211 protein-coding genes, 8 tRNA genes, 3 rRNA genes, 1 other RNA gene, 1 pseudogene and 1 riboswitch (2 of these 225 running past the window's edge) are annotated in these 229,245 nt (G+C 58.9%); of the genes and pseudogenes, 102 read left to right on the top strand and 122 right to left on the bottom strand.

Translation table 11 applies throughout. From position 1 onward, the window contains the following. Positions 1–1,011, top strand: the 3' portion of a protein-coding gene (locus ACYZTZ_RS22670; RefSeq protein WP_461999772.1) for an NAD(P)/FAD-dependent oxidoreductase. 117 nt of this gene lie to the left of the window's left edge; only the last 1,011 of its 1,128 coding nucleotides appear in the window; the start codon falls outside the window, past its left edge; the stop codon is at positions 1,009–1,011. A gap of 92 nt (positions 1,012–1,103) precedes the next feature. Further along, on the top strand, positions 1,104–1,760 hold the full coding sequence (locus ACYZTZ_RS22675; protein WP_461999773.1) for a helix-turn-helix transcriptional regulator: 657 nt from the start codon (positions 1,104–1,106) through the stop codon (positions 1,758–1,760). Positions 1,761–1,812: 52 nt separating this feature from the next. Here ACYZTZ_RS22675 and hmpA read toward each other — a convergent pair whose 3' ends face one another. Next, positions 1,813–2,994, bottom strand: coding sequence for an NO-inducible flavohemoprotein (gene hmpA, locus ACYZTZ_RS22680; protein ID WP_046048235.1), 1,182 nt, complete (start codon positions 2,992–2,994; stop codon positions 1,813–1,815). A 156-nt stretch (positions 2,995–3,150) separates the two neighbouring features. Here hmpA and norR point away from each other — a divergent pair, with 156 nt between their 5' ends. The 5 genes from norR to ACYZTZ_RS22705 all read left to right on the top strand — a co-directional run bounded on the left by norR (position 3,151) and on the right by ACYZTZ_RS22705 (position 7,419). Beyond that, positions 3,151–4,701, top strand: a complete 1,551-nt coding sequence (gene norR, locus ACYZTZ_RS22685) for a nitric oxide reductase transcriptional regulator NorR (protein ID WP_461999774.1) — start codon at positions 3,151–3,153, stop codon at positions 4,699–4,701. A 127-nt stretch (positions 4,702–4,828) separates the two neighbouring features. Then, positions 4,829–5,731, top strand: coding sequence for a chemotaxis protein CheV (locus ACYZTZ_RS22690; protein ID WP_008147551.1), 903 nt, complete (start codon positions 4,829–4,831; stop codon positions 5,729–5,731). A 27-nt stretch (positions 5,732–5,758) separates the two neighbouring features. Further along, positions 5,759–6,217: a GNAT family N-acetyltransferase gene (locus ACYZTZ_RS22695; protein ID WP_461999775.1), complete on the top strand. Its 459-nt coding sequence runs from the start codon at positions 5,759–5,761 to the stop codon at positions 6,215–6,217. Positions 6,218–6,259: 42 nt separating this feature from the next. Further along, positions 6,260–6,586 carry a hypothetical protein gene (locus ACYZTZ_RS22700; protein ID WP_461999776.1) on the top strand — a complete coding sequence of 109 codons (327 nt, stop codon included), beginning with the start codon at positions 6,260–6,262 and terminating at the stop codon, positions 6,584–6,586. Between the two features lie 83 nt (positions 6,587–6,669). Next, entirely contained in the window at positions 6,670–7,419 is a 750-nt protein-coding gene (locus ACYZTZ_RS22705) for a YkgJ family cysteine cluster protein (RefSeq protein ID WP_461999777.1), read from the top strand. Positions 7,420–7,501: 82 nt separating this feature from the next. Here the strand turns inward: ACYZTZ_RS22705 and ACYZTZ_RS22710 are convergent, their stop codons facing one another. Further along, positions 7,502–7,759 (bottom strand): hypothetical protein, encoded by a 258-nt coding sequence (locus ACYZTZ_RS22710; RefSeq protein ID WP_008147542.1) that lies wholly within the window; start codon positions 7,757–7,759, stop codon positions 7,502–7,504. 290 nt (positions 7,760–8,049) lie between these two features. On the opposite strand from ACYZTZ_RS22710, the gene ACYZTZ_RS22715 reads away from it, so the two are divergent. The 7 genes from ACYZTZ_RS22715 to ACYZTZ_RS22745 all read left to right on the top strand — a co-directional run bounded on the left by ACYZTZ_RS22715 (position 8,050) and on the right by ACYZTZ_RS22745 (position 18,055). Next, complete coding sequence (locus ACYZTZ_RS22715) at positions 8,050–9,210, top strand: efflux RND transporter periplasmic adaptor subunit (RefSeq protein ID WP_461999778.1); 1,161 nt, start codon at positions 8,050–8,052, stop codon at positions 9,208–9,210. Further along, complete coding sequence (locus ACYZTZ_RS22720; protein ID WP_461999779.1) at positions 9,207–12,308, top strand: multidrug efflux RND transporter permease subunit; 3,102 nt, start codon at positions 9,207–9,209, stop codon at positions 12,306–12,308. Before ACYZTZ_RS22715 ends, ACYZTZ_RS22720 begins: the two co-directional genes overlap by 4 nt. Positions 12,309–12,317: 9 nt before the next feature. Continuing rightward, positions 12,318–12,995 (top strand): heavy metal response regulator transcription factor, encoded by a 678-nt coding sequence (locus ACYZTZ_RS22725; protein WP_007916978.1) that lies wholly within the window; start codon positions 12,318–12,320, stop codon positions 12,993–12,995. Beyond that, complete coding sequence (locus ACYZTZ_RS22730; protein ID WP_461999780.1) at positions 12,985–14,349, top strand: heavy metal sensor histidine kinase; 1,365 nt, start codon at positions 12,985–12,987, stop codon at positions 14,347–14,349. Before ACYZTZ_RS22725 ends, ACYZTZ_RS22730 begins: the two co-directional genes overlap by 11 nt. 322 nt (positions 14,350–14,671) lie before the next feature. Continuing rightward, complete coding sequence (locus ACYZTZ_RS22735) at positions 14,672–14,896, top strand: hypothetical protein (RefSeq protein WP_461999781.1); 225 nt, start codon at positions 14,672–14,674, stop codon at positions 14,894–14,896. Between the two features lie 195 nt (positions 14,897–15,091). After that, complete coding sequence (locus ACYZTZ_RS22740; RefSeq protein ID WP_461999782.1) at positions 15,092–16,411, top strand: OprD family porin; 1,320 nt, start codon at positions 15,092–15,094, stop codon at positions 16,409–16,411. 147 nt (positions 16,412–16,558) lie between these two features. Further along, positions 16,559–18,055: a sensor domain-containing diguanylate cyclase gene (locus ACYZTZ_RS22745; protein ID WP_461999783.1), complete on the top strand. Its 1,497-nt coding sequence runs from the start codon at positions 16,559–16,561 to the stop codon at positions 18,053–18,055. A 69-nt stretch (positions 18,056–18,124) separates the two neighbouring features. On the opposite strand, the gene lpxC is transcribed toward ACYZTZ_RS22745, so the two are convergent. The 18 genes from lpxC to rsmI all read right to left on the bottom strand — a co-directional run bounded on the left by lpxC (position 18,125) and on the right by rsmI (position 37,626). Beyond that, on the bottom strand, positions 18,125–19,036 hold the full coding sequence (gene lpxC / locus ACYZTZ_RS22750; RefSeq protein ID WP_008147525.1) for a UDP-3-O-acyl-N-acetylglucosamine deacetylase: 912 nt from the start codon (positions 19,034–19,036) through the stop codon (positions 18,125–18,127). Positions 19,037–19,148: 112 nt separating this feature from the next. Then, a complete protein-coding gene (ftsZ, locus tag ACYZTZ_RS22755; protein ID WP_033061342.1) occupies positions 19,149–20,342 on the bottom strand; it encodes a cell division protein FtsZ in 1,194 nt (397 codons plus the stop codon). A 67-nt stretch (positions 20,343–20,409) separates the two neighbouring features. After that, positions 20,410–21,669, bottom strand: a complete 1,260-nt coding sequence (gene ftsA / locus ACYZTZ_RS22760) for a cell division protein FtsA (RefSeq protein WP_046048247.1) — start codon at positions 21,667–21,669, stop codon at positions 20,410–20,412. Between the two features lie 14 nt (positions 21,670–21,683). After that, positions 21,684–22,553, bottom strand: a complete 870-nt coding sequence (locus ACYZTZ_RS22765; RefSeq protein ID WP_056740930.1) for a cell division protein FtsQ/DivIB — start codon at positions 22,551–22,553, stop codon at positions 21,684–21,686. Positions 22,554–22,557: 4 nt separating this feature from the next. Continuing rightward, positions 22,558–23,526, bottom strand: coding sequence for a D-alanine--D-alanine ligase (locus ACYZTZ_RS22770; RefSeq protein WP_056740921.1), 969 nt, complete (start codon positions 23,524–23,526; stop codon positions 22,558–22,560). Beyond that, entirely contained in the window at positions 23,523–24,983 is a 1,461-nt protein-coding gene (gene murC, locus ACYZTZ_RS22775; protein WP_461999784.1) for a UDP-N-acetylmuramate--L-alanine ligase, read from the bottom strand. Before murC ends, ACYZTZ_RS22770 begins: the two co-directional genes overlap by 4 nt. Continuing rightward, positions 24,976–26,046, bottom strand: a complete 1,071-nt coding sequence (gene murG / locus ACYZTZ_RS22780) for an undecaprenyldiphospho-muramoylpentapeptide beta-N-acetylglucosaminyltransferase (protein WP_461999785.1) — start codon at positions 26,044–26,046, stop codon at positions 24,976–24,978. Before murG ends, murC begins: the two co-directional genes overlap by 8 nt. Then, positions 26,036–27,253, bottom strand: coding sequence for a putative lipid II flippase FtsW (gene ftsW, locus ACYZTZ_RS22785; protein WP_056740916.1), 1,218 nt, complete (start codon positions 27,251–27,253; stop codon positions 26,036–26,038). Before ftsW ends, murG begins: the two co-directional genes overlap by 11 nt. After that, positions 27,250–28,596: a UDP-N-acetylmuramoyl-L-alanine--D-glutamate ligase gene (gene murD / locus ACYZTZ_RS22790; protein ID WP_461999786.1), complete on the bottom strand. Its 1,347-nt coding sequence runs from the start codon at positions 28,594–28,596 to the stop codon at positions 27,250–27,252. Before murD ends, ftsW begins: the two co-directional genes overlap by 4 nt. A gap of 5 nt (positions 28,597–28,601) precedes the next feature. Further along, positions 28,602–29,684, bottom strand: a complete 1,083-nt coding sequence (gene mraY / locus ACYZTZ_RS22795; RefSeq protein ID WP_033061333.1) for a phospho-N-acetylmuramoyl-pentapeptide-transferase — start codon at positions 29,682–29,684, stop codon at positions 28,602–28,604. Next, a complete protein-coding gene (locus tag ACYZTZ_RS22800) occupies positions 29,684–31,051 on the bottom strand; it encodes a UDP-N-acetylmuramoyl-tripeptide--D-alanyl-D-alanine ligase (RefSeq protein WP_461999787.1) in 1,368 nt (455 codons plus the stop codon). The genes mraY and ACYZTZ_RS22800 overlap by 1 nt, the downstream gene beginning before the upstream one ends. Further along, positions 31,044–32,507, bottom strand: coding sequence for a UDP-N-acetylmuramoyl-L-alanyl-D-glutamate--2,6-diaminopimelate ligase (locus ACYZTZ_RS22805; protein WP_461999788.1), 1,464 nt, complete (start codon positions 32,505–32,507; stop codon positions 31,044–31,046). The genes ACYZTZ_RS22800 and ACYZTZ_RS22805 overlap by 8 nt, the downstream gene beginning before the upstream one ends. Beyond that, a complete protein-coding gene (locus tag ACYZTZ_RS22810; protein ID WP_177338843.1) occupies positions 32,507–34,246 on the bottom strand; it encodes a peptidoglycan D,D-transpeptidase FtsI family protein in 1,740 nt (579 codons plus the stop codon). The genes ACYZTZ_RS22805 and ACYZTZ_RS22810 overlap by 1 nt, the downstream gene beginning before the upstream one ends. Continuing rightward, on the bottom strand, positions 34,246–34,539 hold the full coding sequence (gene ftsL, locus ACYZTZ_RS22815; protein ID WP_033053422.1) for a cell division protein FtsL: 294 nt from the start codon (positions 34,537–34,539) through the stop codon (positions 34,246–34,248). Before ftsL ends, ACYZTZ_RS22810 begins: the two co-directional genes overlap by 1 nt. Next, entirely contained in the window at positions 34,536–35,483 is a 948-nt protein-coding gene (gene rsmH, locus ACYZTZ_RS22820) for a 16S rRNA (cytosine(1402)-N(4))-methyltransferase RsmH (protein ID WP_046048256.1), read from the bottom strand. The genes ftsL and rsmH overlap by 4 nt, the downstream gene beginning before the upstream one ends. Next, positions 35,480–35,935: a division/cell wall cluster transcriptional repressor MraZ gene (gene mraZ, locus ACYZTZ_RS22825; protein ID WP_008147486.1), complete on the bottom strand. Its 456-nt coding sequence runs from the start codon at positions 35,933–35,935 to the stop codon at positions 35,480–35,482. The genes rsmH and mraZ overlap by 4 nt, the downstream gene beginning before the upstream one ends. A 355-nt stretch (positions 35,936–36,290) precedes the next feature. Then, positions 36,291–36,645: RNase P RNA component class A (gene rnpB / locus ACYZTZ_RS22830), an RNA gene on the bottom strand. A 75-nt stretch (positions 36,646–36,720) separates the two neighbouring features. Then, positions 36,721–37,626, bottom strand: coding sequence for a 16S rRNA (cytidine(1402)-2'-O)-methyltransferase (rsmI, locus tag ACYZTZ_RS22835; protein WP_165353260.1), 906 nt, complete (start codon positions 37,624–37,626; stop codon positions 36,721–36,723). Between the two features lie 176 nt (positions 37,627–37,802). Between rsmI and ACYZTZ_RS22840 the strand changes: the two genes are divergently transcribed. The 4 genes from ACYZTZ_RS22840 (at position 37,803) to ACYZTZ_RS22855 (ending at position 41,249) form a co-directional block, all read left to right on the top strand. Beyond that, entirely contained in the window at positions 37,803–39,614 is a 1,812-nt protein-coding gene (locus tag ACYZTZ_RS22840) for a penicillin-binding protein activator (protein WP_461999789.1), read from the top strand. Further along, the gene (locus tag ACYZTZ_RS22845) at positions 39,614–39,976 is read left to right on the top strand and encodes a YraN family protein (RefSeq protein WP_056740903.1); all 363 of its coding nucleotides are present in this window, start codon (positions 39,614–39,616) and stop codon (positions 39,974–39,976) included. Before ACYZTZ_RS22840 ends, ACYZTZ_RS22845 begins: the two co-directional genes overlap by 1 nt. Positions 39,977–40,080: 104 nt before the next feature. Further along, positions 40,081–40,674 carry a phosphoheptose isomerase gene (locus tag ACYZTZ_RS22850; RefSeq protein ID WP_008025961.1) on the top strand — a complete coding sequence of 198 codons (594 nt, stop codon included), beginning with the start codon at positions 40,081–40,083 and terminating at the stop codon, positions 40,672–40,674. After that, positions 40,671–41,249, top strand: coding sequence for a BON domain-containing protein (locus ACYZTZ_RS22855; RefSeq protein WP_056740902.1), 579 nt, complete (start codon positions 40,671–40,673; stop codon positions 41,247–41,249). Before ACYZTZ_RS22850 ends, ACYZTZ_RS22855 begins: the two co-directional genes overlap by 4 nt. Before the next feature lie 51 nt (positions 41,250–41,300). Here the strand turns inward: ACYZTZ_RS22855 and ACYZTZ_RS22860 are convergent, their stop codons facing one another. The 7 genes from ACYZTZ_RS22860 to rplM all read right to left on the bottom strand — a co-directional run bounded on the left by ACYZTZ_RS22860 (position 41,301) and on the right by rplM (position 46,186). Beyond that, positions 41,301–41,714, bottom strand: a complete 414-nt coding sequence (locus ACYZTZ_RS22860) for a ClpXP protease specificity-enhancing factor (protein ID WP_008155980.1) — start codon at positions 41,712–41,714, stop codon at positions 41,301–41,303. 16 nt (positions 41,715–41,730) lie between these two features. After that, complete coding sequence (locus ACYZTZ_RS22865; RefSeq protein WP_008155978.1) at positions 41,731–42,348, bottom strand: glutathione S-transferase N-terminal domain-containing protein; 618 nt, start codon at positions 42,346–42,348, stop codon at positions 41,731–41,733. Between the two features lie 148 nt (positions 42,349–42,496). Further along, the gene (locus ACYZTZ_RS22870; protein ID WP_056740900.1) at positions 42,497–43,279 is read right to left on the bottom strand and encodes a cytochrome c1; all 783 of its coding nucleotides are present in this window, start codon (positions 43,277–43,279) and stop codon (positions 42,497–42,499) included. Further along, on the bottom strand, positions 43,279–44,490 hold the full coding sequence (locus tag ACYZTZ_RS22875; RefSeq protein WP_046048261.1) for a cytochrome b: 1,212 nt from the start codon (positions 44,488–44,490) through the stop codon (positions 43,279–43,281). Before ACYZTZ_RS22875 ends, ACYZTZ_RS22870 begins: the two co-directional genes overlap by 1 nt. Continuing rightward, a complete protein-coding gene (petA, locus tag ACYZTZ_RS22880; RefSeq protein WP_033061319.1) occupies positions 44,490–45,083 on the bottom strand; it encodes a ubiquinol-cytochrome c reductase iron-sulfur subunit in 594 nt (197 codons plus the stop codon). Before petA ends, ACYZTZ_RS22875 begins: the two co-directional genes overlap by 1 nt. A gap of 267 nt (positions 45,084–45,350) precedes the next feature. Then, on the bottom strand, positions 45,351–45,743 hold the full coding sequence (gene rpsI, locus ACYZTZ_RS22885; RefSeq protein ID WP_003216038.1) for a 30S ribosomal protein S9: 393 nt from the start codon (positions 45,741–45,743) through the stop codon (positions 45,351–45,353). A gap of 14 nt (positions 45,744–45,757) precedes the next feature. After that, positions 45,758–46,186, bottom strand: coding sequence for a 50S ribosomal protein L13 (rplM, locus tag ACYZTZ_RS22890; protein ID WP_046048262.1), 429 nt, complete (start codon positions 46,184–46,186; stop codon positions 45,758–45,760). 245 nt (positions 46,187–46,431) lie between these two features. On the opposite strand from rplM, the gene ACYZTZ_RS22895 reads away from it, so the two are divergent. Continuing rightward, positions 46,432–47,472 (top strand): NADP(H)-dependent aldo-keto reductase, encoded by a 1,041-nt coding sequence (locus ACYZTZ_RS22895; protein WP_046048263.1) that lies wholly within the window; start codon positions 46,432–46,434, stop codon positions 47,470–47,472. Positions 47,473–47,576: 104 nt separating this feature from the next. On the opposite strand, the gene ACYZTZ_RS22900 is transcribed toward ACYZTZ_RS22895, so the two are convergent. Beyond that, on the bottom strand, positions 47,577–48,713 hold the full coding sequence (locus ACYZTZ_RS22900) for an acyl-CoA dehydrogenase family protein (RefSeq protein ID WP_046048264.1): 1,137 nt from the start codon (positions 48,711–48,713) through the stop codon (positions 47,577–47,579). Positions 48,714–48,957: 244 nt separating this feature from the next. Between ACYZTZ_RS22900 and ACYZTZ_RS22905 the strand changes: the two genes are divergently transcribed. The 4 genes from ACYZTZ_RS22905 (at position 48,958) to ACYZTZ_RS22920 (ending at position 54,361) form a co-directional block, all read left to right on the top strand. Then, entirely contained in the window at positions 48,958–49,854 is an 897-nt protein-coding gene (locus ACYZTZ_RS22905; protein WP_177338842.1) for a GlxA family transcriptional regulator, read from the top strand. 224 nt (positions 49,855–50,078) lie between these two features. Then, positions 50,079–52,016: a flavin monoamine oxidase family protein gene (locus ACYZTZ_RS22910; RefSeq protein ID WP_461999790.1), complete on the top strand. Its 1,938-nt coding sequence runs from the start codon at positions 50,079–50,081 to the stop codon at positions 52,014–52,016. A gap of 238 nt (positions 52,017–52,254) precedes the next feature. Further along, entirely contained in the window at positions 52,255–53,142 is an 888-nt protein-coding gene (locus tag ACYZTZ_RS22915) for a nitrilase family protein (RefSeq protein ID WP_461999791.1), read from the top strand. A 16-nt stretch (positions 53,143–53,158) separates the two neighbouring features. Then, positions 53,159–54,361, top strand: coding sequence for a hypothetical protein (locus ACYZTZ_RS22920; RefSeq protein WP_461999792.1), 1,203 nt, complete (start codon positions 53,159–53,161; stop codon positions 54,359–54,361). Between the two features lie 66 nt (positions 54,362–54,427). Here the strand turns inward: ACYZTZ_RS22920 and zapE are convergent, their stop codons facing one another. From zapE to ACYZTZ_RS22935, 3 genes are all read right to left on the bottom strand, one after another. Then, complete coding sequence (gene zapE, locus ACYZTZ_RS22925; RefSeq protein WP_008155962.1) at positions 54,428–55,522, bottom strand: cell division protein ZapE; 1,095 nt, start codon at positions 55,520–55,522, stop codon at positions 54,428–54,430. Between the two features lie 91 nt (positions 55,523–55,613). After that, entirely contained in the window at positions 55,614–56,969 is a 1,356-nt protein-coding gene (locus tag ACYZTZ_RS22930) for a tryptophan--tRNA ligase (protein WP_461999793.1), read from the bottom strand. 24 nt (positions 56,970–56,993) lie between these two features. Beyond that, entirely contained in the window at positions 56,994–57,638 is a 645-nt protein-coding gene (locus tag ACYZTZ_RS22935) for an alpha/beta hydrolase (RefSeq protein WP_461999794.1), read from the bottom strand. A 144-nt stretch (positions 57,639–57,782) separates the two neighbouring features. Between ACYZTZ_RS22935 and ACYZTZ_RS22940 the strand changes: the two genes are divergently transcribed. Further along, positions 57,783–58,217 carry a Z-ring associated ZapG family protein gene (locus ACYZTZ_RS22940; protein WP_223429660.1) on the top strand — a complete coding sequence of 145 codons (435 nt, stop codon included), beginning with the start codon at positions 57,783–57,785 and terminating at the stop codon, positions 58,215–58,217. Positions 58,218–58,499: 282 nt separating this feature from the next. Here the strand turns inward: ACYZTZ_RS22940 and ACYZTZ_RS22945 are convergent, their stop codons facing one another. Further along, the gene (locus tag ACYZTZ_RS22945; protein ID WP_461999795.1) at positions 58,500–59,219 is read right to left on the bottom strand and encodes an OmpA family protein; all 720 of its coding nucleotides are present in this window, start codon (positions 59,217–59,219) and stop codon (positions 58,500–58,502) included. Positions 59,220–59,336: 117 nt separating this feature from the next. Next, positions 59,337–59,981: an MBL fold metallo-hydrolase gene (locus ACYZTZ_RS22950; protein WP_461999796.1), complete on the bottom strand. Its 645-nt coding sequence runs from the start codon at positions 59,979–59,981 to the stop codon at positions 59,337–59,339. Between the two features lie 233 nt (positions 59,982–60,214). Between ACYZTZ_RS22950 and ACYZTZ_RS22955 the strand changes: the two genes are divergently transcribed. Then, positions 60,215–61,033 (top strand): PP2C family serine/threonine-protein phosphatase, encoded by an 819-nt coding sequence (locus tag ACYZTZ_RS22955; protein ID WP_461999797.1) that lies wholly within the window; start codon positions 60,215–60,217, stop codon positions 61,031–61,033. 54 nt (positions 61,034–61,087) lie between these two features. Here ACYZTZ_RS22955 and ACYZTZ_RS22960 read toward each other — a convergent pair whose 3' ends face one another. From ACYZTZ_RS22960 to ACYZTZ_RS22975, 4 genes are all read right to left on the bottom strand, one after another. After that, entirely contained in the window at positions 61,088–63,826 is a 2,739-nt protein-coding gene (locus ACYZTZ_RS22960; RefSeq protein WP_461999798.1) for a LuxR C-terminal-related transcriptional regulator, read from the bottom strand. 232 nt (positions 63,827–64,058) lie between these two features. Next, a complete protein-coding gene (locus ACYZTZ_RS22965; protein WP_056740853.1) occupies positions 64,059–65,423 on the bottom strand; it encodes a DUF1329 domain-containing protein in 1,365 nt (454 codons plus the stop codon). A gap of 28 nt (positions 65,424–65,451) precedes the next feature. Then, positions 65,452–67,389, bottom strand: a complete 1,938-nt coding sequence (locus tag ACYZTZ_RS22970; protein ID WP_056740851.1) for a DUF1302 domain-containing protein — start codon at positions 67,387–67,389, stop codon at positions 65,452–65,454. Positions 67,390–67,725: 336 nt separating this feature from the next. Continuing rightward, positions 67,726–69,408: a fatty acid--CoA ligase gene (locus tag ACYZTZ_RS22975; protein ID WP_056740849.1), complete on the bottom strand. Its 1,683-nt coding sequence runs from the start codon at positions 69,406–69,408 to the stop codon at positions 67,726–67,728. Between the two features lie 344 nt (positions 69,409–69,752). Between ACYZTZ_RS22975 and ACYZTZ_RS22980 the strand changes: the two genes are divergently transcribed. Continuing rightward, the gene (locus ACYZTZ_RS22980; RefSeq protein ID WP_461999799.1) at positions 69,753–70,640 is read left to right on the top strand and encodes a glycosyltransferase family 2 protein; all 888 of its coding nucleotides are present in this window, start codon (positions 69,753–69,755) and stop codon (positions 70,638–70,640) included. A gap of 15 nt (positions 70,641–70,655) precedes the next feature. Here the strand turns inward: ACYZTZ_RS22980 and ACYZTZ_RS22985 are convergent, their stop codons facing one another. After that, positions 70,656–71,285: a LysE family translocator gene (locus tag ACYZTZ_RS22985; protein ID WP_046048281.1), complete on the bottom strand. Its 630-nt coding sequence runs from the start codon at positions 71,283–71,285 to the stop codon at positions 70,656–70,658. Between the two features lie 91 nt (positions 71,286–71,376). Between ACYZTZ_RS22985 and ACYZTZ_RS22990 the strand changes: the two genes are divergently transcribed. The 3 genes from ACYZTZ_RS22990 to ACYZTZ_RS23000 all read left to right on the top strand — a co-directional run bounded on the left by ACYZTZ_RS22990 (position 71,377) and on the right by ACYZTZ_RS23000 (position 74,212). Next, positions 71,377–72,342 carry a 2-hydroxyacid dehydrogenase gene (locus ACYZTZ_RS22990; RefSeq protein WP_046048282.1) on the top strand — a complete coding sequence of 322 codons (966 nt, stop codon included), beginning with the start codon at positions 71,377–71,379 and terminating at the stop codon, positions 72,340–72,342. Positions 72,343–72,375: 33 nt separating this feature from the next. Then, a complete protein-coding gene (locus tag ACYZTZ_RS22995) occupies positions 72,376–73,374 on the top strand; it encodes a methyltransferase (RefSeq protein ID WP_461999800.1) in 999 nt (332 codons plus the stop codon). Between the two features lie 40 nt (positions 73,375–73,414). Continuing rightward, a riboswitch (yybP-ykoY riboswitch) is annotated at positions 73,415–73,539 on the top strand. Positions 73,540–73,627: 88 nt separating this feature from the next. Continuing rightward, a complete protein-coding gene (locus tag ACYZTZ_RS23000) occupies positions 73,628–74,212 on the top strand; it encodes a TMEM165/GDT1 family protein (protein ID WP_008155932.1) in 585 nt (194 codons plus the stop codon). A 122-nt stretch (positions 74,213–74,334) separates the two neighbouring features. Here the strand turns inward: ACYZTZ_RS23000 and ACYZTZ_RS23005 are convergent, their stop codons facing one another. Continuing rightward, entirely contained in the window at positions 74,335–75,153 is an 819-nt protein-coding gene (locus tag ACYZTZ_RS23005; protein ID WP_461999801.1) for a M48 family metallopeptidase, read from the bottom strand. 273 nt (positions 75,154–75,426) lie between these two features. On the opposite strand from ACYZTZ_RS23005, the gene ACYZTZ_RS23010 reads away from it, so the two are divergent. Then, entirely contained in the window at positions 75,427–77,568 is a 2,142-nt protein-coding gene (locus tag ACYZTZ_RS23010; protein WP_461999802.1) for a methyl-accepting chemotaxis protein, read from the top strand. Between the two features lie 106 nt (positions 77,569–77,674). Here ACYZTZ_RS23010 and ACYZTZ_RS23015 read toward each other — a convergent pair whose 3' ends face one another. From ACYZTZ_RS23015 to ACYZTZ_RS23025, 3 genes are read right to left on the bottom strand one after another with little or no spacing between them, the layout of a single operon-like run. Beyond that, positions 77,675–78,298 carry an SOS response-associated peptidase gene (locus ACYZTZ_RS23015; RefSeq protein WP_046048287.1) on the bottom strand — a complete coding sequence of 208 codons (624 nt, stop codon included), beginning with the start codon at positions 78,296–78,298 and terminating at the stop codon, positions 77,675–77,677. Between the two features lie 35 nt (positions 78,299–78,333). Beyond that, the gene (locus ACYZTZ_RS23020; RefSeq protein ID WP_008153386.1) at positions 78,334–78,594 is read right to left on the bottom strand and encodes a putative signal transducing protein; all 261 of its coding nucleotides are present in this window, start codon (positions 78,592–78,594) and stop codon (positions 78,334–78,336) included. Between the two features lie 12 nt (positions 78,595–78,606). Next, positions 78,607–78,789, bottom strand: coding sequence for a CPXCG motif-containing cysteine-rich protein (locus ACYZTZ_RS23025; protein WP_008153387.1), 183 nt, complete (start codon positions 78,787–78,789; stop codon positions 78,607–78,609). A gap of 142 nt (positions 78,790–78,931) precedes the next feature. Between ACYZTZ_RS23025 and ACYZTZ_RS23030 the strand changes: the two genes are divergently transcribed. Further along, positions 78,932–80,095, top strand: a complete 1,164-nt coding sequence (locus ACYZTZ_RS23030; protein ID WP_461999803.1) for a 1-acyl-sn-glycerol-3-phosphate acyltransferase — start codon at positions 78,932–78,934, stop codon at positions 80,093–80,095. Positions 80,096–80,221: 126 nt separating this feature from the next. On the opposite strand, the gene ACYZTZ_RS23035 is transcribed toward ACYZTZ_RS23030, so the two are convergent. Together ACYZTZ_RS23035 and ACYZTZ_RS23040 are read right to left on the bottom strand one after the other, a co-directional pair. Beyond that, positions 80,222–80,506 carry a hypothetical protein gene (locus tag ACYZTZ_RS23035; protein WP_461999804.1) on the bottom strand — a complete coding sequence of 95 codons (285 nt, stop codon included), beginning with the start codon at positions 80,504–80,506 and terminating at the stop codon, positions 80,222–80,224. 298 nt (positions 80,507–80,804) lie between these two features. Beyond that, the gene (locus tag ACYZTZ_RS23040; protein ID WP_056740829.1) at positions 80,805–81,389 is read right to left on the bottom strand and encodes a YajG family lipoprotein; all 585 of its coding nucleotides are present in this window, start codon (positions 81,387–81,389) and stop codon (positions 80,805–80,807) included. 202 nt (positions 81,390–81,591) lie between these two features. On the opposite strand from ACYZTZ_RS23040, the gene ACYZTZ_RS23045 reads away from it, so the two are divergent. After that, positions 81,592–81,825 carry a hypothetical protein gene (locus ACYZTZ_RS23045; protein WP_461999805.1) on the top strand — a complete coding sequence of 78 codons (234 nt, stop codon included), beginning with the start codon at positions 81,592–81,594 and terminating at the stop codon, positions 81,823–81,825. A 739-nt stretch (positions 81,826–82,564) separates the two neighbouring features. Continuing rightward, positions 82,565–84,073, top strand: a complete 1,509-nt coding sequence (gene mqo / locus ACYZTZ_RS23050; protein ID WP_461999806.1) for a malate dehydrogenase (quinone) — start codon at positions 82,565–82,567, stop codon at positions 84,071–84,073. Positions 84,074–84,141: 68 nt separating this feature from the next. On the opposite strand, the gene ACYZTZ_RS23055 is transcribed toward mqo, so the two are convergent. From ACYZTZ_RS23055 to ACYZTZ_RS23070, 4 genes are all read right to left on the bottom strand, one after another. Next, positions 84,142–84,429 carry a PA4642 family protein gene (locus ACYZTZ_RS23055; protein ID WP_008153397.1) on the bottom strand — a complete coding sequence of 96 codons (288 nt, stop codon included), beginning with the start codon at positions 84,427–84,429 and terminating at the stop codon, positions 84,142–84,144. Between the two features lie 63 nt (positions 84,430–84,492). Next, positions 84,493–84,978: a hypothetical protein gene (locus ACYZTZ_RS23060; RefSeq protein ID WP_461999807.1), complete on the bottom strand. Its 486-nt coding sequence runs from the start codon at positions 84,976–84,978 to the stop codon at positions 84,493–84,495. Positions 84,979–85,141: 163 nt separating this feature from the next. Beyond that, positions 85,142–85,615, bottom strand: a complete 474-nt coding sequence (locus ACYZTZ_RS23065; protein ID WP_461999808.1) for a WbuC family cupin fold metalloprotein — start codon at positions 85,613–85,615, stop codon at positions 85,142–85,144. Between the two features lie 4 nt (positions 85,616–85,619). Beyond that, entirely contained in the window at positions 85,620–86,177 is a 558-nt protein-coding gene (locus ACYZTZ_RS23070) for a hypoxanthine-guanine phosphoribosyltransferase (RefSeq protein ID WP_033061274.1), read from the bottom strand. Between the two features lie 163 nt (positions 86,178–86,340). On the opposite strand from ACYZTZ_RS23070, the gene upp reads away from it, so the two are divergent. Then, the gene (gene upp / locus ACYZTZ_RS23075) at positions 86,341–86,979 is read left to right on the top strand and encodes a uracil phosphoribosyltransferase (protein ID WP_008025893.1); all 639 of its coding nucleotides are present in this window, start codon (positions 86,341–86,343) and stop codon (positions 86,977–86,979) included. A 2-nt stretch (positions 86,980–86,981) separates the two neighbouring features. Next, entirely contained in the window at positions 86,982–88,256 is a 1,275-nt protein-coding gene (locus ACYZTZ_RS23080) for a uracil-xanthine permease family protein (RefSeq protein ID WP_056740820.1), read from the top strand. Between the two features lie 114 nt (positions 88,257–88,370). Here the strand turns inward: ACYZTZ_RS23080 and hemH are convergent, their stop codons facing one another. Further along, on the bottom strand, positions 88,371–89,393 hold the full coding sequence (hemH, locus tag ACYZTZ_RS23085) for a ferrochelatase (RefSeq protein WP_461999809.1): 1,023 nt from the start codon (positions 89,391–89,393) through the stop codon (positions 88,371–88,373). A 13-nt stretch (positions 89,394–89,406) separates the two neighbouring features. Then, complete coding sequence (locus ACYZTZ_RS23090; protein ID WP_461999810.1) at positions 89,407–90,309, bottom strand: TIGR01777 family oxidoreductase; 903 nt, start codon at positions 90,307–90,309, stop codon at positions 89,407–89,409. A 196-nt stretch (positions 90,310–90,505) separates the two neighbouring features. Here ACYZTZ_RS23090 and ACYZTZ_RS23095 point away from each other — a divergent pair, with 196 nt between their 5' ends. From ACYZTZ_RS23095 to ACYZTZ_RS23120, 6 genes are all read left to right on the top strand, one after another. Beyond that, positions 90,506–91,492 carry an NAD(P)/FAD-dependent oxidoreductase gene (locus ACYZTZ_RS23095; RefSeq protein ID WP_461999811.1) on the top strand — a complete coding sequence of 329 codons (987 nt, stop codon included), beginning with the start codon at positions 90,506–90,508 and terminating at the stop codon, positions 91,490–91,492. 133 nt (positions 91,493–91,625) lie between these two features. Next, positions 91,626–92,585, top strand: coding sequence for a YbgA family protein (locus ACYZTZ_RS23100; RefSeq protein WP_461999812.1), 960 nt, complete (start codon positions 91,626–91,628; stop codon positions 92,583–92,585). A gap of 10 nt (positions 92,586–92,595) precedes the next feature. Further along, complete coding sequence (locus ACYZTZ_RS23105; protein ID WP_056740810.1) at positions 92,596–93,537, top strand: MerR family transcriptional regulator; 942 nt, start codon at positions 92,596–92,598, stop codon at positions 93,535–93,537. A gap of 34 nt (positions 93,538–93,571) precedes the next feature. Beyond that, positions 93,572–95,017: a deoxyribodipyrimidine photo-lyase gene (gene phrB / locus ACYZTZ_RS23110; protein ID WP_462000704.1), complete on the top strand. Its 1,446-nt coding sequence runs from the start codon at positions 93,572–93,574 to the stop codon at positions 95,015–95,017. A 13-nt stretch (positions 95,018–95,030) separates the two neighbouring features. Beyond that, positions 95,031–95,810 (top strand): SDR family NAD(P)-dependent oxidoreductase, encoded by a 780-nt coding sequence (locus ACYZTZ_RS23115; RefSeq protein WP_461999813.1) that lies wholly within the window; start codon positions 95,031–95,033, stop codon positions 95,808–95,810. Between the two features lie 134 nt (positions 95,811–95,944). Next, positions 95,945–96,250, top strand: coding sequence for a YkgJ family cysteine cluster protein (locus ACYZTZ_RS23120; RefSeq protein ID WP_008153413.1), 306 nt, complete (start codon positions 95,945–95,947; stop codon positions 96,248–96,250). A 67-nt stretch (positions 96,251–96,317) separates the two neighbouring features. On the opposite strand, the gene ACYZTZ_RS23125 is transcribed toward ACYZTZ_RS23120, so the two are convergent. The 6 genes from ACYZTZ_RS23125 to hemA all read right to left on the bottom strand — a co-directional run bounded on the left by ACYZTZ_RS23125 (position 96,318) and on the right by hemA (position 101,681). Then, positions 96,318–96,836 (bottom strand): acyloxyacyl hydrolase, encoded by a 519-nt coding sequence (locus ACYZTZ_RS23125; RefSeq protein WP_461999814.1) that lies wholly within the window; start codon positions 96,834–96,836, stop codon positions 96,318–96,320. 112 nt (positions 96,837–96,948) lie between these two features. After that, complete coding sequence (gene murI, locus ACYZTZ_RS23130; RefSeq protein WP_461999815.1) at positions 96,949–97,740, bottom strand: glutamate racemase; 792 nt, start codon at positions 97,738–97,740, stop codon at positions 96,949–96,951. Continuing rightward, positions 97,733–98,488 (bottom strand): molybdopterin-synthase adenylyltransferase MoeB, encoded by a 756-nt coding sequence (locus tag ACYZTZ_RS23135; RefSeq protein ID WP_008153418.1) that lies wholly within the window; start codon positions 98,486–98,488, stop codon positions 97,733–97,735. Before ACYZTZ_RS23135 ends, murI begins: the two co-directional genes overlap by 8 nt. Further along, positions 98,482–99,312 (bottom strand): peptide chain release factor N(5)-glutamine methyltransferase, encoded by an 831-nt coding sequence (prmC, locus tag ACYZTZ_RS23140; RefSeq protein WP_461999816.1) that lies wholly within the window; start codon positions 99,310–99,312, stop codon positions 98,482–98,484. The genes ACYZTZ_RS23135 and prmC overlap by 7 nt, the downstream gene beginning before the upstream one ends. After that, complete coding sequence (gene prfA / locus ACYZTZ_RS23145) at positions 99,313–100,395, bottom strand: peptide chain release factor 1 (protein WP_461999817.1); 1,083 nt, start codon at positions 100,393–100,395, stop codon at positions 99,313–99,315. Next, the gene (gene hemA / locus ACYZTZ_RS23150; protein WP_046048307.1) at positions 100,392–101,681 is read right to left on the bottom strand and encodes a glutamyl-tRNA reductase; all 1,290 of its coding nucleotides are present in this window, start codon (positions 101,679–101,681) and stop codon (positions 100,392–100,394) included. Before hemA ends, prfA begins: the two co-directional genes overlap by 4 nt. Before the next feature lie 182 nt (positions 101,682–101,863). Between hemA and ACYZTZ_RS23155 the strand changes: the two genes are divergently transcribed. The 8 genes from ACYZTZ_RS23155 (at position 101,864) to ychF (ending at position 108,787) form a co-directional block, all read left to right on the top strand. Further along, entirely contained in the window at positions 101,864–103,588 is a 1,725-nt protein-coding gene (locus tag ACYZTZ_RS23155; RefSeq protein ID WP_461999818.1) for a tetratricopeptide repeat protein, read from the top strand. Positions 103,589–103,592: 4 nt separating this feature from the next. Then, positions 103,593–104,210, top strand: a complete 618-nt coding sequence (gene lolB, locus ACYZTZ_RS23160; RefSeq protein WP_461999819.1) for a lipoprotein insertase outer membrane protein LolB — start codon at positions 103,593–103,595, stop codon at positions 104,208–104,210. Between the two features lie 2 nt (positions 104,211–104,212). After that, a complete protein-coding gene (gene ispE, locus ACYZTZ_RS23165) occupies positions 104,213–105,064 on the top strand; it encodes a 4-(cytidine 5'-diphospho)-2-C-methyl-D-erythritol kinase (protein ID WP_461999820.1) in 852 nt (283 codons plus the stop codon). A gap of 37 nt (positions 105,065–105,101) precedes the next feature. Then, positions 105,102–105,176 (top strand) — tRNA-Gln (locus tag ACYZTZ_RS23170). Positions 105,177–105,221: 45 nt separating this feature from the next. Further along, positions 105,222–106,163 carry a ribose-phosphate pyrophosphokinase gene (locus ACYZTZ_RS23175; protein WP_003208392.1) on the top strand — a complete coding sequence of 314 codons (942 nt, stop codon included), beginning with the start codon at positions 105,222–105,224 and terminating at the stop codon, positions 106,161–106,163. 141 nt (positions 106,164–106,304) lie between these two features. Next, on the top strand, positions 106,305–106,910 hold the full coding sequence (locus ACYZTZ_RS23180) for a 50S ribosomal protein L25/general stress protein Ctc (RefSeq protein WP_056740789.1): 606 nt from the start codon (positions 106,305–106,307) through the stop codon (positions 106,908–106,910). A 169-nt stretch (positions 106,911–107,079) separates the two neighbouring features. After that, positions 107,080–107,664: an aminoacyl-tRNA hydrolase gene (gene pth, locus ACYZTZ_RS23185; protein WP_008153430.1), complete on the top strand. Its 585-nt coding sequence runs from the start codon at positions 107,080–107,082 to the stop codon at positions 107,662–107,664. 22 nt (positions 107,665–107,686) lie between these two features. Next, positions 107,687–108,787 carry a redox-regulated ATPase YchF gene (gene ychF, locus ACYZTZ_RS23190; RefSeq protein ID WP_008153431.1) on the top strand — a complete coding sequence of 367 codons (1,101 nt, stop codon included), beginning with the start codon at positions 107,687–107,689 and terminating at the stop codon, positions 108,785–108,787. Between the two features lie 95 nt (positions 108,788–108,882). Here ychF and ACYZTZ_RS23195 read toward each other — a convergent pair whose 3' ends face one another. Both ACYZTZ_RS23195 and ACYZTZ_RS23200 read right to left on the bottom strand, forming a co-directional pair. After that, entirely contained in the window at positions 108,883–109,788 is a 906-nt protein-coding gene (locus tag ACYZTZ_RS23195) for a DMT family transporter (protein ID WP_461999821.1), read from the bottom strand. A 117-nt stretch (positions 109,789–109,905) separates the two neighbouring features. Further along, positions 109,906–110,529: a glutathione S-transferase family protein gene (locus ACYZTZ_RS23200; RefSeq protein ID WP_461999822.1), complete on the bottom strand. Its 624-nt coding sequence runs from the start codon at positions 110,527–110,529 to the stop codon at positions 109,906–109,908. 83 nt (positions 110,530–110,612) lie between these two features. Here ACYZTZ_RS23200 and ACYZTZ_RS23205 point away from each other — a divergent pair, with 83 nt between their 5' ends. After that, complete coding sequence (locus ACYZTZ_RS23205; RefSeq protein WP_461999823.1) at positions 110,613–111,458, top strand: helix-turn-helix domain-containing protein; 846 nt, start codon at positions 110,613–110,615, stop codon at positions 111,456–111,458. Between the two features lie 196 nt (positions 111,459–111,654). Here the strand turns inward: ACYZTZ_RS23205 and ACYZTZ_RS23210 are convergent, their stop codons facing one another. Continuing rightward, on the bottom strand, positions 111,655–112,872 hold the full coding sequence (locus ACYZTZ_RS23210) for an MFS transporter (protein ID WP_123365631.1): 1,218 nt from the start codon (positions 112,870–112,872) through the stop codon (positions 111,655–111,657). Positions 112,873–113,204: 332 nt separating this feature from the next. Between ACYZTZ_RS23210 and ACYZTZ_RS23215 the strand changes: the two genes are divergently transcribed. From ACYZTZ_RS23215 to ACYZTZ_RS23225, 3 genes are all read left to right on the top strand, one after another. Next, positions 113,205–115,262: a methyl-accepting chemotaxis protein gene (locus ACYZTZ_RS23215; protein ID WP_461999824.1), complete on the top strand. Its 2,058-nt coding sequence runs from the start codon at positions 113,205–113,207 to the stop codon at positions 115,260–115,262. A gap of 116 nt (positions 115,263–115,378) precedes the next feature. After that, a tRNA-Met gene (locus ACYZTZ_RS23220) sits at positions 115,379–115,455 on the top strand. Between the two features lie 144 nt (positions 115,456–115,599). Continuing rightward, positions 115,600–116,508, top strand: coding sequence for a bestrophin-like domain (locus ACYZTZ_RS23225; RefSeq protein ID WP_461999825.1), 909 nt, complete (start codon positions 115,600–115,602; stop codon positions 116,506–116,508). Here ACYZTZ_RS23225 and ACYZTZ_RS23230 read toward each other — a convergent pair. Further along, positions 116,412–117,521, bottom strand: coding sequence for a DUF2817 domain-containing protein (locus tag ACYZTZ_RS23230; protein WP_461999826.1), 1,110 nt, complete (start codon positions 117,519–117,521; stop codon positions 116,412–116,414). The two genes, ACYZTZ_RS23225 and ACYZTZ_RS23230, sit on opposite strands and share 97 nt — an antisense overlap. Before the next feature lie 165 nt (positions 117,522–117,686). On the opposite strand from ACYZTZ_RS23230, the gene ggt reads away from it, so the two are divergent. Both ggt and ACYZTZ_RS23240 read left to right on the top strand, forming a co-directional pair. Beyond that, positions 117,687–119,519: a gamma-glutamyltransferase gene (gene ggt / locus ACYZTZ_RS23235; RefSeq protein WP_461999827.1), complete on the top strand. Its 1,833-nt coding sequence runs from the start codon at positions 117,687–117,689 to the stop codon at positions 119,517–119,519. A gap of 201 nt (positions 119,520–119,720) precedes the next feature. After that, entirely contained in the window at positions 119,721–120,092 is a 372-nt protein-coding gene (locus ACYZTZ_RS23240; RefSeq protein ID WP_461999828.1) for a helix-turn-helix domain-containing protein, read from the top strand. A 24-nt stretch (positions 120,093–120,116) separates the two neighbouring features. On the opposite strand, the gene ACYZTZ_RS23245 is transcribed toward ACYZTZ_RS23240, so the two are convergent. From ACYZTZ_RS23245 to ACYZTZ_RS23255, 3 genes are read right to left on the bottom strand one after another with little or no spacing between them, the layout of a single operon-like run. Then, positions 120,117–120,545 carry a TOBE domain-containing protein gene (locus ACYZTZ_RS23245; RefSeq protein WP_033061233.1) on the bottom strand — a complete coding sequence of 143 codons (429 nt, stop codon included), beginning with the start codon at positions 120,543–120,545 and terminating at the stop codon, positions 120,117–120,119. 36 nt (positions 120,546–120,581) lie between these two features. Further along, entirely contained in the window at positions 120,582–121,676 is a 1,095-nt protein-coding gene (ddlA, locus tag ACYZTZ_RS23250; protein ID WP_461999829.1) for a D-alanine--D-alanine ligase, read from the bottom strand. Between the two features lie 10 nt (positions 121,677–121,686). Then, the gene (locus ACYZTZ_RS23255) at positions 121,687–122,328 is read right to left on the bottom strand and encodes a LysE family translocator (protein WP_046048320.1); all 642 of its coding nucleotides are present in this window, start codon (positions 122,326–122,328) and stop codon (positions 121,687–121,689) included. Between the two features lie 150 nt (positions 122,329–122,478). Between ACYZTZ_RS23255 and ACYZTZ_RS23260 the strand changes: the two genes are divergently transcribed. Next, complete coding sequence (locus tag ACYZTZ_RS23260; protein WP_461999830.1) at positions 122,479–123,288, top strand: AraC family transcriptional regulator; 810 nt, start codon at positions 122,479–122,481, stop codon at positions 123,286–123,288. A gap of 76 nt (positions 123,289–123,364) precedes the next feature. Further along, positions 123,365–123,733, top strand: coding sequence for a cupin domain-containing protein (locus ACYZTZ_RS23265; protein ID WP_046048322.1), 369 nt, complete (start codon positions 123,365–123,367; stop codon positions 123,731–123,733). A gap of 12 nt (positions 123,734–123,745) precedes the next feature. Here ACYZTZ_RS23265 and ACYZTZ_RS23270 read toward each other — a convergent pair whose 3' ends face one another. The 5 genes and pseudogenes from ACYZTZ_RS23270 to ACYZTZ_RS23290 form a co-directional block, all read right to left on the bottom strand. Further along, positions 123,746–124,345 carry a flavin reductase family protein gene (locus ACYZTZ_RS23270; RefSeq protein WP_461999831.1) on the bottom strand — a complete coding sequence of 200 codons (600 nt, stop codon included), beginning with the start codon at positions 124,343–124,345 and terminating at the stop codon, positions 123,746–123,748. Positions 124,346–124,402: 57 nt separating this feature from the next. Beyond that, the gene (locus ACYZTZ_RS23275) at positions 124,403–125,011 is read right to left on the bottom strand and encodes a methyl-accepting chemotaxis protein (RefSeq protein WP_259674753.1); all 609 of its coding nucleotides are present in this window, start codon (positions 125,009–125,011) and stop codon (positions 124,403–124,405) included. After that, positions 124,991–125,755 (bottom strand): annotated as a pseudogene (locus ACYZTZ_RS23280) (PAS domain-containing protein); the annotation flags it as partial. The gene ACYZTZ_RS23275 and the pseudogene ACYZTZ_RS23280, both read right to left, overlap by 21 nt. Before the next feature lie 85 nt (positions 125,756–125,840). Continuing rightward, on the bottom strand, positions 125,841–126,395 hold the full coding sequence (pseH, locus tag ACYZTZ_RS23285; protein WP_461999832.1) for a UDP-4-amino-4,6-dideoxy-N-acetyl-beta-L-altrosamine N-acetyltransferase: 555 nt from the start codon (positions 126,393–126,395) through the stop codon (positions 125,841–125,843). A gap of 40 nt (positions 126,396–126,435) precedes the next feature. Beyond that, positions 126,436–127,749: an MFS transporter gene (locus tag ACYZTZ_RS23290; RefSeq protein WP_461999833.1), complete on the bottom strand. Its 1,314-nt coding sequence runs from the start codon at positions 127,747–127,749 to the stop codon at positions 126,436–126,438. 201 nt (positions 127,750–127,950) lie between these two features. Between ACYZTZ_RS23290 and ACYZTZ_RS23295 the strand changes: the two genes are divergently transcribed. The 4 genes from ACYZTZ_RS23295 (at position 127,951) to ACYZTZ_RS23310 (ending at position 131,931) form a co-directional block, all read left to right on the top strand. Continuing rightward, complete coding sequence (locus ACYZTZ_RS23295) at positions 127,951–129,369, top strand: short-chain fatty acid transporter (protein WP_033061219.1); 1,419 nt, start codon at positions 127,951–127,953, stop codon at positions 129,367–129,369. A 214-nt stretch (positions 129,370–129,583) separates the two neighbouring features. Then, on the top strand, positions 129,584–129,904 hold the full coding sequence (locus tag ACYZTZ_RS23300; protein ID WP_008153466.1) for a hypothetical protein: 321 nt from the start codon (positions 129,584–129,586) through the stop codon (positions 129,902–129,904). A gap of 185 nt (positions 129,905–130,089) precedes the next feature. Continuing rightward, positions 130,090–131,262, top strand: a complete 1,173-nt coding sequence (locus ACYZTZ_RS23305; RefSeq protein WP_461999834.1) for a hypothetical protein — start codon at positions 130,090–130,092, stop codon at positions 131,260–131,262. A 144-nt stretch (positions 131,263–131,406) separates the two neighbouring features. Then, positions 131,407–131,931, top strand: coding sequence for an SET domain-containing protein-lysine N-methyltransferase (locus ACYZTZ_RS23310; RefSeq protein WP_461999835.1), 525 nt, complete (start codon positions 131,407–131,409; stop codon positions 131,929–131,931). A 6-nt stretch (positions 131,932–131,937) separates the two neighbouring features. Here ACYZTZ_RS23310 and can read toward each other — a convergent pair whose 3' ends face one another. After that, complete coding sequence (can, locus tag ACYZTZ_RS23315) at positions 131,938–132,582, bottom strand: carbonate dehydratase (RefSeq protein WP_008145531.1); 645 nt, start codon at positions 132,580–132,582, stop codon at positions 131,938–131,940. 152 nt (positions 132,583–132,734) lie between these two features. Between can and ACYZTZ_RS23320 the strand changes: the two genes are divergently transcribed. Further along, a complete protein-coding gene (locus tag ACYZTZ_RS23320) occupies positions 132,735–133,139 on the top strand; it encodes a serine kinase/phosphatase (protein WP_461999836.1) in 405 nt (134 codons plus the stop codon). A 167-nt stretch (positions 133,140–133,306) separates the two neighbouring features. Here the strand turns inward: ACYZTZ_RS23320 and rimI are convergent, their stop codons facing one another. Both rimI and ACYZTZ_RS23330 read right to left on the bottom strand, forming a co-directional pair. Beyond that, positions 133,307–133,759, bottom strand: a complete 453-nt coding sequence (rimI, locus tag ACYZTZ_RS23325; RefSeq protein WP_008145534.1) for a ribosomal protein S18-alanine N-acetyltransferase — start codon at positions 133,757–133,759, stop codon at positions 133,307–133,309. Continuing rightward, complete coding sequence (locus ACYZTZ_RS23330; RefSeq protein WP_462000705.1) at positions 133,752–134,510, bottom strand: energy transducer TonB; 759 nt, start codon at positions 134,508–134,510, stop codon at positions 133,752–133,754. The genes rimI and ACYZTZ_RS23330 overlap by 8 nt, the downstream gene beginning before the upstream one ends. Positions 134,511–134,716: 206 nt before the next feature. Between ACYZTZ_RS23330 and mksB the strand changes: the two genes are divergently transcribed. The 3 genes from mksB to mksF are packed head-to-tail and all read left to right on the top strand — an operon-like array spanning position 134,717 to position 139,522. Then, a complete protein-coding gene (gene mksB / locus ACYZTZ_RS23335) occupies positions 134,717–135,994 on the top strand; it encodes an Mks condensin complex protein MksB (protein ID WP_461999837.1) in 1,278 nt (425 codons plus the stop codon). Beyond that, on the top strand, positions 135,984–136,685 hold the full coding sequence (gene mksE / locus ACYZTZ_RS23340) for an Mks condensin complex protein MksE (protein WP_008145537.1): 702 nt from the start codon (positions 135,984–135,986) through the stop codon (positions 136,683–136,685). Before mksB ends, mksE begins: the two co-directional genes overlap by 11 nt. Then, on the top strand, positions 136,682–139,522 hold the full coding sequence (gene mksF / locus ACYZTZ_RS23345) for an Mks condensin complex protein MksF (protein ID WP_129441217.1): 2,841 nt from the start codon (positions 136,682–136,684) through the stop codon (positions 139,520–139,522). Before mksE ends, mksF begins: the two co-directional genes overlap by 4 nt. 76 nt (positions 139,523–139,598) lie before the next feature. On the opposite strand, the gene ACYZTZ_RS23350 is transcribed toward mksF, so the two are convergent. The 14 genes from ACYZTZ_RS23350 to ACYZTZ_RS23415 form a co-directional block, all read right to left on the bottom strand. Beyond that, the gene (locus ACYZTZ_RS23350; protein ID WP_461999838.1) at positions 139,599–141,902 is read right to left on the bottom strand and encodes a PqiB family protein; all 2,304 of its coding nucleotides are present in this window, start codon (positions 141,900–141,902) and stop codon (positions 139,599–139,601) included. Further along, positions 141,895–142,518, bottom strand: coding sequence for a paraquat-inducible protein A (locus ACYZTZ_RS23355; RefSeq protein WP_008145542.1), 624 nt, complete (start codon positions 142,516–142,518; stop codon positions 141,895–141,897). Before ACYZTZ_RS23355 ends, ACYZTZ_RS23350 begins: the two co-directional genes overlap by 8 nt. Then, the gene (locus ACYZTZ_RS23360) at positions 142,505–143,164 is read right to left on the bottom strand and encodes a paraquat-inducible protein A (RefSeq protein ID WP_095130325.1); all 660 of its coding nucleotides are present in this window, start codon (positions 143,162–143,164) and stop codon (positions 142,505–142,507) included. The genes ACYZTZ_RS23355 and ACYZTZ_RS23360 overlap by 14 nt, the downstream gene beginning before the upstream one ends. Before the next feature lie 148 nt (positions 143,165–143,312). Further along, positions 143,313–143,428: ribosomal RNA gene (gene rrf / locus ACYZTZ_RS23365) — 5S ribosomal RNA — on the bottom strand. Positions 143,429–143,586: 158 nt separating this feature from the next. Continuing rightward, positions 143,587–146,477, bottom strand: a 23S ribosomal RNA gene (locus ACYZTZ_RS23370). Between the two features lie 250 nt (positions 146,478–146,727). Next, positions 146,728–146,803: transfer RNA gene (locus tag ACYZTZ_RS23375), tRNA-Ala, on the bottom strand. Between the two features lie 27 nt (positions 146,804–146,830). Further along, positions 146,831–146,907 (bottom strand) — tRNA-Ile (locus tag ACYZTZ_RS23380). Positions 146,908–146,989: 82 nt separating this feature from the next. Continuing rightward, a 16S ribosomal RNA gene (locus ACYZTZ_RS23385) occupies positions 146,990–148,528 on the bottom strand. Together the 16S, 23S and 5S rRNA genes with 2 tRNA genes alongside form the textbook arrangement of a ribosomal RNA operon. A gap of 544 nt (positions 148,529–149,072) precedes the next feature. After that, complete coding sequence (gene msrQ, locus ACYZTZ_RS23390) at positions 149,073–149,693, bottom strand: protein-methionine-sulfoxide reductase heme-binding subunit MsrQ (RefSeq protein WP_461999839.1); 621 nt, start codon at positions 149,691–149,693, stop codon at positions 149,073–149,075. Beyond that, positions 149,693–150,706, bottom strand: coding sequence for a protein-methionine-sulfoxide reductase catalytic subunit MsrP (gene msrP / locus ACYZTZ_RS23395; RefSeq protein ID WP_461999840.1), 1,014 nt, complete (start codon positions 150,704–150,706; stop codon positions 149,693–149,695). The genes msrQ and msrP overlap by 1 nt, the downstream gene beginning before the upstream one ends. Positions 150,707–150,769: 63 nt before the next feature. Continuing rightward, positions 150,770–151,627, bottom strand: a complete 858-nt coding sequence (gene pssA / locus ACYZTZ_RS23400) for a CDP-diacylglycerol--serine O-phosphatidyltransferase (protein WP_056746100.1) — start codon at positions 151,625–151,627, stop codon at positions 150,770–150,772. Positions 151,628–151,771: 144 nt separating this feature from the next. Next, the gene (gene ilvC / locus ACYZTZ_RS23405; RefSeq protein WP_007948647.1) at positions 151,772–152,788 is read right to left on the bottom strand and encodes a ketol-acid reductoisomerase; all 1,017 of its coding nucleotides are present in this window, start codon (positions 152,786–152,788) and stop codon (positions 151,772–151,774) included. A gap of 48 nt (positions 152,789–152,836) precedes the next feature. Continuing rightward, a complete protein-coding gene (ilvN, locus tag ACYZTZ_RS23410; protein WP_003176102.1) occupies positions 152,837–153,328 on the bottom strand; it encodes an acetolactate synthase small subunit in 492 nt (163 codons plus the stop codon). 2 nt (positions 153,329–153,330) lie between these two features. Beyond that, complete coding sequence (locus tag ACYZTZ_RS23415; protein WP_056746111.1) at positions 153,331–155,055, bottom strand: acetolactate synthase 3 large subunit; 1,725 nt, start codon at positions 155,053–155,055, stop codon at positions 153,331–153,333. Between the two features lie 400 nt (positions 155,056–155,455). On the opposite strand from ACYZTZ_RS23415, the gene ACYZTZ_RS23420 reads away from it, so the two are divergent. Continuing rightward, positions 155,456–155,878, top strand: a complete 423-nt coding sequence (locus ACYZTZ_RS23420; protein WP_461999841.1) for a DUF4124 domain-containing protein — start codon at positions 155,456–155,458, stop codon at positions 155,876–155,878. A gap of 18 nt (positions 155,879–155,896) precedes the next feature. On the opposite strand, the gene ACYZTZ_RS23425 is transcribed toward ACYZTZ_RS23420, so the two are convergent. Genes ACYZTZ_RS23425 through mrcB form a run of 3 tightly spaced genes read right to left on the bottom strand, consistent with a single transcriptional unit; the run spans position 155,897 to position 159,307 of the window. Then, the gene (locus tag ACYZTZ_RS23425) at positions 155,897–156,232 is read right to left on the bottom strand and encodes a YqcC family protein (protein ID WP_033054374.1); all 336 of its coding nucleotides are present in this window, start codon (positions 156,230–156,232) and stop codon (positions 155,897–155,899) included. Further along, positions 156,232–156,966, bottom strand: coding sequence for a tetratricopeptide repeat protein (locus ACYZTZ_RS23430; RefSeq protein ID WP_056746096.1), 735 nt, complete (start codon positions 156,964–156,966; stop codon positions 156,232–156,234). The genes ACYZTZ_RS23425 and ACYZTZ_RS23430 overlap by 1 nt, the downstream gene beginning before the upstream one ends. Positions 156,967–156,982: 16 nt before the next feature. Continuing rightward, complete coding sequence (mrcB, locus tag ACYZTZ_RS23435; protein WP_461999842.1) at positions 156,983–159,307, bottom strand: penicillin-binding protein 1B; 2,325 nt, start codon at positions 159,305–159,307, stop codon at positions 156,983–156,985. 118 nt (positions 159,308–159,425) lie between these two features. Between mrcB and ACYZTZ_RS23440 the strand changes: the two genes are divergently transcribed. The 4 genes from ACYZTZ_RS23440 (at position 159,426) to ACYZTZ_RS23455 (ending at position 162,752) form a co-directional block, all read left to right on the top strand. After that, the gene (locus tag ACYZTZ_RS23440; RefSeq protein WP_461999843.1) at positions 159,426–160,982 is read left to right on the top strand and encodes a bifunctional aminoglycoside phosphotransferase/ATP-binding protein; all 1,557 of its coding nucleotides are present in this window, start codon (positions 159,426–159,428) and stop codon (positions 160,980–160,982) included. A 91-nt stretch (positions 160,983–161,073) separates the two neighbouring features. Continuing rightward, positions 161,074–161,418, top strand: a complete 345-nt coding sequence (locus tag ACYZTZ_RS23445) for a pentapeptide repeat-containing protein (protein WP_008015079.1) — start codon at positions 161,074–161,076, stop codon at positions 161,416–161,418. A gap of 245 nt (positions 161,419–161,663) precedes the next feature. Beyond that, on the top strand, positions 161,664–161,936 hold the full coding sequence (locus ACYZTZ_RS23450; protein WP_003228231.1) for a TfoX/Sxy family protein: 273 nt from the start codon (positions 161,664–161,666) through the stop codon (positions 161,934–161,936). A 15-nt stretch (positions 161,937–161,951) separates the two neighbouring features. Further along, on the top strand, positions 161,952–162,752 hold the full coding sequence (locus ACYZTZ_RS23455) for a Crp/Fnr family transcriptional regulator (protein WP_461999844.1): 801 nt from the start codon (positions 161,952–161,954) through the stop codon (positions 162,750–162,752). A gap of 233 nt (positions 162,753–162,985) precedes the next feature. Here the strand turns inward: ACYZTZ_RS23455 and ACYZTZ_RS23460 are convergent, their stop codons facing one another. The 4 genes from ACYZTZ_RS23460 to ACYZTZ_RS23475 are packed head-to-tail and all read right to left on the bottom strand — an operon-like array spanning position 162,986 to position 166,531. Continuing rightward, positions 162,986–163,837 (bottom strand): ChaN family lipoprotein, encoded by an 852-nt coding sequence (locus ACYZTZ_RS23460; RefSeq protein WP_461999845.1) that lies wholly within the window; start codon positions 163,835–163,837, stop codon positions 162,986–162,988. A 20-nt stretch (positions 163,838–163,857) separates the two neighbouring features. After that, complete coding sequence (locus ACYZTZ_RS23465) at positions 163,858–164,625, bottom strand: heme ABC transporter ATP-binding protein (protein WP_461999846.1); 768 nt, start codon at positions 164,623–164,625, stop codon at positions 163,858–163,860. Further along, positions 164,625–165,608 carry a FecCD family ABC transporter permease gene (locus ACYZTZ_RS23470; RefSeq protein ID WP_462000706.1) on the bottom strand — a complete coding sequence of 328 codons (984 nt, stop codon included), beginning with the start codon at positions 165,606–165,608 and terminating at the stop codon, positions 164,625–164,627. The genes ACYZTZ_RS23465 and ACYZTZ_RS23470 overlap by 1 nt, the downstream gene beginning before the upstream one ends. A 50-nt stretch (positions 165,609–165,658) precedes the next feature. Beyond that, complete coding sequence (locus ACYZTZ_RS23475) at positions 165,659–166,531, bottom strand: heme/hemin ABC transporter substrate-binding protein (RefSeq protein ID WP_461999847.1); 873 nt, start codon at positions 166,529–166,531, stop codon at positions 165,659–165,661. Between the two features lie 166 nt (positions 166,532–166,697). Between ACYZTZ_RS23475 and ACYZTZ_RS23480 the strand changes: the two genes are divergently transcribed. Beyond that, entirely contained in the window at positions 166,698–167,015 is a 318-nt protein-coding gene (locus tag ACYZTZ_RS23480; RefSeq protein WP_150658154.1) for a Rieske (2Fe-2S) protein, read from the top strand. Here ACYZTZ_RS23480 and sfsA read toward each other — a convergent pair. Continuing rightward, complete coding sequence (gene sfsA, locus ACYZTZ_RS23485; protein ID WP_461999848.1) at positions 167,012–167,725, bottom strand: DNA/RNA nuclease SfsA; 714 nt, start codon at positions 167,723–167,725, stop codon at positions 167,012–167,014. The genes ACYZTZ_RS23480 and sfsA overlap by 4 nt on opposite strands. Next, positions 167,725–168,897 (bottom strand): pyridoxal phosphate-dependent aminotransferase, encoded by a 1,173-nt coding sequence (locus tag ACYZTZ_RS23490; RefSeq protein WP_461999849.1) that lies wholly within the window; start codon positions 168,895–168,897, stop codon positions 167,725–167,727. Before ACYZTZ_RS23490 ends, sfsA begins: the two co-directional genes overlap by 1 nt. A gap of 334 nt (positions 168,898–169,231) precedes the next feature. Here ACYZTZ_RS23490 and dksA point away from each other — a divergent pair, with 334 nt between their 5' ends. From dksA to ACYZTZ_RS23570, 16 genes are all read left to right on the top strand, one after another. Then, positions 169,232–169,675 (top strand): RNA polymerase-binding protein DksA, encoded by a 444-nt coding sequence (gene dksA, locus ACYZTZ_RS23495; protein ID WP_008153293.1) that lies wholly within the window; start codon positions 169,232–169,234, stop codon positions 169,673–169,675. 200 nt (positions 169,676–169,875) lie between these two features. Continuing rightward, positions 169,876–170,772, top strand: coding sequence for a tRNA glutamyl-Q(34) synthetase GluQRS (gluQRS, locus tag ACYZTZ_RS23500; RefSeq protein WP_461999850.1), 897 nt, complete (start codon positions 169,876–169,878; stop codon positions 170,770–170,772). A gap of 77 nt (positions 170,773–170,849) precedes the next feature. Continuing rightward, positions 170,850–171,026, top strand: coding sequence for a hypothetical protein (locus ACYZTZ_RS23505; protein ID WP_003176118.1), 177 nt, complete (start codon positions 170,850–170,852; stop codon positions 171,024–171,026). Beyond that, on the top strand, positions 171,010–173,964 hold the full coding sequence (locus tag ACYZTZ_RS23510; RefSeq protein ID WP_162247459.1) for a sensor histidine kinase: 2,955 nt from the start codon (positions 171,010–171,012) through the stop codon (positions 173,962–173,964). Before ACYZTZ_RS23505 ends, ACYZTZ_RS23510 begins: the two co-directional genes overlap by 17 nt. Positions 173,965–173,986: 22 nt before the next feature. Further along, positions 173,987–175,423: a sigma-54-dependent transcriptional regulator gene (locus tag ACYZTZ_RS23515; RefSeq protein WP_461999851.1), complete on the top strand. Its 1,437-nt coding sequence runs from the start codon at positions 173,987–173,989 to the stop codon at positions 175,421–175,423. A 709-nt stretch (positions 175,424–176,132) separates the two neighbouring features. Beyond that, entirely contained in the window at positions 176,133–177,533 is a 1,401-nt protein-coding gene (locus ACYZTZ_RS23520) for a polynucleotide adenylyltransferase PcnB (protein ID WP_008153304.1), read from the top strand. A 3-nt stretch (positions 177,534–177,536) separates the two neighbouring features. Further along, positions 177,537–178,022: a 2-amino-4-hydroxy-6-hydroxymethyldihydropteridine diphosphokinase gene (gene folK, locus ACYZTZ_RS23525; protein WP_461999852.1), complete on the top strand. Its 486-nt coding sequence runs from the start codon at positions 177,537–177,539 to the stop codon at positions 178,020–178,022. A 367-nt stretch (positions 178,023–178,389) separates the two neighbouring features. Further along, the gene (panB, locus tag ACYZTZ_RS23530; RefSeq protein ID WP_033054352.1) at positions 178,390–179,190 is read left to right on the top strand and encodes a 3-methyl-2-oxobutanoate hydroxymethyltransferase; all 801 of its coding nucleotides are present in this window, start codon (positions 178,390–178,392) and stop codon (positions 179,188–179,190) included. Then, the gene (gene panC, locus ACYZTZ_RS23535) at positions 179,187–180,047 is read left to right on the top strand and encodes a pantoate--beta-alanine ligase (RefSeq protein ID WP_461999853.1); all 861 of its coding nucleotides are present in this window, start codon (positions 179,187–179,189) and stop codon (positions 180,045–180,047) included. The genes panB and panC overlap by 4 nt, the downstream gene beginning before the upstream one ends. 195 nt (positions 180,048–180,242) lie before the next feature. Beyond that, positions 180,243–180,623: an aspartate 1-decarboxylase gene (gene panD / locus ACYZTZ_RS23540; RefSeq protein ID WP_461999854.1), complete on the top strand. Its 381-nt coding sequence runs from the start codon at positions 180,243–180,245 to the stop codon at positions 180,621–180,623. Positions 180,624–180,852: 229 nt separating this feature from the next. Beyond that, on the top strand, positions 180,853–182,517 hold the full coding sequence (pgi, locus tag ACYZTZ_RS23545) for a glucose-6-phosphate isomerase (RefSeq protein ID WP_076029727.1): 1,665 nt from the start codon (positions 180,853–180,855) through the stop codon (positions 182,515–182,517). 195 nt (positions 182,518–182,712) lie between these two features. Next, positions 182,713–184,650: an acetate--CoA ligase gene (acs, locus tag ACYZTZ_RS23550; protein WP_461999855.1), complete on the top strand. Its 1,938-nt coding sequence runs from the start codon at positions 182,713–182,715 to the stop codon at positions 184,648–184,650. Positions 184,651–184,715: 65 nt separating this feature from the next. Continuing rightward, positions 184,716–185,588, top strand: coding sequence for an oxygenase MpaB family protein (locus ACYZTZ_RS23555; RefSeq protein WP_461999856.1), 873 nt, complete (start codon positions 184,716–184,718; stop codon positions 185,586–185,588). Between the two features lie 175 nt (positions 185,589–185,763). Then, on the top strand, positions 185,764–186,780 hold the full coding sequence (locus ACYZTZ_RS23560; protein ID WP_461999857.1) for a class I SAM-dependent rRNA methyltransferase: 1,017 nt from the start codon (positions 185,764–185,766) through the stop codon (positions 186,778–186,780). A gap of 93 nt (positions 186,781–186,873) precedes the next feature. Beyond that, positions 186,874–189,825, top strand: a complete 2,952-nt coding sequence (locus tag ACYZTZ_RS23565) for a DUF748 domain-containing protein (protein WP_461999858.1) — start codon at positions 186,874–186,876, stop codon at positions 189,823–189,825. After that, positions 189,825–190,121 carry a DUF2845 domain-containing protein gene (locus tag ACYZTZ_RS23570; protein WP_461999859.1) on the top strand — a complete coding sequence of 99 codons (297 nt, stop codon included), beginning with the start codon at positions 189,825–189,827 and terminating at the stop codon, positions 190,119–190,121. Before ACYZTZ_RS23565 ends, ACYZTZ_RS23570 begins: the two co-directional genes overlap by 1 nt. Before the next feature lie 287 nt (positions 190,122–190,408). Here ACYZTZ_RS23570 and ACYZTZ_RS23575 read toward each other — a convergent pair whose 3' ends face one another. Beyond that, complete coding sequence (locus ACYZTZ_RS23575) at positions 190,409–190,765, bottom strand: BON domain-containing protein (protein ID WP_461999860.1); 357 nt, start codon at positions 190,763–190,765, stop codon at positions 190,409–190,411. Between the two features lie 319 nt (positions 190,766–191,084). Then, positions 191,085–191,495, bottom strand: a complete 411-nt coding sequence (locus tag ACYZTZ_RS23580; RefSeq protein ID WP_461999861.1) for a pilin — start codon at positions 191,493–191,495, stop codon at positions 191,085–191,087. A 226-nt stretch (positions 191,496–191,721) separates the two neighbouring features. Here ACYZTZ_RS23580 and pilB point away from each other — a divergent pair, with 226 nt between their 5' ends. Genes pilB through yacG form a run of 5 tightly spaced genes read left to right on the top strand, consistent with a single transcriptional unit; the run spans position 191,722 to position 196,333 of the window. After that, positions 191,722–193,422: a type IV-A pilus assembly ATPase PilB gene (gene pilB, locus ACYZTZ_RS23585; RefSeq protein ID WP_461999862.1), complete on the top strand. Its 1,701-nt coding sequence runs from the start codon at positions 191,722–191,724 to the stop codon at positions 193,420–193,422. A gap of 2 nt (positions 193,423–193,424) precedes the next feature. Further along, entirely contained in the window at positions 193,425–194,642 is a 1,218-nt protein-coding gene (locus tag ACYZTZ_RS23590; RefSeq protein ID WP_461999863.1) for a type II secretion system F family protein, read from the top strand. 1 nt (position 194,643) lies between these two features. Next, on the top strand, positions 194,644–195,516 hold the full coding sequence (locus ACYZTZ_RS23595; RefSeq protein WP_461999864.1) for a prepilin peptidase: 873 nt from the start codon (positions 194,644–194,646) through the stop codon (positions 195,514–195,516). Continuing rightward, on the top strand, positions 195,513–196,136 hold the full coding sequence (gene coaE, locus ACYZTZ_RS23600; RefSeq protein ID WP_056746046.1) for a dephospho-CoA kinase: 624 nt from the start codon (positions 195,513–195,515) through the stop codon (positions 196,134–196,136). Before ACYZTZ_RS23595 ends, coaE begins: the two co-directional genes overlap by 4 nt. Beyond that, complete coding sequence (gene yacG / locus ACYZTZ_RS23605) at positions 196,133–196,333, top strand: DNA gyrase inhibitor YacG (protein ID WP_461999865.1); 201 nt, start codon at positions 196,133–196,135, stop codon at positions 196,331–196,333. Before coaE ends, yacG begins: the two co-directional genes overlap by 4 nt. Before the next feature lie 3 nt (positions 196,334–196,336). On the opposite strand, the gene ACYZTZ_RS23610 is transcribed toward yacG, so the two are convergent. The 3 genes from ACYZTZ_RS23610 to ACYZTZ_RS23620 all read right to left on the bottom strand — a co-directional run bounded on the left by ACYZTZ_RS23610 (position 196,337) and on the right by ACYZTZ_RS23620 (position 198,767). Then, complete coding sequence (locus ACYZTZ_RS23610; RefSeq protein WP_033054332.1) at positions 196,337–196,552, bottom strand: hypothetical protein; 216 nt, start codon at positions 196,550–196,552, stop codon at positions 196,337–196,339. A 63-nt stretch (positions 196,553–196,615) separates the two neighbouring features. Continuing rightward, positions 196,616–197,305: an energy-coupling factor ABC transporter permease gene (locus tag ACYZTZ_RS23615; protein ID WP_008153325.1), complete on the bottom strand. Its 690-nt coding sequence runs from the start codon at positions 197,303–197,305 to the stop codon at positions 196,616–196,618. Positions 197,306–197,744: 439 nt separating this feature from the next. Then, entirely contained in the window at positions 197,745–198,767 is a 1,023-nt protein-coding gene (locus tag ACYZTZ_RS23620) for an IS110 family RNA-guided transposase (protein ID WP_462000707.1), read from the bottom strand. Between the two features lie 800 nt (positions 198,768–199,567). Here ACYZTZ_RS23620 and ACYZTZ_RS23625 point away from each other — a divergent pair. Next, complete coding sequence (locus tag ACYZTZ_RS23625; protein WP_046048818.1) at positions 199,568–199,810, top strand: DUF2790 domain-containing protein; 243 nt, start codon at positions 199,568–199,570, stop codon at positions 199,808–199,810. 20 nt (positions 199,811–199,830) lie between these two features. Here the strand turns inward: ACYZTZ_RS23625 and ACYZTZ_RS23630 are convergent, their stop codons facing one another. From ACYZTZ_RS23630 to ACYZTZ_RS23645, 4 genes are read right to left on the bottom strand one after another with little or no spacing between them, the layout of a single operon-like run. Continuing rightward, positions 199,831–200,490: a methyl-accepting chemotaxis protein gene (locus ACYZTZ_RS23630; protein ID WP_461999866.1), complete on the bottom strand. Its 660-nt coding sequence runs from the start codon at positions 200,488–200,490 to the stop codon at positions 199,831–199,833. Next, a complete protein-coding gene (locus tag ACYZTZ_RS23635) occupies positions 200,475–201,740 on the bottom strand; it encodes an OprD family porin (protein ID WP_461999867.1) in 1,266 nt (421 codons plus the stop codon). The genes ACYZTZ_RS23630 and ACYZTZ_RS23635 overlap by 16 nt, the downstream gene beginning before the upstream one ends. A gap of 17 nt (positions 201,741–201,757) precedes the next feature. Beyond that, positions 201,758–202,978 carry a benzoate/H(+) symporter BenE family transporter gene (locus tag ACYZTZ_RS23640; protein WP_461999868.1) on the bottom strand — a complete coding sequence of 407 codons (1,221 nt, stop codon included), beginning with the start codon at positions 202,976–202,978 and terminating at the stop codon, positions 201,758–201,760. Then, on the bottom strand, positions 202,975–204,342 hold the full coding sequence (locus ACYZTZ_RS23645) for an MFS transporter (protein ID WP_461999869.1): 1,368 nt from the start codon (positions 204,340–204,342) through the stop codon (positions 202,975–202,977). Before ACYZTZ_RS23645 ends, ACYZTZ_RS23640 begins: the two co-directional genes overlap by 4 nt. A gap of 252 nt (positions 204,343–204,594) precedes the next feature. Between ACYZTZ_RS23645 and ACYZTZ_RS23650 the strand changes: the two genes are divergently transcribed. From ACYZTZ_RS23650 to ACYZTZ_RS23665, 4 genes are all read left to right on the top strand, one after another. Continuing rightward, positions 204,595–205,221, top strand: a complete 627-nt coding sequence (locus ACYZTZ_RS23650) for a DUF1780 domain-containing protein (RefSeq protein WP_008154887.1) — start codon at positions 204,595–204,597, stop codon at positions 205,219–205,221. A 165-nt stretch (positions 205,222–205,386) separates the two neighbouring features. Then, a complete protein-coding gene (locus tag ACYZTZ_RS23655; RefSeq protein WP_008154890.1) occupies positions 205,387–205,560 on the top strand; it encodes a DUF3094 domain-containing protein in 174 nt (57 codons plus the stop codon). A gap of 60 nt (positions 205,561–205,620) precedes the next feature. Beyond that, complete coding sequence (locus ACYZTZ_RS23660) at positions 205,621–206,919, top strand: NAD(P)/FAD-dependent oxidoreductase (RefSeq protein ID WP_046048812.1); 1,299 nt, start codon at positions 205,621–205,623, stop codon at positions 206,917–206,919. Between the two features lie 324 nt (positions 206,920–207,243). Further along, entirely contained in the window at positions 207,244–207,642 is a 399-nt protein-coding gene (locus ACYZTZ_RS23665; RefSeq protein WP_046048811.1) for an HvfA family oxazolone/thioamide-modified RiPP metallophore, read from the top strand. 62 nt (positions 207,643–207,704) lie between these two features. Here the strand turns inward: ACYZTZ_RS23665 and ACYZTZ_RS23670 are convergent, their stop codons facing one another. The 8 genes from ACYZTZ_RS23670 to rluD all read right to left on the bottom strand — a co-directional run bounded on the left by ACYZTZ_RS23670 (position 207,705) and on the right by rluD (position 214,594). Further along, a complete protein-coding gene (locus ACYZTZ_RS23670; protein WP_461999870.1) occupies positions 207,705–209,330 on the bottom strand; it encodes a methyl-accepting chemotaxis protein in 1,626 nt (541 codons plus the stop codon). 167 nt (positions 209,331–209,497) lie between these two features. After that, positions 209,498–209,574: transfer RNA gene (locus ACYZTZ_RS23675), tRNA-Pro, on the bottom strand. Between the two features lie 97 nt (positions 209,575–209,671). Next, positions 209,672–209,747, bottom strand: a tRNA-Lys gene (locus tag ACYZTZ_RS23680). A 5-nt stretch (positions 209,748–209,752) separates the two neighbouring features. Continuing rightward, a tRNA-Pro gene (locus ACYZTZ_RS23685) sits at positions 209,753–209,829 on the bottom strand. Positions 209,830–209,838: 9 nt separating this feature from the next. Beyond that, a tRNA-Asn gene (locus ACYZTZ_RS23690) sits at positions 209,839–209,914 on the bottom strand. A 300-nt stretch (positions 209,915–210,214) separates the two neighbouring features. Beyond that, positions 210,215–212,779, bottom strand: a complete 2,565-nt coding sequence (gene clpB, locus ACYZTZ_RS23695) for an ATP-dependent chaperone ClpB (protein WP_461999871.1) — start codon at positions 212,777–212,779, stop codon at positions 210,215–210,217. A 130-nt stretch (positions 212,780–212,909) separates the two neighbouring features. After that, on the bottom strand, positions 212,910–213,635 hold the full coding sequence (gene pgeF, locus ACYZTZ_RS23700; RefSeq protein ID WP_461999872.1) for a peptidoglycan editing factor PgeF: 726 nt from the start codon (positions 213,633–213,635) through the stop codon (positions 212,910–212,912). After that, positions 213,632–214,594, bottom strand: coding sequence for a 23S rRNA pseudouridine(1911/1915/1917) synthase RluD (rluD, locus tag ACYZTZ_RS23705; RefSeq protein ID WP_046048807.1), 963 nt, complete (start codon positions 214,592–214,594; stop codon positions 213,632–213,634). The genes pgeF and rluD overlap by 4 nt, the downstream gene beginning before the upstream one ends. 151 nt (positions 214,595–214,745) lie before the next feature. Between rluD and ACYZTZ_RS23710 the strand changes: the two genes are divergently transcribed. The 4 genes from ACYZTZ_RS23710 (at position 214,746) to ACYZTZ_RS23725 (ending at position 219,046) form a co-directional block, all read left to right on the top strand. Then, on the top strand, positions 214,746–215,768 hold the full coding sequence (locus ACYZTZ_RS23710; RefSeq protein ID WP_056742801.1) for an outer membrane protein assembly factor BamD: 1,023 nt from the start codon (positions 214,746–214,748) through the stop codon (positions 215,766–215,768). A 122-nt stretch (positions 215,769–215,890) separates the two neighbouring features. Further along, positions 215,891–216,124: a PP0621 family protein gene (locus ACYZTZ_RS23715; RefSeq protein WP_008154904.1), complete on the top strand. Its 234-nt coding sequence runs from the start codon at positions 215,891–215,893 to the stop codon at positions 216,122–216,124. Then, positions 216,114–217,703 carry a sensor histidine kinase gene (locus ACYZTZ_RS23720; protein ID WP_461999873.1) on the top strand — a complete coding sequence of 530 codons (1,590 nt, stop codon included), beginning with the start codon at positions 216,114–216,116 and terminating at the stop codon, positions 217,701–217,703. The genes ACYZTZ_RS23715 and ACYZTZ_RS23720 overlap by 11 nt, the downstream gene beginning before the upstream one ends. After that, on the top strand, positions 217,700–219,046 hold the full coding sequence (locus ACYZTZ_RS23725) for a sigma-54-dependent transcriptional regulator (protein ID WP_461999874.1): 1,347 nt from the start codon (positions 217,700–217,702) through the stop codon (positions 219,044–219,046). The genes ACYZTZ_RS23720 and ACYZTZ_RS23725 overlap by 4 nt, the downstream gene beginning before the upstream one ends. 34 nt (positions 219,047–219,080) lie before the next feature. Here ACYZTZ_RS23725 and thiO read toward each other — a convergent pair whose 3' ends face one another. The 7 genes from thiO to ACYZTZ_RS23760 are packed head-to-tail and all read right to left on the bottom strand — an operon-like array spanning position 219,081 to position 225,815. Then, positions 219,081–220,181, bottom strand: a complete 1,101-nt coding sequence (gene thiO, locus ACYZTZ_RS23730) for a glycine oxidase ThiO (RefSeq protein ID WP_461999875.1) — start codon at positions 220,179–220,181, stop codon at positions 219,081–219,083. Positions 220,182–220,238: 57 nt separating this feature from the next. Then, positions 220,239–220,634 (bottom strand): type IV pilin protein, encoded by a 396-nt coding sequence (locus ACYZTZ_RS23735; RefSeq protein ID WP_461999876.1) that lies wholly within the window; start codon positions 220,632–220,634, stop codon positions 220,239–220,241. 14 nt (positions 220,635–220,648) lie between these two features. Further along, positions 220,649–223,708, bottom strand: coding sequence for a pilus assembly protein (locus ACYZTZ_RS23740; RefSeq protein WP_461999877.1), 3,060 nt, complete (start codon positions 223,706–223,708; stop codon positions 220,649–220,651). Continuing rightward, positions 223,695–224,174: a pilus assembly PilX family protein gene (locus tag ACYZTZ_RS23745; RefSeq protein WP_461999878.1), complete on the bottom strand. Its 480-nt coding sequence runs from the start codon at positions 224,172–224,174 to the stop codon at positions 223,695–223,697. The genes ACYZTZ_RS23740 and ACYZTZ_RS23745 overlap by 14 nt, the downstream gene beginning before the upstream one ends. Before the next feature lie 11 nt (positions 224,175–224,185). Beyond that, positions 224,186–224,899 (bottom strand): PilW family protein, encoded by a 714-nt coding sequence (locus ACYZTZ_RS23750; RefSeq protein WP_461999879.1) that lies wholly within the window; start codon positions 224,897–224,899, stop codon positions 224,186–224,188. Continuing rightward, positions 224,896–225,345, bottom strand: coding sequence for a type IV pilus modification protein PilV (gene pilV, locus ACYZTZ_RS23755; protein ID WP_461999880.1), 450 nt, complete (start codon positions 225,343–225,345; stop codon positions 224,896–224,898). The genes ACYZTZ_RS23750 and pilV overlap by 4 nt, the downstream gene beginning before the upstream one ends. Next, a complete protein-coding gene (locus ACYZTZ_RS23760) occupies positions 225,342–225,815 on the bottom strand; it encodes a GspH/FimT family pseudopilin (RefSeq protein ID WP_461999881.1) in 474 nt (157 codons plus the stop codon). The genes pilV and ACYZTZ_RS23760 overlap by 4 nt, the downstream gene beginning before the upstream one ends. Positions 225,816–225,946: 131 nt before the next feature. Here ACYZTZ_RS23760 and ACYZTZ_RS23765 point away from each other — a divergent pair, with 131 nt between their 5' ends. Continuing rightward, positions 225,947–226,504 carry a GspH/FimT family pseudopilin gene (locus ACYZTZ_RS23765; protein WP_461999883.1) on the top strand — a complete coding sequence of 186 codons (558 nt, stop codon included), beginning with the start codon at positions 225,947–225,949 and terminating at the stop codon, positions 226,502–226,504. Here the strand turns inward: ACYZTZ_RS23765 and ispH are convergent. From ispH to ileS, 4 genes are all read right to left on the bottom strand, one after another. Then, positions 226,473–227,420 carry a 4-hydroxy-3-methylbut-2-enyl diphosphate reductase gene (gene ispH / locus ACYZTZ_RS23770; protein WP_033054296.1) on the bottom strand — a complete coding sequence of 316 codons (948 nt, stop codon included), beginning with the start codon at positions 227,418–227,420 and terminating at the stop codon, positions 226,473–226,475. The two genes, ACYZTZ_RS23765 and ispH, sit on opposite strands and share 32 nt — an antisense overlap. 167 nt (positions 227,421–227,587) lie before the next feature. After that, a complete protein-coding gene (fkpB, locus tag ACYZTZ_RS23775; protein WP_462000708.1) occupies positions 227,588–228,025 on the bottom strand; it encodes an FKBP-type peptidyl-prolyl cis-trans isomerase in 438 nt (145 codons plus the stop codon). 7 nt (positions 228,026–228,032) lie between these two features. Next, positions 228,033–228,545 (bottom strand): signal peptidase II, encoded by a 513-nt coding sequence (lspA, locus tag ACYZTZ_RS23780; RefSeq protein WP_033054294.1) that lies wholly within the window; start codon positions 228,543–228,545, stop codon positions 228,033–228,035. Next, positions 228,538–229,245, bottom strand: the final stretch of a protein-coding gene (gene ileS / locus ACYZTZ_RS23785; RefSeq protein ID WP_461999884.1) for an isoleucine--tRNA ligase. Its footprint extends 2,124 nt past the window's final position; the window shows 708 of its 2,832 coding nt (coding positions 2,125–2,832); the start codon falls outside the window, past its right edge; the stop codon is at positions 228,538–228,540. Before ileS ends, lspA begins: the two co-directional genes overlap by 8 nt.

A 229,245-nucleotide genomic window follows, 5' to 3' on the forward strand; every position in this document is an offset into this window, starting at 1 on the left:
CACTCCACCGGACGGTCAGCTGCACTGTTCACCGCCGCCTACGGCACGCCTCAAGTTCGGGCACTGACCCAGGCCAGCCGTGATTTCTTCGACGCGCCGCCGGCCGGTTTCTGCGAACACCCGCTGCTGACCCCGCGTGGCGAGATGACCGTGGACTTCACCGGTGACCCGGACGAGCTGAACAATCAATACCTGAGCGCCAAAGCCACGGTGCCGGAGATGCAGTTGCTCAGCGCCGACGAAGCCTGCGTGCGCCTGCCGATTCTGCGCCGGGAAAAAGTCCATGGTGCGATTTACGACCCGACCGCCAGCGACATCGATACCGATGCCTTGCACCAGGGCTACCTGCGCGGTATCCGACGCAACAAGGGCGAAGTTCATACCGACAGCGAAGTCCTGAGCCTGACCCGTGATGCCGAAGGTGTGTGGCACGTGCAAACCAGCGGTCAGACCTTCAGCGCCCCGATCATCATCAACGCGGCAGGCGCCTGGGCCGACAAAATCGGCGAGCTGGCCGGTGCCAAGCCACTGGGCCTGCAACCCAAGCGCCGTGCGGCGTTCATCTTCGCCGGCCCCGAGGGCGTGGACATCCATCACTGGCCAATGCTGGTCAGCCTCGACGAATCCTTCTACATGAAGCCCGACGCCGGAATGTTCCTCGGCTCGCCAGCCAACGCCGACCCGGTGGAACCGCACGACGTTCAGCCCGAAGAGCTGGACATCGCAATGGGCATCTACCAGATCGAAGAAGCCACCACCCTGACCATCCGCCGTCCGACCCGCACCTGGGCCGGCTTGCGCAGTTTCGTGAGCGACGGTGATTTGCTGTCCGGTTTCGATCCGCAGGTGCCGGGGTTATTCTGGGTTGCGGCACAAGGCGGTTATGGCATCCAGACCTCGCCGGCCATGGGCCAGGCCAGCGCTGCACTGGTGCGCGGTGAAGCCTTGCCCGAGCCACTGACTCGCTTCGGTCTGAACACCCAGATGCTCTCCCCTTCGCGACTGGGCTGACTTTCGGACGCAGGTGACGTGTCGACACGATTGCGGCAAACTTCCAGCGCCCTTTTTTGACGGGGCGCTGATGCTGTCTGGAGCTCCACTTTATGAACGCCCAAGAACAAGAACCAGCCGGTGATGACTCTGTATTGAAGAGCTCGCCGCTGGACAACTTCCGCGCGATCGCCGATGCCATCGCCACGTTGTTCTTTCCTCACGCCGAGGTGGTGCTGCACGATCTGCGCACACAGAAGGTCGACTACATCGCCAACAACCTGTCCAAACGGGAAATCGGTGACGACTCGGCGCTGGAGGACATGCTCAGCGACGATATCAGCGAACGAAACATCGGGCCGTACGAAAAGCTCAATTGGGATGGCCAGAAGATTCGCAGCCTGAGCAGTGTGCTGCGCGACAGCGAAGGTCATCCGCTGGCGGTGCTGTGCATTAATCTGAATATTTCGTTATTCGAAAATGCCAAAGCCGCTCTGGATCTGTTCCTGTCACCGAGCAAGTTGATTCCGCAACCGGACTCGCTGTTTCGCGATGACTGGCAGGAGCGGATCAACACGTTCCTCCACGCCTGGCTGCGCGAGCGTCAGCTGAGCCTGAACCTGCTGACCCGTGACCATAAGCGCGAACTGGTGCTGGCACTGCACGCCGAAGGCGCCTTCAAAGGTAAAAGCGCCTCCAACTATGTGGCGAACGTGCTGAACATGGGGCGGGCAACGGTGTACAAACATTTGAAGGAACTGAAGGGCTGAAACCTGTGGCGAGGGAGCTTGCTCCGTCGCCACAGAGTACCGGGCGTTAGCGTTACTCCAGCGCCGAAGCCGGCCCGAAGAATTCGTAACGGCTTTGCTTCTCCGGTACACCCAGCGCTTTCAGGTGGCGCTTGACCGCTGCCATGAAGCCTTTAGGTCCGAGGAAGTAAGCGTCCAGGTCACGCTGCTGCGGCAACCACTCGCCCAGTTGCTCCTGGCTCAACAGGCCAACCTTGTGCGCCGCCGGGCTCACGCCATCATCTTCGTCGTAGCAATAGAAGCGTTTGAGTTGCGGATGACGCTCGGCCAAGCCATCGATCCAGTCGCGGAAAGCATGAACGCTACCGTTACGCGCGCAGTGGATAAAGTGCACCGGCCGTTCGGTCGCCAGCGCCGCTTCGAGCATCGCCAGTGTCGGCGTGATGCCAACGCCGCCGCTGATCAGCACCAACGGTTTGTCGCTGTCGGTCAGGGTGAACTCGCCCGATGGCGGGAACAGCTGGATGCTGGAGCCCACATGCAATTGATCATGAAGATGGTTGGAGGCGCGGCCACCGGTTTCACGTTTAACGCTGATCCGGTACTGGCCCTTGTTGGCCAAGGCCGACAGTGAATAGTTACGACGAATCTCTTCGCCATCAAGAATCAGTTTCATGCCGATGTACTGGCCGGGTTCTGCCGCCAGAATCGGGCCTTTGTCCGCCGGTTCGAAGTAGAACGAGATGATTTCCGCGCTTTCCTCGACCTTGGCCACCACGATGAATTCCCGCGCCCCGCGCCAGCCGCCCGGTGCCTGTTCCTTCTGGTCATAGATGCTGGTTTCGGCGCCGATCAGGATGTCGGCCAATTGACCGTAGGCAGCCCCCCAGGCGGCCATCACTTCAGGTGTGGCGATCTCGTCGCCCAGCACTTCGGAGATGGCTCGCAGCAGGCAGGCGCCGACAATCGGGTAATGTTCCGGGAGAATTTGCAGGGCCACGTGCTTGTTGATGATCTTGGCCACCAGGTCGCCCAACTGGTCGAGTTGGTCGATGTGCCGCGCATACATCAAGACACCGTTGGCCAAAGCGCGCGGCTGATCACCGCTGGCCTGGTGGGCCTGGTTGAACAGCGGGCGAACTTCCGGGTACTCGGACAGCATCATGCGGTAGAAATGAGTGATCAATGCTTCGCCACCGCTTTCCAGCAAGGGCACGGTGGATTTGACGATTGCACGGTCTTGAACGCTAAGCATAAGGCGACTCCTGAACTACTTGGATTGCTAACTGATTGCCTTGTACTTATCAGTTTCCGTGCCAGAAAATAAAACGTTATAAATCAATCAGTTAAATTCTTTATAGTCATATCGACACACCCTGACTTATAGTCATACCGACTACATGGAGTCACTATGACTGCAAAAGCCTTGCTCACCACCCTGCTGCCACTGGTCGCCGACCTGTCCCGCGAACTCCCCGAAGGCGAGCGTTATCGGCGCTTGCTCGAAGCCATGCGCGCCCTGCTCCCCTGCGATGCTGCCGCACTGCTGCGCCTCGATGGCGAATGGCTGGTGCCACTGGCCGTCGACGGGTTGAGCACCGACACCCTCGGCCGACGCTTCAAAGTCAGCGAACACCCGCGTTTCGAAGCGCTGCTCAGCAGCCACGGCCCGACCCGTTTCGCCGCCGACAGCGACTTGCCCGACCCTTACGACGGACTGATCGATGGCCTCGATGATCATCTGGAAGTCCACGACTGCATGGGTTGCCCGCTGTTTATCGACGAACGTCCGTGGGGTTTGCTGACCCTCGACGCACTCGATCCAGAGCGCTTCGAACCGATCGAACTGGACGCCCTGGAAGCCTTCGCCAGCCTCGCCGCCGCCACGGTCAACGCCGCCGAGCGCATCGAACGGCTGGCCAATCGTGTCGAAGACGAGCATCAGCGTGCCGAGGTTTACCGACAAGCCAGCGGCCAGCAGAACCGCGAGATGATTGGCCAGAGCAAGGCCCACAAACGGCTGGTGGAAGAAATCAATCTGGTGGGTGGAAGCGATCTGACCGTGCTGATCACCGGCGAAACCGGGGTCGGCAAGGAACTGGTCGCCCAAGCCATCCACGCCGCATCGCCCCGGGCCGACAAGCCGATCATCAGCCTCAACTGCGCCGCGCTGCCGGACACGCTGGTGGAGAGCGAACTGTTCGGCCACGTCCGCGGCGCCTTCACCGGCGCGATGAACGATCGGCGCGGCAAGTTTGAACTGGCCAATGGAGGCACGCTGTTTCTCGATGAAGTCGGTGAGCTGTCCCTGACCGTCCAGGCCAAATTGCTGCGAGTCCTGCAAAGCGGTCAGCTGCAGCGATTGGGCTCGGATAAAGAGCATCTGGTCGACGTACGACTGATCGCCGCGACCAACCGCGACCTGGCCGAGGAAGTGCGCAGCGGCCGCTACCGTGCCGACTTCTATCACCGCCTGAGCGTTTATCCGTTGCTGGTGCCAGCACTGCGTGATCGTGGGCGAGATGTGCTGTTGCTCAGCGGCTATTTTCTGGAGCAAAACCGTTCACGCATGGGCCTCAACAGCCTGCGCCTGAACAGCGATGCACAGGCTGCATTGCTGGCGTATGCATGGCCGGGCAATGTGCGGGAGCTGGAGCACTTGATTGGCCGCAGTGCCTTGAAGGCGTTGGGTAATTGCAAGGAGCGACCGAAGATTCTGAGTTTGAGCGCGGCGGATCTGGATTTGCCCACTGGCAGCGTTGAGCTTGCATCTGAGCCAGCCCCAGTCAGCCCTGCGGCTTTGGTCTCGGGAGACTTGCGGGCGGCAACCGAGGATTATCAGCGTCGACTGATCGACGCCTGTCTGGAACGGCACCATAACAATTGGGCGAGTGCGGCGCGTGAGCTAGGCTTGGATCGGGCGAATCTTGGAAGGATGGCCAAACGCCTGGGAATGAAGTGAAGCCCCCATGGCGTCATACCATTCACCTGAATTGCTAAAGCCTGTCCGCAACAAGTCGATAACCCGGCATCGATAGCTGTTGGCGATCCTCGCGGTCGCCCATCACCTTTTTCCACAGAAGGTTTTTATGTCTTCAAACAAAGCCCGCGCAGATTCACTTTCGCTTCTGCTGTTTACCTTGCGCAGCGGCAAGCTGATGGCGATCAACCTGCTGAAAGTCAGTGAAATCATTCCCTGCCCGCCGCTGACCAAGCTGCCGGAGTCGCATCCCCACGTCAAAGGCATCGCCACTCTGCGCGGAGCCTCGTTGTCGGTGATCGACCTCAGCCGTGCCATCGGCGAACGGCCGCTGGAAGACCCGAACGGGGGCTGCCTGATCGTCACCGATGTCAGCCGCTCCAAGCAGGGTTTGCACGTTCAAGCAGTGAGCAAGATCGTCCACTGCCTGACCACCGACATCCGTCCGCCGCCCTTTGGCTCTGGCGGTGTGCGCTCGTACATCACTGGCGTGACCTCGGTCGACGGCACATTGGTACAGGTGCTGGACATCGAAAAAGTGATCCATGGCATCGCCCCGGCGCAGATCGAAACGGCCCCGACCGAACTGAGCATGGAAGACGCCGAAGTACTCGGCAACGCACGGATTCTGGTGGTCGATGACAGCCAGGTGGCGCTGCAGCAATCGGTGCACACCCTGCGCAACCTCGGCCTGCAATGCCACACCGCCCGCAGCGCCAAGGAAGCCATCGACTGCCTGCTGGACCTGCAAGGCACGGCCCAGCAGATCAACCTGATCGTCTCGGACATCGAAATGTCGGAGATGGACGGCTACGCCTTCACCCGCACCTTGCGTGAAACCCCGGACTTTTCGCACCTTTATGTTCTGCTGCACACCTCTTTGGACAGTGCGATGAACAGCGAAAAGGCCCGTCTTGCCGGCGCGAACGCGGTGCTGACCAAGTTCTCCTCGCCAGAACTGACCAAGTGCCTGATCGAAGCGGCCAAGGCGGTCGCTGAACAAGGTCATTGAGGCTTGAGCAAGGACTTCTGCTTTCTGATGCGGCGCAACCTCGCTGAAGTTGTGCCGGCGATCACTTGGCCTCAGGGAATTGTCCTCAGCGACTACCGCCCCGAACTGGCAGAAGCCGTTCATCGTTTGATGGAACTGGGCTATCAGCAAGGTGGCGGTCGCGTGCCGGCACTCGACGTCTGGCAACAGCGTTTTGAAACCGATCCTGAATATGATCCGAGCCTGTGCTTCATCGCTCTGGATGCCGAAGGTATCGTCGGTGTTTGCCAATGCTGGACAAGTGCCTACATCAAAAGTCTGGTGGTACATCCACGGGCTCAGGGGCAAGGATTAGGACGCGCGTTGCTGCTACATGCTTTCAAGATATTTCAGCAACGACGCGAAGGTTTTGTGGATTTGAAGGTGCTGGAAGACAACCTTCGGGCGCAGCGTTTGTATGAAAACGCCGGAATGCGTGTGATCCGCCGGGAACCGGTACCGGCCTGACAGACTCAGACCTTGGTCAATACCCGCCCAAGGATGCCGAACATGAAAGCCTCGCCCCTTACCCTCCTCTGTCTCGCCGCCCTCGCCACCCAGGCCCACGCCTCCAGCCCCGACGCCTGGGCCGCTTACGACAAAGCCGTGCTCGTCAGTTGCACCAAGGCCAGCGGTTTGACGAATGCCAAACCCGTGGGTAACGCCGCGCAGTTCGATGACCGGGTTGGCTACACCGCACTTCTGTTGCAAGGCCAATACCCGCAAAAACACATGAAAGGCCAGCAAGGCACCGAACTGTGTCTCTATAACAAGAAAAGCAAAACCGCTTACGTCACCGAATGGGACTCCATCCGCCCCACCACAAAAGCGCAGTGACTGGCGCATAACTTGCTTCGTTAGCGGCCTTTGCGGCGGCATTCTGTCGCCGTTTCATGTCTTTTTATGCGGCTGGCCGTTCAATGAATACGACGTTTTCCTGCGTAGGCTGTGGCAAATGCTGCAACGACCACCACGTGCCCCTGACCCTCCCCGAAGCCCGGATGTGGGCGGCCGATGGCGGTCAAGTGATCGTGCTGGTGGAAGGTTTCCTGGGCAATGGCCTGGGCCTGCCAGTGCAGCAACGCGAACACGCCGAACGCCGCTCGGTGAGGGTTCGAAGCGGCGCATCCGAGGCGTACATAGCCATCACTTTTGCCGCCTACAACGTCGGTCCTTGCCGGAATCTTGACGAAGACAACCTCTGCCGCATCTACGAACGCCGGCCGCTGGTGTGCCGCATCTACCCGATGGAAATCAATCCGCACATCCCCCTGAACATTGCCGTGAAGGAATGTCCTCCCGAGTCGTGGGAAAAGGGACCGGATCTGATTGTGGGTGGTGAATTGGTGGATCAGGAACTGGTCGGATTAATCCAGCGCTCCCGCCAGGCGGATCGCGATGACATTCGGACCAAGGATGCGATTTGCGCGTTGTTGGGGATTCGGACTACAGCACTGAAGGGCGACGGCTTTACTGCTTATCTGCCGGACATGACGGCGTTTGCGAGGGTCATCGATCAGGTTGCGGCGCAGCCATTGGCTGAGTCAGCCGCTGACTGGTTGTTTCATGTGTCGGGCGAGGACATTGCCGGGCAAGTGCAGGCGGCGGGTGCGCAAGTGGCGACGGATACGCCAGTGAACTATGCGTTTATTTCGTTGCGGGCGGCTTGATCCAGAAGGTGTATTGCCTTTGATGGCCCCTTCGCGAGCAAGCTCGCGAAGGGGCTAGATCAGGCATCGCAGAGTTTAAAACTCAGCGTTTACCCATCGAACGACGAGTACCGGGAGGCGCTGCACCGGGGGTTTTGGTATGGCCGTTCTTGGCGCCGTTCTTGTACCAGGGCTGGCTGGCGTTCTTCGCTGCGGCCAGGTCGCCCGGCTTGAACGGGAACTTGAACGCCGGGATCTCGGCTTTGGTTTCGCTGTCTGCGCTGGAGTCGACGCTGTCTGGCAGGTCTGCCTGGTCGTCGCTCAAAGCGTCGGCAACCGGCGGTTGTGTCGGGGAAGTCATGAAAGCTCCGGGTGATGCAATAGAGTCGGGCCCGATCAGCGAGCCGCGAAAGGCGGCAGTATACCTGTGTCGGGAGCCGCAAGCTTCAAGCCGTAAGCGAGTCCGTCGGGTTTTGTGTCTTGGTCGGTGAGGTTCAAGACGGTATCTACAGGGGATCGGCGTCGACCCGCAGAGGTCCAAACTGACAGCGCCGTCAGTTAGCAGTCACCTTCCTGACGGGCGAACAGGTTTATAAAGGAAGGTATAAACCTGAAAAAGCTCCAACCACCCAGCCCCGGCGCCCCACTCGCATGCGAATTCAGAAAAACCCCGCCCTGCTCGCAGCCCTTCTGATCGTTCTGGCAGCGCTGGGCCTGTGGTATGCCACCAAACCGGTCACGGCGAAACTCGCCGCCCCAACCGCCATTCCCGTGCGCGTGGTCAACGTCACCGAAAAAGACGTCCCCCGCTACGTCAGCGGTATCGGCTCGGTGCTGTCCCTGCACAGCGTTGTAGTGCGCCCGCAAATTGACGGCATCCTCACCAAATTGTTGGTCAAGGAAGGCCAACTGGTGAACAAAGGCGACCTGCTCGCCACCATCGACGACCGCTCGATCCGCGCCAGCCTCGATCAGACCCGGGCGCAACTCGGCGAAAGCCAGGCGCAACTGCAAGTCGCGCTGGTCAACCTCAAACGCTACAAGCTACTGAGCGTGGACGACGGCGTTTCCAAACAGACTTATGACCAGCAACAGGCGTTGGTCAACCAACTCAAAGCCACCGCCCAAGGTAACCAGGCCTCGATTGACGCCGCTCAGGTGCAGCTCTCCTACACACAGATTCGCTCCCCGGTGACCGGTCGCGTCGGTATTCGCACGGTGGACGAAGGCAACTTCCTGCGCATGACCGACGCTCAAGGCCTGTTCACGGTGACCCAGATCGACCCGATCGCCGTGGAGTTCTCCCTGCCACAGCAAATGCTGCCGACCCTGCAGGGTCTGATCGGCGACCCACAACGTGCAAAAGTGAAGGCCTACATCGGCGCCGACACTGACGGCGAAACCGGCAACCTGCTGGGCGAAGGTCATTTGACCCTGATCGACAACCAGATCAACGCCAACACCGGGACCATCCGCGCCAAGGCTGAATTCGACAACCCCGGGCAGAAACTCTGGCCGGGCCTGCTGGTGACGGTAAAGATTCAGACGGCGCTGGATAAAGATGCGCTGGTGGTGCCACCCACTGTCGTACAACGCGGCCTCGATCAACATTTCGTGTACCGGGTCAACGGCGACAAGGTCGAAACCGTCACCGTACAAATGGTCTATCAAGGCAGCGGCCAGGACATCATCAAAGGCGTCAAACCGGGCGACGTGCTGGTCAGCGACGGCCAGTCGCGGCTCAAGCCTGGTTCGACGGTCCAGGTCCTGAGTGATCCACCGCAAGTGGTCCAATCGGAGCCGAAACCATGAAGGGCCATGGCTCGATCTCTGCCTGGTGCATCGATCATCCGGTCGCGACGATCCTGCTGACCTTTGCGCTGGTGCTGCTCGGTGTCATCGCCTTCCCGCGCCTGCCCATCGCGCCGTTGCCGGAAGCCGAATTCCCGACGATTCAGGTCGCCGCGCAATTACCCGGCGCCAGCCCGGAGACCATGGCTTCTTCGGTGGCCACGCCGCTTGAAGTGCAATTCAGCGCCATCCCGGGCGTGACCCAGATGACCTCGAGCAGCGCGCTGGGTTCGACCAACCTGACCCTGCAATTCACCCTCGACAAAAGCATCGACACCGCCGCTCAGGAAGTTCAGGCCGCGATCAACACCGCCGCCGGCAAACTGCCCAAAGACATGCCGACCCTGCCGACCTGGAGAAAGGTCAACCCGGCCGACAGCCCGGTACTGATCCTCAGCGTCAACTCGACCCAAATGCCCGGCACCGAACTCAGCGACTTGGTGGAAACCCTGCTCGCCCGTCAGATCAGTCAGATCGACGGCGTAGGCCAAATCAACATCACTGGCCAGCAACGTCCGGCGATTCGCGTTCAAGCCTCGGCGGACAAACTCGCGGCCATCGGCCTGACCCTGGCGGACATTCGTCTGGCAATCCAGAACACCAGCCTCAACCTGGCCAAAGGGGCGTTGTACGGTGAGTCGAGCATCTCGACGCTGTCGACCAACGACCAGTTGTTCCACCCTGAGGAGTACAGCCAGCTCATCGTTTCCTACAAGGACGGTGCCCCGGTTCACCTCAAGGATGTGGCCAAAGTCGTCAACGGTTCGGAAGATGCCTACGTGCAAGCCTGGGCCGGTGACAAGCCTGGGGTGAACCTGGTGATTTCCCGGCAACCGGGCGCCAACATCGTCGAAACCGTGGATCGCATTCAGGCCGCCCTGCCCGGCCTCGAAGCCATGCTGCCAGCCTCAGTGCAGGTCAAAGTTCTGGTCGACCGCACCCAGACCATCCGCGCTTCCCTGCACGAAGTGGAAGTCACCCTGCTGATCGCGATCCTGCTGGTGGTGGCGGTGATGGCGCTGTTCCTGCGCCAATGGTCGGCGACGATGATCGTATCCGCGGTACTCGGTGTGTCCCTGATCGCCAGTTTCGCCCTGATGTACATCATGGGTTTCAGCCTGAACAACCTGACGCTGGTGGCGATCGTGGTGGCCGTGGGGTTTGTGGTCGACGATGCGATTGTGGTGGTGGAGAACATTCACCGTCATCTGGAGGCTGGCGACGGCATGCGCGAGGCGGCGATCAAAGGTGCCGGCGAGATTGGTTTTACTGTGGTTTCCATCAGTTTCTCACTGGTGGCGGCGTTTATTCCGCTGCTGTTCATGGGCGGCGTGGTCGGACGGCTGTTCAAGGAATTCGCACTGACGGCCACCTCGACCATCATGATTTCGGTGGTGGTCTCACTGACGTTGGCGCCAACGCTTGCCGCGCTGTTCATGCGTGCGCCGGTGCATCACGCCCACAACAAGCCTACGTTTGGCGAACGCTTGCTGGCAGGTTATGAAAAACTTCTGCGCCGCGCCCTCGCCCACCAGAAGCTGATGATCGGCGTGTTCGGCCTGTCCCTCGGTCTGGCCATCGCCGGTTACATCTTCATCCCGAAAGGTTTCTTCCCGGTACAGGACACCGGTTTCGTCCTCGGCACCACCGAAGCCGCCGCTGATACTTCCTACGGCGACATGGTAAAAAAACACCTGGCGATGGCCGAAATCGTCGCGGCGGATCCGGCGGTTCAGGCGTTTTCCCACTCCGTGGGCGTCTCGGGCAGCAACCAGACCATCGCCAACGGTCGCTTCTGGATCTCCCTGAAAAAACGCGGTGACCGCGACGTCTCCGCCAGCCAGTTCATCGACCGAATTCGTCCGCAACTGATGAAAGTCCCGGGCATCGTGCTGTACCTGCGCGCCGGGCAAGACATCAACCTCAGCTCCGGCCCGAGCCGCGCCCAGTACCAATACGTGCTCAAGAGCAACGACGGCGCGACCCTCAGCACCTGGACCCAGCGCCTCACGGAAAAACTGCGCGCCAACCCGGCGTTCCGTGACATATCCAACGACCTGCAACTGGGCGGCAGCATCACCCACATCAGCATCGACCGCAGCGCCGCCGCGCGTTTCGGTCTGACCGCCAGTGATGTCGATGAAGCGCTGTACGACGCCTTCGGCCAGCGGCAGATCAATGAATTCCAGACTCAGATCAACCAGTACAACGTGATTCTGGAGCTGGACACCAAGCAGCGCGGCAAGGCCGAAAGCCTCAACTATTTCTACCTGCGCTCGCCGCTGAGCGGGGAAATGGTGCCGCTGTCGGCACTGGCCAAATTCGATGCGCCGACGGTTGGTCCGTTGTCGATCGCCCATGACGGCATGTTCCCGGCCGCCAACCTGTCGTTCAACCTGGCGCCCGGTGTGGCGTTGGGCGATGCGGTGATCATGCTCAACCAGGCCAAGGCCGAAATCGGCATGCCGGCCGCCATGAGCGGCAACTTCCAGGGCGCGGCCCAGGCGTTCCAGAGTTCGCTGGCCAGTCAGCCATGGCTGATCCTGGCGGCGCTGGTGGCGGTGTACATCATTCTCGGTGTGCTGTACGAAAGCTTCGTGCATCCGCTGACCATCATCTCGACCCTGCCGTCGGCGGGGCTTGGCGCGGTGATCATGTTGTGGATTTGCGGGCAGGACTTTTCGATCATGGCGCTGATCGGGCTGGTGTTGCTGATCGGGATCGTGAAGAAGAACGGCATCCTGATGATCGACTTCGCGCTCGAAGCCCAGCGCAAGGGTGGCCTGCCGCCGGAAGAAGCGATCTACCAGGCCTGTATCACCCGATTCCGGCCGATCATCATGACCACCCTCGCCGCCCTGCTCGGCGCGCTGCCATTGATGCTCGGCTACGGCACCGGCGCCGAACTGCGCCAACCCTTGGGGATCGCGGTCGTCGGCGGCTTGCTGGTGAGTCAGGCGCTGACGTTGTTCACCACTCCGGTCATATACTTGTGGCTTGAGCGGCTTTTCCATCGGCCCAAACCTGCACCGCTACCGGTGCTGGCGACCACAGACTGAGGCGGGGTCATGCGCGTTCTGATTATCGAAGACGAAGAAAAAACCGCGGATTATCTGCACCGCGGCCTGACGGAACAGGGTTACACCGTGGATCTTGCGCGTGATGGTGTGGAAGGCCTGCACCTGGCGCTGGAAAGCGACTACGCGGTGATCGTCCTCGACGTCATGCTGCCGGGCCTCGACGGCTTCGGCGTACTGCGCGCGTTGCGTGCGCGCAAGCAAACCCCGGTGATCATGCTCACCGCCCGCGAGCGAGTGGAAGACCGGATCAAAGGCCTGCGCGACGGTGCCGACGATTACCTTGGCAAACCGTTTTCCTTTCTCGAACTGGTAGCGCGCCTGCAAGCGCTGACGCGTCGCAGCGGTGGCCACGAACCGGTGCAGGTGAGCATCGCCGACCTGTGGATAGATTTGATCAGCCGCAAAGCCACCCGCGCCGGCACGCGCCTGGACCTGACCGCCAAGGAGTTCTCGCTGCTCAGCGTACTGGCCCGCCGTCAGGGTGAAATCCTGTCGAAAACCGCCATCGCCGAAATGGTCTGGGACATCAATTTCGACAGCGATGCCAACGTCGTCGAAGTCGCGATCAAACGCTTGCGCGCCAAGCTCGACGGGCCATTCGACGAGAAACTGCTGCACACGATTCGTGGCATGGGTTATGTGCTGGAGAGCCGTGGTGTCCAGTAACTCGATTGCGCTACGCCTGAGCGGGATGTTCACGCTGGTGGCGCTTTTAGTGTTTCTGTTGATTGGCTGGGCGCTGTATCAGCAAGTCGATAAAGGTCTGGGTTTGTTGCCCGAGGCTGAACTGGACGCGCGCTACAGCGTGCTCGAATCCACGGTCGGGCGTTACGGCACGCCCGAGCATTGGGTGAAGATCAACAACAAGCTCAAGCTGCTCGGCGAAGAAGACAAGCGCATCAGCTTCTGGATCATCAGCGGTGATCCGCACTACGAATACGGCAACCTGACGCCGCAGATCCGCGCCTTTGCCGAAGGGCCGCTGGGCATGCGCGACTTGAATCTGCCGGATCAGCCTTATCCGCTGAAAGTGCTGGTCAGTCAGTTCCCCGCCAAGGATCAACGCCCGCCGTTGCGCTTCATGATCGGCATCGACACCGAGACGTTTTTGCAGACTCAACATCATCTGCTGATTGCCCTGATCAGCCTGGCAATCATCGGCGTGTTGCTGGCGTCGGCCCTCGGTTATTGGGTGGCGCGGATCGGCCTCAAGCCGCTGATCAAGTTGTCCCAGGAAGCCCAGCGGCTGGCACCGCCGTTGTTATCCGGTCGCCTGCAATTGTCGCCGCTGCCGCCGGAACTGAAACAGTTCGTCAACTCGTTCAACTCGACACTGGAGCGGGTCGAACAGGCTTACTCGCGCCTTGAGTCGTTCAACGCGGACGTGGCCCACGAACTGCGCTCGCCGCTGACCAACCTGATCGGCCAGACCCAGGTTGCGCTGACCCGCGGGCGATCCGCCGAACACTACTTTGAAGTGCTGCAATCGAACCTTGAAGAGCTTGAGCGACTGCGCTCGATCATCAACGACATGCTGTTCCTCGCCAGCGCAGACCAGGGCAGCAAAGCCACCAAACTGACCTCCACTTCGCTGGCCGATGAAGTGGCGACGACATTGGAGTACCTGGATTTCATCCTTGAAGACGCGCAGGTTCGGGTGCAGGTCAGTGGTGACGCGCAGGTGCGGATCGAGATCGCTCATCTGCGCCGGGCGTTGATTAATCTGCTAAGCAATGCGGTGCAGCACACCGAGCCTGGGCAAGTGATTGAGGTGCGGATCGAGGCTGAGGAGCATCAGGTGAGCATCGGGGTTGCGAACCCTGGGTCGCCGATTGCCAGCGAGCATTTGCCGCGGTTATTTGAGCGTTTTTATCGAGTCGATGCGTCGCGCAGCAACAGTGGCAACAACCATGGGTTGGGGTTGGCGATCGTCAAGGCGATTGCGCTGATGCACGGCGGGGATGTGTTTGTGCGCAGTGATCATGGGATGAATACGTTCGGGATTCACCTCCCCGTCTGACTCAGGATCCATCCCTCACCCTAACCCTCCCGAAACGTCGGACCGCCCGTAGGTAGAGGGGACTGACCGTAGGTTTCTTCAGAAATTCTGCGACTTTAGCTATCGAGTCGAACTCAGGTTTTGAAAAGCGTACGATCTGCTCCCTTTCCCCTCTCCCCCGTGGGGAGAGGGTTGGGGTGAGGGGTGGCCTTTCGCAACAACGCAAAAGTCGACTCTTACCTCCCACGCAACAGTCCTTTCATGAATCCGCTCTTTTTCCCCTCTCTAATCCGCCTTATCTTTGCCGCACCAAACAGCACTTGCCAAGCAAGAAGGTTTAAAGATGTCCAATACTATGGGTATTGCCAGCGCTTTCGTTTTGTCCTCTTTGTTTCTGTCTCCGTTCGCCATCGCTGAAGAGTCGCAGACGTTCCTCGCGCAAAATTCCGCACGCGCAGCTGCATTCGAACAGTATCAGAGCGAAATGACGGCCAAGGCTCAGGAAGCTGCGCAAACCCCTCAAGCGTCCACCACTCAAGCCCAGCCACGGATTGAGAAAGACAGCTGATTATTAAGTATCACTCTGTTTCCCTCGACACTTTTCATCGGCTCTTCCCTTTGAAAAGTTGTCTTCAAAGCCGCTGCTATCAGCGGCTTTTTTTCGTTGTGGTTTTAAACAGCTTCAGTTCGTCTTCCCTAACAAGAAACATCCGGAGTCTCAAAACAATGAGGCTCTTAGTTGACCCAAGGAGCTTTACCGCTAGTGCGTTTCCCTCTTAGATTCAGCCCGTTATTCATTGCAATCGCTGCAACGGTGGCGCCTGCTGCTCACGCCGCAGACGACTCAAACGCCGAAGGTTTTGTTGAAGGTTCGAGCCTCAACTTCAACGCCCGTAACTACTACATGAACCGCAACCGCCTGCAGCAGACGGACGACAACATTGAATGGGGCCAGGGCTTCCTCGGCCTATTCGAATCGGGTTACACCCAAGGCACCGTCGGTTTCGGTGTTGATGCCCACGCCATGCTCGGGCTCAAGCTCGACGGCGGTGGCGGCACTGATAATTCGAGCATCCTGCCGGTCAGCGATGGCAACGGCAAAGCACCGGGTTCGTTCTCAACGGCGGGTGGCACGCTGAAAATGCGTGCCTTCGATACCGAACTGAAGGCCGGTGACTTGTTCCTCACCAACCCGGTGATCGCCGGCGGCGAAACCCGCATGCTGCCGCAGACCTTTCGCGGCGTCAGCCTGACCAACCACAGTTTTGACGGCTGGATGATTGAAGGTGGCCAGGCAAGTTTCACCAAGCCATACAACCAGAGCGGACACACCCGAATCGGCACGTCCTACGGTAGCCTGGCCGACGGTGACGAAAGCCGGCACCTGAACTGGGCCGGCGTGGCCTGGAGCGGTCTGCCGGGGTTGACCAGCAGCCTCTATGCTTCCGAGCTCAAGGACATCTGGAACCAGTATTACTACGATCTGGACTACACCTACGCGCTGAATGATCGGGTCAGCCTCAACCCGGGTCTGCATGCCTATCACACGCAAGACACCGGCAATGCGCTGCTGGGCCACATCGACAACAACACCTACAGCCTGCATTTCACCGTCGGTGTGGGTAACCACAGCGTTACCGCCGCGTATCAGCGGGTCAACGGCAACACGCCGTTCGACTACATCAGCCAGGGCGACAGCGTCTACCTCGACAATTCCCAGCAGTATTCGGACTTCAACGGCCCGAACGAACGCTCATGGAAACTCAAGTACGCCTACGACTTTGTCGGGCTCGGCTTGCCCGGCCTGACCTCGGCGGTCTCTTACTCCCGAGGTGAACTGGACCTGACCAAGGTCGATCCGGACAGCCCCGGTTACGCCTCGTGGTACAGCGCTGATGGCAAAAACGCCAAGCACTGGGAACGCGACATTGATCTCAAGTATGTGGTTCAGGGCCGCAAGGCCAAAAACCTGGCGCTGCGTCTGCAATGGGCGACCAACCGTGGCGGCAACGGCTACGGCGTGCTGGATCAGGACACCGATGAATACCGGGTGATCGTCGACTACCCGCTCAATGTCTTCTAAGCTTCAATAAGCAAAAGGCCAGCATGTTTTGCTGGCCTTTTTTTTATCCGGGATTTATACAGGCGCTCCGAACGCAAACGGTTTCTGGGATTCTGCCTGAGTCTTGCAAAACACTTTTATAACGCCTCATTAGCAGAAGTCAGAACCATGAGTGTGAGCAGTGCAACATCTCACCATCCGATCCGGTCGACGCGATCGGAGCGGCTTCTGGTTCTCGGCAGTTTGTTGCTGGTGATTGCGATATTGAGCATCGTGGCGTTCCTGATCATTCGCGAACGCGCCAATGCTGAACAGTCTGCCACTCGCGCAGCAACCAATATCGTGCAACTGATCGACGCAGACGTGTTACGCAACGTCGAACTCTATGACCTGTCCTTGCAAGGCTTGATCGCAGCCTCGCAGCGTGAAGACCTCAAGAACGTTTCCCCTGCCATCCGCCATCTGGCCTTGTTTGACCGTGCCACTGCCGCGCCGTACAAGGGCGACATTTTGTTGCTGGACAACAAGGGCGACGTGATCGCGGACTCGGCCTCGGTGGAGCCCAGAAAGGGCAATTTTGCTGACCGCGAGTACTTTCAGTCTCACGTAACCAATCGTGATCCGGGCATGCTCATCAGCCGCCCCTTCCGTTCCAGGCAGGCTGAACATGAATGGCGAATCAGCTTCAGTCGCCGGGTCAGCGGCTCACAGGGCGAATTTCTTGGCGTGGCCGAAGCCGCCATGCGCCTGAGTTATTTCGATCAGCTGTTCAACAGCTTGAGCATCGGTCGTGACAGCTCGGTCAACCTGATCAGCTCGGACGGGATTCTTCTGGCTCAGGAACCCCGCCTGGCCGAAGAGCTGATTGGCAAGGACTTCAGCAGCCGCCCCAACTTCCAGCGCATCGTCAAAGAAGGCAACGGCAGCTTCACCGGTGATTCAAGCCGCTATAAGGACAAACGCCTGTACACGTTTTCCAAGGTAGGCAACTTGCCGTTGATCGTCATCGTTGCACTGTCCAGTGATGAAGTATTTGCCTCGTGGAAGCGCACGGCGGTAGTGGTTAGCGTTGCGACTATTGCGCTGTGCATCAGCTTGCTCTGGCTGACTTGGCTGCTCAATCGGGAACTGCGCCTGCGCCACAACGCCGAACAGGAACTGGCGCAACTGGCGGCCACCGATGCCTTGACCGGCCTGGCCAACCGCCGAACGCTGGATCAGGTCCTGCGTCATGAGTGGTTTCGCGCTCAACGTTCCGGCCAGCCATTGTCGCTGCTGATGATTGATGCCGACCACTTCAAGGCCTTCAACGATCGTCATGGGCATCAGGGTGGCGATGATGCCTTGCGCTCGTTGGCCAAGGTGATCTCCGACAATGTGAGGCGACCAGCGGATCTGGTCGCCCGTTACGGCGGCGAAGAGTTTTCGGTGATTCTCGCGGAAACCGACAGCCAGGGTGCGCAACAGATTGCCGAACACATCCGAGGGACAGTGGAGCAATTGCCGCGGGTGTCAGGTGCCGAGTCGCCGATTACTGTCAGTATCGGTATCAGTACCTGGACCACCTCCGCCGAGATCAGTCTGGAACAGCTATTGTTTGCAGCGGACAAGGCGCTGTATCAGGCCAAGGAAAGTGGGCGTAATCGGGTGGTCGCTGCTCATTGAGGCCTTTCCCGCAGGCATAAAAAAAGGCCACCCGAAGGTAGCCTTTAAAAAACTAGAGAGGTTTTTTACTTACACGGCCGCAACTGGACGCATGTAAGAGATCGGTGCAGTGCTGGCGTCTTCGAAAGTCACGACTTCCCAAGCATCTGTCTGCTCAATCAACTTGCGCAGCAGCTGGTTGTTCAATGCATGTCCGGACTTGAAGCCCTTGAACTCACCAATCAGGCTATTGCCCAGCAGGTAGAGGTCACCAATTGCATCGAGGATCTTGTGCTTCACGAATTCGTCTTCATAGCGAAGGCCGTCTTCGTTCAGTACACCATCCGCGTCGACCACAATAGCGTTTTCAACGCTGCCGCCGAGTGCGAGGTTGTGCTTGCGCAGGTACTCGATATCACTCATGAAACCAAAGGTACGGGCGCGGCTGACTTCTTTTACGAACGAAGTGCTGGAAAAATCCACGCTTGCACTTTGTGTGCGGTTACGGAAAACCGGGTGATCGAAATCGATCTCGAAACTCACCTTGAAGCCTTCGAAAGGGACGAAAGTGGCGCGCTTGTCGCCATCTTCCACTGTCACTTCCCGCAGGATCCGGATGAACTTCTTCGGTGCGTCCTGTTCTTCCAGGCCGGCCGATTGGATCAGGAATACGAAAGGTCCAGCGCTACCATCCATGATCGGAACTTCAGACGCGGAGAGCTCGACGTAGGCGTTATCGATGCCCAGGCCAGCCATGGCCGAGAGCAAGTGCTCCACCGTATCCACTTTGGTGTCACCACTGACCAATGTGGTCGACATCGTGGTTTCACCAACGTTTTCCGCGCGGGCAGGAATCTGCACCACAGGGTCGAGATCGGCACGAACAAACACAATGCCGGTGTCGATAGGTGCGGGCTTGAGGGTCAGGTATACCTTCTCCCCGGAGTGCAGGCCTACACCTGTAGCACGGATAATATTTTTCAGTGTGCGTTGTTTAATCATGGCTTGGGCCGCTTCAGCGCAAATTGCGAACTGGTATCAACAAAGGCTGGCGATGATAGCAGACCAGACCTTTGCTGAACACCAATCACCTTCATAGCCCTGATACATTCCATTAATCGGCCTGACGACGCAGGAAAGCCGGGATGTCCAGATAGTCTAGATCATCTTGCGGATTCATCTTCGCGGCAGTCGCAGCACCGGCTTGAGCCTGGTTGCGCATGACGGTCGGACGGTCCAGGTCACGATAGTTTACCGCTGGCGCTTCCTGACGCGAAGGCGCTTGTTGCTGCGGTTGCGAAGCCACGGACGTGTGCATGGTGTTGTCGATAACCTTCACAGGCTTCTCGATTTTCGCGCCCAGACCTGTGGCAACCACGGTCACGTGCAGCTCGTCGCGCATGTCCGGATCGATAACGGTACCGACCTTGACCATTGCGTGCTCGGAAGCGAAAGCTTCGATGATGCTACCCACGTCGGAGTACTCACCCAGGGACAGGTCAGGACCGGCGGTGATGTTCACCAGGATGCCGCGTGCACCTTGCAGGTTCACGTCTTCCAGCAACGGGTTGCGAATGGCCGCTTCGGTGGCCTCACGTGCACGGTTCGGACCGCTGGCGCAGCCAGTGCCCATCATCGCCATGCCCATTTCGCTCATCACGGTACGTACGTCGGCAAAGTCGACGTTGATCATGCCCGGACGCTTGATGATGTCGGAGATACCGCGAACGGCACCGGCCAGTACATCGTCGGCCTTGGCAAATGCGGACAGCAGGCTTGCGTCCTTGCCAAGGATGGTCAGCAGCTTCTCGTTGGGAATGGTGATCAACGAGTCGACGCTTTCAGACAGCAGACGGATGCCTTCGTCGGCGATCTGCATGCGCTTGCGGCCTTCGAACGGGAACGGACGAGTCACCACCGCAACGGTGAGAATCCCCATTTCCTTGGCCACTTCAGCAATGATCGGAGCAGCACCGGTACCGGTACCACCGCCCATGCCAGTGGTGATGAACACCATATTGGTGCCCTGCAGGACTTCGGCAATGCGCTCACGATCTTCGAGAGCGGCCTGACGACCTACTTCAGGGTTGGCGCCAGCGCCGAGACCTTTGGTCACGCCGGTGCCCAGTTGCAGGATGGTCCGCGCGCCGATGGATTTCAGCGCTTGGGCATCAGTGTTGGCGCAGATGAATTCAACGCCCTCAATGTTGCTCTTGACCATGTGGTTGACGGCGTTGCCGCCGCCTCCGCCAACACCGATAACTTTAATAACCGGGCTTGCGGGGATGTTGTCTACGAGTTCGAACATTTTCCCTCTCCTTACATTCTCTAGTTTTTTCGCCTACTGCTTTTTGCTGCGGTGCTGCGGTAAATCTTTAGAAGTTGCCTTGTACCCAGCTCTTGATGCGATCGAGCAAGGCGGCTTTCGGTTCTTCATTGCTGTAGCTGTCACGGCTGCTGATGCCCGAGAACGAAATCCCGTCGGACTGCTTCTGCAGGCCGTACATCAACAGGCCAACGCCAGTGGAATAAATCGGGTTGCGGACCACATCGTCCAGGCCCTTGACGCCATGCGGCACGCCGAGGCGGACCGGCATGTGGAAGATTTCTTCGGCCAGTTCGACCGCGCCTTCCATCTTCGACGTACCACCGGTCAGCACGATGCCGGCCGGGATCAGGTCTTCGTAGCCACTGCGACGCAGTTCGGCCTGGATCAGCGTGAACAGCTCGTCGTAACGCGGCTCGACCACTTCGGCCAGGGCCTGACGGGACAGCTCGCGCGGTGGACGGTCGCCAACGCTTGGGACCTTGATGGTTTCACCGGCACCGGCCAGTTTGGCCAGGGCGCAGGCGTAGCGAATCTTGATTTCTTCGGCGTATTGGGTCGGGGTGCGCAACGCCATGGCGATGTCGTTGGTCACCTGATCGCCCGCAATCGGGATTACCGCGGTGTGACGGATCGCGCCTTCGGTGAAGATCGCGATGTCGGTGGTGCCGCCACCGATGTCCACCAGGCACACGCCCAGTTCTTTCTCGTCGTCGGTCAGGACCGAGTAGGCTGAAGCCAGTTGCTCGAGAATGATGTCGTCGATTTCCAGGCCGCAGCGACGCACGCATTTTTCAATGTTCTGTGCGGCGTTGACGGCGCAGGTGACCACGTGAACCTTGGCTTCCAGACGTACGCCCGACATGCCCAGAGGCTCACGAACACCTTCCTGGTTATCGATCACGTAATCCTGCGGCAGGGTGTGCAGCACGCGCTGGTCAGCCGGGATCGCTACAGCCTGGGCGGCGTCGAGCACGCGCTCGAGGTCGGCGGCGCTGACTTCGCGATCACGAATCGCCACGATGCCGTGAGAGTTCAGGCTGCGGATATGATTGCCCGCCACGCCGACGAACGCCGAGTGAATGCGGCAACCAGCCATCAGCTGCGCCTCTTCGATCGCGCGCTGGATCGATTGCACGGTGGACTCGATGTTCACCACCACGCCTTTCTTCAGGCCACGGGACGGATGGGTACCGATCCCGACGATTTCCAGCGTGCCGTCGTCCGAGACCTCGCCGACCAGCGCCACCACCTTGGAGGTGCCGATATCGAGACCGACGATCATTTTGCCGCTTTGCACGTTTGCCATGGTCCTGCCTCTTCTTAATTCTTCGCGACAGCGGGTTGGGCTGTCGTGGGCGCTACAGGTTCCCGCCAGCCAACAGCGAGGCCGTTGGCGTAGCGCAGATCGATGCGCGCAATGTTCGTAATCTGTTCTTTAAGCGTCTTGTCATAGATGGCAATGAAGCGGCGCATCTTTTCCAGCAGGTTGCCGCGTCCCAGCAGCAGTTCGATTCCCGGGCCCGCGCTACCGGCGCCGGTGGTCAGGAACCAGCTGCCTCGATCACGCAACTCCAGCCGTGCAATCGAGAAGCCCAACGGCCTGAGCATCTGGCTCAGCACCTGGTATTGCTGCATCACTTGCTGTTGGGCCCGTTGTGGGCCGAACAGCTGTGGCAAGTGTTCGTAGTTCGCCAACTCACGCGGGGTGAACGCCTGACCCTGGTTGTTCAACAGCGACTCATCGCCCCAACGGGCCACCGGCAGTTGTTCTTCCAGGCGGATCACCACTTGATCCGGCCACACCCGACGCACTTCGGCGTGGGCAATCCATGGCATCGTTTCAAGCTCGGTGCGCATGCTCTCCAGGTCGATGGTGAAGAAGCTCGACGCCACGTACGGGGCGATCCGCTGCTGCACCGCTTGCTGGCTGATGTAACTCAAGTCGCCCTGCACGTTGATCTTGGTGATCGGTCGGTCGGCGTACGGCAACAAACGCTGCGCGCCTTCGTAAGTACCGAAACCCAGTGCGACCAACAGCACGGGCCAGAACAGGCTTTTCAGAAAACCAAAATTGGCTTTCGGCAGGCGCGCAGACATCGGCTCTTTGGCCACCATTCGGCTGGCACCCCGCGGTACCGGCTTGCGGCCGGGTGGTGCGGAGGGCTGATGTCTCAGCTGTGCGCCTTGCATGGTCTTAACCTCGCGGCTCAACATTATTGGCAACGCTAGCGGCCAAAATCGCCAAAACCAGTTGCTGGAAATCCAGACCGGCAGCACGAGCCGCCATCGGCACCAGACTGTGATCGGTCATGCCCGGTGCGGTATTGACTTCCAGGAACCAGAACTGCCCGTCGGCGTCCTGCATCACGTCAGCCCTGCCCCAACCGGCGATACCCAGCGCCTCACAGGCTTTCGCCGTGAGGTCCATCAGTTCTTTTTCTTTGTTGCTGTCCAGGCCACACGGAATCCGGTACTGGGTATCGGAAGCCACGTACTTGGCGTCGTAGTCGTAGAAGCTGTGCGTCGTGCCCAGGGCAATCGGTGGCAACACCTGGTCACGCAGGGTGGCGATGGTGAACTCCGGACCTTGAATCCATTGCTCGACCAACACTTGCGAATCGTAGGTACTGGCCGCTTTCCACGCGTCGATCAACTCCGACGCGGAGGTCACTTTGGCCATCCCGATACTTGAACCTTCATGGGCCGGTTTGACGATCAAAGGGAAGCCCAGTTCCGTCGCCGCCGAAATACAATCGGCCTCGCTGGTCAGTACGGCATGGCGTGGCGTCGGAATACCCAGGCTGTGCCAGACTTGCTTGGTGCGCAGCTTGTCCATGGCCAGCGCGGAAGCAAGAATGCCGCTGCCGGTGTACGGAATACCCAGGCATTCCAGCAGGCCCTGCATGCTGCCGTCTTCACCGCCACGGCCGTGGAGAATGATGAAGGCGCGGTCGATTTTTTCGTTCAGCAGACGCTGCAACAGGTCATCGCCCACGTCGAGACCAAACGCGTCGACACCGGCGCTTAGCAGCGCGTCGAGAACCGCGTTACCCGACTTCAGGGAAACCTCACGCTCGGCACTCTTGCCGCCGAAGAGCACGGCGACGCGGCCGAAATCTTTCGGCGCAATAGTGGAGACGAGGTTGGCGTAAGCAGCAGTCATTTCAACTTCCCCACACTCGGCGCAGCAACGGCGCCTGCGAACAACGGACTTTTCAACAGTTTCGGTGCGAGACCACCGATGTCACCGGCGCCTTGGCACAACAGAATGTCGCCGGCACGCAGCAGCGGCTTGACGATGGGCGCGAGGTCAACACCGCGCTCGATGTAGATCGGGTCGAGCTGACCGCGCTGACGGATGCTGTTGCACAGCTTGCGGCTGTCGGCGCCGGGGATCGGTTCTTCACCGGCCGGGTAGACTTCCATCAACAGCAGGACGTTGGCGTCGGCCAATACATTGACGAAGTCGTCGTACAGGTCGCGGGTGCGACTGTAACGGTGCGGCTGGTAGACCATCACCAGACGGCGTTCCGGCCAGCCACCGCGCACGGCCTTGATGACTGCGGCAACTTCGGTCGGGTGGTGACCGTAGTCGTCGACCAGCATCACGTTGCCGCCTTCTACCGGCAGTTCGCCGTAGACCTGGAAGCGTCGGCCGACACCCTGGAACCCGGACAGGCCCTGGACGATGGCTTCATCGCTGACGCCCTCGTCGGTGGCGATGCAGATGGTTGCCAGTGCGTTCAACACGTTGTGGTTGCCCGGCATGTTCACCGAGACATCCAGCGGATCGCGATCAGGGCGCAGCACGGTGAAGAAGGTCTGCATGCCCTGCTGACGCACATTGATCGCGCGCACGTCGCAGTCGTCGCCGAAGCCGTAAGTGACGGTCGGACGTTTCACCAACGGCAGGATTTCACGCACCACCGGATCGTCCAGGCACACCACCGCCAGACCGTAGAACGGCAGGTTGTGGAGGAACTCGACGAAGGTTTTCTTCAGTTTGTTGAAGTCGCCGTCGTAGGTCGCCATGTGGTCGGCGTCGATGTTGGTGACCACGGCCACCAGCGGCTGCAAGTGCAGGAAGCTCGCATCGCTTTCGTCGGCTTCGGCGATCAGGTAACGGCTGGTGCCGAGCTGGGCATTGGTACCCGCGGCATTCAGACGGCCACCGATGACGAATGTCGGGTCCAGGCCACCGGCGGCAAACACCGAAGCGATCAGGCTGGTGGTGGTGGTTTTGCCATGGGTACCGGCGACGGCGATGCCGTGGCGGTAGCGCATCAGCTCAGCCAGCATTTCAGCGCGAGGCACCACCGGAATGCGGCGTTCCAGGGCGGTGGCGACTTCCGGGTTGGACGTGTTCACGGCACTGGAGGTGACCAGTACATCAGCGTTCGCGGTGTTCTCGGCGCGGTGGCCGATAAAGATCTGGGCGCCGAAGGACTCGAGACGCTCGGTCACCGGCGAAGCTTTCAGGTCGGAACCGGACACTTCATAGCCCAGGTTCAGCAACACTTCGGCGATGCCGCACATGCCCACGCCGCCGATTCCGACGAAGTGGATGCGACGGATGCGGCGCATTTCCGGTTGCGGCATGGCTTTCTGATTCTCAACCATGGGCCACCTCCAGGCAGGTATCGACCACGTTACGGGTTGCATCGGGTTTGGCCAGGCGGCGTGCCGCGGTGGCCATGTCGGTCAGTCGTTGTGGTTGCATCAGGACCTCTGTCAGGCGTGCGGCAAGATCCGCTGCGCCAGTCGTTCTTTGCGGCATCAGGAAGGCAGCGCCTTCACGGGCCAAATAATCGGCGTTGCGGGTCTGGTGATCGTCGATCGCGTGGGGCAAAGGCACCAGCATCGAGGGCAGACCGGCGGCGGCCAGTTCACTGATGGTCAGCGCGCCTGCGCGGCACACCACCAGGTCGGCCCAGCCATAGGCTTGGGCCATGTCTTTGATGAAAGGCTGCACTTGCGCCTCGACGCCAGCCGCGCGGTAGCGCTCTGCAGTCACTTCATCGTGGTTTTTGCCAGCCTGATGAAACACTTCCGGGCGCAGGTCGGGGGCGACTTGCGACAGGGCTTCAGGCAGCAACTTGTTCAACGGTTCTGCGCCCAGGCTTCCGCCCAGGATCAGCAAACGCGCCTTGCGACCGGCCAGAGCCTGTCGCGGTGTTTCGAGGAACAGCTCGGTGCGCACCGGGTTACCGGTGGTCCGACGGCTGCCCGACAGGGTAAAGGTGTCGGGGAACGCTTCACAGACTCGGGCGGCCAACGGCACCAGCAACCGATTGGCGGTACCGGCCACGGCGTTCTGTTCGTGAACGATCACCGGCACGCCGGCCAGTTTGGCTGCAACGCCACCAGGACCGGTCACATAACCACCAAAGCCGACGACACACACCGGCCGCAGCTGACGAATGATCGCCCGCGCCTGCCAGATCGACATGAGCAACATGAACGGTGCCTTGATCAGGGACAGCTTGCCCTTGCCACGCAGACCGCTGGCATTGATTCGATGCAGTTCGATGCCGGCCACCGGAACCAGTTCGTTCTCGATGCCGCGCGGGGTCCCGAGCCAATGCACGGTGTAACCACGGGCCTGGAATTCGCGAGCACACGCCAGCGCCGGGAACACGTGGCCACCGGTGCCGCCCGCCATGATCAATACGTTAGCGCCCATGGGTCGGCTCCTCGGCGAAGTCGCTCTCATGGAACTCCATCTCTTCACTGCCCAAGTGGGTTCGACTTTCCCACTCGATGCGCAGCAACAAGCCGAGACAGGCACAGCAGATCACCAACGAGCTACCGCCATAACTGAGGAACGGCAGGGTCAGACCCTTGGTCGGCAGCAGGCCGACGTTCACCCCGATGTTGATCAGGAACTGACCAATCCACAGGAACGACAAGCCGTACGCGATGTAGGCGGCGAAAAATTGCTTGGCCTTCTCGGCCCAATAACCGATGTACATGCCACGGATACAAACAAAGACGAACAGCGCTACCGTGCACAAAGAGCCCACGGCACCCAGTTCTTCGGCCAGGACCGAGAACACGAAGTCGGTGTGGGCTTCCGGCAGGTAGAACTGTTTCTGCACGCTGTTGCCCAGGCCAACGCCCAGCCATTCGCCGCGGCCAAAAGCGATCAACGCTTGAGACAACTGATAGCCGGCACCGAACTGGTCGGCCCACGGATCCGCGAAGTTGGTCAGACGCGCCATTCGATACGGCTGCACTTGAATCAACAACACCACTGCCGCGACCGCCAGGACAACCATCAAGGAAAAACGGAACAGCCCGACCCCGCCGAGAAACAGCATCGCCGCCGCTGCGCCCATCATTACAACCGTGGCACCGAAGTCCGGCTCCATCAGCAACAGACCCGCCATTGGCAGCAGAACGATGAACGGCTTGAAGAAGCCCATCCAGCTTTCACGCACTTCTTTCTGGCGACGCACCAGGTAACCGGCCAGGTAAATAACGACAAATACCTTGGCGATTTCCGACGGCTGAACGTTGAAGAAACTGAAGCCGATCCAGCGCATCGAACCGTTCACTTCACGGCCTATTCCCGGGATGATCACCATCACCAGCAAACCGAACGCACCAATCAGCATCAGCCAGCCCAAGCGTTGCCAGGTGGCGATCGGAATCATCATGGTGACGACGCAGGCACCCAGGCCCAGCACGATATAGATAAGGTGGCGAATCATGTAATACAGGGCGCTGCCCGACTGCACAGCCGCCACTTCGGTCGATGCCGATGCAATCATGACCAACCCGAGGCCGATCAATGCCAGGCAACCGGCGAGCATCGGGAAATCGAGGTCGATGCCGCGCCCGGTGATGATCGGCGACGGATACGGCTTGATGATGTTCATCAGGCTCATGCCAGATCCTCCACAGCGCGGACGAACTGGTGACCACGGTCTTCGTAATTCTTGAACATGTCGAAACTGGCGCAAGCCGGCGACAGCAACACGGCGTCGCCCGTCTCTGCGATGGCGCGGCATTGCTCGACCGCTTCGATCAGCGAGTTGACGCGAATCAGTGGCACGGCATCGCCGATGGCCTGAGCGATCAGCTCGGAGTCACGGCCCATCAGCACCACGGCGCGGCAGTTGGCCGCCACCGGATCACGCAGGTCCTTGAACTCGGCACCCTTGCCGTCGCCACCGGCGATCAGCACGAGCTTGCCGTCGATGTCCGCGCCCAGGCCTTCGATAGCAGCCAGTGCGGCGCCGACGTTGGTGGCTTTGGAGTCGTTGTAGTAGCTCACGCCATTCAGGTCACGGATCCACTGGCAGCGATGCTCAAGCCCGGCAAAGGTACGCAGGCTCGAGAGCATGGCGTCGAACGGCAGGCCGACGGCGTGGCCCAGCGCCAATGCCGCCAGGGCGTTGGACTGGTTGTGGGCGCCGCGAATTTTCAACTCGCGCACTGGCATCAGGTTCTGGAATTCGAAGGCCAGGTACTTCTCGCCGTCTTCTTCGCGGATACCGAATGCCTTGAAATCGGGCTTGCTCAAACCGAAGGTCCAGCATGGCTGACCTTCGCCTATCAGCGGACGGCTGAGGGCATCCTGACGGTTGACCACAAACTGCTTGGCACCCCGGAAGATCCGGTGCTTGGCCAGGTGATAAGCCGGCAGACCGCTGTAGCGGTCCATGTGGTCTTCGCTGACGTTGAGCACGGTCGCCACTTCGGCGTTGAGCTGATCGGTGGTTTCGAGCTGGAAGCTCGAGAGTTCCATCACGTACAGCTCGACGTCGTCGCTGAGCAGGTCCAGCGCCGGCGTGCCGAGGTTGCCACCAACGGCGACGCGCTTGCCGGCCGCTGCTGCCATTTCGCCAACCAATGTGGTGACGGTGCTTTTTGCGTTGGAACCGCTGATGGCAACAATCGGCGCCTTCGCGTTACGCGCGAACAGCTCGATGTCACCGGACAATTTCACGCCACGGGCGGCGGCAGCCTGCAGGGCCGGGGTCGCCAGCGCCAGGCCAGGGCTCACGTAGAGCTCGTCGGCGCGACACAGGAATTCGACGTCCAGCTCGCCACAACGCACTTCCACGTGCGGATAGTCACGCTTGAGCGTGGCCAGTTCCGGTGGATTTTCCCGCGTATCGGCGACAGCAAACGACGTGCCCCGGTTCGCCAGGAAGCGAACCAGGGACATGCCGCTCTTGCCGAGGCCGACAACGATGCGGAAGTGGTCAGAAGCGATCAGAGACACTCGTTCTACCTCAGCTTCAGGGTGGCAAGGCCAACCAACACGAGAATCACGGTGATGATCCAGAAACGGACGATCACGCGCGGCTCGGGCCAGCCCTTGAGTTCAAAGTGGTGGTGAATCGGTGCCATGCGGAACACACGGCGACCGGTGAGCTTAAAGGAAGCAACCTGGATGACGACTGACAGGGTTTCCATCACGAACACGCCGCCCATGATGAACAGGACGATTTCCTGACGGACGATCACCGCGATGGTGCCCAGTGCCGCGCCCAGCGCCAGTGCGCCGACGTCGCCCATGAACACCTGAGCCGGATAGGTGTTGAACCAGAGGAATCCGAGGCCCGCGCCGATCAACGCGCCGCAGAACACGATCAACTCGCCTGCGCCCGGCACATACGGGATCAGCAGGTATTCAGCGAATTTCACGTTACCCGACAGGTAGCAGAAAATGCCCAACCCGCCGCCGACCATTACGGTGGGCATGATCGCCAGACCGTCGAGGCCGTCAGTCAGGTTGACCGCGTTGCTCGAGCCGACGATCACGAAGTAGGTCAGGACGACGAAGCCTATGCCCAGCGGAATGCTGTGGTCCTTGAGCATCGGCAGGATCAGGGTGGTTTCCACCGGCGTCGCGGCAGTCATATAAAGGAAGATCGCTGCGCCCAGGCCGAACACCGATTGCCAGAAGTACTTCCAGCGGCTCGGCAAGCCCCGGGAGTTCTTCTCGATCACTTTGCGGTAGTCGTCGACCCAGCCGATGGCGCCGAACAGCAAAGTCACCAGCAGCACGGTCCAGACATAACGGTTGGTCAGGTCAGCCCAAAGCAACGTGCTGACGCCGATGGACGACAGGATCAGCGCGCCGCCCATGGTCGGGGTGCCGGATTTGGACAGGTGCGATTGTGGACCGTCGTTACGAACGGATTGACCGATCTGACGGTTCTGTAAAGTGCGGATCATCCACGGGCCATAGCACAGCGACAAAACCAACGCGGTCAGCACACCGAGAATCCCGCGCAGGGTCAGGTACTGAAAGACCGCGAAGCCTTTGTAGAACTGTTGCAGATACTCCGCTAGCAGCAGCAGCATTAATGTTTCTCCAGGCTGGTCCCGCACAAAGCGGCGACGATGTTTTCCATCGCAGCGCTGCGCGAGCCCTTGATCAAAATGGTGGTGTTTGTGTCTTGCTCGGCGCCCAGGGCCTTGATCAGTTCAGCCTGAGTGCTGAAGTGAAAGGCCTGTGGACCGAAAGCGTTCACGGCGTAAGCCATCATTGGCCCGACAGCGTAAAGCGCGGAAACCTTGCCGCGGGCGTACTCGCCCACATCGCGGTGCCCCTGCTCCGCCCAATCGCCCAACTCGCCGATATCCCCGAGCACCAGAACGGTGCGGCCGGAAAAGCCGGCGAGTATATCAACGGCGGCGCACATGGAGGTGGGGTTCGCGTTGTATGTGTCATCGATGACGCGCATGCCATTGCTGGCCAGTTGCGCGACGGTGCGACCTTTGACCGGTTGCACCGCGCCGAGGCCGGTGGCGATGCCAAACAGCGACACGCCCAGCGCATGGGCGGCGGCGGCGGCGGCCATGGCATTGGCGACGTTATGGGTGCCGAGCAGGTTCAGTTGAACGCGCTCCATACCTTCAGGAGTGTGCAGGTTGAACGCCGGGCAACCACGAGCGTCGCGGTCCAGATCGCTGGCGTAGAAATCGGCGCTGACATTGCTCAGGGCGAAGGTCAGCACTTTGCGACCGGCAGCGCGGGTCTTCCAGATGTCGAACGCCTTGTCGTCAAGATTGAGAACGGCGACGCCATCGGCATCCAGCCCTTCAATAATCTCGCCCTTGGCTTCAACGATTTTTTCCGGCCCGCCGAACTCGCCGACGTGGGCGGTCCCGGCGTTGTTGAGCACGGCCACATGAGGCTTGGTCATGCCGACGGTGTAGGCAATTTCGCCGAGCCGCGAAGCACCCAGTTCGATCACCGCAGCGGTATGTTCCGGTGCGAGCTCGAGCAGGGTCAGCGGAACGCCGAGATCATTGTTCAGGTTGCCGCGGGTCGCCAACACCGGACCGCGCGTGCGCAGGATGCTGGCGAGCATTTCCTTGACCGTGGTCTTGCCGCTGGAACCGGTGATCGCTGCGACAGGGTTGGTATAAGCCGCACGGTTCAACGCGCCGAGTTGCCCCAGCGCCTGACGAGTATCTTTCACCAGCAATTGCGGCAGTGTGCTGTCGGCGACTTCGCGCTCGACCAATGCTGCTACGGCGCCTTTTGCGGCGACGTCATTCAGATAGTCATGACCATCGAAGCGCGGGCCGGTCAGGGCGATAAAGAGTTGGCCTGGTTTGATCGCGCGGCTGTCGATGCTGACGCCGTCGAAGCTGGCATCGGCAGTGACCAAGCGGGCATTCAGCGCGCCGGTCAGTTCGCTCAGTTTCAGGGCTTTAAGCATGGGCCACCTCCCACGCGGTCAAGGCGTGATCGGCCTCGACCAGATCAGAGAAAGCGTGACGCTGGCCGTTGATTTCCTGATAGTCCTCGTGACCTTTACCGGCCAGGACAATCACGTCATCCGCCGAAGCGCTGGCGATCAATTGGGCAATCGCCTGGCCACGGCCAGCGACGAAGGTGACTTTATCCACAGCGGTAAAACCGGCGCGGATGTCGTCGAAGATCACTGCCGGGGCTTCGGTGCGCGGGTTGTCATCGGTCACCAACACGCCGTCAGCCAGACGCTCGACCACTTCAGCCATCAACGGACGCTTGCCGCGATCGCGATCACCACCGCAACCGAACAGGCACAGCAAACGGCCTTTGGCGTGAGGACGCAGGGCCATCAAGACTTTTTCCAGCGCATCCGGTGTGTGGGCGTAATCGACCACCACCAGCGGCTGAGTACCACCGCCGAGGCGCTGCATGCGTCCGGCCGGGCCTTCGAGTTTCGGCAGCACGTTGAGGATTTCGTCCAGCGCGTAGTCCAGCCCCAGCAAGGCACCGACCGCGGCCAGCACGTTGCTCAGGTTGAAACGTCCGAGCAAGGTGCTGCGCAAGTGATGCTCACCCTGCGGCGTGACCAACGTGGCGCGCACGCCTTCGTCATCGAACTGCGCTTCACGGCAATAGAGGTAGGCGCTGGCATCTTCCAGGCTGTAGGTGATCAGGCGCGATTCACGTTTGTCCGCAGCCAGTTGGCGGCCGAATTCGTCGTCGAGGTTAATCACCCGGCACTTCAAATCGTTCCAGGCAAACAGCTTGGCCTTGGCTTCGCCGTAGGCTTGCATGGTGCCGTGGTAATCCAGGTGATCGCGGGACAGGTTGGTCATCACCGCCACATCGAAGGCCAGTGCGGTCACGCGCCCCTGATCCAGACCGTGGGAAGAAACTTCCATGGCGACGGCTTTGGCACCCGCCTTTTTCAGGTCGGCGAGTGTCGCCTGCACGGCGATCGGGTTCGGCGTGGTGTGCAAACCGCTTTCGAGTGCGCCGTAAAAACCGGTGCCCAACGTGCCGACGATGCCGCAGTGCTGGCCGAGCAAATCCAAGGCTTGCGCAACCAACTGCGTCACGCTGGTTTTGCCGTTGGTGCCGGTCACTCCGATCAGGTTCAGGTGACGACTAGGGTCACCGTAAAAACGCCCGGCGATGTCCGACAGCTGCGCCGCCAGGCCTTTGACCGGAATCAGCGGAACATCGGTAATCGGCAATACGGTCGCGCCTTCGACTTCATACGCCACAGCGGCAGCGCCGCGTTGCAGGGCGTCGGCAATGTGCGCACGACCGTCGAACTTGCCGCCAGGGACGGCGAGAAACAGATCGCCAGCCCGCACGTTGCGGCTGTCCAGGGTCAGTTCGCGGATCAACAGATCGCGGCCGGCGTGGGCGAAAATCTTGTTCAGACTCAGAGACATCAGCCTCGCCCTCCATTGGCTTTCAGCGGAACGACCGGTGCTGCGTTCGCTTGTTGAGTAGGTGGCAGGTTGTCCGGGGTGATGTTCATCAGGCGCAAGGTCCCGGACATCACTTTGCTGAACACCGGGGCCGATACCAGGCCACCGAAGTAACCGGCCTTGGTCGGTTCATCGATCACCACCACGATGGCGTAGCGCGGATCGTTCATCGGGCCGAATCCGGCGAACAGCGAACGGTAGGAATTCTCGGCGTAGCCTTTGGTGCCGACAGATGTCTTACGTGCAGTACCCGACTTGCCTGCCACGTGGTACGCCGGCACCTGCGCACGGAACACACCGCGCGGGGCTTCGATCACTTGCGTCAGCATGCCTTGCATGGTTTTCGCGACCGCTTCCGGCAATACCTGTGTGGTTTGCGGTGGCTTGTCGGTTTTGATCAGGGTCAGCGGCGCGAGGCGACCGTTATTGGCCAGGGCCGAGAAGGCGTGGACCAACTGGATCGCGGTCACGGAAATACCGTAGCCGTAAGACAGCGTGGCGGTTTCAGCCTTGCGCCATTCGCGGTAGTTCGGCAGGTTGCCGACGCGTTCACCCGGGAAGCCCAGGCCGGTGTCCTGACCGAGACCGACTTTTTGCGCCAGACGGAAAATCGTTTCGCCGCCGATATCGAAGGCGACCTTACTCATGCCGACGTTACTGGAGTTGATCAGAATGCCAGTCAGGTCGAGCACCGGACCTTCGCTCTTGGATACGTCCTTGATGGTGTATTTACCAATCTGCAAGGTGCCCGGGTACACCTCGACGGTATCGCTCGGCTTCCAGCGCCCGGTTTCAATCGCGGCGCTCATGGAAATCGCTTTCATGGTCGAACCCGGTTCGAACACGTCGATCATCGCGCGGTTACGCATCATCGCCGGTTGCAGGTTGCGACGGTTGTTCGGGTTGTAGGTCGGCTGGTTGACCATGGCGAGGATCTCGCCGCTCTTCACGTCCATGATCACCAGGCTGCCGGCCTTGGCGCCGTTCTCGATGATCGCGTTACGCAGTTCACGGTTGGCCAGGTATTGCAGACGCAGGTCAATGGACAACGCCAAGGGCTTTCCGGCCTTGGCGTTTTTGGTGACCTGGACATCCTTGATCAGCCGGCCACGCCGATCCTTGATCACCTGTCGCTTGCCGGGGACCCCGGCCAGCCATTCGTCGTAGGCCAGCTCGACGCCTTCACGACCGTGGTCATCGATGTCAGTAAAACCGACCATATGGGCAGTGACTTCACCGGCCGGGTAGAAACGCCGGAATTCTTCGATGCCATAAACGCCCGGCACTTTCAGATCGAGCACGGACTGGCCCTGTTCGGGGGTCAGCCCGCGCACCAGATAAATGAATTCTTTGTTGGCCTGGGCCTCGAGACGTTCGGCCAGGGCTTTCGGGTCCTGCCCCAAGGCAGCCGCCAGTGCAGGCCACTTCTCTTTGGCCGTTTGCATTTCCTTGGCATTGGCCCAAAGGGTGGTGACTGGGGTACTCACGGCCAAAGGCTCGCCGTTACGGTCGGTGATCAGACCACGGTGAGCCGGAATCGGAATATGACGAACGCTGCGCGCATCGCCCTGACCTTTAAGAAAGGCACGGTCGACTACTTGCAGATCGATAATGCGCCAGCTAATCGCCGCGACCATGACGCCGAGCAAACCCAGCACCAGGCGGAACCGCCATGGAAAGAGTGCGCCCTCGAGTTTCATCATGGCGCCACCATCTGCACTTCAGCTGCGCCAGGAATGCGCATCTTCAGTTGCTCGGTCGCCAGGACTTCGATACGGCTGTGGGCGGTCCAGGTGCTCTGTTCGAGAATCAAACGGCCCCACTCCGCTTGCGCCTTGTCGCGCACGCTCAGCTCGTTGTACAGCGAGTTCAACAGTTGACGGTTCCAGTGGGCGCTATAGGAAACGCCGATGGCCGACACGAGCACGCCAATAAACAGCAGAAACATGAAAAAGCTTCCGCCGGGAAGTGGCTTGGCGAAAAGCTTGCTCACCGCAGCTTCTCCGCGACGCGCATGACGGCGCTACGGGAACGTGGGTTGGCTTTGAGTTCGGCCTCGGAGGCGGACTGCGCTTTGCCATGGATTTTGATTATGGGTTCGAAGGCGACGTGACGTACCGGCAGGTTGCGGGGCAGGTTGTCGGCTTCGCCTTTCACCAGTTTGCGCATGAACAGTTTGACGATGCGGTCTTCCAGCGAGTGGAAGCTGATGACGACCAGACGGCCGCCGACTTCCAGGCATTCCAGTGCGGCTTCGAGGCCGGCTTCCAGATCACCCAGTTCGTTGTTGACGTGAATACGCAAGCCCTGGAACGCACGGGTCGCCGGGTTTTTGCCCTTTTCCCATGCAGGGTTGGCGACTTTCAGGACTTCAGCCAGATCGGCAGTACGCTCGAACGGCTTGATGTCGCGACGCTCGGCCACGGCACGGGCCATGCGGCCGGAAAAACGTTCTTCGCCGTATTGCTTGAACACCCGGGCGATTTCTTCCACGGGTGCGGTGTTGACGAATTCGGCAGCGCTGATCCCGCGGGACGGATCCATGCGCATGTCCAGCGGGCCATCATTGAGGAAACTGAAGCCGCGCTCAGGGTCGTCGAGCTGCGGCGAGGACACGCCGAGGTCGAGCAAAACGCCGCTGACTTTACCGTCCAGACCACGTTCGGCGACTTCCGAACCGAGCTCGGCAAAGCTGCGCTGCACAACGACAAAGCGGCCGTCTTCGGCCGCTAGCGTTTGCCCGGTGGCAATCGCTTGAGGATCTTTATCGAATCCGAGCACCCGGCCATCGGGACCGAGCTGGCTGAGGATCAACCGGCTGTGTCCGCCGCGCCCGAACGTACCGTCCAGATAGCAGCCATCAGGACGTACGGCGAGAGCCTCCACGGCTTCGTCAAGCAGTACGGTGATGTGGTTAAAGCCGCTATCAATAGTCACAGGATCAAATCACGCAGTTCATCAGGCATGGCGCCCGGTTGTTGAATGGCAGCCAGGTCAGCGGCAGAAACCGCATCCCAGGCATCCTCGTCCCACAATTGGAACTTGTTCAGTTGGCCTACCAACATCGCGCGCTTATCCAACTTGGCATATTCACGAAGACGCGGCGGAACCAGAAAACGACCACTGCCATCGAGCTCGAGGTCGACGGCATTACCAATCAGTAAACGTTGCAGGCGGCGGTTCTCTTCGCGAAGCGAAGGCAGTGCGCGCAGTTTGGTTTCAATAATTTCCCACTCATCGAGGGGGTAAACACACAAACATGGATCAACGGCATCAATTGTGACGATTAACTGACCGGAACTACGCGAAACGAGCTCGTCACGGTACCGGCTCGGCATAGCGAGACGGCCCTTTGCGTCGAGACTGATAGCGTTAGCTCCGCGAAACACGTCAGCGTTTCTCCAAATATTAGCGTTTTGAGCTCAAAAAACCCACTTCATGCCACTTTCCGCCACTTGCGCACACTATAGGAATGCGGCCACCGCACCGTCAAGGCGCGGATTGAAGGAAAACCCTTACAGAACTGAGATTTAGGAGCGTAAAAGGAGGGGTAGAGAGAATCTGACGTGTCATCCTGCTCAATAACTTGAACCAGCACTGAAGGCTGCGCTCGAAAGTTAAAGTAATTTGTTAAGAGTAAGATTTTTTTGGTATTACGAAAGTGCTTCTGCTGTTGATTCTGTAAGGAGGGAAATTGCTACTACAGGCGCCCTGCTCAATGATTAAAGCAGGGAGGGGAAAAAGGTGGAGAGTCGATCTGTAAGCCGGGTTCTGTCTTGAACAGTCATTCGTCTACGATGGCCATCACTGGACATCTTTAGCAACCTACCCGGTCCCAGCGCGGGCCACGCCTTGGGACCCTATTTGGTCTTGCTCCAAGTGGGGTTTACCTAAGCCACGAACTGTTGCCAGACGTGCGGTGCGCTCTTACCGCACCTTTTCACCCTTACCGGCGCCGAAGCGCTTAGGCGGTTATTTTCTGTGGCACTTTCCGTAGGCTCACGCCTCCCAGGCATTACCTGGCACTTCGCCCTATGGAGCCCGGACTTTCCTCCCCCCCCTAATTTTCATAGAGGGCAGCGACTGTCCGATCGACTCTCCGCCGCGAAGATTAACGGCAGAGCCGCCGAAGGACAAGCGCTAAACGCCTTGGGCTACGCCTGCACGTCGGTTTTTACTCGCCCTTCTGTTTATCCAGCGCGACCTGATAGAGCACATTCTTGCGCTCGCCGGTAATTTGCGCCGCCAACGCCGCGGCTCGCTTGAGCGGCATTTCTTCAAGCAACAGATTCAGAATGCGCATCGCTTCACTGCTGACGGCGTCCTCGGTCTCGGGGGCAGACCAACCCGCCACCAACACCACGCACTCGCCGCGTTGCTGATTGCTGTCTGACTCGACGAACTCGCGTAACTCGGCCAGCGGCAACCCCTTAAGGGTTTCAAAGGTTTTAGTGATTTCACGGGCCAGCAAAGCCGGGCGCTCCCCACCGAACACCAGCTCCATGTCTTGCAGACATTCAAGGATGCGGTGTGGCGCCTCATAAAAAATCAGCGTGCGCGGTTCTTCCTTTACCAACTCAAGACGGGCGCGCCGACCGACAGCCTTGGCCGGCAGGAAACCTTCGAAGATGAAACGGTCCGACGGCAACCCCGCCGCCGACAACGCTGCGATCAATGCGCATGCGCCCGGAACCGGCACTACATTGATACCCGCAGCACGGGCCTGACGCACGAGGTGGTAACCCGGATCGGAAATCAACGGCGTGCCCGCATCGGAAATCAGTGCCACATCGTCGCCGGCGAGCAAGCGGGTGATAAAGCGGCTACCTTCATCCCGCTCATTGTGTTCGTGGCAAGCTGCCAGCGGCGTAGGAATGCCGAAATGCTGCATCAAACGCTGGGAGTGGCGGGTATCTTCGGCAGCGATCAGGGCGACCTCGCGCAGGATCTTCAGCGCACGCGCACTGATGTCGTCCAGGTTGCCGATGGGCGTCGCCACCACATAAAGCGAGCCAGCAGCGGAATTCAAAGCACCTGGAGCAGTCAAAGCGCACACCTCATGATCGGTAAAAGCCGCCATTGTAGCGCGTCGTGAGGTTCGCGATACGCGCAAGCAACCCTCGGTTTTGCAGCCTTTTGTGCAGTGCCGCAACATTTGCACGAGCTAAATTGATCGATTCACACCAGTAACATCGCGCCCCGGCCAGTGCTTGGGTACAATTCCACGCTAATTTGATCGAGTATCAGGAACACTACATGATCGCTTGCCTGCGGCTGTTCACTGCCCTCTGCCTCGCTGCCTTGCTGGCGGCTTGCGCCAGCTCGCCCTCCTCCAGCCTTGGCGAACTTCCACGGACCCCGGATGCCAGTATCGAGCAGTTGCTCGCACAGGCCGCTCAAAGCAAGGACCCGGAAAAAGCCTCCCTGTTGCGCCTGAGCGCAGCAGACCTGGCCTATCGTCAGGGGAATGCCGGCCAGTCCGCGCAAATCCTGCAACAAGTCCCCGTCGAAACACTCAAGCCTGGCCAACAGGTTTTCGCCAGCACCCTGGCAGCTGAACTGGCCATGGTTCGCAATCAGCCCAAAGCGGCGCTGACTGCCTTGAGTCATCCGAGCCTGCAACGCCTGAGTGAACTGCCGGTTGAACAACAGGTTCGCACCGGCACTGTTCATGCCCGCGCCCTTGAAGCCGATGGCCAGACGCTGGCCGCCGCTCGGGAACGCATCTTTATTGCGCCAATGCTCGAAGGTGAAGCGGCCAGCAAAAACCACGAAGCGATCTGGACTCTGATCGCCTCGCTGCCGACCGATCAGTTGCAGCCAAATACCTCCGATGACCTCGGCGGCTGGATGGGCCTGGCGCAGGCGGTGAAAACTGCCGGCACCCTGGAACAGCAGCAAGCCGCGATCGACAACTGGCGCGCACAGAATCCAAAGCACCCGGCCGCCATTCAATTGCCGCTGCCACTGACCAAGCTCAAGGAACTGGCCAGCCAGCCCCTGGGCAAAATCGCCCTGCTGCTGCCACAAGACGGCCCGCTGGCGTCGGTCGGCAAAGCACTGCGCGAAGGTTTCATGGCTGCTCACTACCAGGCTCAACAAGCCGGGCAGAAGCCGCCAGCCATCGAGTTCTATGACAGCTCGAAACTCACTTCGATGGACGAGTTCTACCGCAAGGCCCAAGCCGATGGCGTGCAGCTGGTCGTCGGCCCGCTGGAGAAGCCGCTGGTCAAACAGCTCAGCGCTCGCCCGCAATTGCCGATCACCACCCTGGCGCTGAACTACAGCGAAGGCGAACAAGGTCCGGCCCAGCTGTTCCAGTTTGGTCTTGCTGCTGAAGACGAAGCCCGCGAAGTGTCCCGCCGCGCTCGCGCCGATGGCCTGCATCGCGCAGCCATCATGGTGCCGAAAGGCGAATGGGGCGATCGTGTTTTGAGAGCCTTCAGCCAGGATTGGCAGGCTAACGGTGGCAGCATCGTCGCTACCGAACGTGTCGACCAACCGGTTCAACTGGCCCAGCAAATTGCCGACATGTTCCAGCTGCGTCAGAGCGAAGGTCGTGCCAAGAGCCTGCAAAGTACCGTTGGCGGGCAGGTAGCTGCGCAGCCTTCGCGTCGCCAGGACATCGAGTTCATCTTCCTGGCCGCAACGCCTCAGCAAGCCCAGCAGATCAAGCCGACCCTGAACTTCCAGTACGCCGGTGATGTGCCGGTTTATGCCACCTCCCACGTGTTCAGCGCCAGCGGTGATGTGAACCAGTACAACGACATGAACGGCATTCGCTTCTGCGAAACCCCATGGTTGCTTGAGGCCAACGATCCACTGCGCAAACAGGTTACCGCTCAATGGCCACAAGCTGCTGGCAGTCTGGGTCGTCTGTACGCGATGGGCGTTGACGCCTATCGCCTGGCACCACGCCTGGGTCAACTCAAGGCTCTGCCGGACAGTCGCATCGAAGGTCAATCAGGCAGCCTGGGCATGACTCAGAACCAACGCGTGGTCCGCCAGTTGCCGTGGGCACAGTTCGTCAGCGGCCAGGTTCAACGCCTGCCGGACACCCCACGCTGATGCCCGACAGATCACGCCAGCAAAGCGGTAAAGATGCCGAGCGCCATGCGCTCGAGCATCTTCAACAACAAGGTCTGCGCCTGCTGGCGCAGAACTGGTTGTGTAAACGCGGTGAGCTTGATCTGGTCATGCTTGATGGCGATACAGTAGTATTCGTTGAAGTCCGCTACAGAAAAAACACTCAATGGGGTGGCGCACTCGGCAGCATCGATGAGCGCAAACGGCAGAAACTGATTTTTGCCGCGCAGTATTTTCTTCAGCGCGAGTCGCGCTGGGCCAATTCCCCTTGCCGTTTCGACGTGGTTGCCATCGACAGCAACCTCGATCAGTTGAATTGGTTGCAGAATGCCTTCGACAGCTGATCGCGAGCACCCCGAACCGGACACTTTCACCCAACACTTTTGCTCTTTGCTTTGCGGGCTGCACATTCATGTGCCGAGTAGCCGCGCTAATTAAGGTCACACAGATGGACATGCAATCCCGAATTCGCCAGCTTTTTCAGGCCAGTATCGATACCAAGCAAATGGCGATGGACGTACTTGCACCGCACATCGAGCAAGCCAGCCAAGTGATGGTCAACGCCCTGCTCAACGAAGGCAAAATGCTGTCCTGCGGCAACGGCGGCTCTGCCGGTGATGCCCAGCACTTCTCGTCCGAGCTGCTCAACCGCTTCGAGCGCGAACGTCCGAGCCTGCCAGCGATTGCGCTGACCACCGACAGCTCGACGATCACCTCGATCGCCAACGACTACAGCTACAACGAAATTTTCTCCAAACAGATCCGCGCCCTCGGCCAGCCGGGTGACGTATTGCTGGCGATTTCCACCAGCGGCAACTCGGCAAACATTATTCAAGCGATCCAGGCCGCACATGATCGCGAAATGATTGTCGTAGCATTGACCGGTCGCGATGGCGGCGGCATGGCATCGCTGCTATTGCCCGAGGACGTCGAGATTCGCGTACCGGCCAACGTCACCGCACGTATTCAGGAAGTCCACCTGCTGGCGATCCATTGCCTTTGCGATTTGATCGACAGCCAACTGTTCGGGAGTGAAGAATGACCCCTAATCGCCTAGGCCTTCTGGCCTTGACACTGTGCCTCGGCATCAGCGGCTGCACCTCGGTGGTTAACGCCAGCCGTGAAGCACCGATTGAAGATGACCGCGGCACCCGCACCTTCGGCAGTAAGATCGACGACTCTCTGATCGACACCAAGGTCGGCGTGAACATCGCCAAGGCCGATCCAGCCCTGGATAACGACTCGCACATCGTCGTCACCAGCTTCAACGGCGTCGTGCTGCTCGCCGGGCAAACCCCGCGCGCCGACCTCAAGGCCAAGGCCGAACAGGCCGCTGCGGCTGTTCAGCGCGTGAAGACAGTCCACAACGAACTGCAAGTCCTGCCACCTTCCGGCTTCCTTGCCCGCCAGAACGACACCTGGCTGACCTCCAAGATCAAGACCCAAATGCTCACCGACCCGAACATCCCGGGCTCGCGCATCAAGGTGGTTACCGAGAACGGTATCGTCTACCTGCTGGGCCTGCTGACCAAACAGGAAGCTACTCAGGCCACCAACCTGGTGCAAGGTGTTTCCGGGGTGCAGAAGATTGTGAAGTTGTTTGAATACATCGACTGACACGCAACACGCAGGCACAAAAAAGGCGATCCTTGCGGATCGCCTTTTTTATTACTTCACCACCTTCAAACTCGGTCGACCGCTGGGACGCGGCGGCTCGCTGTCGGGTGGCGGAATATCGTCATCCGGCTCGATCTCTTCCTCGTCTTCCATAGGCGATTCCAGATCAAACACCATGCCCTGACCGTTCTCCCGGGCGTAAATACCCAGGATCGATGCGATAGGCACGTACAGGGTGTGCGGCACGCCACCGAAGCGCCCTTCGAAGCTGACCGCTTCGTTGTCCATGTGCAGATGACGCACGGCTGCCGGCGATACGTTCAGGACAATCTGTCCGTCACTGGCAAAACCCTGAGGCACCTGCACCGACGGATACTCGGAATTGACCAGCATGTGCGGGGTGCAATCGTTGTCCACAATCCACTCGTAGAGCGCGCGGACCAGATAAGGTCGACTGGAGTTCATAGCGGCTCCTTAAGCCTTAGCGCATATCGCGTTCGACACCAGACAGACTCGCCTGGAAAGCCTCACGCGCAAACGAGCGCTCCATGTAATCAAGCAGCGGCTTGGCAGGCCGCGGCAGTTCAATACCCAGAATCGGCAATCGCCAGAGTATTGGCAATAGGCAGCAATCCACCAGACTTTGTTCCTCACTGAGGAAAAACGGCTTGTCGGCGAACAACGGCGACACGCCGGTCAGGCTTTCGCGCAGCTCTTTACGAGCCACGACACGGGCTGCTTCCTTGGACCGGGAATCCAGGATCAGATCCACCAGACCACACCAGTCACGCTGAATACGATGAATCAGCAGACGGCTGTTGGCACGCGCCACTGGATAAACCGGCAGTAAAGGCGGGTGCGGGTAACGCTCATCCAGATATTCCATCACCACGGTCGACTCCCACAACGCCAGGTCACGATCGACCAGGGTGGGCAAGCTGCCGTAAGGGTTCACTTCAATCAGTTTAGGCGGCTGGCGACCAGCTTCCACGTAAATGATCTCGGCGCTGACACCCTTCTCTGCGAGTACGATACGCACTCGGTGGGAATAGTGGTCGGCGGGGTCGGAGTAACAGGCCAACCGATTGGTCACGCCCATGGCGGTCCTCCTCGCTTGTTGAAATTATCGGAAACGGAAAAACGCACGCGCCCAGAGGGCGCCTCCCGTAACGCCTGGATCACCAGGCTCGTTACACCTTCAGAGACGCCCTTGGGCGCGCGCGATTGACAGCAATTTTACAGCAATATCAATGGACGTCTTTCCAGTATTCACGCTTGAGCAAGTATGCGAATACGAAGAAGAACGCCAGGTACAGCAACACATAGGTACCGATGCGCTGATGCTGCAGCTTCACCGGGTTGGCCGAGTAGGCCAGGAAGGTCACCAGATTCTTGACCTTCTCGTCGAACTGCTCTTCGTTCAGCGTGCCGGTTTTCGGCAATACGGTCAGTTGATCGCAGGCTTCATGCGTCAAAGCGGTGCCGGTCAGTGGATCGTATTGCTTCTTGCCGTCTTCGACGATTTGAACTTGTTTACAGCCTACCACCTGACGACCCTGCAGGCCGACCAGAACGTTAGGCATCCCGACGTTCGGGAACACCTTGTTGTTCACGCCCCAAGGACGCGATGGGTCTTCGTAGAAAGATTTCAGGTAACCGTAGAGCCAGTCAGTGCCACGAACGCGGGCGACCAGGGTCAGGTCGGGCGGCGCCGCACCGAACCAGGTCTTGGCGTCAGCCGGCTGCATGCCGATGCTCATGTGGTCGCCGATCTTGGCGCCGGTGAACACCACCTTCGAGAGCATCAGGTCGTGCGGAATGCCCAAATCATCGGCGACACGCTCGTAACGCTGGAACTTGGCGCTGTGACAGCCCATGCAGTAGTTGGCGAATGTACGCGCGCCATCCTGCATGGCAGCCTTGTCGGAAACGTCGATGTCGACCTTTTCGAGCTCAGGACCACCGTGTTCGGCCGCAAAGGACAGCACAGGCAAAGCAGCAAGAATCAGTACAGCAAATAGCTTTTTCATCAGCCAGTCACCCTTTCCGGAACCGGTTTGGTCTTCTCGAGCCTGGTGTAGAACGGCATCAGAATGAAGTAGGCGAAGTACAGGAAAGTACAGACCTGCGACAGCAACGTACGCTCAGGGGTAGGCGCCATGACACCCAGCCAACCAAGAATCACGAACGAGATGCAGAACACCCAGAGCCAGATTTTGCTCAGCCAGCCCTTGTAGCGCATCGACTTGACCGGACTCCGATCAAGCCACGGCAGGACAAACAGCAACGCAATCGAGGCACCCATGGCAACAACGCCCAGGAGCTTGTCCGGAATCGCCCGCAAAATCGCGTAGAACGGGGTGAAATACCAGACCGGAGCGATGTGCTCTGGCGTCTTGAAGGCGTTCGCCACCTCAAAGTTCGGCTTCTCGAGGAAGTAGCCGCCCATTTCCGGGAAGAAGAACACGATCGAGCAGAAGATGAACAGGAACACCACCACGCCGACGATATCTTTCACGGTGTAGTACGGGTGGAAGGCAATGCCGTCCAGCGGTACGCCGTTTTCGTCTTTGAATTTCTTGATGTCCACGCCGTCCGGGTTGTTCGACCCGACTTCGTGCAGCGCCAGAACGTGCAGCACCACCAGACCGAGGATCACGATCGGCAAGGCAACAACGTGCAGGGCGAAGAAGCGGTTCAGGGTGATACCGGAAATCAGGTAGTCACCACGGATCCACTGAGTCAGATCGTTGCCGATGACCGGGATCGCACCGAACAGCGAGATGATCACCTGGGCCCCCCAGTAGGACATCTGACCCCACGGCAGCAGGTAACCCATGAAGGCTTCAGCCATCAGCGCCAGATAGATCAGCATGCCGAAGACCCACACCAGCTCACGCGGCTTCTGGTACGAACCGTAGAGCAAGCCACGGAACATGTGCAGATAGACCACGATGAAGAACGCCGAGGCGCCGGTGGAGTGCAGCAGACGCAGGATCGAGCCGTACTCGACGTCGCGCATGATGTATTCGACGGAAGCAAACGCCTCTTCCGCCGACGGGGTGTAGCTCATGGTCAGCCAGACACCGGTAACGATCTGGTTGACCAGAACGAGCAGTGCGAGGGAGCCAAAGAAATAGAAGAAGTTGAAGTTCTTCGGGGCGTAGTACTTGCTGAGATGGTCTTCCCACATTTTGGTCGCGGGAAAGCGCGCATCAACCCAATCCATGAACTTGCTCATCACGCTTTCTCCGTATCGACGCCAATGACAATGATGTCATCGGTCTCATAGGAATGCGGGGGAACTGGCAGGTTCAAAGGCGCAGGTTGCGACTTGTAGACGCGGCCAGCCAGATCGTAGTGGGAACCGTGGCAAGGGCAGAAATAACCACCTACCCAGTCCTTGCCCAGATCCGCAGGTGCCACTTCTGGACGGAAGGTCGGCGAGCAACCCAGGTGCGTGCAGATACCGATCAGCAGCAGAACCTCTGGCTTGATCGAACGCGTTTCGGGGTCGACGTAGGTCGGTTGTGTCGAGTTCTTGGAGGTCGGGTCAGACAGCTGGCCCTCGATCTTTTTCAGATTCCCCAGGATTTCCGCGGTTCGGCGGACAATGAACACCGGCTGACCGCGCCACTCAGCAATCATCTGCTGGCCTGGCTCGATTTTGCTGACATTCACCTTCACCGGTGCACCTGCGGCTTTCGCCTTGGCACTGGGAAACCATGACCCCACGAACGGGACCGCAGCCCCCACCGCTCCTGCAGCACCCACCACGGATGTGGCTGCTACCAAGAAGCGACGCCGGCCTGCATTCACGCCGTCATTGCTCATTCAGTCCTCTCCCATCAGCTTTGTGGCCTGTTAAATCAGGCGTCTACTAAGTAAAAATCTGAACTTATAAAAATTTTGCCGAATGGTAATGAAAAGCCCCAATTCTGACAAGGTAATTACCGAGGGGCTCCACTGCCAAGCCTTGCAGTATAGGGCTTCTACGGCTGTGGCAAGTTGTCACAGAGCAATTCTTTGATAAATCGCGCCCATAAAAAAACGCCCAGCTTCGCGAGGAAACTGGGCGTTCTTCTTGAACGTAAAAGCGAATTAACGCTTCGAGTACTGCGGACGCTTACGCGCTTTACGCAGACCAACTTTCTTACGTTCAACTTCACGTGCATCGCGAGTAACGAAGCCAGCTTTGCGCAGAGCGCCACGCAGGGTTTCGTCGTACTGCATCAGTGCGCGAGTGATACCGTGGCGGATTGCGCCAGCTTGACCACTTACACCACCACCGATCACGGTGACGTAGATGTCGAATTTCTCGACAGTCTCAGTCAGTTCCAGCGGCTGACGAACTACCATGCGGGCAGTTTCGCGGCCGAAGAAATTTTCCAGGGTGCGGTTGTTGATGGAGATGTTACCAGTACCCGGACGCAGGAAAACGCGTGCGGTTGCGGTCTTGCGACGGCCAGTGCCGTAATTTTGAGTCGCCGACATAATGAACTATTCCGTTAAAACTTCAGTTCTTGGGGCTGCTGAGCAGTATGAGGGTGTACAGCGCCCGCATAGACTTTCAGCTTACGATACATGTCGCGACCCAGCGGGTTCTTAGGCAGCATGCCTTTGACCGCGGTCTCGATCACGCGCTCAGGGGCTTTAGCGATCAGCTTTTCGAAGTTGATCGACTTGATGCCGCCCGGGAAACCGGAGTGGGAGTAGTAGATTTTATCGGTGGTTTTAGCACCGGTTACACGAATCTGCTCGGCATTGATAACGACGATGTAATCGCCGGTGTCAACGTGAGGAGTGTACTCAGCTTTATGCTTGCCACGCAGACGGCTCGCGATTTCGGTGGCCAGACGACCCAGGGTCTGACCTGCAGCGTCGACGACAAACCAGTCGTGCTGTACTGTTTCCGGTTTAGCAGTAAAAGTTTTCATTCTTTATAGCCTCAGGGGCCGCCCTGTAAATTAGACGGCGGATCTTACTGAATAGTGCGTACTTTGACAAGTCAAAGGCAGCCGGATACAGACGCTTTCGGGGGCTCGGGTCGGCGCGTCCGTTCAACGGCAAGATTCTTCGGCGGCGGCGCATCACTTCCACTGCAGAAAGAGGTGCGCAATTATGCAGATTGCGAAAAATAATTCAACCTGCTTTTATGATTGTTTTGCCCAAGGAGCACCCGATGGACTATCGACAGCTAGGCCGAACCAATCTGAACGTGAGCGCCATCTGCCTAGGAACCATGACCTGGGGCGAGCAAAACAGCGAGGCTGAAGCCTTCGCCCAGATTGAACGGGCCAAGAGCGCCGGGATCAATTTCATCGACACTGCCGAGATGTACCCAGTGCCACCCAAGGCCGAAACCTACGCCACCACCGAGCGCTACATCGGCAATTACTTCAAAAGCCGCGGTGATCGCGCCGACTGGATCCTGGCCAGCAAGATCGCCGGCCCCGGCAACACCATCGACTACATCCGCGACAAAAACCTGCGACACAACCGCCAGCACATCACCGAAGCCGTGGATGCCAGCCTCAAGCGTTTGCAGACCGACTACATCGACCTCTACCAGCTGCATTGGCCAGAGCGCAGCACCAATTTCTTCGGTCAGCTCGGTTACAAACACCAGACCGAAGCCAACCTCACGCCGCTGGAGGACACCCTCGAAGCGCTGGACGAGCAGGTCAAGGCCGGCAAGATCCGCCACATCGGCCTGTCCAACGAAACGCCATGGGGCACCATGCGTTTCCTCGCCCTGGCGGAAGCCCGTGGCTGGCCGCGTGCGGTGTCGATCCAGAACCCGTACAACCTGCTCAACCGCAGCTTCGAAGTCGGTCTGGCAGAAATCGCCATCCGCGAACAATGCGGCCTGCTCGCCTATTCGCCGCTGGCGTTCGGTTTCCTGTCGGGCAAGTACGAAGGTGGCGCGCGCCCGCCCAAAGGCCGCCTTAGCCTCTACAGCCGCTTCAGCCGCTATTTCAACCCGCAGTCGGAAGCCGCGTGCAGTCGTTATGTGGCACTGGCGCGTGAACACGGCCTGGACCCGGCGCAAATGGCGTTGGCGTTTGTCACTCAGCAGCCGTTTGTGACCAGCAACATCATTGGCGCGACGACGATGGAGCAGCTTGAAAGCAACATCGCCAGTTTTGATCTGAAATTGTCGGAAGAGGTACTGGAAGGGATCGAGGCGATTCACAAGGATCATCCGAATCCGGCACCTTGATTGATCTTTAGATCCATTCGCGAGCAGGCTCGCTCCCACAGGGGGATCACCGTCACCTGTGGGAGCGAGCTTGCTCGCGAAGGCGGTCTAACGATCACGCTGCATTACAGCGACCGCGCAATAATCTCCTTCATGATTTCATTGGTCCCCGCATAAATCCGCTGCACCCGCGCATCCGCCCACGCCCGGGCGATCGGGTATTCCCACATGAAACCGTAGCCGCCGTGCAACTGCACGCACTCGTCGAGCACCTTGCATTGCAGGTCGGTGCCCCAGTACTTGGCCATCGCCGCAGTCGGCACGTCGAGCTTGCCTTGCAGGTGCAGTTCCAGACAGCGATCGACGAAGACCCGACCGATCTGAATCTCGGTCGCCATCTCCGCCAGTTTGAAACGGGTGTTCTGGAAGTCGGCGATCGCCTTGCCGAATGCCTTGCGCTCGCGGGTGTAATCCAGCGTCCATTGCAACGCAGCTTCAGCCGAAGCCAGCCCGCCGATGGCAACGGTAAGACGCTCTTGAGGCAATTCCTGCATCAGGTACGCGAAGCCCATCCCGGCCTGCCCCAACAGGTTTTCCTTGGGTACCCGAACGTCCTGGAAGAACAGTTCCGAGGTGTCCTGAGCCTTCATGCCGACTTTTTCCAGACGCTTGCCCTTGGCGAAGCCTGGGGTGTTGGCTTCCACCAAAAACAGGCTGGTGCCTTTCGCGCCAGCCTTCGGATCGGTCTTGGCCACGACAATCACCAGGTCAGCGAGAAAGCCGTTGGTGATGAACGTCTTCGAACCGTTGATCACATACTCGTCGCCATCGAGCACCGCGGTGGTTTTCACCCCTTGCAGGTCGGAACCGGCACCCGGCTCGGTCATGGCAATCGCCGTGACCATCTCGCCAGACACCAGTTTCGGCAGGTATTTGTGTTTCAGCGCTTCACTGCCGTAATGCAGGATGTACGGCGCGACGATGTCCGAATGCAGGGAAAAACCGATACCGGTCAGGCCGAGACGACCGATCTCTTCGATCACCACTGTGCTGTAGAGAAAGTCCGCCCCCAGGCCGCCGTACTCTTCCGGCAAATGCGAACACAGCATCCCCGCCTCCCCTGCCTTGTTCCAGAGTTTGCGATCGATATAGCCTTGTTTTTCCCATTGCCCATGGAACGGCACGGCCTCTTTTTCGAGGAACGTTCGCACACTGTCGCGAAAAAGTTCGTGCTCGGAACTGAACAAGGTTCTGGGGATCATGCGGCACCTGTCGTTATTGTTAGCCGGAATTGACCTCCAGAGACTATGCCCCGCATCCGATACAGGACACTGGACACATCAGACAAAAAATAAGACGATCCAGCCGTCTGGTGACCACTTTCCCCTATAAGAATAAAGTTGAATTATGTCTAACCAAGTCTCCACGCCCTTGCGGCGCGTCAGCATCCTGGCTATCGACCGGGTTTTCGCTTCCACCCTCATGCAAGCCAAGGATTTCTTCCACCTGGCCAGCCTGCGTTACGGCAAACAACTGGGCCAAGGCCTGACTCCGGCGTTCGAAACCCGCCTGGTCAGCCCCGACGGCAAACCGGTGAACAGCTTCAGCGATGTGGTCATGCCGGTGGACGGCGGCCTGGAAAACGCCGACATCATTGTCCTTCCAGCCTTCTGGGACGATTTCGACACCCTTTGCCAACGTTATCCACAGGTCCTGCCCTGGCTGCGTCAGCAACATGCTCGCGGCGCAGTACTCTGCGGCGAAGCCACCGGGGTGTTCTGGCTGGCCGAGGCCGGGCTGCTCGACGGCAAGGAAGCGACCACTTACTGGCGCTTCTTCAATGCATTTGCCGAACGCTTCCCGCGGGTTCAGCTCAATCAGGACAAGCACCTGACCGATGCCGATAACCTGTATTGCGCGGGCGGCACCACCTCGGCCTGCGACCTTTACATTTACCTGATCGAACGCTTCTGCGGCGCCAACGTGTCCCAGGCCGTCGCGCGGGACATTCTTTATGAAGTGCAGCGCAGCTACTCGCCAGGACGAATCGGTTTCGGCGGTCAGAAGCTGCACCAGGATGTGATCATCCTTCAGATCCAGCACTGGCTCGAAGAACACTTCGCCGACAAATTCCGCTTCGAAGACGTGGCTCGCGAACACGGCATGAGCATCCGTAATTTCATGCGGCGCTTCCAGACCGCCACCGGCGACAAGCCGCTGCATTACCTGCAACGACTGCGCATCGAAACCGCCAAGGGCCTGCTCTCCGGCAGCCGCAAGAGCATCAAGACCATCAGCTATGAAGTCGGTTACGACGACGCGAGCTTCTTCGCTCGGCTGTTCCGCCAGCACACCGAGCTGTCGCCGAACCAGTATCGGCAGCAGTTTCAACAGGCTGCATAACTGTTGATATAGGCGCCGCCACGGAATTGCCAAGCGGCGCCTGTTTCAGAATTAAACTGCAAACACCAACAGTGTTTAAAGATAACGATCGCGTGATTATTTCCCTTACATGAAAAACGGAATGCAGAGTACCGAACAAGTCCTTTGTACGCTTGCGAGCCGCTTACTGAGAACCCCAATATAGTCTTCCCGCCAGCTGAACTGCACTTCAGGGAAGATCAACAATGACCACAGAAACAAGTCCCCAGCTTCTCTCATTTAACGACAAGACCGAAAATCTCCAGGCTAAAAATAAATGGTCAGGCCGATTCCCAAATCCGCCGGACTTATGCTTTGACTACCGAGCGTTAATTGAGCAGGAACACGGCGTAGCAAAGGCAACTGATCCCACCCATAAAATATGCATCATTGGCGCAGGCGTTACCGGACTCACTGCCGCCCGAGAACTTTATCGTTGCGGTTTTACCGACGTGACACTGATAGAACAATCGACACGCATTGGCGGCAGGCACCTGACCGTCCATGGCAGCCATCCAATAAAAGAAAGTCATACACCTTTCGAGATGGGCGCCATGCGTCTGCCATTTTTCAATAGAGAAAACGAGCCACCCAAAGAGGGTCGATCGCTGATGGCTTACTACGCCAAGGCATTTGACCTGGCGCTATCGGACTTCCCCAATCCGGGAAGTCAGTGGGTGAGTTCGACAGGCATTTATCTCCAGGAAGGCAGCCTGGGTGGTCGCGCGAATCCGCACATGTTGATCTGGACGAATGAAGACGGCTTGACGCCTCCACCCGACGAGGCGCTGCAAACGGTTTATGCCAAGTGGAAGGCCTTTGCCGCCAGGATGACTCGCCAGATTGCGCTGATCTACGCCACGCAGGAGTGGGAAGCCGTCTGGGCGGCCATCGTCGACAGGTACGAGCGTGTTTCGTTTCGCGATCTGGTCTGCATGCCGGTGCTGGAAACCTGGAACAAGGACAAGCCAGGAGATTTCGGCGGAGTCGGAATGAACTCGTACGAATCCACCCTGTTCTATTCGATTGGCATCGGCGATGGTAGTTGGGGCGCTTTTTATGACGTGTGCGCGCTCTACCCACTGCGTACCGCCATTTTCGGATTCAGCAGTCGCCTGCAACTGGTTCACGGTCGGGTCGATTCATGCGGCGAACCGCTTCCCGCGCCTTACTTGCACAGCGACGCCGTTCTCGATGCGAAGGGCCTGCCTTTCGACAGCCCGCGCTACATCGGCCTCGCGGCGCTGGACGAATGCCTGCTGTTCATGAACACCGACAGCGCGCACAAATCGTTCTACGAACATTGTCTTGAAAGAGGCGACGGATTTTTCACCGATTCATCCGTCAACAAACTGAAGAAGCTGGACGATCAAAAAGTACGCGTCTACTACACATGGAAATTCAGCCAGCCCTGTCAATCGCAGGAACTGTTCGATGACTTTGACGCCGTCATCATGACCTTGCCTTCATGGTTGATCGAAACAGGTATCCGGCTCGAAAACTTCAATCAGCAGATGCTGCCATTCGCGATGATCAACGCTTACAAAACAGCACATTGGGAAACAAGTTGCAAAGTGTACGCCCCCTTAAGCAAATCATTCCTTTCAAGCAAAACCCGAATCCCCCACGCGATTGTAACCGACAGTTTCATTCATGACGTATACAGCTATCGCTATAACGAGAATTATCCATACGACTGCATATTACTAAGTTACACGTGGGAGGATGACGCCACCAAACTGGCGCCGTTTAACGACCAGGAACTGGTGGCGAAGTGCGTAGAGGAACTCGACCGGATACTGATGAATTCCGCCAATATCCAACAGAAGATCTCTCCCTACATTAAAACTGAACATGCTGTGGTCCAACGCTGGATGACGGACAGAAACGCGTTGGGCTGCGCAAAGTTATACAGGCCCGGTACTTATTACGACGCGGTGAGCCTGATGAAGTACAACCGGGATTTCTCGCATGTTTCCGGCCTGTATTTTTCCGGCGAATCGTTTTCAGTCGATGCCGGCTGGACAGAGCCGTGCTTTCGCGGCGCCGTGGATGCCGTGATTCATATCTGCAATAAAACCGCAGCGGTATTCAACGGCGGATTCTGCATGAGCGACTACCCGCACTACCGCGTCCGCAATTGACATCCGGCTCCATCGCCCAGAACCAATGCGCCCTGCGCGTTGGTTCTGTCTCTGCGTAACCGCTCTATTACGCCATCTTGCGCCCCGGCAGAAGAATTCGGGCGCTCTGCCCTGCGCGATCTTCGGACGCGGACTACAGCTCAAACGGAAGCCGCTGACTTACGCAAAAATGCCATTTCAACTCTTATAAACACGCAACTAAACAGCGTGAATAACAATAAAAAAGAGGTCATCGAGAATGAGCGAGCCAACAAGTCCTGTTCGTGTAGCAGTCGTGCAATTCGACCCACAAGTCGGCAAAGAGAAACGAGCAGGTAATCTGCGTCATGGTCTGGAGTTGGCCCTGGAAGCGGTAAACGGCGGTGCCAATCTCATCGTGCTGCCCGAGCTTTGCAGCACAGGTTATTTCTTCAGCAATCGGCAAGACGCGTTCGACCATTCGGAGGTGATTCCCGACGGGCCGAGTGTGCAAATCTGGGTGGACTTCGCCCGCCAGTACCAGGTTTACCTGGTGGCAGGCTTGACCGAGCGCGATGGCATGCGGCTGTTCAACACCGGCGTTCTGGTCGGGCCTGACGGTTTTATCGGCAAGTATCGCAAAGCCCATTTGTGGAATCTGGAGAAGCTGTGGTTCACACCGGGAGATCAGGGCTTTCCAGTTTTCGATACGCCTATTGGCCGTATCGGATTGTTGATCTGCTGGGACATCTGGTTCCCGGAAGTGCCGCGAATCCTCAGTCAGCAAGGCGCGGACATCATTTGCAGCCTGAACAACTGGGTGTGGACACCTCCGCCGCTGTTCGATGACGCCGGCAAGTGCATGGCGTCGTACCTGACAATGACGGCGGCTCACGTCAACAATGTGTTTATTGCGGCGGCGAGCCGGATCGGCGAAGAGCGAGGTGCACGTTACCTGGGCTGCTCGCTGATCGCGGGCACCAACGGCTGGCCGATTGGCCAGGTGGCCTCAGCGGACAAGCAGGAAATCCTGTTTGCCGACATCGACCTGACCAGCTCCCGCAGTGCGCCGATCTGGAACAACCTGAACGATCTGCATCGCGATCGTCGCACCGATCTCTACGATCAAATGCTCGGTTACACCCAGCACCCTTGTCTGCCGCGCTGACAAGGGGGAATGACTGATGGAAACCACAACCGAAAGAAATCGGCTTGCCGGCAGGTCGCCGCTGGATCTTGCGATCATCCTGCTGATGATCGGCACGACACTGCTGATTGTCTGGCTTTCATTCACCTACCGTTCCGTCTGGGAAGCGCATTGGCCAAGTTACAGTGACATGGTCTCGAGTCTCCCCGAACCCAGTGCCTGGTTGCGCTGGGTACTGGGCGACATCAGCGAGGTTGCGTTCTACAAACATGAGTTCGCTTCAATAGGGCTGTTGGCCGGCGCCTATCTGGCTTATTGGGCGAATCGAACGGGAAAAGCCTGGCAAGGTTTTGCCATCTCCTATGGGACGGGATTATGGCCGTGGCTGGTGACCAGTTCGTTGCTTGGGCTGTTGCTGAGTAACCTGCTGTGGGGCTGGACGGTCACGGCCACCAGTTGGCAACCGACGTTTGCGGCGTTTGTTTCGCTGCCGGCGGCGATGGTGCTGATGTTTGGCGGCGGCTGGAAGGTCACAATCAATGGCGCAATCATGGGCGCCGTGTTCGTCACTCCGATGTGCTTGTTGATCGTCAATTACGTCTGCAACCCCCTTGGATTGCCGGCGGTGATCGGCAATGTCACGGGCATGGCGGTCGCCAGCGTCGGCGCTTTTCTGCTCTGTCGTTACCTGCCGAGCCTGGTGAAGTCCGAGCCGTCGCAGAAGCCATCCGCTCCTCCGCCCGCAACTGTCACCGCCAAGACGCCAGACTACGGGGTCGTCTGGAGCTTGCGTCGGGTGCTGGCCGACTTTTCGGAAGCGCCGTTCTTTGGCAATGAACTGGCCAGCCTCGGCCTGTTACTGGGGGCGTTGCTGGCCTACACCTGGAACCCGATGAGCCCGGTTTACGGCTCGGGCCTATTGCCCCAACTGATCGGCGCCCAGGCGTTGACCTCAGCGTTGGGGGTGGTGATCTGGCGTCGGCAATGGATGTCGCGCGGTTGGTATCCCACCTACGTTCCATTGGTGTCCGTGGTGCCGGCGGCCATTCTGACGTACGGCGGCAGTTGGCAGGTGATCACCGCGAGCGCACTGCTGGGCGCACTGATTGCGCCACCACTGGCCTGCGCGATTGCCAAGCGGTTGCCGGCCGACATGCACGGTTTCATCGGCAATGTACTGGCCATGGCCATCAGCACGTTGCTGATCATTCCGTTTATTGGACTGCTGGTAGCCAGCTGACGAACGTCGCGACTGGGCGCACAAAAAAGGCCTACAATGCAGGCCTTTCTCATTTTCCGAAATGTCCTACGGCTTATGCGCCCGGGACAGGAATTCGTGGGACTGCATTTCCAGCAGACGACTCAGGGTGCGCTGGAACTCGAAGTTCAGGCGACCGCCGGTGTAGAGGTCTTTGAGCTCGACTTCAGCGGAAATAATCAGCTTCACGTTGCGGTCGTAGAACTCGTCGACCATGTTGATAAAGCGTCGGGCGATGTCGTCGGTGGTGACACTCATCTGCTCGACACCGCTGAGCAACACGGCGTGGAAGATCTTGCCCAGCTCGATGTAATCGTTCTGGCTGCGCGGGCCGTCGCAGAGTTCGCGGAAGTCGAACCAGGCCACGTCATCGCAGGTGCGCAAGGCACGGATTTCGCGGTTCTCGATCATCAGCACATCGTTCTCGATGGCTGCCGTGCATTCCGGCGTCAGGGCGCGGAAGCTCTTGCGCAGGCTTTCGTGGGACGCATCATCCAGCGGGAAGTGGAACAGCTCCGCTTGCTCAAGGTGACGCAGACGATAATCGACGCCGCTGTCGACGTTGACGATCTCGGTGTTCTGCTTGATCAGCGCAATGGCCGGCAGGAAGCGCGCACGTTGCAGGCCATCCTTGTACAGACCGTCCGGCACGATGTTCGAGGTCGCGACCAGGGTCACGCCGTTCTTGAACAGCTCTTCCATCAGCGTGCCGAGGATCATCGCGTCGGTGATGTCGGACACGAAGAACTCATCGAAACAAATCACCCGGGCTTCGTCAGAGAAACGCTTGGCGATGATGGTCAGCGGGTTTTTCTCGCCGCCGAGGGTCTTCATCTCTTCGTGCACGCGCTTCATGAAGCGGTGGAAGTGAGTGCGGACCTTTTCCTTGAACGGCAGCGCTTCGAAGAAGGTGTCGACCAGATAGGTCTTGCCCCGGCCGACGCCGCCCCAGAAGTACAGACCCTTGACCGGTGCCGCGTCTTTCTTGCCAAACAGTTTGCCGAACAGACCCGGTTTGCTGTGCGAGGCCGCGACCAGATCGTCGTACAGGCGCTGCAAATGGCGCACCGCAGTTTCCTGCGCGGCGTCATGGAAGAATTCCGGGCGTTTCAGATCAGCTTGATATCGTTCTAGGGGCGTCATAATTCGTTAGCAAGGCAACAAAAACGGGCCGTCACTGTAGCGACGGCCCGTCGGAATGGCAATCGGCCCTTGGTCGGGCCGAGCCGCTGATTTATTCCTGAACCGGCGTCAGAGCAACCCGCAGGGTCTCGATGGCAGCATCGCGAGCGGTGCTGTCAGCAAAGGCCGGGCTGTCGGCAACGCACTCGCCTTCCAGCCAGACGCTGAAGCTCAGGTCTTCGTTGCGCACGTCCAATGGCTGACCCGATTGCAGCTGCTTGGTCACCTGGCCTGCGGTTTTACCGTCGGCGAAGTTGCGCGACAGCAGCAGTTGCTCGCCGTCGGCCGCCAGCAGACGGAAGCGGAAACTGCCGTCGTCTTCACGGAAGCTGACGAAACGCGCGGCTTTCGCGGCTTTCTTCTTGGTGGTGGCAGCGACTTGAGTCTGAGCGACGAAAGAACGCAGGCCAACCGCTTCACGCAGTTCGTGGAGGAACGGTGTCGCTACCGAGCGGGCCTTTTTGGCGCCGATCTGCAGGATGTCTTCCAGATCAGCCGGGCGTTCGATCAACTGGTGATAACGCTCGCGGGATTCACCCAGTTCGCTGTCGAGCAGTTGGAACAGACGATTCTTCGCCTCACCCCAACCCAGGCCCTGCAACAATTCGCTGCGGAATTCGTCGGACTGCGCCGGGGTGGCGAAGGCCTGGAACAAGGTGAACAGGTGCGAGTTATCCGGATCTTTCGCCTCGCCCGGGGCACGGGAGTCGGTAACGATCCGCGAAATCGCGGCCTTCATTTCCTTGGCGCTGCTGAACAACGGAATGGTGTTGTCGTAGCTCTTCGACATCTTGCGACCGTCGAGGCCTGGCAGCGTGGCGACGCTCTCTTCGATCAGCGCCTCGGGCATGGTGAAGAATTCTTTGCCCTGACCGAACAGGTGATTGAAGCGCTGGCCAATGTCACGGGCCATTTCCACGTGCTGGATCTGGTCACGACCGACCGGCACCTTGTGGGCGTTGAACATCAGAATGTCCGCGGCCATCAGCACCGGGTAGCTGTACAAACCCATGGTGATGCCAGCGTCCGGGTCTTCGCCGGTTTCGACGTTCTTGTCCACCGAAGCCTTGTAGGCATGGGCGCGGTTGAGCAAGCCCTTGGCGGCGACGCAGGTCAGCAGCCAGGTCAGCTCTGGGATTTCCGGAATGTCGGACTGGCGATAGAAGGTTACGCGGTCCACATCCAGGCCACCGGCCAGCCAGGTCGCGGCGATTTCCAGACGCGAGCGCTGGATGCGCAGCGGGTCATCGCATTTGATCAGGGCGTGGTAGTCGGCCAGGAAGTAGAACGAATCGGCATTGCTGTCACGGCTGGCGATGATCGCCGGGCGGATGGCGCCGGCATAGTTGCCCAGGTGCGGCGTGCCGGTGGTGGTGATGCCGGTGAGGATACGGGTACGAGTCGTCATGGGTAATCGCTTGTCAGACTGCAATCAATTCGAAAGACGCGGCAGGATCAGATCCTTGAGATCGGTCAGCTTGCCATGAAAAAAGTGTCCGCATTCTGCCACTTTCAGCAGCTCATGGGGACGCTCGAGTTTCGAGGACCAGTCGTAGACGGCTTGCGGATCGATGACTTCGTCGGTTTCCGGCTGGATCAGGATCAGTTCGCCTTGCTGCGGCAGTTGATCCTGATCGCCGAGACGCATGACAGCGGGCGCGACCATGAACAAATGTTTCAGCTGTTCGCCCTTCGCTTCCAGGCGTCCGCCGAGACTTGCGGCAACAAAACCGCCGAAGGAGAATCCGAACAGCGTCAGCGGCAACTCGGGGTGTTTGGCTCGTAGCCATTCGGCAACGGCTTGGGCGTCGTCGACTTCGCCGGTGCCCATGTCGTGACTGCCTTCGCTGGCGCCGACGCCGCGATAATTGAAACGCAAAGTAATCAAACCGGCATCGCGCGCGGTGCGCTGCAAGGTCGAGACGACTTTGTTGAGCATGGTGCCGCCCTGCACCGGGTTCGGGTGGCAGATCAGCGCAATGCCGCGTGGCTGCTCATTGTCCAGGCCCTTGTTTTCCAAATACAGGGCTTCCAGTTGGCCGACCGGGCCATCAATCACTACAGGGGTTTCGCGCATAAGCAAGGAAGGAACTCCGTGACCTCGAATCGGGTCGACTCGTCTAGCAAATTGTCTGTGCCAATCTATTGCGAGTGAATCGCGGTATACAGCGCAGGTTCGAGCCGTTAACGTAAAGCAAAGCCGTTTATAGAGGAAGGACTCGTGGAACACTCGCTCTTAGTTTGGTTGTTGCCGACTCTTGCCCTGGTTGTGGGTGTCGCCATTGGTTTCCTGATCGCTCGCCTGGTGCCGAATGCCGCGCCTAGCAGCACACAACGTCAGCTGGATGACATTCAGGAACGTTTCGACAGTTATCAGAACGAGGTGGTCACCCACTTCAACAGCACTGCAACCCTGGTCAAGAAACTGACTGCGAGCTATCAGGAAGTGCAGGATCACCTCGCCGAGGGCGCCAACCGCCTGGCCCTGGACGAGCAAACCCGCCAACGCCTGCTGGCCTCGCTGCACGCCGATGCGGCAACCGCCCCACGGGAACGCCTGACGCCGCCGCGCAATCAGGAGCCGCCTCGCGACTACGCTCCCAAAGCCCCGAACGCGCCGGGCATGCTCGATGAGCATTACGGCCTGAAGAAGTAATCAGGTTTCGCGCGACATGAAAAAGCCCCCGGATGAGTGATTGTCTGGGGGCTTTTTAATTGCTGATGGTTTTTTTGTTGCCTGCTCAGGCCCCATCGTCGGAACGCCGCCCGGAGCAAGCTCGCTCCCACATTTGGAATGCGTTCCCCTGTGGGAGCGAGCTTGCTCCGGGCGGCGTTCCGACGATGGGGCCAGAGCTGTCGATACAAAAAAGCCCGCCCGATCTGTTGAGGATCGGGCGGGCTTTTTTACGCCTGGGGTTCAGTCAGACGATTATGGATACTACTGAACAGTGCCTTGCTGCTGGCCGCCATACTGCTGACCCGGAATCGCCTTCAGGTTGACCTCGACCCGACGGTTCTGCGCCCGGCCATTGACGTCACCGTTGCTGGCAATCGGGCTATCCGGCCCGGCACCGCGAGCCGACAGGTTGGCACCGCTCACGCCCTGAGACGTCAGGTAAGTCGCCACGCTCTGGGCGCGACGCTGGGACAGGTCCATGTTGTGCTGGCGGCTGCCGGTGCTGTCGGTGTAGCCGACGATCTCGATCTGGTTCTGGCTGAACTCCTTGAGCGAGCCCGCCAGATTGTTCAGCGGCTGATAGAAACCCGACGCGATGTTCGCCGAATCGGTGGCGAAGGTGATGTTACCCGGCATGATCAATTTGATCTGATCACCCTCGCGCTGCACTTCCACCCCGGTGTTGGCCATGCTGGCGCGCAGCTTTTTCTCTTGCTGGTCGGCGTAATAACCGTAACCGGCAGCGGAAGCACCCACCACCGCAGCGCCAATCAGCGCGCCCTTGCCACGGTTATCGTGACTGATGGCGGCACCGGCCAAAGCACCGGCCAGAGCGCCGAGGCCACCGTATTTAGCGGTTTTGCTCATGCCCGTGGAACCACCGTCGGCCTGGCCCTGGTTGTCGTAAGGGTTAGGCGAGGCGCAGCCAGACAGCAAGGCCACAGCCGTAGCGACAATAATCAAACGCTGCTTGGTGAACATGAAGAGCTCCTGGTTTTTGCATTCTGTGGTGCAACGGACTAAGGCATTAAACCTTTGCGGGCGTTGGATCATAGCGGATGAAAATAATTCCACCACGCCCCCTCACAACGTTAGAAATCACGCCCGCACAAAAGGGTTCTCGCGCATTTCATCGCCCAGACGTGTGTCCGGACCATGCCCGGTCACCACCGTCGCCTCTTCGTCGAGGGTGTACAGCCGCTGCTTGATCGACCGCACGATGGTCGCCTGATCGCCACCCCACAAATCCGTGCGCCCTACCCCGCGACGAAACAACGTGTCACCGGCAATCAGCAGCTTAGCCTCTGAAAACCAAAAGCTCATGGAGCCCGGCGTATGACCCGGCGTGTGCAACGCCACGCCGCAGCCGCAGGCCAATTCTTCATCATCGGCCAACCAGCGATCCGGCGGCGGCACCGGCGTGTAGGGCACACCGAACATCTGGCACTGCATCTCCAGGTTGTCCCAGAGGAATTGATCTTCTTTATGCAATTGCAGGGTTGCGCCGGTTTTCTCCTTCAACTGACCGGAAGCCAGGAAGTGATCGAGGTGCGCATGAGTATGAATGATGCTGACCACCTTCAAGCCCAGTGCGTCGAGCCGCGCGAGGATCAGTTCGTGATTACCACCCGGATCGACCACGATGGCCTTTTTGGTGATCGGATCACCGATGATCGTGCAGTTGCACTGCAACGGGCCGACGGGGAAGGTTTCGCGGATGAGGGCTGTATTCGGGGTTTGCATGGGTTTAATCCTGGTGCCAAGGCTGGGTACTGCGGTTGTGATGCGCAAAATTGATAGGTTATCCTCGCGCCGCGCCTATTTTGAAACAAGACGGCAGGAAGCCAATGCCTGGTTCAAACGACTCTTGAAGCGTTTTTTGTAACGCTCAGCCCAAAAAGGATAATCCCATGCAAGAAGACTATCTCCTTCGTCAGGACATTAAAGGTATTGAAGCCTGGGCACAGGCCTGAACCATGCCTGAGATCCCGGTAGACTTCAGCTGTAATACGGCCTGCGCGTTTGTGGCAGGACGCGAGCACCTCAGAACTCAAACGCCTTGCCAGGACTATGTCGCGGCCAGAGAGTCCAACGAGGTGACCTGCATTTCATTGGCGGTTGGGGCTGGCTCCAGAGCCAAATCCGACATCGGCGCCCAAGTAGCGGTCACGGCGACCCTGGCTTTTGTTTGCAAAAACTTTGAAAGCCTCTGGCAAAACATGGACAAACACAACGCGAAGGCAGCCCAGCGACTGGTTAATCGCTGCCTGGACGCGTTCAGACGCAAAGCTGCAAAACTCGGCGGCGATATCAACGACCTGGCCTGTACCTTGTCGTTTGTCGCTTACTCACAAGGCCGCTACCTCGCAGGTCACTTGGGCGATGGCGTCATCGCAAGCGTTGACGCGGACGGACAACTTCAGGCCCTTTCTCATCCAGAAAATGGTGAGTCGGCCAATACCGCCCCGTTGCTGACTGACCATAAAGCGGCGTCGCGGCTCAGGTTGTACCGTGGGCAAATCGAAGCCACGACTGGCTTCGCGATCATGAGCGACGGCACCGCGCAAAGTCTCTATGACAAATCCAGCGGAGTCCCCGCCCCGGCGATCCAAAAGCTGCTGGAGTGGAATGCAACGTTGCCCAGAAAAAAAATGAGGGAAGTGTTGGGTGACAACTTGCAACAGTCCATTGCCAGTAAAACCGGAGATGACTGCTCCATAGGCTTACTGTCGATCCTGAAGCACTCCATCGACGTGGGGCAGACATCCGGAGTGACTGTCTCAGAGGAGAAATGACCGAAAACCTCTGTTCGCAAGGCCCAACTTGCTTCGGAGGTCTTCAAACGGCGATTACTGCAATACACCCAACTCTTTCGCCCTGGCGACCGCTTGCGTTCGCCGCTCCACCCCAAGCTTGCTGTTGATATGGCTGGCGTGAGTTTTTACGGTGTGCAGCGAAATAAACAGCTGATCGCTGATCTCCTGATTCGAGCAGCCCTGGGCGATCAGTCGCAGGACAGCCATTTCCCGCGTACTGAGTTGTTCCGCGGCGGCGGATGACTCTGCTGCGGGACGGGCTGTCACCGCCGGAAGTTTTTCTGCAAGGCTCAGTGAAACGGGCGTCGGTGCACCGAGTTGAAGTTGTCCACGCAGCCAGTCCGGATGTTCAGCCAACAGCCTGTCAAACGGTTGCAGCACTCCCCCGGCCGCAGCTTCCAGCGCCTGACTCAGGGCCTTGCGGGCCTCGGGTTCGCGCCCGCACCCAAGCAATAACGTCACTTTCTGAGTCAGTGCCATCACGCTGAGCAGCTGCCTGCCGGTTTGCTGCCCATGCTCAAGCAACGCGTTCAATCGTCCTTCGGCCAGCATCGGCTGCCCCTGAATGACCTCCAGCAAGGCTTGCTGCAACTCGATATGCAGCGGCAGTTGCGGATGGAACTCCGGAGGGGCTGCCGCGTGTTCGCCGTTGTAGGTCTGACCCAAGCGAGCGAGCCAGGCTTCGGCCAGGTCGGTACGCCCCTGAGCCAGCCAAAGTTCGCATTTGACCAGGGTGATCATCGCCAGGTAGTAGATCGGTGGCACGTCCCAGATGTGCATCAGGCGCTCGGCTTCGGCGAGTTCGGCGAAGGCTTTGGCGAATTCGCCGCTGCTGCCCTCAAGCCTGGCGATCACGCAGTGGCCGATCAATACGCTGATATCCCGACAGGCGCGTGCTTCATTCAAACCGGCTTGCAAGCGTGCCCGTGCGGCTTGGGGCTGCAAGCGCAGGGCTAACAAAAAGCCTTCGTACAAAGTCAGTCGGGCGCGGACGGCATACAGCCGTTGCGGGGATAACCCTTGCAGGCGTTGCAGCCCCTGGCGCACTTCATCCAGCGCACGAAGGATTTCCCCTCGCGCCTGCAGCACACGAGCGCGGTCGTAATGAGCCAGCGCTTCGAACAGTGGGTTGCCGACCCGTTGCGCCAACTCCAGAGATTCACGGTTCAACCCGCGGGCACGCCACAAGTCACCGTCGGCAATGGCCAGGTTGGACAGGGTCGAGAGGCACATCAGGCGCTGCCCGTAGCGTTTGGCGGGCAGGCTCTGCTGCGCTTCGGTGCAGTAGAGCAGCGTCAGCTCGCGATTGCCGCGCCCGCGGGCGATGACCCCACTCAGGGCCAGCCATTGCGCCAGCATGGATTTCTGCGCAGTGGCCGACGGGGCCGGCAGGAAGCGGCTCAAATGACTGGCCAGCTCCTCGGCGGCGTCCAGCTGACAGGCCAGCCCCAACGCCCAGCTGTACAGCACGATCAGCCGTGGCGTGCTGATCAGCAGGCTGTCGGGCAAGTCCATTTTCCAGCGCAGCAACATGCCGACGTTCTGTTCGGCCAGCAGCTGCTCTTCGGAGAGGTTCTGCACCAGGTTCGCCGCGACGTCCAGGTGCCCGGCACGCAGCGCCTGCTCCACCGCCTCGTCGAGCAGCCCCTGGGCATTGAACCAGCGACAGGCGCGCAAGTGCAGGCTGGCCGCCGGCACCATCGCTTGCGCGGTGGGCCGGGTGCGCAACAAGTCGGAAAACAAATGGTGGTAGCGATACCAGTGACCATTTTCATCCAGTGGCACCAGGAACACCTGATGAGCCAGCAGAAAACGCAGGATCTCGGCACTGTCATGGGCTTCGCGAACGGCGTCGCACAATTCGCTGCAAAAGCGTTCCTGAGGTGCTGTGTCGTAAAGGAATGACTGCACCTCGGCGGGCAGACAATCGATGACTTCTTCCAGCAGATAATCGCGGATCAGCCCTTCCCCGCCATGCAAGGTCTGCGGCAAAGCACCCTGGGAACCCGCTTCAGACGCTGCCAGCAGCCAGAAACGCAGTCCGGCGACCCAACCTTCGCTGCGCTGGATGAGACTCTCCAGCGCTTCGCCGCGCAAGGAACTGCTGTGCCGATCAAGCAGGGTCAAGGCTTCGTCGTGAGTCAGGCGCAAGTCCTGTTCATTCAACTCGAGCAGTTGCCGCGACAGCCGCAGGCGCGCCAGATGCCAGTCCGGCCGCTGCCGACTGGTGACCATGACCAGCAAGCCGTCAGGCAGGTGATTGAGGAAAAATTGCAGGCAGCGATCGAGAACCGGGCCCTGCGCCAGATGGTAGTCATCCAGCACCAACAGCAGGGGCGTACTTGCAGACAGGTGCACGGCCAACTCATCGAGCAAACCGTCCAGCCATTCTTCAAAGGCAAACGGTTGATGCCGCTGGCGCATTTTCAGCAGGCCCAGGGACTTGCTGCCCAGTTGCGGAAAAAAGTCCTGGAGGCCTTCGAGCAACCGCTCGAGAAAACGTCCGGGATCGCTGTCTCGCGGACTCAACCCCAGCCACAGACTTTGCCAGTGAGCCGGCAAGCCCTGACAGAACTCCACCGCCAACGAACTCTTGCCAAACCCCGCCGGTGCGCTGACCAACAACAACCTGCCACCGAGGCCCGCACTCAGGCGCTCGCACAGACGAGGTCGCAGCACATGGCCGTCGGGCAACGGAGGCCGAAAAAAACGCCCGTCCAGTGCCGCGACGGCAATGCTTGCAGGGCCCGGGTGTGGGGACAGATCAGTCATGGCCGGCTCTTGTTTGAATGGCGGTTGGCGGCGTTGCAGATGTCCGCAGCCTATCGGTAAACGAAGAGGGAATGAAGGTTATTGCTACAAATGGCTACAAAAAGAATACAAGCAGAAGTGTCGAGCAAACCCGACAGTCACACCGTCCTACAACGATCGTTATGAAATTCAAAAAAAACGCCCCGAACCAGTCGGGGCGTTTCTCGAGGATGCGGCCTCTGTTCAGGGCAACTTAGCGAACACCATCCTGGCGCAGAGCGGCCGGAGTGAAGTCGCTGGTGGTAGCGGTGAAACCGAAGTCATACGCCGATTTCTCTTCGTTCTTCATGCCCAGTGCCAGGTAGCGGCCCGATTGCAGGTCGTACAAGGTTTCCAGGGTGTACCACGGCACTTGAACGTTGTAGTAATTCTGGGAGTGAGCTTCCGCCACACGCCACAGTTGATTACGACCGTCGTAGTGGTCGATCACGGCCGCCTGCCAGGTGTCTTCGTCGATGTAGAAGTCACGCTTGGCGTAGATGTGACGCTGACCTTCCTTCAAGGTAGCCACCACATGCCAGACCCGGCGCAGCTCGTAACGAGCCAGGTCCTGGTTGATGTGACCGGCCTTGATGATGTCGTCGTACTTGAGTTGCGGCGAGTCGAGTTTGTAGCTGTCGGAGGCGATGTACATCTCTTTCTTGCCTTCGAGTTTCCAGTCGTAACGATCCGGTGCACCGTTGTACATGTCCAGGTTGTCGGAGGTACGCAGGCCATCGGCTGCGGTACCCGGCCCGTCATAGGACACTTGTGGTGCGCGACGTACACGACGCTGACCGGCGTTGTAGACCCACGCCGAACGTGGCTCTTTCACCTGGTCGAGGGTTTCGTGCACCAGCAGCACACCACCGGCCAGACGTGCCGGCGCGGTCACTTTCTGCTTGAAGTAGAACAGGATGTTGCCCGGGTTCGCCGGATCGTAATCCTTCATCTTGTCGCGGAACACGAACTGGTCCTGGAAGTACACCAGGCTGTACGAGCCGTTCGGCTGCGGCGTCGCCTGGGTCACCAGACGGGTCACGCTGCCACCGCGATAGCGGGTGATGTGGTTCCAGATGACTTCGACGCCGGTCTTCGGAATCGGGAATGGGACTGCGGTTTCGAAGTTCTCCAGACCGTTGCCGCCGGACACCAGGTTAGTGGCGGTGGCGTTTTTCTTGATGGCGGCAAACACGGCATCCGGCACGGTCGCGCCGCGATGGGACGGGTAGACCGGCATCTTGAAGGTTTCCGGGTAGCGCTTGAACATCGCGTACTGGCCCGGTGCGAGTTTGTCCTTGTACTGGTCGACGTTCTGCGCGGTGATGGTGAACAGTGGTTTTTCACTGGCGAACGGGTCAGACAGGAAACCTTTGCTGTCGGCGGTGCCGGCGTTTTTCGCCATCGGCTTCCAGGCCGGGATCGATCCGTCAGCGTTGCCCGCCATCTCGGCGCCCATCGGGGTCAGGCTCTTGCCCAGTTTGTCCGCTTCGGCCGCAGGGACCGCCGCCATGACGCCGGTCGCCAGCAGCGAAAGCCCCAGAACACCGACGTGGAACAGACTCTTTGTTATTTTCATAGGTGTGTTCGTCCTGATAATGCAGTGCTTAGAAGTTCACGCCGAAGCTGAGCGCAACGAAGTCGCGGTCATCGACGGTGGTGTACTTGCCATCAAAGAAGTTGGTGTAAGCCAGGCTCGCGGTGTAGGTGTTCTGGTACTCGGCATCGACGCCCAGGCTCACCGCTTTGCGACCTTCCTCGAAGTTGCCGCCAGGGCCAGGCGAGTAGCCTTCCACGTCATGAGACCAGGCCACGTTCGGCTTGAGGTTCACACCGGCGAATACGTCGTTGTATTCCCAGATGGCACGACCGCGGTAACCCCAGGAGTTTGCGGTGGTGAACCCGTCGTTTTCGCAGTAGCGACTGACGTTGTTTTGCGGTCCGCCTGCCAGGGTAGAGGTGTTCAATGCCACGCACTGACCACTTGGCAATGGACCAGGGCCGTAGCTCGGGTCACGGCCGTAACGCGCTTTGGAAGAGCTTTCCAGACCGCCAACGTGAGTAAAGCCGACCTCGCCCACCAGGGTCAGTCGTTCAGCGCCCATCACCTGGTCGAAGAAGTGAGTAAGGGTCGTCTGGAGCTGGGTTACTTCCTTGCGGCGATAGCCTTGTTGATCCTGTCCTGGCGTCCCTTGGAGCACGGAAACGTTAGGGTTCAGAGGCGTCAGACCGGAAAACAGGATGTCAGTGGTGTTGAGCTGAACCGGAGCATTCGGCCGGTAGCTGACTTCACCACTCCACGCAGTACCTGTCGGTAACGTGGTGGAGAAGCTCAAGCCATACAGGCGAATATCTTCAGGGTACTCGACGTAGTAGCTGGAGTTACCCGCCACCACCAACGGCAGCAAGGTCGGGGCCAGGCCTGCCGCGACACCGGCCGGAACACCCGCAGCCCTCAGTGAACCCACCAGGCCCGCTGCGCTGTAAGCGCTCGCCGGAGCACCTTTGCCGCTGAAAATCGGCGCACGGCTGTGGTAGTTCATGAAGTAGGCGCCGAACTCGGTGTCCAGCGGATCGAACATGTATTTGAAGGACACGCCAAATTGACCGCTGTCACGGGCATCGCGATCCGGACCGCGACGAACGATGACACCTTCATCCGGGTTGCCCCAGGTCACGCCTTTGGCAGCCAAGGTGTTGATGCTGGCATTACGCAGCGAAGCCGGCAGCCCCGCAGCCGTCAATGCGCTGTTGAGTCCGTTACGGGTACGCAGTACGGCCAGGTTGTTATCGCAGCCATCCGCAATCACGTCCGGTTGCGAGAAGAAGGTGCCGCAGTTGTCGACAACGGTCTGGTCCCATTCGAGCTGGTAGAAGGCTTCAGTCGAGAGGTTCTCGGTGAGGCTCTGGGACACGTAGAACATGTTGACCGGGATCAGGCCTTCCTTGATCTCGGCACCGGGGCGACGGAACGCAGACACGTCGATCGGGTTGATCGAGTTGATGCCACCGCCGATGAAAGTACTTTCACCCCAACTCACTACTTGCTTGCCCAGACGCACGGAGCCCGGCTGATCGGCAACGGAATAGTTGTGGTAGACGAAGGCGTCGAGGATCTGGCCGCCGGAGGACTTGGCGCCTTCCTTGCGGTTGCTGTCGCTGATGTCCTTGAACGGACGACTTTCGTCCTTGAGTTCGAAGTCGTACCAGTATTTGCCACGGACGAAAACGCCGGTATCGCCATATTTCAATTCGAGGTCATGGATGCCCTTGAAGATCTTGGAGAACGTTTCGCCGCTCTTGAAGTTCAGGTGACCGTCGTCGGAAGTCTGGGACAGGCCGCGGCCGCCGTTGTTGACGCCGATGAGGTTCTTGTTGGCATTTTCAGTCGACCAACTGGCACCGACCGACAGGGACGAGTCGAACTGACCTTCGATTTCACCAACGTTGAAACTGACGCCGAATGCTGGCCCGGCGAGCGTAGAGGCAAGACTGACCGCCAGGGGCAGTTTCGCCCGGCGCCAGAACTGGTTTACTGATGTCATCGACGCTACTCCATGTGCATTATTGTTATGGCAGTGAGCACTTCTAAAAACGCTGTGGATGACTGGGAGCCAAGGTGTCCCTAAGTCATTCCAAAGTTGCATCGCCCCGTTTTGTGCGTTTGCTCCGTTCTTAAAAATCCTTGAGCGGACTATAGCCAGCAGGTAGTACTGCTTGATCCCTCTAAAGTGTGATTTGCAGCTGCCAGCCACTCTGGAACAGTCCTTTGCCAAGCCGACACCCGTCGGCCCGTCTAGGATGGCTGAAAATTCGGATTTGACAAGCCAAGCGCTTGCTTGGTGGGCTTGGCGTGCCCTTTTGGGCACGCCAAGTGACGCTTAAAGCGTCGAGAGGAAGGTGCTGTTGTTGGCTTGCCATTCGGTGATGTCGACGCGAATACGTTTCTTGTCGAGTTTGCCGACACTGGTCTTGGGAATTTCAGTAACAAGGGCGATCTGGCTCGGGATGGCCCACTTGCTCAGGTGCCCCAGTTCCACGAACGGCTTGAGGTGTTCCTTCAGTTCTTTGGCCCCGATCACATGGCCTTCGCGGACCACCAGCAGTGCGAACGGACGTTCGCCCCACTGCGGATCGGCGATGCCCACCACTGCTACTTCGCGTACCGCCGCGTGGCGACTGATCAGATCTTCCAGGTCCAGGGAGGAGATCCACTCGCCGCCGGTCTTGATCACGTCCTTGATCCGGTCGCGAATGTCGATCACACCCATGCTGTCCAGGGTCGCTACATCACCGGTGTGCAGCCAGCCCCCGGCCCAGAGCTCGGCGCCCTTTTGCGGTTCGTTGAAATAACCCTCGGTGAGCCACGGTGCACGCAGCACCAGTTCGCCTTGGGTCTCGCCATCGGCGGGCAGGAAGTTGCCGTCAGTGTCGACGATCGCCGCCTCCACCAATGGTCCCGGCACGCCGGCCTTGATCCGGTACGTGGTGCGTTCGTCTTCGGTGCCGGCCATCAGCTCGTCATTGAGGTGTGCACACGACACCAACGGCCCGGTTTCCGACATGCCGTAAGCGGCGGTCAGTTGAATGCCCTTGGCCTTCGCCGCGTCGTACAGCGCACGGTTGAGTGCACTGCCGCCGATGACGATTTTCCAGCCACCGAAATCCGTGCCTTGCGCCGCTTTGGAATTGAGGACCATTTGCAGGATGGTCGGCACACAATGGGAAAAGGTGACCTTCTCCTTGCGCCACAGCTCCACCAGGTACTCGGGGTCATAGCGACCGGGATAGACCTGCTTGAGCCCGAGCATGGTCGCCACATACGGCAGGCCCCAGGCGTGCACATGGAACATCGGGGTGATCGGCATGTAAACATCGTTGGTGCCCAGCAACCGCACGCTGTCGATGGCGCCCATGATGGTCGACACACCCATTGTGTGCAGCACCAGTTGCCGATGGGTGAAGTACACACCTTTGGGATTACCGGTGGTGCCGGTGGTGTAGAACGTGGTCGCGACCGAGTTTTCGTCGAAGTCCTGGAAGTCGTACTGCGTGCTCGCCGCCGCCAGCAACTGCTCATACTCGCCGATGAGGTTCGGCAAGTCGGCGGTTTTTTCCGGCAGGTCAGTCAGCAGCAGGGTTTTCTCCACCGTGGTCAGGTGCCCGGCAATGGCCTGGTACAACCCGACGAACTCGCTGTTGACCAGCACAAAGCGGTCCTCGGCATGGTTCATGGTGTAGAGGATCTGTTCCGGTGACAGGCGCACGTTAATGGTGTGGATCACCGCGCCGATCATCGGGATGGCGAACATGCATTCCAGATAACGATGGCTGTCCCAGTCCATCACCGCCACGGTATCCCCGGCCTTGACGCCGGCCGCCGTCAGCACGTTGGCCAGCCTTGCGACCCGTTCGATCAGGGTCGGATAGCTGTAGCGCAACTGGTCGCGGTAAATGATCTCGCGGGTTTTCTCATAACGAGCGCCGGACATCAGCAGCCGTTTAATCAGCAGCGGATACTGGTAAGCGCCTTCGGCTGGGGGGATAACGCGAGTCTGCAACATAAGAGTCCCTTTTCTGACTGCACGGTCGTGGCTGAAAGTAAGCACTTTAGTGCCCTTGGACGCCAGCCAAATCAGCCAAAGGAATGATTTGCAGAGCCGGACAAATGCTAGCTTTGCGCCACTACCCGGCGTGTTTCGTCGGGAATTCGGGATCTGCGCTGTAAAACGTTGAAACGCATGCGCGCAACACTTGTCTGTGACCCTACGTACGATACGGACACGATGAGCCGATCGGTTGGCAGCCAAACAGTTGCCCGGGTCGCCCAACCCTCCACCTCATCTTCAAGAGAAGGATCTTGTCACTAGACCTGTCTGGTCATACGCCATCGGTATCGCATACAACAATGAGTATTGAACTGACCGAGAACTCCCCATCGACACAAGCGCCCCTGGTTTCCATCGTGGCGCCCTGTTTCAACGCGCAAAAGTACCTTGAAGACGCCATCAAGAGCATCTTCGCCCAGGACTACCCGAACTTCGAAGTCATCATCGTGGACGATGGGTCCAGCGACGACAGCCTCGCCATACTCAAGCGCTTACAACAAATCTATGACTTCCAGCTGTATTCGCAACCGAACCGGGGCGTGAGCGCAGCACTCAACCACGGCTTGCGATACGCCAAAGGCGTCTATGTGTCGACGCCGGACCTGGATGACATCATGTTGCCGGGGTCGGTGCGCATTCGCGCCGAGTATCTGGATCAGCACCCGGACGTCGGCTGCGTGGGTGCGCTGATCAGCTACATGGACAGCGATGGCAACACCATCAAGCAGCAACAACGCGAGCAGATCCATACCTACAACTTCGATCAGGTCCTCAGAGGTGCCGTCGTGATCGGCGCCCCTGTTGCGCTCTATCGCATGAAAGCGATGCGAAGTGCCGACTTCTACGCGCCGAAGCTGCGGGTTCAGGACTTTCAGATGACGTTGCGGATTGCCCGGCTGGGTTATGAGATCCATGAATTGCCGATCTGCATGACCCGCTATCGCCGCCATGCCAACAACCTGTCGAGAAAATACCGGATATTGCTCCAGGCGGACCTTGAGGCGATCGCGCCGTACGTGAACCATCCCGGCTACCACAGCGCCCGCACCAAACTGGTGAACAAGGCCCTCAAATACGCCGTGATCGAAGACAAGAAAGAAGCCTGGCAGCTGTTGCGCTCGATTCCCTGGCGGCACCTCAATAGAACCAGCTTCAAACGCTTCAAGCGGCTGGTATTACATCGCTAGCCGCCTCACAGGACGTCAGTGCATCTCGGTAAACGCGAGTTTCACACCAATGGCGATCAGTACCGCGCCCATGGTCCGATCGAACCAGTGGCCCATCCGGGCAAAACCTGCGCGCACGCGCTGCTGGCTGAACAGCATCGCCACCAGGCAGAACCACACCGCTGTGGCTACCGCGAGGTAGATGCCGTAGCCCGCCTGTACCGCCAGCGGCGTGTGCGGATTGATCACCACGGTGAACAGCGAAAGGAAGAACAGCGTCGCTTTCGGGTTCAGACCGTTGGTCACGAAACCCGAAGTGAAAGCGCCGCGAGCAGTGCGCTCGCCCGCTTCCTTGTGCAGATCGTCAGCCGCAGGTTGGGCCGGCTGTGCTCGCAAGGCCTTGAAGCCGATGTACAGCAGGTACGCGGCGGCCGCCCATTTCAGGGCATTAAACAACACGATCGACTGGGACACGATCAGGCCAATGCCGAGCAACGAGTAGCCGACGTGCAGGAAAATCGCCGTGCCGACACCCAGCGCCGTCCAGGTGCCAGCGCGACGACCATGGGTCACGCTCTCACGCACCACCACGGCAAAGTCCGGGCCGGGGCTGGCCACGGCCAGCAAGTGAATCAGGGCAACGGTCAAAAACTCTGTCCAGTACATAGGGGATCCTTTTGGCCAAGCGTAACTGTTTGCTTCATCTGCTAGGCTCGGCAGATTACGCCTTCAGTTCATTGCACAAAAGGTACAGTTGATGACGAACACTCACCGCGCCGTTTTCCTCGACCATCCGTCCCTGGACCTGGGCGACCTCGACCTCAGCCCGCTGCAAGAGTGTTTCAGTGACTTACAGCTTTTCGCCCAGACCACGCAGGACCAAGTGATCGAACGCCTCAAGGGCGCCACCGTTGCCATCAGCAACAAAATCCTGATCGACGCCGCCGCCATCGCTGCCAGCCCCGAGCTGAAGCTGATCCTGATCACGGCCACCGGCACCAACAACGTTGACCTCGCCGCCGCCCGCGCCCACGGAATTACCGTCTGTAACTGCCAGGGTTACGGCACGCCGTCGGTGGCGCAGCACACGATCATGTTGCTGCTCAATCTGGCGACGCGCCTGGCCGATTATCAAAAGGCTGTCGGCGAAGGTCGCTGGCAGCAGGCGAAACAGTTCTGTCTGCTGGATTACCCGATTGTCGAACTGGAAGGCAAAACCCTCGGCCTGCTCGGTCACGGCGAACTGGGCGGCGCGGTCGCACGACTGGCCGAAGCCTTTGGCATGCGCGTACTGCTCGGTCAGATTCCCGGGCGCCCTGCCCGGCCGGATCGTTTGCCACTGGAAGAGCTGCTGCCGCAGATCGACGCGCTGACCCTGCACTGCCCGCTCAACGAACACACCCGCCACTTCATCGGAGCCCGTGAGCTGGCCTCGATGAAACCCGGTGCGTTCGTGGTCAACACCGCACGCGGCGGCTTGATCGACGAACAGGCGCTGGCCGATGCCTTGCGCAACGGTCACCTGGGTGGCGCGGCCACCGACGTGCTGAGCGTCGAGCCACCGACCGCCGGCAATCCGCTGCTGGCCCACGACATTCCACGGTTGATTGTCACCCCGCACAACGCCTGGGGCAGTCGCGAGGCACGCCAGCGAATCGTGGGCCAGTTGACCGAAAACGCTCAGGGATACTTCAGCGGTAAAGCACTGCGGGTCGTCAGTTGATAGACTGCGGCACTTTTTTTACAGGAGCAGAGTATGGATCCGCGCAGTGAAGTACTGCTTCGTCAGGCCGAGTTGTTCCAGGGTTCGGTGCTGCTGGCCGGTTTGCCCGCCGATGACCTGCTGGGCCGTTTGCCCGACGCTCATGGCTGGTGCTGGCATGCCGGCGATCAAGCAGCGCTGGATGCCCGCTTCGCCGAGCGCAGCCATTTCGGTGTGACTGTACCGGAGCGCGCGTTCGACACCGCCGTGGTGTTTCTGCCCAAGTCCAAGGACCTGACCGACTACATCCTCAACGCCCTCGCCTCCAGACTGGCCGGTCGTGAACTGTATCTGGTGGGTGAAAAACGCAGCGGCATCGAAGGTGCGGCCAAGCAACTGAACCCCTTCGGCAAACCGCGCAAGCTCGACAGCGCGCGGCATTGCCAGCTGTGGCAGGTTACCGTGGCCACTGCGCCAGAAGCCAAGTCGCTGGAAAGCCTGGCCCAGACTTATGAGTTGCCGCTGGCCGAAGGTCCGCTAAAAGTCATCAGCCTGCCGGGCGTGTTCAGCCACGGTCGGCTGGATCGCGGCAGCGCGCTGTTGCTGGAGCATCTGGACAAATTGCCGAGCGGCCATTTGCTGGACTTCGGTTGCGGCGCCGGCGTGTTGGGAGCAGCGGTGAAACGTCGCTATCCACACAACCAGGTCACCTTGCTTGATGTGGATGCGTTTGCGGCTGCCAGTAGTCGCCTGACATTGGCTGCCAACGGTCTGGAAGCTGATGTGATTACCGGTGACGGTATCGACGCAGCACCGATGGGTTTGAGTGCGATTTTGAGCAACCCACCGTTCCATGTCGGCGTACACACCGACTACTTCGCTACCGAGAACTTGCTGCGAAAAGCAGCCAAACATCTGAAAAACGGTGGCGAACTGCGTTTGGTAGCCAACAGCTTCCTGAAGTATCAACCACTGATCGAAGAGCACCTCGGCGTGTGCGCAATCAAGGCCGAGGGACAGGGTTTCAGAATCTATCGGGCCAAACGCGGCTGATAAATAAGTGCTTGCCTAACGGATTTTGCCTAGGCAGAATCCGCTCCGTCCTAGGGGAGTAGTCTCCCACGAGCACCATGCTCGTCCGGCATACGTCAACATACTTGGTCAACAGACCATGGCGTATGCGACCCAAGCGTCCGCATCAGACGGATCGCAGGGTTTGACAAGACCTATGACACGAACACCTTACCCGGGGCGGGAAGGCTGTACGTGTCATAGCCGTGTCGACCCGCCCCTTAGGAAAACCCTGATGCTGGATTCACTTCTCGTTCCCACCGCAATCGTTGCCTTGGCCGAAATCGGCGACAAGACGCAACTGCTCGCGCTCATTCTCGCCGCTCGCTTTCGCAAACCCTGGCCGATCATCGCCGGTATCGTCGCTGCAACCCTGGCCAACCACGCAGCAGCTGGTGCGGTAGGCGCCTGGGTCGGTAGTTTCTTCTCGAATGCGACGCTGCACTGGATCCTCGCCGCGAGTTTCACCGCGACCGCATTGTGGACCCTGGTGCCGGACAAGATGGACGACGACGAAGCCAGCACCGCCCGCAAGTTCGGACCGTTCCTGACCACGTTGATCGCGTTTTTCCTTGCGGAGATGGGCGACAAGACTCAAGTCGCCACGGTAATGCTCGCTGCGCAATACCCGGAGCTGTGGCTGGTGATCATCGGCACTACCGCCGGCATGTTGATTGCCAACGTGCCAGTGGTTTTGGCGGGTAATTTTGCCGCGGATAAATTGCCGCTCACCCTGATCCGTCGCCTGGCGGCGTCGGCGTTCTTCATCCTCGCCATTGTCGCGGTGTACAAGGCGATGCAGAGCAGCGGTTGGGTTTAACCCCGTAGGCCGTCAGACCGCGTTATCGTTCTTCGCGAGCAGGCTCGCTCCCACAGGAGATCGCGTTCCAATGTGGGAGCGGGCTTGCTCGCGAAGGCGTCAGTGGCAGCACCGCATGTGCATCAGGATTTCCTGGCTTTCTCGTACAACGGCATGACTTTCGGAATCGCCGCCTGCAACGAAGCAATACGACTCGACGACGCCGGGTGAGTACTCATGAACTCCGGCGGCGAACCTTCCGAGGCCTTGGTCATCTTGTTCCACAGGGTGATCGCGGCGTTCGGGTTGTAACCGGCGCGAGCGGCCAGTTCCAGGCCGATCAGGTCCGCCTCGTTTTCATTGGCGCGACTGTTGGGCAAGGTCATGCCGTAGTTGGCCACGGTATCCGCCAACGCCAGGCTGTCCTGGCCCAGACCGAACAAGGTACCGGCGCCCTGCTTGGCCATTTCGATGCCGTAGGCCTTGGACATCGCTTCACGACCATGCTCGCGCAGGGCGTGGGCGATTTCGTGGCCCATGATCGCGGCGATCTCATCGTCGGTCAGTTGCAGGCTGTCGATCAGCCCCGTGTAGAAAATGATCTTGCCGCCGGGCCCGCAGTTGGCGTTGAGTTCGTCGCTCTTGATCAGGTTGACTTCCCATTTCCATTGGGCCGAATCCGGACGGAAAACCGGCGCCTGGGCGATCAGCCGGTCGGCAATGGCCTGGACACGTTTGGCCTCGTTACTGGTCTTGTCCAGCACGCCTTTGGTGTTCGCCTCGCCGACAGTCTTTTGATAGGACTGGGCGTACATCTGGTTGACCTCGTCGGTCGACAACATGCTGAACATGTACTGCTTGCGCTCAACGCCCACCGCGCCACCGCTGGTGGTATTGACCGACTGGCAACCGGTGAGCAGCAAACCTGCGCTCAGCACACACAAAACCAATGTCTTGTTCATCAAAAATCTCTCTGAAAACATGCGGCGTATCCTAGGTGGTGAATTGTATCGACGCCAGATACAACAGAGGTGTAGACGCACATTTCAGACAAAGCTCTCATGGCCGTAGGAAAAAATTCACACAACGGTGCCCACCGTGGTCGATAACGGCCCGCAGTGATTCGTTTGCGACATCAAACCCTCCAAAACAGCCAATTCGCCAACCTCCGCTCATGGCCATCGACACCCCTGCCGATACAGCACCGCAGACGTCCTCTTGCGTGCGGAGCACCCATGAAATTCAAGTCGATCCAGTTTTCCGTGGCGGCCCTCGCCGGCGCCATCGTTCTTAGTGTCGTGGCAGCCCTGGTGCTGTACGCCCTGTTTTCCGGCGCACGGACACAAGACATGGTCCAGCAGCGGACCCAGGCACAATTCGAGCAAGTCATCGAACAACGCCTGACGTCATTGGCGCAAACCCAGGTCAGCCAAATCCAGCGCGAGCTCGAAGCGCCACTGCTGATTGCCGGCGGACTGGTGCGAGTCAACGCATTGATCGGCACACCGGGTGCCGATGGCAAGCCACAGTTGAACCTGAGCCGCGAGCAATTGATCAGTCTGATCAAGGAAAACGTCGTCAAGAACCCGAAAATTCTCGGCACCTACATCGGTTGGGAAAAAAACGCCCTGGATCACAACGATGCGGCTTACGTCGACACCCAGGTGGTCGGCATCGACGCCAGCAACGGTCGCTTCCTGCCTTGGTGGTTCCGCAACGAAGACGGCAGCCTGGGCCTGGACAAACTGGTGGACGTCGACGACCAGAAAACCCTGTCCACCGGCGTACGCGCCAGCGAGTACTACCTGTGCTCGAAAGAAACCAAAAAATCCTGTGTGATCGATCCGGCGCCCTACAAGGTCGGCGACAAGATCGTCATGCTCGCCTCCTTTATAGAACCGATCATGCTCAACGGGGCCTTCCAGGGCATCGTCGGCGCCGACCTCTCGGTGAACTTCATCCAGGAAATGCTCCTCGGCGCGAATCAGAAGTTGTACAGCGGCGCTGGTGAAATGGCCCTGATTGGCGGCAACAGCCGGATCGTTGCCTATACCAAGGACCCGAGCAAATTCGGCGAGAAGGTCAGCGACATCCTCGACAGCCAGCAGATCGCCAACATGGCCAATCTCAAGCGCGGCGAAGTCACCTACACCGTCGACAAGGCCCAGGGCCGGATCGAGTTGTACCTGCCGTTCGGTATTGGCCAGACCGACGCTCGCTGGACCCTCATGCTGCAATTGCCGCTGAACGCAGTAATGGCCGACCTGCAAAAACTTCAGGGCGATCTGGACGCCCAGCGCAAGTCCGACACCTTTGGCATGGCCATGGTCGGTTTGTTGATTGCCGGTATCGGCTTGCTGGTGATCTGGCTGGTGGGCCACGGCATTGCCCGGCCGCTGAAGCAGATGGTTGCCATGCTCGACGACATCGCTCAGGGCGAAGGTGACCTGACTCGCCGCCTGACCAGCGACCGCGCCGACGAATTGGGCTCGATCGCCAAAGGCTTCAACACCTTCCTGGCCAAGTTGCAGGTAATGATCACCCAGGTCGTGACTTCGGTGCAGAGCGTCAGTGATTCATCGGAACACACTGCCGATATCGCCATCCGCACCAACATCGGTGTGCACAAGCAAATGGCCGAGATCGATCAGGTGGCCACGGCGGTGCATGAAATGACCGCCACCGCCCAGGACGTGGCGCGCAACGCGACCCAGGCTGCGCAAGCCGCCAGTCATGCGGATCAGGCCGCGGCGCAAGGCATGCAAATCGTGCGCGATACGTCGAACTCGATTGGCGTGCTGGCGATAGAAATCGGTAAGGCTGTCGGCGTGGTGCAGACCTTGGCCAAGGACAGCGAGAACATCAATGCGATCCTGACGGCCATTCGAGGGATCGCCGAGCAGACCAACCTGCTGGCCTTGAACGCCGCCATCGAAGCGGCCCGCGCTGGCGAACAGGGACGCGGTTTTGCGGTGGTAGCCGATGAAGTGCGCAACCTGGCGCAGAAGACTCAGAAAGCCACTGAAGAAATTCAGACCATGATTCAGCAACTGCAACAAGGCACGCGCGATGTGGTGCGGGTGATGGAGGACAGTCAGAGCCGCACCGATGAAAGCGTGCAGCACGCGGCGAAAGCGGCCGAGGCGCTGGAGACGATTACTCAGGCGGTGTCGGTGATCAACGACATGAACACCCAGATTGCCAGTGCGGCTGAGGAACAGAGTGCGGTGGCTGATGACATTAACCGGAACGTGATCAACATCGGGCAAGTGGCCAATGAAGTGGCGGGCGGAGCGGATGAATCGAGTGCGGCGAGTGCGGATCTGACCAAGTTGGCTGAGCAGCAGCGGCGGTTGATCAATCAGTTCAAGGTCTGATCCAAAGGCCCCATCGCGAGCAAGCTCGCTCCCACATAGGGTCTGTGGCGTTCACAAAACCTGTGGGAGCGAGCTTGCTCGCGATGGGGCCAGCACAGACACCCCATCAGCCGGGGGTTAGACACTCCGGCCCATTGAGCTTCGGATCATTCACCAGATTCGCCAATACCCGCTCGCGCAACGCCGCGGGTTCACTGGCGAGCAACGCTTGCAAGGCATGCAACGGAGTCTCTGGATTGAGCCATGCCTCCTGCCCCGCCGCATCGAGAATCAACGGCCGGCGCTGACTCGCCGCCGGCTGCGTGATCACCGCCGTGCTCAGCCACACCTGCTCCTGCACTGGATACGCTTCCCAGATCGCCGCAAAGAACAACGTCGAGCCCTCTCCCGGTGTCAGCCAATACGGGCGCTTGCGGGTCGTGCCGCGCCATTCGTAAAAACCGTTGGCCGGCAGCAGGCAACGGCGTTCGCGCAGGGCCTGGCGAAACATCGGTTGTTCGGCAACGGTTTCGGCCCGAGCATGGGCTGGCGTACGGGACAAATCGGTCAGCCATGGCGGCGTCAAACCCCAACGCGCGCGGGCCAACTCGCGCTGGCCGTCAACGCCTGCACGCAGCATCAACACCGAATCGTTGGGAGAAATATTCCACTGGGCCTGCTGATCGGCGGGGAAGCCAGGCAGGGCCGCGAAGGCGGGGTTCCAGCGAAACAGGGCATAACGTCCACACATGGGGCAACACGACTCTTGATAAAACGAACGTCAGCCTAACAGACCAGCGTGCCGGGAAAACTTTCCGGTTCATCGCCGGGCAGTGGCAGCGCGGCATTGTACGCGGTGATCAACTCCCGGGCGTACTCGGCCTCGTCGTTATCGACCGACAGGCCCAGCAGGCCAAAGATCGGCAATTCGCCGCTGCCACCGAGCAAATCGCGGCCCACCAAATGCGCTTCGATGCCCTCACTGGCCAACATGCTTTGCAGCAACTCACCTTCCATGAGGTTTTCCGGCTCGTAGATTCGCTGCATGGGGTGCCCCTTTCATTCGTTTTCGCTGTGAACTTCGAGCAACCATTCCTGACCGTCAGTCTGCAGAACAAACGTGATCGGGCGACAACACACCGGACAGTCTTCGATATAGGTCTGATCGCCACCGGACAAGTCCAGAACGGCCTCTGCCTCTTCACCACAATACGGACATTCGTAGCGCTCGGTTTCCAGCATCGCGGTCTCCCAGGTGACTTGTGCGTATAATCGCCGGTCTATTTGCAGGGCTATTTTTGTCTGGCTAACTTTTCAGACCGTGCCCCGTTGGTTTTCGATCAAAACCTTTACTTACCCTAGCCGTTTCTAACAAGAGAGCATGATGGGCGAATTCGATGCCATCCGACCTTACAATGACAGCGAAGTCCCGGCAGTGCTGGACCGGCTGCTCGGCGACAAGGCGTTTCTAGATATCCTCATCCACTTCCGCTTCCCGCGTTTTGCCGGTGCTTTCGGCTGGATGCTCAAACCTCTTATAGCTCATCGGCTGCGCCGTGAGTTCGCTGACGTCACGTCGGTGGCCACGTTGCAGGATAAAGTCGAGATGTACGTCGACCACACCATCGAGCGAGCCACGGACGGTGTGACGTACACCGGCGTCGAGCAGTTCAAGTCCGGCAGCGCCTACCTGTTCATCGCCAACCACCGCGACATCGTAATGGACCCGGCCTTCGTCAACTACGCCGTGTACCACGCCGGCCTGCCGACACCGCGCATCGCGATCGGCGACAACCTGCTGCAAAAGCCCTTCGTCAGCGATCTGATGCGCCTGAACAAGAGCTTCATCGTGCACCGTTCGATCGCCGGTCGACGCGAGAAGATGGCGGCGTACCAACTGCTGTCGGCCTACATCAACCACTCGATCCGCAAGGATTGTGCCTCGATCTGGATCGCCCAGGCCGAAGGCCGGGCCAAGGACGGCGACGACCGCACCGAGTCGGCGATCCTGAAAATGTTCCACATGAGCCGCAAGGACGAGCCGTTTGGCGAAGTCATTCGCTCGCTGAACCTCACCCCGGTGTCGATCAGTTATGAATACGACCCGTGCGATCAAGCCAAGGCTCGCGAGCTGTTCATCCGCGCCACCACCGGCAGCTACACCAAAGTGCCGGGCGAGGACGATGTGAGCATCGCCAAGGGCATCACCGGCTACAAGGGCCGTGTGCATGTGAATTTCGCTTCGCCGATCACCGAGCTGTTCGACGACACCAAGCAATTGGCGATCGAGATGGACCGGCAGATCCTCGGCGGCTACCGTCTGTTCCCGGTGCACTACTTGGCCTACGCCCAGTGGAAAGACGCCGACCCGCAATTGCAGGTGCCGAAAGCCGCCGAGGTGTTTGCGGCGGACGAACTGGCCAAGGCTCAGGAGCAATGGCAACAGCGTCTGGACGCGTGCCCTGAGGAGCATCGTCCGTTCATGGTCGTGCAATACGCGACGCCAGTGCGCAATCAGTACCGTGTGAAAGCAGGTTTGCCGCTGTAAGGTTTTTTTGAAGCAAGATCAAAAGATCGCAGCCTCGTTTCACTCGACAGCTCCTACAGGGCGAACGCTATCCCCTGTAGGAGCTGTCGAGTGAAACGAGGCTGCGATCTTTTGCTTTTTAGCGATTCAAACCCGCGTGCTGATCCATGACACCAGCAGCGCCAACCCCAGGCAGGCAAAACCGAATCCATAGAAAAACCGGTTCATGCGCAAGGTCGCCCCGTCCAGCATCAACGTCGGTTCATCGATACGACGGCTCTGGCTTTGCGCTTCGAGAGTGGCCAGCGCGCGCTGTTCGCGGCGACGAGTGGTATGCAGCAACCAGCCGCCCGGAAAGGCAAACAACAAGGCCAACAGGTTGATCAACTTGGCGGGATGGTTGGTAAACAGCGAAATCAAATGCAACGACATCACGAACCTCAGCAAAACAGGTGTGGCAGACGCCGAACCGACGACCGCGGCGCGGATTCTACCGAAAGCCTCGCCACCTGCCCTTGCTTTCCGACAAATAACGAACCATTTGACCGATTCCTGTCCTGAGTTGCTGACGGGCGTGAGCGTGCTGGACTTTTACTCCGAAGCCGCCTGACACAACACATTCCCTGTGGGAGCGAGCAGGCTCGCTCCCACAGTTGTTCGGTGGTGTACACCTGAATGAAAAAGCCCGGGGCCATTGCTGGCACCGGGCTTTTTTGATTTCGGCGAAAGTTTATTCGCCGAGAACCTGACCCACGGTCGGATCCTTGAACAGACGCGTCAACGCATCGCTCAACACATCGCTAACCAGCTTGGTATTGGTTTCCTGATTCGGCGCCATACCAAAACGTTGATCCAGGGACGCACCGTAACGGCCGCTGTAACGACGATTGGCATTCTGCACATCGGAGCGGAACGTCGCGCCGATGGTCGCTTCGGTCACGTACATGCCTTCTTTAGGCGACTGATACTTCAGCTCGACCAGAGTCACAGTGATTTGCGGTGCATTCGGTGCGTTGTTGGATGGAGTAAAACCCAGCAACCGCACGGCCGCTTCGGCCTGAGCCTGCAACTTCGGCAGAATCTGCGCGCCCTGCACGGTGATCGCACTGGTCTCAGGGTACAGGCCACCACGGGTGCCCAAAGTCGGCGACGGACGACCGTCCGCCACACGCACCACCACCGGTTGACCATGACCGACCGGTGCCAGCTGAGTCGTCAGCTTGGGTTCCGGATTCAGTTGTTGCGGGCTGTGGGCGCAGCCGACCAGCGTCAAGCTGGTCACAGTGATCAAACCGAACAACAGGCGTTGCAACATGCGCTTCTCTCCAGAATCAGGCACTAAGGCCCGCAGTATAGCGGTGCGCCACTGCGGCTAACTAGGGCAGCGCAATGATTGAGGTAAATTCCTACAAAACCACCAGAAACGGCCTGTGTCACACATCTGTCACCGCCCATACACTTGCTCGTCACGGCTCGCTGGCAACCTTCACAGCAGTCACCCCACAAGGTACTTCGCCATGCGCTATCTCGTCTCGCTGTTCAACCCACGTCCGCTGCATCGCTGCTTCGCCCTGCTCGACCGCAACGGCCATTGCCAGGCATTCAAACAGTGCAGCCTCCAGCCGATGGGTGATGACTGGGTCGAAATCGAAGAAATCCGTCTCAACTGGCTGCACCATCCCCTGCCTCCTAGCGCCCGTGTCAGCCAGCGCCAGCCACGTGCGCGGGCTCAACAGCTGTTGACCACCTGACCGAACACCTAATAAAAGTCATTAAACACGACCATTTCCCTGCGTTTCTTCGCTACAATCTCCCCCCGATTATAAGGACGTCTCCTGATCGGGCCTCGCAGCATCGTCAATGCGCTTGTATTGACACCCCGCACCGCCCACAGAGAGCCGCCCACACAGATCGAGTGAAGCTGGCGCGCTTGCTGTTCCTTGAGCAAAACCCCCACTTTTCGCGAATCTGCAGAGCTGTCATTACGCTCGGTTACTGAGCTGTTTGCCCGTTTTGCTTGTCATGTATTCCATGGCGGCAATCCATCCGGGCACGGTGCCAGGCTGGGGCAGCCCTTTTTTGAGGTTCACGTCTTCAAAAGAGCGTGAAAAAAACGGGTTTTCACAACTTCACAAGAGTGTGGCGAGCAAATGAATAGTTTTGCGTCTGAATATGCACCATTAGCGTCTGAAACAGCCCAACGACACAGGACCGAGTACGCCTCGAACACCGGATCCTGAAGCCTGTCCTCTACGGATTTGGTTGCACAAACGGATGTATCGACCATAAGTCGAATTGCCAGCCGCGCGTTGAAGTGAGTTCATGTAACTCTTTTAGACCCGGCCGGTAGCGTCCGTCGAAGTTGCAAAAAATTGCGAAGATTCGGACATGGCGATACTGCCATGAGTACCTGGGGCATCACTGACACGCCCCTGAACACCTGGCAGCCATGCCGACAATTTGGTGCTGCAGATTTTGGAGACGCGTTAAATGGCGCATAACGAAGCAGTCGACGTAGTACTGGTTGGGGCCGGCATCATGAGTGCCACCCTCGCTGTACTGCTCAAAGAGCTCGACCCCGCGATCAAGCTGGAAGTCGTCGAGCTGATGGATTCCGGTGCCGCGGAGAGTTCGAACCCGTGGAACAACGCCGGTACCGGTCACGCCGGGCTGTGTGAGCTCAACTACACGCCGCAGGCCGCCGACGGCACCGTCGACATCAAGAAAGCCGTGCACATCAACACCCAGTTCGAGGTGTCGAAGCAGTTCTGGTCCTATCTGACCAAGAAAAGCACGTTCGGCTCGTGCAAGACGTTCATCAGCCCGGTGCCGCACCTGAGCTTCGTCCAGAGTGACGATGGCGTTTCCTTCCTCAAGGAACGCTTCAAGACGCTGAGCAAGCACCACGCCTTCTCGGACATGGAATACACCGAAGACAAGGCCACCATGGCCGAGTGGATGCCGCTGATGATGCCTGGCCGGCCGGCCGACGAAGTCGTCGCCGCCACCCGCGTCATGAACGGCACCGACGTCAACTTCGGCGCCCTGACCAATCAACTGCTCAAGCACCTGACCAGCGCACCCGATGCCCAGGTCAAGTACTGCAAGCGCGTGACCGGCCTCAAGCGTAACGGCAGCGGCTGGACCGTCAGCATCAAGGACGTCAACAGCGGCAACTCCCGTGACGTCGACGCGAAATTCGTGTTCCTCGGCGCTGGCGGCGCGGCACTGCCGCTGCTGCAAGCTTCGGGCATCGAAGAAAGCAAAGGCTTCGGCGGCTTCCCGATCAGCGGCCAGTGGCTGCGTTGCGACAACCCGGAAGTGGTCAAACACCACCAGGCCAAGGTTTACAGCCAGGCGGCCGTGGGCTCGCCACCGATGTCGGTGCCGCACCTGGACACCCGTGTAGTCGATGGCAAGAAGTCCCTGTTGTTCGGACCTTACGCCGGTTTCACCACCAAGTTCCTCAAGCACGGCTCCTTCATGGACCTGCCGATGTCGGTTCGCGCCGGCAACATCGGCCCGATGCTGGCCGTGGCGAAAAACAACATGGACCTGACCAAGTACCTGGTCAGCGAAGTGATGCAGTCGATGGAGCAGCGCCTGGATTCCCTGCGTCGCTTCTACCCTGAAGCGAAAGCCGAAGACTGGCGCCTGGAAGTGGCCGGCCAACGGGTGCAGATCATCAAGAAAGACCCGAAAAAGGGCGGCGTTCTGCAGTTCGGTACCGAACTGGTCGCGGCCAAGGACGGTACCCTTGCTGCCCTGCTCGGCGCTTCGCCAGGCGCATCGGTGACCGTTTCGATCATGCTGGAACTGATCGAGAAATGCTTCCCGAACAAAGCGTCCGGTGAGTGGGCTGCCAAGCTCGCGGAAATCTTCCCGGCACGGGAAAAGGTTCTGGAAACCGATGCTGCGCTGTATCGCAAGATCAACGTGCAGAACAACGTCGCGCTGGAACTGGTTGAAGCCAGCAACGAGACCGAAAGCTACGCTTGATTCGGCCGCATAAAAAACGCCCCGTTCTCATTGAGAGCGGGGCGTTTTTTTTGTGCCTTTAAAAGATCTTAGCCGCGAGCCTTTTCGATCAGTTCGATGTACTCGGCCGCGTTGCGCTGATCCTTGATCAGGGCAACGAAGTCATTGCCGTGCTCATCCTTGCCGTCCAGATCCAGACCGGCTTCGACGAAGAACGTCAGAAAGCGCCCGAAGTCATCGATGCGCAGGCCGCGGTAGGCCTTGATCAGTTTGTGCAGCGACGGCGACGTGGCGTCGACCGGTTCGAAATCGAGGAACAGCTTGATCTGCTCATCGCCGATCTCGTCACCAATCACTTGCTTCTTATCTTTACGCATTGCCGACTCCAGCTCGCAGACATTTCACGGGGCGGGCAGTTTACCCCTCCCTTGCCACCGGGCTCAACGCGGACGAACAGCGCCCGTGTGCAGATCGGCCCAGATATGGCCGTTGGCGTAGCTGAGGAACTGGCAATACACCGTGTCATTGCGCAACAAGTCGATCACCACCCGGTACTGAGCCATCGGGTAAAACAGCGTCAGGGTTTTGCTTTTGTCGTCGTAGATCGGCTTTTTCAGGCTTTTGCTTTCGCCATCGAAATTGACCAGCACCTGGCTGATGGTCGCGCCCTTGTTCAAGGATTTACCCTTGAGACGGATCAGCAAGGGTGAGGTCACCGGAATCGGCTGCTGGTTGGACTGACGTTGACTGCCGACCACCACCGAATACTCGGTGACCTGCAACAGCTGTTGCTGCTCGGGCTCCGCGTCACGCAGGGTCAGGTCATCGGGGGGCAGGAACTGCGCGTGCATCGGCGCCGGGGCGGCAGCCAGAGGCAGGCTGACGGTCAGCAACAGGGCGGCGCAGCTGCGGATCAAAAGGCTCATGACGGGCTCCGGAGGTCGGGGCCGAGCACTCTAGCATGGGATTAAAAGCAAAAGATCGCAGCCTGCGGCAGCTCCTGCAGGGACCGCGCTCGCCGCAATAATTGCGTACTGACGCCCATCATGGAGCTGCCGCAGACTGCGATCTTTTGATCCTGCCTTAATATCAATCGAACTGCGCGCGCATCCACGCCTGATATTCGGCAACTCCCGGCTCACCCTCGCGCGGCGCCCAGTGAGCAAGCTCGCCTTCACCGACCGGGCGATAAGGACCGGCCTTGCACTCAAACATCAGGCTGTCGGCTTCCAGCACCACCAGGCCATGAAACACGCCGGCCGGCAGGTCCACGCCAACACACTCGCCACCGGCCTGCAGAATCTGTTTTTTCAGCACGGCGCCCGACTCATCGAAAATCAACAGGCCAAGCCGCCCCTTGAGGATCAGCAAGGTTTCGGCTTTGTTATCGCCAAGATGGCGGTGAGGCGGGATGTAGGTGTTCGGCTGCAATCCTACGGCCATGCGGTGACAGGCCTCTTCCATTTGATGGAAGTTGTGATGCTGACGCCCGCGAGGATTAGCCGCCGCTTTCTCGGCCAATTCAGTGAACAGGGGTTGATCAAGAAAGCTCGGCGCGGTCATGTGCTTACATTCCTTTAACAGCAAAAATCCCGTTGGCATTACGCCAGTAGCCCTTGTAGTCCATGCCGTAACCGAAGATGTAACGGTCGATGCATGGCAGGCCGACGAAATCGGCTTTCAGGTCCGGGCGAGCCTTGCGGTCGTGGTCCTTGTCGATCAGCACGGCGGTGTGCACAGCACGGGCGCCGGCGTGTTTGCAGAAGTCGATGATCGCGCCCAGGGTGTGACCTTCGTCGAGGATGTCGTCGATGATCAGCACGTCACGGTCGATGAACGACACTTCCGGCTTGGCTTTCCAGAACAGATCGCCGCCGCTGGTTTCGTTGCGATAACGGGTGGCGTGCAGGTATGACGCTTCCAGCGGGAAGTTCAGATAGGTCAGCAGCTTGCCGGAGAAAATCAGCCCGCCGTTCATCACGCAGAACACCACCGGATTGCTTTCAGCCAGCTGGTCGTTGATTTGTGCACCGACGCGGGCGATGGCCGCCTCGACTTCAGCTTCGGTGTACAGGCAGTCAGCCTCTCGCATGATTTGACGGATATGCTCGAGATCAGCGGACATGGCGCTCTCCAGGGGGTGGCTGTTCATGAAAAGCGGGCAAAGGTACGCATCAAGCGAGGCCAGATCAAGCGTTTGTGGACTAACGTACTGTATGTCTATAGGACAACACCCTCGGATAGATTAATCTAGGCCGGTTTTTTTGCCCGCCGCCGGAGCCTTTCCCATGCCCATCCTCGAGATCCGCCATCCGCTGATCCGCCATAAACTCGGCCTTATGCGCCGCGCCGACATCAGCACGAAGAATTTCCGTGAGCTCGCTCAGGAAGTCGGTGCCCTGCTGACCTATGAAGCCACCAAAGACCTGCCGCTGGAAAGCTACGACATCGAAGGCTGGTGCGGCACGGTGTCGGTCGAGAAAATCGCCGGCAAGAAAATTACTGTAGTCCCGATCCTGCGCGCTGGCATCGGCATGCTCGAAGGCGTGCTGAGCCTGATCCCGGGCGCAAAAGTCAGCGCCGTCGGCGTGGCCCGCAACGAACAGACCCTGCAGGCCCACACCTACCTGGAAAAACTGGTTCCGGAAATCAACGAACGCCTGGCGATGATCATCGACCCGATGCTCGCCACCGGCAGCTCCATGGTTGCGACCATCGACCTGCTGAAAAAGGCCGGTTGCCGCGACATCCGCGCGATGGTGCTGGTGGCGGCCCCCGAAGGCATTGCCGCCGTAGAGAAGGCTCACCCGGACGTGACCATCTACACCGCTTCCATTGACGAGAAACTCAACGAACACGGTTACATCATCCCAGGCCTGGGCGATGCCGGTGACAAGATCTTCGGCACCAAGCAGAAGGACGCTTGAGCATGCAGCAAGAGTTCAACGATCCGCTCTGGCGCACGGTGCTGTCGGGTGCGCAGATGCTGTTCGTGGCCTTCGGCGCCCTGGTGTTGATGCCGCTGATTACCGGCCTCGACCCGAACGTGGCGCTGTTCACCGCAGGCCTGGGGACGATTCTGTTCCAGATCGTCACCGGGCGTCAGGTGCCGGTGTTCCTGGCGTCGAGCTTTGCCTTTATCACCCCGATCATTCTCGCCAAAGGCCAGTTTGGTCTCGCGGCGACCATGGGCGGCGTGATGGCGGCCGGTTTCGTCTACACCTTCCTCGGCCTTGCCGTGAAGATCAAAGGCACCGGTTTCATTGACCGTCTGCTGCCACCGGTGGTGATTGGCCCGGTGATCATCTCCATCGGCCTGGCCATGGCGCCGATCGCCGCCAACATGGCGATGGGCAAGGCTGGCGACGGCACCGAGCTGATTCATTATCAGACGGCAATGCTGATCTCGATGCCAGCGCTGCTGACCACCCTGATCGTCGCGGTGTTCGGTAAAGGTATCTTCCGCCTGGTGCCAATCATCTCCGGTGTGCTGGTGGGTTTTGCGATGGCGTTCTATTTCGGCGTCGTTGATACCGCGAAAATTGCCGCTGCACCGTGGTTTGCGATCCCGCACTTCACCGCGCCGGAATTCAACTGGCAGGCGATTCTGTTCATCGTTCCGGTGGCCCTGGCTCCGGCCATCGAACACATCGGCGGCGTGATTGCTGTCGGTAGCGTGACCGGTCGCGATTACCTGAAGAAACCCGGCCTGCACCGCACCCTGCTCGGCGATGGCATTGCCACCACCGCAGCCGGCCTGTTTGGTGGTCCACCCAACACCACCTATGCCGAAGTGACTGGCGCGGTGATGCTGACCAAGAACTACAACCCGAAGATCATGACCTGGGCGGCGATTTTCGCCATCAGCCTGGCGTTCGTCGGCAAGTTCGGCGCGCTACTGCAAAGCATTCCGGTGCCGGTGATGGGCGGGATTCTGTGCCTATTGTTCGGTTCGATCGCGGCGGTGGGCATGAACACGCTGATTCGCCACAAGATCGACCTGAGCGAGGCGCGCAATCTGGTGATTGTCTCGGTGACCCTGGTGTTCGGGATTGGCGGCGTACTGGTCGGCACCGGCACAGGACCGGACGACTTCGGCCTCAAAGGCATCGCGCTGTGCGCGGTGACGGCGATTGCGCTGAACCTGTTGCTACCGGGTAATGACAGCTGGAAGCACAAGAAGGCGAATGAATCGCTGCTGTAAGCAGGCTCAAGATTATCGCTGACTGACAGGACGCCTTCGCGAGCAAGCCCGCTCCCACATTTGATCTGAGTACACCGAATATCAAATGTGGGAGCGGGCTTGCTCGCGAAGCTTTTAAAGCGCCAGCGGCGCTCGCTCGCACAACGTGCTCAACGCCCGCGCCCACTGCGGATCGTCGTTAAGACACGGCACCAGCACCAACTCCTCCCCTCCCGCCTCGCGGAACAGCTCTTTGCCGCGATCCCCGATTTCTTCCAGCGTCTCGATGCAATCGGCAACGAACGCCGGGCACATCACCAGCACTTTCTTCACGCCCATTCCCGCCAACTCATCAAGGCGCGCTTCGGTGTAGGGTTCGATCCATTTGGCCCGGCCCAGACGCGACTGAAACGACACCGACCACTTGCCGTCCGGCAAACCCATGCGTTTGGCGAACTCTGCAGCCGTACGCAAGCATTGCCCGCGATAACAGGTCGCGACCACTTCCGGTGGCGCTCCAGCGCAGCAATCGCCACCCCCTTCGAAACTGTGACCCGGATTGAGCTTCTTCAGATGCCGCTCCGGTAATCCGTGAAAGCTGAGCAGCAAGTGATCGTAATCCTGCTGCAAATACGGCTTGGCGCTGGCCACCAGCGCATCGAGGTATTCCGCTTGATCGTAGAACGGCTGGAGAATCGAAAACTGCACATCCAGCTGCTTATCGCGCACCACCCGCTTGGCCTCCTCGATCACTGTGGTCACCGTGCTGTCGGCGAACTGTGGATAGAGCGGCGCGATCGTGATCCTCTTGTGACCCTGAGCCGCCAGGCGCACCAGCGCCGATTCAATAGACGGCTCACCGTAACGCATCGCCAACTCCACCGGACCGTGGGTCCACTGGGCAGTCATGGCCTGTTGCAGTCGACGGCTGAGCACCACCAACGGCGAGCCCTCCTCCCACCAGATCGAGGCGTAGGCGTGGGCAGACTGCTCCGGGCGCTTGAACAGGATCAGCGACACCAGCAAACGTCGCACCGGCCATGGCAGGTCGATCACATACGGGTCCATCAGAAATTGATTGAGGTAACTGCGCACATCCGCCACCGAGGTGGAGGCCGGTGAGCCCAGATTGACCAGAAGCAATGCGTGATCGGTCATGCAACGTCCTATTTCAAAGGCGGCTGGAAAGGTCGTCCAGAGCCGCGCGCAAATCAGTGAACTGGAAAGTGAAACCCGCTTCCAGCAAGCGAGCCGGTACGGCCTTCTGGCCGCCCAGCAACAGCAATGACAATTCGCCCAGACATACCTTTAACGCCAGGGCCGGCATAGGCATGAACGTCGGGCGGTGCAGCACGCTGCCCAACGTCTTGGCAAACTCGCGGTTGCGCACCGACTTGGGTGCGCAGGCATTATAAGGACCACTGGCGTGTTCCTGACGCAGAAGAAAATCAATCAGGGCGATTTGATCGTTGATATGGATCCACGGCATCCACTGCCGGCCACTGCCGATAGGCCCGCCCAGCCCCACTTTGAACGGCAGCAACAGCCGCGACAAAAAGCCGCCCTCGGCCGATAACACCAACCCGGTACGAATGAAGATCACACGAATGCCCAAGCCTTCGGCACGCTGGGCGGTTTCTTCCCAGGCGATGCACAACTGGCTGGCGAAATCATCGATGACCGGTGGAGACTTCTCGGTCAGTTCCCGCTCGCCCCCATCACCGTACCAACCGACCGCAGACCCCGAAATCAACACCTGCGGTTTTTGTTGACGGGTTTCGAGCCAGGCCAGCAGGGTTTCGGTCAGGGTGATGCGGCTGCTCCACAACAGCGCTTTGCGTCTGGTTGTCCAGGGGCGATCGGCAATCGGTGCACCTGCGAGGTTGATAATCGCATCCACTGGCTCCTGGCCGATGTCCTCGAGGCGGGCCACTCCGCGCACTTGGGCACCGCAGATTTTCGCGACTTTGTCAGGCTTGCGACTCCAGACCGTCAGGTGATGACCCTGACCCAACCAGAGGCGGCAGAGTTGACGTCCTATCAAACCAGTACCGCCGGTCAGCAATATGTGCATGACTACTTCCTCGCGTAGCGTTTTACCCTGATCACTAGTCTATTTTTATAAGCAGGGATCTTTGGTATCGGGCAGGCTCTGTGATTAACAATAGGCCAAGCTGTCAGAACGAGAACGCTAAAAGTTATACCAAAAAACAATATTGTACAGGTTTCAACCACGGCGTAGTCTGTACAGAAAGGTAAACGAGGCCCCTATGACTGTACCTATCGCAATCATCGGCACCGGCATCGCCGGGCTCTCCGCCGCCCAGGCCCTGACAGAGGTCGGGCATGTCGTTCAACTTTTCGATAAAAGCCGCGGCAGTGGCGGACGCATGTCAAGCAAGCGCAGCGATGCGGGTGCTCTGGACATGGGCGCGCAATATTTCACTGCCCGCGATCGCCGCTTCGTCACTGAAGTCCAGCGCTGGCAAGGCAACGGCTGGGTCGCTGAATGGATGCCGCAGCTCTACACCTACCATGGCGGCCAGCTCAGCCTGTCGCCGGACGAACAGACGCGCTGGGTCGGCACGCCGCGCATGAGCGCCATCACCCGCGGCCTGCTCGGCGACCTGGAAGTGCATTTCGCCTGCCGCATTACCGAGGTCTATCGCGGCGAGGAGCACTGGCATCTGCAGGACGCCGAAGGCTTCACCCACGGCCCGTTCAGTCATGTGATTATCGCCACGCCGGCGCCTCAGGCGACTGCTCTGCTGGCCTCCGCGCCGAAACTCGCCGGTGCCGCCGCCGGAGTGAAAATGGACCCGACCTGGGCTGTCGCGCTGGCGTTCGAGACACCGTTGGATACGCCCATGGAAGGCTGCTTCGTACAGGACAGTCCACTCGACTGGCTGGCTCGCAACCGCAGCAAACCGGGACGTGACAACACGCTGGACACTTGGGTTTTGCACGCCACCAGCGCCTGGAGTCGGCAACATATCGACCTGTCCAAGGAAGCGGTGATCGAGCAATTGCACGGCGCATTTGCCGAGCTGCTGCACGACGCCATGCCCGCCCCGACCTTCAGCCTCGCCCACCGCTGGCTCTACGCCCGGCCCGCCAACAGCCATGAATGGGGAGCTCTGGCCGATGCCGATCTAGGCCTCTATGTGTGTGGCGACTGGTGCTTGTCCGGTCGTGTAGAAGGCGCTTGGCTCAGCGGCCAGGAAGCCGCCCGCCGCTTGCATGCGCATCTGCAGTGAACCGCATCGATCCGGTTGGAGGCCCGACGGTAAAACCTGTACAAACAATTTGACTTGTACACCTTTGAATCTATGATGAAGTTATGTTGTACAGACCGAGCAGTCTGTACAGGTTTAGATTCGAGGTGCTCCGATGCCCCACGTCACCGTGAAACCGAAGATCGCCATCAGCGCCTGCCTGATGGGCGCAGAAGTGCGTTACAACGGCGGGCACAAGGCATCGCGGCTGTGCAGTCGCACCCTCACGGACTATTTCGATTTCATCCCGGTCTGTCCGGAAGTCGCCATCGGTCTCGGCATTCCCCGTGAACCGATCCGTCTGGTGGGCGATCCACAACATCCAGAAGCCGTCGGCACCGTTAACCCAACACTCAATGTCACCCGGCCGCTCGCCGAGTACGGTCAGAAGATGGCCGCGGAACTGGGCGATCTCTGCGGCTACATCTTCATGCAGAAATCCCCGTCATGCGGCCTGGATCGGGTCAAGGTCTACCACGCCAACGGTGCGCCGGTGGACGGTGGTGGCCGTGGCATCTACGCCCAGGCGTTCTGCGCGCAGCATCCGGATTTACCGGTGGAAGAAGACGGCCGACTCAACGACCCGGTGCTGCGAGAAAACTTCCTCACCCGCGTATTCGCCTATAGCGCCTGGCAGCAGTTGCTGCGCGATGGTCTGACTCGCCGTGGCCTCACGGACTTTCACTCGCGCTACAAATACCTGCTGATGGCCCACAACCCGGTGCAATACAAAACCCTGGGTAACCTGCTGGGCAACATGGGCCAGACCGACCCGAACGAACTCGGTCCACGCTATTTCAGCGAGCTGATGGCGGCCTTGAAAAAATGCGCCACACGCCGCACCCACACCAACGTCCTGCAACACATCAGTGGCTATCTCAAACAGACGATCAGTCCTGAAGACAAACAGGAAGTGCAGCACGTCATCGGTCAGTACCGCCACGGCATCGTGCCGTTGGTGGTGCCGTTGACGCTGCTCAAACACTACTTCCGTCAACACCCGGATCCATACATTGCGCAACAGGTTTACCTGCAACCGCATCCGGAAAATCTCAGCCTGCGAAACGCGATCTAATGACAATCGAATGAAAAGCCCACTCGACACCAGCGCCAGCGAAGACCTCGGCACCGACTTCAAGAAAGCCCTCGACGAAGGCTGGCTGCCGATCCGTGAGGTCGCGCGGCAGACCGGTGTGAACGCCGTCACCCTGCGGGCCTGGGAACGGCGTTATGGCCTGATCGTTCCGCAACGCACGCCCAAGGGGCATCGGCTGTTCTCTGCCGAACACGTTCAACGCATCCTGACGATTCTCACCTGGCTCAACCGCGGCGTGGCCGTCAGCCAGGTCAAGCAACTGCTCGACACCCCGCAGGCCTTTACCGAATCCGTTGAAAACGATTGGCAAGTGATGCGTCATACGCTGCTGCAAGCGGTCACTCAACTGAACGAGCGCACCCTCGATGACACCGTCAATCAGGCCATGGCGTTGTATCCACCACGGACCTTGTGCGCACAACTGCTGATGCCGTTACTGGCTGAACTGGAGCAACGCTGGCAAGGCCAGTTCGGCGCGCAGATGGAGCGGGTGTTTTTTTACTCTTGGTTACGCAGCAAATTTGGCGCACGCATCTACCATAACAACCGTCAGTTACGCACCGCGCCACTGTTGTTGATCAATCAATCGGACCTGCCACTGGAGCCTCACCTGTGGCTGACCGCCTGGCTGATCAGCAGCGCCGATTGCCCGGTGGAGGTGTTCGACTGGCCACTTCCCGCCGGCGAACTCGCGCTGGCGGTCGATCATCTGCAAGCCCGCGGCGTTCTGCTGTACTCCAGCAAAGCCATGAACCTTTCGCAGCTACCGAAACTTTTGAATGGTGTCAGTTGCCCAAAAATGATTGCCGGACCCACGGTGTGCATCCACCACGCCGAATTGTCCGCACGAACGTTCAAGATTACTGATTTGTTCCTGGCTGAAGATCCGTTAGCGGCGCATCAGGGCCTGGTTCAGCGTGGGCTCATTTAATGGCGAATTTTTAATGAATCGTACGGACTCCTCTCTGCAATTGATCTGGTTGCGCAGCGACTTGCGCCTACAGGACAACACCGCCCTCTCGGCCGCCGCAGCCCGCGGCCCGACTGTGGCGGTGTACCTGCTGAGCCCGGAGCAATGGCTGGAGCACGATGACGCGCCGTGCAAAGTGGATTTCTGGTTGCGCAACCTGAGCGAGTTACGCAACGCGTTGGATGAGCTGAACATTCCCTTGTTGATCCGCAAGGCATCTCGCTGGGAGGACGCCCCCAAGGTACTGCTCGATCTTTGCCAACAGTTGAAGATTGACGCGGTGCACGTCAACGAGGAGTACGGCATTCATGAAAGCCGTCGTGACGCGGCCGTGGCCGAAACACTGAAAGCCAATGCCATCGACTTTTACAGCTACCTTGATCAACTGCTGTTAAAACCGGGCACCGTACTGACCAAAACGGGCACTTACTTTCAGGTCTTCAGCCAGTTCCGAAAGGTGTGCTACGACCGCCTGCGCGGGTCGTTACCGAGGCGGGTCACCGCACCTGCTGTACAGGCGCCGTTGGCGATCAGCAACGACAAGATCCCATCAAACGTTGAAGGCTTCGCAACGCCCAGCGACAGCTTGCGCAGTCTTTGGCCTGCCGGTGAAGCCGAAGCCCACCGCCGCCTCGACACCTTCGCCGATGCCCGGATCGACTACTACAAAAACGAACGCGATTTCCCGGCCAAACCAGGCACCAGCCAGCTGTCGGCCTATCTCGCCGCCGGGGTGATTTCCCCCCGTCAGTGTCTGCACGCCGCGTTGCAAAGCAATCAGGGCGAGTTCGAAAGTGGCAAGGTCGGCGCCGTCACCTGGATCAACGAATTGCTGTGGCGCGAATTCTACAAACATATTCTGGTGGGCTACCCACGGGTCTCGCGTCATCGCGCCTTCCGCCCGGAAACCGAAGCCCTCGCCTGGCGCGATGCCCCAGATGAACTCCTGGCCTGGCAAGAGGCCCGTACCGGCCTGCCGATAATCGACGCGGCCATGCGCCAATTGCTTGAAACCGGCTGGATGCACAACCGCCTGCGCATGGTGGTGGCGATGTTCCTGACCAAGAACCTGCTGATCGACTGGCGTGTAGGCGAGCGTTTTTTCATGCGTCATCTGATCGATGGCGACCTGGCGGCGAACAACGGTGGCTGGCAGTGGAGCTCGTCCACTGGCACCGATTCGGCGCCCTACTTCCGGATTTTCAACCCGCTGAGCCAGTCGGAGAAATTCGACAGCGAGGGGTTGTTTATCAAGCACTGGCTGCCGGAGCTGGCCAAGCTGAACAAGAAAGAAGTGCACAACCCGGCGAACCTCGGTGGCCTGTTCGGCGTGGCGGATTATCCATCGCCGATCGTCAATCTGAGCAGCTCACGCCAACGGGCGCTGGCCGCGTTCAAGAACCTGCCATCACGACAACCTGCCGGGCAATTGCCTGACTGAAAAGGAGAATGGGATGAGTTTTACACCTCCACGGCGATACTGGCTGACGGGTGCCAGCAATGGCATTGGCGCCTCGCTGGCCGAAGAAATACTGAAAACCGGTGCTCACCTCGCGGTGAGCTCTCGCTCGGTGGCGCCACTCAAAGTCTTGTCCCAGCGTTATCCGGGACAAGTGCTGGTGGTGGCCGGTGACCTGACCAACAGTCAGACCGTGCGAGAAATCGGCGAGCAGATCGCTGAGGCGTGGGGAGCTCTGGACACGGTGATCCTCAACGCCGGTACTTGCGAATACGTCGACGTTCAGCAGTTCGATTCGTCGATCGTCGAACACGTGGTGCGCACCAACCTGCTTGCCTGCAGCTATTGCATCCAGGCGGCCCTGCCACTCTTGTGCGCCGGCACCGCGCCGCATCTGGTGGGCGTCGCCAGCTCGGTCACCTACCTGCCGCTGCCACGGTCCGAGGCTCATGGTGCCTCAAAGCCCGGGCTGCGTTACCTGTTTGAATCGTCGCGAATTGATCTTGCACCGCAAGGCATCGAAGTCACTGTGGTCAGCCCGGGGTTTGTCGAGACGCCGCTGTCGGCGCAAAACATCCCCATGCCACTCAGCTGGCCGGTGGACAAGTCCGCACGCTACATCTTTGCCGAACTCAAGAATCGCCCGCTGGAACTAGCCTTTCCGGCGTTGTTCATGGCCGACCTCTGGCCACTGTCGAAAGGACCCAACCGGGGGAAACTGGCGATCGGCAAACGCATGGTGCGCAGCAATCCGCCGATCAAGGACCAGCCGTGAAATCACCTGCATCTCGGGGCTGATCGCACCTGGCTGCTGAATCACAGCCATGAGATCACCCTGTTCGAACCCGACGACCAAGCGTCCGTCAGGCCTTTCACACAGCACCGGCCCACTGCCTTACACTGGGCGCCATGAAAACCATTCCCCATACGCAAATCGCCGAGCCTGCGGTCACATGCTCGACCTGCGCAGCTTGCTGCTGTCAGCTCGAAGTCATGCTGATCACGGACACGGGCGTGCCCGAACGTTTTATCGATACCGATGACTGGGGCGGGGAAGTCATGCTGCGCCTGGATGACGGCTGGTGCGCCGCGCTGGATCGCAACACGATGATGTGCACCATCTATGAAAAACGCCCGTTGATCTGCCGGGAGTTCGAGATGGGCGCACCGGAATGCATCGACGAACGCCAAGGGATTACCACGGCGTATCGCTGAAAGTCAGACCAATGAAGATCCAATGTGGGAGCGAGCTTGCTCGCTCCCACATTAAAAGCGCCAAGGCTTAGAGCGGCATCGTGTAGTGCAGCGAGAAGCTTTCTACGCCGTCGTTGTAACTGTTAAGACCGGCATTGGAGTAGTGCGTCGCACGAATCCCGACTTCATGTCCGCCCGCAAAGCGCAGACCAAAACCGAATCGGTCTTCGAACTGAAAAGCACCACCGAGGTTGTTGCTTTCAAGTTCGCTATGAGAGAACAACGCCACGCCAATCCCGGCCTCCAGGTACGGCTTGATGTTCTGACCGGCAAACTCGTAAACAAACACAGGCGAGAACGACAGGCTGTGGTTGCTGGAGGTCTTGTCGCCTTCCCAATAGGTGTAGGCACCGCTCCAGTAACCGGTCACACGACCGACATCACTCTGCAACCAGCTCTTGTCCCAATCGAATTGCATACCCAGTCGATAGGTCATGGTCGAGTCGCTGGTCTCGCCGACCGCGAACTCCACGCCTGCCGCCTGTGCGGTAAAACTGTGCCCCATCAGTGCGGCCGCAATCGCGGCCAAGCAGAATAGTCGCTTCATTAGAAACATCCTTTTCCGAACGATTTCGTATGGTTTTTTTGTTGCTTGACGCTATAGAAGTCGACGTTTAATCAGAAGTTCACCCCAATTATTCGCTTGCCCCAAGATTTGTTTACTCCTTGAAGCTTCGCACAACGCCAGCGGTATTCCACAGTATCGGCAAGATATTTCTGAAATGCTCCGGATCGGCACTCGTCCAGAACTCTGCAGCACGAGCAGGTTCCTCGGCGAGCAATTCACGCTCGGCCAACAGACGCTGAAGTTGCCGCGCTACAGCGGCGCCGGTGTCAATCAGGCTGATGTCATCGGGGATCATCTGCTTTAGCAACGGCTTTAGGAAGGGATAATGCGTGCAGCCAAGAATTATCGTGTCGCACCCGGCGCCGAGCAGCGGCTCGACATACCTGGCCAGCAACTGGCGCAGGGCAGGACTGTGCAAATCGCCGTTTTCAATCAGTTCCACCAGGCCGGGGCACGGCTGAGTGATGACTCGCACATCGGTGGCGAATCGGTCGAGCAACGCAGCGAACTTAGCACTCTGCAAGGTGCCGGTGGTGGCGAGCACACCGACCACACCGCTGCGGGTGGCGGCAGCGGCCGGTTTGACCGCCGGCTCCATGCCGACGATGGGCCACTCGGGATAATCGCGCCGCAAGTCTGCAACGCCAGCGACCGTCGCCGTGTTGCAGGCCAGCACCAAGGCCTTGGCGCCCTGCTGCTGAAAAAAACCGGCCATCACACTGCAGCGATGACGGATGAATTCCGGGGTTTTCTCGCCGTAGGGAATATTCCCGCAATCGGCGACGTACAACAGTGACTCGTTGGGCAGCAAACGCTGGATCTCGGCCAGCACCGAAAGCCCACCGACGCCGGAGTCGAACACGCCAATCGGCGCTTCACGCATGCTTCGAACCACAGACGCTGCAGCCCGGATCACGCTTGACCCGCAATTCGCGAAAGCGCGAGCCCAAGGCATCGATCAATAACAGACGCCCCACCAGCGGCTCGCCGAAACCCACCAGCAACTTCATGGCTTCCAGCGCCTGAAGGCTGCCCACCAGGCCAACCAAAGGCCCGACGACGCCGGCTTCGCTGCACGTCAGTTCGGCTTCGCTGCCGTGACCATATAAACAGTGGTAGCACGGACTTTCCGGGCGACGCGGATCGAACACCGACAACTGACCTTCGAGCCGAATCGCAGCGCCGCTGACCAGAGGTTTGCCGGCGGCGACACACGCAGCGTTGACCGCTTCACGGGTGGAGAAATTGTCGGAACAGTCCAGCACCAGATCCACCGCAGCCACGGCGGCGGCCAGGGAATCTTCGTCCAGCGCGGTGCGATGGGCGATCAACTGAATCTCGGGATTGATTGCAGTCAGTCGGCGTATAGCCGAATCAACCTTACTCAGGCCGACGCTGTCGGTGTCGTGAACGATCTGGCGTTGCAGGTTGGTCAGATCGACAGTGTCGAAGTCCGCCAGATGCAACTCGCCGACGCCGGCGGCTGCCAGATACAGCGCAACCGGCGAGCCGAGGCCGCCGAGACCGACGATCAATACGCGGCTTTCTTTCAGTCGCAACTGGCCGTCGATGTCGACGTGCTGCAACAAAATCTGCCGACTGTAGCGCAACAATTCCTGATCATTCAGCACGGCAGGCGCCCCAGGCTGATACGTTCGTGACCGCCCAGATCGGTGCGGCTGTGGACTTCTTCAAAGCCGCGGGTCAGCAGCAAATCGCGTACCGCGGTGGCTTGATCGTAACCGTGTTCAAGCATCAGCCAACCGCCCGCCTCCAGATAATCCGGCGACTGGGCGACGATCAGACGCAGATCGTCGAGCCCGTCGACGCCGGCCACCAAGGCACTGGCCGGTTCGAAGCGCACATCGCCTTCCACCAGATGCGGATCGGCTGAGGCGATGTAAGGCGGATTGCTGATGATCAGCTGAAAACGCTGACCTTCCAGCGCACTGAACCAATGACTGCTCAGCACGGTGGCGTTGTTCAGGTGCAGGCGCTGGCGATTGCGCTCGGCCAGGGCCACGGCTTCGAGCACGCGATCCACGGCGGTCACCTTCCAGGCCGGACGCTCGCTGGCCAGGGCCAACGCAATGGCGCCGCTGCCGGTGCCGAGGTCGAGGACCTTGGCAGGTGTGGCCGGCAGCAGTTCCAGCGCAGTCTCCACTAACAGTTCGGTATCCGGGCGCGGGATCAGCGTGTGCGGCGCCACTTCCAGATCAAGCTTCCAGAAACCTTGCTGACCGAGGATGTAGGCCACTGGCTCACCGCCACGGCGGCGCTGCAAATACTCGGCAAACTTCAGCGCCGCTTCGCTCGGAACGATGCGCTCGGGCCAGGTGTGCAGAAAACTGCGGGACTTGCCCAACGCAGCGGCCAGCAACAATTCGGCATCCAGGCGCGCGGAGGGCGAATCCGGCAAGTCGGCGGCGCGTAACAAACTGGCAATGATCGTCATTTACTCACCTATCGCTGCCAATTGGTCGGCCTGGTATTCGGCCAGCAACGGCTCGATCACCGCATCGACACCACCCGCGAGGATTTCGTCGAGGGAATACAGCGTCAGGTTGACCCGGTGGTCGGTGACCCGCCCCTGGGCAAAGTTATACGTGCGGATCCGCTCCGAGCGATCGCCCGAACCGACCAGCAATTTTCGCTCGCTGGCGATAGCGTTCGCGGCGGCGCTGGTCTGCTGATCGTTCAGTTTGGCCGACAGCCAGGACATCGCCCGGGCGCGGTTCTTGTGCTGGGAACGCTCTTCCTGGCACTCGACGACGATACCGGACGGCAAGTGCGTGATGCGGATCGCCGAGTCCGTTTTGTTGACGTGCTGACCACCGGCACCGGAGGATTTGTAGGTGTCGATGCGCAAATCCGAAGGGTTGATCTCGATCGCTTCCTGCTCGTCCGGCTCGGGCAATACGGCTACGGTGCAGGCCGAGGTGTGAATGCGACCCTGGGATTCAGTAGCCGGAACCCGTTGTACGCGGTGCGCACCGGATTCGAATTTCAGCTTGCCGTAGACGTTGTCGCCTTCGACGCGGGCGATGACTTCTTTGAAACCGCCGTGTTCACCGATGTTCTCCGAGAGGATTTCCACCCGCCAGCCGCGCCGCTCGGCGTAACGCGAATACATGCGGAACAGGTCGCCGGAGAAAATCGCCGCTTCGTCACCGCCGGTGCCGGCGCGGATTTCGAGGAACACGTTGCGCCCATCGTTCGGATCCTTGGGCAGCAGCATGCGTTGCAGGCTGGCTTCGATCTCGATCAATTGCTCTTTGGCTTCACGGACTTCTTCCACGGCCATTTCGCGCATGTCCGGGTCGTTGTCCTTGAGCAGCGCCTGAGCGCCCTCGAGATCGCCTTGTACTTTGAGCAACTGTTTATAGGTTTCGACAATCGGTTCGACTTCCGCGTATTCCTTGGAATAGGTGCGGAATTTGGTCTGATCGGAAATGACTTCGCCGTCGCCAAGCAAGGCGGTCAATTCCTCGAAACGGTCCTGGAGGATGTCCAGCTTATTGAGCAGTGACGCTTTCATTGCGGTTTTTTATCCGAAAAGCTATCCGATGAGCCCTCATTCAGGGCAAAGAGTTCCTGGGCCATGGCCAGCGCATCGAGGCGGCCTTCGGCAGAGAGCTTTTTCAACTGCACGCTCGGTGCGTGCAAGAGTTTGTTGGTCAGGCCCCGCGCCAGTTGCACCAGCACGTCTTCGGCGCTGCTGCCGTTGGCCAGCATGCGCTGGGCCTTCTGCAATTCTTCGTCGCGCATGCGCTCGCTTTGTTGGCGATAGGCCTTGAGCACATCCACCGCCGCCAGCTCACGCAGGCGGACCATGAAATCTTCGGCACCGACCGAAACCATCTCTTCCGCCGCCTGGGCTGCGCCCTGGCGACTCTTGAGGTTCTCGGCGACCACTTCATGGAGATCGTCGACGCTATACAGGTAAACGTCGTCCAGTTCGCCGACTTCCGGCTCGATATCCCGGGGGACGGCGATGTCTACCATGAAGATCGGCTTGTGCTTGCGCAGTTTCAAGGCGCTTTCCACCGCGCCCTTGCCCAGGATCGGCAACTGGCTGGCGGTGGAGCTGATGACGATGTCGCTGCGCACCAGTTCCGCCGGGATGTCCGAGAGCAACACCGCGTGGGCGCCGAACTGCTCGGCCAGAATGCTCGCGCGCTCCAGGGTGCGGTTGGCAACGACGATGCGCTTTACACCCAATTCGTGCAGATGGCGGGCGACCAGGGTGATGGTCTCGCCGGCGCCGATCAGCAAGGCCTGGCTACGTTGCAGGTCGCTGAAAATCTGTTTCGCCAGACTGACCGCGGCAAACGCCACGGACACCGGGTTCTCGCCAATGGCAGTGTCGGTGCGCACCTGTTTGGCCGCATTGAACGTGGCCTGGAACAGCCGCCCGAGCAACGGACCGATGGTGCCGGCCTCGCGGGCCACGGCGTAGGCCGATTTCATCTGACCGAGAATCTGCGGTTCGCCCAACACCAGCGAATCGAGCCCGGAGGCCACCCGCATCATGTGACGAACTGCCGCATCATCTTCGTGCACATAAGCACACGCGCGCAGCTCTTCGAGGCTCAAATGGTGATAATCGGCCAGCCAGCGCAAGATGATGTCAGCCGAAAGGTGATCCTGTTCTATATAGAGTTCACTGCGATTGCAGGTGGAGAGGATCGCAGCTTCGCGGCTGTCGGTGAGTCGGCAGAGCTGCTGCAAGGCCTCCACCAGCTGCTCAGGGGTAAAGGCCACGCGCTCGCGGACGTCTACTGAAGCAGTCTTGTGGTTAATACCGAGTGCAAGGAAGGCCATTCAAAGTCGCTGATGGTGACGTGAAGCCGGCAATTGTCCTACTTCGACAGAGCCAGAACAACTACCGCTGACTATTGTCCCAATGACCTGCCTCTATAAAGACACCAATTGAGACTCGGTTATGTTTGGCCGAAGGCTTGTGTCATGATGATCCGACCGCAGGTTAGTCGTCCTCTTCCTATATGAATAGATCTTCCGCGTTGCTCCTCGCTTTTGTCTTCCTCAGCGGCTGCCAGGCCTTGGCACCCGTTTCGTCGGACGGTACGCCGCCGGTCGAAGACAGCACTCCGGCCCCTGAAAAGCCCAAGGTTTACAGCTCATTCAGTGAAGAAACCATCTTCAGTCTGTTGAGCGCCGAACTGGCTGGCCAGCGCAATCGTTTCGACATTGCCCTGGACAACTACGTGACCCAGGCGATCAATACTCAGGATCCGGGCATCTCCGAGCGGGCATTCCGTATCGCCGAGTACCTGGGCGCCGATCAGGCTGCCCTGGACACCGCGTTGATCTGGGCGAAAAACGCCCCGCAAGACCTTGAGGCGCAACGGGCCGCTGCCGTGCAACTGGCTCGTGCCGGGCGTTATGACGACTCCATGGTCTATATGGAGAAAGTCCTGCAAGGCAAGGGCGATACACATTTCGACTTCCTCGCCCTGTCTGCGGCCGATACCGACCAGGACACGCGCAACGGCTTGATGAAAGGTTTTGACCGTTTATTGCAGCGCCATCCGAAAAACAGTCAGCTGATTTTCGGCAAAGCCTTGCTGCTGCAACAGGACGGTGACGCCAAGGGTGCGCTGGGCCTGCTGGAAGACAATCCGCCGGACGACGGCGAAATAGCACCGATTCTGCTGCGCGCACGCCTGCTGCAAACCCTCAGTCGTGGCGATGAAGCCTTGCCGCTGCTGCAAAAAAGCATCAAGAAATACCCGGACGACAAACGCCTGCGCCTGACTTACGCGCGGATGCTGGTTGAACAGGACCGCATGGACGATGCCAAAGCCGAGTTCTCGAGCCTGGTTCAGCAGTACCCCGAAGACGACGAACTGCGTTACTCCTTGGCGCTGGTCTGCCTGGAAGCCAAGGCCTGGAATGAGGCCAAGGGCTATCTGGAAGACCTGATCGCCCGGGAAAGCCATGTCGATTCGGCGCACTTGAACCTCGGTCGTATCGCTGAAGAGCGCAACGACCCTCAAGGTGCGCTGATCGAGTACGCCCAGGTCGGGCCGGGCAACGATTACCTGCCGGCGCAATTGCGTCAGGCCGATATCATGATGAACAACGGCAAGACCGCCGAAGCCCAAAGCCGTCTGGCAGCGGAACGCGACGAGCAGCCCGATTACGCGATTCAGTTGTATTTGATCGAAGCCGAAACCTTGTCCGCCAATAAACAGCCCGACAAGGCCTGGAATGTATTGAAGCAAGCCTTGCAGCAATACCCGGACGATCTGAATCTGCTGTACACCCGCGCCATGCAAGCGGAAAAACGCAATGACCTGGCGCAGATGGAAAAAGACTTGCGCCTGATCATCAAGCGCGACCCGGATAACGCGATGGCGCTGAACGCCCTCGGTTACACCCTGTCCGACCGTACGACGCGCTACGCCGAAGCCAAGGCCTTGATCGAACAGGCGCACCAGATCAATCCGGAAGACCCGGCGGTACTCGACAGTCTCGGCTGGGTGAACTTCCGCATGGGCAATCTCGAGGAAGCCGAACGCCTGCTGCGCCAGGCGCTGGAGCGCTTCCCCGATCAGGAAGTCGCCGCGCACCTGGGCGAAGTCCTGTGGGCCAATGGCAAGCAACGGGAAGCCAGACAAATCTGGACCAAGTTCCTCAAGGAGCAGCCCGACAGCCCCATCCTGCGCGGTACCATCAAGCGCCTGACCGGATCAGAGACTCTTTAAGATTATGTTTTTGCGCCACCTCATTGTTTTCAGTTTCATCGCCCTGCTCGCCGGTTGCGCGGGCTTCGGTGCCCGCGAATCGGTCCAGGGTCAAGGCAACCCGGCCCAATGGCGCGTGTACAAACAGCAACTGACCAGCCTCGACGGCTGGCAGATCAACGGCAAGATCGGCATTCGCGCCCCGAAAGACTCGGGCAGCGGCACGTTGTTCTGGCTGCAGCGACAGGATTACTACGACATTCGCCTCTCCGGCCCTCTGGGTCGCGGCGCGGCACGCTTGACGGGTCACCCGGGCAAAGTCTCGCTGGAAGTGGCCAATCAGGGCCGTTATGACGCAACGACACCAGAGGCGCTGGTCGAAGAACAGCTCGGCTGGAAGTTACCCGTTTCCAACCTGGCCTGGTGGGTTCGCGGACTCCCGGCGCCGGACAGCAAAAGTCGCCTGACCCTGGATGCCGATAGCCGCCTGGCCAATCTCGAACAGGATGGCTGGCAGGTCGAATACCTGAGTTACGCCGAGCAAAACGGTTATTGGTTGCCCGAGCGGATCAAACTGCACGGCACCGACCTTGATATCACGCTGGTGATCAAGGAATGGCAACCACGTAAACTGGGGCAGTGAACATGACCACTCCGCGCTTGACGCTGCCCTCCCCGGCCAAACTCAATCTGATGCTGCACATCCTCGGTCGCCGTGAAGACGGTTACCACGAGTTGCAGACTATTTTTCAGTTTCTCGATTACGGCGATGAAATCACGTTCGCCGTTCGTGATGACGGTGTGATTCGATTGCACACCGAATTCGATGGCGTTCCTCACGACAGCAATCTGATTGTTCGAGCCGCAAAAAAACTTCAGGAGCAATCCGGTTGTTCGCTCGGTATCGACATCTGGATCGAAAAAATTCTGCCCATGGGCGGTGGAATCGGTGGCGGAAGTTCAAATGCCGCGACGACTTTGCTCGGCCTCAATCATCTCTGGCAACTGGGCTGGGATGAGGATCGACTGGCCGCGCTGGGCCTGACGCTTGGCGCCGACGTCCCGGTTTTCGTGCGTGGGCACGCGGCTTTTGCCGAAGGCGTGGGGGAGAAACTGACCCCTGTAGACCCCGAAGAACCGTGGTATCTCGTGCTTGTGCCGCAAGTCTCTGTAAGTACAGCAGAAATTTTTTCAGATCCGTTGTTGACACGTAACTCTTCTCCCATTAAAGTGCGCCCCGTTCCCAAGGGAAACAGTCGAAATGACTGCTTACCGGTGGTAGCAAGGCGTTACCCAGATGTACGTAACGCATTGAATTTGTTAGGTAAATTTACCGAAGCAAAACTCACCGGAACTGGAAGTTGTGTGTTTGGGGGCTTCCCAAGCAAAGCTGAAGCTGATAAAGTCTCGGCCCTTCTTACAGAGACCCTTACAGGGTTTGTAGCAAAGGGAAGCAACATTTCGATGTTGCGTCGCAAGCTGCAAAGTCTGCTCTAAAAGGAATCGAGTACTGGGTACTCGTTGCAACAGATACAGGGGCGTCGCCAAGCGGTAAGGCAGCAGGTTTTGATCCTGCCATGCGTTGGTTCGAATCCAGCCGCCCCTGCCATTTTCTATACTCATCCAGGTTACCCTCAGCCTCTAGGTACTGCGCGTGTCCAAGATGATGGTCTTTACGGGGAACGCTAACCCCGATCTGGCTCGGCGTGTTGTACGTCAGCTGCATATCCCTCTCGGTGACATCTCTGTCGGTAAGTTCTCCGACGGCGAAATTACTGCCGAGATCAATGAAAACGTCCGCGGTAAAGATGTCTTCATTATTCAGCCGACTTGCGCTCCGACCAACGATAACCTGATGGAACTGGTAGTGATGGCTGATGCCTTCCGCCGCTCCTCGGCTACTCGTATCACTGCTGTTATTCCTTACTTTGGTTATGCCCGTCAGGATCGCCGTCCGCGTTCCGCACGTGTGGCTATCAGCGCGAAAGTCGTTGCTGACATGCTTACCGTAGTCGGCATCGACCGTGTTCTCACGGTTGATCTGCATGCTGACCAAATCCAGGGTTTCTTCGATATTCCGGTAGATAACATCTACGGCTCCCCAGTATTGGTGGATGACATTGAAGATCAGCGCTTCGAAAACCTGATGATCGTTTCCCCGGACATTGGTGGCGTCGTGCGTGCACGTGCTGTTGCCAAATCCCTGGGCGTGGATCTCGGGATCATCGACAAACGCCGTGAGAAAGCCAATCACTCTGAAGTGATGCATATCATCGGTGATGTCGAAGGGCGTACCTGTATTCTGGTCGATGACATGGTCGATACCGCCGGCACTCTGTGCCACGCGGCCAAGGCCCTGAAAGAGCATGGCGCTGCCAAGGTTTTCGCCTACTGCACACACCCTGTGCTGTCCGGTCGGGCGATCGAAAACATCGAAAACTCAATGCTGGACGAACTGGTGGTGACTAACACCATCCCGTTGTCCGCTGCTGCTCAAGCCTGCTCGCGTATCCGTCAACTGGATATCGCGCCGGTAGTTGCCGAAGCGGTTCGCCGCATCAGCAACGAAGAATCGATCAGCGCGATGTTCCGTTAAGGGCCCTGCCCTTCTCGAATATCTCGTTGACGAAAAGCGCCCCGCCCCGGCATTCCTGTCGGGGCGGGGCTTTTTTGCCCATATCGCCTTTAGCGCTGGTCGCAAACGCTGGGGCGAATGTGGTTATTTTGGAGATACAACATGAACGAATTTACTCTGAATGCTGAAGTGCGTTCCGACCTGGGGAAAGGTGCGAGCCGCCGCCTGCGTCGTCTCGCAAGCCTGGTACCAGCTGTAGTTTACGGTGGCGAAAAAGCCCCTGAATCCATCAGCATGCTGGCTAAAGAAGTTGCCAAACTGCTCGAAAACGAAGCGGCTTACAGCCACATCATCGAGCTGAACGTTGGCGGCACCAAGCAAAACGTAATCATCAAAGCTCTGCAGCGTCACCCGGCCAAAGGCCACGTGCTGCACGCTGACTTCGTACGCGTTGTAGCTGGCCAGAAACTGACCGCTATCGTGCCTGTACACTTTGTTGGTGAAGAAGCTCCGATCAAGAAAGGCGGCGAAGTTTCGCACGTTGTTGCTGAAATCGAAGTTTCGTGCCTGCCGAAAGACCTGCCTGAATTCATCGAAGTCGACCTGGCTAACGCCGAAATCGGTTCGATCATTCACCTGTCTGACCTCAAAGCCCCTAAAGGCGTTGAGTTTGTTGCTCTGGCACACGGTGATGACAAGGCTGTTGCCAACGTCCACGCTCCACGTGTTGCTCCAGAAGCTACTACTGAAGAAGGCGCAGCAGAGTAATTTCACTCTGTTCGCCGGAGTGACCGGAAACATCGCGGACTAGAGCGTAGCGAGAAAGCGGGCGAGAACGCGGAGTTTACATAATGGTAAATGAGCACTTGTCGTCCACTTTCGCCGCACACAACTGTCGCGGCGATGTTATCCACCACTCCAAGGAAGGGCCCCTATCGTGACTGCCATCAAACTGATCGTTGGCCTGGGAAATCCAGGCGCTGAATACGAACAGACCCGGCATAACGCAGGGGCCCTTTTTGTTGAGCGCATCGCGAACGCACAAGGCGTAAACCTTGTGGCGGATCGCAAATATTTCGGCCTGACCGGGCGCTATTCGCATCAGGGTCAGGATGTTCGTCTGCTGATTCCCACCACCTACATGAACCGCAGCGGCCAGGCCGTCGCGGCACTTGCCGGCTTCTTCCGCATTACGCCTGAAGAAATCCTGGTGGCGCATGACGAACTCGACCTGCCACCGGGCGTTGCCAAGCTCAAACAGGGCGGCGGCCATGGCGGGCACAACGGGTTGCGCGACATCATCGCGCAACTGGGCAATCAGAATACCTTTCACCGCTTGCGGCTTGGCATAGGCCACCCGGGCGTTGCCAGTATGGTTTCAAATTTCGTCCTGGGTCGTGCGCCACGCGCCGAACAGGAAAAACTCGATGCCAGCATCGACTTTGCCCTCGGCGTGCTGCCGGATATCCTCGCCGGGGAATGGAACCGCGCGATGAAAAACCTGCACAGCCAGAAGGCCTGACTCACTCCTCGGGGAAAACACCATGGGATTCAATTGCGGCATCGTCGGCCTGCCTAACGTCGGCAAGTCCACCCTATTCAACGCCCTGACCAAATCCGGGATCGCGGCCGAGAACTTCCCCTTCTGCACCATCGAACCGAACACCGGTATCGTGCCGATGCCGGATCCGCGTCTGGAAGCCCTGGCGGCCATCGTCAATCCAAAGCGCATCCTGCCGACCACCATGGAATTCGTCGACATCGCAGGCCTGGTAGCCGGAGCCTCGAAAGGTGAAGGCTTGGGTAACAAGTTCCTGGCCAACATCCGTGAAACCGATGCCATCGCGCACGTAGTCCGCTGCTTCGAAGACGAGAACGTGATTCACGTCTCCAACAGCGTCGACCCGAAACGCGACATCGAAATCATCGACCTGGAACTGATCTTCGCCGACCTCGACAGCTGCGAGAAGCAACTGCAGAAAGTCGCCCGCAACGCCAAGGGTGGTGACAAGGACGCCGTGGTCCAGAAAGGCCTGCTGGAGCAATTGATCGCTCACTTCACCCTCGGCAAGCCTGCGCGTACGCTGATGAAGACCATGGGCGCCGACGACAAAGCGGTGATTCGTGGTTTCCACCTGCTGACCACCAAGCCGGTCATGTACATCGCCAACGTCGCTGAAGACGGTTTCGAGAACAACCCGCTGCTGGACATCGTCAAAGCCATCGCCGAAGAAGAAGGCGCCATGGTGGTTCCGGTCTGCAACAAGATCGAAGCCGAAATCGCCGAGCTGGAAGACGGCGAAGAGAAAGACATGTTCCTCGAAGCCCTGGGCCTCGAAGAGCCTGGCCTGAACCGCGTAATCCGCGCCGGCTACGAAATGCTGCACCTGCAGACCTACTTCACCGCCGGTGTCGAAGAAGTCCGCGCCTGGACCGTCCGCGTCGGTGCTACCGCACCACAAGCCGCTGGCGTGATCCACACCGACTTCGAAAAAGGCTTCATCCGCGCTGAAGTCATCGCCTATGACGACTTCATCCAGTACAAGGGCGAAGCCGGCACCAAAGAAGCCGGTAAATGGCGTCTGGAAGGCAAGGACTACATCGTTAAAGACGGCGACGTGATGCACTTCCGCTTCAACGTGTAACGGTGACCGTGGATTTACACGGAACTCGATAGACTGAAAATCCCCGTAATCATTCGCTGATACGGGGATTTTTGCGTCTTGGGATACACCTTCTGTCAGGTCGCTTCGGGTAAAGGGTGCGCTTTCTCCGGTGGTTTGATTGAGCCAATGTAAACCGCAAAGATAGTCACCAGCGCGCCGCAAATCTGCAGCGTGGAGCTGGCCTTGCCGAGAAAGGTGACATCAATGAAATACGTGATCACCGGCTCCAGTAACAGGATCAGTCCGGCCAACCCCAGGCTGATGGCTCCGATCGAACGGTTGACCAGCAACCAGCCGACAAACTGCACCAATACCCCGTAGATGATCAGCATCAGCAAGGTTGGCCCATCCACGATGGCCAGGCTTTCCCCGGTTGCCAGCGCGTATGTCAGCAGAACCAGTGCCGCCCAAAGGCTCAAATTGAGCATCTGTGCGATCTTGTCACCCCCGCCGTCAGGCAACTGGGCGTTGATCTTCAGGAAGTACACGCAGATGGCATACGCCAGCCCCGACAGCACGCCATACACCACGCCCTTGATCCCTACCGCACTGGTCATCTCGGGTAGCAACAACAGATAGAGCCCCACAAATGCCAAGGTAATGGATACCAGGAAGTAGATCGAAGGTTTTTCCTTCAACAGGTACAACCCCAGCAAGGTCATGAAGAACACCTGACAGTTGGTCAGGATCGACCCGATGCCCGGGCCGACGATATAGATGCTCTGGTGCCAGAGCACCAGGTCGATGGCCAAAAACACCCCAGCCAACGCGGTGTACAGCTGCGCCTTGGCGCTTTTGAGCAGCACCGGTATTTTGCGCACCTTGAGCAGCAGGAAGAACAGGATCGAGGCGAACACCATCCGATAGAACCCTGCGCCACCCGCGCCGATATGGGCGAAAGCGACGGCTAGAGCAGACAGACTGAGCATCAGTCCACCGATGGTCAATTCAATGATTGCCCGATTGTTATTAGTCGACATGAGAAACCTCATTGATAAAGACCAGAGTACGAGGGTTGCGCGGGCTCACCAGGTTCGACAAAGCAAAAAAGCAACTATTTCTTAATTAGCTTTAATAGTAAGCAGTCACACAACTCTTTAAACTTCTTGCGCGGCCAACTTCAACCATTGTTGTACCGGTGCATAACCCAGGATGTTTTCGACATAGCCCTGCAGTTGCGTAGGGACGGCAATACCATAACGACGGAAGCGGAACACCACCGGAACAAACATCGCATCAACTATGCCGAAGTCACCGCAGAGGAACTGTGTTGAACCGCTCACCTCACGGAGCTGGTTCCAGATAGCGAATACCCGCATGATTTCCTCTCGGGTCTCGGCGGTCAGGCTTTCCGGGATGTCACCGGTGTTCAGGCCAAACGACATCTGCGTGCGCAGATGGGTGAAACCGGAGTGCATCTCTGCCGCAGCGGCCCGGGCGAGGGCCTTGATCCGCGAATCCCGGGGCCAAAGGTTGGCGACCGGATAGGCGTCGGCAATGTATTCGCTGATGGCCAGGCTGTCGTTGATGACAACATCATCAAGCAGCAGCGCCGGTACTTTGCCGGAAGGCGAGTGCTCCAGAATGCGCTGGCGGGTGTCGCTTTGTTCCAGTTTGATCTGAAGGGTTTCAAATGCAACATCCGCTGTCACAAGAACCAGCCATGCACGAAATGACCATGAAGACTTATTAAAATCCCCAACTACCAGTTTTGTAGACATCGCATCCCCTCGCTTGTGTTATGAAATAGGTGCTAAATTTAGCGACCTTTTTTTCATACGTATTGCACAAAACTGGACAATTCATGGACGAGAATCGCCGCAACAAAGTCCCTCAAAAAAACAAGGACTTTGTTCAATTCTGGCGTATACCCGAAGGTGACTGTGAGTTGCTATCTGCGCGTTACAGTACTCAATCTTTCGGCCGACATTCACATGACCGGTACGCTATCGGCGTTATAAGTAGCGGTGTTGAAAAACTTTTTTATCGCGGCAGTAACTACATGGGAGTCGCTGGCAGTGTGGTCACCATAACCCCCGGTGAGATCCACGACGGCTTGCCAGGCCATGATGAGGGCTGGATGTATCGAATGCTCTATATCGACCCCGAATGGGTCAATCGGATGGTGTTTCAAGGGCGTTTTTCAGACGACCATATTCATCTTTTTCAAACAGCTCTGAGCCAGGCCCCGGACTTCGCCCGGACCTTTTTGCATCAACATCAACTCATTGAAAAATCCCCCTCCAGCCTTGAACGGGAAACTATCCTGCTGGACCTGGTGACGCAGCTCTTCGAGCGCAGCGGAGCGCCCATCGAACCAGTCAGTGCGGCTGAGCAGCACGCAGTGCAAAAGATCAAGAAGAAGCTCGAAGACGAGTACGACAAACATCTGTCTCTGGAAGAACTGGCGCAACTGGTAAACCTTGACCCGCTTTACCTGATCCGGGTGTTCAAAAAAAGCGTTGGCGTCTCCCCCCACAGCTATCAAATCCAGAAAAGAATCGCCCAGGTCCAAAAACTGCTGCGCACCGGGTCCAGTCTCGCAGAAGCGTCATTCACTTGCGGCTTCTTCGATCAAAGCCACATGACCCGGGCCTTCAAAAAAGTAGTGGGCATCACACCCGGCAGTTTCCGCAAAAGCCGTGCCTGAACCTGTAAAACCCCCGCCCAAGAAAAAGCCGCGTTTGATACGCGGCTTTTTTGTGCCTGAAGCAATCATCCGCCACACCACCAATTTCCTGTAGGAGTGAGCCTGCTCGCGATAGCAGACTGTCAGTCGACTGAATCGCCAACTGACACACCGTCATCGCGAGCAGGCTCACTCCTACATTGGGGAATGTGTTGGGTCAGGCTTTTTTGGTTCTTGGCAGGAAGATCGCCAGCACACCGAACAACGGCAGGAACGAACACAGCAAGTACACGTATTCGATGCCGTGTATGTCCGCCAAATGCCCGAGCAACGCCGCACCAATCCCGCCAAAGCCGAACATCAATCCGAAGAATACCCCGGCAATCATCCCGACATTGCCCGGCACCAGTTCTTGCGCATACACCACGATTGCCGAGAATGCTGACGCCAGGATGAAGCCGATCACGACGCTGAGGATGCTGGTCCAGAACAGGTCCACATGAGGCAGGATCAGGGTGAACGGCGCGACGCCAAGGATCGAGAACCAGATCACCGCCTTACGCCCGATCTTGTCGCCGATGGGCCCACCGAAGAAGGTCCCCGCCGCTACCGCTCCGAGAAACAGGAACAGGTGCAACTGTGAACTCGCCACCGACAGGTCGAATTTCTCGATCAGGTAAAAGGTGAAGTAACTGGTGAAGCTGGCCATGTAGAAATACTTGGAGAACACCAGCAGCCCGAGCACCACCAGTGCACTGATCACGCGGTTCTTCGACAAGCCATGCGTCGCCGCCTGGCCTTGCTTGAGTTTGAACAGACTCAGGTGGTTGGCGTACCAGCGGCTGATCCGATAGAGCACGAACAGCGCAAACACCGCGAACAACCCGAACCAGGCCACATGCCCCTGACCGAAAGGAATGATGATCGCCGCAGCCAGCAACGGACCGAAGGCTGAGCCTGCATTACCGCCGACCTGAAACGTTGACTGCGCCAAACCAAACCGCCCGCCAGACGCTAATCGCGCCACGCGAGAAGCTTCCGGGTGAAAGGTCGAGGAACCGATACCGATCAACCCTGCCGCCAGCAAAATCATCGGAAAACTGCCGACCACCGACATCATCAAAATGCCGATCAACGTGCAGACAGTTCCGGCCGGTAGCAGCCAGGGTTTGGGGTGCCGATCGGTGTAGTAACCGACCCACGGCTGCAACAGCGAAGCCGTCAGCTGGAACGTCAAAGTGATCAAGCCAACCTGAGTGAAGGTCAGGCCATAGTTGGCCTTGAGCATCGGATAGATCGACGGCAGCACCGACTGGATCAAGTCGTTGATCAAATGCGCCAGCGCCACGGCGCCGATAATACGCATGACCAAAGGGCTGCTTTGTGAAGTCGCGGATGCCGGCTGCGCGCCGGTCTGGACATTGCTGATAGCCATAAGAGTTTCCGTACAACAGATGGGTGCACACGGGCAGGTGCGTCAATGTGCCATTTTTCGGTGCAGCAGCGCCATCCCCTTAGCCTGCTAACGACCTCGATTTTCATCACTGAAAAGGTGATAGCGCAACGCCATGGTCTGAATCTTGCCTTGGTAATCCGCTTCAACGCGGCCCCTTACAAAGGGGACCGAGAATGGGAAGTTTCGCTACAGAGTCGGCCTACAGAGCTGACGAGGGTGAACTTTCGAGGCCTTTTAAAAGGGCACAGGTCGCGGCCGCAACGGTTGCGACGCACGCCAATGGCGCGTGGTGTCCAGAGGAGTCATGGGGCATGCAGGCTTTTTTATCACCGGGGATCGGGCTGCTGGGGCGTTTTGGCTTCGCACGCAAATTTCAGCTGTTGTTTCTGCTGTTTATCCTGCCGTTGACGGGCAGTCTGTGGATGATCGGTCAGGACTATCGCGACAAACTGACCCTGATCTCCGGCGAACGTGCCGGGGTTCGGCAACTCCTCGCCCTCGATGCTCTGGATAACCTGCTCGCCGCCCAGCGTGACCGCGCGGCTCGCTGGCGCGCCACAGAAACCAATCGCCAGCCGACACCCGCGACGATCGCGGCGATGGCGGCTTTCGATACGGTTCAGCCAGCCGTCGCCCAAGCCACCTCAGACCTCGCCAACGCACTGCAAACCGAAGGCGCCGAGGGCGAAACCCTGGCCCGTTATCAAGCCCTGCAAACCGCCCTCAACGGCCTCGACTCTAAAAGCCTGAGCAGCGTCGGTTGGTGGCCGGACGGTTACGATCGTTTCACCAATGCTTTGAGTGCTCTGCAAGCCTTGCGCGAGCAGATCGCCATGGACAATCGCCTGACGCTGGCGCCATGGCTGGAAACCTATCTGCTAACGCAGATCTCCACGCAGCACGCGCCAGACCTGATTGAACGAGTCGGCCGTCTCGCCAGCGTCGGCCAGGCCTCTGTAGTGTCCGGGCAGTTCACCCTGCAAAGCCGTCTGCAACTGCGCGACTTGCGCAGCCGCATCGGCGATGCCCGGGAGCAGCTGGTCAAAACCGCCAGCCTGCTGGAAGCGCGACTGCCCAGCGCGTTGCAAGCCTGGGCCGGGCAATACCATGACAGCCTCAAGCACCTGGACGCCGAGTTGAAAGTCCTCGATGACGGCGTGTTCGGCGGCAGCATCAAGCTCAAGCCGGAAGAGTTCGAACGCAGCCTCGACGGCCTGCTCTCCGACCTCGCTTCGCTGCGTCAGCAATCGTTGGTGTCGCTGGATCAACGTCTGGACTATTACCACGGCTCTGCCATCCGCCAGTTCATCCTGGTAGCGACCATTTTTGGCTGCCTGCTGCTGGCCGCGCTGTACCTGTTCATCTGCTTGCAGGCCTCGATCCGTCGCAGCGCCAGCGGCATTACCCTGCTGGCCGAAGCCTTGCGCGACGGCAATCTGAGCCTGCAAGTACCGGTGGAGGGCCGCGACGAACTGGCCGCCATCAGCACTGCTCTCAATGTCGCGGTGGTGCAACTGCGCAACAGCCTGCTGGGGGTCGATCATGAAACCTTGCAGCTGAGCAACGCGGTGCGCACCCTCAACCATCACTCCAGCGGCGCCCTTGGGGAAGTCGAAGCTCAGCAGTTGCAGATCAGCCAGATCGCGGCGGCAGCCACGCAATTGGCCGCCACCTCTCAAGGGGTCGCCCAGAGTTGCGAACAGGCCTCCGGCAGCGCTCAGCACACCCAGCGCATCGCCGCCGACAGCAGCCGTGACAGCCAGCGCACGACGGCGAGCATTCAGCAACTCAATCAGCGCTTGAATGACACCGCTGCGGCACTGGGCCGGGTCAGTGAACAAGGGCAGCAGATTCAGTTGGTGGTGGACACCATTCGCGGGGTGGCCGAGCAGACGAACCTGTTGGCACTTAACGCCGCCATCGAGGCCGCTCGCGCGGGTGAGCAAGGCCGCGGCTTTGCGGTGGTGGCCGATGAAGTGCGCAGCCTGTCGCAACGCACCCAGTCCTCCACCGCGCAGATTGCCGGCACTGTCGACAGCCTGCGCAGCACCGTGAACGAAGCGGTGAGCCTGATGGAAGCGGCTTGCGGCCAGGCTCAGTCCGACGCCCAGGCCGTCACTGGCCTCGGCGAACGCCTGGGGGAAATTGCCAGTGCCGTGCAGAGCGTCACCGACACCCTGGCGCAGATCGCCACCGCGGTCGACGAGCAAGCGACCACCGCCGACGAGGTCAGCGGCAACATCCAGCAAGTCGATCAGGCGGCGGTACGCTTGCTCGAAGGCGCGCGGGCGGTGAACCTGGCAGCGGACACTTTGAGCCAGGGCAGCAAGGCCTTGAGTGCCAATACCGGGAGATTTCAGCTCAGTTGACGCCCTCCCCTGGCCCGTTTTTTCGGGTCAGGCGGATAAGCGGTTGAAAGCGTAGAGAAATATTTTAGATTTACGCTTGACACATCTCTGTTCCGAGCCAATAATGCGCGCCACTTGGCTACATAGCTCAGTTGGTTAGAGCATAGCATTCATAATGCTGGGGTCCGGGGTTCAAGTCCCTGTGTAGCCACCAAGTACTAAAAACGGCTTACCGAAAGGTAGGCCGTTTTTTTATGCCTCGAGAAAAGTGCTCCCGGTCCACAGGGCGGTTAATGCCCGCTCTTCGCGGTTCTCTCCTACAGTTAATGCCAAAGCTTGAACGCAGAGAGACCGCTCTATGCACTGGGGCCTGGACGAGATCATTGTGTTTTTCATCGTGGTCGCCATCTTCTGCGTGGTGCTGGAACTCGCTTTTCGTCTCGGCCGTCATCACCGAACCCACAGCAACGATTCGACCCGATCCCACCTCACCGTTTTGCAAACCGCCCTCCTCGGCCTGCTCGCGCTGTTGCTGGGTTTCAACTTCGCCATGGCCACCTCACGTTTCGAAGCGCGCAAAACATTGATTCAAGATGAAGTCACGGTGATCGGCTCAACCTATCTTCGAACGAAGTTGTTGCCGTCGGATCTGCGCGGGAAGATGTCGGCGCTGCTCAAGGATTATGTCTCGGCGCGGATTGAATTCATGCGCGCCGGCACGGACGAGAAGCTGTTGAAGGCGGCCAGCGAATCGTCCCGGACGATCGAGGACCAGTTATGGAATCTGGCTGCCACCGCCGAGGCCCAGGGCGAAGCGACAGCCGCCATGAACCTGGTGATCCAGTCGTTGACCGACGTCTACAACGTCAATGAAAAGCGCCGCGCCGAGCAGGACAATCATGTCCCGGCAACCGTCATCAATCTGCTGTTCGTCGTGGCCATCGGTGCGTTGGGTTTCATCGCTTACAGCTATGGCCTGGGCCACCGTCGACGGCACGGTTCGACGGCCGTCTTCGCGATCCTGATTGCCATGGTCTTCACCGTCATCCTCGACCTGGATCAGCCCCGCAGCGGCTTCATCCGCGTCGGCGAAGAAAGCATGCTGCGGTTGCAGGAAGATTTGAACCGCATGAGTTCGGGCAACGAGAGGCCACGTCCGCGTAAACCACGTCAGGAACGAATTGCCGGCAACGCTGACAACGCCCGCTCCCAAATCTGCCAGGTGCGCAGCCAGACCATCGCCTGCCAGTCACTGTCGGCGGGATAGAACTGCTCAACCAGATTCAGTTTGATCCCGCGCCCCACTGCATCACTCGGATTGCCGTGCAGATGCAGCCAGTGATCATCGCGCAGATGACGATGAACCTCGGCGCCAGGATACGTCCCGCACTCGATCACAAAGGGCATCATCCGCACGTGCGGCAGCGCGTTGATCAACGCTTGCGAGGTGTAGCCGGTGGCGGTGGCTGCAACCCCGGTTTCGCTCAGCGTGTCGGCGCCCGTGTGCAAGGTGTAGAGCCAAGGACCATAAATGGCCTGCGCATCTGCAAGCGCTGGATACGCCGCCTCGGTGATGGTCAGCAACATCGGATGACCGTACTCCCCGGCGCCGGTGTGCAAGTCGAAACACATGGCCACTTCGGCATGGGAAACATGTTTTTGAATGATCTGATGCAACGTGCGATTCGACCAACTCGGCGCCAGTCCGCCGTAAAACAAACCATCGGGATGACGGTGCTGGCCACCCTCGACAATCGACATCACCGCTGGCCAGCCGTGCTCGGCGATCTGCGCATCGAGCAACGCATCAGCGCGATCACGCTCCGGGCCGTGCAACTGCGTGCTGGCATAGATTTCATGCAGCGCTGCGTAGGCCCGATTATCTGGCAATGCATGGTCGAAGTTCAGGTGATTGCGGTTCAGGTCGATGTTGTCTTCGTTGACCCGACGCAGCCACGCAGTGCCCCACGGATTAATCAGGTGGATCATCACCACCGCGACATCGGCCGGCAGCGATCGCTTGCCCAACTCCTGCAACCATTTGATCTGACATCCCGAACCGTAGAAGCCTTCGACGCCATGAGTGCCACTCAGCGCAATCAGCAAACGCTTGGCGCCCGGATCACCCAGCACGGCCACATCGGTGCTCAACGGCTCACCGAACGGCCCTTTGAGCGGATGCGGGTACTCGGTCAACGTCGCGCCGGCTGCGGTCGCGACGGCCAGGAATTGATCACGCTGGGTACGGTAACTTGGCTGGGTGGGGAACTCGGTCTGCATGTCTGCCTCTTGTTGATCTTCTGGCCAGTCTGTTGCCCTCGACCCTACAGAAAATTCGTGGAGTCATGAAGGGCAAAAACATCTTTGCTGTAGGCCTTGGTTTGCGTCACTTCCTTTCGGCCGATAAAGTCCCCTGATCTTTCCCACGGACGGAGTGCCCCCCACGTGTTATCAGCCTTCCACTTGAGCAGCTATCGCCTGTCAGCCTTTTCGCTGATCGCTGCCGCTTTAACCCTCGCAGCCTGTAGTGCCCCGACCTCTTCGACGTTACCTGTTGCACCGGAAGTCGCGTCAGGTTATCGCACTGACCTGCAAACCCAACACGCCTCAAAACACATGGCGGCCGCGGCCAATCCGCTGGCGGCCGAGGCCGGGCGGGAGATGTTGCGCCAGGGCGGTTCAGCAATCGATGCCGCGATTGCGATGCAGGCCGTGCTGACCCTGGTCGAGCCGCAATCCTCGGGCATTGGCGGTGGTGCGTTGATCGTGCTGTGGGATGGCAAGGCGGTACGCACTTATGACGGTCGCGAAACCGCTCCGGCCGGCGCCACCGAGAAGCTGTTCCTGCAAGCCGACGGCAAACCGATGCCGTTCACCCAGGCGCAGATTGGCGGTCGTTCGGTGGGGACACCGGGCGTGTTACGAGCGCTTGAATTGGCCCATCAGAAACACGGTCGTCTGCCGTGGGCGCAGCTGTTCGAACCGGCGATCAAACTCGCGGAGCAAGGCTTCGCCATCTCGCCACGCCTTCACCAGTTGATCGCCTCGGACTCGTCCATTCGACGCTCGCCGGACATGGCCGCCTACTTCCTGAATGCCGATGGCAGCCCGAAAGCCGCAGGCACGCAACTGAAAAACCCGGCGCTGGCCACCGTGTTCAAACGCATCGCCAAGGAAGGACCGGATGCGTTGTACAAAGGCCCCGTCGCACAAGAGATCGTCGCCAAGGTTCAGGGCCACGCCAACCCCGGCAGCCTGTCGCTGAACGACCTCAAAGGCTACAGCGCCAAGGAGCGCGCGCCGCTGTGCACCGACTACAAACGCTGGCAGGTCTGCGGCATGCCGCCACCGTCGTCAGGCGGGATCGCCGTGGCGCAGATCCTCGGCACCTTGCAGGCCCTGGAAACCCGCGATCCACGTTTTGCCCTGGCGCCACTCAAACCGATCAAGAACAGCCAACCTGCGGGCGTTGAGCCGTCGCCTGAAGCCGTGCACCTGATCTCCGAAGCCGAACGCTTGGCCTACGCCGACCGCGCGCAGTACGTGGCCGACGCAGACTTCGTGCCCGTCCCCGTCAAAGGTCTGGTTGACCCTGCCTATCTGGCCGACCGCGCCGCCCTGATCGGCGATCGCAGCATGGGCACGGCCAAACCTGGCACCCCGCCGGGTATTCAGGTCGCCTACGCACCGGACCGCTCGCCGCTGCGCATCTCCACCTCGCAAGTGGTGGCGGTGGATGACCTAGGCGGCGCCGTGTCCATGACCACCACCGTGGAATCCGCGTTTGGCTCGCACCTGATGGTTCAGGGTTTCCTGCTGAACAACCAGATGACCGACTTCTCGTTCATCCCCGAAGAGAATGGCCAGAAAGTTGCCAACCGCGTCGAACCCGGCAAACGCCCACGCTCGTCCATGGCACCGACCCTGATCTTCGACCGCCAGAGCGGCGAATTCCTCGCCACCATCGGCTCCCCCGGCGGCTCGCAGATCATCGAATACGTCGCCAAATCCACCATCGGCCTGCTCGACTGGAACCTCGACCCACAAGCCGCCATCAACCTGCCCAACTTCGGCAGCCGCAACGGCCCGACCGAACTGGAACAGGGGCAGTTCAGCCCGACAATGATTCAGGCGCTGAAAGACAAAGGACACAGCGTGAACGAGATCGACATGACCAGCGGGACCCAGGCGATTGTCCGGGTGAAGGATGCGCAGGGGAAAACGTCGTTGGCGGGCGGGGCCGATCCGCGACGTGAGGGGGCGGCGTTGGGGGATTGAGTCGTGCGTTGGGGGATTGAGTCGTACGTGGGAATGAGAAAGGGCTTACCGGGAGGTAGGCCCTTTTTTACATCTGACAAATCCTGATCAGCCACTTCACGCAGCCTTTTCCTACCCGCAAATGACTGCTTCTTGGATAGAGTCGGCACTCACAAACAGTACGACGCAATCGACGCTGATACCGTCGAGATGGAGTAACCCATGAACATTCGCCCCATTCACACTGACGAGGACTATCGTGCAGCCCTCAAGAACGTGTCAGCGCTGTTCGACAACGAGCCAGAGCCTGGCACCCCTGAGGGTGATTACTTCGACATTATGATCACGCTTATTGAAACCTATGAATCGAAGCAGTTTCCGGTGGATCTGCCCAATCCGATCGATGCAATCAAGTTTCGTATGGAGCAGTCCGGTCTGTCTGCTGCTGACCTCGCACCCGCCATTGGCCGCACAAACCGAGTGTATGAAGTGCTCAATGGCAAACGTGCGTTGACGCTTCCGATGATCTGGAAACTTCACGATTTGTTCGGGATACCCGCGCAAAGCCTGATCAAGCCGATAAAGCAGGCTTGATCAGGTGTCAGTCGACTTCTGAAATCAAGCCGGCACACCCAAAATGATATGCGACGCCTTGATCACCGCCGTCGCGCTCACACCCGGCGCCAGGCCCAGTTCTGCCACAGCCTGGCGTGTCACGATCGAATAGACTTCGGTGCCGCCGTCGAGCTGGATGACCACTTCGGAGTTCACGGCGCCATCGATGACACTGGTGACTTTACCTTCCAGGCAGTTGCGCGCCGACAGGCGAATGTCGCTGGATTCGGTCATCAACATGACCCACGGCGCCTTCACCAGCGCGACCGCTTCCTTGCCGACCGCCAGGCCGAGGTTCTTCACGCTTTCCATGGTCACCACGGCCACTAGTTCATTGCCGCCTGACAGTTTCAGTGAGACTTCGGCGTTGACCGCGCCGGGCTGCAATTGACTGATGGTGCCTTTGAATACGTTACGTGCGCTGACTTTCATGACGTGCCTCCTCGAATAATTATTGTTGTATTCAGCCTAGCGAGAGATCTTCAGCGCCCGTCGCGCCTGATGCTTCTCCAGCGCCAGCTCGATCAAACGGCTGACCAGCTCGCTGTAAGTCATACCGGTGGCCTGCCATAACTTGGGGTACATGCTGATGCGGGTGAAGCCGGGTAACGAGTTGATCTCATTGATCAGCACTTCGCCACTCTCGGTCAGGAACACGTCGACCCGCGCCAGCCCGGAACAGCCCAGCACCTGAAACGCCTCGACGGCCAGGGCACGGATGCGTTCACTGGCCTCGAGGCTGATGTTAGCCGGCACCACGACTTGCGCCGCTTGATCGTCGATGTATTTGCTGTCGTAGGAATAGAACCCGCTGCGCACCACGATCTCGCCACAACCGCTGGCGATGGCGTCTTCGTTGCCGAGCACGGCGCATTCAATCTCGCGGCCACGGACGGCGGACTCGACCAGGACTTTCTCATCGAAACTCAGGGCCAGTTCTATTGCTGCCGCGTACTCGGCTTCGTCATTCACCTTGCTGACGCCCACGGAAGAGCCCTGGTTCGCCGGTTTGACGAACAGCGGCAGGCCGAGTTTGCCTTGCACCTCGGCGAACCCGGTGCGCGCCGCGGTGGCGCGGGTCAGGGTGACGAACGGCGTGACCGCCAACCCGGCGTCACGCAGCAGTCGCTTGCTGATGTCCTTGTCCATGCAGACGGCCGAACCGAGCACATCGGAACCGACAAACGGCAGATCGGCCATGCGCAGCAAACCCTGCAGGCAACCGTCTTCGCCCAGGGTGCCGTGGACAATCGGGAAGATCACATCGACGTGACCCAGCAGTTCCTGACTGGAGGTTTCCACCAATTGCTGACTGGCCTTGCCCGGTACGACGGCCAGCTCGCGGTTGGACTGGTTGAGGGCAATCAGCGCCGGATTTTCCTGATTGAGCAGAAAGTTTGAAGGGTCGTTAAGGTGCCAGTGGCCTTGCTTGTCGATGCCGATCAGCACCGGCTCGAAGCGCGAACGATCCAGCGCATCGACGATGTTTTTCGCCGATTGCAGCGACACTTCGTGTTCAGCCGAACGACCGCCAAAAATAATGCCTACCCGCAGTTTGCTCATTCAGAACTCCTCAACGATTGGCCACCAGATGTGCGCCGAACAGTAGGTAGCAACTGCCGGCGAAGCGATCCAGCCATTTACGCGAACGATCATAAGCACCCGCGACCCGCCGGCTGGCAAACAGCAGTGCCACGCTGCAATACCAACTGAATGACAAGGTCGCCATGGTCAGCACGGCCAGCGCTAGCAGCATCGGTGGCGGCGAGGCCGGCATGGCCGTGGCGAAAATCGTTGCAACGAATAGCGCAGCCTTGGGATTGGTCATGTTGCCGACAAAGCCCCGGCCATACGCCGATAGCAGCGTGCGACCTGCGCCATTCAGCGAGTGGCTATCGCCCGGCACACTCGGTGGTTTGCGCTTGAACTGCTTCAACCCCAGATAAATCAGGTAACAACCGCCGGCAATCTTGAAGCTCAGATAGAGCGTCGGCGCAGCGCTGAACAGCGACTTGATGCCCAGGCCACCCGCCAATCCCCAAAGCACCGTGCCCGTAGCCACGCCCAGTGCGGCGACGACACCGTGGCGCCGGGAGCAACTGGCAGCCAATTGCGCGGTATTGAAGAAGTTCGGCCCCGGCGTCACCACCGCAACCGTCCACAACAGCGCCAACGACAACAACGGAGCGGCGTAACTCAGGTGGGACATTTCCATAATGTGGGGCGCCTTCGTGGCTTAAAAAACATTCAACACCTTGCAACATTAGTCCCGGATTTTCTACCAGCAGGGTGATTCGAACGGCAGCAGACAGGCGGTTGCTCCGTGGGGTAACGTGTTCAGCATCGAGTTCAAGGCAACAACACCATGGCCAAGCACACGCCCCCCATCGACTGGTTCCACCGCGCGCCCGACGTCGGCGGGCTTCAGCGTTTCGAGGCGTTTTTTGCAGGCCACGGCTACGACCTTCACCGCCACGACACCTACGCCATCGGCCACACAATGGCCGGTGTGCAGAGTTTTCAGTACCGCGGTGGCTGGCGCCACAGTCTGCCGGGCGGGACCATGGTGCTGCACCCGGACGAAGTTCACGATGGCGAAGCCGGCACCGAGACCGGGTTCCAGTACCGAATGATGTACATCGAACCGGCGCTGATCCAACAGATGCTCGGCGGCCAGCCGTTGCCGTTTATCAAGACCGGCCTGTCAGCCGATCCACGCTTGTTCGCCGCCACCGCCGTGCTGCTGCGAAGCCTCGATTGCCCCCTCGAGTCTCTCGAAGAACAGGATGCGCTGTTCGACCTGGCCCAAGCCTTGAACAGCGTTTCCGGAGTGCCTGCTACCCGCCAGAGCTTCGACTACGTGGCCGCCGAACGCGCGCGGGAATTTATCCACAGCGCGCTGGATCGCACCGTGACACTGGAAGAACTGGCGCAACACAGCGGCCGCGATCGCTGGAGTCTGTCGCGGGATTTTCGCCTGTTGTTCGGCACCAGCCCTTATCGATACCTGACCATGCGCCGCCTCGACCTGGTCCGCTCGCTGCTGATTCAGGGCCAGACATTGGTCAGCGCCGCGCTGATCGCCGGCTTCACCGATCAGAGCCACATGACCCGGCAGTTCAGCAAAACCTACGGCCTGTCGCCAGCCCGCTGGATGAAAATGCACCGCCGCTGAGCCGCGCACAATCGTTCAAGAAGCACGTCGATGCGCGGGCTATCGTGGGTTTACGATCAACCACGAGAGCTGCTTCATGAAAGCTTACGAAAGCCTGAACTTCGCTGAAAAAATCGCCAGGATCGACCCGTACTGGACGCCTAGGGTCATCGCCGAAATGAACGACTACCAGTTCAAGGTGGTGAAGCTGCTGGGGGATTTCATCTGGCACGATCACCTTGATACCGACGAAACCTTCATCGTCCTCGAAGGGCAACTGCGCATCGACTTTCGCGATGGTCACGTGCTGGTGAACGCCGGCGAAATGTATGTGGTGTCAAAAGGTGTCGAGCACAAACCGTTCGCCGAGCAGGAAGTGAAACTCCTGCTGATCGAACCCAAGGGTGTGCTGAACACGGGTAACGAAGGTGGCGAGCGCACGGCGCAGAATGACGTCTGGGTGTGAAAGGCCGGCTGCTTATGGCTGCAAGGTTTTGCCGTCCACTGGATCGCCGATTTTCAGGAAATGCCCGCCAGCCACATGGTGCAAGGTGCGCAACGCGTCTTGCCCTTCGAAGTGCCAGCGACCGTCACTGAACACGCGCTCGTCTGCCTGGGCGGCAATCACTTCGGCCAGAAACAGATCGTACTGCTGGTGATTGCCGGGCTCCGGCAGCAGTCGGCATTCCAGCCAGGCGACGCAGCCTTCGAGCATCGGCGCATCGATCAACTCAGCGCTGAAGGTCGCCAAGCCATAGACCTGGAACTTGTCCCGGCCTTGGTCCCGGGTCAATTCCAGGCCGGACGTCGAACCCACGGTCTGGACGATATCGGCCTGAGCGGCGCAGGGAACATTCAGCACAAACGTGCCCGAAGCCTCCAGCAATTGACGTGTCCAGGTGGACTTGTCCAGCACCACGGCAATTTTCGGCGGCTCGAAATCCAGCGGCATGGCCCAGGCCGCCGCCATGATGTTGCGCTGGCCGTCATGGGCCGCGCTGACCAGCACGGTCGGGCCGTGATTGAGCAGACGATACGCCTTGGCCAAGGGGACCGAACGGCGGTGAGAAACGCTCATGATGGCTGCTCCTGGGGAAAACGCCGATTGTAGCGATTTACACCGCGATGGCAGGCATCAAGTCGTCAACTGATTGGCAAACTGCCCGACCGCGTTCACCACTTTCTGTGCACCGTCCTGAATCTCGACAATCACCGTCCCCGCCTCTGCCGCCAGCGCCAGCCCCTGTTCAGCCTGGAGTTTGCCCTCGGTCATCAGCGCCACGGCGTTGCGCGCCATGTCCTGGTTCTGACGCACTACGCCGACAATCTCATCGGTTGCCTGGCTGGTGCGCGAAGCCAATTGCCGGACCTCATCCGCCACCACCGCGAAACCACGCCCCTGTTCCCCGGCCCGAGCCGCTTCGATGGCCGCGTTGAGCGCCAGCAGGTTGGTCTGTTCGGCAATCCCGCTGATGGTTTTGACGATGGTGCCGATCACCAGCGACTGCTCGTTCAGCGCTTCGATGCCTTCACCGGCGGTCTGCATGTGCGTGGCAAGGTTCCGCATCACGTTGACCGCCTGAGTCACCACGGCGTTACCGCGCTGCGCGCTGCTGTCGGTTTGCTGCGAGGTGCTGTAGGCAATGTTGGCCGCTTCGGCGACGGCTTGTTCCTGGTTGACTTGATCGGTAATCACCGTGGCGAACTTCACCACTTTGTAGAGCTTGTTGTTGGCATCGACCACCGGGTTGTAGGAAGCCTCCAGCCAGACCACGCGACCGTGGCTGTCGATGCGCTTGAAACGGGCGGCGACGAACTCCCCTGCATTCAAACGGCGCCAGAAGTCCTGGTACGCGGTGCTGTTGTATTCCTCCGGTTCGCAAAAGGTGCGGTGATGTTTACCCTTGATCTGCGCCAGGCTGTAACCCATGCCGCTGAGGAACCGGTCGTTGGCCGCCAGCACGTTGCCATTGAGGTCAAACTCGATCACTGCTGTGGAGCGCACGAGGGCGCCGATCAGGTTCTCATGTTCACGAGACGCCTCGATGGTGCGGGTCAGGTCGCTGGAATAAATCGAGAAGTGTTTGATCCGGCCGTCCGCGGACCGAACCGGCTGCACGATCGAGCGCAGCCAGGCTTCCTGACCATTGCCGCGCAACAAACGCACCGTGCCGGCAAAGTGCTCGCCACGGGTCAACGCGACCTTGAAGCGCTGGTGGAATTCGTCCGACTTCACATGGGCCGGGACGATGTCTTCGATGTGTCGCCCTATCAGGTCGCTGCTCTTGTAGAGCATCTCGCCGATGAAGTTCTGGTTGACCGATTGAATCCGCCCGTCGACATCGAGGGTCAGGACCAGCATCTCGCTTTCCAGACTTTCCTTCACTTGCTGGAGGCTGGAGAGTTCTTCGCGAAGAGCCGACAGCTCCTGCTTCAAGCGTTTGTTGAACATGGGGATACACCGATGGACAGGGATAGAAAGCGGCATGCAGCCTAACCATCGGCCTTGGGGATATTTTCTGAAGAGTGTTTCAGGGTTGTCCTACAAAAATAGTTGCGGTGTGACCTCCTGATCAGCTGACACGGTTCAGCCGTGCCATCACGTTTTCCATCTTCGGCCGTCGCGCCGCCCATTCCTGTCGAGTAATGCCCAGCATCACCACATCGACTCTGACGCTGTCCTTGATAATGTTCTGGCGTCGCACTCCCTCAATGGAAAAGCCGAACTTCTGATGCAGCCTGATCACCGCCGGGTTGCTCTGCAGCACCTCACAGTTGAGCTTTTCCAGACCGGCCACGCCGAACGCATGGTCCAGAAGCCAGAACTCCAACCGACTGCCCAGCCCTTGTCCTTGCAGTTCACTGTCGAGATAAAAAGCCCAGTCAGCCGTTTTGTGCAACGTGCTGATCGCGTTTAGCGACACCACGCCACGGACTGTGCCGTCGAGCATGAGTACGAACACGGATTGACGCGGATTGTCCGTTAATGAGCCGAGCCAGGCAGTGTGCTCGGCCTCGGATATCTCATGATCGGTGTACATGTATTGGCGAACATCAGGCTGATTGCGCAAATCCCGCACACGCGACTGATGCTGACGGGATACTTCAAGGATGGGTACCAATTGCATTGTGCTGCTCCTTTGCATTGCAAGAACCCGCTGCCAGTCGCTAAACGCAGGGAGCCACGCTGCGGCTCCCGACATTAGACATGCGTGCGCCGAAATACGCCGCGCTGCCGATCCCCACAGCCCCCATCACCGCGCAGAAGATCACGCAGATCCATGGGCTCCACGGCATCAGACCGATCAGCAACAACGGTGTGATACTCGCCCAGACGGCGTAGGCAATGTTGTAGGTGAAGGAAATCCCCGAGACACGAATCCGCGCCGGGAACAGGCTGACCATCACCGACGGCACCGCACCGACCACCCCGCAACCAAGGCCGGCCACCGCGTACGCCAGACCGATCCAGTTGCCGCCAATGATCAGGCAGGAATAGAGCACGCCGATGCCCAGTGGCAGCAGCAGGCTATAGAGCATCACCGTGCGCCAGGCGCCAATGCGGTCGACCAGCAGCCCGGCGAGTACACAGCCGATATTCAGAAAAACAATGCCCAAGGCACTCAGGGCGAAGGTGTGGCTAGCGGTCATACCGAAGGTTTTCTGCATCATGGTCGGGGTGATCACCACGAACACCACCACCGCCGAGGTCAGTACGCAGGTGAGGATCATTGCCGGCAGCATGGCCAGACGATGTTCACGCAAGACCGTGCGCAGCGGCAGTTCGACGGCCGCATCACGTTGCGCCTGCATGGCCATGAACACCGGGGTTTCGCTGAGCCAGCGGCGTAGCCAGACGCCGATAACGCCGAACACGCCGCCCAGCAGGAATGGGTAACGCCAGGCGTAATCAAGGATTTCTGCCGGGGTGAACGCCTGTGCCAGAAACGTCGCCGTCAGGGCGCCGATCAGGTAACCAAACGTCAGCCCGGCCTGCAGGAAACCGAGGGCATAACCGCGATGCCCGACGGGTGCATGCTCGGCGACGAACACCCAGGCGCTCGGCACTTCGCCGCCCACCGCCGCGCCCTGGAGGATTCGCAGGGCCAACAGCAGCAACGGTGCGAAATAACCGATCTGCGCATAGGTCGGCATGATGCCGATCAGCAGACAGGGCAGCGCCATCATCAGGATGCTCAGGCTGAAGACCTTCTTGCGGCCCAGTCGATCGGCGAAATGCGCCATCAGAATCCCGCCCAACGGCCGCGCCAGATAACCGGTAGCGAAGATCCCGAAGCTTTGCAGCAGTCGCAGCCACTCGGGCATTTCCGGTGGGAAGAACAGCTGGCTGAGGGTCAGGGCGAAAAATACGAAAATGATGAAATCGTAGATTTCCAGCGCGCCGCCAAGGGCCGCAAGGCCGAGGGTCTTGTAATCCGAGCGGGTGAACGGCACCGGGCGCGAGTGGGTGTTAGCAGTCATGAAAAGCACTCTGGCATAGGCAAAAAACCAAGGCGCCCATGGTCTACGCAAACGCGCCAACGGACAACCCGTTAGACCAAAGTCCTAGACGCGTAAAACTTCGTCACAAAATAGAACCGATTGTTTTACTGTTGGCACCTGTCTAGACGGGCCTTTGCGGTCCTGAAGACCACAACAAACATAAAAATTCGAGGTACACCCGTGGCCGCTGATATCGAAGATACCCGCTCTGCCCGCTTTGCCCTGCGCTGCTCAAGTTTTGCCGAACGCTGGTTCCCTGACTCCTGGGTGTTTGCCGCACTGGCGGTGATTATCGTCGCCGTGGCCACCCTGTTCATGGGCGCCAAACCCACCGACGCCGCCATGGCCTTCGGTGACGGCTTCTGGAGCCTGATCCCGTTCACCATGCAGATGGCTTTCGTGGTGATCGGCGGTTATGTGGTTGCCAGTTCGCCACCGGCGGTGAAACTGATCGACCGGCTGGCGCGAATCCCGAAAAACGGCCGCTCGGCCGTGGCCTGGGTTGCGTTGATCTCCATGGTCGCTTCACTGCTGAACTGGGGGCTGTCGCTGGTGTTTGGCGGTTTGCTGGTGCGCGCCCTCGCCCGCCGTACCGATCTGAAAATGGACTACCGCGCTGCCGGTGCTGCCGCCTATCTGGGTCTCGGCGCGGTATGGGCCTTGGGCCTGTCCTCGTCCGCCGCGCAATTGCAGGCCAACCCGGCCAGCCTGCCGCCATCGATTCTGTCGATCACCGGGGTGATTCCTTTCACGCAAACGATCTTTCTCTGGCAGTCCGGTGTGATGTTGCTGGCGCTGATCGTGATCTCACTGATCATTGCCTACGCCACTGCACCCGGCCCGAACTCGGCCCGTGATGCCAAAGCCTGCGGCATCGATCCGAGCTTCAACCTGCCGCCGTTGCAACCGCGCACGCGCCCCGGCGAATGGCTGGAACACAGTCCGCTGCTGACGATTTTGCTGGTGCTGCTGGCAGCCGGATGGCTGTTCCACGAGTTTTCGACCAAACCGGCGATCAGCGCGATTTCCGGGCTGAACACCTACAACTTCCTGTTCATCATGCTCGGTGCCCTGCTGCACTGGCGCCCGCGCAGCTTCCTTGACGCGGTGAGCCGTGCGGTGCCGACCACCACGGGCGTACTGATTCAGTTCCCGCTGTACGGCTCGATCGCGGCGCTGATGACCACCGTCAAAGGGACTGACGCTCAGACGTTGGCTCACCACATCTCGACCTTTTTCGTACAAATCGCGTCCCACGACACCTACGCGCTGCTGATGGGCGTGTACTCGGCGATCCTCGGTTTCTTCATCCCGTCCGGCGGGGGTAAATGGATCATCGAAGCGCCGTACGTCATGCAAGTGGCCACCGACCTGAACTACCACCTGGGCTGGGCCGTGCAGATCTACAACGCCGCCGAAGCCCTGCCGAACCTGATCAACCCGTTCTACATGCTGCCGCTGCTGGGTGTGCTCGGGTTGAAGGCGCGGGACTTGATCGGGTTTTCGTTCGTGCAACTGCTGGTGCACACGCCGCTGGTGCTGTTTCTGCTGTGGGCGCTGGGGACGACGCTGACGTATACGGCACCGGTCATGCCGTAACACGTAAGTGATTGCACCTGCTGCGGGCAGGTGCAATCAGTTCACCCTGCTTGAGCATGAAACAAACGCCTAGATTTATCCTACAAACAGGCTCGATTGCGCCTGACATGAAACCCGGAGAGTTCTTATCTCCAACCTATAAATCGCTGAGTAAACTCCGACAGCTCACACACTTTTTAAAGCAAGACAGCACTGACCAAGGATGAACAAACACATGTCTTTAATATCGAAAACGCTGGAAGAGATGATTAACGAGATTTACCAGGACGGTAGGGTTTCAGTCGTTGAATATAAAAAGCTGCGTGATGATGCAGATCGCCGTATGGACGCTGTCGTCCGCGAGTTCGGCCAGCACAACAATTTGACCGCCCTTCAAAAAGCGATGGATGTGGTCATGCAATTAACGCAAACGTCCATCATTGATGCCAAAAAAGCCAAACTGACCGACACAGGAGAGGCCATCGTCAAGGATGCCGTATTTGCACAGGTCGAGTACTTGCGCGCCGGTACTCATCTGGCACTAAAGCTGTTGTAACGCTTCAACCACCGTCCGGCCCATAGACATCAAGCCCGGGCCGGACTCCATAACCGAGCGTTGCTGGCATACACACCGCAGGCTCTACGCAAAAAAACTACACGCAGACACTGTTCTGTGTAACGCCGCTGATCCAGTATGGCGCGTACCCCAATCAACGGGACCACGCTGAAAAGGATCTGAGCATGTTCAAATTCGCAGGATTCACCCTCGCGGCCCTCACCCTGAGTGCCGCCGCCCATGCCGATGTCGACCTGAAGCTGGGCAGTACCGAACGCGTCACCCGCCTGTTCGCTTACCCCAACAACTGCAACGTGATCTGCTTTCGCAACTGGACGCTGGAACAAACGGTCGAGCATTACCTGACCCAAAGCGTGCAGCGCGATGGTTACAGCGCGGCGAAAGTGTTGGTCAAAACCGATAACAATCAGCTCTATGCCGAAATCAGCGGCGTACCCCGTGGCTATGAAAAACCGCTGGCGGCGTTGCTCGATGCCGGTGATCTGGCCTATACCGGCGCCAGCAAGCTGAATGCCGATGGCAAGTGGGCTTACAGCTGGTATCTGTTCCTGCCACTGGGCATGGCCCTGGAAAACCGCAAAAGCGTTGAACTGTTGCACTTCCCACCCGACTATTCGTTGACCCAGGCTCAGGATTACCTGCGATCCGCCACCACCGATCGCTGGGCCACACTGCTGACTGTCAATGGAATCCCGGCCGACCAGACGCCGGGCTACCAGACCATCATCGACATCGCACCGATTGCCGCACCGTCCAACGCTGGCAAAGATCTGGAAGGCGTCTACGACTACTTCAAGGACTACCAGACCACGATGGTCAAGCAACTCAGCCAGAACGCCAGTGGTGCGGCGTTACCGATGGTCGCCTTCGGCGCGCCAGTGCGTAACTGGATCAAGCAGCAATACGGGCCGACCGTGAACGTGCTGGGCCTGGTCAGCATCAGCCCGAGCGACGGGGTGAAAGTGCCAGTGCTGGGTTCCAACCACCCAAGCTACATTTGGTACGCCGCCGACCCGCAAAGCTATACCGGCAGCGATGCCCAGGCCAAGGCCGATGCCGCGGGCCTTAAAGTCATGGGTCAGGATTTGAGTGCTGCGTGCTGGCAGGCCGCCATGGGCCGCCAACCGGACAGTAATCCCGACATTGAACTGAGAAGCTGCACCCAGACCTGGCAAGTGGCCCAGGCAGATAAAACCTGCGAGCTGTTCTATACCTCGATCCGCAACCTGACGCCCGAAAAAGCCGTGGCCAAGTGCGCGACGGCACCGATCAAATCTCAGCTCAAACAGCTGAAAGCTCCGGTACCCGCGACGGCGATCCCTGTCCCTGCTCTGTAAAGCGATGAACGGCGGGTCTACTGTCATAACTGACAGTAGACCCGCCGTTTCATTTGCGAGAGGCTTGAGTCGTACCCATGTGTTGCAGAGCTGACAGGATCGTCAGCTGATGGAGGTCGCAGCACCCAGCCGACAAGGATCGTTATGAAAACCCAGGCCCTGCACGAGACGCTTGCACAACCTCCCGACGGGATTTATCCATTTGCGGAGCTGCCCGTTCGCCTTGGATTCCCCTCCAGGGCCGACTTCGAGATTATCGACAACACCAACGGATCGGCGGCAGCCGTCGCAGTACTTCGGGATTTTCCACGCATCAGCCGAATTTGTCGGGCGTCGGGGCATCTGCTGCCTTATCGGTGTCGGCATACCCGGCAATTGGCCCGTGGCATCCATGTCTACGACCCGCGCTTCTGCGGGCTGCTGCGACACTCCTGCGACCCAAACGTATTTCTCGACATGAGCGAGCTGTGGTTGTGGGCGCTGAAGGACATCAAAAAAGGCGACCGACTGACGATGGACTACGCTTCCACCGAAGACAAACTCTTGCGTCAGTTCGCCTGCCAGTGCGGCTCGTTCGACTGCCGAGGCTGGATCACCGGCTACGATGAACCGCCGAACGCCGACGGCCAGTTGTTTCTGCAGCACTGGCGCCGGCGAAGTCTCTGCTGAAGGGCGTTACAACGCCTCGACCGGACGCAGACGGTATTGCGGCGGCAATTGCTCGAAACCGCTGATGGTGGCGTTCAGGCTTTTCCAGCGACCGTCCTTGATGCCATAAATGCAGCCGTGAACAGACAGGCTCTGCCCGCGGTGCCAGGCGTTTTGCACAATGCTGGTGTGCCCGACGTTGGCCACTTGCTGGATCACGTTGTATTCGCAGAGGCGGTCGACCCGCTCTTCTTCGGTGGGCAACTTGGCGAGTTCTTCGCGTTTTTCATAATAGAGATCGCGAATCGAACGCAGCCAGCCGTCGATCAGGCCCAGCTGACGGTCCTGCATCGAGGCGCGCACGCCGCCGCAGCCATAGTGGCCGGTAACGAGGATGTGTTTGACCTTCAGCACGTCGACCGCGTACTGAATCACTGACAGGCAGTTGAGGTCGGTATGCAGCACCACGTTGGCCACGTTGCGGTGTACAAACAGATCGCCGGGCAGCATGCCGACGATCTCGTTCGCCGGCACCCGGGCGTCGGAGCAACCGATCCACAGGTATTCCGGGGTTTGCTGACGGGCCAGCTTGGCGAAGAAATCAGGATCTTCTTTGGTGATCGCGTCAGCCCAGCGCTCGTTGTTATCAATCAGATCTTGTAATTCGTTCATGCAATGAAGCCTCGAGAATGATGCGCTTCTATGACAGACAACCATCTGTCGGGGTCACGCGCCAGATGCAGAAACCCGGTTTTCCATGCCGGAGGAATTCTCAGCAGCCCAGGGGGTCCACCCTAGTAAGGCCTACAGTATGAGGAATTGCCATGACTGAATCACGACGTCCGTACGATGCGGTGCAACCCGAGCCCATCGATGACAACGAAGACCGCATGGGTTCGATGCATGAGCTGGACTTCGACGAGGAAGAACCCAGCGCCAAAATCGGCGACGAGCTGACGCAAACGGAGCGTGAACGCCTGATGCCTCGCAAACGCGTACGTGAAGCCGGCATGACCGGAGCCTCGACCGATGACCATGAGTCCACCGACGACGACATGAGCCCGGAAAACCTGATCCTTGAAGACGGCGCAAGGGATGCCCACGAAGCGGGTGAAGGCGGCCAGGCCGATTGGGATTTGAGCATTGTCGATGAAGATGACATCGGCGGGGGCAATGGGCTGGATGAAGAGGAACTGGCGCGGCGGGATCCGATGGACGGTAATCGTTGATCAATCTGTCGGAGGAACACCGTCGCTCCCTTTGATTGACCGGATCTACCCGGTAGGAGCTGCCGAAGGTTCGGGCCGCGTTCGGACGATCTTTTGATCTTGAATTGTCGCGACACAGAAAGATCAAAAGATCGCAGCCTTCGGCAGCTCCTACGGGTGATCGGTGTTCAATCGACCAGGGTGCAGGCCATCACCACCGCATCTTCCCGCCCACCCACCGCCGGGTAGTAATCGCGTCGACGACCAATCTCGTTAAACCCATAACGCTCGTACAACTTGAACGCGCCACGGTTGCTGTCGCGCACTTCCAGAAAACACTCCCGCGCCTTGGCGTCATACGCCCGGGACATCAAATGCTCCAGCAACGTCAAACCCAGGCCACGGCCCTGGTTCTCCGGTTTGACGGTGATGTTCAGCAGATGCGCTTCATCAAGGATGATCTGCACCACCCCGTGGCCGACCTGCTGTTGGCCTTCAAACATCAGCCATATCTGATATTTACCCAGCCCATCGAGAAAAATCCCGCGAGTCCAGGGATGGCTGTAAGCCGCGTATTCGATTTTCAGTACAGCGTCCAGGTCCGCCTCGGTCATCGGGCGGAACGATACAGCGTCACTCATTCGATTCTTTCCAGCGCGCCATCAGCCGACGCATGGCTTGCCAGACATCAGCCTTACGCTGTGGCTCTTCCATTAATAATTCCAGACCCGGCAGGGCCCAGACCGAGCCCAGGCCGTCGACCTGGAGTTCACGGTTGAAGGATTCGGCGTTCGCCTCACCGGCGAAACGCACCGCTGGCAGGCCGATCAGCCACACGCAGACACACGGTGCGTCTTCCAGCCGGGCCGAGAGAAAACCTTGCACGAAATCGCGAGCCGCTTCCGGGCCTTGATCCATGGTGCCCCGAGACAACAGCGGCCAACGCACCGGCTCGCCGACGATCTGCGGGCTGTCCGGCAGACCGGCGGCACGCAACATGTCTTTGAGCAACAGATAGGCGGGGTCGCGGGTCTGGAACGATTCGCCTGTGGGTAACTCCACCAACAGCAGGCAACGCCCGGCCCGCAGCAATTGCAGGGCGAAACGCGGTGGCGGTACGACTGGCGCCTTGGCCACAACCGGAGCGGCCTCTTCTTCAACCTTGGCATTCGTGCGCGTGCTGGCTAGCGATGGCCGCGGCACCTCGATTTTCACCCGTTCGGCCGGTTTAACCAGCGGTTCCACGGGCGAATCAGCCACAGGCACGGGCGCAACCGGAGCAACCGGAGCAACCGGCGCGACGACCAACGGCTCGGGCATCTCCAGCAGTTCGGGACGCGAGGGCGCAGCAAAGGGCAATTCGGTGCGCGGCAGCCAGTTGACCACCTGCATGGCGGTCAAATAAGCGCGGCGACGGGACTCGATAAGCAAAGGTCGGCCACTTGTGGATAACTAAAGTGCGGTGATTCTACCGCCCTTCGCTCAAGATCGCCCACGCTTGATCGATAGAAAGCCAACTGTCCGTCCCGAGAGTGAATCGCAACGGGCGTGATGCAGTACAATCGCGACTTTTAATCGCCAACCAGCCGGCCATTCCGATGATCGAACCCAAGCGCGTCTTGCGCGCCCTCGCTGAACACTGGGCACTTCTGGAGCCACTGTGCGAGCACTTCGACCAAGGCACCTTGAGCCTCAACGAATTGCGTTCACAGTTGGCCGCCCAGCAACTGGACAGTACGCCGCAGGACATCACCAGCCTGCTGGATGTGTGGATCCGCCTCGACATTCTGGTTCCCGTGGCGAAAAGCCCGAACCGTTTCGAGCTCAATGCGCAGATCCACGACTTTCTCGCTTACCTGCGCCGTGAGCACCGTCTGGGCCTGTGCCTGGAGATCGAAGCCTATCTGCGCCATCTCGAGCGCCTGGCCGGTTATATCCAGGACGCCTTCGACATCCGCGACGGCCACGACCTGGCGCGCCAGTTGCGCCTGCTCGACATGCGCGTACGGGACGTATTGAAAAAACTCGCCAACGACGAACAGGCCCTGGTGGCCGTCGCCGAGCGGGCCAAGACCAGCGACCGGCAGATTCCCCTGCGCCAGCGTTACGCTGAAGTACTGGCGACCTGGGACGAATACGTCGAACCGATGATTCAGCTGGTGAACGCCGACGGCGCCTTCGAACAAGGCGTGCGCAAAGTCGAGAACGTGCTGCTGAAGATGCTCACCGAGCAGCAGCGCCTTGGCCATCTGGTCGATGACGACATGCTGCTGCGCACCCACGCGCGCATCCTCGAAATGCAGACCAGCGCCCAGCTGACGCTGCGTCACGCCCGCGAGCTGTTGCTGCCGCTACGTGAAGAAGCCCGTCGGCACAACGCCGTGACCCGTGGCGCAGCGCTGGCCTTATCGGCCATCCGTCGTAAAGGCATCGATGCGGTGCCACAAGCGGCGATGCCGATGTTCACTCGGCCGCAAAGCACCTTCCTCGGCAGTGCCAGTCAGGTCGAAGCCTACGTTTATGCCCTGGCGCGTTTCGAGCCGAAACCGGCACGCTTCCCCAGGGCCCACAAGACGCAGAAAGGCGAAGCGCCGCGCGCGCCACGCACGGTTCGGGAAATGCTCGAACGCTGCGAAGACGCCCTGCCGATGCCGGACCTGATGACCTGGCTGCTGGAGCAGGAACCGGACGGCGCCACCGACGAATTGCTTTATTGGTTCTCGCGCCTGTCGCGGGAAAAGCGCTTCACACGCGAGCGTCTGGAACGCCGCGATTACCACACTCACGAGCACCAGGTCAGCCTGCGCTCTTTCGCCCTGCTCTCGGCCCGCGACACCGCCGCCGAGGATTCTGCGAGCACCCCACATGCATCTTGATCTAAACGAACTGTCCCAGCTGGCGCCGATTTTTCGCGAGCTGTTCAAGGGCTACCACGTCAGCCGCCGCGACCCTGAGCTGTACGCGCAACTGTCGAACTTCCAGGACCAGTACCGCACGCTGTTCAAGGCGCTGGGCTTTGAACTGGTCTGCGACACCCGGGGTTTCTACTACTTCGTGCCGGACCTCGCTGCTGCGGCGGTGAACAAGACCGCGCAACGTCTGGCGCTGTTCACCTTCATTCTCGTCGAGCATCTGGCCGATCAGGGCCGTGACCCGGTCGCCGTGCTCGACGGCGGCAGCCTCGGCCGCGACGAGTTGCCATCGTTGCTGGAAAAGTACCGCGACTTGTTCATCCAGGCCGAAGTGCAGACCGTCGAAGAGCTCGAAGAAAAAATCATGCGCCGCATGACTCAGCTCGGTTTTGCCGGCGAAGAAAATGGCATCTACCGTTTTCTGCCACCGATGCACCGCTTCCTCGATGTCTGCCTGTCGGTCCAGCAGGATCGCGACCTGGCGGCCAGTCTGCACAGTGTGTTGCCATTGCCGGTGCCAGTGCTGATCGATGACGACAGCGACGAAAAACTATTGGAAACCGATGACCCGCTCGATCTGAGCGACTTCGCTGAAGAAAGCGAAGAAGACGCCATGGCCCGCGCCATTGCCGAAGAACAGGAAACCGACGCATGAGCAAGGAACGCTACGGCATTCGCCGCTTTGCCCTTTTGAACACCGCCGGTTACAGCCTCGGCCTGTTCCCGCTGGAAGAACCGTTGTCGGTATACGGCGCGAACAACCTCGGCAAATCCGCCTCGATCAACGCCTTGCAGTTCCCGATTCTGGCGCGCATGTCGGACATGAGTTTCGGCAAGTACAGCCTGGAACAATCCCGGCGCTTCTACTTCGCGTCGGACACCAGCTACATCCTGGTCGAAGTGTCCCTGCCCCACGGCCCTCATGTGATTGGCGTGGTCGGTCGCGGCCCGGGCGGTGGTTTCGGTCACCAGTTCTTTGCCTACGCCGGCAAACTGGATCTGGCCCATTACCAGAAAAACGACACCTGCCTGCGCCAGAAAGAATTGTTCACCAACCTTGAGCGCGAAGGCCTGAAAGCCTACGAACTCAAACCGGATGAGCTGCGTCGTTTGCTGGTCGGCGGTCACACCTCGATCCCGCTGGACCTGACGCTGATCCCGCTGCGCTCCACCAGCGAGCAGAGCCTGAAGACCTTCCGCGCACTGTTCATCAACCTGCTGCACATGCGCGAAATCACCGCGGCCAAGCTCAAGCAATTGTTCCTCGATGCGTTCGAACACAGCCTGCGTTCCGGCAGCGTCGACTACATCGCCGCGTGCGAAGAAGCGTTCCGCGATGTACGACGCATGGAGCAGGACTACAACTCGTTGGTCACTGCCGGCCCATTGGTCGAAGCCCTTGCGGCAGGCGTGACCCAGCGCAATATCCTGCGCGGCAAACTGCACCGCATCTCGCCGCTGCTCGATTCCCTGCTCGGCACTTGGTCGGACTACGCCAGTGCGCGCAAGGAAGAGCTGACGATTCAGGCCGAGCACTACCGCAACGAACAGGACGCGCTGCAAAACGATCAGCGCGGCGGCACTCAGGAGCTGATGCGCCTGGAGCGGGAAATCACCGGCATCCAGCGCTGGCTCGGCGAGCTGTCGGTGCTCAAGCATCGCTTCGCGCTGGTCGATGACGTCAAAGTGCTTGAGCAGCAACTGCTCGCCGCCAAGGACGCGCACGATGAACTGGCCGGTGCGCTGGCGCAGTCGCGGCAGTTCAGCGCCGAAGATCTGGAAGAGCGTCTGCGGGATCTGGAAAAACGCCTGAAGTCGGTCAAGCAGCAACTCGATCACGCCGACAACAACAGCTACGCCCGTCTGCGCGAGGAGTTCTCGCAACAGGACGTCGAGCGTCTGATGCGCCTGTTCAACAGCGCGCTGTTCAGCCTGCCGCTGGGTGAGCACGGTATTACGCTGGACGAGGACGGTCAGTGGGTCAAATCCATGGAACTGATTCTCGACGGTTTCAAAGGCGAACGTTTCGAAGTGCCGGGCCTGTCCATCGACATCTCGCACATCGAACCGCCGGCCCTGCAAGCCTTGGCTGACCGCGCAGCATTGCGCGATCAGAAAGAGCGTCTGGACAAAGAACTCAAACAACTGAAAACCCAGCAAGCCGTGGCCGCCGACCGCGCCGCGAGCAAGACCCAGACCGAAGCGCTGTACCAGCAAGTGCTGGATGCGCAGAAAGCGCTGGAAGATTTCCGCCGCGCGCAAACCCTGAGCGCCGAGGAAGGCGACAAGCTGGAACAGCTGGCGCAGATGGAAGCGGCGCAGGACGAGTTGAAGCGTTCCAGCGACGCCTTCACCGAACGCGTCCAGCAACTGTCGGCCAAACTGCAACTGGTCGGCCGGCAGATCGGCGACATGGAAGCCAAGCAACGCACCCTCGACGACGCCCTGCGCCGCCGTCAGCTGTTACCCGCAGATCTGCCATTCGGCACGCCGTTCATGGACCCGATCGACGATTCCATGGACAACCTGTTGCCGCTGCTCAATGACTATCAGGACAGTTGGCAAGGTTTGCAGCGCAGCGATGGTCAGATCGAGGCGCTGTACGCGCAGGTCCGCCTCAAGGGCGTCGCCAAGTTCGACAGCGAAGACGATATGGAGCGTCGCCTGCAACTGTTGATCAACGCTTACGCGCACCGCACCGACGAAGCGCTGACCCTCGGCAAGGCACGTCGTGCGGCCGTTACCGACATCGCCCGGACCCTGCGCAACATTCGCAGCGACTACGACAGCCTTGAGCATCAACTGGCGTTGTTCAACCGCGAGATCAACAAGCGTCAGGTCTCCAACCTGCAAAGCTTCCGCATCGTGCTCGCGCCGAACAAGGAAGCGCTTAAACACATCGACCAGATCATCCACAGCGCCGGCCAGTACGAGGAAGGCGAAACCCTCTCCGTGTTCGACCTGAGCCAAAGCGCTGATCAGGACAACAAGAACGAAGAAGCCAAGGAATACCTGGCGCGCCTGGTAGCAGCGAACCACAACCAGCTCGGCCTCAAGGATTTGTTCGAGTTGGCGTTCGAGATCACCAAGGTCAACGGTCAGCCGGTTATCCACACTGATATCGATGGTGCCGCTTCCAACGGTACGACTATGACCATCAAGGCGCTGACCAACATGTACTTGTTGCTGCACTTGATGGACCGTGACCAGGCCGGTCGCGTGCGCCTGCCGTATTACCTCGACGAGGCAGCGGACATCGACGAGAAGAACCAGGCAGCGCTGTTGGAAACCAGCCTGCAACTGGGCTTCGTACCGATCCTGGCGAGTGTGAAGCCGCAGGTCTGCGCCAGTGTCGCCATCGACTTGGAAGGCGGCAGCGGCCCGAACGGGATCTACATCGACGAGGCGGACTGGAAGTACATCCGTCGTCACGATGAAGTGAAGGCTGCCGTTACCGTTGAGGCGGATGAACCGGAGCTGGATGCTGTCTGATTTGCGTTAATTGACAGCCATAAAAAAGGCCGCGATCCAATGGATCGCGGCCTTTTTCATGCCTGCTGTTTTGGGTTTACTTGCCGATTGAAATCTTCGGTGCCCAGGTCAGCCATTCGTCTTCGAACTTATCGAACAGCGGGAACGTTTGCTCAGCTAGCGCCGGACTGCCCATGCGCTCGCCGTCCGGCGTGGCGAAAGCGATGCCGCCCTGAATCAGCGTCTCCAGCGATTCGGTACGCATCGTCGCTCCTTTGAACAAGCCGTAATCAAAGCCAAAACCACTGGAGTTCCAGAACCGCGTGCCGCTGCGCACCAACGGCGCGTACTTCGGCTCGATCAGGATGTGCACCAACACACGATCCGCCGTCTGGCCGAGTTCATAGCCTGTCACCTTGCCCACGGTGATTTCGCGATAAGTGACTGGCACACCGGTTTTCAGCGAACCACGGCGGGCAGCGCTCAACACCAGACTCAAACCGGCTTCCTGTTTAGCGGTTTCCGGTGGATTGGCCAGGGCCACGAAGTTCTTCTGCGGGCCGAGGTTTTTCGCGGCCGGTTGCACTTCGATGTATTGACCAGTGACCAGCGTTTCGAGGTTGGACGTCTTGATCAGGCCCAGTTCAGGTTTGACCACCCAGAACTGACTGCCGACCCGAGCGATACGCTCCGGCACTTCGGTGATTCGTGCAGTCAGCAGCACCGATTGCAGGTCATCACTCAGATCGACGTCTTCAATCTTGCCGACATCCAGGCCTTTGAAGCGAATCGGCGTGCCGCTGCGCAAACCATCGGCGCGATCAACTCTGATCGTTACCACGGCGCCTTTTTGCGTCGCGTCATCATGACTGGCGAACAAACGGAAACGCGGAATCCGCTTCTGCAACGGTGCCTTGGCTTCCGGGGTTTCGAAGGCAATACCGCCGGCCATCAGACTTTGCAGCGACTCACTTTTGACCTGGATTCCACCCGTCAATCCACCCGTCAGCGTAATGCCGCTGGCATTCCAGAACCGTGTCGAGGCGTTGACCAGACCTTCGTATTCCTTCTCGATGTGTACACCAATCACCAACTGCTTTTTGGTGCGAGAGAACTGATAGCTCTGGACCGAACCGACCTTGACCTGTTTGTAGAGAATCGGGCTGCCAACCTCCAGTGAACCGAGGTTTTCGGTGAACAGCACCAGGTGCAATCCTGGCGCACGCAAGTCGAGCGGCGGTGCCTTCGGCCGCGCCACAAACTCGCGCTGCGGTGCGGCGCCTTTGTCTCCTGGACGCACGGCGATGTAGTTACCTTTGACCAACGCTTCGAGACCGGTGATACCGGCAAGCGAGATCGACGGTTTGACCACCCAGAACTGGGTGCCTTCGACCAGGTAATCTTCAGCCAGAGGATCGAGGGTCAATTCGGCGGTGGCACTGGATAGATCTGGATCGATCTTGAGCGCTTTCAGATTGCCGACCTGGATGCCTTTGTACATAACCGGTGTGCGACCAGCCTGCATTCCTTCGAAGTCGCTGAGTTTGACCTTGACCCGAATACCGGCGGCGGCTGCATCGAAATCTTCGTAGAGACGAAACGGCAGACTCGGGTCGGTGGGCGGGCTGTCCTTGCGGTTCTCCGGCGTGGCGAACGCGATACCGCCGGCGACGATGCTCGCCAGGGATTCGCTGCGCACCTTCACACCCGACAGGTTGGCGTCGATGCTGATGCCGCTGGCGTTCCAGAAACGCGTGTGTTTGCGTACCAGTTTGGCGTAGGTGGGTTCGATGAAAACTTTGAGTTCGACGGTGCTTTGGTCTTCGGACAGCAGGTAACTTTTGATCTGGCCAACCTTGATCTGCTTGTAGAACACCGGACTGCCGCGATTCAGCGAGCCAAGGCGATCAGCCTTGATGGTCAGGTGCAAACCGGGCTGGGCGTCCGACAGCGGCGGCTCTTCGGCCAGGGCTTTGAACTTGCGCGTCGGCTCACCCTCGCCCGGGCTTATCGCGATGTAGTTACCCGAGACCAGTGTCTCCAGGCCAGTGATGCCGGCCAGCGTCACGCTCGGTTTGATCAGCCAGAAACGGGTGCTGGTCCGCAGGTATGGCTCCACGTCCTTATTCATCTCGACGGTGGCGATCACGCCTTTGGAGCTGCCTTCGTCATCGAGTTTGAGGGTCTTTACCTTACCCACCGACATACCTTTGTAGACGACTTCGGTCTTGTTGGCCTGAATGCCTTCACCACTTTCGAAACGCACCTGAATCTCGATGCCGGTCTCGTTATAGGCACGCCAGCCAAGCCAGCCGCCGATGATCAGGGCAATCAGGGGCAACACCCAAATAGCTGACCAGTTCGAGGCCGGTCGGGTTTTTGCTGTAGGCAAATCAGTCATGGTCGTCGTCCGACTCCGTGTTATCCCAAATCAGTCGGGGATCGAAAGTTACTGCGGCAAGCATCGTCAGAATCACCACACTGGCGAAAGCGATGGCGCCAAGATTGGCTTCGACGCTGGCAAGCCGTCCGAAATTCACAACCGCCACCAGGATGGCGATTACAAAGATATCGAGCATCGACCAGCGGCCAATGAACTCAATAAAGCGATACATCCAAATACGTTGGCGAGCCGACAGTGGCTGGCGCCGCTGCACGGAAAACAGCAGCAGTGCGATGCCCACCAATTTGAACGTTGGTACCAGAATACTGGCGATAAAAACCACGGCGGCGATTGGAATCATGCCGTGTTGAACCAGTTGAATCACACCGGACATGATGGTGCTGGGATCGCCCTGCCCCAGTGAACTGACGGTCATGATCGGCAGCACGTTGGCCGGGATGTAGAGAACCGCCGCGGTAACCAGCAACGCCCAGGTACGCATCACACTGTTCGGGCGACGGGCGTGAACCAACGCACCGCAACGGGTGCAGACCTGCTCGTCAGTGTCGGCTTCCTGCTTGTTCAATTCATGGCATTCGGCGCAAATCAAAATGCCTGCATCAATCGCCCGCATGGGCATCCTCTCCTGATAAAGCCTGCCAGATCTGATGGGGCGACATCACAACCTCCAACCAGACCTGAACCAACAACAAACCGATAAAGCACGCCAGGCCAAGCCCGACTGTAATTGCTGCCATATCTGCCAGTTTGACGATCGCCACCAGTACGCCCATGAGGTAGACCTCGAGCATCCCCCAATCGCGTAAATGGTGATAAATGCGGTAGAGCAACAGGCCGTAACTGCGTCCGATATCAAAACGAATACTCAGCAGTACAACCAATTGGCAAAGCAACTTGAGCAGCGGGATTCCCATACTGCAGAGAAACACCACGACTGCTACGCCCTGCATACCGGTATCGAACAGGCCAACAACGCCGCTCCAGACAGTGTCATGCGATGACTGCCCGAGTAGATGGAGCTGCATGATGGGTAAAAAGTTCGCCGGGATATACAACAACAGAGCGGCGAGAACCAACGCGAGACTGCGCTGTACGACGTTATGCCGATGGGCGTAGAGCTCGTAGCCACAGCGCGGACAGAGGGCTTTCTCGCCATGGGCAAGTTCGGGCTTGCGCATCAGCAAGTCGCACTCATGACACGCTACCAAGTCGTCCAGCGGTAATTCTGACAGCCCTGGGGCGTCAACCGGATCTGGCATAAAGGCTCTGGCTCCGAAAAAGTTGGACCTATTCTAGTGTCATGGATCGAAAATAACTGTGCAAATTTGTGCTTTAACTGAAAGCCACTTTTCTGCGGGCAAAACAAAACCCCTACCTGCATACGCAGATAGGGGTTTCGGAATTTAATCTTGACGATGACCTACTCTCACATGGGGAAACCCCACACTACCATCGGCGATGCATCGTTTCACTGCTGAGTTCGGGATGGGATCAGGTGGTTCCAATGCTCTATGGTCGTCAAGAAATTCGGTAGCCAGGTCGTTCTCCTTGCGGATTACGCTCCAGCGAATGGGTATGCGATAGTTTGGTGTTTGGTGAGTATCTCGAACTTTCGGTTCGTTTCGTCTTCACACACCGCAATCTGGTGCCTCTTCAGGACAGCAAATTGCTTGGGTGTTATATGGTCAAGCCTCACGGGCAATTAGTATTGGTTAGCTCAACGCCTCACAGCGCTTACACACCCAACCTATCAACGTCGTAGTCTTCGACGGCCCTTCAGGGGACTCAAGGTCCCAGTGAGATCTCATCTTGAGGCTAGTTTCCCGCTTAGATGCTTTCAGCGGTTATCTATTCCGAACATAGCTACCCGGCAATGCCACTGGCGTGACAACCGGAACACCAGAGGTTCGTCCACTCCGGTCCTCTCGTACTAGGAGCAGCCCCTCTCAAATCTCAAACGTCCACGGCAGATAGGGACCGAACTGTCTCACGACGTTCTAAACCCAGCTCGCGTACCACTTTAAATGGCGAACAGCCATACCCTTGGGACCGGCTTCAGCCCCAGGATGTGATGAGCCGACATCGAGGTGCCAAACACCGCCGTCGATATGAACTCTTGGGCGGTATCAGCCTGTTATCCCCGGAGTACCTTTTATCCGTTGAGCGATGGCCCTTCCATACAGAACCACCGGATCACTAAGACCTACTTTCGTACCTGCTCGACGTGTCTGTCTCGCAGTCAAGCGCGCTTTTGCCTTTATACTCTACGACCGATTTCCGACCGGTCTGAGCGCACCTTCGTACTCCTCCGTTACTCTTTAGGAGGAGACCGCCCCAGTCAAACTACCCACCATACACTGTCCTCGATCCGGATAACGGACCTGAGTTAGAACCTCAAAGTTGCCAGGGTGGTATTTCAAGGTTGGCTCCACGCGAACTGGCGTCCACGCTTCAAAGCCTCCCACCTATCCTACACAAGCAAATTCAAAGTCCAGTGCAAAGCTATAGTAAAGGTTCACGGGGTCTTTCCGTCTAGCCGCGGATACACTGCATCTTCACAGCGATTTCAATTTCACTGAGTCTCGGGTGGAGACAGCGCCGCCATCGTTACGCCATTCGTGCAGGTCGGAACTTACCCGACAAGGAATTTCGCTACCTTAGGACCGTTATAGTTACGGCCGCCGTTTACCGGGGCTTCGATCAAGAGCTTCGCGTTAGCTAACCCCATCAATTAACCTTCCGGCACCGGGCAGGCGTCACACCCTATACGTCCACTTTCGTGTTTGCAGAGTGCTGTGTTTTTAATAAACAGTCGCAGCGGCCTGGTATCTTCGACCGGCATGGGCTTACGCAGTAAATGCTTCACCCTCACCGGCGCACCTTCTCCCGAAGTTACGGTGCCATTTTGCCTAGTTCCTTCACCCGAGTTCTCTCAAGCGCCTTGGTATTCTCTACCCAACCACCTGTGTCGGTTTGGGGTACGGTTCCTGGTTACCTGAAGCTTAGAAGCTTTTCTTGGAAGCATGGCATCAACCACTTCGTCACCCAAAGGGTAACTCGTCATCAGCTCTCGGCCTTAGAATCCCGGATTTACCTAAGATTCCAGCCTACCACCTTAAACTTGGACAACCAACGCCAAGCTGGCCTAGCCTTCTCCGTCCCTCCATCGCAATAACCAGAAGTACAGGAATATTAACCTGTTTTCCATCGACTACGCTTTTCAGCCTCGCCTTAGGGACCGACTAACCCTGCGTCGATTAACGTTGCGCAGGAAACCTTGGTCTTTCGGCGTGGGTGTTTTTCACACCCATTGTCGTTACTCATGTCAGCATTCGCACTTCTGATACCTCCAGCAAGCTTCTCAACTCACCTTCACAGGCTTACAGAACGCTCCTCTACCGCATCACCTAAGTGATACCCGTAGCTTCGGTGTATGGTTTGAGCCCCGTTACATCTTCCGCGCAGGCCGACTCGACTAGTGAGCTATTACGCTTTCTTTAAAGGGTGGCTGCTTCTAAGCCAACCTCCTAGCTGTCTAAGCCTTCCCACATCGTTTCCCACTTAACCATAACTTTGGGACCTTAGCTGACGGTCTGGGTTGTTTCCCTTTTCACGACGGACGTTAGCACCCGCCGTGTGTCTCCCATGCTCGGCACTTGTAGGTATTCGGAGTTTGCATCGGTTTGGTAAGTCGGGATGACCCCCTAGCCGAAACAGTGCTCTACCCCCTACAGTGATACATGAGGCGCTACCTAAATAGCTTTCGAGGAGAACCAGCTATCTCCGAGCTTGATTAGCCTTTCACTCCGATCCACAGGTCATCCGCTAACTTTTCAACGGTAGTCGGTTCGGTCCTCCAGTTAGTGTTACCCAACCTTCAACCTGCCCATGGATAGATCGCCCGGTTTCGGGTCTATTCCCAGCGACTAGACGCCCTATTAAGACTCGCTTTCGCTACGCCTCCCCTATTCGGTTAAGCTCGCCACTGAAAATAAGTCGCTGACCCATTATACAAAAGGTACGCAGTCACCCAACAAGTGGGCTCCCACTGCTTGTACGCATACGGTTTCAGGATCTATTTCACTCCCCTCTCCGGGGTTCTTTTCGCCTTTCCCTCACGGTACTAGTTCACTATCGGTCAGTCAGTAGTATTTAGCCTTGGAGGATGGTCCCCCCATATTCAGACAAAGTTTCTCGTGCTCCGTCCTACTCGATTTCATGACTAAGAGATTTTCGCGTACAGGGCTATCACCCACTATGGCCGCACTTTCCAGAACGTTCCGCTAATCTCAAAGCCACTTAAGGGCTAGTCCCCGTTCGCTCGCCACTACTAAGGGAATCTCGGTTGATTTCTTTTCCTCAGGGTACTTAGATGTTTCAGTTCCCCTGGTTCGCCTCTTAAGCCTATGTATTCAGCTTAAGATAACCATCTTATGATGGCTGGGTTCCCCCATTCAGACATCTCCGGATCAAAGTCTGTTTGCCGACTCCCCGAAGCTTTTCGCAGGCTACCACGTCTTTCATCGCCTCTGACTGCCAAGGCATCCACCGTATGCGCTTCTTCACTTGACCATATAACCCCAAGCAATCTGGTTATACTGTGAAGACGACATTCGCCGAAAATTCGATTCTTGCTCATAAAGAGCAACTCACAAATTTTACCTTAGCCTGATCCGTTACCAGTGAAAGTAACGTTCAGTCTATCTTTCTATCACATACCCAAATTTTTAAAGAACGATCTAATCCAAAGACTAGAAATCAACATTCACCATCATCACGATGGAATGCTCATTTCTAAGCTTTCAACAAACAGAAGCAGTAGTGGTGGAGCCAAACGGGATCGAACCGTTGACCTCCTGCGTGCAAGGCAGGCGCTCTCCCAGCTGAGCTATGGCCCCGTATTTCTACAGGTTCCCACACAAAATTGGTGGGTCTGGGCAGATTCGAACTGCCGACCTCACCCTTATCAGGGGTGCGCTCTAACCAACTGAGCTACAGACCCAATTTCGGGCTGCTTCTTATCGTCTTCTTCAATGAATCAAGCAATTCGTGTGGGAACTTATGGAGCAGCTGATGTCGTCGATTAAGGAGGTGATCCAGCCGCAGGTTCCCCTACGGCTACCTTGTTACGACTTCACCCCAGTCATGAATCACACCGTGGTAACCGTCCTCCCGAAGGTTAGACTAGCTACTTCTGGTGCAACCCACTCCCATGGTGTGACGGGCGGTGTGTACAAGGCCCGGGAACGTATTCACCGCGACATTCTGATTCGCGATTACTAGCGATTCCGACTTCACGCAGTCGAGTTGCAGACTGCGATCCGGACTACGATCGGTTTTCTGGGATTAGCTCCACCTCGCGGCTTGGCAACCCTCTGTACCGACCATTGTAGCACGTGTGTAGCCCAGGCCGTAAGGGCCATGATGACTTGACGTCATCCCCACCTTCCTCCGGTTTGTCACCGGCAGTCTCCTTAGAGTGCCCACCTTAACGTGCTGGTAACTAAGGACAAGGGTTGCGCTCGTTACGGGACTTAACCCAACATCTCACGACACGAGCTGACGACAGCCATGCAGCACCTGTCTCAATGTTCCCGAAGGCACTCCGCTATCTCTAGCAGATTCATTGGATGTCAAGGCCTGGTAAGGTTCTTCGCGTTGCTTCGAATTAAACCACATGCTCCACCGCTTGTGCGGGCCCCCGTCAATTCATTTGAGTTTTAACCTTGCGGCCGTACTCCCCAGGCGGTCAACTTAATGCGTTAGCTGCGCCACTAAGAGCTCAAGGCTCCCAACGGCTAGTTGACATCGTTTACGGCGTGGACTACCAGGGTATCTAATCCTGTTTGCTCCCCACGCTTTCGCACCTCAGTGTCAGTATCAGTCCAGGTGGTCGCCTTCGCCACTGGTGTTCCTTCCTATATCTACGCATTTCACCGCTACACAGGAAATTCCACCACCCTCTACCATACTCTAGCTTGTCAGTTTTGAATGCAGTTCCCAGGTTGAGCCCGGGGATTTCACATCCAACTTAACAAACCACCTACGCGCGCTTTACGCCCAGTAATTCCGATTAACGCTTGCACCCTCTGTATTACCGCGGCTGCTGGCACAGAGTTAGCCGGTGCTTATTCTGTCGGTAACGTCAAGACACCAACGTATTAGGTTAATGCCCTTCCTCCCAACTTAAAGTGCTTTACAATCCGAAGACCTTCTTCACACACGCGGCATGGCTGGATCAGGCTTTCGCCCATTGTCCAATATTCCCCACTGCTGCCTCCCGTAGGAGTCTGGACCGTGTCTCAGTTCCAGTGTGACTGATCATCCTCTCAGACCAGTTACGGATCGTCGCCTTGGTGAGCCATTACCTCACCAACTAGCTAATCCGACCTAGGCTCATCTGATAGCGCAAGGCCCGAAGGTCCCCTGCTTTCTCCCGTAGGACGTATGCGGTATTAGCGTCCGTTTCCGAGCGTTATCCCCCACTACCAGGCAGATTCCTAGGCATTACTCACCCGTCCGCCGCTCGCCACCAGGTACAAGTACCCGTGCTGCCGCTCGACTTGCATGTGTTAGGCCTGCCGCCAGCGTTCAATCTGAGCCATGATCAAACTCTTCAGTTCAAACATCTTTGGGTTTTTAAGAAACCCTAAACTTGGCTCAGCAATCGTTGGTTACATCTTTGATTTCTCGCGGAGTAACTTGTGATGCTGATAATCTTGTTGACTATCAGTCTGACTCCACAAGCACCCACACGAATTGCTTGATTCAGTTGTTAAAGAGCGGTTGGTTAAGATCTTTCGTCTCAACCGAGGCGCACATTCTACAGCAGCCTCTGTTGCTGTCAAGCGGTTATTTTCCGAAGTTTTCAAAGTTTCCTTTGCAACTTCAACCACTTGCGCTTTCGATCTCTCGTTAGCGGGAGGCGAATTCTACAGCGTTACTCGCTGCTGTCAACACCTCTTTTACACCGCTTTCGACCGAGAAGATCGAATCGTCAATCAAGCTAAACCACCCTGCCTGACCGACTCCTTCTGGGCTTCGATGACCTGAAGCAACTCGCTGTCGAAAACTGCGTAACTCATTGTTTACCAAGGAGTTTTCCGTTTCGACTGCGCCGGAAGTGGGGCGAATTATAGACTTCCAGAATCTGCCGTCAACCCTTAATTATGCTTTTCGTACAGAAGGTGTCTTTTTGGCTATTAATCGTGGGATTCGGCGGGTTACAGGGGGTAGTCGCAACACTAATAGCAATGCACCTATAGAGGCGTAAACCGCCCACTCCTTAAGATCAGCGCGCACGATCCACAACATATGCAGCAATCCAAGCCCGAGAACCACATAGGCAAGACGATGTAATTTCTTCCAGCTAGAACCCAAGCGCCGCTGACTATAGCGATTTGAGGTCATCGCCAAGGCCAACAAACACAGAAACCCAAGCGTCCCGACAATAATGTACGGCCGTTTGCGCAACTCGACACCCAACTGCGACCAATCAAAGCCGAGGATGAAGGCCGTATATCCACTCAAATGCAAAACCACATAAGCGAAGCACCACAACCCCAGTTGCCGCCGAACAGCAACCCACCCCGCCCAACCGGTAAGCTTCTGCGCAGGTGTCATGCTTAACGTAATGAGCAGCAGGACAAGCGTCCCCAGCCCCAACCGGTCAACCAGCACCTTACCCGGATCAGGCCCCAGCACATCCTCCCAAGCCTGATAAAACCAAAGCAGCGGCCAGACCGCAGCAGCTATAAAGACGCCAATTCGCCAAAACGGAAATCGCATCAGTAGTTCTTCCGCAAATCGAGCCCTGTATATAGAGAGGCGACTTCATCCGAGTAGCCATTGAACATTTGCGTGTCCCGCACATTGGGCTTGAACAGCCCGCTCGGCAAACGCCGCTCACGCGCCTGAGTCCAACGCGGATGGTCGACCGCAGGATTCACGTTCGCATAAAAACCATACTCATCCGAGGCAATGCTCTGCCAGGTGGTTTTCGGCTGCTCACTCACCAGACTTATGCGCACGATGGATTTGATGCTCTTGAAGCCGTACTTCCACGGGACCACCAAACGCAGAGGCGCGCCGTTCTGATTCGGCAACTCCCGCCCGTACATACCCACGGCAAGAATCGCCAACGGGTTCATCGCCTCATCCAGACGCAGTCCTTCCACATAAGGCCAGTCAATCAAGGCAAAACCGGAACGTTGCCCGGGCATGCTCTTGGGATCTTCCAGGGTTTCGAAGCGAATGAATTTGGCATTGGACGTCGGCTCGACTTCCTTGAGCAAGGCCGAGATGGGAAACCCGATCCACGGAATGACCATCGACCAGGCCTCTACGCAGCGAAGACGGTAGATGCGCTCCTCCAACTGATAAGGCTTCATGAAGTCTTCCAGTGCGTACCGTCCCGGCTTGCCCACCTCCCCGTCCACCACCACACTCCAAGGTTCGGTTTTCAGCGCGCCGGCGTTGGCGGCTGGATCACCTTTATCGGTGCCGAACTCGTAGAAGTTGTTGTAATGGGTCGCGTCCTTGAATGGCGTGATCGCCTCATCCTTGACGTTGACCGCTCCCCATTTGGTAGCAGGCAGTTTTTCGGCAAACCAGGACGGCGCCTTGCCTGGCTCGACATCCGCATAACGCGCAGCATCCTCCGCAGCCGCCCAACGCGGCAGACTGCTCACGGCCAAACCGGCAACGGCGGCACCGAGAACATTGCGACGAGATAGATAGAAGGATTCAGGCGTGACGTCCGACTCATGGCAGTCAGACGCTTGGGGGACTTTGATCAGCATGGCAACTCCGCAGCATTGGAGAACAGATGCACCAACAGACTGCGGAGTATGAGGGAAATTACATCACTCGGCGTTTTTGTGCCGACGAAGACGCAACAGGTACTGCACCGGCCCAGAAGCAGCATAAGCGAGGAAAACCAGCAGCAGGATGCGCGGCGGATCACTGAACACCACGGCAAACACCAACACCACCGCGAGGATGGCCACGAAAGGTACACGCCCTTTCAGATCCAGCTCCTTGAAGCTGTTGTACTTGATGTTGCTGACCATCAGCATGCCGGCGGCAGCGACCATCAGAGCAACCAGGAAGGACATCTTCGAACCCTGAATGCCGTAATCACTGAATGCCCAGACAATGCCTGCAACCACACCAGCAGCAGCCGGACTGGCCAGACCGATGAAGTAGCGCTTGTCTGCAGTGCCGACCTGGGTATTGAAACGCGCCAGACGCAACGCAGCACCGGCGACATAAATGAAGGCAACCATCCAGCCGACCTTACCCATGTCGCCCAAGGCCCAACCGAATGCCAACAATGCTGGCGCAACACCAAAGGCGACCATGTCGGACAGCGAGTCGTACTCGGCACCGAAGGCGCTCTGGGTATTGGTCATACGGGCAACGCGACCATCGAGGCCGTCGAGCACCATCGCGACAAAAATCGCGATCGCGGCAAAAGCAAAATACTTGCTCGCACCAATCGAATCACCGGCACTCAAGGCGCTCTGAGCGCTCATTGAGTTGATGATGGAGTAAAACCCTGCGAACAGGTTCGCAGTGGTGAACAGATTCGGCAGAAGATAGATACCACGATGCCGGACTTTACGACCTTCAGCGTCATGCCCTTCCTCGATGTGTTCATCGATGGGCAGCAGGCTTTCGGCGTCAGAAGCCTGGTTTGGCTCTTCGGGACGTTCGCTCATGGACATTACCTTGCAACGGGGTGGAAAGTTTGGACAGGTGTCTGGGACGACGGTTCGGCCGCAAACGATGCAGCTTTATACCAGAACCAGCCACCCAAACGAAAAAACGCGGCCTAGGCCGCGTTTTTCGTACAAGTGCGCGACTTAGTTTTTAGCTTTGTCGACGATCTTGTTGGCACCGATCCACGGCATCATGGAGCGCAGTTGCTCGCCGATGATTTCGATACCGTGAGCGGCGTTGTTACGACGCTTGGCGGTCATCGAAGGATAGCCGGTAGCGCCTTCGCTGATGAACATCTTGGCGTATTCGCCGTCCTGAATACGTTTCAGGGCGTTGCGCATGGCCTGACGGGATTCGGCGTTGATCACTTCCGGACCGGTCACGTACTCGCCGTATTCAGCGTTGTTGGAGATCGAGTAGTTCATGTTGGCGATACCGCCTTCGTACATGAGGTCAACGATCAGTTTCAGTTCGTGCAGGCATTCGAAGTAGGCCATTTCCGGCGCGTAGCCAGCTTCAACCAGGGTTTCGAAACCGGCTTTAACCAGCTCAACGGTACCGCCGCACAGAACGGCTTGTTCGCCGAACAGGTCGGTTTCAGTCTCGTCCTTGAAGGTGGTTTCGATGATGCCGGTACGACCGCCACCAACGCCAGCGGCGTAGGACAGTGCAACGTTTTTGGCGTTGCCGGAAGCATCCTGGTAGATAGCGATCAGGTCAGGAATACCGCCGCCTTTGACGAACTCGGAACGCACGGTGTGGCCCGGAGCTTTTGGCGCGATCATGATCACGTCGAGGTCAGCGCGCGGAACAACCTGGTTGTAGTGGATCGCGAAGCCGTGGGAAAAGGCCAGGGTGGCGCCTTTCTTGATGTTCGGCTCGATTTCGTTCTTGTACAGAGCGGACTGGAACTCGTCCGGGGTCAGGATCATGACCAGGTCGGCAGCCGCAACAGCGGAAGCAACGTCGGTCACTTTCAGGCCGTGAGCTTCGGCTTTGGCAACAGTCGCCGAACCTTTACGCAGGCCAACAGTAACGTCAACGCCGGAGTCTTTCAGGTTGCACGCTTGAGCGTGGCCCTGGGAACCGTAACCGATGATGGCAACTTTCTTGCCCTGGATGATCGACAGGTCGCAGTCTTTTTCGTAATAAACTTTCATGAAATTCCCCTATATATCCAGGCCGTTCAGGCCATTCGCTAATTTGGTTTAGATGCTGAGTACTTTGTCGCCGCGGGCAATGCCGGTTACGCCGCTGCGGACGGTTTCCAGAATCGAGGCGGTGCCAATGGACTGAATGAAGCTGTCGAGCTTATCGCTGGTACCGGTCAATTGAACGGTATACACGCTAGCGCTGACGTCAACGATCTGCCCACGATAAATATCGGTAGTGCGTTTGATCTCGGCGCGCTGGGCGCCGGTGGCCTTGACCTTGACCAGCATCAGTTCGCGCTCGATGTGAGCACTCTCCGACAGGTCGACCAGTTTGACCACTTCGATCAGCTTGTTCAGGTTTTTGGTGATCTGCTCGATGACTTCATCGTGACCAACCGTGGTCAGCGTCAGACGCGACAACGTCGGGTCCTCGGTAGGTGCCACGGTCAGGCTTTCGATGTTGTAGTTGCGCTGCGAGAACAGGCCGACTACACGAGACAGAGCGCCGGGTTCGTTTTCCAGAAGCAAGGAAATAATGTGCCGCATGATTAAGTACGCTCCGTCTTGCTCAGCCACATATCGCGCATGGAGCCGTCTTTGATCTGCATCGGGTAGACGTGCTCGCTGGTGTCGACCGAAACATCGATGATCACCAAACGATCCTTCATGGCGAACGCTTCTTCCATCTTCGACTTCAAATCTTTCGATTCGGTGATGCGCACGCCGACGTGACCATAGGCCTCTGCCAGCTTGACGAAGTCAGGCAACGATTCCATGTAAGAGTGCGAGTGACGGCTGCCGTAACTCATGTCCTGCCACTGGCGAACCATACCCAGAACACCGTTGTTCAGGATGACGATTTTCACCGGCAAGCCATATTGCAGACAGGTGGACAGTTCCTGAATGTTCATCTGGATACTGCCTTCGCCCGTCACGCAGACGACGTCGTCATCCGGGAAGCTCAGCTTGATGCCCATGGCCGCCGGAAAACCGAAGCCCATGGTGCCCAGGCCGCCGGAGTTGATCCAGCGGTTCGGCTTGTTGAACGTGTAGTACTGCGCCGCAAACATTTGGTGCTGGCCCACGTCGGAGGCCACAAAGGCATCGCCTTTGGTGACTTCGCACAGGGTTTCGATCACGGTCTGCGGTTTGATGACGCTGCCGTCGCCCTTGTCGTAAGGGAACAGGCCGCGATCACCGCGCCACTCATCAACTTGCTTCCACCAGCTGGCAACGGACTCCTTGTTCGGGGTCTCGCCGATTTCCTTGAGGATCGCGACCATTTCGGTCAGGACACTCTCGACCGGACCGACGATAGGAACGTCTGCCTTGATGGTCTTGGAAATCGAAGCCGGGTCGATGTCGATGTGAATGATCTTGGCATTCGGGCAGAACTTGGCCGGGCCGTTGATCACGCGGTCGTCGAAACGAGCGCCGACTGCAAGGATCACGTCGGCATGGTGCATCGCCAGGTTAGCGGTGTAGCTGCCGTGCATGCCGAGCATGCCGATGAACTGACGGTCGGTGCCAGGGTAGGCACCCAGACCCATCAGGGTATTGGTCACTGGCAGATTGAGCATCTTCGCCAATTCGGTCAGCGGCGCGGAGCCGCCACCGAGAATCACGCCGCCGCCTGCATACATCACAGGACGCTTGGCCGCCAGGAGCATTTCTGCCGCCTTGCGGATTTGCCCGGAGTGACCGCGAACGGCCGGGCTGTAGGAACGCAGCTTGGCTTTTTTCGGGAAGATGTATTCGAACTTCTCGGCCGGGTTGGTCATGTCTTTCGGGATATCGACAACGACCGGACCAGGACGACCGGATTGCGCGAGGTAGAACGCTTTCTTCATGACTTCAGGGATTTCCGACGCGTGCTTGATCATGAAGCTGTGCTTCACGATCGGCCGGGAGATACCGATCATGTCGGTTTCCTGGAACGCATCGGTGCCCACCATGTTGCTAGGCACCTGGCCGGAAATGACCACCATCGGAATGGAGTCCATGTAGGCCGTGGCAATACCGGTGATGGCGTTGGTTGCGCCCGGGCCGGAGGTCACCAGTACCACGCCGGCTTTACCGGTGGCACGGGCATAGCCGTCAGCCATATGGGTCGCAGCCTGTTCGTGACGAACCAGGATGTGGGTCACTTCCGGTTCTTTGAACAGGGCATCGTAGACATGAAGAAGAGCACCACCCGGGTACCCGTAGATATATTTGACGCCTTCGTCACGCAAAAAGCGGACGAGCATCTCACCGCCAGATAAAAGCTCCACGTTGTTCACCTCTAAAACGCCAGAATACCGTCCACATAAAAGGGGACGGGTCTTAATAGGTTTACTTCTCAGCAGAGCATGAGCGACGGTGGTCGCCGACTACGTCAGCACTGACTGAGCAAGTATTGGGATCGTCCCAAGTGTTGCGGGCCTTTCCCACCCAGCGCGAGGTAACGCGTTGCGGGTGTAACAGGTCGGCGCGGATGTGCGCCTCATGATCTGCTGAGCGGGCCTGCTTCTGGCAGTCCCTCTACAGCGGACTTTGGATTCTTCTGTTTCGTCCTCTCCAAGTCAAGTCGTCTATGTGCTTTATTGAACTAAGCACATGAGAAAGCAAGAAAAAACCGCTAAACAGCAACTGTGTTAGCTTCAATTGCGCAACCCAATACAAGGAAATGGCATGCGAACGTTTTTCCTGACCGCCAGCCTGCTGATTGGCATCAGCCCTTTGTGCATGGCCGCTCAGATCTACAAATGGGTCGACGCCCAGGGCGTTACCCACTTCGACGCCCAGCCGCCCCAAGGCCGGGAAGCCACCACCGTGGTCACGCCCTCCTCGCCTGCCGGCAACCAGACTCCGCCGCCACGCAGCGGTGCCATTGGTGATCAACAGGCTATCGACAACAAAGTGAAAAAACAGGTCGCCGAGCAGCAAGCCCAGCTGAAGGAATTCTGCGAACAGGCGCGAACGAACCTGGCTCAACTGCAGAACAATCCGCGAATACGGGAGGATGTCGAAGGCGAGATGCGCCGCCTGACCGACCAGCAACGTCAGGAGCGCATTAGCGAAGCACAGAAACAGATTGCGGATAACTGCCAGTAGACACTGGCCGCCTCCGGTTTAGCGGGAGGCGGTGATCAGTAGATCAAACTCTTTGAGCAGCACCTGCAACTGCCGGTCCTTGCCCTGAACATTACGGGCGGCGAAGACCATTTCGGCCATCTCCTGAATTCCCGAAGCGTTTGGTAAAGGCAGATCCTGCTCGAGGATCACCTTCATCCGCGGAAGGAAGATCCATTGCAGCCACTGCTCGAAATCCAGCGTGTCGACCGAGAATGGCTCGACGCTGGAAAGCGCTTCGGCGGAGGGCGAGACCTCGTCCCACCAACCCTGAACCCGCAGCTCGCGCTCGATCAATAGCAACTGTTCGGCAATCTTCGGAAAGCGTGCGTCCATCACAGCGAAACCTTGGCCTTCTGACGGGCCAATGCTGCGCCAGCAGAATCACCTTGTTTCTCACGTGCCTGAGCGATCAATTCCCACAGACTGGCCTGAAGTGCCGAACGACCGTTGGCGAAGGTCAGGCCACGACGAGCAAACTGCTCGGCTTGTGGTGCATCGCCTTGAGCCATGCGCACCTGAGCCAGACGATAAAGCACTTGCGGCTCACGCGGCGCAACACGCTGGGCGCGCTCGAGGCTGGAGGAAGCACCGTTGAGATCACCGCTCGCCTGTTGCTGCTGAGCGGTAGTCAGCAAGGCCAGAACCGGACCGTCCAATTGCTCGTCGGCAGACAAGCCACCAGAGCTCGCCGAAGGAATCCCGCTCGGCGTCGACGGCATGCTGTAGCTGCCCTGATTGATCGGTGCCGACTGAACCGGCGAAGTATCGATCGGCCCCGGGGTGATCGGGCCAGGTGTGATCGGCGCAGTGCTGATCGGGGCCGACGTCACTGCGCCACCACCTGGCACCATCACGACGACGCCGGTATCACCTTGTGGAATCGCCTGAGTCTGGGCTTGCGCAGGACGTTTAGTCGTCGTCTGACGGAAACCGCCATTCGCCGAAATCCGTTCACTGTTCGAAACGGCGCTACCGGAATCCACAACCGGAATCGAACCGCGTTGTACGGAGGAGCAACCGCTGAGCAAAGCCACGGCGGTAACCGCTGGAATCAACCACTTGTTCACTTGAAACCCTCTTTGCTTAATTCATCCAGCCCTTGACCCAATCCATCACCGTTTCGCCGGAAACAGGGCTTTCGCCACCGCAAGCAGCACCGGGAGGCGGTTCACTGCCGCGAATATACGGCATCTGCACCGCACCTGGGCAGTTGGCATCAGAGCCTTGTCCGGTACGCGAATCGACCCAGGCCTGAACAATGTTGTCTGGCTGCGGCATGTCCAGCGGCAACGGATCGGCCTTGCGCATGAAACTGGTCCAGACCTGCAGCGCACCGGTGGCACCGGTGAACGGTGTCTTGCCATTATCATCGCGCCCCAGCCAGACCACTGCCAGCAGGTCCTGACTGAAACCGGCGAACCAGCTGTCCCGCGAATCGTTACTGGTACCGGTCTTGCCGGCCAGGGTCAGGGTTTTCGGCAATACGTTGTAAACAGAACTGCCGGTACCTTCACGCATCACCCGCTGCATGGCGCTCTGGATCAGGTAAATGGAGGCCGGATCGAAACGTTGCTGAATCTGGAACGGATAACGCTTGAGCGGTTCGCCTTCAGCGGTCAATACGCTACGGATCCCGCGCATCGGCGTATTGAAACCACCGTTGGCCAGGGTCTGGTACATGGTTGCCACTTCGATCGGGGTCAGACCGCCAGCGCCCAGCAGCATCGACGGGAACGCCGGGAATTCGCGACTCACACCGAGACGCGCCAGGGTCTTCAGGACATTCGGCACGCCCACCGCCAACCCGAGACGCGCGGTCGACAGGTTGTAGGAGTGCGCCAGGCCCTGATACAGGAATACGGTGCCATGGGAACGGCGATCGTAGTTCTGCGGTTTCCAGACTTGACCGTCCGCGCCTTTGATGGAGAAGGAATCGTCCGACAGCCAACTGGTCAATGTGTACTGGCTCGGCTTCTCAAGGGCCGTCAGATAAACCGCCGGTTTGATCAAAGAGCCGATCGGTCGCACAGCATCCAGCGCACGGTTGAAGCCGGCAAAACTTGCCTGACGACTGCCGATCATGGCCTGGACTTCACCGGTTTCCGGGTTGGTCACGACCATGGCCGCTTCAACCTCATCGGAACCCTTGCGCCCGGAGAGTCTCTTGAAGGTGTCGTTGACCGACGCCTCGGCTTTCATCTGCAGGATCGGGTCGAAACTGGTGAAAATCCGCAGGCCTTCTTCGGTCAAGTCTTCGTCGCGATAGTCTTCGCGCAGCTGACGCTTGACCAGGTCGAGGAAGCCAGGGAACGAGCTGTCGGCCAGCTTGCCGCGAGTCGTCACACCCAGTGGCATTTTCTTCGCAGCAGCGACCTGATCGGCGGTGGCAACACCTTGTTGCTCAAGTACATCGAGCACGAGATTGCGCCGTTCAAGCGCCCGTTCAGGGTTGCGACGAGGGTTGTAATAGGACGGCCCCTTGACCATGCCCACCAGCATCGCGACTTGATGCAGCTTCAGTTCAGACAACGGCTGCCCGAAGAAAAACTGGCTTGCCAAGCCAAAACCGTGCACCGCGCGCTGCCCATCCTGACCGACGAACACTTCATTGAGGTAAGCCTCAAGAATTTCTGGTTTGTCGTAATGCAGCTCAAGCAACATCGCCATCATGGCTTCGGTGAGTTTACGGGTCAGGCTGCGTTCGCTGGTCAGGTAGAAGTTCTTGACCAATTGTTGCGTCAGCGTACTGCCGCCCTGGGTCATCTTGCCGCCAGAGGTGTTGACATAGATGGCTCGGGCAATCGACTTGGGCGACACGCCCCAGTGGCTGTAGAAATCCCGGTCTTCCACAGCGACCAGAGTTTCCAGCAGATACGGCGGGACCTGATCAATTTTGATCAAAATGCGATCTTCGAGATTTTTCGGGTAAATCCCGCCAATCAGTAGCGGTTCCAACCGCACCACAGAGAGTTTCGAACCGTTAGTCGCCGAAAGTTCGGCCACGTAGTCGCCAGAGAAACGTACCCGTACTGGTTGCGCTTGCTCCATGCCTTCATAGAACTGGAAGCCACGGGTATTCAAGTCGACGGTATTGCCGCTGACCGCCGCCGCGCCGGGTCCATTGCTCACGCTTTCACGTCGATAGCCCAAGGCATCGAGCTCAGTTAGAAAGTCGTCCTTGCTGAGCTTTTGTCCGACGAACAGCTCCAGCGGGCGCGCGTACACCTTGGCCGGAATGGTCCAGCGCTTGCCGGAGAACTTCTCCTGGACGATCGCGTCGAGGTAAACCGCGAACCCGGCCAGCACCACAAGGCCGACCAGACTGAGTTTAAGGGCCCAGCCCAGCCAGGGGCGCAGGCCCTTGGAAGGTGGTTTTTTTGGGGTGCGGGGGGATCGAGTACGAGTCATGGCGGCGGATTATACGCACTTTATTCATACTCAACAGGAGCCCTCCGAGGTTTGCGTCAGACGGACTTGCGGCCATAATGACGGCCGTGAATTTTCCCCAGACTCTGAAGGATCGCCTGTGAGCCAGTCCCTGATCGCTGCCCTGCAAAACCCGGCCCTCTACCCGCATCCCGTAGACGGGTTCCAGGTCATCGAAACCCATATTTCCTGGGTAATCCTCACCGGCCCCTTTGCTTATAAAGTGAAGAAGCCAGTGAATTTCGGCTTCCTGGATTTCACCAGCCTCGACGCCCGCAAGCATTTTTGCGGGGAAGAGCTGCGTCTTAACCAGCGCCTGACCAACGATTTGTACCTCGAAGTGTTGCCAATCACCGGCAGCGCCGAAGCACCACAACTGGGTGGCGAGGGTCCGGTCGTCGATTTCGCACTGAAAATGCGTCAATTCCCACAGAGCCAGCTGCTCAGCACGCTGCAAGCCAACGGCGAATTGACTACCGCGCACATCGACGAGATGGCCGCGCAGATTGCCCAATTCCACCTCAGCGCACCGAAAGTGCCTGCCGAACACGAAGCCGGCACGCCGGACAGCGTGATGGCGCCGGTACGCCAGAATTTCGAACAGATCCGCCCGTTCCTCAGCGACAAGGCCGACCTGCTGCAACTTGATGCGCTGCAAGCCTGGGCCGAAAGCAGCTTCGAACGCCTCAAGCCACTGTTCGCCCAGCGCAAGGCCGAAGGTTTCATTCGCGAATGCCACGGTGACATCCACCTGGGCAACGCCACCGTGATCGACGGCAAGGTCGTGATCTTCGACTGCATCGAGTTCAACGAACCGTTCCGCTTCACCGACGTTTATGCCGACACCGGCTTCCTGGCGATGGACCTGGAAGACCGTGGCCTGAAGAGTCTGGCGCGCCGCTTCATCAGCCAGTACCTGGAACTGACCGGCGACTACCAAGGCCTTGAGTTGCTGAACTTCTATAAAGCCTATCGCGCACTGGTTCGCGCCAAGGTCAGCCTGTTCAGCATGCCGGCCGAGGCCGACCCGGTGCAGCGAGCCACCACCCTGCGTCAGTACCGCAATTACGCCAACCTGGCGGAAAGCTACAGCACCATTCCTTCGCGCTTCATGGCCATCACCCACGGTGTTTCTGCCGTCGGCAAGAGCCACGTGGCCATGCGTCTGGTGGAAGCGTTGGGCGCCATTCGCCTGCGCTCCGATGTAGAGCGCAAACGTCTGTTCGGCGAGCAAACCGTGCCAAACGACCCTCAGGCCGGCATCTATAGCGCCGACGCCAGCGCCGCCACTTACACCCGACTGCATGAAGTTGCCGCGGTGATCCTGCGTGCTGGTTTCCCGGTGGTGATCGATGCGACTTACCTCAAGCGCGACCAGCGTGACGGCGCAGCAAAAATCGCCGAAGCCACTGGCGCGCCATTCCTTATCCTCGACTGCAATGCGCCACAAGCGGTGATCGAGAGCTGGCTGGCCCTGCGTCAGGCAGACAAAAAGGACCCGTCCGACGCCAACCTGGCCGTAATCGAAGCCCAACAAGCCACTCGTGAGGCCATGACGCCGGCAGAGATTCTCTGCAGCAAACGCGTTCAGACCAATGAAAGCGGAACCCTCGACACAGTCGTTGCACAGATTCGCCAGCGCCTGCCGGGTCTGTAAGAAACTATTTCAGCCGTGGAGCCTTCGCCGGCTTCACGGCTGTCAAATAGTGGCACTATACTGGCGTCATAAAACCAACAGGTGATGTGACATGAGCCAGCCGAAACTTCTCGACACCCCGCTTTATGCGTTGCTGCACAAAGACGACATCACAGGTTTCAACAACGAGCGCCCAAAAGACGGACCTATCGACATGGTCGGTGGCGATTTCCGGGGTCTGGACCTGCGTGAACTGAACGCCGACGGCGTCGACTTTACCGATGCCTATTTCCGCTCCGCCGACTTGCGCGGCATCGACTTTCGCAACGCCTCCCTGGAAGGCGCGAGCCTGGCTCATGCACAGATCTCCGGCGCCTACTTCCCGCCAGAGCTGAGTGCTGACGAGATCCTGATGTCGATGAATTTCGGTACACGCCTGCGTTATCGCACCCGCTAAAAGCGACTTTTAACTGACCCGTTCGGCGCCTCCGCTTTGCGCTGGACTCTGGGCATGGTTTGCCCGGAAACCTGATTCCACCGCCCTCTCTTCCTACCGCGCTCGCGGACTTTCACGCAGCTTCGGGACTTCGCCTCTTAGAAGCTTTTGCGTCGAAACCGACCAAACAATCACGCTTTTCCTACTGATGGCTACACTCCTGAGAAGCTCGCCCACGCACCGTTCGGCCGTCGCAAGGAGGCTTGATGAATGATGAACTGCAGCACCTGAAGAATCTTGGCAAGACGTCGGCGCAGTGGCTGCATGCCGTGGGCATCCACAGCGCCTCGGACTTGCGTCGCCTGGGGGCGGTGGATGCTTATCGGGCCGTGCGCACGCGCGGGTTTCGGGCATCCAAGGTGTTGTTGTATGCCATCGAAGGTGCCCTGATGGATGTGCACTGGAACGACATTCCCGCCGAGCGCAAGGACGCCTTGAACAAACAGCTGGAAGCTATCTCGTCACGTCACAAAAACTGAACGGACGCAGCTGCCATGTACCTACTTGGGGAACAACCGGCTTACGCCGACGCGCTGATCAACCGACTGCAACATATTCCCGTCCGGCTGCTGGAAGGTTTGATGCCCTGCGGACCGAGCCTGGAATTTTCAGCCGTCGATGATCTGGCCGTCCTGTTACCCGGCAATCAACTGTTTGTACTGAACAATGGCCTGTTGCATGGATGCATCGACGAACGGGCGTTGTTCTATCTGCACGAGGGAGATCTGATCGGCTTGCGCCAGGGCACAGAGCTGCCGCGTTGCCGCTTTCGCAGCGATAGCCCCTTGGCACTGACGCCGTATCTGCGCTCCGAGGTGTTTCAGCATATCTACGCCGACCCGGAGCGTTCGGAGCTATTCCTTCAATACATGGCCGGTCAGTCCGCCTTGCTGTCCGACGCACTCGCCCGCCTGAAACAACCCGAGTTTCGAAGCACCAATGGTTTTCAGCGCGTGGCCAGTGGCGAAGTGTTGATCCGTCAAGGTGAAGACGCGGATCACGTATTCGTCATCATCGATGGCCACGCCGAAGCCTTTGTCGATGGGCACAAAGTCGGCGATGTACCCAAGGACGAGATTTTTGGCGCCATGGCGGTGTTCACTGGCGAGAAGCGTAACGCCAGCGTGATCACCAGCGAACCCAGCACTGTCATGCTGATTCCCAAGGATCAGTTTCTCAGCCTGACCCAAAGCAATCCGAAGATCGCCCACAGCCTGATCGAGAGCATGGCCCGACGTATCGACCTGCTGAACAAGCAGCTCATTCAGCTGAGCTCGCTCAACCGCACAGGCTGAAACCCAATGATTACGGGCGTTTTCCGCGAGCGGGCAGCGCATTTCATATAATTGAGAAATCAGCGGTTGACTTGGTAATGAGAATCGCTATGATTATCACAACTGGTCGCGAGACTGGTCGATATTTGAAAAGCCCTTGGTTCGGACTCTCAGATATCTCCTCATCAGGCTAATCACGGTTATTTGACCCGGCTCTTGCCGGGTCTTTTTTTGCCTGGAGAAAAGTCGTTCGATCACTTGCCAAATTGCTTACGCATTTGCGCGCAATAATCCTGCGGCGGCGTGGCAGGCGTGTACCAGACGTAATCAGCCATGGCCGGTGTGACCTCGCTACCCTGCTCCGCCAGCATCAACACCACAGGCGCCTGGGGTTCTCCCAGATCAAGCACATGAATCGGCACGCCGACATTCTTACGCGCATGGTAAGCGCCGGCAAACAGCAGTGAAGGCGTAGGAGCAGCCAGCAAGCGTTCGGCCATCCGTCGGTCGCGTTGCTGCTGAACCGCCAGCATCGCCGGCATCTGCGATTCGGGCAGCAGACCACAGTGGGAGTCGCTGACTTGCTTCAGCAACTCGTCTTTGACTGAAGCAGCGTTGGAGCGCGAACCGCTCAATGTCGGAGGGTTAGCGTAAACGGCACGGACTTCAAGCGTGTCCAGATTGGCTGCCAGCAGCGGATATGGCTGGGTCAGGGCGAAACGAACGATCGGCCCGTATAGATTCCAGTCCCAGCCAGACTGCCAGACTAATGCACCGGGTAAATCCGCCGGTGGTGTCGAAGCGTGACGAACATCATCAACACGCAGCTGTTGATCCGGCGTGAGCATTTCCAGCAGCAGACTGCCTTGTGCTCGCCGCTCACCCAGCGACTGCAATAACCACAACTGCAGTTCATGGTGATCGCGATTGTCATGTTGCTCGCCCACGATCAGCCGTGAAGGCGTCTCCAACCGCGCAACCAGTTCCTCTGCCGTGAGGGTCTGACCGCTGCGCAAGTCCCGAATCTCGCCGACAACCGGTGGCGGAGTCGAAACATGCTGACAGGCACTCAGCATCAGCAAGGCCAGCATCAAAATCCCACGCATGTTTTCGCTCCATAAAAAACTCAGCGGGCGATGATCAGCGGATGCCCACGCTCCGGGTGCTGCTGCACCAGAACTTCCAGCCCGAACACGGCCTTCAGTGGTTCCGGGCGCAACACCTGCTCCGGCGTATCGAGTGCCACAGGGCGCCCGCCTTCGAGCAGCAACAGGCGATCACAATAGCGCGCTGCCAGGTTCAGATCATGCAGGATCACCAGCACCGCCGCGCCACGATTGGCGAACTCGCGTACGGCTTGCAACGTGGTGTGCTGATGAAGCGGGTCGAGCATCGACGTTGGCTCATCGAGCAACAACGTTTGCCCCGCTTCGCCCGGCCAGAGTTGCGCCAGAACCCGAGCCAGATGCACCCGCTGACGTTCGCCACCGGACAAGGCCAGATAGCTGCGACCACTCAAATGCCCGGCATCGGCAGCCTGCAATGCAGCGGCAACAATCTCGTCATCGCGAACCCGACCGCTTTGATGCGGCAAGCGGCCCATGCCGACCACTTCTTCGACACGAAAGGCGAAGTCCAGGGTCGAGACCTGCGGCAATACCGCCAAGCGCTGCGCTCTCAGCGCCCCGGCCCATTGATTCAATTCACGGTCGTCAAGCCAGACACTGCCGTGATCGGCATGCAACTCACCGCACAGGGCGCCGAGCAAGGTGCTTTTACCGGCGCCGTTAGGTCCCAGCACACCGAGGACTTCGCCCGGTTTCAGCTCAAGTGTGATGTCCGTCAGGACAATCTTTCGGCCTCGACGGATTTGCAGATTTTGCGTTCGCAACATCAGGCACGCCCTCTGAGCAATAAATACAGAAAGAACGGCGCACCGATGAAAGCCGTGACGATCCCGATCGGCAATTCAGCCGGCGCCAGGGCCAGTCGCGCCACCAGATCGGCAAACAACAAAAGACTGGCCCCTGCCAATACTGACGCGGGCAACAGCACACGATGATCGGGGCCCGCCAGCAATCGCACCAGATGCGGCACCACCAGCCCCACAAACCCGATCATCCCCGCCGCTGCCACCGCAGCACCGACACCCAACGCCGTGCAAAATACCAATTCGCGCTTGAGCCCTTCGACATCGATGCCCAAGTGACCGGCCTCCGACTCACCCAGCAACAACGCGTTCAAGGCTTTGGCCCGGCGCGGCAGCCACAACGCCACGCCGGCACTGATCAGCAGCAACGGCCAGAGCCGCGAATAGCTGGCGCCATTGAGGCTGCCCAGGTTCCAGAACGTCAGGGTGCGCAGCGTCGCGTCATCCGCCAGATAGGTGAACAGCCCCACGGCGGAACCGGCCAGCGCAGTCAACGCAATACCGGCCAACAGCATGGTCGCGACATGGGTCTGCCCGTTGCGCCGGCCCAGTCGATACACCAGCGCGGTCACGCCGAGCCCGCCGAGAAACGCGCACAGCGATAACAGATAAGGCCCGAAGGATTCGGGCAGTCCGCCGAATACCGAGCCACCGACAATCGCGATCGCCGCGCCCAATGCCGCACCGCTGGAGACGCCGACCAGCCCCGGATCGGCCAGAGGGTTTCGAAACAACCCCTGCATCGCCACGCCGGACAGCGCCAATACACCCCCCACGGCCAAACCCAACAAGGTTCGCGGCAAGCGAATCTGCCCGAGGATCAGCTCGGCCTGCTCCAGTCCGTCGGGCGCGATCGGCACCCCCACCAGGCGCAGGGCTGCGCGCAAGGTGTCGAACAACGGCAAGCTCACCGGCCCAAGCGCCAACGACAGCCAGATGGCCAGCAAACACAGCAGGATCAGACCAATGAATAAAGCGCGTGGTTTAACCAGGATGGTCATTGGCCGGCCGAACCGGGGTAGAAAGCGTCAGACAGTTTTTTCAACGCATCGGGTAGCCGCGGCCCCAAGCCCCCCACCAACAAAGTCGGATCAAGCTCCATGACTCGCCCGTCCTTGGCCGCGCGGGTCGAGGACAGGACCGGGTTCTCCTTGAACAACGCCGCACGGGCTGCATCGCCGGTCAGTGCACGATCGGAAAACACCAGCACCTCGGGATCCAGGCTGACCAGGGATTCGACAGAAAAGGGTTTATAGCCGGTATGCGTGGCCAGATTGTGCCCGCCGGCCTGTTGCAGCAACCAATCGGCGGCGGTGTCCTTGCCGGCGATGAGCGGTTTGCCGCCCGCGTGGCCAAGCAACAACAGCACGCCCGGCGATTTTTCCTTCAACTGTGCCCGAGTGACCCGGATCTTTTGTTGATCGAGTTGCTGTTGATAAGTCTGAAACAAGAGTGAGACCTGATCTTCAGCGCCAAGCAACTTGCCCAGACGCTGCAAATTGCCCTGCAACGTCGGCAGATCCGGCTGGGCCGAGAACAGCTCGACCTGCACGCCCGCGCTGCGAACCTGCGAAAGCACCGGTGGCGGTCCCATTTCCTCGGTGCCGACCAGTATCTGCGGGCGTAAGCTCAAAATACCCTCCACCGACAATTGCCGCTGATACCCGATGCTCGGCAATGCCTTGAGCGATTCCGGGTGCTGACTGGTGGTGTCGACACCCACCAGTTTCGATCCACCGTCCAGCGCGCTGATCCATTCCGATAAAGCTCCACCGGCACTGACCCAACGTTGTGGCAACTCGGCCGCTGCGGCGTGATGGCTGGCGAGGAGTCCGACACAGAGCGCAGCAACGCGGGTACTCAGGCGCATAAACAGCTTCCTTTAAGGGTTTTCCCGGGCATCGAGATGTCAGGCCAAGTATCCTCGGCATCTGGCACCTGAACCCGACAGGCAAGGCAGCCATTTGATAATTGTTTGCATTTGAACGTCAAGCTCGGACATATCCAGTCACGAGCCGCAGGACTTGAGGATAGACATGAAGTTTCTTTGTGCAGGCGTTGAACTGGCCGATGCCAGCAGTCGCGGTTTCGACATCGACGGCCAGAAGCTCTTTGCCGTGCGTCGTGACGGCCAGGTTTACGTCTACATCAATCGCTGCCCGCACCGTGGCGTCGGACTGGAATGGAAGCCCGACCAGTTTCTCGACCCCAGTAACAGCCTGATCCAGTGCGCGACCCACGGCGCACTGTTTCTGATCGAAGACGGGGAATGCGTCGCCGGCCCTTGCGCCGGGCAGTCCCTGACCACAGTCGCCTGCCGCGAAGACGAGCAAGGGATCTGGGTCAGTCTCTAGCCGTTCAGCAACACCTCCAGACGTCGATCGACCACCATTTCTTCGTGGGTCAAGTGCACGCCATAGGCCAGCACCTCGACCCCGCACGACACCGCCTCACGCAAGGCTGCCGCGTAGGCCGAATCGATTTCTTCTGCCGGACGCACAGCGTCGATGCCGGTGAGATTGACGCAATACAACTGCACCGCACGAATTCCGTCCCGGGCCAAATGCGCCAATTCGCGCAAATGCTTGGCCCCGCGCTGGGTCACTGCATCGGGAAATGCCGCTACCGATGAGCCATCGAAGCCCAAAGTGACGCTTTTGACTTCCACATAAGCCGGCCCGCTCGGGTAATCGAGGCGGAAGTCGATGCGGCTGCTTTCTTGACCGTAGGCCACTTCACGTTTCAGTTCGGTAAAGCCGTTCAACTCGGTGATGACACCGGCTCGCAGTGCCTCTTCGATCAAGCCGTTGGCGCGTCCGGTGTTCACACAAAACAAGCGTCCCTGCGGGGTTTCGCCGACTTCCCAAGTACCGGGCAACTTGCGCTTGGGGTCGTTGGAACGGCTGAACCAGACCTGTCCGCCTTCGACCTGGCAATTGAGCATCGAACCGGTGTTCGGGCAGTGAATGGTCAGCAACTCGCCGTTAACGGTTTCGATATCGGCGAGAAAACGCTTGTAACGACGAATCAAACGGCCCTCTTCGAGGGGAGGATGAAAACGCATCAGCCTTTCCAGCTCTTCAAGCCGCGCGCAATCCGCTCGACCGCTTCCTGTAGGCGCGGAAGACTTTGGGTGTAGGCAAACCGCACATGGTGGCCAGCCTGATAACGACCGAAGTCCAGACCCGGAGTAATCGCCACGTGTTCGGTTTCGAGGAAATGGCGGCAGAACGCGAAGGCATCGCCGCCGAACTTGCTGATATCGGCATACAAGTAAAACGCGCCTTCAGGCTCAACGGCGATACCAAAGCCCAACGCTCGCAGGGCTGGCAGCAGGAAATCCCGACGACGGCCGAATTCGGCGCGACGTTCTTCCAGAATGCTGATCGTGGCCGGTTCGAAGCAGGCCAGAGCGGCGTGCTGGGCCATGCTCGGGGCGCTGATGTAGAGGTTCTGCGCGAGTTTTTCCAGCTCACCGACCGCCGCTTCAGGTGCCACCAGCCAACCCAGTCGCCATCCCGTCATGCCGAAATACTTGGAAAAACTATTCAGCACAAAGGCGCTGTCATCGACTTCCAGCACGCTGGCGGCATCGGTGCCGTAGGTCAGACCGTGATAGATCTCGTCCACCACCAGATGACCGTGGCGCTGCTTGATCGCGGCAGACAGGCCCGCCAGTTCATCGCGTGTCAGGATCGTCCCGGTCGGGTTGGCTGGCGACGCCACCAGGGCACCGACGCTGTCGTGATCCCAATGGCGCGCAATCAGGTCCGGCGTCAGTTGATAGCGCACGTCCGGACCGACAGGAACAAGCTGCGCTGCGCCTTCCACCAGCCGCAAAAAGTGCCGGTTGCACGGATAGCCTGGGTCCGCCAGCAGCCAGTGTTTGCCCGGATCCACCAACAAGGCGCTGGCCAGCAGCAGCGCACCGGAACCGCCAGGCGTGATGAGGATTCGCTGCGGGTCGATGTTCAAACCGTAACGCTGCTGATAAAAGCCGGAAATGGCCTCACGCAACTCGGGAATGCCGCGCGCGGCGGTGTAACGGGTCTTTCCCGCCGTCAATGCGGCCTGACCGGCCTGAATGATCGGCTCGGCGGTGGTGAAGTCGGGTTCGCCGATTTCCAGGTGGATCACGTCGTGGCCAGCGGCTTGCAGTTCATTGGCCCGCGCCAGCAGCGCCATGACATGGAAAGGTTCGATCGCGCGACTGCGGGCACTGTAGGACTGAGCCATTAGCCTTCCTTCAACGGGGGGAAAAAAACTGATTCTACCCAAGCGCAGGAACGAGCGAGAACCTAAAGCGGTCAGACCGTTATAACGCTGGTCTCAAACGACTCAAGCGAGTGTCTCAGGTTTGACTAAAATCAATAATTGATCAGGTCTCCAGCACCGCCAGACAAGGCTTTGCAATCATTTGCAAGCACAGCGGGCCACTACCTCGACATCCGGGAGTAGCGCGGCCCGATTTGATCTGGTAAGTTCGCCCGCTTGCAGCCGCAGGGCCGGCAGGTGTCGGTGATGGAGCAATCCTGCGCAATGGATTACAAGAGTAGAGGCGGTCTATTTCATGTCCACCCAAGCAAAGCAACAACAGAACCAGTCGATCAGCGGCTTCGAACCCTACAAAGAAGTGAAGGGCGAGGAGTACATGGGCAAGCCCATGCGCGCTCACTTCACCAAGATCCTGAATAAGTGGAAACAGGACTTGATGCAGGAAGTCGACCGTACTGTTGATCACATGAAAGACGAAGCGGCCAACTTCCCGGACCCGGCAGACCGTGCCAGCCAGGAAGAAGAATTCAGCCTCGAGCTGCGTGCCCGTGACCGCGAGCGCAAGTTGATCAAAAAGATCGACAAGACGCTGCAGCTGATCGAAGACGAAGAATATGGCTGGTGCGAGTCCTGCGGCGTCGAGATCGGCGTCAAGCGACTGGAAGCCCGCCCTACCGCCGACATGTGCGTTGACTGCAAGACCCTGGCGGAAATCAAGGAAAAGCAAGTCGGCAAGTAATCTCGACTTGAACTAAAAACGGAGCGTGCGAACGCTCCGTTTTTGTTTCTGACATTCGCCACGGCATAAAACCTGTGGGAGCGGGCTTGCTCGCGAAAGCGGTGTGTCAGTCAGCATAATTGTTGAAGCTGATGACCCCTTCGCGAGCAAGCCCGCTCCCACAGAGACTTGCGCATGACCAGACAAAGTAAACTTGCCCCATGACCGCCATCACCTCCCCCACCTACATCGGGCGCTTCGCCCCCACGCCCAGTGGACATCTGCATTTCGGTTCGCTGGTCGCAGCGCTGGCCTCGTACCTCGACGCGCGCTCGGTGGGGGGCCGCTGGCTGATGCGCATGGAAGATCTCGATCCGCCACGGGAAGAGCCCGGCGCTCAAGCGGCGATCCTTAAAGCCCTGGAAAGCTACGGTTTCGAGTGGGATGGCGAAATGGTCCGACAGAGTGACCGGCACGATGCCTACGCCGAAGTCCTCAATCGCCTGTTCAATCACGGTCTGGCCTACGCTTGCACCTGTTCACGCAAAACACTTGCGCCCTATCACGGGATTTATCCCGGGCTGTGCCGCAATGCCGGCCATGGCACTGAAGACGCCGCGATTCGCCTGCGGGTCCCCGAGCTGGAATATCACTTCATCGACCGGGTGCAAGGCGAATACCGCCAACACCTGGGTCGGGAAGTCGGAGATTTCGTGATCCGTCGCCGCGACGGGCTTTACGCCTATCAATTGGCGGTGGTGCTGGACGATGCCTGGCAAGGCATTACCGATATCGTCCGCGGCGCCGACCTGCTCGACTCCACGCCGCGCCAGCTCTACCTGCAAGAACTGCTCGGCCTGCCGCAACCGCGCTATCTGCATATTCCGCTGATCACCCAGCCCGATGGCAACAAGCTCGGCAAGTCCTATCGTTCGCCGCCGCTGACCGAAGATCAGGCGACTCCCTTGTTGCTGCGTGCGTTGCGCGCATTGGGGCAGAATCCCGGTGCCGAACTGGCTTACGCCACCCCACGGGAAGTGTTGAACTGGGGCATCGCCCACTGGGATGCAGCGTTGATCCCGCGCACACTCAACCTGCCCGAAGCACAACTACAGTGATCACACTTGCAGTGGCGCGCCCATCCGTTACCATCGCCGCACGTTTTCGGGCACGCGCATAAAAAAGAGAGGCCGGGATGTACATCTATCGCTTGGTCCTGCTCCTGGTAGTGGGGATTTATCTGTTCTCCCCAGCCATCATGGATTGGTGGATCGACGCCACTGGCGCCTGGTATCGCCCTTATCTGCTCTGGCTGATTCTGATCGTCGTGACCTTCATCCTGCAGAGCCAAAAAGATGCCGATGAGCTTTAGCCTGACCCAGATGATCCTGATCAGCGCCGCGTACCTGGCGGTGCTGTTCGGCGTAGCCTGGGTCAGCGAACGGGGCATGATCCCCCGGGCGATCATTCGCCACCCGCTGACGTACACCCTGTCGCTGGGCGTGTATGCCAGTGCGTGGGCGTTTTACGGCACGGTGGGCCTGGCCTATCAATACGGCTACGGATTTTTGTCCAGCTATCTAGGCGTCTCCGGCGCGTTTCTGCTGGCGCCGGTACTTTTGTATCCGATCCTGAAAATCACCCGCACGTATCAGCTGTCGTCGCTGGCCGACCTGTTCGCCTTCCGCTTCCGCAGCACCTGGGCCGGCGCACTGACCACAATCTTCATGCTGATCGGCGTGCTGCCGTTGCTGGCGTTGCAGATTCAGGCGGTGGCCGACTCCATCGGCATCCTCACCCGCGAGCCGGTGCAACATCGCGTAGCCCTGAGCTTCTGCGCACTGATTACGCTGTTCACGATTTTCTTTGGCTCGCGCCACATCGCCACCCGCGAGAAACACGAAGGCCTGGTGTTCGCGATTGCTTTCGAGTCGGTGATCAAACTGATCGCCATCGGCGGCGTTGGCCTCTATGCGCTGTATGGCGTGTTCGATGGCCCGCAACAGCTTGAGCTTTGGTTGCTGCAAAACCAGACCGCGCTCGCCGCGTTGCACACGCCATTGCAGGAAGGCCCATGGCGCACGCTGCTGCTGGTGTTCTTCGCTTCAGCGATTGTGATGCCGCACATGTACCACATGACATTTACCGAAAACCTCAACCCTCGCTCGCTGGTCAGTGCGAGCTGGGGCTTGCCGCTGTTCCTGCTGTTGATGAGCCTGGCGGTACCGCTGATTCTCTGGGCCGGACTGAAACTCGGCGCGACCACCAACCCGGAATACTTCACGCTGGGTATCGGCATCGCCGCCAACAACAAGGCCCTGGCGCTATTGGCCTATGTCGGTGGATTGTCGGCGGCCAGCGGGTTGATCATTGTCACCACCCTGGCGCTGTCCGGGATGGCGCTGAACCATTTGGTGCTGCCGCTCTATCAGCCGCCGGCCGAAGGCAATATCTACCGCTGGCTGAAGTGGACCCGCCGGGCGCTGATCGTCGCGATCATCATGGCCGGCTACGGTTTCTACCTGCTGCTGGGCGCGGAACAGGATCTGGCGAATCTGGGCATCGTCGCCTTCGTCGCCACCCTGCAGTTCCTGCCGGGCGTGCTGTCGGTACTGTACTGGCCGACCGCCAACCGCCGCGGTTTCATCGCCGGTTTGCTCGCGGGGATTCTGGTGTGGCTGGTGACCATGCTGCTGCCGCTGGTCGGCAATCTACAGGGTTTCTACATTCCGCTGCTGAACATGATCTACGTGCTGGACGACACCAGTTGGCACATGGCTGCGATCGCCTCGCTGGCGGCCAACGTGCTGATGTTCACCCTGATTTCGCTGTTCACCAACGCCAGCAGCGAAGAGGCCAGCGCCGCCGAAGCCTGCGCCGTGGACAACGTGCGCCGGCCGCAACGCCGCGAACTGCACGCCGCCTCACCCCAGGAATTCGCCACACAGCTGGCAAAACCTTTGGGCGCCAAGGCAGCACAGAAAGAAGTCGAACAGGCCCTGCGTGACCTCTATCTGCCTTTCGATGAGCGCCGGCCTTATGCCTTGCGCCGCTTGCGCGACCGTATCGAAGCCAACCTCTCCGGCCTGATGGGGCCGAGTGTGGCTCAGGACATGGTCGAGACATTCCTGCCTTATAAGGCCGGCGGCGAAAACTACGTCACCGAAGACATCCACTTCATCGAAAGTCGCCTCGAGGATTACCACTCGCGCCTGACCGGGCTTGCCGCCGAACTCGATGCCCTGCGCCGCTATCACCGCCAGACCTTGCAGGAGTTGCCGATGGGCGTTTGCTCGCTGGCCAAGGATCAGGAAATCCTCATGTGGAACAAGGCCATGGAGGAGCTGACCGGGATTGCCGCGCAGCGTGTGGTCGGTTCGCGCCTGAGCACCATTGCCGATCCGTGGAAAGAGCTGCTGCAAGGCTTCATCAATCTGCCGGACGAGCATTTGCACAAACAGCACCTGGCGCTCGACGGCCAGACCCGCTGGCTGAACCTGCACAAAGCCGCGATCGATGAACCGCTTGCACCCGGCAACAGCGGCCTGGTGTTGCTGGTGGAAGACCTGACCGAAACCCAGATGCTCGAAGACAAACTGGTGCACTCCGAGCGTCTGGCCAGCATCGGCCGACTCGCCGCCGGCGTGGCCCATGAAATCGGCAACCCGATCACCGGCATCGCCTGCCTGGCGCAGAACCTGCGCGAAGAGCGCGAAGAAGACAGCGAACTGAAGGAAATCAGCGGGCAGATCCTCGAGCAGACCAAACGCGTGTCGCGCATCGTTCAGTCGCTGATGAGCTTCGCCCACGCCGGCAGCCATCAGCACAGCGACGAGCCCGTCTGTCTGGCCGAAGTGGCCCAGGATGCCATCGGTTTGCTGGCCCTGAACCGACGCAATTTCGAAGTGCAGTTCTACAACCTGTGCGATCCCGATCACTGGGTCGAAGGCGACCCGCAGCGGCTTGCACAAGTACTGATCAACCTGCTCTCAAATGCCCGCGATGCCTCGCCTCCCGGCAGCGCGGTGCGGGTCAAAAGCGAAGCCGGCGAACACACGGTCGATTTGATCGTGGAAGACGAAGGCAGCGGTATTCCGAAGAACATCATGGATAGATTGTTCGAACCTTTCTTCACCACCAAGGATCCTGGCGAAGGCACCGGTCTGGGCCTTGCACTGGTCTATTCCATCGTTGAAGAGCATTATGGACAAATCACCATCGACAGCCCGGCTGATGTTCAAAGCCAACGCGGCACCCGTATCCGGGTGACCTTGCCGCGTCATGTCGAAGCGACGTCCGCTGTGAACTGAGACCGTCGAGAGTATCGAATCAATGCCGCACATTTTGATCGTCGAAGACGAAACAATTATCCGCTCCGCCTTGCGCCGCCTGCTGGAACGTAACCAGTACCAGGTCAGCGAAGCCGGTTCAGTGCAGGAAGCACAAGAACGCTTCACCATTCCCACGTTCGACCTGATCGTCAGCGACCTGCGTCTGCCGGGCGCGCCTGGCACCGAGTTGATCAAACTCGGCCAGGGCACTCCAGTGCTGATCATGACCAGCTACGCCAGCCTGCGTTCAGCGGTCGACTCGATGAAGATGGGCGCGGTGGATTACATCGCCAAGCCTTTCGATCATGACGAAATGCTCCAGGCCGTCGCGCGAATCCTGCGTGACCGTCAATCGGTGCAAGCCAGCGGTGAGCCGGTCGCCGGTAAAGCCGGCAATGGCGCCGCGAAACCGGGCGCCAGCAACAACAACGGCGAAATCGGCATCATCGGCTCTTGCCCGCCGATGCAGGATCTGTACAGCAAGATCCGCAAAGTCGCGCCAACCGACTCCAATGTTTTGATTCAGGGCGAATCCGGCACCGGTAAAGAACTGGTGGCGCGCGCCCTGCACAACCTGTCCAAACGTGCCAAGGCACCGATGATTTCGGTGAACTGCGCGGCCATTCCAGAAAGCCTGATCGAGTCCGAACTGTTCGGCCACGAAAAAGGCGCGTTCACTGGCGCCAGCGCCGGGCGTGCCGGCCTGGTAGAAGCCGCGGACGGCGGCACCTTGTTCCTCGACGAAATCGGCGAACTGCCACTGGAAGCCCAGGCCCGCCTACTGCGCGTGCTGCAGGAAGGTGAAATTCGTCGTGTGGGTTCGGTGCAGTCCCAGAAAGTCGATGTGCGCCTGATCGCTGCGACTCACCGGGACCTCAAGAGCCTGGCGAAGATCGGCCAGTTCCGTGAAGACTTGTATTACCGCCTTCACGTAATCGCCCTGAAACTGCCGGCCCTGCGCGAGCGCGGCGCGGACGTCAACGAAATCGCCAACGCGTTCCTGGCGCGGCAGAGCGCGCGAGTCAACCGCACCGACCTGAAGTTCGCCCCGGATGCCGAGCAGGCGATTCGTCATTACGCCTGGCCGGGTAACGTTCGTGAGCTGGAAAACGCCGTAGAACGCGCCGTCATCCTGTGCGAGAGCCCGGAGATTTCCGCCGAGCTGCTGGGGATCGACATCGAACTGAGCGATCTGGACGATGACGATTTCATCGGCTTGCCTCCACAACAGGGCAGCGCCGCCGGTAACAATAGCCATGAGCCGACCGAAGACCTGTCACTGGAAGACTACTTCCAGCACTTCGTTCTCGAGCATCAGGACCACATGACCGAAACCGAGTTGGCGCGCAAACTCGGTGTCAGTCGTAAATGCCTGTGGGAACGCCGTCAGCGCCTGGGCATTCCGCGGCGCAAGACCGGGGTGGCCAGCGAGAGCTGAACGTCACCTGTCTGATGCGCGGGTAACAAGTGACATTGCGAAAAAACTGTTACCTCAGTTTTTTCACGTAACAGAAGCCGGGGCTTACGGTAACGAAGCCCCGGTTTTTTTTGGCCTCTGAAAACCTCATCAGCCGGCCTAACCCCTTGTTTTACTGGGTCTCGCAAAAGTTGGCACGCACCCTGCTATATGTTTGGTACAAGAACAATAACAAGCAATGCACAAGACAATAAAAATAAGACGTATCGACTCACGCACAATAAAAACAAGACGGCGAGAGGCGCAGCTAACTGATTCTTTTGGAGAGGCGTTGTATTTGGGGCTTGCCCCGCGACCAGGCCGAGAACAACAAAAACTGTCACAAGACAGAGCCTGCACTGGTTGGATCGCAAGATCACTGCAACACAGCGACCAAAGCAATCCGTTTGCTCTTGGCTCCCGATTGGGAGGGTCATGAAGGAAAAACTTCATGGCGAGGGCACTTAACAAAAACAAAAAGCCCGAATCAAAAATAAAAATAGAGCATGCAACTACTTTCTTGGGGAGCTTCGGCTCCCCTTGTAGTTTCTGCCGTTTGGACCCGCTACAAACCCTCCCTTCAAGCGCTTGCGCAGCTTCCTACACCATCCCCCGACTAAATGCTAGAATCCCCGCCCATCATGCGGTCATTCTTCGTTTTGGCCGAACATTCCTTCAAACAGTGCATCCCATGCTGAAGAAGCTGTTCCAGTCATTCCGTTCTCCCAAGCGTCATACGCAACACATTCGCAGTACGCCTGAAGTGCTCAACAGCGGCCAACATTCGCTGCAAAAGGCCCAATTCAGTCGCTACGCGGTGAATATCGTCGAACGCCTGCAGAACGCCGGTTACCAGGCTTATCTGGTCGGCGGCTGTGTGCGTGACATGCTGCTCGGCATCACGCCAAAAGATTTCGACGTCGCTACCAGTGCCACACCTGAACAGGTGCGGGCCGAATTCCGCAACGCGCGGATCATCGGTCGTCGCTTCAAGCTGGTGCACATCCACTTTGGCCGCGAAATCATTGAAGTCGCGACCTTCCGCGCCAATCACCCGCAAAACGATGAAGAGGAAGACAGCAACCAGTCTTCCCGTAACGAGAGCGGGCGCATCCTGCGCGATAACGTCTACGGCACGCTGGAAGAAGACGCGCAACGCCGCGACTTCACCATCAACGCCTTGTATTACGATCCGGTCAGCGAGCGCATCCTCGACTACGCCAACGGCGTACACGACATCCGCAATCACCTGATCCGCCTGATCGGCGATCCGAAGCAACGCTACCAGGAAGATCCGGTACGGATGCTGCGAGCCGTGCGTTTCGCCGCCAAGCTGAATTTCGGCATCGAAAAACACAGCGCCGCGCCAATCCGTGAGCTGGCGCCGATGCTGCGCGAGATTCCATCGGCCCGCCTGTTCGAAGAAGTGCTCAAGCTGTTCCTCTCCGGCCATGCCGCGGACACCTTCGAGATGCTGGTCGACCTGCAGCTGTTCGATCCGCTGTTCCCGGCCAGTGCCGAGGCGCTGGAATACAACCCGACGTACACCCACACGCTGATCAGCGAAGCGTTGATCAACACTGATCTGCGGATCAAACAGAACAAACCGGTGACCCCGGCGTTCCTGTTTGCCGCCCTGCTTTGGCCTGCCCTGCCAGCCCGTGTATTGCGTCTGCAAGAACGTGGCATGCCGCCGATTCCGGCGATGCAGGAAGCGGCTCATGAACTGATCGCCGAACAGTGCCAGCGCATCGCGATTCCGAAGCGCTTCACCATGCCGATCCGCGAGATCTGGGACATGCAAGAGCGTTTGCCACGCCGCAGCGGCAAGCGCGCCGACCTGTTGCTGGACAACCCACGGTTCCGTGCCGGTTACGACTTCCTGCTGCTGCGCGAAAGCGCTGGCGAACAGACTGATGGCCTGGGCGAATGGTGGACGGATTATCAGGACGCCAACGACAGCGAACGTCGCGACATGATCCGCGACCTCAGCGGCAAGGATGACGGCACTGGCGCTCCACGCAAACGTCGCCGCAGCGGTGGCGCCAAGCGCAAACGCACCGCCGGTGCACCGAGCGCCACGGGCGAGTAATCCATGGAACGCATCTACATCGGCATGGGCAGCAATCTGGCTGACCCCGCCGAACAATTGCGCAGCGCCATCGACGCGCTGGCACAGTTGCCGCAAACCGAATTGATCGGGGTTTCCGGATTTTATCAGAGCGACTCGCTGCTGCCCGGCCAACCGCGTTATACCAACGCGGTTGCCGCCCTCGACAGCACGCTCCCGCCGCTGGCGCTGCTTGATGCGCTGCAAGCCATCGAGAACGGGCAGGGCCGCGAGCGCCTTGAACGCTGGGGGCCGCGTACGCTGGATCTCGACATCGTACTGTTCGGTGATCGGCTGATCGATGAACCTCGCCTCAAGGTGCCTCACTACCATCTGCAGGAACGAGCTTTCGTTCTGTATCCACTGGCCGAACTGGCGCCTGCGGATTTGCGTCTGGCCGATGGCCGCAGCCTGAGTGATTTGCTCGCTGCCTGCCCGTTCGTCGGGTTGGAACGCCTCCCCCAAAATTGACACCATCACCCTGTGGGAGCGAGCTTGCTCGCGATAGTGGCCTGTCATTCAACATTGATGCCGGCTGATCCACCGCTATCGCGAGCAAGCTCGCTCCCACATTGGTTTTGTGTCGAACATGAGATCGGTAGTTGCTGAATCGCATCAGTTACCCCGGTAACACCCCACGCGTAACAATGCGGTAACACACGCAATTGACTTCCCGAGTTCTCCTCACGACTATAGGCGTCCCGCTGCCGCCAACACGGCGTTGAAGGGCGCAATCCAGGCCTTAAAAGCACGACAACAGACCGTGCGCCTGTATTTAACGAAGAATCACGCGCGTTACTCGCAGTAGTTTCCACAGCGCCTGAATGAGGAACTTTTCATGCCAGCCATCACCCTGACCACTCTGCAAGGTCTCAAGCAAAAAGGTGAAAAGATCACCATGCTGACCTGCTATGACGCGACCTTCGCCCACGCCTGCAATGAGGCTGGTGTCGAAGTGCTGCTGGTGGGCGACTCCCTTGGCATGGTTTTGCAAGGTCACGACAGCACCCTGCCGGTCACCACCGCTGAAATGGCTTACCACGTGGCGTGCGTCAAACGCGGTAACACCGATGCGTTGATCCTCGCCGACCTGCCCTTCATGGCCTACGCCACCACCGAACAAGCCATGACCAACAGTGCCCTGTTGATGCAGGCGGGTGCGCACATGGTCAAGGTTGAAGGTGCGCTGTGGCTGGCGGACTCGATCCGTCTGCTGGCCGAACGCGGTATCCCGGTGTGCGCGCACATGGGGCTGACACCGCAATCGGTGAATATCCTCGGCGGTTACAAAGTCCAGGGTCGCAACGAAAACCAGGCGCGGCAGATGCGTGCCGATGCGATCGCCCTGGAACAGGCCGGCGCGGCGATGTTGCTGCTCGAATGCGTACCGAGCGAACTGGCCGAAGAGATCACCCAGGCGGTGAAAATCCCGGTGATCGGCATCGGCGCCGGCAGTGGCACCGACGGCCAGGTACTGGTTCTGCACGACATGCTCGGCCTGTCGATCACTGGCCGTGTGCCGAAGTTCGTGAAGAACTTCATGGCCGGGCAACAAAACATTCAAGCGGCGCTCGGTGCGTACGTCACTGAAGTCAAAGCGGCGACTTTCCCTGGTATCGAACACGGATTCTCTGCATGAACACCGTAAAAACCGTACGCGAATTGCGGGCCGCCGTGGCCCGTGCCCGCAGCGAAGGCAAGCGCATCGGCTTCGTGCCGACCATGGGCAACCTGCACAGCGGTCATGTGGCACTGGTGACTAAAGCCAGCCAACGAGTGGATTTCGTGGTCGCGAGCATTTTCGTCAATCCGTTGCAGTTCGGCGCCGGCGAAGACCTCGACAAGTACCCGCGCACCCTCGCAGCCGATCAGGAGAAACTGCTCCAGGCCGGTTGCCACTTGCTGTTCGCGCCAACTGTTGAAGAAATGTACCCCGACGGCATGGTCGGCCAGACCCGAGTCAGCGTTCCGCAACTCTCCGAAGGCCTCTGCGGCGCCAGCCGTCCCGGGCATTTCGAAGGTGTGGCGACGGTGGTCACCAAGCTGTTCAACATGGTTCAGCCGGACCTGGCGATCTTCGGCCAGAAAGACTTCCAGCAACTGGCGGTGATCCGCGCCCTGGTGCATGACCTGAACATGCCGATCCAGATCATCGGCGAACCGACGGTACGTGCACCCGATGGCCTGGCGCTGTCGTCGCGCAATGGTTTCCTCAGCGAAGAACAGCGGGCCGTTGCGCCGGTTGTGTATCGCGGTTTGAGCCAGATTGCCGACGCGATCAAACAGGGCGAACGGGATTTCCCGGCGTTGATCGGTGCGCAGATCAAGCAGCTTGAAGCGGCTGGTTTCCGTTCTGATTATCTGGAGATTCGTCATGCGCTGACCTTGCGCCCGGCAACGGCGGAAGATCGGGATCTGGTGATTCTGGTGGCGGCGTTCCTGGGCACTACGCGGTTGATCGATAACCTGCATCTGAACCTCGACGCGCCCGCATAAACGCTACAAAACCACTGTGGGAGCGGGCTTGCTCGCGAAAGCGGTCTGACAGTCAACGATGATGTTGAATGTGATGGCCTCTTCGCGAGCAAGCCCGCTCCCACATTAGATCTACGTCGCTTCCAGACCGTATTGCTGGCCCTCAAGCCTTTGGGCACAATGCCCGCCGTTCGATTCCGACCCGGGGAAACACTCATGCACGCCATCATGCTCAAAGCCAAGCTGCATCGCGCCGAAGTCACCCACGCTGTACTCGATTACGAAGGTTCTTGCGCCATCGACGGCGAATGGCTGGACCTGTCCGGCATCCGTGAGTACGAACAGATCCAGATCTACAACATCGACAATGGTGAACGCTTCACCACCTACGCGATACGTGGCGAAGAAGGCTCGCGCATGATCTCGGTCAACGGTGCCGCCGCACACAAGGCCAAGGTCGGTGATCGCGTGATCATCTGCGCATACGCCCACTACAGCGAAGCCGAGCTGCTCAACTTCAAGCCACGCATGCTCTACATGACGCCGGGTAATGAACTGAGCCACACCAGCAATGCCATTCCGGTTCAGGTCGCCTGATCCCGTCTTAGCCCCTCCCCCTTCCGTTTGTCGGACCGTTCCCTGCTCGATGTATAAAAAAGTACCGGGAACGGGTCAGACAAAGTCAAGACAGATCGCAGCGCGAGGTTTACTGTATTCGCCCTGTGTCATGAAATCGTGTCGACGCAGTTGACCGGACGCCCACCCACAGCGCTCCGGTATTTTTAGTGTTCAAAAGGCCGTTCAAGTAAAAAGGAAACCCGCAGCGATGGCGTATTACCGCACCCCCCAAGACGTTACCGCTCTGCCCGCCTGGCAAGCGTTGAATGACCACCGCCAAGCCATGCAAGACTTCAGCATGCGCGAAGCCTTTAATGCCGATCCGCAGCGTTTTACCCAATTCACCCTCAGCAGCTGCGGCCTGTTTCTCGACTACTCGAAGAACCTGATCAACGCCCAGACCCGCGATCTGCTGGTGGGCCTGGCTAACGAAGTCGACCTCCAGGGCGCGATCAAAGCGCTGTTCGAAGGCGAAATCGTCAACTCCTCCGAAGGTCGTCCGGCCTTGCACACCGCCCTGCGCCGTCCGGTCGGCGACAAGCTGAAGGTCAACGGCGTCAACGTGATGCCGGAAGTGCACAAGGTCCTGAACCAGATCACCGACCTCGTGGGCCGTATCCACGACGGTTTGTGGCGCGGTTACTCCGAGAAGCCGATCACTGACGTGGTGAACATCGGCATCGGTGGCTCGTTCCTCGGCCCGGAGCTGGTCTCCGAAGCGCTGTTGTCCTACGCCCAGAAAGGCGTGCGCTGCCATTACCTGGCGAACATCGACGGCAGTGAGTTCCACGAACTGACCATGAAACTGCGCGCCGAAACCACGCTGTTCATCGTTTCGTCGAAATCCTTCAACACCCTCGAAACCCTGAAGAATGCCCAGGCCGCACGCGCCTGGTACCTGGCTCAGGGTGGTTCCGAAGCCGAGCTGTACCGTCACTTCATCGCCGTCTCCAGCAACAACGCAGCGGCAGTGGCGTTCGGTATTCGCGAAGAAAACATTTTCCCGATGTGGGACTGGGTTGGCGGCCGTTACTCGCTGTGGTCGGCCATCGGTTTGCCGATCGCCCTGGCCATCGGCATGTCGAACTTCAAGGAACTGCTGTCCGGTGCCTACACCATGGACCAGCATTTCCAGAGCGCGCCTTTCGAACAGAACATGCCGGTGCTGCTGGCGTTGCTCGGCGTGTGGTACGGAAATTTCTGGGGCGCGCAAAGCCACGCGATCCTGCCGTACGACCACTACCTGCGTAACATCACCAAGCATTTGCAACAGCTGGACATGGAATCCAACGGCAAGAGCGTGCGTCAGGACGGCACGCCAGTGTCCACCGACACCGGCCCGGTGATCTGGGGTGGCGTGGGCTGCAACGGTCAGCATGCGTATCACCAGTTGCTGCACCAGGGCACCCAACTGATCCCGGCGGACTTCATCGTGCCGATCGTCAGCTTCAACCCGGTCTCCGACCACCACCAGTGGCTGTACGCCAACTGCCTGTCGCAAAGCCAGGCGCTGATGCTGGGCAAGACCCTTGCCGAGGCCGAAGCCGAGTTGCGCGACAAAGGCATGAGCGAAGAAGAGGTGCAGAAACTCGCGCCTCACAAGGTGATCCCGGGCAACCGTCCGAGCAATACGTTGGTGGTCGAACGCATCAGCCCGCGTCGTCTCGGCGCATTGGTGGCGATGTACGAACACAAAGTCTTCGTGCAAAGCGTGATCTGGGGCATCAACGCCTTCGACCAGTGGGGCGTGGAGCTGGGCAAAGAGCTGGGTAAAGGCGTCTACAACCGCCTGGTCGGCAGCGAAGAAACCCCGGCTGACGATGCTTCAACCCAAGGCTTGATCAACTACTTCCGCGGTCGTCACCGCGGGTGATCTGACACTGCACTTGTTACCCCCTGTGGGAGCGAGCTTGCTCGCGATAGCGGTTTGTCATTCAACATTGAAGTTGACTGACACGACGCCATCGCGAGCAAGCTCGCTCCCACATTGGTTCTATGTACACCTTGAACTCGATATTCGCAGGGCGCATCTTTATTACTTGTCGCAAAACAAGAATAAGGAACCGTCATGTTCGATATCAGCACGTTCCCTCAAGCCGATGCCGTCCGCCGGGCTGCACAATTAAGTCAAGACGACTACAAGCGCCTGTACCGCCAATCCATCGAACACCCCAGCACCTTCTGGGCCGAACAGGCCACACGCTTTCTCGACTGGAGTAAGCCGTGGGATACCGTCCAGCGCTATAACCTGAAAACCGGTGAGGCGAGCTGGTTCGCCGGCGCAAAGTTGAATGTCAGTTACAACTGCATCGACCGTCACCTGGAAAAGCGCGGCGATCAAATCGCGATCATCTGGGAAGGCGACGACCCTGCCGAATCCGTGCAGATCAGCTACAAAAAACTTCATCACAACGTCTGTCGCCTGGCCAACGTGCTCAAAAGCCGTGGCGTGAAGAAAGGCGACCGCGTGTGCATCTACATGCCGATGATCCCCGAAGCCGCCTACGCCATGCTCGCCTGCACGCGCATTGGTGCGGTGCATTCGGTGGTGTTTGGTGGTTTCTCTCCGGACTCTGTGCGTGACCGGATTCTCGATGCCGACTGCCGCACCGTGATCACCGCCGATGAAGGCGTGCGCGGCGGTAAAGTCGTGCCGCTCAAGCAAAAGGTCGACAAGGCGCTGCACAGTTGCCCGAACGTCAGCACCGTCATCGTGGTCGAGCGCACTCAGGGCGAAGTGGATTGGGTCGAGGGCCGGGACATCTGGTATCACCAGGCGCTGCGTGACGTCAGCGACGATTGCCCACCTGAGCCGATGGACGCCGAAGACCCGCTGTTTATCCTCTACACCTCCGGCAGCACCGGCAAACCCAAAGGCGTGCTGCACACCACCGGCGGCTATCTGCTGCAAGCGGCGATGACCTTCAAGTACGTGCTCGATTACCGCGACAACGAAGTTTTCTGGTGCACCGCCGATGTCGGCTGGGTCACCGGCCACAGCTACATCGTCTACGGTCCGCTGGCCAATGGCGCGACCACGCTGATCTTCGAAGGCGTGCCGAGCTACCCGAGCAGCTCGCGCTTCTGGCAGGTGATCGACAAGCACCATGTGAACATTTTCTATACCGCCCCGACCGCCCTGCGCTCCCTGATGCGTGAAGGCCCCGAACCGTTGAAGGAAACTTCCCGCGCGAGCCTCAGATTACTCGGCAGTGTCGGTGAGCCCATCAACCCGGAAGCGTGGGAGTGGTACTTCAATGCCGTCGGCGAACAGCGTTGTCCGATCGTCGATACCTGGTGGCAGACCGAAACCGGCGGCATCATGCTCAGCCCTTTGGTCAGCGCTCAACGGATCAAACCCGGCTGCGCCACGCAACCGATGTTCGGCGTGCAACCGGTGCTGCTCGATGAAGTGGGCAAGGAAATCAAAGGCGCCGGCAGCGGCGTGCTGGCGATCAAGTCCAGCTGGCCGGCGCAGATCCGCAGCGTCTACGGCGACCCGCAACGAATGGTCGACACCTACTTCAAGCCCTACCCCGGTTACTACTTCACCGGCGACGGTGCCCGGCGCGATGAGGATGGCGATTACTGGATCACCGGGCGCATCGACGACGTGATCAACGTCTCCGGGCACCGCATCGGCACCGCGGAAGTGGAAAGCGCATTGGTGCTGCACGACAGCATCGCCGAAGCGGCGGTGGTCGGTTACCCGCACGACGTCAAGGGTCAGGGCATCTACGCCTTCGTCACCCCCATGAACGGCACCGAGCCCAGCGACGAACTGAAGAAAGCATTGCTGGCTCACGTCAGCGAGGAAATCGGCAGCTTCGCCAAACCGGACCTGATCCAGTGGGCGCCGGCCTTGCCGAAAACCCGTTCGGGCAAGATCATGCGGCGCATTCTGCGCAAGATCGCCTGCAACGAACTGGACAGCCTGGGCGACACCTCGACCCTGGCTGACCCGAGCGTGGTCCAGGAATTGGTCGATAAACGCCTGAACCAATAATCGCTTGTTTCAAAAGCCTGCGCGGCCGTTAATGGCCGCGCCTCCTTTTCCGTCACTGAGCCGCCATGGAATTCATTCGAACCCGCATCGAAACCCAGATCATGAGCCTGACCGGGCTGTCTCTGGGCAAGCTCGACCTGGAAAACCCCAAGGGTGATCCCGGCCTGTTCGGCCCCGATTCGGTGAGCTGGCAAGTGCATGGCGATTTCAGCAGCATGCTGATCGGCGGCATCAGCGCCCTGATGCTGCAAGCACTGCATCCACTGGCCCTGGCCGGGGTCTGGGACCATTCGAATTTCCGCGAGGACATGATCGGTCGACTGCGCCGCACCGGGCAGTTCATTTCCGGCACCACCTTCGGTTCGCGAAAGGACGCCGACTGGCTGATCGAGAAAGTCCGCACCATCCACCTGCAAGTGACCGGCACGGCACCGGATGGCCGGCCCTACGCCGCCAGCGATCCCGATCTGTTGACCTGGGTGCACGTGGCCGAAGTCAGCAACTTCCTCGCGGCCCATTTGCGTTACCGCAACCCCAACCTTTCCCTTGCTGATCAGGACCGTTACTACGCGGAAATCGCGCTGGTCGCCGAACGGCTCGGCGCCCGTGACGTGCCGCGTTCGCGGCAGGAAATTGCCGATTACCTTGAACGAGTTCGCCCACAGCTGCTGTGCGATGAGCGCAGTCGAGAGGTGTTACGGCTGTTGTTGAACGCCCCGTCCCCCAGCCGTTTGGCCAGACCTTTCGGCGGTTTGATGATGAAGGCCGGGATCGACCTGCTGCCGGACTGGGCCAGTGACATGCTGGGCGTCAGCCAGAGCCCGCTGCAACGCAAGCTGATCCGCGCCAGCATCAATCGCAGCGTGCCGATGATGCGTTGGGCGGTGCGTAACGGCTCGGTGCACCGGGCCAAACGACGGATGGGGTTGTTGACCTGATTGCCCCCAAAAGCATCGCGAGCAGGCTCGCTCCCACAGTGGATTTGTGTCGAGCATAAATTTTCAAACAATAGAGATTTTCTGTGGGAGCGAGCCTGCTCGCGATGGCATCACCTCGGTTCCGGCCCAAGCTGTTAAACTCCCGCGCCAAATTCCCTCCTGCAAGGCGCCCAGCATGTCTTCCTTGAATCAGGCGCTGCGCGCCGCCCTCGATCGTCGTCAGGACCTGCTGGCCGAACTGCATCAGCAAGGCACCGATTGCTATCGCCTGTTCCACGGCAGCCAGGAAGGCGCTGGCGGCCTGACGATCGACCGCTACGGCCCGCAATTGCTGGTGCAAAGCTTTCACCAGTCGCTGGAACGAGATGCGCTGCTGCAACTGCACGACACCATCAATCAGCACCTGGGCCTCGAAACGCTGCTGGTCTACAACGATCGCTCCCGGGGCAACTCGCGTATCGACCGTGAAGACACCGTCTACCACGCCGACGAGGCCGCCCTGCAAGACTTGATCGGTCACGAATGGGGCTTGAACTACCGGGTTCGCGGCCGCCACGCCGGCCAGGATCCGCTGCTGTTTCTTGACCTGCGCAACACGCGCGGTTGGGTCAAGCAGCACAGCAAAAACAAAAGCGTGCTGAACCTGTTCGCCTACACCTGTGGCGTAGGCCTGAGTGCAGCGGCCGGTGGTGCGAGCGAAGTCTGCAACCTCGACTTCGCTGAGGGCAACCTGGCCGTCGGCCGTGAGAACGGCCTGCTCAATCCCCAGTTGCCGACCATGGACTTCATCCAGTCCGACTATTTCCCGGCGATTCGCCAGTTGGCCGGCCTGCCGATCAGCCAGCGCCGCGGGCAAAAACTGCCGAGCTATCAGCGTCTGGAACAGCGTCAGTACGACCTGGTGCTGCTGGACCCGCCGGCCTGGGCCAAGAGTGCTTTCGGCACCGTCGACTTGCTGCGCGACTATCAGAGCCTGCTGAAGCCGGCATTGCTGACCACCGCCGACAATGGCGTGTTGATCTGCTGCAACAACCTGGCAAAAGTCAGCATGGACGACTGGCGCGATCAGGTTTTGCGTTGTGCAGAGAAAGCCGGCCGGCCGGTGCGCGAGTGGACAGTGATGAAACCGGGCGGCGATTTTCCGTCAATGGATGAGCAGCCGCCGCTGAAAACCCTGATTCTGCAACTCTGAGATTCGTCCGAAAAATCAGATAATTCCTATAAAGCTTGATCACTTCGGAACCGGAAACGCGTGCCATACTCCAACGCACTCCGATTCAGACAGATGAAGCCACACATGCCCAAAGGATTGATTCGCGCTATTGGCGCTCTGTTGACCGCTCTAGCCCTCTACAGCCTGCTGGGGTTTCTGATTTTGCCGGGCATCGCGTTACGGGTGGCCAACCAACAATTGGCCAACTACGCGACGACGCCCGCCACGATTCAGCGGATCGAACTCAACCCGTTCAGCCTTGAAGTGACCCTGTGGGGCCTGATCATCGGCGAGCCGGGTAAGGAACAGGTTGGCTTCGAACGCCTGTACGCCAACCTGCAGATCGACAGCCTCTGGACCAAGGCGCTGCACCTGTCCGATATCGAAATAGACAAACCCAAGACCGAAATCCTCTTCGGCAAGGACGGCAAGCTCAATCTGCTTGGCCTGTTCAAAATCCCCGCCAGCGAGCCGACGCCCGCCGACCCGAACGCCAAACCGTTCCCGTTGCGCATCGAGCGGATCAAACTGGCCGGCGGTGTTGTGCACTTCCAGGATCAACGCCCCAGCGAACCCATCGAATTTCTCTACGACAAACTCGACTTCGAACTGAAAAACCTCAGTACCCTGCCTGAAGACAGTGCCGACATGACCTTGGTGGCCATCGGCCCGGCAGGTGGACAGATCGACTGGACCGGCAATTTCAGCCTGATCCCGATCGCCTCCGAAGGTAAGCTGAAGATCACCAACGGCAAGATGAAATCCTTTTGGCCCTATGTGCGCGACTCGGTGCCACTGGTGCTCGAAGACGGCGTCATGAGCCTCAGCACCGACTACAAACTCAACCTGGCCAAGGAAACCGAACTGCTGTTGAGCAACGTCGCCGTCAGCATCGCGCCGTTCGCGATCAAAGCACCAGACGGTCGACCGCTGGCGAAACTCGAGCGTCTGGACATCAGTGAAACCACCGTCGACCTGGCAAAGCAGCAAGTGGTCGTCGGCAAGATCCGCAGCCAGAAACTGGAAACCTGGGCCGCCCTCGAGGCCGACGGGCAACTCGATTGGCAGAAACTGTTCGCCAGCCAACCGTCCAAAGCAGCCGTCAAAGCCAAGGCCGAACCGGCCAGCACCCCGGCAGCCGCCGATTCACCGAAACCCGCCCCGGCGCCACCGAGCAAGCCATGGCAGGTGCTGCTCAAAGACGTGCAACTGCGCAATTACCAGGTGCATCTGGCTGACCGCAAAGCGCAACCCGCCGTAGCGTTGGATGTCGGCCCGTTGAACCTGGACCTGCAGAATTTCGACAGCCTCAATGGCTCGCCTTTCAACCTCAAGCTCGATACGGGCGTGGGCAAGCAAGGCAAGATCACGGCAGACGGTATCGTCAATCTGGCCCCGGTCAGCGCCAGGTTAAACGTACAAACCAAGGACATCGACCTGCGCGTCGCCCAGTCCTATATCAACCCGTTCATTCGTCTGGAACTGCGCAGCGGCATGCTCGGCAGCGATCTGGCGGTCGATCTGAAAAGCACCGAGCCGCTGGCATTCAGCGTCACCGGCCGTGCTCAGGTAGATCAACTGCATACCCTCGACACCCTCAAAACCCGCGACTTCCTCAAGTGGCAGCAGTTGGTGCTCGAAGGCCTGAACTATCAGCACGGCGACAGCCTGTCGATCGACAAGGTCAACCTGTTCCAGCCTTATGCGCGCTTCATGATCAACGATGACCGCACCACCAACATCGATGATCTGCTGATCCCGCAACCGGCCGACTCAGGCGCCAAAACGGCTGCCGCCAAACCTGTCAGCAAGGAAAAACCGCTGGGCATCCACATTGGTGGCATTGCCATCAATGACGGCTCGGCCAACTTCGCCGACTTCAGCCTGACCCCGAATTTCGCCACGGCCATTCAACAGCTCAATGGGCAAATCGGCACCATCGACAGCCGTCAGGCGAAACCGGCCAGCGTCGATATCAAAGGCAAAGTCGACCGCTATGCACCGGTCACCATCAAGGGCTCGGTCAACCCGTTCGACCCGATGGCCAGCCTCGATATCGCCACCAGTTTCAAACGTGTTGAACTGACCACGCTCACGCCCTACTCCGGCAAGTTCGCCGGTTACCGCATCCGCAAGGGCCGGCTCAATCTCGACCTGCATTACCTGATCACCAAGGGCCAGCTCAAGGCCGAAAACAAAGTGGTGGTCGAACAGCTGCAACTGGGTGAGAAAGTCGACAGTCCGGACGCCGTGAGCCTGCCGCTGAAACTGGCGATCGCGTTGCTCAAGGACGTCGACGGCAAGATTTCCATCGAACTGCCGGTGACCGGCGACCTGAACAACCCGCAGTTCAGCATCATGCCGATTGTCTGGCAGACCTTGCGCAACCTGATCGTCAAAGCCGCCGCAGCACCGTTCAAAATGATTGGCGGACTGGTCAGTGGCGGCGGTTCGGAAGATTTGGGCTCTGTGTCGTTTGCTCCGGGTTCAAGCGACCTGAGCAAGGAGGCCGAGGGCTCGCTGGTCAAACTGTCCCAGGCCCTCAAGGAACGTCCGGCCCTGCGTCTGGAAATCGAAGGCACGGCGGCCGCCAGCAGCGATGGCCCGCTGATCGCCGAGCAACGTCTGGAACGGGAATACCAGTACAACTACTACAAAATGCTCCAGCGTCGCGGTGACAAGGTGCCGGCTCAGGCTTCATTGCTGGCAGTACCGGATAACGAGAAAGGTCCGCTACTGGAAGGGATCTACCGCACGCGTCTGAAGACGCAGCCGCCCGCCGAGTGGAAGGATCTTGGCAAGGAAGAACGCACGGTAAAAATGCGCGAATACGTGATCAAGTTCTGGAGTTCCAGCGACGTGCTGTTGCGTCAGTTGGGTCAGGAGCGCGCCAGCAGCATCAAGGATTATCTGGTCGACAAGGGTCAGTTGGCCGATGACCGCGTGTACTTCATCGACGCTAACCTCGGCGAAGCGGAAAGTGACGGTCGAGTGGTTACGCCGCTGCATCTGGACGCCGAGTGATGTGCGCGAAATGGCTGATGAGCCTGGCTCTGGCGATGGCCGCCTGTCAGGCCTCGGCGGCGGATACCCTGCGCTGCGGCAGTCAATTGGTCAGTGTCGGGGACAGGTCCAGCGAAGTGCTGCAGAAATGTGGAGAACCGGTCAGCCGTGATCTGTTGGGCTACAAGCGCAGCGCCAACCGGCGGGAAGAGTTTCAAGTCGAGGAATGGACCTACGGACCCAACGGCGGGATGTACCAGTACCTGCGCTTTGAAGGTAATCGTTTGAAGCAGATCACCAGCAAGCGCGGTAACTGAGTCCCCCACAATCTTATGTAGACCCCAGTCAATGTGGGAGCGAGCTTGCTCGCGATAGCGGTCTTTCATTCAACATAGGTGTCGAATGTTAGTCAGCAATCGCGAGCAAGCTCGCTCCCACATTTGGTTTTGCGTCGCTCACAAATAGAACAGGCCCCTGACACGAATGTCCGGGGCCTGTAATGGCCACATCCTTATGGCCTTTCGCATGAACTCTCCTGGGGCGGCAGACGTATTGCTCGGCCCGCCTGTCGCGCCTTCTCCCAGTCCAGGCGAGAAGTCTTGCCTTACTCGGCTTTCAGGCCGTCAGCGGAGACCGCCTGGACGCCTTTGATTTTCTTGGCGATCGCCACGGCGGTGGCTTTCTGAGCGTCAGTTACCGCAACGGTGGACGACAGAGACACTACGCCTTTGTTGGTTTCGACTTTGATGTCGGTGCCAGGAATGCCTTTTTCCGTCACCAGGTCGGCTTTGACTTTAGTGGTGATCCAGGTATCGGAAGTAGCTTCTTTGGCTTTGGTGACTTCACCCGCCGCCAGAGTCATCGGAGCCTGGGTGGCTTGGGTGGTCTGTGCAAATGCGACGTTGGCCATGGTCAGGGTCAACGCGGTAGCAGTAGCGGCAGCGATAGCGAACTTCTTCATACGAGTAACTCCTGTTTTTCATAAAGTCTGCTGCGTGTCTTGTCAGCAGGGTTACTGGAGATAGTGCGAACGCTGTGCCAAGTTTGAGACAACCAACAAATACATATAAATCAATAGCTTACAAAATCACCTGATTTTCGAAATCATGCAAAATGCATGACTTCGAAATTATCGACATGCAAGTTGCGGGTTTTTCCGCAGGCCTAAGGCCATGAATTGTTGGAAGTTTTCTCAATTACTCGATTTTTCCCCGAACAGCGAACCAAAAAATGCCCCACGTCGTGAAACGCGGGGCATTGGCTATGCCTGGTAATGTAGATCAGGCGCCGGTGCAGCCTTTAGGAGCGTACTCTTGTAAAGCCGTGGTGGCACAGGTCCAGCCACCGGCGAGTGTGCGCGTAAGCGTGATGGTTTTACTGAGTACTGGTCCTGGTGCATTGAGGATCGTGCAGCCAATAGTACCCGCACCGGTAGTGGCGGTACCCGACGCCGTAACCGTGCAATTACCCGTGGTCGCCGTACCACCGATCAGGGCGAGGGTGGGATCGGTGCCTTGGTTGATGATGTCTTCGAAAGGCACTTTCAACGCGCTGATCTCAGCCAGGCCGGCCGTGACTTTGGCCCGGGCCTGATACTTGGAGTACTGCGGCAACGCAAACGTCGCCAGAATCCCGATGATCGCCACCACGATCAGCAGCTCGATCAGGGTAAAACCTTTTTGAGTCTTCATAGACAAGCTCCATGCATGAGTCGAAATCTCATGATCTGAACTAGCCGCAGCACAGCCCATGCCAAGCGCCGCGCCCCCTGTTGGCCGGGACGTGAGCCGAGTGCAACGCCCTTTCCTACCCCCAGAATCCGCACTATCTGACACTTTTTGTCACCTGAACGCCGCTGGTTTGGTTCCTTCCCTTGACTAGGCTATAAGTCATGAACTGTCTGCGTCCGGTATCCCAATGAATGACATCGCCCTTAGCGGTCTGGCCAAGCAATTGGTCCTGGCCGAGCTGCTCACTGACAAAAGCGCGCAACAGGCGTATCAGCAAGCCCAACGCAACAAAATCTCCCTGGTCAGTTATCTGGTGCAGAACAAACTGGTGAAGAGTCGCCAGGTCGCCGAGATCGCTTCGGAACACTTCGGCATGGCCTTGCTCGACCTCAACTGTCTGGACAAGGAAGTCCAACCCAAGGGTCTGGTCAGCGAGAAGCTGATTCGCCAGCATCTCGCGCTGCCCCTCTGGCGGCGCGGCAACAAGTTGTTTGTGGGCGTTTCCGACCCGAGCAATCAGCAAGCCATCAATGACATCCAGTTCAGCACCGGGCTGAATACTGAAGCCATCCTGGTGGAGGACGACAAGCTCAGCGACGCCATCGAAAAATTCTTCGATACCCAAGGCACCGGCCTGGAAGACATGGCCGACGTTGACCTCGATGGTGTGGACATCGAGTCGATCGATGACAATCAACAGGACGCCATCGCCGGACAGGATGCCGATGACGCGCCTGTGGTGCGCTTCGTCCACAAGATGCTGCTGGACGCGATCAAAAGCGGCTCTTCCGACCTGCATTTCGAGCCCTACGAAAAAACCTACCGCGTGCGGATGCGCACCGACGGTATCTTGCGTGAAGTCGCCAAGCCACCGATTCACCTGGCCAATCGCATCGCCGCGCGGCTGAAAGTCATGGCCAGCCTCGACATCTCCGAGCGGCGCCGGCCCCAGGACGGGCGGATCAAGATGCGCCTGTCGAAGAGCAAATCCATCGACTTTCGGGTCAATAGCCTGCCGACCCTGTGGGGCGAGAAAGTGGTGATCCGGATCCTCGACCCGTCCAGCGCCCAAATGGGCATCGACGCCCTCGGCTATGAGCCCGATCAGAAAGACCTGTACATGGCCGCCCTCAAGCAGCCACAGGGGATGATTCTGGTGACCGGGCCCACCGGCTCGGGCAAGACCGTGTCGCTCTACACCGGGCTGAACATTCTCAACACCGTGGACATCAACATCTCCACCGCCGAAGACCCGGTTGAGATCAACATGGAGGGCATCAACCAGGTCAGCGTCAATCCCAAACAGGGAATGGATTTCGCCCAGGCGCTGCGCTCGTTTCTGCGTCAGGACCCGGACGTGATCATGGTCGGCGAGATCCGCGACCTCGAAACCGCCGAAATCGCCATCAAAGCCGCCCAAACCGGTCACCTGGTGCTGTCGACCCTGCACACCAACAGCGCCGCCGAAACCCTGACTCGCCTGCACAACATGGGCATTGCGGGTTTCAACATTGCCACCTCGATCAGCCTGATCATTGCCCAGCGCCTGGCACGCAAGCTGTGCAGCCATTGCAAGAAACCCATCGAGATTCCCCGGGCGGCGCTGCTCAGGGAAGGCTTCCCCGAGGAACGCATCGGCTCATTCACGATCTATGAGCCTGTCGGTTGCGATCACTGCAACAACGGTTACAAAGGGCGAGTAGGGATTTATGAAGTGGTGAAGAATACCCCGGCCCTGCAACGGCTGATCATGGCCGAAGGCAACTCACTGGAAATCGACAGTCAGATGCGTAAAGACGGTTTCAACGACCTGCGCACGTCAGGCCTGCTCAAGGCCATGCAAGGCATCACCAGCCTTGAAGAAATCAACCGGGTCACCAAGGACTGAATATGGCGGTCAAAGCAGCAAAAATCAGCGTCTACGCCTGGGAAGGCACAGACCGCAAAGGCACGAAAATGACGGGAGAATTGAGCGGCCAGAATCCGGCGTTGATCAAGGCCCAATTGCGCAAGCAGGGCATCACCCCCGGCAAGGTACGTAAAAAGTCCACCTCGATTTTTAACCTGGGCAAGCGCATCAAGGCCCAGGACATCGCCCTGTTCACCCGGCAGATGGCGACCATGATGAAGGCCGGCGTACCGCTGTTGCAGTCTTTCGACATCATCGGTGAAGGCTTTGATAACCCGGCCATGCGCACACTGGTAGACGAGGTAAAACAGGAAGTCGCGGCGGGTAACAGCTTCGCCGCTTCCCTGCGCAAAAAGCCTCAGTATTTCGATGAGCTGTACTGCAACCTGGTCGATGCCGGCGAGCAGGCCGGTGCCCTCGATACCCTGCTGGATAGAGTGGCGACCTATAAGGAAAAGAGCGAAAGCCTCAAAGCCAAGATCAAGAAAGCCATGACCTACCCACTGGCAGTGGTGTTCGTCGCGATCATTGTGACCGGGATTCTGCTGGTCAAAGTGGTGCCACAGTTCGAATCGGTGTTCAAAGGGTTTGGCGCCGAATTGCCAGCCTTCACGGTGATGGTCATCGGCCTCTCGGAATTCATGCAGGACTGGTGGTGGGCGATGCTTGGCGTGCTGGTCGCGGCCATCTTCGGCGTGCGCCATGCCTTTAAAACGTCACAAGGCTTTCGGGACCGAATGGACACCTGGCTGCTGAAACTGCCGCTGATTGGCACGCTGATGTACAAGTCCGCCGTGGCCCGTTACGCCCGCACACTGTCGACTACCTTTGCGGCGGGTGTGCCACTGGTGGAAGCCCTGGATTCGGTGGCCGGCGCTACCGGCAACATCGTGTTCAAGCGTGCAGTGCTGCGCATCAAGCAGGACGTGTCGACCGGTATGCAGCTGAATTTTTCCATGCGCGCCTCCGGTATCTTTCCGAACATGGCGATCCAGATGACCGCGATTGGCGAAGAGTCCGGCGCACTGGATGACATGCTCGACAAAGTCGCTAGTTTCTATGAAGACGAAGTGGACAACATGGTCGATAACCTCACCAGCCTGATGGAGCCGTTCATCATGGTGGTGCTGGGTGTTATCGTCGGTGGCCTGGTGGTTGCGATGTACCTGCCCATCTTCCAACTTGGCTCAGCGATCTGACATGCCCTTGAACGACATTCTGACCCTCTACCCGTTGACCTTCGTGATCGCCGCCATGTTGGTCGGCCTGCTGATTGGCAGCTTTCTCAACGTGGTGGTCTGGCGCCTGCCAAAAATGCTTGACCGCGAATGGCGTGAGGAGGCTCGTGAAGTGTTGGGCTTGCCAGGCGAAACACCGCTGCCGACCTTCAACCTGATGCTGCCCCATTCCCAGTGCCCACATTGCGGCCATCGAATCCGTGCTTGGGAAAATATTCCGGTGCTCAGTTATCTGCTCTTACGGGGTCGATGCTCGAACTGCACGGCAGCCATCAGCAAACGCTACCCGCTGACCGAACTGGCCTGCGGTCTGCTATCGGCGTTCGTCGCCTGGCATTTCGGTTTCGGCTGGCAGGCCTGCATGGCGCTGCTCCTGAGTTGGGGGTTGCTGACCATGAGCCTGATCGACGCCGAGCACCAACTGCTGCCGGATGTGCTGGTGCTGCCGCTGATATGGCTGGGGCTGATCGTCAACAGCTTCGGACTTTTCGTGTCCTTGCATGAAGCGTTGTGGGGCGCTGTGGCCGGCTATTTGGCGCTGTGGTCGGTGTTCTGGCTGTTCAAGCTGATCACCGGCAAGGACGGCATGGGCCACGGTGATTTCAAGTTGTTAGCGATGTTCGGCGCCTGGGGTGGCTGGCAAATCTTGCCTCTGACCATCCTGTTATCGTCGATGGTGGGCGCCGTTGTCGGCGTGATTTTGCTGCGTTTGCGCAACGCGAAAACCTCAACGCCGATCCCCTTCGGACCCTTTCTGGCAATTGCCGGCTGGATTGCCTTGCTCTGGGGTGGTCAAATAACCGACTTCTATTGGCAGTTTGTCGGTTTGAAATGAATACCCCTGTGGAAAAACCCTGGATTCTCGGCCTGACCGGCGGCATCGGCAGCGGCAAAAGCGCGGCTGCCCAGCACTTCATCGATCTGGGCGTGCACGTGGTGGACGCTGATCATGCGGCGCGTTGGGTGGTGGAACCGGGTCGCCCGGCGCTGGCCAAAATCGCCGAACACTTCGGCCCCGGCGTATTGCAAGCCGACGGACAACTGGATCGCGCGGCGTTGCGCAAGCTGATCTTCGAAGTGCCTGAGGAACGCCGCTGGCTCGAAGCGCTGCTGCATCCGTTGATCGCCAAGGAAATCGCCGATCATCTGGCCAAGGCACAATCGCCTTACGCGATTCTGGTTTCGCCGCTGCTGATCGAGTCCGGGCAGTACGCCACGACCCAACGGGTTCTGGTGATCGATGCCCCGGAACAACTACAGATCGAGCGCACCCTGCAGCGTGACCAGACCAGCGAGCAACAGGTCCAGGCGATCCTCAAGGCCCAGTCCAGCCGACAGGACCGCGTGAGCCACGCCGACGATGTGGTGGTCAACGACCGCGACCTCGCCTGGCTGCACAGCGAGGTCGAACGCCTGCATCACTTTTACCTTACTTTGCGTGGAGGCCAGTCATGAGCCAAATCCCAACCGTCGATTGCCCAACCTGCGGCGCCCCTGTTGAATGGAGCCCAGAAAGCAAATTCCGGCCATTCTGTTCGGACCGTTGCAAGCTGATTGACCTGGGCGCCTGGGCCTCGGAAGAACACAAGATTCCGGTCAGCCCGGATGCCGAAGACGACCTGTACAGCGAAGACTTCGAGCCGCGTCACTGATCTTCAAGGCCGCATAAAACCGTAGTCCTGGCTGTCATCGAGGTTTTCCGCAAGAAAACGCAACTCATCAGCCAGGTCTTCGGCGCTGCGCACCGCCTTGCTCTGTTGCACTACGGCACTGAGCAAGGCGCGCAGGCTCAACCCCGGATCAAACCCCACTTCCTGCGCCCCATCCAGACTTTGACGCAACTCCTGCCTTGCCCATTCGTAGACACTCATTTCGATGCTCCTGAAGGTTTTCCAGAGCATGGATTCGTGAGCGATTTTTGCCTTTGATGTGGATCAAGATTTGGGATCGTCGTCTTTCCAGGGTGCCGAAAGGTAGCGCGTGCGATTGAACGTCTCCAGCCACTCGGGGCAAAACACCACCAGCGCACTGACCACCATGCCGTTGATGAACGCTTCCGGGAAAATCAGCAGCCACAGATACCCGACAAAATCTTCCAGCCAATAGGGCATGGCAAAACGTTCGTCGAACCACAGCAACCACAGTGCCAGCAGCAGGCACAGCAACGCCGACAGCGCCGCTGCAAAAAAACCGGACACGAAGATATACACAAAGGGATTACGCGGTTGAGCTCGCTCCACCAGGATCGCGCAGCACTCGGTGACCAGCACCGGCAGCAGGATCAGCAGCGCGCCGTTGACCCCCATCGCCGCCAAATCCTGCCGCCCGAGCAGCACTAATCCCGCTTGCGCGACCAACCCGCCGACAATCGCCAGCGGCCAGTCGAGCAACAGGGTCACGGCGGTCATGCCGATAAAGTGGTAGGACACGCCGGTGTCGAAGTCTTGTCGCACCAGCCAGAGCATGAACAGCGCGAACACCGTGCCGAACAACAGATGTTGGCGACGACTGTCGCTGAACAGTTCGACCCACGGTGCTCGCGCAACGGCCCAGATCAGCACCGGTACATAGATCAACCACCCTGCCGTGAGGGTTTCAGGTGACAGTAACTCGGCGCCGATCATGGCTGGGCACACTCCCTTGTCTTGCCGAAAGAGAACAGGCCCTCAGTCTACACCGCCCCTCGAGCGCCCTTCGATTTCCGGCCGGCACAGAGAGTTTGCTCTGGGGGAGCGTTCTACGATTGGGGTACATATCCGTTTTTGCGGTGATGGCTGATTACGGTTTCGCTTTTACAGCGAGTCACTTGGAAATGTATGGTCAGCCCATCTCCTGCAACCTCATTGGCTGTTTTCGGTAAAGCTGGCTTGCGCTAATGTATCCGGGCTCATTGTGAGCGTTGCGGTAACAACGCTCGGCCCTCGATGAGTAGCCGCTCCCGACTGTCCTAAAAAAGCCCTCAGCCTTCAAAGCTGATTTCCATGCCAGGTTCTCAGTCGGGCCATTTGCCGTTTACTGTCATCAGTCAGTGATATCGCAAAAGCCGGTGATAAAGCTGTAGCTTCAAGTGTTCGGATGTGGGTTGTACTGGCCACCCTTGGCCAGTACCGCCCACACGATTCGCGCCAGTTTGTTTGCCAACGCACACGCGACGACATTGGAGTGCCGACGCGTCAGCAACTCACGGACCCAAGACCCTAGCGCATCCTCTCGTTTGTCGATACGCAGCATGATCGATCGCGCGCCCTGTACCAGCAATCGACGTATGTGCTTGTCGCCGCGCTTGCTGATCCCCAGCAGCACCGTCTTTCCACCCGTTGAATACTGCTTCGGCACCAACCCTAACGAAGCGGAAAAATCGCGCCCATTGCGATAGTTCGACGCATCACCCACGTCCGCCAGTAACGCGCTGGCGGTGATGGGGCCGATGCCCGGAATGCTCTGCAAACGACCGCCGGTATCATCTTCTTTCAACTGCTGTTTCAGGCTGGACTCGATGTCCTTGATTTCATCATTGAACTGTTGAATTTGATGATGCAGGCGCATTACCAAGCCCTTGAGACGCAATGGAACCGGGTGCTGCGGGTCATCCAACAGCGCCGGCACGCGGTGCAACGCAGCGATGCCAATGGGTAGGCTGATCCCGAACTCCAGCAGAAAGCCATGAATCTGGTTGGTCGCGACGATGCGATGGCCAATCAATGAATCGCGGACCCGATGTAGGGCTGAAAGTGTTTGTTGCTCTGCGGTTTTGATCGAGCAGAAGCGCATCGCGGGGCGGCTTGCCGCCTCGCAAATCGCTTCGGCATCAATGAAGTCGTTTTTATTGCCTTTGACGAACGGTTTGACGTACTGCGGAGCAATCAGCTTCACCTCGTGACCCAAGGCCCTGATCTGTCGAGCCAGCCAGTGGGCGCCGCCGCAAGACTCCATCACCACCGTGCAGGCCGGTAGCTGGGCCAATGTGTTGAGCAATTGTCCGCGGTTGGTTTTCTTGCGCAATACCTGATGACCTTTGGCGTCCTGGCCATGCAGGTGGAAGCTGTGTTTGCCAATGTCGATACCGAGAAGCGTCATCGTGTTCATGAGAGATCCTCCGCCGAAAAACGAGAAAAGCCCTGCAAGCGTAAACCTGCAGGGCTTCTCGGTCAGGCTGACCATCTCATTAAGCCCCAAGTAACCAAGGGCTCTTGCCCCGCCATTCGGTGCCTCGCCTAGGCTCGGCATGCCCTCACTCCGGCATTGCTCCGGGGGCCCGCCGCCATCGGCCATCCATGGCCGGGGGCGGCTACCGCGGCATCCTTGCCGCGGTGCCCCCTGCGCAACGCCTGCGTTCGGCCTCTGGGAAAGGGGCGGCAGATCTGAAGCCAAAGCAAAGCAACGGCAACGGCAAGATCAAAAGATCGCAGCCTCGTTTCACTCGACAGCTCCTACCGGGAAGGGGATGCACGTACGCTCCTCACCACTCAACAGGCCGAGCGTTAGTTCGCCTGCAGCCTTTGATCTTGATGCACCGCCCCCTCGAGAGGCCGAGTGGAGGTTCTGCGCAGTGGGCAACCCGGCATGGATGCCGGGTTAGCCGCCCCCGGCCATGGATGGCCGATGGCGGCGGGCCCACGGAGCAGGACCGGAGCGAGGGCATGCCGAGCCACAGCGAGGCACCGAACGAAAGGGGCAAGAGCCCTTGGTTACTTTGGGGCTCTTCCAAGTGACTCGCTGTAAAAGCGAAACCGCCAGCCGCCCTTACCGAAAAAACGGATATGTACCCGATCAAAGACCCAGCGATTGTTACGTTTTCTGTAAGTCTGAATCAGACCCAAGCCCCTTTATCGATTGCGGGCAAAGACTAAACTCCAAGCATCGGAATCAACACGGAGCACAGAAAAATGAAAACCCTGATCAGCCTGTTTCTGACCGTTGTCGCCACCTCGGCCATGGCCGCCGGCAGCGAACCCGCCGCTACCTCGTACAACCCGGCACAACCGCTGGACATCGCCGAAGTGGTTTCAGTGTCGAACACCGCGACCGCCTGCGGGGTTGTGCCGGCGGCCATGGAGTATGTCGATCATCAAGGCCAGACCCATCGCGTGACGTACGAAGTCATGGGTGACTGCACCAGCAACCTGTAATCACTGGAACATTGCACGACTCACACGATCATTCGTTTCGCCTGCAAGGCCAGATCATGCAGGCCGGCCAGGCGCACCATGATGCGTTCGACCACCTCGACCCTGGCAACCGCACCGCTTTGCAGTTCGCCCATCGAGTGCAGGGCCACTCCGGCCTTTTCCAGGCCCTGACGGGTAGAGCCGGACAACTGCTGAAGACCTTGGCGTGCCTGTTCAGCGGACTGTTCCAGCCCCGTAGCGATTTGCCGGATCTGCGCACTGGAGTCCGCGGCCTGACGCGAGAGATTGCGCACCTCATCGGCCACCACCGCAAACCCTCGGCCATGACTGCCCGCCCTCGCCGCCTCAATGGCTGCGTTCAACGCCAACAGGTTGGTCTGACGGGAAATGTCCTGGATGCTGCCGACAATCGCGCCGATGCGCATCGACTGACTGCCGAGCTCGTCGAACACTTGATCCAGACGCTGCATGTAGAGGTTCAGATCTTCCAGCACACTGGCCGAAGACTGCATGCTCAGCGCACTCGCCTTCACCCGTTCACCTGCCGTGCGCGCCAGTTGATTGGCAAAGCGCATGTCTTCCTCGGTTTGCAGCACGGACTCGGTCAACTGTTCCAGCTTGACCTGCAAACCGATTTTGTAAGTGGGTTGTTCTTTTTCAGGGTTCATAGCAGCGTCCATGTGTAGCTGAGGATCAAGCGGTTTTCGTCGATATCACTGCGGTAGTTGGAGCGAGCCATCGCGTTGCGCACGCGGATCCCGAGGCCTTTGAGGCTGCCGCTCTGCAGCACATAGCCGAGATCGAGATCACGCTCGCGGTCCTTGCCCTCGAACCCTTTGCCGGTATCGACATTGTTGCCGGTGATGTAGCGCACGGTGCTGGTCAGCCCCGGCACGCCGAGGGCCGCGAAATCGTAGTCGTAACGCGCCTGCCAGGAGCGCTCATCGGTGAAGGCGAACTCGTAGGTCGGCACCTCGTTACCCAGTGGGCTGATGTTGGCAAACACTCGCGGGAAGGCGCTGTCGCCGAACATGCCCTGATAGCCGACATAGAACGTGTGGCCGCCACGCTTGGCCGACAGCAAGGAGAAGAACGCCTGGTTGTCGATGTTGCCCAGCAGCTTTTTGCCGTCTTCGCGCGAATCGTAATACCCAAGGTTGGCGCCCAGGATCCAGTTGCCGAGTGGCTCGCTGTGCTTGAGGCCGAGAAAACGCTGGTTGTAGATATCTTCCAGTTGCCCGAACCAGGCGCTGACCGAGCTGCGTTTATCGTTGAAAGCGTAATCGGCGCCGGCAAAGTTGAAGCCATCGCTGCTGACCTGACGCTGCGGTACGTGACCGAGCATGGCTTGCATCTTTTCGTCGCCAGCCTCGTTGCGCAGGCTGGTCGAGTTCAAGTGACCACCTTGCAACGTCAGGCCATTGATCTCGTTCGAGCTGATGCTCGCGCCCTGGTAGCTGGGCGGCAGCAAACGGATATCACTGAAGGCCAGCACCGGCAGATTGGGTTGCAGTTCGCCCACCTTCAGTTCGGTTTTGGAGACACGCACCTTCAACGTGCCTTCCAGACGGCTGTAATCATTCGCTGCGCGCCCGTCACCCTGCACCGGCAGCAAACCGGTATTGACCCGGTCCGGGCTGCTGTCGAGTTTGAGGCCGAGCAGGCCAATGACATCCACACCAAAACCGACGGGGCCCTGGGTATAACCGGATTTGACGTTGAGGATGAAGCCCTGCGCCCACTCTTCGGCCTTCGACTGTTTGTTGGCCCCGACGATGTCGGAGAAGTCCCGGCTGAAATAGTAATTGCGCGCTTGCAAGGTCGCCGTGGTGTCTTCGATGAAGCCACTCTCGGCCGCCATCGCACCGGCGGAGAAACTCGAGACGACAGCCATGGACAACACTGAACCGGTTGGAAGAATTTGTTTCATCGTTTTTTCTCTTATTTTTATTGATCGACAGATTGAAGTGCTTCAGCCGCAGCGGACTCGCGGCGGGGAACGGGACGACGGGCGTTTAACAACAAATGGGTGACCATGCCGAAAATCAGCCCCCAAAAAGCGGCGGACAAACCCAACAACGACATACCCGACGCGGTGGTCAGAAAGGTCACCAACGCGGCTTCGCGATCACTCGGCACGGCCATTGCGCCGGCCAATGCGCCGGCAATCGCAGCGAACAGCGCCAGCCCGGCCAAGGCTGCGATCAGTTCTTTGGGGAACGCCGAAAACAGCGAAACCAGGGTGGCGCCGAAGATCCCCAGCACCAGGTAACACAGCCCACCCACAACCCCGGCCACATAGCGTTTGCCGGGATTTTCATGGGCCTCGCGCCCTGTACAAATCGCCGCGGTGATGGCTGCCAGATTCAGTCCATGGCAACCAAACGGCGCCAACAGCGCCGTGCCCACCGCACTGCTGGCGATGATCGGGCCGGCCGGTGTTGCGTAACCGCTGGCGCGCAGCACCGCCATGCCGGGAACGAACTGGCCGGTCAGCGCCACCATCACCAGTGGCAAGGCGATATTCAGGGTCGCGCTCAGGCTGAACGCGGGCGTGATCCACACCGGCGTGGCCAAACCGATCACCAACGCCTCGCGGTGCAAATCACCGGCAAGGAAAGCCATCGAGCAGCCCACCAGCAGCACCATCAACACCGCATACCGCGGCATCAGCCGTTTGCAGATCAGGTACGTGACGAACATCGCCAGCACCAGCAGCGGCTTGCCCTGCAACGAGACGAACAACCCGGTGCCGAAGCTGAACAGAATCCCCGCCAGCATCGCTGCCGCAATCGCCGCGGGCAGTTTGCCAATGATCCGGTCAAACGCCCCCGACACCCCGACCAGAAAGATAATCAGGCTGCTGACCAGATACGCGCCTACCGCTTCCGGCATGGAGATTCCCGGCAACAGCGCCACCAGCAACGCCGAGCCCGGCGCCGACCACGCGATGATCACCGGGACGCGGTAACGCAGGCTCAGACCGATGCCGAGCACGGCGCTGCCGATGGAAATCGCCCAGACCCACGACGACAGCACCTCCCGCGAGAGGTGCGCGGTCTCGGCGGCCTGAAAGATGATCACCAACGGGCCTGCGTAGGAAATCACCGTGGCGATAAATCCGGCGACTGCCGCAGACAGGGAAAAATCCCGGACGAACGCTCTCATGAAACGTCGCCAACAGACCCGTCGAGCGAACCGTGGCGCAGGTCCGACAGCGCTTGTTTAGCACTGCGCCGACTGCTGACGGCGAACACGGTCATGGCAATCGCGGCCACCGCACCGGGCAAGGCAAAGGCCATGAAGTTCAGTTGCAGCGGCAGGCTGATCCCGAGCAGCGCACCGCCCAGCAGCGGTCCGACGATGGCACCGTTGCGCCCGATGCCAGACGCCCAGCCCAAACCGGTGGAGCGAATGGTCATGGAGTAGAACTGCGCGGCGCAGGCGTACAACAGGATCTGCGAGCCGATGGTGGTGGCGCCGGCGATGGCGATCAGCAGGTACAACAGCGGCATCGGGCTGTTGAAACCCAGCAAGGTAATCGACACCGCAGCCACGGCGAAAAACACCGCCAACACCCGCGGCAGGTTGAGCTTGTCACCCAGCACACCGCCGCCGACCGCGCCGAAAATGGCACCGAAGTTGAGCACCAGCAGGAACGACAGACTCGACCCCAGGCTGTAACCGGCGTTGGCCATCAGTTTCGGCAGCCAGGAACTCAAGGCGTAGACCATCAGCAAGCAGCAGAAAAACGCCAGCCACAACATCAGCGTGCGTAGCGCACGACCTTCGCGAAGCAGTTGCAACACCGGGGTGCCAGTGCCCTTCACTTCGCTCATGTGCAGCTGATCGCCGGTTTGCGCGACGTAAGCCGGGTCAACCCGCTGCAGGATGTTGCGCGCCTCTTCATTGCGTCCCTGGCGCAGCATGAAACCCACCGACTCGGGCAGGAAGTACATGATCAACGGCAACAGCAGCAACGGCAGCAACGCCACGTAAAACACCGATTGCCAGCCAAAACTCGGGATCAGCACGATACCGAGCCCCGCCGAGAGCATGCCGCCCACCGAATAGCCGCTGAACATGATCGCCACCAGCGTGCTGCGGATTTTCTTCGGCGCGTACTCGTTCATCAGCGCCACGACGTTGGGCATCACCCCGCCAATGCCGAGCCCGGCAATGAACCGGCACAGGCCAAACTCGGTGGGGTTGCGGGCAAAACCATTGAGCACGGTAAAACCGCTGAACAGCATCACGCAGATCGTGATGGCTTTTTTGCGGCCGATCCTGTCCGACAGCGGGCCGAAGAACAGCGCGCCGAACATCATCCCGAACAGTGCATAACTGCCCAGTGCGCCCGCTTGCAGGGGAGTGAGCCCCCACTCTTTCATCAGCATCGGCAGCACTACGCCGTAGATCACTAAATCGTAACCGTCGAAAATGATGATCAGGGCACACCAGAACAGCACCATCCAGTGAAAGCGATTGAATCGTGCGTTGTCGATAACCGCATGTACGTCGATCTTGCGCATGGCATTTATCTCTTGTTGTTATTTTTTTAAGAGCGTCGGCAACACGGCTAACGTCCGTACAGCCGAGGGTAGAGGCGCCAGGCACGGGGCAATATCCGCTTTGCGCAGATCGCTATCCGTTTTGTGCAATGCCCTGAACAGGGCGTGAGATGAGGAGTGTTGCGGGGATGGCAGGCCGCAAATCCGGCAGGTCTGACCCTCTCCGATAAACTGTCTTCTTTGCGATCGCATTTGAACGCTAAGCTTGGGCTTATGGATGACTCAGATTATTTACGCCTGCTGACCATCGCGGCCGAGCAAGCCAACGCGTTCCTGTCCAATGCCCGCAAATGGGAGCGTGAGCGTTGGGTCTGTCAGCGCCTGCTGCAAGGCCTGAACATTCCCTATCGCGCCGACGAATTCGCCCCGGCCGGGGAGCCGCCGGACGTGCTGTTTCGTGACGCCAGTTTCGAAGTGTTTTTCGTGCTCGATGAAGGCCGACGCCTCAACGACGAATGGCGCGATGAACTGCAACGCCGACGCAGCGCGTTTTCCCTGAGTTCGCTGGTCCGCCGCGAGGCCAAGCCCCGGCGCATCCCGGCCAATGAGTTTCTGCTGAGACTGGCGCCGACCTTGCGCAAAAAAGCGCACAACTACAAAGAACGCGGCATGGACCTGGGCGAACTGGACATCATCGCCTTCGCCAGCCTCAAGCGCGAAGTGCTGGACCTCAACAGCCACTTCCCGCCGCCGACCGAATACTTGCGTCAGGGCTGGCGCTCGTTGTCGCTGGTCGGTCCGACCTTCGCCCGCGTGCTGTTCGCGCACCCGGATGCACCGGATTTCCTGCGCAGCAACCTGGGTCGCAGCATTGTTTTCGACGTCGGGATCAGCCTGTGAGTCCGTTGCAGGAGTTGGTCGCCGAGTGTTACAAAGTGGAATCATTCGCCTGGACGATACGATGAACGTCGAGCCATTCCAGCCAGCGACTATGCTCCGTTCAACGCAGGATCCCTCCGCTGTAGCTTCTACACATTCAGCAACGTCTACCTGACGAGGCCCAATATGACCAGCCGCCTGAACCCAGACGACCAAAAGCATGTCGAAGAGTACCTGCAACTGTCCCAGCACCAAGTCGAGCGCCGGCCTTTCCGGCCGTGGATGCTCCTGGTGGTGGTGTTGGCAGTGACCATTGGTTTAGGCCTGTTGAGCCGACTTATCAGTTACCTGACGCTATGAGCTGCATCGCGCTCGCTCGGGTAATTGCACCGATTTCTTTTAGCCTTGCGAGATATCCCCATGACTCATCGTATTGTCATCGTTGGCGGCGGCGCCGGCGGTCTGGAGTTGGCTACCCGTCTGGGTAAGACTCTGGGCAAGCGCGGCACGGCCAGTGTGATGCTGGTCGACGCGAACCTGACCCACATCTGGAAACCGCTGTTGCACGAAGTGGCGGCAGGTTCCCTGAACTCTTCCGAAGACGAACTCAACTATGTTGCCCAGGCGAAATGGAACCACTTCGAGTTCCAGCTGGGGCGCATGAGCGGGCTTGATCGCGCACAGAAAAAAATCCAGCTGGCCGCCACCTACGACGAAGCCGGCGTGGAGCTGGTCCCGGCCCGTGAACTGGGTTACGACTCGCTGGTGATCTCAGTCGGCAGCACCACTAACGATTTCGGCACGCAGGGCGCGGCGCAACACTGCCTGTTCCTCGACACCCGCAAACAGGCCGAGCGCTTCCACCAGCAATTGCTCAACCACTACCTGCGCGCCCATGCCGGGCAGACCGACAAGGTCGAGCAGATCAGCGTCGCCATCGTCGGTGCCGGCGCTACCGGGGTCGAACTGGCCGCCGAATTGCACAACGCCGCGCATGAATTGGCCGCCTATGGTCTTGACCGGATCAAACCGGAAAACATGCACATCACGCTGATCGAAGCCGGACCACGGGTGCTGCCAGCCCTGCCGGAACGTATCGGCGGGCCTGTGCATAAAACCCTGGAGAAACTCGGGGTCAACGTCATGACCAATGCCGCCGTCAGTGAAGTGACGGCCGACAGCCTGATTACCGCCGATGGCAAAGTCATCAACGCCAGCCTGAAAGTCTGGGCCGCCGGGATTCGTGCACCGGGCTTCCTCAAGGACATCGATGGCCTGGAGACCAACCGGATCAATCAGCTGCAAGTGCTGCCGACCCTGCAAACCACCCGCGACGAGAACATCTTCGCCTTCGGTGACTGCGCGGCCTGCCCGCAGCCGGGCACCGATCGCAATGTACCGCCGCGCGCCCAGGCTGCGCATCAACAGGCTTCGTTGCTGGCCAAATCACTGAAGTTGCGGATCGAAGGCAAACCTCTGCCGGCGTACAAATACACCGACTACGGTTCGCTGATCTCGCTGTCGCGTTTTTCGGCTGTGGGTAACTTGATGGGCAACCTCACCGGCAGCGTGATGTTGGAAGGCTGGCTGGCGCGGATGTTTTACGTGTCGCTGTATCGCATGCACCAGATGGCGCTGTATGGCGCGTTTCGCACGGCGATGTTGATGTTGGGCAGCAAGATCGGACGCGGGACTGAGCCGCGACTGAAGCTTCACTAACAAAACACAACCCACTGTGGGAGCGAGCCTGCTCGCGATAGCGTCCGTTCAGTCGACATCAATGTCGCCTGACACACCGCCATCGCGAGCAGGCTCACTCCCACAGTTGATCTCCATTGATTTGGAGATGTGTGTCTCACTGTATCTCCCCTGCCGTTTCATCCCCTTCGCTTACAAACTCCCCCCTTGCGCGACACAGTAGCGATACACCATGCCCGCTAAATGGCCACACCCGAGCAAGGCACCCCGCCCGCTACGGTTATCGCCGCACTGACGTGGCGTCCTTTATCGAACGGTTGTGTCGTGCAACCCAGGAGATTTGAAATGTCCCGTACCACCAAAAACACTATCGGTTTGCTCGGCGCTGTTTTGGCCGGTGGCATGATGTTGTCCGGCGCTGTTTTCGCCTCGCAACCTCTGACTCAGGGTTACCTGCTGGCCTCGGCCGAACAGGTGGTGAAGACGCCTGAAGGTAAATGTGGCGAAGGCAAATGTGGCGATGCGTCGATGGCAAAAACCGACACGGATGGCGACGGCAAGGTATCCCGTGCCGAATTTCTGAAAGTCGCGCCGAAGTCCAATTTCGACAAGATCGACACCAACCATGACGGCTTCATCGACGAGCAAGAGGCTTTCGACAACGTGAAGGCCAACTACGAAGCCAATGGCAAGAAAATGCCAAAAGGTCTGTTCGAGCACTTGAAAGACCAAGACGGCGCCTAAGCGTCAGAGAACCAAGCCGCGCTTTTCCATCGAGAAGCGCGGCTTTTTTGCGTCTGGAAAAATTAAAGCTGGAAGCGCCGCACCATGCCCTGCAAGGCATTAGCCAATTGAGATAGCTCATGGCTGGACGCGCTGGTCTGATCCGCCCCGGCGGCAGATCGCACCGAAAGGTCGCGAATATTCACCAGGTTGCGATCCACTTCACGTGCCACCTGCGCCTGTTCTTCGGCAGCGCTGGCGATCACCAGGTTGCGCTCGTGGATCTGATGCACCGACGCGGTGATGGTCTGTAACGCTTCGCCTGCACGCTCGGCCAAGGCCAATGTGCTGGCCGCACGGGTTGAGCTGGCTTGCATGGAATCCAGCGCCTGAGTTGAGCCGTTGCGCATGCCCTGAACCATTTGCTCGATTTCCTGAGTCGATTGCTGCGTGCGATAAGCCAAAGCGCGAACTTCGTCGGCAACCACCGCGAAACCTCGACCGCTTTCCCCGGCGCGCGCCGCTTCAATGGCAGCGTTGAGGGCCAGCAAGTTGGTTTGCTCGGCAATCGCACGAATCACATCCAGTACCTTGCCGATGTCCTGAGACTGGTTGGCCAGGGACTGCACCAACCCGCCCGTGATCTGCACATCGCTGGCCAGGGCGCCGATGGCCGTGACTGTTTCGCTGACCCGCTCCTGGCCGGCATGCGCGGACTCACTGGATTGGCGCGTGGCGTCGGAGGTCGACACCGCGTTGCGAGCGACCTCCTCCACCGCGGTGGTCATTTCAGTGACAGCCGGCGCCGCTTGTTCGATCTCGTTGTTCTGCTGTTGCAGATTCTGCGTGCTGTCGAGCGTGACCGCATTCAACTCGTCAGCCGCTGTCGCCAATTGCGCCGCGGAGCCGCTGATACCTTGCAAGGTTTCACGCAGGTTGTGTTGCATGGTCGCCAACGCCTTGAGCAAGCGACTCACTTCATCGTTGCCATGGGTTTCGATGGGGCGCGTCAGGTCGCCTCGTGCCACGTTTTCTGCGGCATGCAGCGCTTCGCTCAACGGTTTGATGATGCTGCGGGTCAGCAGCATGGCGAGGCCGACGGTGGCCAATGCCGCCAACGCGATGAACAGACTGACGATCATTCGCGACGTTTCGTAATGCGCTGCAGATTTCTGGCTCTCGGCGGCGACTTGTTTGGCGAACAGATCCGCCAGGTCAGTGAGCTGTTTGCCGGAACCATCGACCACGGTTTTCATGTCGATCAGCAGCAGTTTGGTCAATTCGTCATGACGCCCCTGTTCGGCCAGGGAAAAAGATTGGGCAATACCGGCACGATAAGCCGCGAAGGTGGTTTTGAACTGGTCATACAAGGCCTTGCCTTCTGCGGTGTTGACCAACTTGTCATACGCCGCAATTTTTTCGCCCAACTCTTTATCGCGGGTGTCCATCTGGCCACGGTAGACCGGAATGTTCTTCGGGTCCTGATCCAGGGCCATGCGCAGGGAAATAGTGCGGATGCGCAGCATGATTTCGCGGATCTCGTCACCACCGCGAATGCTCGGCAGCCATTGTTTCTCCACCGCGACCTCGCTGTCGCGAATGCTCGACATCTGCCCCAGGGCAAAAATCCCGAGCAACGCGACCAATACGGCAATCAGGGCAAACCCCAAGGCTGCCCGAGGAGCGATATTTAACTGACGAAGCACCATAACGAACGCCCTTTTCTTGTAGTGGCTTGGGTAAGGGGCGTTGTTTCGGCAGTACCCCGTCGCCTCGTTATCGGCAAGTTGTACGATGACTGAAGTGTTATTTCTCGAAGACAAAAAATCGAAGACAAAAAAAATCCCCGTATCTTTCGATACGAGGATTTTTAATATGGTCGGGGTAAGGGGATTCGAACTCCTGACATCCTGCTCCCAAAGCAGGCGCGCTACCGGACTGCGCTATACCCCGGTAATAAAAAGGCGACCTTTAAAAAGTCGCCTTCTTCGATCAGTGCTTTTGGCCTCTGATCTTAAGATCTGATCCCAGCGTTAACTGGTTTCAAAAATGGTGGGTCGTGTGGGATTCGAACCTACGACCAATTGGTTAAAAGCCAACTGCTCTACCAACTGAGCTAACGACCCAAAAATGGTCGGGGTAAGGGGATTCGAACTCCTGACATCCTGCTCCCAAAGCAGGCGCGCTACCGGACTGCGCTATACCCCGGCTTGAAATTGGCTCCGTGACCAGGACTCGAACCTGGGACCCAATGATTAACAGTCATTTGCTCTACCGACTGAGCTATCACGGAACTACATATTTCAATTTACAACGGTGAAGCTTTACTGCGTTCTCTTCGACCCGTTCGCATCGCTGCGTTCGTGTGTCTGAGGCGCGCTATTCTACAATCTTAAGCACCTCTGTCAACCCCCTAAATTGCTTTCAAGTTAATGATTTGCAACTTATTTCAGATTCCTGCTTGGGGAGCTGGAACCCTTCAGGGCGACTTACTGCGGGGCGCACTTTACAAGCCTTTTCCTTAGAGTTCAACAGCCTGGCGAAAAAAAGGCCTCGCAATGCGAGGCCTCATCAGTTTTGTTGCCTGGGCGGATCAGACGAATACGATTTCGTCGTTTTCCACTACACCCCGGGCGGTATCGCCGGGCATGAAACGACCCGACAGAATCAACTGAGCCAGCGGGTTCTCGATCCAGCGCTGGATCGCTCGTTTGAGCGGCCGTGCGCCGTAAACCGGGTCGTAACCCACCGCGATCAGCTTATCCATGGCCTCAGGGCTGAGATCAAGCTTCAGCTCGCGCTCGGTCAGGCGACTGCGCAGACGACCCAACTGGATCTCGGTAATGCCCGCGATCTGATCCCGAGCCAACGGCTCGAAGATCACCACTTCATCGACCCGGTTGATGAACTCCGGCCGGAAGTGCGTGGAAATCGCATCCATCACTGCCGCACGCTGCGCCTCACGATCACCGACCAGTTCCTGGATCTGCACCGAACCGAGGTTGGAGGTCATGACAATCACGGTATTTTTGAAATCCACCGTGCGGCCATGACTGTCGGTCAGTCGGCCATCTTCCAGCACTTGCAGCAAGATGTTGTAGACGTCCGGGTGGGCCTTCTCGACCTCGTCCAGGAGGATCACCGAATAAGGCTTGCGACGCACCGCCTCGGTCAGGTAACCGCCCTCTTCATAGCCTACGTAGCCTGGTGGCGCACCAATCAGACGAGCCACGGAATGTTTCTCCATGAACTCGGACATGTCGATCCGCACCATCGCCTCTTCCGTATCAAAGAGGAACTCGGCCAGCGCCTTGCACAGCTCGGTTTTACCGACACCGGTCGGGCCGAGGAACATGAACGAGCCGCTCGGGCGATTCGGATCGGACAACCCGGCACGGGAACGCCGCACGGCGTTGGAAACGGCAATCACCGCTTCGTCCTGGCCGATCACACGTTGGTGCAACAGGCTTTCCATCTTCATCAGCTTGTCGCGCTCGCCTTCGAGCATTTTCGACACCGGAATACCGGTCCACTTCGAAACGACTTCAGCGATCTCTTCTTCGGTCACCTTGCTACGCAGCAACTGGTTTTCAGTTTTGCCATGCTGGTCGACCATTTGCAGGCTGCGCTCCAGGTCCGGGATGATCCCGTACTGCAACTCGGCCATGCGGTTCAAGTCGCCTTTGCGGCGGGCAGCTTCCAGTTCCTGACGGGACTGTTCGATTTTCTGCTGGATCTGCGCAGAACCCTGGACTTCGGCTTTTTCCGCGTTCCAGATTTCCTCCAGGTCCGAGTACTCACGTTCGAGGCGAACGATTTCTTCCTGGAGTTTTTCCAGACGTTTTATCGCGGCTTCGTCGCTTTCTTTCTTCAGTGCCTGAGATTCCACCTTCAGCTGGATCAGGCGACGCTCCAGACGATCGAGCACTTCCGGTTTGGAGTCGATCTCCATGCGGATGCGGCTAGCCGCTTCGTCGATCAGGTCGATGGCTTTGTCCGGCAGCTGACGGTCAGTGATGTAGCGATGACTGAGCTTGGCCGCAGCGATGATCGCGCCGTCGGTGATCGCCACTTTGTGGTGAACCTCGTAGCGCTCTTTCAGGCCACGCAGAATCGCGATGGTGTCTTCTTCGCTCGGCTCGTCCACCAACACTTTCTGGAAGCGCCGTTCGAGGGCCGCATCCTTCTCTATATATTGGCGGTACTCATTGAGCGTGGTCGCGCCAACGCAGTGCAGCTCACCGCGCGCCAACGCAGGCTTGAGCATATTGCCCGCGTCCATCGATCCTTCGCCTTTACCGGCGCCGACCATGGTGTGCAGTTCGTCGATGAACAGAATGATCTGCCCTTCCTGCTTCGACAGTTCGTTGAGCAGGGATTTGAGGCGCTCTTCGAACTCGCCACGGTACTTGGCACCGGCAATCAGCGACCCCATGTCCAGGGACAGCAGGCGTTTGCCTTTCAGTCCATCCGGCACTTCGCCATTGATGATGCGCTGGGCCAGGCCTTCGGCGATGGCGGTTTTACCCACGCCAGGCTCACCGATCAGCACCGGGTTGTTCTTGGTACGGCGTTGCAGGACCTGAATGGTCCGGCGAATTTCGTCGTCACGGCCAATCACCGGATCGAGCTTGCCTTCTTCGGCACGCTTGGTCAGGTCGACGGTGTATTTATCCAGCGCCTGGCGCGACTCTTCGTGGTTGGCGTCATTGACGGCCTCACCACCGCGCAGGTTGTTGATCGCGTTTTCCAGGGCTTTCTTGCTGACACCCTGACCGAGCAACAATTTACCGAGCTTGCTGTTCTCGTCCATGGCGGCGAGCAACACCAGTTCGCTGGAGATGAACTGGTCGCCCTTCTGCTGGGCCAGACGATCGGCCTGATTGAGCAGGCGCGCCAAATCCTGCGACATGTTCACGTCGCCGGTCGGGTTCTGGATTTTTGGTAGTTGGTCGAGCTCTTTGGTCAGCTCTTTACGCAGGCTGTTGACGTCGAAGCCCACCTGCATCAGCAGGGGTTTGATCGAACCACCCTGCTGCTCAAGCATGGCTTGCATCAAGTGCGCCGGTTCAATGCCCGGATGATCGAGGCCGACGGCCAGGGATTGGGCGTCGGACAAGGCTAACTGCAACTTGCTGGTTAAACGGTCTATACGCATGGGTCACCTTCCTTTTGAGCAGGCCGGACCTATAAAACATCCTGAATGAAGAAACCTGCCAGATACCGTTATAGATGCGGTCGATTCTGGGAGTTTCAAGCGGCGCTCAGTTGATGCAGATCAGAGAAGTTTAGCGTTCGAGCCAAATGAGGGAGGCAAACCGACCGGTGCGGGGACTGCGGCGGTAAGAAAAGAAGCGTGGATCGGTCACGGTACAGAAACCGCCACCATAAACAGCAGTGACACCGCGAGCCGCCAGACGCAAACGCGCCAGCTCGTAAATGTCAGCCATGAATTTGCCAGCATTTTGACTCGGCACAAAGGCTTTGGCGGCTTCGGGCAATTGCTCGACGAAGGTTTCGCGCACTTCAGGGCCGACTTCAAAGGCTTGCGGGCCAATAGCCGGGCCCAACCAGACCAGCACTTCTTCTGGTGGCACAGCCAGCGTGTCTAGAGTCGCTTCCAACACACCCGCCGCCAACCCGCGCCAACCGGCATGGGCCGCCGCGACGCGAGTACCGGCACGGTCGCAAAACAATGCCGGCAGGCAATCCGCGGTCATCGCTGTGCAGGCAATACCGGGTGTTGCCGTCCAGCTGGCATCGGCAGTGGCCGTAAGGCTTGGGTCTGCGTGGGCCACGGCAATGCCGTGAACCTGCTTTAACCAGGCCGGTTCAATAGAGAAATGATCGGTGAGACGACGGCGGTTTTCGGCAACAGCTTCGGGGCTGTCATCGACGTGATCGCCGAGGTTGAGGCTGTCGAACGGCGCCAGACTGACGCCGCCCGCACGGGTGGTAACGCAGGCTTTCACCCCGGCAGGCGCAGGCCAGTCGGGAATCAGCCAGTCACTCATCCGATGAACGCCTCGCGGTCTTGCTTGAGCAGCGTCAGCAACCAGACGAAATCGTCCGGCAGTGGCGATTCCCAGCTCATGCGTTTACCGGTGGTCGGGTGATCCAGCTCCAGGAACCGCGCATGCAGCGCCTGACGCGGGAACGCCTTCAACGATTCGATCATGGTCACACTGGCTGCCGGCGGGATACGGAAACGACCGCCGTAGGCAGGATCTCCGACCAACGGGAAGTTGATGTGAGCCATATGCACACGAATCTGGTGCGTACGACCGGTTTCCAGCTTCACCCGCACGTGAGTGTGGGAGCGGAAACGCTCGAGCACGCGGTAATGACTGACGGCTTGCTTGCCACCTTCCATCACGGCCATGCGCTGGCGTTGCTGACCGTGACGACCGATCGGCGCGTTGATCTTGCCGCCAGCAGTCACCACACCGATCACGATGCACTCGTAGATCCGGCTTACGCTGCGGCTCTGCAATTGCGTGACAAGCTGTGTCTGCGCCTGAATGGTCTTGGCCACCACCATCAGACCGGTGGTGTCCTTGTCCAGGCGATGCACGATACCGGCGCGGGGCACATTGATGATGTCCGGCACGTGGTGCAGCAAGGCGTTGAGCAAGGTGCCATCAGCGTGACCGGCGGCAGGATGCACCACCAGACCCGCGGGTTTGTTGATCACCAGGATGTCGTCGTCTTCATAGACGATGTCCAGCTCGATGTCTTGAGCGATCCATTCGCCCTGAGCTTCCTGCTCGGCAGTGAGTTCAAGAATGGCACCACCATGAACGATGTCTCGCGGGCGGATAACCGCCCCATCCACAGTCAGGCGGCCGTCTTTGATCCAGGCGGAAAGGCGCGAGCGCGAGTGCTCAGCGAATAATTGTGCGGCGACTTGATCGAGGCGTTGGCCGCCCAATTCGGACGGCACCTCTGCGCGAAGTTCAATTTTATCGGACATGCTCAGACTAGGCGTCGGCACAGCCTTTGGTTTCGGCTGCGCGCTTGTGGTTAAATACGGCGTCTTTTGCCCCGAGGCTATTCAACGGGGCGCTCATCATAACAGGACGGCCCCGCCCAAGACAGCGGCCGTCATAGGGACGCAAGCCGCCATGCAAGTGAAACACCTGCTGCTGATCGCCATCCTCGCATTGACCGCTGCTTGCTCATCGAAGGAAGTCGTAGACGAAAACCTGAGCGAGGTCGAGCTGTACCAGCAGGCTCAGCACGATCTGGACAACAATAGCTACACCGCCGCCACAGCCAAGCTGAAGGCGCTGGAGTCGCGTTATCCGTTCGGTCGCTACGCCGATCAGGCTCAACTCGAGCTCATCTACGCCAACTACAAGAACACCGAGCCTGAAGCGGCGAAGTCCGCCGCCGAGCGCTTCATTCGCCTGCACCCGCAGCACCCGAACGTGGATTACGCGTATTACCTCAAGGGTCTGACTTCTTTCGACCAGGACGTCGGCCTCTTGTCGCGCTTCCTGCCGTTGGACATGACCAAGCGTGACCCGGGCGCCGCTCGCGACTCCTACAACGAGTTCGCCCAGCTGACCAGCCGCTTCCCCAACAGCCGCTACTCGCCGGACGCCAAGCAGCGCATGATCTACCTGCGCAACCTGCTGGCGGCCTACGAGATTCACGTTGCCGACTACTACCTGACCCGTCAGGCCTATGTCGCCGCCGCGAACCGTGGTCGCTACGTGGTGGAAAACTTCCAGGAAACCCCTTCGGTCGGTGACGGCCTGGCGGTGATGACAGAGGCCTACCAGCGTCTGCACCTGGACGACCTGGCCGCCACCAGCCTCGAAACCCTGAAGCTCAACTACCCGAACCACCCAAGCCTGGTCGACGGTCAGTTCCAGCCTTCGGTGGCCGAAGCCGACAACCGTTCGTGGTTGAGCAAGGCGACACTGGGCCTGATCGAGTCCCGTCCACCGCTGCCGCCGGGCGAAACCCGCGCCAACCAGGACGTGCAGAAGCAGTTCCAGGACGCCAAGGACGCGATTCCGAACGATCTCAAGCCTAAAGATGAAAATGGCGACGTGATCGAAGAAGAGCAACACGAGTCCGAAGCCAATAACAGCGACCGCTCGTGGTTCAGCTACATGACCTTCGGTGTGTTTGACTGACACATCGGGTTGTACAAAAAGGAGCCTTTCGAGGCTCCTTTTTTATGGGCTCGATGATTACGCTGTGCGCTGGTCATGTCCTTGGCTAAACTGGCTCATCACTCGTCGAATAGCAGCTCATCATGCTTCGTTTACTGTTCTGGATCGCCCTGATTGCCGCTGCGGTATGGTTCTGGCGCAAGTTCAAGGGCCAGGCTTCCGTGCCCAAGTCCTCTGCCGAACTGGAAGCGGCCCCCATGGTCCGCTGCGCCCATTGCGGCGTACACCTTCCACGCGACCGCGCGCTGAGCCTTCAACAACAGTGGTATTGCAGCCAGGCTCATCTTGAGCAAGGCCCGGGCTCCAGTGATCGCTGAGACCTCCAGTCCCGGCAGCAAACAGGCCCAGCGACTGCTGCGCCTCTATCACCTTTACCGTTTGAGCATCGGCATCACCCTGGTGCTGTTGATCTCCAGCAACATGGACAACCAGCTGCTGACGTTCAGCAATGACGACCTGCTGCGCAGTGGCAGCTGGTTTTACCTGGTGCTGAATATCCTGCTGGTGGTATTCCTCGGGAACACCCGGCACCCGGCGCAACTGTTCAGCCTGGCGCTGACCGACGTCCTGTTGCTGTGCGGTCTGTTCTACGCCGCCGGCGGTGTGGCCAGCGCCATCGGCAACTTGCTGATCGTATCGGTAGCCATCAGTAACACCTTATTGCGAGGGCGCATCGGCCTGCTGATTGCCGCGGTTGGCGCGCTCGGCATCGTCGGGCTGAGCTTCCTCCTGAGTTTCAGCCATCCCGCCACCCCCAACGATTACCTGCAAGTCGGCACGCTCGGCGCCTTGTGTTTTGCTGCGGCATTGCTGGTGCAAGGGCTGATCCGACGCCTGGAGGTCAGCGAAACCCTCGCCGAACAACGGGCCAGCGAAGTCGTCGGCCTCGAAGCCCTCAACGCACTGATCCTCCAACGCATGCGTACCGGCATCCTGGTACTCGACGACAAGCGGCGGGTTCAACTGGCCAACCACAGCGCCTTGAACCTGTTAGGCAGGGAAAATCTTGCAGGCCAACTGATCGACGACTACTTACCCAGCCTGGTCGAACGCCTGCAACTGTGGCTCAACAATCCGACGCTGCGCCCCCAGAGCCTGAAAGTCGCCAGTAGTGGTCTGGAGCTGCAACCGAGCTTCATTGCCCTGGACCAAAGCCCACACCACCAGACCCTGGTCTTTCTCGAAGACCTCGCGCAAATCGCTCAACAAGCCCAGCAATTGAAGCTCGCCGCCCTCGGTCGCCTGACCGCCGGTATCGCCCATGAAATCCGCAACCCACTGGGCGCCGTTAGTCACGCCGCGCAGCTATTGCAGGAATCAGAGGAACTGAACCGCGCGGATCGACGTCTGACACAGATTATTCAAGACCACTCTCAGCGAATGAATCGGGTAATCGAAAACGTCCTGCAACTGTCCCGCCGCCAGCAAACCGTAGCGCAACGGCTTGATCTGAAGCCGTGGCTGGAACAGTTCGTCAACGAAACCCGCGAGGGGGCGACCGAGCATCAGCAGGTTCACCTGCACATCGGCTCAGGAGACTTCAAAACCCTGATGGATCCAGACCAGTTGACCCAGATTCTCGACAATCTGTTGCGCAACGCCTGGCGCCATAGCACCTTGAATCACGACCTGGCACAGGTCTGGCTCGAGTTGTTCGTCGACCCGGACAGCCAGCTGCCGATCCTCGATATTCTGGACGATGGCCCCGGCGTGGCACCGGAGCATCACGTGCACTTGTTCGAACCGTTCTTCACCACCAGTCCCCAAGGCACCGGCCTGGGGCTTTATCTGTCCCGTGAGCTGTGCGAAAGCAACCAGGCCCGCCTAGACTTCAAACCACGCCAAGGCGGCGGCTGCTTTCGCATCACTTTTGCTCACGGACGGAAACAAAGTTGAACAAGAGCCCACGGCAAAAAGTCCTGATCGTCGACGACGAACCGGATATCCGCGAACTCCTGGAAATCACCCTGGGACGGATGAAACTCGACACCTTCAGTGCCCGCAACCTCAGCGAAGCCCAGGCCCTGCTGTCGCGAGAGACGTTCGATTTGTGCCTGACCGACATGCGATTGCCGGACGGCACCGGCCTTGAGCTGGTGCAACACATCCAGCAACGCCACCCAAACGTACCGGTGGCAATGATCACCGCTTATGGCAGCCTGGAAACGGCGATCAACGCCCTCAAGGCCGGCGCCTTCGACTTCCTGACCAAACCGGTGGACCTCACTCGCCTGCGAGAACTGGTCAGCAGCGCGCTTCGGTTGCCTGCGCCGGGTGGCACCGGCATCGCCATCGATCGCCGGCTGCTGGGTGATTCACCGCCCATGCGCGCCTTGCGCAAACACATCGACAAACTGGCCCGCAGCCAGGCGCCGGTGTACATCAGCGGCGAATCCGGCAGCGGCAAGGAATTGGTCGCGCGACTGATCCATGAGCAAGGGCCGCGCGCCAGCCAACCGTTTATCCCGGTCAATTGCGGAGCGATTCCGTCGGAATTGATGGAGAGCGAATTTTTCGGGCATCGCAAAGGCAGCTTCAGCGGTGCCATCGAAGACAAGCCCGGACTGTTCCAGGCCGCCCATGGTGGCACCCTGTTCCTCGACGAAGTGGCTGATTTGCCGCTGGCGATGCAGGTCAAACTGCTACGGGCGATACAGGAAAAAGCCGTTCGCGGTGTCGGGGAACAGCAGGAAACCGTGGTCGATGTGCGTATCCTTTGCGCCACCCACAAAGACCTCGACGCCGAAGTCGCCGCCGAACGCTTTCGCCAGGATTTGTACTACCGCTTGAACGTGATCGAACTACGGGTGCCACCCTTGCGCGAACGCCGTGACGACATCGAATCCCTCGCCAGCCATGTGCTCAAACGCCTGGCCATCAGCACTGGCCAACCCGCCGCAAAACTCCACCCCCAAGCCCTCGACGCGCTGAAAAGCTACCGCTTCCCCGGCAACGTCCGGGAACTGGAGAACGTGCTCGAACGGGCGCACACGCTGTGCGAAAACAAACAAATTGAAGCCAGCGACCTGCGACTGGCCGAAGGCAACTGCAACCCGGAAGGCGGTGTACCGGACCTGACGCAGATCGACAACCTGGAAGACTACCTGGAAAACGTCGAACGCAACCTTATCCTCCAGGCCCTGGAAGAAACCCGCTGGAACCGCACGGCGGCGGCTCAGCGGTTGAATCTTTCATTCAGGTCGATGCGCTACAGGCTCAAGAAATTCGGGTTGGATTGAGGGCCCCTTCGCGAGCAAGTCGAATGTGTTGCGGCTATATCCGTCCAGCCGGTGCATACGGCGCCGGATCAATGATCGGCTCACGCCCCAGCATCACATCCGCAAACAACTGACACGACGCTGGCGCCAGCACCAGGCCATTACGGTAATGCCCGCAATTGAGCCAAAGCCCTTCGAACCCTGGCACCCGACCGATGTAGGGAATGCCTTCCGGTGAGCCCGGTCGCAACCCGGCCCAGTGGCCCACGACTTCGGCATCCGCCAGTGCAGGAATCAACTCCACCGCCGACGCCTTCAGGCTCTCCAGGGCAGATTCGGTCGGTGTCTTGTCGAAGCCTTCATGCTCCAGCGTACTGCCGATCAGAATGTGCCCGTCGCGCCGGGGAATCGCATAACGCCCCTTGGCCAGAACCATGCTCGGCAGGAAATCCGCTGCGCATTTGTAGAGAATCATCTGCCCTTTCACCGGCTCGACCGGCAGGTCCAGGCCCAGGCTCTTGAGTAAATCACCGCTCCAGGCACCCGCGGTCAGAACCACCTGATCGCCATGAATCGCTCCCGCCGAGGTCTGCACCCCGACCACCGTAGCGCCTTCACGGATAAACCCGCTGACTTCACACTGCTCATGAATCGTCACGTTCGGCAGCGCCAGCAACGCAGCCTTGAGGGACTTCACCAGCCGCGGATTACGCACATTGGCCACATCGGCCATGTAGATCGCCCGGGAAAAACCGCTCCCCAGCACAGGCACCGCGTCGTGAGCCGCCGAGATATCCACAGCCCGCAACGGACGGTTTTCCCGCTCGGCCCAGGCCAGCGCCTCGGCCTCATCATCCAGATCCAGCCAGTACAACCCGGTGGTATGCACCTCGGGGTCGACACCGGTGGCGGCAAACAGTCGCTCACCCAGCTGTGGATAAAAATCCTGGGACCAATGCGCCAACGCGGTGACCGCCGGGCTGTAGCGCCACGGGTAAAGCGGCGAAACGATGCCGCCACCCGCCCAGGACGACTCCTGACCGACGTTCGAACGATCCAGCAGCACAACACTTTGCACTCCGGACGCGAGATTGAACGCTGTCAGCAGGCCAATCACGCCGCCGCCGACAATCACCACTTGCTGTTGCCTGGTCATGTTCTGATCCAACCGTTAAATAGACAGAGGGCGCAAAAAGGCACCCAAAAAAAGAACTCAGCGACCCCAGCAATCCTTGGTCGCGGCCGTCGCATTGACCAAGCTTCTGACGCCAGTGTTGGTGATGGTGAAATCACCGCACTTGTCAGCTGCCATGGCCTTGCCGGGCTTGCGCACCGCCGTCAGCAGGAAGGTCTGATCGGTCAGGGTCGGGGTGATGGTGTAGAAGTCATTACCGGCGCTCAGGCCGGTGGCATTGGTGTAGACATTATTCTTCGAATAGTAGCGTTCAAGGATCTGCGCTTGTTCGGAGAGCAGGCCGGCGACTTCAGTGCGGCGCCCCTTGTTCACATACTCGGTGAGGCTCGGGTAGCCAATGGTGATGACGATCCCGATGATCGCAATCACGATCATGATTTCGATCAGGGTAAAACCTCGGTTGGATCTGCGCATGCCTCAACTCTCACTTACTGTATTTGTCGCCACATGATGCGACGGCTGCCGCCGCCGCTGCCGGGCTTTTCCCCCAGGGATCTGATGCCACCGCTGGAGTCGTTCACAATCTTGCGGGACGCATTGTTGACGATCGCGTTCAGCGTCGGAATACCACCGGTGAAAATCACCCCGCTTGATATCGAATCCGTGCTGTCGACCAGCCCGTCACCATTGGTGTCGAGCACCGCGTAATTGAGCATCTTACCGCTGAATGCATCCAGCTCGACCAGTTTGCCGGTACCGAAACTGGCGCAAGGGTCAGTGGTGTCCACGCTGGCCGTGGTGAACACAATCCGGCCGGCCACCAGACTGGCCTGATTGATCACCCGCTCACCGGTTAGCACGTTGTTGTACACCAGCGGCAGGTACCAGCCTTTTTTCGCCGGATAGGTCACGTCGTTCTGGCTGGTGGTGATGAATTGCCCACTGCTACCCGAGAACACGCCAGTCACCGACTGTGCCTGCAAACTGGACGTTGTGATTTGTCCGGAGCCACCCTCCGCATCCCACACGGCATAGAAAGCCTGAAGGTCTTTGTTGGTCTTGTCGGCAGTCTCATTGAATTTACCGGTACCGAAAAACACTTCCTTCCCCCCCAACGAATTGTCCGCCAGCAATGGTTGCGCGGTAATCGGCTGGGTGATGCCACCTGCGGTGGTAAACAGCGGATTGCGGGAAAACGCCAGATCCCACGATTCCGGGGCCGTGGCGCTCAAATCAAACTTCCACATCCGCCCCTTCAAATCGCCGCCATAAGCGGCCTGCACCACATTCTGCGAGTTGACCCGAAGTTTTACCGACGACAGGCCGTTGGTCGTCTCGGCGCCGTCGACCACGATTTTCTTGATCAGCGTGCCGTCGCGAATGTCGACCACGTACAACGCTGCCACCCCGGAGTTGCTGCCATAACCGTTGGAAATGAATGCCGCCCATCGACCGTCGGCCAAGCGTGCCACTTCCGGTCGTGCGTAGGCATAACCCAGATCATTGAAAATGTTCGCCGTGTTTGCTGTGGCCGGTGCGCTGATCTCCCACAACGCCTTCGTTACGTTACCGGCCGATGCGTCGAACAACTGCAACGCGTAGAAGGTCCTGCCCCCCGCCCCTGTCCCGCCCAACGCAAGGGTCTTCCAGGCACTGTTGAGCTGGGCATCGAACACGCCCACCTGGCCGTCCACCAGAAACTTGTGACTCACCCCGTTTACATAAGTGGAGTCGGCGATGTAGTGCAGTGACGGCAACACACTGGACGGCATAAAAGCGTAACGCCTTGTGCCGTTGGCCGTGTTGATGATGTTTACAAAGCCGTCGTTGGCGTTCACCACGAGGCTGGCGTTCATGCTTGCCGCTTTGGTTGCCAGATAGGTGCTGTAAGTGGTGTCGCCTGACAGATCGGACGCGGTTTTATCCGTGGGCGACGCCAGGGCTAACGGCGAATTGATGATGTCGCCAAGCAGCACACTGCGCACTTTCAGGCCGGCCTTGTTGGTGCCCTTGCTCCACTCCACCAGATCGCTGCCGGTGATGCCGGTGGGCAAACTCTGGTTGAGGGATGTTTGCTGGGCAGGGGAAAAACTGGCGTAGGCCAGCGTCACGGCCGCATTGGTCAGGGTGTTCCAGGATTGATAGGTCGGCGCCGTGGCACCGGGCACGATGGCGGTATCGGTTGTCCACAACACCGAGGCAGTGTTGACCGCACCACTGGAGGTAAATCCGTAGGACTTGATCGTGCCGCGCCAATCCTTGGGATCGTAACTGGTCTGAAAGTAACTCGAACCGCTGGCCAGAGTGGTCCCGCTGGCGACGCCACTGCCGCCGGAGCCGGCCTTGGAGGTGATATCGCTCAGGGCGGACGAGAGTGCACTGTTGAGTCCTGCACTGTCGGTCGCCTGGTAATACTTGCCCTGCCCGTAAGTCGCCGCGTCCGACAACATCTGGTTCGCAGTGGCGAAACCGACGGTGTAAGTGTTCATGTTCTGCTTTGGAAAATCCGCTGCATCCCAGCTTTTGCTCGCAGAATCGGTGCCGGTCGTGCGCATGTCGATGTCGAAGGCGAACTTGGCAATGTCATCCAGGTAAAGCGTATCGCCCTCATCATCGCCGCCGGGGCCATCGTTGTTTACACCGTCCCAATTGGGCAGTCGGGTACCGCCCAGGGGATCGGTGGTCGGGAAGGTCCGGTCAAAGGTGGGCAAGCCGTCGGTAATCACCACACCATAGTTTTTCTGGCAGCGGTACTGGATCGGACTGGTGTAGGTGGTAGGCGTCGTGTTGTAGAACGGTGCCATGCCGCGCATATACCGGGTCACTTCGTAATAGGTTTCCGCCAGCGGCGTGCTGGCGACCGCACTCAAGCCGTTGATCGAGGTAATCAGGGCGCTGTAGTTGGCCTGGTCCGCCAGATCGCTAATGGAACGGGCGATGTAGCCACCATTGCCAGAGTTGTTGCTGTTGACCGGGTTGAACGTCGCCAAGCCAATACGCAGCCCGCGGTTAGTGGTCACCAGATCGGTGGACGCCTTGCGCGCAACGTTCATCCGGTAATCGTTGGGGATTGAACCCGTGGTGAAATCACGGTTGCTACCGTTGGCCAGCCCCACCAGGTACGAAATGTAATCCGCAGAATATCGGGTATTTTCGTTGCCTACCGGATCGGGCAGTTTGAGGCACTGGGGCGCGAGGCTGTTGTTGTAAAACGCGTAGTAACCGTTGGAGCAGCCGGACGACGGCAAGCTGGAGAGGAAGATCGTGTCACCGGTGATGTAGGAGAAACCCAGACATAGCCCGAGCAGCGCATTGCATTGCCGGGCCGGGGTTCGCTGCACTGCCGGATCAAACCCCGCAGCGTAGATGATGCTGTTCATGCTGCCCGAATCGTCGATCAACAACATCACGTTCGGTGCGACGGCTGCAGCGCTCAGCAGCGGTGAATCCGACGGAGTGAAGGCATAGGCTGGCGCCGAGAGATAAAAACCCAACAGCACGCCGCAAACCAGGCGCCACAGACCGGCGTGCCGTTCAGTACTTCGCATAGATACTCTCCACCACACTGCGCGAGTTGCCCGCGATGCCGACTGCGGTCACCCGGTACAGCGTTGTCGAGGTGTTGCTCGGCACATTCACTGCGGTCAGTGTGGTGCCGATGTTCTGCACCCCGTAAAAACCACTGCCGGAGGCGATCCAGGTTACTCCCGAGGTGGAATTGAAGCCGGCGCCGGTGATTGTCGACGACTCGGCCGGTGGCGCGCATTGGGTGGTGCCGCTGCAGACCGGCAACGAAAAGGTCTCCAGTTGCACCGCGCTTTCACCTACGCGCAACGCCGACTCAGCGCCCTGGAACGACTGATTGCGCAAGGTCACGCTGGCCGCCATTTTTTCCTGCAGGGTGGCGTTTTGCATCGATGAAAGACCGATCAATGTCAGCAACAGAAGAAACACCAGGCTAACCAGCAGCGCCATGCCCCGCTGGGCGTGATGGGGCACGGGAGAAATACTCATCGGCCCTCCCCTCATGGCAAGCGGTTGCGTAGCGCGGCAACCACGTTGAAGGTTTGATTGCCTACCCGGTTGTTCGGGTCGGTGAGGGTCAACGTCAGGCGAACACTACGGATGCGCGCCGGATCAGTGGGGTTATTGCTGTAACTGGAGGCGGCCACATCAGTGGCGGAACTGGCGAGGCCGAAGCTCACGTTGAAGGCACTGACGTTGTTCACCAGCACCGCCTGAGCCGGCGTGCCGGTGCCGACACCCATCAGCAGTTGATTGTTGCTGAAGCTGTAGATCAAGCGTCGGATCGGAAACGCCAGCTCGCCCGACCCCGGAACCCGGGCGCCGGTGTAGGCCGTTGCATTGTTCCGACAATCGGAAACCACCGTCCAGGTCGGTACCCCACCACTGCCGCCGACATCCGCTGTCACCAGGGTCAGTTTGAGGTTGGCGTTATCCCAACTGATGGGCGTTGTCTGGCTGGCATTGAAGTCACCTGCCGAGCTTGAATCGGTGACCGCCCCCAGACATCCGAACATGCCGACCATGCGAATTTCCTGAATCATCTTGCTCAGCACGAACCGCGCATCTTCCTGCATGGCGGCAGCGGTGTTCTGGCTGACATAAGTATTCTTGGCCGCGATGAAAATCTGCGCCACGCCCAGGACCACGACCAGACTCAATGCCAGGGCGATCAGTAACTCGATCAGGCCGAAACCTCTGTTGGCCTGGTTCATGGTGTCGACACCGGATCAACGGTGGCGCGACTGGTCAGGACGAAACTGCGCCGCGAATTGGCGATGTTCGCAGCCCGCGAGTCATCCCAGGTGATGGTGATGGTGTACACCCGCTGATTGAGCGTAACGCTGCCAGTAGCCGTGGCGCCGCCGAAATTGACAATGTTGGTGGTGAAGTCGTAGAGGTCCTGATCCCGCGCGACGCTCAGGTTGCCTGAGGTCGGAGGCGTGACGGTGTAGTCGGCACCGGAGTTGGCACGAATGCGGTCCATCATGTCGTAGGCGATAAAACTCGCCTGGCTGGTCATCCGCGCGCTGTCCGTGTACTTCAGCGCATTGAGCTGAATCGCCGCAGCCCCCAACAGCCCCACCGTCAGAATCAACAACGCAACCAAGACTTCGATCAGCGTCATGCCCTCCTGTGCACGCTTGCTCCATCCCCTCATCCGCAGCTTCCACCCAATAGAATTCGTCCGTTCAAACACACATTCAGTGTCCTGCTTTGCGCCCCCCGTACGTAGCTGATCACAACCGCCGTGGACGGTGCCGACAACCCGCCAAGGTTGTTGAAATCGATGGCGGTCACTCCTGAGGTTAGCGTCAGAGTCGCGCCGCTGCCCATCGCTGGAACAACCCGCAATACATTGGCCGGATTGCCAGTACCGTCAAAGACCGTTAATTCTCCGGTCCAGTCGCTGCCGCCGGCCGTCGGGCGCAGTCGGGTGGTGGCACCACGGTCGATAGCCTCAAGTCGGGCGAAATTGAGTCCGCGTTGCAGATCGCCGATTTCGGTGTCGGCCTTGGTGATTTGCGCCGAACGGGTAAACGCCGGTACGGCCAGCGTGATCAGGACCAGAAACACCGCGAGCGCGATCAGCAACTCGATCAGCGTGAAACCTTTTGTACGATGATCCATCGGTGCCCTCCGTTGCCGTCGGCTATACCTGCTTCTACACGCTAGAACATTCGACCGGCAGGTGTTCGGTTGTTTTGCCATTACTCGCGCAGGGATCGCGCGGGCCGCAGCACTCCAGGGAGGGAGATGACATGCATCAGCGAGGTTTCAGCCTGATCGAACTGCTCATGGGACTGACAATTGTCGGGATTGTTCTGCTGTTGGTCAGTCCGGCGTTCGCGGCACTCACCGAATCGAACCATCGCGAGGAGGCCGCGCAATCGCTGATCAGTGGCATACGCAACGCCAGAACCGTTGCCATCACACGCAACCAGAGCGTCGTGATTTACGGCATCAACGACGACTGGAGTCAGGGCTGGCGGATCATTCTGGATATCAGTGGCAAAGGCGCGGAGGACAACAGCAATCCGCTGCTGGTTGAGCGCGCGAGTGGCACTCAGGTGCCGATTGTCGGCAATTGGCCGGTCAGACGATACATACGCTTCAACAGTATTGGCGAGCCACAGATGCCCGGGCGGGCCTTTCAAGCGGGGACATTGCACATTTGCGCAGCCCGCGAACCGGTCACTCAGCTCCAGGTGGTGCTGGCCGCGACCGGCCGCGTCAGCCTGCGCAGCCATAAGGCTGAGCAGGCGCTGTGCCCAGGGGGCAAAAGCGTTAAAGCAGGGAGCGGACGCGCAACTCTTTAGGCATGGAGAAGGTGATGTTCTCCTCGCGACCGGCCAGTTCATCGGCGCCGGTAGCGCCCCACGCCTGCAACTGCTGGATCACGCCACGCACCAGCACTTCCGGTGCGGAGGCGCCAGCGGTGATGCCGATTCGCTCGACACCGTCGAACCAGCTCTTTTGCAGGTCTTCGGCGCCGTCGATCAGATAGGCCGGGGTGGCCATGCGCTCGGCCAGTTCACGCAAGCGATTGGAGTTGGAGCTGTTCGGGCTGCCGACCACCAGTACCACGTCGCACTCATCGGCCAGTTGCTTGACCGCATCCTGACGGTTTTGCGTGGCGTAGCAGATGTCGTCCTTGCGCGGGCCACCGATCGCCGGGAAGCGTGTACGCAGGGCGTCGATGACGCGGCTGGTATCGTCCATGGACAGGGTGGTCTGGGTCACGAACGCCAGTTTTTCCGGGTTGTTCACCTGCAAGGCGGCGACGTCTTTCTCGTCTTCGACCAGATAGATCGCGCCACCATTGCTGCCATCGTACTGGCCCATGGTGCCTTCGACTTCCGGGTGACCGGCGTGGCCGATGAGGATGCATTCACGGCCGTCGCGGCTGTAGCGTGCAACTTCGATGTGTACCTTGGTCACCAGCGGGCAAGTGGCGTCGAACACCTTCAGGCCACGACCGGCGGCTTCGGTACGCACGGCCTGGGAAACACCGTGGGCACTGAAGATCACGATGACGTCGTCCGGCACCTGATCCAGTTCTTCGACGAAGATCGCCCCGCGAGCACGCAGGTCTTCGACGACGAATTTGTTGTGGACCACTTCGTGGCGCACGTAGATCGGCGGCCCGAAGACTTCCAGGGCGCGGTTGACGATTTCGATCGCCCGGTCCACACCGGCGCAGAAGCCACGGGGGTTGGCGAGTTTGATTTGCATGCTGTGCCTCGTGTCTTGCGCGCAAGAAATAGCGAAAACAGTAAAAAAACTTCTTACTGTGGGAGCGAGCCTGCTCGCGAAAGCGTCATCACATTCAACATCAATGTTGACTGACACACCGCTTTCGCGAGCAGGCTCACTCCCACATTTTGACCGTGTTCGGTCAGTTACAACGATTTGACGTTGATGATCTCGACGTCAAAGGTCAATGTCTTGCCGGCCAGCGGGTGGTTGAAGTCGATGGTCACTTGCTCGTCATCGAATACCTTCACCACACCGGGCAACTCAGTATTGGCCGCATCGTTGAAGATCACCAGCAAGCCAGGCGACAGTTCCATGTCCTTGAACTGCGAGCGCGGGATGATCTGTACGTTCTGCGGGTTGGGTTGGCCAAAAGCGTTTTCCGGCAGAATCGTCAGCGTACGCTTGTCGCCAGCCTTGAAGCCGAACAGCGCTGCTTCGAACCCTGGCAACAGGTTGCCGTCACCGACCTTGAAGGTCGCCGGGGCTTTGTCGAAGGTGCTGTCGACGGTGTCGCCGTTCTCCAGGCGCAGTGCAAAGTGCAAAGTGACTTCCGTGTTCTGGCGGATGCGTTGCTCAGCCAATACCTGTTCAGTCATGAACGGCTTCTCCGGTCTTTTTACTTTTGAACATGTCCAGCGCAAGCATTACGGCACCGACAGTGATTGCACTGTCGGCAAAGTTGAACGCCGGGAAATACCAGCGATTCTGCCAATGCACCAGAATGAAATCGATCACATGGCCCAGGGCAATGCGGTCATACAGATTACCCAGCGCGCCGCCCAGCACCAGCGCCAAAGCGACGGCCAGCCAGGTTTCGTTGCGCCCCAGACGCTTGAGCCACACCACCAGCACCGCACTGACCACGACCGCGATCAGGGCAAACAGCCAGCGCTGCCAGCCGGAGCTGTCGGCCAGGAAGCTGAACGCTGCGCCTGTGTTGTAGGCCAGGGTCCAGCTGAACAAATCGGGGATCACCACGATTTGCTGGTACATCTCGAGCTTGCCTTCGAAGTAGAACTTGCTGGCCTGGTCGATGACCAGGACCAGCAAACTCAACCAGAGCCAGCTCAGCCGTCCGAAACGGCCAGCCGCATTAGGCATAGTGACGAACCTCGCCAGCGCCGCTGATGTTGTCGACGCAACGACCGCAGATTTCCGGATGCTCCGGGTTCACGCCGACGTCTTCACGGCAGTGCCAGCAACGGGCGCACTTGGCGTGGCTCGACTTGACCACTTGCAGTTTCAAACCGCTGACTTCGGTGACCACGGCATCGGCCGGCGCCTGAACGAACGGTGCAACAGTAGCGGTCGAGGTGATCAGTACGAAGCGCAGTTCGTTGCTCAGCTTGGCCAGGTCGGCGCTCAGCGCCTCTTCGGCGAACAGCGTCACTTCGGCTTGCAGGTTGCCACCGACGGCCTTGGCCGCGCGCTGGATTTCCATTTCCTTGTTGACCGCGACCTTCACCGCCATGATCCGCTCCCAGTAGGCGCGGTCCAGCTCGACGTTTTCCGGCAGCTCGGTCAGACCTTCGTACCAGGTGTTGAGCATTACCGATTCGTTACGCTCGCCCGGCAGGTATTCCCACAGTTCGTCAGCGGTGAATGCCAGGATCGGCGCGATCCAGCGCACCAGCGCTTCGGAGATGTGGTACAGCGCGGTTTGCGCCGAACGGCGGGCCTTGCTGTTGGCGCCAGTGGTGTACTGACGGTCCTTGATGATGTCGAGATAGAAACCGCCCAACTCCTGCACGCAGAAGTTGTGGATCTTGGAGTAGACGTTCCAGAAGCGGTATTCGCTGTA

The sequence above is a fragment of the Pseudomonas sp. LB3P58 genome (assembly GCF_054897895.1).

Coding starts and splice junctions, on each gene's coding strand:
- ACYZTZ_RS22675 (WP_461999773.1), top strand. CDS start 1,104: ATGAACGCCCAAGAACAAGAACCAGCCGGTGATGACTCTGTATTGAAG.
- hmpA (WP_046048235.1), bottom strand. CDS start 2,994: ATGCTTAGCGTTCAAGACCGTGCAATCGTCAAATCCACCGTGCCCTTG.
- norR (WP_461999774.1), top strand. CDS start 3,151: ATGACTGCAAAAGCCTTGCTCACCACCCTGCTGCCACTGGTCGCCGAC.
- ACYZTZ_RS22690 (WP_008147551.1), top strand. CDS start 4,829: ATGTCTTCAAACAAAGCCCGCGCAGATTCACTTTCGCTTCTGCTGTTT.
- ACYZTZ_RS22695 (WP_461999775.1), top strand. CDS start 5,759: ATGCGGCGCAACCTCGCTGAAGTTGTGCCGGCGATCACTTGGCCTCAG.
- ACYZTZ_RS22700 (WP_461999776.1), top strand. CDS start 6,260: ATGAAAGCCTCGCCCCTTACCCTCCTCTGTCTCGCCGCCCTCGCCACC.
- ACYZTZ_RS22705 (WP_461999777.1), top strand. CDS start 6,670: ATGAATACGACGTTTTCCTGCGTAGGCTGTGGCAAATGCTGCAACGAC.
- ACYZTZ_RS22710 (WP_008147542.1), bottom strand. CDS start 7,759: ATGACTTCCCCGACACAACCGCCGGTTGCCGACGCTTTGAGCGACGAC.
- ACYZTZ_RS22715 (WP_461999778.1), top strand. CDS start 8,050: ATGCGAATTCAGAAAAACCCCGCCCTGCTCGCAGCCCTTCTGATCGTT.
- ACYZTZ_RS22720 (WP_461999779.1), top strand. CDS start 9,207: ATGAAGGGCCATGGCTCGATCTCTGCCTGGTGCATCGATCATCCGGTC.
- ACYZTZ_RS22725 (WP_007916978.1), top strand. CDS start 12,318: ATGCGCGTTCTGATTATCGAAGACGAAGAAAAAACCGCGGATTATCTG.
- ACYZTZ_RS22735 (WP_461999781.1), top strand. CDS start 14,672: ATGTCCAATACTATGGGTATTGCCAGCGCTTTCGTTTTGTCCTCTTTG.
- ACYZTZ_RS22745 (WP_461999783.1), top strand. CDS start 16,559: ATGAGTGTGAGCAGTGCAACATCTCACCATCCGATCCGGTCGACGCGA.
- lpxC (WP_008147525.1), bottom strand. CDS start 19,036: ATGATTAAACAACGCACACTGAAAAATATTATCCGTGCTACAGGTGTA.
- ftsZ (WP_033061342.1), bottom strand. CDS start 20,342: ATGTTCGAACTCGTAGACAACATCCCCGCAAGCCCGGTTATTAAAGTT.
- ftsA (WP_046048247.1), bottom strand. CDS start 21,669: ATGGCAAACGTGCAAAGCGGCAAAATGATCGTCGGTCTCGATATCGGC.
- ACYZTZ_RS22765 (WP_056740930.1), bottom strand. CDS start 22,553: ATGCAAGGCGCACAGCTGAGACATCAGCCCTCCGCACCACCCGGCCGC.
- ACYZTZ_RS22770 (WP_056740921.1), bottom strand. CDS start 23,526: ATGACTGCTGCTTACGCCAACCTCGTCTCCACTATTGCGCCGAAAGAT.
- murC (WP_461999784.1), bottom strand. CDS start 24,983: ATGGTTGAGAATCAGAAAGCCATGCCGCAACCGGAAATGCGCCGCATC.
- murG (WP_461999785.1), bottom strand. CDS start 26,046: ATGGGCGCTAACGTATTGATCATGGCGGGCGGCACCGGTGGCCACGTG.
- ftsW (WP_056740916.1), bottom strand. CDS start 27,253: ATGAGCCTGATGAACATCATCAAGCCGTATCCGTCGCCGATCATCACC.
- mraY (WP_033061333.1), bottom strand. CDS start 29,684: ATGCTGCTGCTGCTAGCGGAGTATCTGCAACAGTTCTACAAAGGCTTC.
- ACYZTZ_RS22800 (WP_461999787.1), bottom strand. CDS start 31,051: ATGCTTAAAGCCCTGAAACTGAGCGAACTGACCGGCGCGCTGAATGCC.
- ACYZTZ_RS22805 (WP_461999788.1), bottom strand. CDS start 32,507: ATGTCTCTGAGTCTGAACAAGATTTTCGCCCACGCCGGCCGCGATCTG.
- ACYZTZ_RS22810 (WP_177338843.1), bottom strand. CDS start 34,246: ATGAAACTCGAGGGCGCACTCTTTCCATGGCGGTTCCGCCTGGTGCTG.
- rsmI (WP_165353260.1), bottom strand. CDS start 37,626: ATGGCGGCTTTTACCGATCATGAGGTGTGCGCTTTGACTGCTCCAGGT.
- ACYZTZ_RS22840 (WP_461999789.1), top strand. CDS start 37,803: ATGATCGCTTGCCTGCGGCTGTTCACTGCCCTCTGCCTCGCTGCCTTG.
- ACYZTZ_RS22845 (WP_056740903.1), top strand. CDS start 39,614: ATGCCCGACAGATCACGCCAGCAAAGCGGTAAAGATGCCGAGCGCCAT.
- ACYZTZ_RS22850 (WP_008025961.1), top strand. CDS start 40,081: ATGGACATGCAATCCCGAATTCGCCAGCTTTTTCAGGCCAGTATCGAT.
- ACYZTZ_RS22855 (WP_056740902.1), top strand. CDS start 40,671: ATGACCCCTAATCGCCTAGGCCTTCTGGCCTTGACACTGTGCCTCGGC.
- ACYZTZ_RS22860 (WP_008155980.1), bottom strand. CDS start 41,714: ATGAACTCCAGTCGACCTTATCTGGTCCGCGCGCTCTACGAGTGGATT.
- ACYZTZ_RS22865 (WP_008155978.1), bottom strand. CDS start 42,348: ATGGGCGTGACCAATCGGTTGGCCTGTTACTCCGACCCCGCCGACCAC.
- ACYZTZ_RS22870 (WP_056740900.1), bottom strand. CDS start 43,279: ATGAAAAAGCTATTTGCTGTACTGATTCTTGCTGCTTTGCCTGTGCTG.
- ACYZTZ_RS22875 (WP_046048261.1), bottom strand. CDS start 44,490: ATGAGCAAGTTCATGGATTGGGTTGATGCGCGCTTTCCCGCGACCAAA.
- petA (WP_033061319.1), bottom strand. CDS start 45,083: ATGAGCAATGACGGCGTGAATGCAGGCCGGCGTCGCTTCTTGGTAGCA.
- rpsI (WP_003216038.1), bottom strand. CDS start 45,743: ATGTCGGCGACTCAAAATTACGGCACTGGCCGTCGCAAGACCGCAACC.
- rplM (WP_046048262.1), bottom strand. CDS start 46,186: ATGAAAACTTTTACTGCTAAACCGGAAACAGTACAGCACGACTGGTTT.
- ACYZTZ_RS22895 (WP_046048263.1), top strand. CDS start 46,432: ATGGACTATCGACAGCTAGGCCGAACCAATCTGAACGTGAGCGCCATC.
- ACYZTZ_RS22900 (WP_046048264.1), bottom strand. CDS start 48,713: ATGATCCCCAGAACCTTGTTCAGTTCCGAGCACGAACTTTTTCGCGAC.
- ACYZTZ_RS22910 (WP_461999790.1), top strand. CDS start 50,079: ATGACCACAGAAACAAGTCCCCAGCTTCTCTCATTTAACGACAAGACC.
- ACYZTZ_RS22915 (WP_461999791.1), top strand. CDS start 52,255: ATGAGCGAGCCAACAAGTCCTGTTCGTGTAGCAGTCGTGCAATTCGAC.
- ACYZTZ_RS22920 (WP_461999792.1), top strand. CDS start 53,159: ATGGAAACCACAACCGAAAGAAATCGGCTTGCCGGCAGGTCGCCGCTG.
- zapE (WP_008155962.1), bottom strand. CDS start 55,522: ATGACGCCCCTAGAACGATATCAAGCTGATCTGAAACGCCCGGAATTC.
- ACYZTZ_RS22930 (WP_461999793.1), bottom strand. CDS start 56,969: ATGACGACTCGTACCCGTATCCTCACCGGCATCACCACCACCGGCACG.
- ACYZTZ_RS22935 (WP_461999794.1), bottom strand. CDS start 57,638: ATGCGCGAAACCCCTGTAGTGATTGATGGCCCGGTCGGCCAACTGGAA.
- ACYZTZ_RS22945 (WP_461999795.1), bottom strand. CDS start 59,219: ATGTTCACCAAGCAGCGTTTGATTATTGTCGCTACGGCTGTGGCCTTG.
- ACYZTZ_RS22950 (WP_461999796.1), bottom strand. CDS start 59,981: ATGCAAACCCCGAATACAGCCCTCATCCGCGAAACCTTCCCCGTCGGC.
- ACYZTZ_RS22955 (WP_461999797.1), top strand. CDS start 60,215: ATGCCTGAGATCCCGGTAGACTTCAGCTGTAATACGGCCTGCGCGTTT.
- ACYZTZ_RS22960 (WP_461999798.1), bottom strand. CDS start 63,826: ATGACTGATCTGTCCCCACACCCGGGCCCTGCAAGCATTGCCGTCGCG.
- ACYZTZ_RS22965 (WP_056740853.1), bottom strand. CDS start 65,423: ATGAAAATAACAAAGAGTCTGTTCCACGTCGGTGTTCTGGGGCTTTCG.
- ACYZTZ_RS22970 (WP_056740851.1), bottom strand. CDS start 67,389: ATGACATCAGTAAACCAGTTCTGGCGCCGGGCGAAACTGCCCCTGGCG.
- ACYZTZ_RS22975 (WP_056740849.1), bottom strand. CDS start 69,408: ATGTTGCAGACTCGCGTTATCCCCCCAGCCGAAGGCGCTTACCAGTAT.
- ACYZTZ_RS22980 (WP_461999799.1), top strand. CDS start 69,753: ATGAGTATTGAACTGACCGAGAACTCCCCATCGACACAAGCGCCCCTG.
- ACYZTZ_RS22985 (WP_046048281.1), bottom strand. CDS start 71,285: ATGTACTGGACAGAGTTTTTGACCGTTGCCCTGATTCACTTGCTGGCC.
- ACYZTZ_RS22990 (WP_046048282.1), top strand. CDS start 71,377: ATGACGAACACTCACCGCGCCGTTTTCCTCGACCATCCGTCCCTGGAC.
- ACYZTZ_RS22995 (WP_461999800.1), top strand. CDS start 72,376: ATGGATCCGCGCAGTGAAGTACTGCTTCGTCAGGCCGAGTTGTTCCAG.
- ACYZTZ_RS23000 (WP_008155932.1), top strand. CDS start 73,628: ATGCTGGATTCACTTCTCGTTCCCACCGCAATCGTTGCCTTGGCCGAA.
- ACYZTZ_RS23005 (WP_461999801.1), bottom strand. CDS start 75,153: ATGAACAAGACATTGGTTTTGTGTGTGCTGAGCGCAGGTTTGCTGCTC.
- ACYZTZ_RS23010 (WP_461999802.1), top strand. CDS start 75,427: ATGAAATTCAAGTCGATCCAGTTTTCCGTGGCGGCCCTCGCCGGCGCC.
- ACYZTZ_RS23015 (WP_046048287.1), bottom strand. CDS start 78,298: ATGTGTGGACGTTATGCCCTGTTTCGCTGGAACCCCGCCTTCGCGGCC.
- ACYZTZ_RS23020 (WP_008153386.1), bottom strand. CDS start 78,594: ATGCAGCGAATCTACGAGCCGGAAAACCTCATGGAAGGTGAGTTGCTG.
- ACYZTZ_RS23025 (WP_008153387.1), bottom strand. CDS start 78,789: ATGCTGGAAACCGAGCGCTACGAATGTCCGTATTGTGGTGAAGAGGCA.
- ACYZTZ_RS23030 (WP_461999803.1), top strand. CDS start 78,932: ATGGGCGAATTCGATGCCATCCGACCTTACAATGACAGCGAAGTCCCG.
- ACYZTZ_RS23035 (WP_461999804.1), bottom strand. CDS start 80,506: ATGTCGTTGCATTTGATTTCGCTGTTTACCAACCATCCCGCCAAGTTG.
- ACYZTZ_RS23040 (WP_056740829.1), bottom strand. CDS start 81,389: ATGTTGCAACGCCTGTTGTTCGGTTTGATCACTGTGACCAGCTTGACG.
- ACYZTZ_RS23045 (WP_461999805.1), top strand. CDS start 81,592: ATGCGCTATCTCGTCTCGCTGTTCAACCCACGTCCGCTGCATCGCTGC.
- mqo (WP_461999806.1), top strand. CDS start 82,565: ATGGCGCATAACGAAGCAGTCGACGTAGTACTGGTTGGGGCCGGCATC.
- ACYZTZ_RS23055 (WP_008153397.1), bottom strand. CDS start 84,429: ATGCGTAAAGATAAGAAGCAAGTGATTGGTGACGAGATCGGCGATGAG.
- ACYZTZ_RS23060 (WP_461999807.1), bottom strand. CDS start 84,978: ATGAGCCTTTTGATCCGCAGCTGCGCCGCCCTGTTGCTGACCGTCAGC.
- ACYZTZ_RS23065 (WP_461999808.1), bottom strand. CDS start 85,615: ATGACCGCGCCGAGCTTTCTTGATCAACCCCTGTTCACTGAATTGGCC.
- ACYZTZ_RS23070 (WP_033061274.1), bottom strand. CDS start 86,177: ATGTCCGCTGATCTCGAGCATATCCGTCAAATCATGCGAGAGGCTGAC.
- upp (WP_008025893.1), top strand. CDS start 86,341: ATGCCCATCCTCGAGATCCGCCATCCGCTGATCCGCCATAAACTCGGC.
- ACYZTZ_RS23080 (WP_056740820.1), top strand. CDS start 86,982: ATGCAGCAAGAGTTCAACGATCCGCTCTGGCGCACGGTGCTGTCGGGT.
- hemH (WP_461999809.1), bottom strand. CDS start 89,393: ATGACCGATCACGCATTGCTTCTGGTCAATCTGGGCTCACCGGCCTCC.
- ACYZTZ_RS23090 (WP_461999810.1), bottom strand. CDS start 90,309: ATGCACATATTGCTGACCGGCGGTACTGGTTTGATAGGACGTCAACTC.
- ACYZTZ_RS23095 (WP_461999811.1), top strand. CDS start 90,506: ATGACTGTACCTATCGCAATCATCGGCACCGGCATCGCCGGGCTCTCC.
- ACYZTZ_RS23100 (WP_461999812.1), top strand. CDS start 91,626: ATGCCCCACGTCACCGTGAAACCGAAGATCGCCATCAGCGCCTGCCTG.
- ACYZTZ_RS23105 (WP_056740810.1), top strand. CDS start 92,596: ATGAAAAGCCCACTCGACACCAGCGCCAGCGAAGACCTCGGCACCGAC.
- ACYZTZ_RS23115 (WP_461999813.1), top strand. CDS start 95,031: ATGAGTTTTACACCTCCACGGCGATACTGGCTGACGGGTGCCAGCAAT.
- ACYZTZ_RS23120 (WP_008153413.1), top strand. CDS start 95,945: ATGAAAACCATTCCCCATACGCAAATCGCCGAGCCTGCGGTCACATGC.
- ACYZTZ_RS23125 (WP_461999814.1), bottom strand. CDS start 96,836: ATGAAGCGACTATTCTGCTTGGCCGCGATTGCGGCCGCACTGATGGGG.
- murI (WP_461999815.1), bottom strand. CDS start 97,740: ATGCGTGAAGCGCCGATTGGCGTGTTCGACTCCGGCGTCGGTGGGCTT.
- prmC (WP_461999816.1), bottom strand. CDS start 99,312: ATGACGATCATTGCCAGTTTGTTACGCGCCGCCGACTTGCCGGATTCG.
- prfA (WP_461999817.1), bottom strand. CDS start 100,395: ATGAAAGCGTCACTGCTCAATAAGCTGGACATCCTCCAGGACCGTTTC.
- hemA (WP_046048307.1), bottom strand. CDS start 101,681: ATGGCCTTCCTTGCACTCGGTATTAACCACAAGACTGCTTCAGTAGAC.
- ACYZTZ_RS23155 (WP_461999818.1), top strand. CDS start 101,864: ATGAATAGATCTTCCGCGTTGCTCCTCGCTTTTGTCTTCCTCAGCGGC.
- lolB (WP_461999819.1), top strand. CDS start 103,593: ATGTTTTTGCGCCACCTCATTGTTTTCAGTTTCATCGCCCTGCTCGCC.
- ispE (WP_461999820.1), top strand. CDS start 104,213: ATGACCACTCCGCGCTTGACGCTGCCCTCCCCGGCCAAACTCAATCTG.
- ACYZTZ_RS23180 (WP_056740789.1), top strand. CDS start 106,305: ATGAACGAATTTACTCTGAATGCTGAAGTGCGTTCCGACCTGGGGAAA.
- ychF (WP_008153431.1), top strand. CDS start 107,687: ATGGGATTCAATTGCGGCATCGTCGGCCTGCCTAACGTCGGCAAGTCC.
- ACYZTZ_RS23195 (WP_461999821.1), bottom strand. CDS start 109,788: ATGTCGACTAATAACAATCGGGCAATCATTGAATTGACCATCGGTGGA.
- ACYZTZ_RS23200 (WP_461999822.1), bottom strand. CDS start 110,529: ATGTCTACAAAACTGGTAGTTGGGGATTTTAATAAGTCTTCATGGTCA.
- ACYZTZ_RS23205 (WP_461999823.1), top strand. CDS start 110,613: ATGGACGAGAATCGCCGCAACAAAGTCCCTCAAAAAAACAAGGACTTT.
- ACYZTZ_RS23210 (WP_123365631.1), bottom strand. CDS start 112,872: ATGGCTATCAGCAATGTCCAGACCGGCGCGCAGCCGGCATCCGCGACT.
- ACYZTZ_RS23215 (WP_461999824.1), top strand. CDS start 113,205: ATGCAGGCTTTTTTATCACCGGGGATCGGGCTGCTGGGGCGTTTTGGC.
- ACYZTZ_RS23225 (WP_461999825.1), top strand. CDS start 115,600: ATGCACTGGGGCCTGGACGAGATCATTGTGTTTTTCATCGTGGTCGCC.
- ACYZTZ_RS23230 (WP_461999826.1), bottom strand. CDS start 117,521: ATGCAGACCGAGTTCCCCACCCAGCCAAGTTACCGTACCCAGCGTGAT.
- ACYZTZ_RS23240 (WP_461999828.1), top strand. CDS start 119,721: ATGAACATTCGCCCCATTCACACTGACGAGGACTATCGTGCAGCCCTC.
- ACYZTZ_RS23245 (WP_033061233.1), bottom strand. CDS start 120,545: ATGAAAGTCAGCGCACGTAACGTATTCAAAGGCACCATCAGTCAATTG.
- ddlA (WP_461999829.1), bottom strand. CDS start 121,676: ATGAGCAAACTGCGGGTAGGCATTATTTTTGGCGGTCGTTCGGCTGAA.
- ACYZTZ_RS23255 (WP_046048320.1), bottom strand. CDS start 122,328: ATGGAAATGTCCCACCTGAGTTACGCCGCTCCGTTGTTGTCGTTGGCG.
- ACYZTZ_RS23260 (WP_461999830.1), top strand. CDS start 122,479: ATGGCCAAGCACACGCCCCCCATCGACTGGTTCCACCGCGCGCCCGAC.
- ACYZTZ_RS23265 (WP_046048322.1), top strand. CDS start 123,365: ATGAAAGCTTACGAAAGCCTGAACTTCGCTGAAAAAATCGCCAGGATC.
- ACYZTZ_RS23270 (WP_461999831.1), bottom strand. CDS start 124,345: ATGAGCGTTTCTCACCGCCGTTCGGTCCCCTTGGCCAAGGCGTATCGT.
- pseH (WP_461999832.1), bottom strand. CDS start 126,395: ATGCAATTGGTACCCATCCTTGAAGTATCCCGTCAGCATCAGTCGCGT.
- ACYZTZ_RS23290 (WP_461999833.1), bottom strand. CDS start 127,749: ATGACTGCTAACACCCACTCGCGCCCGGTGCCGTTCACCCGCTCGGAT.
- ACYZTZ_RS23300 (WP_008153466.1), top strand. CDS start 129,584: ATGTCTTTAATATCGAAAACGCTGGAAGAGATGATTAACGAGATTTAC.
- ACYZTZ_RS23305 (WP_461999834.1), top strand. CDS start 130,090: ATGTTCAAATTCGCAGGATTCACCCTCGCGGCCCTCACCCTGAGTGCC.
- ACYZTZ_RS23310 (WP_461999835.1), top strand. CDS start 131,407: ATGAAAACCCAGGCCCTGCACGAGACGCTTGCACAACCTCCCGACGGG.
- can (WP_008145531.1), bottom strand. CDS start 132,582: ATGAACGAATTACAAGATCTGATTGATAACAACGAGCGCTGGGCTGAC.
- ACYZTZ_RS23320 (WP_461999836.1), top strand. CDS start 132,735: ATGACTGAATCACGACGTCCGTACGATGCGGTGCAACCCGAGCCCATC.
- rimI (WP_008145534.1), bottom strand. CDS start 133,759: ATGAGTGACGCTGTATCGTTCCGCCCGATGACCGAGGCGGACCTGGAC.
- ACYZTZ_RS23330 (WP_462000705.1), bottom strand. CDS start 134,510: ATGCAGGTGGTCAACTGGCTGCCGCGCACCGAATTGCCCTTTGCTGCG.
- mksB (WP_461999837.1), top strand. CDS start 134,717: ATGATCGAACCCAAGCGCGTCTTGCGCGCCCTCGCTGAACACTGGGCA.
- mksE (WP_008145537.1), top strand. CDS start 135,984: ATGCATCTTGATCTAAACGAACTGTCCCAGCTGGCGCCGATTTTTCGC.
- mksF (WP_129441217.1), top strand. CDS start 136,682: ATGAGCAAGGAACGCTACGGCATTCGCCGCTTTGCCCTTTTGAACACC.
- ACYZTZ_RS23350 (WP_461999838.1), bottom strand. CDS start 141,902: ATGACTGATTTGCCTACAGCAAAAACCCGACCGGCCTCGAACTGGTCA.
- ACYZTZ_RS23355 (WP_008145542.1), bottom strand. CDS start 142,518: ATGCGGGCGATTGATGCAGGCATTTTGATTTGCGCCGAATGCCATGAA.
- ACYZTZ_RS23360 (WP_095130325.1), bottom strand. CDS start 143,164: ATGCCAGATCCGGTTGACGCCCCAGGGCTGTCAGAATTACCGCTGGAC.
- msrQ (WP_461999839.1), bottom strand. CDS start 149,693: ATGCGATTTCCGTTTTGGCGAATTGGCGTCTTTATAGCTGCTGCGGTC.
- msrP (WP_461999840.1), bottom strand. CDS start 150,706: ATGCTGATCAAAGTCCCCCAAGCGTCTGACTGCCATGAGTCGGACGTC.
- pssA (WP_056746100.1), bottom strand. CDS start 151,627: ATGAGCGAACGTCCCGAAGAGCCAAACCAGGCTTCTGACGCCGAAAGC.
- ilvC (WP_007948647.1), bottom strand. CDS start 152,788: ATGAAAGTTTATTACGAAAAAGACTGCGACCTGTCGATCATCCAGGGC.
- ilvN (WP_003176102.1), bottom strand. CDS start 153,328: ATGCGGCACATTATTTCCTTGCTTCTGGAAAACGAACCCGGCGCTCTG.
- ACYZTZ_RS23420 (WP_461999841.1), top strand. CDS start 155,456: ATGCGAACGTTTTTCCTGACCGCCAGCCTGCTGATTGGCATCAGCCCT.
- ACYZTZ_RS23425 (WP_033054374.1), bottom strand. CDS start 156,232: ATGGACGCACGCTTTCCGAAGATTGCCGAACAGTTGCTATTGATCGAG.
- mrcB (WP_461999842.1), bottom strand. CDS start 159,307: ATGACTCGTACTCGATCCCCCCGCACCCCAAAAAAACCACCTTCCAAG.
- ACYZTZ_RS23445 (WP_008015079.1), top strand. CDS start 161,074: ATGAGCCAGCCGAAACTTCTCGACACCCCGCTTTATGCGTTGCTGCAC.
- ACYZTZ_RS23450 (WP_003228231.1), top strand. CDS start 161,664: ATGAATGATGAACTGCAGCACCTGAAGAATCTTGGCAAGACGTCGGCG.
- ACYZTZ_RS23455 (WP_461999844.1), top strand. CDS start 161,952: ATGTACCTACTTGGGGAACAACCGGCTTACGCCGACGCGCTGATCAAC.
- ACYZTZ_RS23460 (WP_461999845.1), bottom strand. CDS start 163,837: ATGCGTGGGATTTTGATGCTGGCCTTGCTGATGCTGAGTGCCTGTCAG.
- ACYZTZ_RS23465 (WP_461999846.1), bottom strand. CDS start 164,625: ATGTTGCGAACGCAAAATCTGCAAATCCGTCGAGGCCGAAAGATTGTC.
- ACYZTZ_RS23475 (WP_461999847.1), bottom strand. CDS start 166,531: ATGCGCCTGAGTACCCGCGTTGCTGCGCTCTGTGTCGGACTCCTCGCC.
- ACYZTZ_RS23480 (WP_150658154.1), top strand. CDS start 166,698: ATGAAGTTTCTTTGTGCAGGCGTTGAACTGGCCGATGCCAGCAGTCGC.
- sfsA (WP_461999848.1), bottom strand. CDS start 167,725: ATGCGTTTTCATCCTCCCCTCGAAGAGGGCCGTTTGATTCGTCGTTAC.
- ACYZTZ_RS23490 (WP_461999849.1), bottom strand. CDS start 168,897: ATGGCTCAGTCCTACAGTGCCCGCAGTCGCGCGATCGAACCTTTCCAT.
- dksA (WP_008153293.1), top strand. CDS start 169,232: ATGTCCACCCAAGCAAAGCAACAACAGAACCAGTCGATCAGCGGCTTC.
- gluQRS (WP_461999850.1), top strand. CDS start 169,876: ATGACCGCCATCACCTCCCCCACCTACATCGGGCGCTTCGCCCCCACG.
- ACYZTZ_RS23505 (WP_003176118.1), top strand. CDS start 170,850: ATGTACATCTATCGCTTGGTCCTGCTCCTGGTAGTGGGGATTTATCTG.
- ACYZTZ_RS23510 (WP_162247459.1), top strand. CDS start 171,010: ATGCCGATGAGCTTTAGCCTGACCCAGATGATCCTGATCAGCGCCGCG.
- ACYZTZ_RS23515 (WP_461999851.1), top strand. CDS start 173,987: ATGCCGCACATTTTGATCGTCGAAGACGAAACAATTATCCGCTCCGCC.
- ACYZTZ_RS23520 (WP_008153304.1), top strand. CDS start 176,133: ATGCTGAAGAAGCTGTTCCAGTCATTCCGTTCTCCCAAGCGTCATACG.
- folK (WP_461999852.1), top strand. CDS start 177,537: ATGGAACGCATCTACATCGGCATGGGCAGCAATCTGGCTGACCCCGCC.
- panB (WP_033054352.1), top strand. CDS start 178,390: ATGCCAGCCATCACCCTGACCACTCTGCAAGGTCTCAAGCAAAAAGGT.
- panC (WP_461999853.1), top strand. CDS start 179,187: ATGAACACCGTAAAAACCGTACGCGAATTGCGGGCCGCCGTGGCCCGT.
- panD (WP_461999854.1), top strand. CDS start 180,243: ATGCACGCCATCATGCTCAAAGCCAAGCTGCATCGCGCCGAAGTCACC.
- pgi (WP_076029727.1), top strand. CDS start 180,853: ATGGCGTATTACCGCACCCCCCAAGACGTTACCGCTCTGCCCGCCTGG.
- acs (WP_461999855.1), top strand. CDS start 182,713: ATGTTCGATATCAGCACGTTCCCTCAAGCCGATGCCGTCCGCCGGGCT.
- ACYZTZ_RS23555 (WP_461999856.1), top strand. CDS start 184,716: ATGGAATTCATTCGAACCCGCATCGAAACCCAGATCATGAGCCTGACC.
- ACYZTZ_RS23560 (WP_461999857.1), top strand. CDS start 185,764: ATGTCTTCCTTGAATCAGGCGCTGCGCGCCGCCCTCGATCGTCGTCAG.
- ACYZTZ_RS23565 (WP_461999858.1), top strand. CDS start 186,874: ATGAAGCCACACATGCCCAAAGGATTGATTCGCGCTATTGGCGCTCTG.
- ACYZTZ_RS23570 (WP_461999859.1), top strand. CDS start 189,825: ATGTGCGCGAAATGGCTGATGAGCCTGGCTCTGGCGATGGCCGCCTGT.
- ACYZTZ_RS23575 (WP_461999860.1), bottom strand. CDS start 190,765: ATGAAGAAGTTCGCTATCGCTGCCGCTACTGCTACCGCGTTGACCCTG.
- ACYZTZ_RS23580 (WP_461999861.1), bottom strand. CDS start 191,495: ATGAAGACTCAAAAAGGTTTTACCCTGATCGAGCTGCTGATCGTGGTG.
- pilB (WP_461999862.1), top strand. CDS start 191,722: ATGAATGACATCGCCCTTAGCGGTCTGGCCAAGCAATTGGTCCTGGCC.
- ACYZTZ_RS23590 (WP_461999863.1), top strand. CDS start 193,425: ATGGCGGTCAAAGCAGCAAAAATCAGCGTCTACGCCTGGGAAGGCACA.
- ACYZTZ_RS23595 (WP_461999864.1), top strand. CDS start 194,644: ATGCCCTTGAACGACATTCTGACCCTCTACCCGTTGACCTTCGTGATC.
- coaE (WP_056746046.1), top strand. CDS start 195,513: ATGAATACCCCTGTGGAAAAACCCTGGATTCTCGGCCTGACCGGCGGC.
- yacG (WP_461999865.1), top strand. CDS start 196,133: ATGAGCCAAATCCCAACCGTCGATTGCCCAACCTGCGGCGCCCCTGTT.
- ACYZTZ_RS23610 (WP_033054332.1), bottom strand. CDS start 196,552: ATGAGTGTCTACGAATGGGCAAGGCAGGAGTTGCGTCAAAGTCTGGAT.
- ACYZTZ_RS23615 (WP_008153325.1), bottom strand. CDS start 197,305: ATGATCGGCGCCGAGTTACTGTCACCTGAAACCCTCACGGCAGGGTGG.
- ACYZTZ_RS23620 (WP_462000707.1), bottom strand. CDS start 198,767: ATGAACACGATGACGCTTCTCGGTATCGACATTGGCAAACACAGCTTC.
- ACYZTZ_RS23625 (WP_046048818.1), top strand. CDS start 199,568: ATGAAAACCCTGATCAGCCTGTTTCTGACCGTTGTCGCCACCTCGGCC.
- ACYZTZ_RS23630 (WP_461999866.1), bottom strand. CDS start 200,490: ATGGACGCTGCTATGAACCCTGAAAAAGAACAACCCACTTACAAAATC.
- ACYZTZ_RS23635 (WP_461999867.1), bottom strand. CDS start 201,740: ATGAAACAAATTCTTCCAACCGGTTCAGTGTTGTCCATGGCTGTCGTC.
- ACYZTZ_RS23640 (WP_461999868.1), bottom strand. CDS start 202,978: ATGAGAGCGTTCGTCCGGGATTTTTCCCTGTCTGCGGCAGTCGCCGGA.
- ACYZTZ_RS23645 (WP_461999869.1), bottom strand. CDS start 204,342: ATGCGCAAGATCGACGTACATGCGGTTATCGACAACGCACGATTCAAT.
- ACYZTZ_RS23650 (WP_008154887.1), top strand. CDS start 204,595: ATGGATGACTCAGATTATTTACGCCTGCTGACCATCGCGGCCGAGCAA.
- ACYZTZ_RS23655 (WP_008154890.1), top strand. CDS start 205,387: ATGACCAGCCGCCTGAACCCAGACGACCAAAAGCATGTCGAAGAGTAC.
- ACYZTZ_RS23660 (WP_046048812.1), top strand. CDS start 205,621: ATGACTCATCGTATTGTCATCGTTGGCGGCGGCGCCGGCGGTCTGGAG.
- ACYZTZ_RS23665 (WP_046048811.1), top strand. CDS start 207,244: ATGTCCCGTACCACCAAAAACACTATCGGTTTGCTCGGCGCTGTTTTG.
- ACYZTZ_RS23670 (WP_461999870.1), bottom strand. CDS start 209,330: ATGGTGCTTCGTCAGTTAAATATCGCTCCTCGGGCAGCCTTGGGGTTT.
- clpB (WP_461999871.1), bottom strand. CDS start 212,779: ATGCGTATAGACCGTTTAACCAGCAAGTTGCAGTTAGCCTTGTCCGAC.
- pgeF (WP_461999872.1), bottom strand. CDS start 213,635: ATGAGTGACTGGCTGATTCCCGACTGGCCTGCGCCTGCCGGGGTGAAA.
- rluD (WP_046048807.1), bottom strand. CDS start 214,594: ATGTCCGATAAAATTGAACTTCGCGCAGAGGTGCCGTCCGAATTGGGC.
- ACYZTZ_RS23710 (WP_056742801.1), top strand. CDS start 214,746: ATGCAAGTGAAACACCTGCTGCTGATCGCCATCCTCGCATTGACCGCT.
- ACYZTZ_RS23715 (WP_008154904.1), top strand. CDS start 215,891: ATGCTTCGTTTACTGTTCTGGATCGCCCTGATTGCCGCTGCGGTATGG.
- thiO (WP_461999875.1), bottom strand. CDS start 220,181: ATGACCAGGCAACAGCAAGTGGTGATTGTCGGCGGCGGCGTGATTGGC.
- ACYZTZ_RS23735 (WP_461999876.1), bottom strand. CDS start 220,634: ATGCGCAGATCCAACCGAGGTTTTACCCTGATCGAAATCATGATCGTG.
- ACYZTZ_RS23740 (WP_461999877.1), bottom strand. CDS start 223,708: ATGCGAAGTACTGAACGGCACGCCGGTCTGTGGCGCCTGGTTTGCGGC.
- ACYZTZ_RS23745 (WP_461999878.1), bottom strand. CDS start 224,174: ATGAGTATTTCTCCCGTGCCCCATCACGCCCAGCGGGGCATGGCGCTG.
- ACYZTZ_RS23750 (WP_461999879.1), bottom strand. CDS start 224,899: ATGAACCAGGCCAACAGAGGTTTCGGCCTGATCGAGTTACTGATCGCC.
- pilV (WP_461999880.1), bottom strand. CDS start 225,345: ATGAGGGGATGGAGCAAGCGTGCACAGGAGGGCATGACGCTGATCGAA.
- ACYZTZ_RS23760 (WP_461999881.1), bottom strand. CDS start 225,815: ATGGATCATCGTACAAAAGGTTTCACGCTGATCGAGTTGCTGATCGCG.
- ACYZTZ_RS23765 (WP_461999883.1), top strand. CDS start 225,947: ATGCATCAGCGAGGTTTCAGCCTGATCGAACTGCTCATGGGACTGACA.
- ispH (WP_033054296.1), bottom strand. CDS start 227,420: ATGCAAATCAAACTCGCCAACCCCCGTGGCTTCTGCGCCGGTGTGGAC.
- lspA (WP_033054294.1), bottom strand. CDS start 228,545: ATGCCTAATGCGGCTGGCCGTTTCGGACGGCTGAGCTGGCTCTGGTTG.